Consider the following 230,686-nt stretch of genomic DNA (forward strand, 5'->3'; position numbering starts at 1 on the left):
ATTTCCTCCTACAACGATAACTCGAGTATCAGCTTTATCCATTCGATTAAGAAAACGATTTGGCCATCCCCAAAGCCAAGGAGCTACTTTGTCTGGTATATGTAACTCCCCATGCGTTAGGCTTGAAGGCATGTAGCCAGTCCACCCTAACGCAATATAAGTAAGAAGATCCTTTTTCATGGTTGCTTTAGACATTGATCGTAAACTAGGGATGCGCTCTTTTATCGCAGCAATTGGTTTATCGCCACCATATACAGTTAGTTGCTCAAGACGTTTTGCTGGTAGTTTCTTAAGGTAAGCAGCCAATTGGATTCCTTCATTTTCATCATCACTTTTAATATGAATAAGAAAAGAGCGATCTGGAAAATGGTTAAGTACTTCCTCAAGTGTTGGCATAAGATTAATCCCTTGACCACGAAATGGGAATGTTTTACCACCATCAGCTGTATAACCATAACCAATATCAAGTGCTTGTAATTCTTTTGTTGTAAAATCTCTTGTAACACCTTTACCATTTGTACGACAATCAAGAGTCCAGTCATGAAAAATAACAAAATTATTATCTTTAGTTGGTTGAACATCAAACTCTACTAGATCAGCTCCAGCTTTAAATGCCGCTTCCATAGATGGAATTGTATTTTCTAAATAAGGATATTCAGGTTTATTTATACGTTCAGCTGTACATGTATCACCCTCAATCCCTTCCATGCTAAATGTTTGCGAAAGCCCTCGGTGAGCAAGAAGAAGAGGAGTCCTATCGGCCCTCTCAGCAAAAAAAGAACTGTTATTTACATAAACAAATACGAATAGGATAAGAATTATCCAAGTCGTTTTACGTTTTAGTAACCTTTTTATTTTATTCATTGTATGCTCCTCTTAAATATTAGTTGAAATGATTTAAACAATGTTCGTTAATTAAATACTGGTAGATGTTACAACCTATCATATTTTATTGCAATGGATAGGATTGGTAATCGAAGGTTAGTACTTATATATCAATATAGCTCTTAAGCGAATAAAGATATTTCTTTTTTTATCGAGATTCATAAAAAGCAGTCCACATCCTTAAGTTGATGGATGTGTGGTGTGCTCCTATAGGGGCGTAAAGTACTCAAAACTATGAACGTTTCCGCAACATTCTCCTTTGCCTCTTTCGAATAAAATTTATAGGAAGATATAATAAAAGTATAACGATATAAGGGGCGTCTTTTATGAGAAAAGAGAAAAGACAAAGGCTAATTAAACAAGCAGTGAGAGAGCATGAAATAGATACACAAGAAAAGTTAGTAGAGCTGTTAGCAAAAAAGGGGACAATTGTAACACAAGCCACTATTTCGCGAGATATTCGCGAATTAAATATAATAAAGACAGTTTCTTCAAATGGTTTAACTATATATAAAAACTTCACAGGAGATAGTATACAAACTGATATGATGTTAAAGAAAAAATTGAGGGAAGTTGTCGTAAAGATTGATTATATAAATCAATTAACCATCATTAAAACTTTACCGGGTAATGCGCATGTTATAGGTGTGTTATTAGACTCTTTAGACTGGAAAGAAAAAGTAGGATGTATTTGTGGGAATGATACATGTCTTATAATTTCAAAATCACAATCGGATAGGGAAGTTCTAGAAGCGAGATTAAAATTAATTATGTAGATAAAAAAACTACTAATATAGGATTTTATTATTAAAGGTAAAAATTGAATGTTTTTTCGATTTTATTTTATTAAAGAGTTTCGTTATTACTACAATCTTCGTTAATTAAAATAGTTAGCGTTATATGAGTTTTATGTATTTAAGCAAAAAAGGATGAGGTATGCATAGTGCAAGTACTTTGCTATCAAAATTTGTGTCATTATAATAAATGAATTATTCCGCCCGTTGATTTATAGAATTTTAACAAAAAAGCGATAATCTATTTTAGATTATCGCTCTCACTGCTAGTTTTAACTAATTTTATTTCGTTACAGAAATAAAGCAGCTTTTCCGGAGCCTCGGTAATAAATTAAACTTTTAATGGGGCTACTATACTGTATATTGGAATTAATTATCTTCTTAGATGCTGCGAGAAAAGTAATTAATTCTAAATAAGATTTTTTAACGTAAGCTAGTTAAAATTTGAAATTGATTATAGATAATCGAAAGTACTAGTTATAAGAGAGGGTAAAAGTATCTTGTAAAGTAATGCATATAACATAGAAAGATATAAGAGATAGGTGAAATTTATGAATACAAGACAAAAAGAAATTTTATTTCTGCTATTATCTGAATCTAACGACTATTCATTAGTACAAGACCTTGCGGATAAGGTGAATTGCTCTGAAAAAACAATTCGTAATGACTTTAAAATAATTGAGGAGCAACTTGCGAATTATTCAAGTGCGATTCTTGTTAGGAAACCGGGACTAGGTGTGTACTTAGAGATTGAGGAATATGAAAAGGTGGACTTGTTTAACAAACTTTATTGTATTAATAATCGCACAAAGTATGAATCAGATGAAGAAAGAATTCTACAAATTGCATACAACTTATTAATGAATGTTAAGGCAGTTACTGCACAGGAAATGGCATCCCAACATTTTGTAAGTCGAACTACTATAAAAAAAGATCTAGATAGAATTGAAGTATGGTTACATCATTTTGATTTAACCATTGTCTCAAAACAGCGAGTTGGACTTATTATTGATGGAAATGAAAAGAAAAAAAGAAGAGCATTGGCTAGATTATCAGATTTGATTGGTAATTCTGATCTTACGAATCAATTTATTAAAGAGCAATTTCAATATCATGAGGTTGAATTTGTTACGAATGAATTGAAAGCGTTACAAAAACGAAATGCATTGTTTTTTACAGATGATACATTTGAAAGTTTATTAGTGCATACGTTGCTTATGGTACGGAGAATGAAGCTTAAGCAACCTATTTTAAATGCCGAAAAGGAAATTAAAATACTGAAAGAAACAAAAGAATATATATGGACATTGGAATTTTTAAAACAGCTGGAATGTGTTTTTTCTGTTCATTTTACAGAGGAGGAAGTTACATATTTAACAGCTCATATTTTAGGTGGGAAAATCCGTTATCAAGATAAACCAATGCAGGATAGCACACTCACTGAAAGTAATCCAATGCTTTCTATGGTTATACAGCAATTAGTTAAACGTATGTCGAAGTTGTATGGAATTGATTTCAGTAAAGACGATATTTTAATTGAAGGGTTAACTATTCATCTATATACCGCATTGAATCGTCTAAACTATGACCTTTCTGTCTCGAATCCAATGTTACACGATATAAAAAGAATGTATCCCTATGCGTTTAATATATTGATACAAGTATTAGAAGAAATAAATGAATCTCTAACTATATATATTCCAGAAGAAGAAGCGGCTTATCTTACTCTACACTTTGAAGCATCTGTTGAACGATTAGATTACCAGGGGAAATCTAAAAATGTAATTATTGTTTGTCATATGGGAATTGGCATGTCGCAATTGTTACGTACAAAAATTGAGCGTAAATTCCGTCATATCCATGTGATGGACTGTATTTCAAAAGCTGATTTACAAGATTATATTTTGAAACATCGTGATGTAGATCTTGTTATTTCAACTACTACTCTTTCAAGATTAAACATTCCTTATATAGTAGTATCCCCATTATTAGAAGGACCGGAAGAAAAGAAGCTAGGAGAATTTATACAAAATTGTGATGAGCCAAGTTATAAAGAACAAAAAGACTTTGTTATGCTCAATTATACATCTCCATTTTTAGTGTTTTTACAACAGGATATACAACATCCATATGAGTTAATTGAAAAATTAGCATATGCTTTGCATAGTAAGGGTTATGTAGATAAAGAGTATGCAGAAAATGCAATTATAAGAGAAAAAATGTCAGCAACAACAATTGGGGGAGGAATTGCAATTCCTCATGGAAATCCGAAATTTATTCAAGAATCAGTAATTGCAATCGCTACATTAAAAGAACCAGTTGATTGGGGAGCAGAGAAGGTATCACTTGTATTTATGCTAGCAGTTAAAAGTGATGGACAAGAGGTAACGAAACAATTGTTTCAGGAACTATCCTTTATAAGTGAGCAACCATCCTTTATTCAAAAACTTACGAAAGAAACAAACGTAATGAAATTTTTGTCCTTTTTACATACTTAACCGAAAAGTAGAGACCCAAATAACTGTTATTTGCTTAGGTAAAAGATTTATTTTCCGGGAGTTACGGTAAAAAATGAAACTTTTGACGTCTTAATATTAATTTATAGTAAATGTAGGCGCTTAGTAAAAAGTGTGAGGAGGATTAAGAATGAAATTGTTAGCGGTTACATCATGTCCAAATGGGATTGCCCATACCTATATGGCAGCTGAAAATTTACAAAAAACAGCGGATAAATTAGGAGTCCAAATGAAAGTTGAAACCCAAGGTGGAATAGGGGTAGAAAATGAGTTAACTGAACAAGATATTCGCGAGGCGGACGGCATTATTATAGCTGCGGATAGAGTCGTAAATAAAGATAGATTTGTAGGAAAAAAATTGTTGGTTGTTGGAGTACAGGATGGTATTCGTAAACCAGGAGAATTAATTGAGAAAGTAATCAGCGGGGATGTATCTATTTATCATTCACAGTCAAAAAAAGTAGAAAGTAACCAACAGGAAAAAAAGCAAAATCCGATATATCGTCATTTAATGAATGGTGTATCTTTTATGGTCCCATTCATCGTAGTTGGAGGATTATTAATTGCTATTGCCTTAACACTTGGGGGAGAAAAAACTCCTGGGGGGCTAGTGATTCCAGAGGGTTCTTTTTGGAAAACCATTGAACAAATTGGTGGTGCATCATTTACGTTCATGGTGCCAATACTTGCTGGATATATTGCATATAGTATAGCGGATAAACCTGGACTTGTTCCTGGAATGATTGGTGGATATATTGCAGCAACAGGAAGCTTTTACGGAAGTGAAAGTGGTGCTGGTTTTCTCGGTGGAATTATAGCTGGTTTCTTAGCTGGTTACATAGCATTAGGAATTAAAAAATTAAAAGTTCCAAAAGCGATTCAACCAATTATGCCGATTATTATTATTCCGGTATTTGCTTCCCTTATTGTAGGTTTAGCATTTGTATTTATTATTGGTGCCCCTGTCGCACAAGTTTTCGTATCATTAACAGCTTGGTTAGCAGGTATGCAAGGGTCAAGTTCAATTCTATTAGCATTAATTTTAGGTGCAATGATTTCATTTGATATGGGTGGTCCAGTCAATAAAGTAGCATTCTTATTTGGTTCAGCAATGATTGGAGAAGGAAACTATGAAATTATGGGTCCAATAGCTGCGGCAATATGTATCCCACCAATTGGTATGGGACTAGCTACTTTTATAAGTAAGGGGAAATTTCAAGATTCAGAGAGAGAAATGGGTAAAGCATCATTTACAATGGGGCTCTTCGGTATTACGGAAGGTGCAATTCCTTTCGCAGCCCAAGATCCACTTCGTGTTATTCCAAGTATAATGGCGGGTTCAATGACAGGTGCTGTGATTGCGATGATCGGTCATGTAGGAGACAGAGTGGCACATGGTGGTCCGATTGTTGCAGTGTTAGGGGCAGTAGATAATGTGTTTATGTTTTTTGTAGCTGTAATTGTAGGCTCTATTGTGACAGCTGTTGTAGTAAATGTATTGAAAAAAGACGTTTCAAAGTTAGAAAAACAAGAAAATGAACAAATAAAAGAAGTATCAGCAACAATAGAAGTGCAACAACTGGAACGAGAGACTCAAGTAAGAGGCGAACAAGTAGACAAGGTAGAAATTAAAAAATTAACAGATATTACAAGTTTAGAATTAATTGAAACGGACTTAAAAGGAGAAACACGAGATGACATCATTGATGAAATGATTCAAAAGTTAAAGCAGGTAGGTGCATTGCATTCAGTGACAGAATTTAAACAAGCTATTATGAATCGTGAACAAGAAAGTACTACAGGGATTGGTGTAAACATTGCTATTCCGCATGGAAAATCAGATGCTGTTAGGAAACCGAGCGTGGTATTTGGAATTAAACAATCAGGGATAGATTGGAAGAGTCTTGATGGAACGGAAGCAAAATTAATATTTATGATTGCAGTACCAAAAGAAAATGAGGGAAATCAACATTTGAAAATCCTTCAAATGCTTTCTCGAAAACTAATGGATGACAGTTATAGAGAGCGGTTATTATCCGTCCAAACAAAAGAAGAAGCATACAAGCTACTAGGTGAAATTATATAGAACGGAGGATTATAATTATGACGGAGCCATTATTTTTTGTACCTGTTTTTAAAGAAAGAATTTGGGGTGGGACACATCTAACTTCTTTTGGATATGAAATTCCATCAAATCAAACTGGTGAGTGTTGGGCTTTTGCAGCGCATCAACATGGACAAAGTATTGTTAAGAACGGAAAGTATAAAGGGCTATCCTTGGGTGAACTGTGGGATAACCATCGAGATTTATTTGGAAATATGGAGGGGGAGCGTTTCCCTCTTCTTACAAAAATTTTGGATGCCAATCAAGATCTATCTGTTCAAGTTCATCCTAATAATGAATATGCTAGCGTGCATGAGAATGGAGAACTAGGAAAAACAGAGTGCTGGTATGTAATCGATTCCACTAAAGACGCAGAAATTATATATGGGCATCATGCGAAAACAAAAGAAGAATTAATGTCTATGATTGAACAAAAAGAGTGGAACCAACTGTTACATCGTGTGAAGGTGAAACCTGGAGATTTCTTCTATGTGCCGAGTGGAACTGTCCATGCAATTGGTAAAGGGATTTTAGTATTAGAAACACAACAAAACTCTGATACAACCTATAGATTGTATGATTATGATAGAAGAGATTCTGATGGGAATTTACGTGATCTGCATCTTGAAAAGAGTATTGATGTAATAGAAGCTCCCTTTAAATCGAATCAGTTAACGGTTAAACATGAAAAAGTAGATGATTTGAGTATAACTAACTTTATCAAATGTCCATATTTTTCAGTTAAAAAATGGGAGTTAGATGGATCAGTTCGTTTGGAACAACAAAAAACTTTCCTTCTTGTTAGTGTAGTAAAGGGGGAAGGTGAGCTAATTAAAGAAGGTGAGCACTATTTCTTTAAGAAAGGAGACCACTTTATAATACCTAATTGCTTTGGAAGATACGATTTGGTAGGTAACTCTATATGTATTGTTTCAAGTGTATAATAAATTTTATAATTTATATATATTTATTATTTAATGAAATACTTAAACACAAATTAACCAGTTCTTGAATTTGAGGAGCTGGTTAATTTGTTTGAAGAGTATTGGTCTTATAATCTTTTTATATTACCTGTAACATTTAGTATTCATTTTCTTGTTCTTTGTTACTTGAAACATAATCTTGCCAAAAGGGTAAAGTTATGGCTCAAATTGTGACAGATGTATGCTACAACTCACATTTATAGAAAGACGTGAAAATAGTAATTAATTTTATAGTGTATGAACGTAAGTATATGTAATAGAATTGTAGAAAATTCCTTCATTTATGACTGAGCCTATCTATTATTATTTACAATTTTGAAACATTAGATATCAGATGTGAATTTATTTAATTGCACATTAGAATATATAAAAATCACGTAAACTCCAGATGAACTTCACACTCGAATACAAAATGCGTTATATAATAACTATAGAGTTTATTAATGTTACTTTAATTTTTATCTATTAAAATATATAAAATATAAAATCAAACATAGGATACTAGGGTAAATAACTTTTCATAAGAAAATAATAAAGGAGAATAACGATGACAATCACGGTTCTAGAATCAAAAAAAACTAATATTACAGAAGAAGATGTTGAAATTTTGAAAATAATGGCGCATCCAATTCGTTTACGTATTATAAACGAACTAAGTAAACATAATACTTTTAATGTTTCCCAACTAACAAAAATTTTAGAGATACCCCAATCATCTGTTTCACAACATTTATCGAAAATGAAGGGCAAAGTACTAAAAGCTGAACGTAAAGGCTTAGAAATTTATTATTCAATTCGTAACAACAAAGCAACTCAAATTGTCGGCATACTCGGATATTAAACCGTATATACAATAACACAAAGATAGAGTAGTACCTGAGAAAGGGTGTTACTCTTTTTTGATTCTATAAACACAATATGACAAATGTTACTTTTCCATAAAAGAACAGGAACAAACTAGGAATTATGTTTTCCTACATCGAATTTAAACGTACATGTCATTCAAAATAGATGCCAAACACCTGGCTGCACACAGCTAAACGCAACTCATCAAACCGCTGGAGGGATACAATGTCTTATAGAACAATTCATACCGATTTTCGAAATGACTATACAAATGCTCGAGATGCCTTGTTAAATGAAGGGATCGTTGAAAGTGGCCATGTCCAATATGAAAGTCAAAAAGGGCTAATCATACGTCCTGCCTACGAAATAGAAGGAGAAATTTATTTTTTCTCGGGAATGAGAGCAGCGGGAAACACGATATACAGTGTACAATTACGTCCTTTTCATCAGCTAAAAGAGGCGGAATACATTCCACTAGAAGAAAAATCTTGTAACACTGTATAAATGAGAGAGATAGCTATCAGTTAGGAAGAGATGGAGCAATCTGAGCGATGTTAATTTCTTCGTTCTTATGTTAATGGGCATAGGAAAGGATTTCACAAATATAAAATAAGATTGACACAGAGAGATTACAAGTGTAATATTCAGTTGTGGATTACAAACGTAATCCGCGGGAGGTGTAATTTAAACGAATGAAAGAATTACCTAAAATTTCGGAAGCTGAATTAGAAGTAATGAAAGTATTGTGGTTAAAATCTCCACAAACGGCAAATGAAGTGATTGAAGAGTTAGAGAAGAAAATGGATTGGAAACCCAAAACGATTCGAACTCTGATTAATCGATTAGTTCAAAAAGAAGCAGTTGCTTACCATCAAGATAAGGGGCGTATGTACGCTTATTATCCCTTAGTTTCACAAGATAGTTATTTACAAGTAGAAACGAAATCTTTACTTAAACGTTTCTATGGTGCCGCATTTAAGCCCTTACTAGTAAATTTCCTGAAAGAAGAAAAGCTGTCTTCAGAAGACATTAACGAACTTAAACGTATCCTGGATGAGAAGACTGAGGAAAACCAGAGGAAGGATAGATCATAATGATAGAAATGTTTATTAATGTCTATCTGCCTCATTTTTTCGATTGGTTGATAGAAACCACTATTATGGCGAGCATATTAGTGGGTCTAATCTTATGTATCAAGGTTTTGTTTAGAAATAAGTTAACTCCACGTTGGCAATACATGCTATGGATTATATTAATAATAAGACTTGTATTACCTTGGTCGCCAGATAGTTCCTATAGTATCTATTCTGTTCTTACTTACAAGAATAATGATGCATTCATTTCTAGCCGAACCCCTGTAGCTATTTTTCCTTCAAAAGAACGTATGCAAGAATTGAAAGGTATAGACGATACAAAGGTTCTTACAAAAGAAGATACTTATACCTCAAGTTCAACACAAACTAATCAGGCAAACAAGACACAAACACACAATAATGAAAAGCAGGATGATGGGACGGTTCCATTCTATACAATCTGTATATACATCTGGCTTACTGGCGTTATTCTTCTAAGCTTTGCTACATTTATTATGAACAGGCGTTTACTACTTTACATAAAAAAACAACCTGATATTACAGATGAGAAAATTATCCGGATTTTTGAAAAATGTAAGCAATCTATGTCTGTTCAACGAGATATCCCTCTACTTGTATCTGGAAAGGTTTCCAGTCCAACAGTGTTCGGATTTATTCGGCCCAAGTTGCTGTTGTCAACAGTACATATGGAAATATTAGAGGAACAACAATTACGGTATATTTTTCATCATGAATTAGCTCACATCAAGCGAAGAGATGTTGGTGTGAACTGGATAATGCATGGCTTACTCATTTTAAATTGGTTTAATCCTATTCTTTGGTATGCCTACTCATGTATGCGGGAAGATCAAGAACTAGCATGCGATGCATTAGCTCTTACATGTATAGATTCAGAGGAACAAATTGCATATGGCCATACTATTATTAGTCTTTTGGAACATTACTCAGGTTATTATCAAGTACCCGGTGTGGCGAATTTTAGTAAAAACAAAAGAATGTTAAAAAGGAGAATTCTAATGATTAAAAAATTCCAAAAAAAATCATATCGCTGGTCTGCGCTAGGAGCTGTGGCAGTTATTGCTGTATCATCTGTATCCTTATTAAATGCCCGTGCTGATATACCGAAAAATTCTGAGAAACAACAAATAGAAGTAAAAGATAATATGAAAGAATTAAAAACACAACCTGATATTTCTATACAGCAAATTGTAGAAAAAATGATTGGTACTAAAGAACAGGCAGAATCAGAATTTTTTGTTTCAGAAGGAGAATATAATACTTTACTTACGGAGCTTGGAGTGGCGAGGGATCTGTTTACGAAGGAAGAATTTGAGCGATTTATTAATTTAGAAACAGAATCACAGATTTTGTATAAGAAAGTAAAATTAGCAGGAAGCCCTGAAAAATTAGAACCAGAAGAGCAAAAAAAATATGAGAAAAATGTTGAAGAAATTGGACCATTTAGACAGAAAATTTATTCGTCTTTAAAATTGACTAAAAAGCAAGCACAGGAATATCTTGGTTTTCAAATTAAGAGACCAACGTATGTAGTAAAAGGGTATAAATTCACTGGAGAAGATATTCAAACACCATTGGCTATTAAAAAAATGGATCCCACTATTGTTTATGAATATCGAAATGAAGATTCCGTATATATGGTGTATCAATCTGCAGTTAGAGATCAAGGAGAAGAGTCGTTGAAGGGGATAGTAGGGACTAGTGAAAAGATAACTAATTATGAATTAGTTAGTACAAAAATAACTTTATCTGAAAGCACAAAGGATAAATTTAAAGTGATGAGAATGATTGTTCCTGCAAAAGGAAAGAATAATACTTATCAAGTTACAATTCTTGCAGATAATTTAAGTAGAGAAGAGTTAGAGAAAATTATGGTTTCCTGTCTAAAATAAAAAATAGAGTCTCAAGATCCCAGTCTTGAGACTCTATTTTTTATTTTAGGTAGAATCATTCTACGCAGCTGTACAGAAAAAAATTCTCTATTTATTGATGAAATACTATTGAAAATTATGATAAATGTTATTGTTATAAGCCACTACTCATCCATTTAAATGCAACACGTTGGGATAAAGTGCTCGATCCGTAATCAGATTGCATCTTGATATCAGCTAGACAATTAATAACAGATTGTGGACCTACAATCCATCCAATTCGTGATCCTGGAGTGAGGTTTTTTGAAAGACTTCCAAGATAAAGAACCAGACCATGCATGTCTTTTGTTTTTAAGACTAGAGGAGGTTCCTTATCAATCCATAATTCTCTATAAATATCATCTTCTATAATGGGGATTCTTTCTTCTTTGCAAACCTTTAAAAGCTCAGGCCTTCTAGAATCTAACATAATAAATCCCGTAGGATTATGAAAAGATGGAATAGTGTATAGAATATTTTGCTGAGATTTTTGCGTTTGATTTAAAATTGACTTTGTTATTATGCCCTCATTATCTATGGGTAATCCTGAAAAATCCATATCGGCAGATTGAAATACATGTAAGAAATAAAGGTAAGATGGCCTTTCAAGTAAAGCTGTCGATTCAGGTTTCAATAAACCTACAGATATAAGATCTAGAGCTTGTAGAGCACCTGAAACGATAAGAATAGAATCAGGTGATGCTTTTATGCCATGAGATTTTAAGTATGTACTAATAGATTGACGTAGTGCAAAAAAACTTTTGGTTCTTCATATCCAAACGCTTCTATCTCATTAGCTAACTCTTGTATACTTTGTTTCATTTGCAATAGGGGGAATTACTAAGTTGTATTAGATCAGAGTTCGACTTAGCTTCGTTGATCTGCTGTACCATTATTCGAATCGGCTGATGAAACCCGGTGTGTACATGATCATTCCAGTTTTGAGGGGAATTAGTTAACAAAGACCAGGTATTATTTGCAACAGAACCGTCCCTCTGTACCCCTTGTTTCGTCATTTTTCTAGGTCATCTAACTTGACAAATGTTTTTTTATCAAACTACAATGAAAATCATTATCAATAATATAGGGAGGATACTTTTGTCAATAAATGAAAAAAATATATTTATAGGTTAGTAACCAAATCTTGTTAAGTCGTATGTACTATTTTTAGTTTAGCGTTGCCCAGAATGTACACCAATTAATCTCGCGAATTACAAGAAAACTATTATTGAAATGAGGCGTGCATTGTGAAGTTGGACGTGAGTGAGTTAGCAGAGTATCTTGCCAATAATCCTTTCCGAGTAGAAGGAGTATATCGTTATGCTAAAAATCCAGGTGTGCCTTGTGCTGAGTCTACAGATTCTTTCCCGGGATTTGTATTTCCACTTGCAGGGAAGACGCAATTTCAATTTAATGGTACGCCGTATACCCTCTCCCCAGGAAAAGTTATACATGGGGGTGCAAAAATGACATTAGCCCATAGAATGCTTGGTGAAATAAACTGGGAATATATTCTTGTTTTATATCGGATAAGCAATTTGGAACGAGAAGACTCTGGCTTTACTCATCAGCATTTTGAATTATTTACAGGACAATCTCCCCGTCTTGTCGAATTACTTATGCGTCTTTGGGATGTGTATAATCAGCGTGGAGGCATTTCAATGTTTCAGACCGAAATGCTGTTTCGCGAAGCGTTGAATGAAGCTTTATTAAGTGTTGTCAATAGAGATAACAACTATGAGTCGCATACTTTATTCGAACGGATATCTAGTTACGTTCATAAATATTATTATAAAGATATTACAATAAATATGCTTACAGAACAAAATAATGTAAATCGAAATCGTCTTTCTTACGTGTTTAGAAAGCATGCAGGTATGGGGCCAGCAGAATATTTATTGAACTATCGTATAAAGATGGCTCAAAAAATGTTATGTACAAGTGGTGTGCCTGTACAACAAATTGCGCAAGCTATTGGAATCGCAGACCCTTTTTATTTTAGTAGAGTTTTCAAGAAGCGAGTTGGCATTTCGCCTACTAAATATCGCGAGAAGTTCATCAATAATCCATACTAATGTCAACAGGGGTCCATTCTTATTTGAAAACCACTGTTCTATACTTATGGAGAGTTAAAGGAAACATTGGATTGAAAGAACTTTCATTGAAATTACTTCATTGTACTATCTGAATGAAAGTTCTGAGCTGAGCATTTTCTTTTTAAGCGTAATGACGACTTTTTTACTTAGATTACTGTAATATAGTGGAAGTTAAAAATGAGGAGGGATTATTATCCATTACCAACCTATTAAACTAAATGACGAGTTATCTAAAATTAACGATTTTTGGTATCCACAAGTGATTGGTGAAATGAATGATGATCAAATTCAGCTTTTTAAAGCTAATGGAGATTTTATATGGCATGAGCATCCTAATACGGATAAGCTATTTATTGTGCTTGAAGGGGAGATGTTCATCGATTTTCGTGATGGACAGGTGAAAATTTCTAAGGGCGAGATGTTTATTGTCCCGAGAGGCGTTGAACATAAACCTTTCACTGAAAAGGAATCCCACATCATGTTGGTAGAGCCTAAAAGGGAAATGGATTGATAATTGTATCTAATGTTTCGTTGGCAGATAAGAAAGTGTAGATACAATCGAGAAGTTAGGATTTAAATGCTCTATTATGGAATAAAGCATGCATCTTTAATTGATACCCTGTTATAGAAATATTATGCAGTAACCTTTTCCTTATTAATTCGCCAGTATTCCTATTCTACTATCTAAAATAAAAATACAACACTATTAAATAGTGTTGTATTTTTATTTTAGATAGTATTGTTATACGCAGCTGTACCGAAATAAAGTTCGCTTTTAATAAATAGATTTGCTATTGAAAATCATGGTAAAAATGCACGTAGATATATAACTAAAGCAATTCCTTTATAAAAAAGTACCCACTTTCTTGTCTAAAAAGTATCCATTTTCATGTCTTTCTACACTACAGTACAGGAGGGGACAAAATAAACTTCAACTACAAATTTCATCTTCACGTTAAATCCTTATTTAACGAACACTTGGATGGTGAAAAGGTATATGTTATAATTAAACTATTAAAATCATATATAGAGGTGGAAATTTTTTTGGAAAAAGACATTAGAATTAATCCTCAAGATTACTCGTATGCATTTAGATTTAGCAGATACGACTGTTTTAAAGTACGAACTGGAACTTGTTCTTTACATTTAACTAATGCACAGTATCAAAAAACAAAAGAACGTGAAAAAAATCAAGATTTCAATGATGGATCAGTTGATTACTGTAGACTCTTTGCTTCTCACATGATTAAGGAAAATTGGTTTGAGAGGAATACTTTAATTAATGCAGATCACTACAAATGTGGACATATAGCATTGGCTAGCGGTCAGCATCGGACTTGCATCGCAAAAACATTAAAGCGAGACAGCTTAACTTTAAATATATTTAAGTATAATGATTGTATATGTAACGTCTGCTCTTTTAAAAAAAGTGAAAGTCAAAAAACACCCCTTCAAAAATTAATAGATACATACAAGAAAAGGAAAAGAAAAAAATTCGCAACTCATAATTTTATAGATGATGAAGGCATTTATTATTATTAATGCACATTAAGGAGAAAATGTATGAATAATAACGTTCTATATGATATCACTACGTATGATTTAAAAGGTTTATGCACACATTTCGATATTGAAGAATTGGATATTTTAGATTTTTTTAATGCAACTGCTTTAAAAGGAATTCAATCTAATGCAGAATCTTTTCTTAAATATTTTAAAATAGATAGTGCTAGAGTTTTAGAAAAAGAAATTTATCTTACTTCTCTCCACGTAACAACAGTAAATGATCAACTAGACTCAATTAAAAAGTTTGGACTAGTAAATCTGCAACAAGCTGTTACCTTAGAAACGCCTTTACAAAAATATCTATTAAACAAAGGTGTTTCGATAGATATTAAAAGGAAAGTCATTGTCTACAATGGAAAAATAATTGATATAGGTAAAAGATTTACTAGTGTATATGATAATCTAGATTGGGTTATCTTTAAGTTATTTAAAGACTATCCAATAACTTCATTTTTTACAACTGACGATGCTACAAAATACCTCGGTAAAGTTCACGAGCGACCAGAATTTTTAAAGAATTTATCAGAATTATTAGATGCTCCTGATATTAACGATGATTGGAAGGAAAAGAATTATTGTTATGTACTTAAGTTTCAATCACATTTAAGTAATTTTGATTGCTTGAGCTTTGGAAGTGTTAAATCTGACGATCAAGAATTAGAAAAAAGGATTTGGATCATAAACAAAGTATTAGAAAATCAAAGGTATGGATATGAAGAAACTTGTTTTTCACACTTAAAAGGACATGTATCAATCCCCTTCCGAGATATTAAAACCATTTATACTCTTGATGAGTACAAAAACGCTTATCATGTGAAATAATCAGCGATTGCAATAAATAAATACACCTTCAACTGTTCGTTAAAAATGTATTTAACGTGAAGATTGTCGATTATAATAGAATTATGTATAGTAAAGGTATCAATATAAAATTGATACCTTTCTTGTTTTCTAATACATATTTATGAAGTATTTTAATAGTATATATTATCATTTAATTAAAAGATTTGAGGTGTACACCATGAGTAATAGAGAAAAAGAACGTTTTAAGGCTCTTGTAGAAAAGCATAAAAATAATATGCCCTGGTATGTCATAGAATACCTAGAAATGAAGACTGCTCTCTCCCCTGCTACTCTATACGCATATATAACTGAATTTGAAAAATTCTTTAAATGGATTATTCTTAAGCGATTAGCTGTCGTAAATGGTAACGTGGTTACTAATATAACTGATATACCTATTGAAACATTACAAACATTACCCTTAAATGATGTAAATCGCTTTCACATGTACTTACAAGGTGAAGGAATTGAAACTAGAGCTATAAATAGAACCTTTTCTGCCTTAAAATCTCTCTTTAAATATTTAGTGCAGAATTCAGAAGATGAGCATGGAAAAAGCTATCTCTCACGTAACGTGATGGAGAAAATTGAACTACATAAAGAAAAAGTTGATGCTGCAGCAAGAGCTGATGAAGTGGCAAATATTATCTTTAACGATAATGAGGATGTAGCATTCTTACGATTTTTGATAAATGATTATGCAACGATCCTAAAAGAGACCTCTACACGTAAATACAATTATTTTCTACGTGACAAAGAACGTGATATAGCATTAATAAGCCTTATTTTAGGCACTGGGCTTCGAGTATCAGAATTAGCTAGTCTTACCCTCTCAAGTATTAACTTTCGACAGGGAACCATTAAGGTGACTCGTAAAGGTAATAAAAAATCTTCAATACTCGCAACGAAATCGTGTTTAGACGACGTACAAGAATACATGAAAGTACGTTTAGAGAAATATATGTGTCCACCTGAAGAAGATATTCTATTTGTAACTAGGTACCAGGGAAAATACACACAGCTTTCTGTACGCGCTATACAGAACTTAGTAGAGAAGTATTCAAGTGCATTCGATGAAAAGCGTAGTCCACATAAGCTACGTCATACGTATGCTACAAATCATTATAAGGAAAACAAGGACTTAGTATTGCTACGAGATCAACTTGGTCACACTTCTGTTGAGGTTACTAGTATCTATACAAATATAAATAATAAAAAGAAACGAGAAGCGATTGATCGTTTAGAAAAAAGACAATTTGAATAGAAATGATTGTTATTATTCTTCATTTTTTGGTGAGATATTAAATTTGATAATATAATTAAATCAAAGCTGTCACTCTTATCAATGTTAGATTGGAAAACTAACATCTTATCGAATTTCAACAAAAGGAAAGGCACTCGAAATCCGGGCGTCTTTTTTTTGTTTTAACAATTGTTATAATTTCTTTAAAGGTATTTCAAAGTTTCTGTACGTATATAATAAAAGAAGAGATGCGCTAACATCTCTTCCAGTAACTACTACCACATGGGGAGTGGTTGCGACTAAATACTACTTTTTAAAAGTAATCTTATTAACTAATACCCTAGTTTTTACGAGGAAAAGTTTTATAATATCGTAAGTGGGCAACTAGGGGAAGTTGCAATTTCTGTACAATCCAGAATAATCTCTAAGCGCTCATAATTTTTCAATCACTATCATTTCTCCTGATGTATGAGCTACTTCATGCTTAATAATCCCCTCTTTTAAATACACCTTTTTCTTATCATATTGTTCTTTTACACGCTTCTTAACAGGGTGCAATCCCCAAGGGTGTTCCCAATATTGGAATTTACCGATTTTAAAATTTCTCCATTGAAACTGAGCATCTTGCAGCCGGTGATTTCCTTCATATAATCGCTCCAAAGAGTATTTCTTGATTTTCCCTTTTAGACTATCTACTACAATATATTTGCTAGTTTTATTATCATAACTAACTATAGAAACCCAATGAGAAATTATATGATTCTTTGTACGGCGTTTATATGTACATAAACTAAAAAGCACAAAACACTTATTCTGTTGTAACTTCGTAATTAACTCTTTAGAATTTAGATGTTTTATGTTCTTTATACTTACATCATATTTTATATCATCACATCCAGTTGCTTGATTGATTATCTCCAAATTATTAACTAAAAACATTTTATACAAATTTAAATCGAAAAATTCCCCTAAAAATGTATTACCATTAATAGCAATTCCTCTTTTTGTTATTACATTTTTACTTAATAAATTACAAACTACATCATCCGTCTGTTTCTTAGTAACACTCTTAATCTTGTTTAAGTTGTATAAACCATTTAACATTGCATAAATTCCACAAGTAGGTCCAGTTTGCTTAATACTAATTGTCATTCTTTATCTCCTTTATATTTTTTAATATATATTAATAATACAATTTTAATGATTGATTTAGAAACTATTCTATCTCATATTAACTGAGAAAAAATAAACTCTTGAATCGAATTTGCAACGCACTCTACTTAATTAAACAAAAAATGAAACAATATTAAATTAAGGCTGTTGTCATATAGATTTTTGAGATTTCAACTAAATGTACAAAAGCAGCCTTAATATAATAGTATTGGTTAATTCATTATACGTTACTAAAAAAACATCTGCTTAATCATAATGTTTTAATGTAGATTTCGCTTCCTTCTCGTACAGTTTAATTCAATCAATAGTTCTTTATATCAAGAACGAACGTTGGTTGCCCCGCCCACAGTACCTGGTAAGAAAGAGCATGGCTCTTCTGTACTGTTAACATGTAAAATCTCTAACATTTCACTTGATAATGCTACGGTATTCCCTACTACCTCAGGCTTATTAGAAACATAGGCTACATTTACGATCTGTCCATTTTGATCATCTGAAAAAATCAAAGGTAGTGGTAAGCGCGCTTCCATTGGTCTGATATTTTCTTTAAAAACAGTTGGGCTTTTATGAAGTAAAAGTTGATAAAATTGCCCATCATATACAATTCCAATTGCATTTTCCATATCGTGTACAACTCCTTAGCATTCTTGTCAGTCTTCCTTAAGGAGTATTCCCGGATAAATGAGAACAATTCTTTTAATTTTTTTGTTCTCATTTCATTTTAGATATATCCTATAGAAAAAGAAGATTGGTGCCAATTTAAGGATGCCCCTTTAATAACTGTAATAATAAATCTAACGACATTTAGAAGACAATATAGTTCCTATATTAATAAGTAATTTTTATCCATATCCATGAACCTCCAGCTATATTAGGGGTCACCATACATGCCCATCAACTTAAGAGTGTAACCAGACTGAACTTTTGTTCAGCCGGGTTACACTCTTAAAATAGCAGTATATTCTTAAAAATGCGCATACCAAATAAACCCTAACGGGTTTCACTTTTTTAATTATGCAATTTTCTTTTGTTTTCTCAATTCATTATATTCATAGACAACACCCATAATATCAAAGACAGTCTTCTTCTCATATCTGTGAGATTTCCGTCCATTCTTCTGTAGAAGATGGAACAGGCGGATTAAAATCTTTGTTATTTCTCGGGTGTTTTGCTGTATAGCTTGATAAAGAATGTATAGATGGTCTTGAATCATTCCAATGGCATTCTAATCGCTCTCGTTTGACATTGTGCAAATCATGAATTTGAAATAAGGATTTCCAAGTTTTAAAGATAATTTCAATCTGCCAGCGGAGGGAATAAAAATCATGTATTTGTTCCATCGGAACCCATTCCAAAGGTGTATTGGTAACATAAATGTTCATACCAGCTAATCGTTTGCTTTTCTCTGAGTACGTAATACCCTTTTTACTTTCGGTATACACTTGTTTTTTCTTACGTTCTCGAAGTTGTTTTTCAGTTAATCGATATATAATAACGCGTGTAAATAGTTTTTTATCCTTTCCAATATAAGCATCTGTTATTTCATAGACCTGTCCTGGTTTTAAGGTATTCATAATGTGTTCTAAATCAACTTTGATGTACTGAGACTGTTTTTTTACTGTCCCATTTCGAAAGTATTCAGGAAAATCATTTTTGATATACACCATATTATTTAATTTCAGCCGCGATATATAATATACCCCGCGTTGGTCCATTTGATCTAAATCGTCCAGTGAATAATAACCCAAATCTCGAATACAGAGGTCGCCAGGTCGTAATGTCGCTAAACATTCTGTTCCAAAAGTTTTATCATTATTCTTCCCTGGTTCAACTTGAAAATTTAAAAACTGCCCACTATGTAAATCATATTCCAATTGAATCTTTATACCTGCTGTTTGTGCACACCCCCCCGAACCGGGATACACACTAGCTAAGTGTTTTGGTACTTGAAAAATCGTTGCATCTAAAATGCGAATTCGTTGAAAATGGGTTAGTGAAGAGCTTGGAATCACTGAAGTTTCATAAACTTTATTTTTTAATAATGCAGAGAAAACATGTTTTAAAAAGCAAACAGCTTTATTATTGAAGCGTTTATTTAGTCCTTCTGGACTAATAAGAGTTCCTGTAGCTGCATGTAGTTGACTACACAGTCTAACTAAAGAATCACTCGCTATCCGTTGACTCACCCAAACACAGATAGTGGCTAAGTCATGCCCTGAAAACTTACGCTTTCTTTGAACAAAATCTAATTCTCTAGCAAGCTCCTCTAAGAATGAAGGAGTAAAATATTGATATAATTCCTCAGCAAATAATTGGAGTTCATCTTGAATCGAAAGATTCATAAAAAATGCCATCCTTTCTGTATATTTCTACAAAAAGAATAGTGATTTTTTTGCTATATGGATACAAATTTATTTTAATTTGATGGTGATGGATGGTGACCACTATTAAAAAGATACTAACATGCTTTATAAAATATAAGCATTTAAGAATCAAATTTTTAATTTAAATTACGCCCTTTTCCCTTAAGGGTCTTTACTATATTAATAAAGAAGACTAGTCCCACGGTAAAGAATGTAAGTGGATGTAGCCATGTTCTAAAATTAACCAAAGTTACAATAATCATTATTATAGAAGCTATAAAGCCTATAATATCAATGCTAAAAGATAGTTTCCCTTTTGTTGTTTTCATTTATAACACTTCCTCTCCAGATACAACTTTAATTTTAAATTCCCTATATAATAATAACACGTGCTTGGATTTTTAACTATTTTTTACATTAAATTACTTTCGTTGGTTCTGGTGCAAGAAATACTGTCATTTTGTACACTGGGGTATCTACCACATCGCCATCAAGCGGAAATTTTATAGTACCCCCAGAACGAAATTTTTGTGCTAACTTGTAACAAAAAAAACTCATTTTTTCGTTTTGGGGTAATTCTAAATTCTTAAGTTGATGGGCATGTATGGTGACCCCATGCCCATCAACTTAAGAAGGAAAATAAAGTTAACTTTCGTTCATATGAACGAAAAAAACTTAAAATATTTTGTGTCCTTAAAAATGAACATACCAAATAAACCTAGATAGGTATCATTTTTAAAAATTATGCTGCTTTCTTTTGTTTTCCAAGCCTACTATACTCATAGACAACACCCATAATATCAAAGACTGTCTTTTTCTCATATCTATGAGATTTCCGTCCATTCTTCTCTAGGAGGTGGAATAGGCGGATTAGAATCTTTGTCATTTCTATGGTGCTTTGTCGTATAGCTTGATACAACAGGTGTAAATGATCTTGAATTATTCCAATCGCTTTATATTCGCTTAATTCTCTTTTCTTCTTTTTTAAAAGAAGTTGACGCATTTTAAACATAGTAGAGGAGCACAGGAAGATAGCGATTAGCTTTCCATATAATTGGCACTCTAATCGTTCCTGTTTTACATGACGATAATGGTCTATTTTGAAAAGTGATTTCCACGTTTTAAAGATAATCTCTATTTGCCAACGTAAAGTATATAATTCATGTACCTGTTCCATCGGAACCCATTCCCAAGGTATATTCGTCACGTACACGTTTAATCCAGCTACCAATTTACTTTTCTCTGAGTACGTTCTATTTTTAGATTTTTCTTTTTCCGCAATCTTCGCCCGTCTTTTTTGAAGTTGCTCTTCTGTTAATCGATTAAAAATAACACGTGCAAATAGTTGTTGTTTATCACCTATATAAGCATGTTTTAATTCAAATGTTTCTCCAGGCTGTAGTTGTTTCAAAATCTGTTTCACATCGACTTGTATGTATTCCGATTGTTTCTTAATGGCACCATTTTTAAAGTGTTCTGGAGCTGGATTTTTCACATATACATTCGTATTTAATTTTAAACGAGAAATATAGTATGTACCTCGTTGATCCATTTGATCTAAGTCTTCCAATGAAAAATAACCCAAATCACGAATACATAAATCTCCTGGTCGTAAAGTATTTAAGCACTCCGTGCCAAATGTTTTGTCGTTATTTTTTCCTGGTCCAACTTGAAAGTTAAGAAATTCTCCACTGTGCAGATCATATTCTAATTGAATTTTGATTCCGGCTGTTTGAGCACAGCCTCCAGAGCCTGGATATACATCCTCTAAAGCACTTGGCGCCTGAAATACGGTAGCATCTAGGATATGGATTCGTTGAAAATAAGAGAAGAGATGGTTAGAGATTTGTGTTTGTTCACATACTTTTTGTTGTAATAGTAAAGAAAAAATATGTTTTAAAAACAAAACTGCTTTAGCGTTTAAACGTTTATTTAAGCCCTCAGGGCTGAGTAAAGTACCAGTGGCTGCATGAAGCCTACTACATAATCGTACTAAGGGATCACTTGCTACTCGTTGACTGATCCAAATACAAATCGTAGCTAAGTCTGAGCCAGAAAACTTACGTTTTCGCTTTATAAATCCGATTTCTCTTGCGAGTTCGTCTAAAAATACAGGTGTAATATATCGTTGTAATTCTTCCACAAATGGTTGTAGTTCATCTTGTATCGAGAGATTCATAAGAAAATGTCATCCTTTCTAATCTAGCTTCTTTAGAAAGAATAACGTTTTTGAGGCTTTTGAATAAAGTTTGTTAATGTATAATAAAAATTGATCGTTTGTAATAAGGTTTGGTTAAAATCCTATAATAAGAATTCGGAATTTTCACTCGGTTAAACTGACGGATGAAGGATAGTTAAAAGAGAATACATGAGAGGGTGTTTTATATGTTTTTTGTTCAAATGTCAGGTTTCCCTGGCTCTGGTAAGTCAACACTTGCTCGAAAAATCGCTAAGAGAACAGGAGCAGTTATTATTGACCACGATATTGTAAAAACCGCTTTATTACTTTCCATTGAGGAAGCTCCAATTGATGTAAAGCTTGCTGGTAAGATTTCATACAATATTGATTGGTCTTTAATTGAATTTCACTTATCAGAGGGACAGGCTGTAATATTTGATAGTCCTTGCTTGTATGAAGAAATGGTTGAAAAAGGAACAGATTTATCAAAAAAATATAATGTTAAATATAAATATATTGAATGTTACCTAGATGATAGTAATGAAATAAATTTCAGATTAAAAAACCGTGATAGAATGCTAAGCCAAATTAAAGAGATACAGTCTGAAGAATCTTTTAAATATACTATCAAGAATAGTAAAAAACCTTCTGAATATAAGTGTTTAGTTGTAGATACTAAACAGCCTTTAGAAAGTTACATTCGAGCAGTTATGAATTACATACATGAATAACATTCTCTTTACCCAGGTAAAGGGTGCTAATGCCCAATAACATATACTCCAAAATATTCATGTTTTTCAAAATTCAAATTCATTAATTTATCCATGGTTATTAGCACATGATTGATAAAAATTTATTTTAAAGAAACAGATTTTTGGTACTTGGGGGTATTAAAATCTCTTAAGTTGATGGGCATGTATGGTGACCCCTATTAGCATGTGCTGATCGAATTGGGATTTGAAAGTTCACTAAATTGGAACATTCAATCGAATCCAACTATGCTAAAATAATTAATGTAAGCGGTCAACCTCTCAGTGAATGCGTAACGGATTGTGTTTCAATTTAGTATTTGATCTTCATTACCCACAAAAAAGCCACTAAAGTAAGCGGCTTTTTTTGTTTTGAAGCTATTAATTTAGAGTGACAGGTTTGCTGTTATAGACCGCAGAGTATAATTTAATAAAAATGCTTAAAAACTTTTGACTAGATTCTTTGTAATTCCCTCTTCTAACATAATATTCCATTGAAATCAAATAATTAAATAAATTGGAAAGGTTCTGGCGCTATCTACCTTCACGAAAGTTTAGGAGGGAATCTACTGGTGAAAAATTATAATCTTTAATTATTAATATTTGTTACATAATAAGCTTTTCAAATTATTAAAGCATTACTCCTGTGATTTCAATGTTTATACATGTTTAAATTGTTTTTACGCCATAATTGTTTTTTCTGTTTGCTTCTCAAGCATCATTTATACTACCATCAAAATATTCTTTGTTATTATACGTGATAACAAAGGGAAAATAGTAATAGCAAGCTGCCGAAATTCTGTTTGATTCTTTGAGGAAAACTAATTCAAATACTAATTATTAATTTATGCCCATCTGTAATAATGAATTAATTACATAATAGGTATTATCTAAATCTATTCAAACTTGAAAGTTCACTAGATTGGAACATTTATTTGAATGCAACTATGCTAAAATAGTGAATGTACCGTTAATCTTTCAGCGAATGTATAATGGCTTTTGTTACGATTTAATGTATAGTTGTAAAATAAAAAACCACTACTTTAAGTAGTGGTTTTTTATTTTACAGTTAATACTTTATAAACGACAAATTTCTAAAAAATTCAACTGCAACTTACTAAAAAATAAAGCTATATTTACTGGCTAATTTTATATAAATTAAAATGATTATCTACTATTAAATTGTTCCTTATACTCTTTTAATGCTTCTTTCCAATGTCTTAATGGTTTTAATCCATTCAGGATAATGCAATCTTTGCTTAACACTGAATATTTAGGTCGATTGGCTATTTGCGGGAATTCTTCCGTCGTTAAGGGAATTATATTGATGTCTTTATTGAAGTCTTTAAAAAATTCAGCTGCAAACTCATGCCATGAACATATTCCTTCGTTTGTCACATGATATAATCCGTATTGATTCGTCGCTAATAACTCTGCAATAAAATTTGCTAAATCTAGTGCATAGGTAGGTGAACCAAACTGGTCAGATACCACGCGGACTTCACCGTATAGATTTGCTATTTTTTTTATCTTAGCGATAAAGTGACCGTCTCCCTTTCCAAATATCCACGAAGTTCTAATAATAAAATGATTATTCGTGTATTTTGTTACTAAATGTTCTCCAGCTAATTTTGTTTCTCCATATATATTTAATGGATTAGGACGATCCACAAGATTGTATGGTGTATGCTTTTCGCCATCAAACACATAATCCGTACTAATATATACAAATTTACATTTTATTCTTCCTGCAGCTTGAGCAATATAATTGGTACCTAATACATTTACTTCATATGCCAGTCCTTTATTTTTCTCTGCCCCATCTACATTTGTAAATGCTGCACAGTGTACAATTACATCTGGCTTTAACCTATCAAGATAAGAGCTAACTCTTATTTTATTTGTAATATCTAACGTGGTACGATTCACACCATATAGCTCATGATGTGTTCTGCTGAGTACTTGCATTAAAGTTTGTCCTAGTTGCCCATCTACTCCCGTTATCAGTATCTTCATTTTAAAATTCCTCGTTTAACTTATGTAATTTTTAGTTAATAAAATTCATTCCCACCACGTACGGTTATCTATATACCACTTAATTGTTTGGGTAAGTCCATCATCAAATAGATAGTGTGGTGTCCAACCTAATTCTTCTTTCAACTTAGTAGCATCCATGGCGTAACGTCTATCATGTCCTAAGCGATCTGAGGTAAATGTAATTTGCGATTGATCTTTATTTAGGAATTTGAGTACTTTTTGTACAATATCTAGATTTGTATATTCATTATCTCCTCCGATATTATAAATGTGCCCATCTGCTCCACCATGCAGAACTAAATCAATAGCTACACAGTGATCCTCTACATGAAGCCAATCTCTTATATGTAATCCATCACCGTATAGAGGAATATTTTTATTATTTAACGCATGAGTTATTGTTAATGGTATTAATTTTTCCGTGAACTGATAAGGACCATAATTATTGGAACAACGAGTTATATTCATAGGTAAACCGAATGTCTCATGATACGCTCGTACCATGAAGTCTGCACTAGCTTTACTTGCACTATAAGGACTATTAGGAGCTATTAGTGTATGCTCTGTAAACGCACCCGTTTGAGATAATGTCCCATATACTTCATCTGTAGAAATTTGTACAAACTTTTTCACTTTTGTTTTATATGCTGAGTGTAATAAGGCTTGTGTACCTAATATGTTAGTTTGGACAAAGATATGGGGAGTTTTAATACTTCTATCAACGTGAGATTCTGCTGCGAAATTTAATACATAATCAAATTTTTCTTTTTTAAATAGCTTATCTATGAATATTTCATTTGAAATATCCCCTTTGATGAATTTATAATTTTGATTTAGTGATATTTCCTTTAAATTAAATAAATTTCCTGCATATGTTAATAAATCTACATTTACAATTTGGTATTGAGGATATTTCTTTAACATATACCGAATAAAATTACTACCAATAAATCCTGCCCCACCCGTTATTAATAATTTCAATTAAAATCATCTCCATAAACAAAGTTGATATTAGTATCTTTTAATCTAGGCAGTTTTCTATCTTTTTCTGATAAAATTGGTTGATTAGTTGGCCAAAATATTCCTATCGTTTCATCATTCCATAGAATTCCGCCTTCATGGTTAGGTGAATAATACTCATCTACTTTATACTGAACGATAGTATTAGGTTCTGTTGTACAAAAACCATGTGCAAACCCTTTAGGAACGGTAAGTAGACGGTTATTATACTCACTTAAAATTGTTCCGAACCATTGCCCGTACGTGGGGGAACCCTTTCGAATATCTACCACTACATCGTAAATAGAACCAGCAATGCAGCTCACTACCTTTATTTGGGCTTTAGGATTCAACTGATAATGCAGCCCACGTATCGTGCCTGTGTGAACAGATAATGATTGATTATCTTGTACAAATTCTCCCTGTAAATCTAAAAGTTCAAATTTTTTCTTATTATATGTTTCTATGAAGTAACCACGTTTGTCACTGCATTTATCAAGCTCTATAATAAAAACACCATCTAATGCTGTATGAATTTTACGCATTCTTCTCTCTCCATTCATTTAAATGCTATTGATGGGCAACCCTTAGTAAATATCGGCTGTATTGATTTTCCTTTACCGAATTTGCCATTTTTAATAGTTGTTGCTTGGTTATATATTTCTTTTTAAATGCAATTTCTTCTAAACAAGCTACTTTTAAACTCTGTCTTTTCTCAATTGTTTCTATAAATTGTGCTGCTTCTAATAATGATTCGTGTGTACCTGTATCCAGCCATGCATAGCCTCTTCCCAATAATTCAACTTCTAATTCTCCCATTTCAAGATATTCTTTGTTTATATCTGTTATCTCTAATTCCCCACGATTAGATGGTTTAATATTTTTTGCTATTTCTATCACACGTTTATCATAAAAATACAGGCCAGTTACTGCATAGTTTGATTTTGGTTCCTTTGGCTTTTCCATGATATCAATCACATGCTTTTTAGAATCAAACTCTACTACCCCAAAGCGCTCTGGATCATTGACATAATAACCAAAAACTGTAGCTCCCCTAGTCTTCTTAACAGCCTTTTCTAGTAATTCTGTTAGTCCATGACCATAAAAGATATTATCGCCAAGAATTAAAGCTACATTATCATTTCCAATAAATTCCTCAGCTATAATAAATGCTTGTGCTATACCTTCTGGATAAGGCTGAACAGTATATGAAAGGGTAATTCCATATTTTGAACCATCACCTAACATTTGCTCAAATTTATTAATATCTTGTGGCGTTGAAATAATTAGTATCTCTCTTATACCCGCCAACATTAGTACTGATAAAGGATAATAAATCATGGGTTTATCATAGATAGGTAATAATTGCTTCGATACAATTTGGGTAAGGGGGTACAATCTAGTACCGTTCCCACCTGCAAGAATGATACCTTTCATGGCATTATGCTCCTTCATAGTTTTTCTGATATGCTCAATTAAGAGCTTAAGCTTTAAAAACTATATAGCTTATTTTGCAGGAGACCGATACATACTTAATAAAAGTGGCCTCCTACATAAATAATTAATTTAAATATTTTCCTATTACAACAGAATTATAATTACCACCATAAGAATATGTACTAATTAAGGCATTGCTCACCGGAGCCTTACGAGCATTTCCTGTGACGAGATCGATTCTTCCTCTATGACTCTTTACATTTTGCGTAGTCGGTATTTCACCATCAAATGCACATATTACACTAATGAGAGAAAGAAGGCCTGCAGTTGCATGAGTTTCCCCAAAGATAGATTTTGTGGCACTAACAGGAGCTCTGTTTCCGAATATACGTTCTATAACTCTCTCTTCAATACGGTCAAAATATGTATGACCATTGGCAGCTGCACAAATATATTCTATCTCTCCTGGAGAAATCATCGCCTCTTTCATTGCTAAACGCATAGATTCCTCCCATGCCTTTCCTAGATGATTTAAGTCCCCTATTTTACTATCATCAGATGTTAACCCAAAACCTTTAATTTCAGCTAAAATATTACCATTTCTTTTTAACGCTGCCTCCTCACTTTCTACAATAAAGGCAACGCTCCCTTCACCAAGTATGGTACCGCTATTATTACAATCAAAAGGACTTATATTCTCAGTTGTTAAGTATCTTTTTATTTTTGAGTGTCCCTCTATTATTGGATTATTTACTTCATCTGCCGTTACCACAACGAATGTGTCATAATCACTAGATTGAATCATGGCATAGGCATAGTATAGTGCACTAATACCAGAAACCCCGCCACATGAAATAGTTGAAGTAGGCCCTTTTATTTTAAAGTTTAATGAAATATGTCCAGCTGCTGCGTTCATAACTGTGTTTGGAAATAATTTAGCATTGGCGGCCTTAACACCCTCTTGGATAATAATTCGGTTAAATGATTCTACCGTTCCAACTGGTCCAGTACCAGTTGCAAAAATAATTCCTATCTTGTCCCTATTATTTTTATCTATCTTTAAGTTCCCGTTTTCTATAGCCATTTTCACTGACAATACTGCATGTTTGCTAATTGAATCCATCTTCCTTAATAAATTAGGATGTATCAGCCTTCGATAGTTTTGTTCTGGTATTTTCCCGGCTTGTATGCATTTAGGATTGTCGTTCCAATGTTTAATCTTTGAGGTACCACTTTTTCCCTTAAACATACAATCTTTAATTTCTTGAAGGTTTGAAGAATTCCCAGCAAGTCCACCTACACCAGTAATTACGACTTTTTTTTCTTTAATTAGCGTTTCCTTTTCCTCTGATAATACGTGGTTCTCATTGTACTTACAGAATAAAATACTTGCATTATTCCCTCCGAAAGCAAATGAATTTGATAGTACATAACTCAAATCACTTACCCTACCTATGTTAGGTACAAAATCTAGATTAAATTTTTGACTTTCAACTTCAAAGTTTATAGTTGGGGGTAAATATCCATGTTGAATAGCAAGAATACTTGTTACTGCTTCCGCTGCCCCTGCGGCTCCTAACATATGTCCTATCATTGATTTAGTTGAAGAAACTGGTGTCTTATTTTCATTAATTAATGTACGAATTGCTTTTGGCTCTGATACATCATTTGCTGGTGTACCTGTACCATGTCCATTGATATAACTTACTTCCTTAGCATCTATGCTGGCTTTTTTTAAAGCACCTCGCATGGATCTCAAAGCACCTTCCCCGCCCGGATCTGGTGCTGTCTGATGATATGCATCTGAAGATAAATCGTAATCTACTACTTCAGCTAGGATATTTGCACCCCTTTTAATCGCATGATCTAATGATTCCAAAACAAGAATAGCTGCACCTTCTCCGATTACCACGCCATTACTCTTGCTATAGGGCGATGGTGGCGTTGGTGCTAGTGCTTGTAAACTATTAAAACCACTCATTGACAATTTAGATAAGGGATCTACACCACCGGTTATCATGATATCTGCTTTGTTATTTCGAATTGTATCCAGCGCAAATCCAATTGAATTTGTACCAGCGGCACATGCATTCGAAATAATCATTTTTGGCCCTTTTATTTTTAAGTCTCGCGTAATATTGTCACAGGGCGTATGGATTGGATACTTAAAAAGTAACGTTTCATCTGCTTTTTCAATTCCATCTTTAATCCACTGATTATGAAATTCTTCCCCGCTCAACATGCCTCCTAAAGATGTGCCTAATGATATTCCAATTCGGTATGGATTAAAGTTTTCTATTTTTAATTTTGCGTTTTCTACCGCTTCTCTTGCCGCCATGACACCTAATTTTCCACAGCGATCCATATCCTTTATTTCATCCTTAAAGAAGTAATCATCTACCTGAAGGTTTTCAATCTCTCCACCATAATCTGTTACCATTTCAGCCATATCGATATTTTGGATTACTTTAATACCAGATTTCCCAGATTTAATATTATCCCAAAATTCTTTTACACTATTTCCGTTTGAACAAATAATTCCCATGCCAGTTACGACGATTCGTTGATTATTCATGTTCATATGCCATCACCTTTACAGTATTTTGATTGACCATGATTTAGGTAGAATATATGGTGAGGACTGAGTATGTGCCTCATACAAAGCATTTTCTTTATTTTTCACATAAAATCCAATTCCTGAAACAGCAAATGGTTCCTCTAATAAAGCAATTCCGAGTCTCCTGTTTAAAACGGGACTTTCTTTAAATTCAATAACTTTACCAATTAATTGTTCCTCTATAAAAATCTCATCATTAACTGTAATTTTGCTCTCTATTCCTGTCGTGAATCCCACAATTCTTTTATTTACGCCAGCTTCCGATTGCTGTTCTAAGACTTCTCTTCCATAAAATTCGTCTTTATAAAAATCAATAAACCATTCTAAACCAGCTTCAAAAATATTTAGTTCTTCTAAATGTTTGAATTCAAAATATGGATGTCGAATTTCTAACATTAGCGTCTCTAATGTTTCCCAATCTACTTTCTTCAATTTAATATCTTCTTTAAAAGAATTTACAGTTTCTAATACTATTGGCTCTAGGCATTTTTCAAACAATAATTGATAACCATACTCTGCTGTTACACCTGTTCTTGCTAATAGAAATTCTTTCCCAAATAATTGATTTAAAACAAATGATTGAAATGGCAGTGATGATATTTCGAAGTCTAAAAACTTTTGAGCTAATTTCCATGCATACGGACCTTCAAATCCAATTTGAGAATGTGTTTGACTTATATCTATAATCTCAACTCCGCTTGGTTTTTGGTTTTGCAACCAGGCTAGTACCATTTCTTTTTTATGCGGTGTCGTAATAACTGTAAGAGAATCCTCATTTTTAAACAGATTAATAATATCAATTACAGTCCCATCTTCTTGTAATAACAAAGTAAAGAGTGTTGTTTCTTCTTCCATAAATATAATATCCTTCGTAACTAGACGATCTAGGAACTCTACATGGTCCTCACCTTTCACAACAATTCTTCCTGTTGTTGATAAATCTATTACACCAATTCCGTTACGTACTGCATCATATGCTTCATTAGTTTCTTCTTGTACATTAATTTGATTACTCATGATTAAGCGCCCCCAATTCTCTCTTTACCACATCTTTTATTGTCGGTAGATTACATACATTATTTATATACAGTTGTTGCATTTTCTTTAATTTATCAATCTCCGTTTTGCTATACAGCATATTAAATATTGTTTGACTAGTTTCTTTTAAATCAAACATTTCACAAGTATGCACACATTTAAAATAATCATTTTGATCCATCAATGGTGCTAATTCTTTATGCCATCCATTTGGAAATACAAGAAATGGATAAAGTCCATTAGGTAGTATATAATTCCATTTTTCTATAATGCTTCTTAAGGTAGGATTATGGCTATCTCTTTGAGTCTTTAATTCTTTATATTCCAAATGGTTTACCAGACTAATTACAGGTATTTTTCCAAATACCGCTTTTCCCATTGAGCAGGATGTAATATTATCGGTGATAAATAAATCACATGATAATATTAGTTGCTCATATTCTTCCAAATGAAGAAATGGTAGTGAAACAAATTCTATTTTTCCTCCATTTTTCATAGAAACAAATTTGGTCTCATCTGAAACCCCAATTAATTTAATACATGTATCGCTTGGAAAGTCCTGAAGATATAGGCTTAATAGTTCTTGTAATATATATTCATAACTAAACCTTGCATCATTGTACTGTTTCTTCTCCATGAGCCTCATTTTTACTAATAGGTTGGCCCATGATGATTTCGCAATCATAATTAATTTATCTTGTTCCCTACAACCTAGTTGTGTTCTTATTTTCATTCTTATTTCTTCATCTATTTGTAAAGCCTCTTTATATAATTTGACAGAAGTAATATTCTCACTATCTTGTTTATAACTATTCACTGGACAAGTTCTAATTAGCTTAAATTGAGAGGGGATTTTAGGTAGTTCTATCAATGACCTTTTCTTTAAGCTATTGTAATTTGCATTTTTAAAAAGTTTATTTTCTAATAATCGATCCTCACTACCCCAAGCTAAAGAATCAATAGAAAAACAAGGTATGTTTAGGTTTAATAGATAATCAAGATCAATAATTGGAGACTCTAAAAATAAATTATGGTAATCAGCTAAAACAATAGCATCAGGTTGAAATAAATTATTGATTTGTTTTATAACCCCTTTTTGTTTTAGCCCCTTTGTTAGTGATCTAACATTTGCTACAGATTTATTGGCATACCATAAGAATTTTTCACTTGTTAAAAAATATACTTCTCCATCCTCTTCAATTTGTTTCGCTAGACATAAGGCATTGTGCAACTCACCAATGCTAAAGTGACTAGGTGCAATAAACAATACTTTCATGTCATATTCCCCTCTAATAAAATTTGCGAAAAGTATTCACTATCAAGTAAAGTTTCTCCAACTGCAATATTAAAGCGAATATCTCCATCATTAAATTCATTCTGATTACCATATATTCCGATTTGTATCCCTTTTTTGGGCCATTCGTATATAAAACATTTTGTACTATGTGATAATGCTAAAATAGATACAAATAACCCATTAGATAATTCGAGAATTACCTTATTATCTACATAAATCTTTCTTTGTTTGCCATTTGGTAATAACGTGTTTTGCTCTCCATTCTGCCAATAATACATCTTTTTAATTTTTGTTTTTCCTTTTTTCTCCCAGAATAAGTGAAAGACACTAGTTTTTATTTTATCTTTCTGTAGGCTTTTCAATTGTATTTGTAAAACAGGTAGATCATATACAGTTGTATATTTAACTTTCCACTCATCAGATTGACAGAAAATCTGATTAATAAATTCCTTATATGTATTTTCCGTTGCTACTACTGAATGATTACTTTTATTGAGATATATTGAATTAATGCTTAAATCTTTCCTACAATCTGGAGTATAAGAGTTAGCTGTTGGTATCATTACACCGGGTAAAAAATTATAAGAACTTAATACTGAGTTTTCTTTTATAATCTCCTTATCTTTATACATAAATTCTGTTATTTTACTACTTTGGTTTACTTTAATCTTTAAATTTAGTACATTATTTTGAACTAGATATTCTTGTTTTTTTTCGCTATATGTTAATTTATTTCTTCCTTTAAGGAAAAGATATATTTTTTTAGTTATCGCATTTCTATTTAATTCATCTTGATACGTAAGTACGGCATAATGTGCTTTTGACCAATTAACCTTTCCACTAAATTCAAAATTAAAATTGCTTATAGATTCTATGTCTTGTATAAACAATTGTTGTTCGTAAGATGTCTGAGGGAAAAACAAGGTTAATTTCCCCTTTAATATGGAAGAAAATAAGTTTTTTAGACTTCCATGAATATGAAATTCCCCGTTTTCATTTATAATATGAAATTGGTCAGTCTCAATTGAGTACGGAATCTTATTAGATATGAATTTGGATGTATGACTAGTAATATCGTTATAGATTTCTTCCACTTCATCTTTGCTATCATGGGAACATAAAGTATAATAGTGCGTTTTTGTTATACATTTTTCTTTATCATTCCGTTTAAATATTACCGCTGGCATCCATCTTAATCCAAATAGGATACGCTCTATATTTCCTTTCCATATAAATCCAATATTAATATTTTGCGATTCAAACAATGTATAATTTCGCTCATACATGTTTGGATGACTAGGTAGATCAAATTGATTTACAAATTCATAGTCATGTAGTGCATATGGATACTCACCATATACCATAGGTTTAGAAACTAGCCCACTCTTTAGTGGTACCGTCATTTTCGCATCATATAACATGCACCAAGGATATATTTTTATATATTTTCCTTCCTGTGCGAAATCATTTATTTGAACTATCTTATCTGACAAAAAACAAATGCTTCTCTTTAATCTTGTTGCCTCATGAATAATTTCAAAACATGAATCAGATGTTATTTCCCATGACAGCTCATTTACTTTCGGTTCTTTTACTGCATTTAAAAATGGATAATCTAGATCTGGCCATGCTTCTTTTGCTAATAACTGCTGCTTTCTAAGGTCATATATATATAAACAACCGGTACTTTTACTTATTTGTACAGTTATATACATATTTTCTAGAACTAAGTATTCTTTTGTTTCATAAACATGATTTTTCCCATGCGCATGAATCGGAATTATTGCCTTTAATTCCCCAATATTTTTATTTTGATGACTAACAGCCGAAAATGTCATATTAGTGATACCAATTTTTTTAGGATTCAATACAATAATATGATCCTTTATTTCACCCGGCTCTATGATACAGATTTGGTGTTTTTCTAGCGGTTTGAAATCTAGTATTTTCGAGTTTTCTTGTTGAATAAGTAGTTTGTAAATTAATCTATCTAAAGAATTATTTTTTACATTAACGATACATGCAGATTCTTTTCCATTCATTAACTTAGGATAATTAGCAACATTTACTTCTAACGGATTTGCTATGGTTACTCCAAAATGAACCGTTAGTTCTAGTTCTTTTGCTTTTAACTTAGTAACAAGTTCTCCCTCAATTTCCTTAGTAACTGTTATAACTTCTTCCCACTCGTACTTTTTATTTGGATAAAAAGTTTTCTTTAAATCAATTAAGTAATCGTCCCCTATCTTCGATGTAATACCAACTTCAATAGGATTTGAAAAGTGATTTTCATATACATAACAGATATGAATCTTCTCTCCAACAATTAAATTGTTTCCTTCTAAAATATAACTAGTGAATCTTACTTGTTCTGTTTCTACCTCAGTAATTTTTTCACTTTTTATATCAACCCAACAATTCACATCTTTTGCTCCAAGATTAATAGCATACTTTACAACTTCAATTCCATTTCTTGTTATGGCGTTACTCTGAATAGAACGTAGGGACTTCAATCCCCTAACTGTTTTCCAACCTCTAGATAGCCATATATCTTGGTCACTTTTTGAAATAATTGGTTTAAATGCATCTAACAGGTAATTAATAACATAAGGTAAATAGCTCCTTAAATTCAGGTAGCCATCATAGTCTATATAAGACCTACTTGTTTGATATAACCCCACTCTTTTATAGAGTGCCATGGCTACTTTATCTTCCGGATTCACTTCTGTATCAATATATTTAATATCTTGTTGGATAAGGTTTTTAATCGCATAAGCAAATAATTTATCTGGTATATTTCCCGAACGAAATTCTGGATGAATTAAAAAGAATCCTGCCCAGGTCCCATCTGAAACTGCTGCCCTTTGACCTGACAAACTAGAAAATAATAAGGAAGCTATAATTTCATTTTCATATTCAGCAATTAAATATAACTGTATCTTCCGCTCTCGAAATAATTGCTTGATGTCCTGCTTATTTAAGGGATACCCATATTTAATGGGGCCATATTGATATTTATTATAAAAATGAGCTAACTTCTCACTATCTGCCTCTGTACACTCACGAACTTGAACATCCATACCATGGATCATATTTCCTCAACTCTTTTAGAAACTTGAATACTACCAGTAGCAACTTTCTTTTTATCTACATAAGCCGTGATTTCCACTTGTGAGATTACCCCAAGTGATCTTCCAATTTGGACATGTAATTCTAGCTGGTCTCCTGGTACTACAGGTTTTAAAAATTTCATATTACGTACAGAAACTAAATAACCCACATATGAACTTGGATCTATTTTAGGTGAACATGCACCATGTGTATCTATTTTTGCTAGTTCTCCTGTAACATAAACAACAGCCGTCATTTGTGCCAAAGCTTCAATAATTAACACTCCAGGCATTATTGATTCATTTGGAAAGTGCCCTTCAAAAAAAGGTTCACTTACAGTTACATTTTTAATACCAATTCCACTTTTTCCTGGCTCAAGTTGAATAACTTTATCTAAGAAAAGGAATGGCCATTTATGCGGTAAGATATTTCGGATTTGATCTGCATTTAATATCGGTCTCACTGCACATCATCCTCCCTATTTTCTTCAATAAAATCGGCAATTTTATTAATAGAACCCAGTACTGCCATATTCTCGTCATATACTGCAACGCCAAATTCCTCTTCAATTGCCAGAAATAGCTCTAACGCATCCAAGGAGTCAACTCCTAAGCCTCTTCCGAATAATGGCTGATCATCAGTAATGAAATGTGGTTCGATTTCTAAATCTAATCTCTCAGTAATAATTTCTTTAATTCTAGTAGTTAATTGTTTTCTTTTTTCAGCAATAATTTTTGTTTCTACATACGTAAACATCTGTTTTCCCCTTTTCCTTGTTTAACTCAAAATTCGTCATTAAATCATCTAATGTTTAGCCATTAACTAATCCACCATCCACTGTAAAAACTTTCCCGGTGATATAACTTGCATAGTTAGAGGATAAAAATGTTGTTAGATATGCTACCTCTTTAGGATCTCCAATTCTGCCAAGCGGCACTAGTTCTAACATCCTTTTTAATGTCTGTTGATCCATTCCTTTTGTCATATCTGTTTTTATAAAACCAGGTGCAACAGCATTAACCCTAATCCCGTATTCCCCACCTTCTAATGCTAAGGTCTTGGTTAAGGAAATAACCCCACCCTTTGAGGCAGAGTAATTACATTGACCTCTTGCACCCGTTATTCCACTTGTCGACGTAATATTTACAATAGAACCTCTTTTCTGTCTCATCATTATTCTTAATGCTTGTCGGCAACAAAGAAATGTTCCTTTTAAATTTAAATCAACCACATGATCCCACTTTTCCTCGCTCATCATTGCAGCAAATCCATCATTTATAACTCCTGCATTATTTACTAAAATATCTATTCTTTTTTCTTTTGAGCGTATGTGTTGAAACAATTTATGAATAGAGTCTTCATTTGTAATATCTACATGCATAGGAAACGCTTTTCCACCTTTTTCTCCTATAGTATTTGCTATTTCATTTGCTGATTTTTGATTACTTTGAAACGTAAAGTAAACAGTTAAGCCCTGTTTGGCTAGGTCCATTGTTATTGATTTACCAATGCCTCGTGATCCTCCGATAACTAATGCCACTTCGTTTCCATTAAACATAGACCCGTTCCCCCTTAAATTCTTTCTCTATTGTAGTAAGGCTTCTTTTTAAATACATCGGTGTTTCTGTAGAGGATACAGATATGTTCTGCTTAAAGGAGCGACATAACTTGGTTAAAGTATTTCCGGGACCTACTTCTATAAAGTATTTCATACCATTATTCAATAAAGTGTAGATAGTGTCTTGCCACATAACTGGATCTACGCATTGTCTTTCTATATCTTGTAAAATATTGATTCTATTTGTAGTTGGTTTTCCTGAACAGTTTAAAACAATTGGTATTTGAGCATTTTTTAACGAAAATAAATTTAAATACTCCTTAAACTCAAGAACCATTTCTCCCATTAAACGTGAGTGAAATGCATGACTAGTTGAGAGTATTTTAGTTTTTATACCATTTTTTTGATCTAGTACCTTTTGAAATTTAAGAATGCTCTTACTCTCACCAGAAAATACAACCTGTGTAGGGGAATTATAGGCAGCAATATCAATTTCATATTGTTTAGATTCCTCTACAACTTCAAATAATGTTTGATATGTGTTCGATACAATTCCTAACATACACCCCTCTTGCTTTACATTACTCATCAGCTGACCACGCTTTCGTACAATGGATAATGCATCATGGAATTGTAAAGATCCTGCTTCTACCAGTGCGGAGAATTGTCCTAAGCTATGCCCCGCTACTTTAGATGGCCTTATACCATGCAAATGTAAAATTCTTGATATCCCTGTGCTTACCGTAAGAATAGCTGGTTGTGTAACACTGGTTTCTATTAATTTTTCACTTGGTCCATATAAACATAGTTGCTTTAAATCAAATCCTAGCGTATCATTTGCTTCCTCAAATAATGGGACAAATATGTTTGGGTATTTATCCAAATACCCTTTACACATCCCTACGGATTGGGACCCTTGTCCCGGAAAAATAAATGTAATCATATGACACCCCCGCTATTTTCAAATTGAAGCTTTTCTAAAATTTCTTCTGGTAATCTACTGATTAATTGATCATTCGACCTTGTTAAAACGTGTTTTGAAAATCCCTCCGCTAACAAAACTCTACATCTCTTGCGGAATAATTTATAAACAAATTCTATATAAACTTTACTTTCATTCTTAAGATAGGTTTCTACAATTAAGTCGTCTTGAAAACGAGCTGATTTTTTGTAGGTACATCTTATATCAATAATTGGAAAATACAATTTTTCCTGTTTTAAATACTGGTTTATACCAGTCATATCTAGCATTTGAAACCTACCCAGCTCAAACCAATGAAAATAATGAGAATGGTGAGCAATTCCCATAGGATCGCATTCCCCAAAACGAACATTCACCTCATTTTTTACTAAGTACACTTATTTCACCTACTTTTCATAAGAACGTCGAAATTTTTGTATGGAGATTGTTAAGAATAAAATTCCCATACCAATTAATGCAGCGGATGGAATAAGAACAGAGGAGAACTCTTTGTTATATACTAATAAATCGTTAAAGCCTCCCATTGCCCAAGCTGTAATCGTAATATGCGCTAGGTTTTGCATCCATTCAGGCTCTATATAAAGTGGCCACCAAGATCCACCCAAAGCAGACATAGTTAACACGATTAAAATAGAAATACCATTTGCTTGTGATCTTGTTTGACATATAGAAGCTAATAAAATTGCCAGGCTTGAAGCTGCAAATGCAGTACATATCACTAGTAATATAATTCCTAATACACTTTTCCCTAGCCACATTCCAAATACAAAATGTCCTACGCTAAAAAGGACTGCACATTGAACAATAGCTGTTATAAAGCATGAGAGCATCTTTCCAAAAATGATTGATAATGTATTAATAGGTAAAGTAAGAATTTTTCTTAACGTTCCATTCTCTCTCTCTTCTACTAATGCACCTGCAGCTGCTGCAGTACCTAAAAGTACAAACATAACGGCATATCCTGGTACATTAGATTCAAATGGAGTGGGTTTATGTTCATTATCTGATGCTAATTTTTTAAACTCTACTTTCACATTTACTTCCATTTGGGCAGAGGCTTGTTTTACAATCTCTTTAGTCATATCTCTTTGTATTTCTGATACAATTTGAGTTACAGCATTTGAAACAACACTTGGAATAATGCGATCAACTTCATCTTCTATGATGATGACTTTGGCCTCTGTCCCTGAATATACATTTTGTGTGAAATCCTTAGGAATTACGATTGCTGCTTTTTTAGTTTGAACTTCCTTTTTCACTTGTTCTTCTGTATATGCTTTCTTTTTACCATTTAGTTCATAAGTTTCTTCTATCTCAAGGGCAGGGATTTTTTTCAATTCCTCAATAACCCTTTTAGAAAGTTCTCCATTATCATTTACTACTATAGGAATCTTGAATTTTTCCGTCTTACTATCAAATACATTTGATAATGCAAAACTAGCAACTGCAATAACTATAATAGGTGTAATAAATAAATAGATTAGACCAGGGATATCCTTTAAAAGAATAAGTAAATCTTTCTTAGCTATATACCAAGCTTTCATTTTTACCATCTCCTTTCATTTAAGACCTTAAATTTTTGCCCGTTAAATGTAAAAATACATTTTCTAAATTAGAATTTTTAACATTAAATAATTCGATTTTCAAATTATATTTTTGAATTAATTTCATAACTTCTCTTGTAACATTAAAGCTATCTACACATTGAATGATGACTTTTTTATCTACCAAAGTGCAGGACTTCACATCAACAATCATTTTTGTTTTATGTATAAATTCTTCTGGAATATTTGATATTACAATCTCTAAATAATTTTCCCCATACTTTGTTATTAAATTTTTTGGGGTGTCAATATCTAATATTTCACCCTTATCATAAATTGCTACACGATGGCATAACATCTCAGCTTCTTCCATATGATGAGTTGTATATATGACAGTGATTCCTAGTTCTTCTACGAGATGGCGAATACAATTAAAAATATGGTTTCTTGATTGCGGATCAATTCCCACTGTTGGTTCGTCTAAGAAAATAACTTTTGGCTTATTTAACAAACCGATCACTAAATTAATTCTTCTTTTCATACCACCTGAAAATGTATCAATTCTCTTATGTGCCCAATCCTCAAGCTGTGCGAATTGCAAAGCTTCTTTTATGCGGCTTTTTTTCCTATTTCCCTTTAATCCATATAAATCGGCATAAAAAGATAAATTATCATATGCAGTTAAAGTCGGGTATAGCGCTAAATCTTGAGGTACTACACTCACATTTTTTTTAATCTTATTCCGTTCAGTATACAAGTCGTAGTTACATACTGTACCATACCCTTCATCTGGCAGAGTAAGAGTAGATAAAATCGATATAAGTGTTGTCTTCCCAGCTCCATTCGGTCCTAGTAATCCTATAATTTCACCTTTACGGATATCTATGCTTAAATTCTTAATAACTGTATAATCTCCATATGATTTCTTAATGTATCGAATGGAAATCATAGTATTTATATCAGTCATAATGTTTCCCCCTTCTTCTTGCTGTTACAATTTATTAGAAGTGACTCTTCTTTATCTCCATTAAAGCTTCAAGGTATTTATATCCATACTTTTCATCTGGTTCTAGGTATGTGCCTTCTGCCCACTCATTCCAAGCATTAATAAATAAAAAGTCAGTGTCCTTACTATGTTGTAAAAGATACTTCTTAAACTTATCGGGATTAGCCCCTTTCACAATTAAAGCGCTTTCTTTTTTCCTTGGAGAGTTATCCCAATCTACAAATGCCCCTTTATATATGTTTTCACGTTCTTTAATTTGACGGTTTAATATTCTTTTCCATACAAAATCATAACTTAAGTGAAAATCTTTTTTTTCTTGATGTAGTGAAGTTGTATTACCTATTAGTTTTTTTAAAGTGTACATAGGTTCAAACTCTATAGCAGCATCAAAAAGAAAATCTGATTTATCTTCAAAAATTGTTAACATTTCTACAAAGTGTATCCCCAGAAGCCCTTCAGATTGAGCCCATTCATTCCATAGACTCAACATTTTATTTAGGTTTGGTATAGAAGCTGGTCGGTAAATTACAAATATCGGTTTATCTTTAATATTTAAATAGTTTTTGTTTTTAAAGAATGGCAAAAGATAATTAAAGTGTTCTTTCCAATCAGACTCATCCCCATATTCTTGTCGCATTAATACTTCTTGGTCTTTTCCATCCCATGATCTTGTCCAAGATTCATTTGCCCAACATAAGCAATATGGGAAATCAATCTCCTTACATTGATTTCTCAATTCTATTGGTTTTTCTAGTAATTTTTTCCCTTTGAACCAATAGTGATAATAGCAAAAACCATCTAAACCATACTGTTTTGCTAAATTTATCTGCCACTTATGTACATCTAAATCTAACAAATTGTAATAATAATCCCTTAATGGAGCCCTAGGCTGATAGTGTCCCAGAAAACGTGGTTTTGCTTTTTTTACATTGGTCCATTCTGTAAAACCCTTTCCCCACCATAAATCGTTTTCAGGTATTTCATAAAATTGTGGTAAGTAAAAAGCAATAGTCTTCATTAGTAAGGACTTCCCCCTTCCCAATATGCAATGACTCACTTATTGATAAAAAGCAATTACACAATATAAAACTCTGCTTTTTAACACGAAACTATTTAATCTGATGTTAAATCTTGTCACAAAATAAGGCAAAAAGACCCTAATTATTGTAATTTTCACACATAAAAAACTATATTTTTAATTTTTTTTAGAAAATTATTCAAAAAAACACTTTAAATCCAGTTAAGTATTGTATAGTTTTATATGATAGGAGGGGAAAAATATGTCGTTTTTTGGCGAAAAATTCACAAATTTATTGGTAAATTTAGATGTAGTAAGCCTAATTGGAAAAATAAAGCAATACCAAGGGAGATTGGAGGTCTATGAGAAGGAATTTCCATGTACATTAGAAAAGTTGCAAAAATCTACTCAGCTTCAACATACCAAAGATTTTGTCGCAATGTATAAAAACTTAAAAATAACAAATAAAAGGTTAAAAGAATTAATTACATATGATCTGTCGCCAAAAACAATGATTGAAGATGAAATATCTTGTTACGTTGATGCGCTATCACTCATTCATAATAACTATGAAAGACTTACTATTGATCCAAGCACAATCTTAGAAATACATTTTCAACTTTTTAAATATGCTACTTCGGATAGTGGAACGTGGAGAAAACAGGACATCTTACTTGAAGAACATGAGCAACTTAATTTCTCATTTTATTGCTATCGTCCTTTAACGATTAAAGAAATCCCAGAAGCAGTAAAAAATTTATGTGAGGAATACAATTATTTATTAAATCAAAAAGATATTGATCCACTACTTTTAATTTGTAATTTTGTACTTAATTTTATATGTATTTTTCCTTTTGAATCTGGAAATGGAAGAATGGTACGTCTACTTCTATCTTTATTACTATTACAAAGTAAACATTCACTAGTGAAATATATTTCACTAGATAAAATAATAAAAAAATACGAGAGAGATTATTATGATGCCCTATATAAATCTTCAGCAAATTGGCATTTTCAAGAACACAATGTATCCTTTATATTAAAATGTCTATTACATATTATTCTAGAAGCATATAAAGAACTAGACGTACATATTACAAGTTACCAACTGAAAGGGAACAAAAGCTATAAAATTAAAGAGTATATATTAAAACAAGAACTACCTTTTACAAAAGAAGCAATACGAATGGTATTTTCAGATGTTTCACCAAGCACAATCAATAAAGCATTTGCTTGTTTACAAGAAGAAAAATTAATTAAACTAATATCAAAAGGCCGTAATGCAGTTTGGACTAAAACAAAAATATAAATAATATCAAAAAAATATAGGGTAATTTTCTAACATTAATGATTAAAACATACATATAAATTTATTTCACATACACAATAGATATTTTTACATAATACATATAGAGAGAATTTGTCGCTACATTATTCATACAACTATTTTTGTATTTTTTCTCTATACTTCCGAAAGTCTGATAACAGACTTTATAGGAAGTATTTAAGATATACAAACTAGACATTCAGATTTTATATCCCCACTATTATTTTAGTAATAGGAACGTTTGGCATTTATTCCTTTTCACCTAAAGCATTTTAATAAAAGTAAAAGAGAAAATACCTGGATTTAGCTTTAATTCATTAAAAAATTCGATTTCACTTAAGTAAGTGCTGATTAATCTTGTCTCTAATAGCAATAGCTATAAATTCTTCAATAGAGCTATTTGTTTCATTTGTAATTTCTTTTAAGTATTTGTATTCCTTACTTGTAAGTATGACAGACTTCGTTACTGTATTACTATCTAAATATACGCTATGATTCATTCTTGGAACAATTTTCCCTTCTATTATATAAGGCGTTAACTCCTCAATCCATTCCATTTGAATTCCTGGTGGTAATGTAATTAATGATTGACGAATTTCAAAATACCAAAATGTCTCTTCTTCTAAAATCTTTATATTTCTTGGAGATACGTACTGTAATATATTATCGATTATGTGAAAAATGTTGTTTCGTAATTGCGCAGATTTAGGAAAACGAAACTTAACAAACCTTTGATGATGACTTCTAGGTTTATCCGACAGTTTATAAGCGGACTCATATCCTGCTTTTAATGCCTCACTAAGTGTCATATTAGTTCCAAATTCATCAAGAACTATAATATCACCACGTTTTGGAATAGAAATAACACGTGCCAATGTATTGCCTTTTACAAACTTTTGAAATAATACTACATTATATTTCTGCGAAAATGTATATATATGATTAGTTTGTTCTACTTGCTGAACAAGTTCACGAACATCCTCCTCCTTCACAAATTTTGTTTGTCGATTACGATGTTCTATTAAAAAATAAACTAACTTTCCTTCTTCTATCCATTTTTCAAGCTGATTCATACTAATATGATACTCTTTACTTGCTTGGTATAAAGTAATCCCCTCAATTTTACGTTCTTCTTTTACTTTTTCTACTTCTTCTCTACTAAATAAAAAACTACCATCTAAACGCCACGTATCCTTATTGATTGGTGTTAGCTTTCCTTGCTTCATTAAATTATTAAAAATAAAGTGACTTATATCTAAATAATCTTTTACTTCATTTGTAGTCATAGTCATTTCATATGCGCTAATCATTCTAATTCCTCCTCACACCTCGTAATTTACATAATAATATTATGTAAATTAAAATTTATAGTATTTACATTTTAAATAAATTATAACATACAACGTTATGTAGATTAGATTATAAATTATAATGATGTTTAATTTAATTTTATTTTAAAATTCAATTTCACTAAAGATTAAAATATATTAGCAAAATAGTATTTTTTAAATTTAATAATAACCATAGAAAATGGGAGATTTTCTACAGTTATTATATACTTATTACTTCATAAAATTTAATTTTAATATGTAATTTAATTTATAATTGCTTACGGTATAATATTTAATATAAAAGGAAGTTATAAGGAGTTGAATAACATTGAAATTTGAATTAGATATTGTTCATAGTGAGACTTCTTTAAATAACATAGAGAAACAAAAACAAAATTTCACAAATCTAATTGCATTATGGAACCCTGATTATATAAATGAAGCGGAAGTAAAAAAGGAAAATAACGAAAGAGAAGATTCATATACTTATGAAGGATTTTCAGATGAAGAAATACTGTACTACTACTTGAATCGACAAACACATTTTGACCAAGGAAAACGAATCAAGGATGCATCAAGAATCCTATATGCACGTGATTTAAGTCAATTTTATTTCTTTATTAAACAAAGTGAGGAATTTCTACAGAAAGATGTAAAGGATTATAAATTTGGTCAAGTATGGAGAAATCTTAGAAAACGACATATCCGTAATTATCAAAAATGGTTATCTCAAGAGGCAATCTCCTATCAGTCAAAAGATAAATACAAGCCATCTACAATTAGTAGAAAGCTTGGAGTTATTCGTTCATATTTGAAATGGCTATATGAAATCCAATATATTCAGGATCCTCTACATGTTGAAATACTAAGTACAACTGTAAATAAACAACATAAACCTAAACGTGAGTTATCATATGAGGAAGTAAAACAGTTACTTCATTACTACAAGGATAATGAAATCAATTACGCTTTATTGTCAGTTCTAGCTACTACAGGGTTACGTGTTGCAGAAGTAGCACATGCAAAGTGGGAAGATCTTGAGTATGATGCCATACGAGGACGATACTATTTAAAGGTTGATACAAAGGGTGATAGTGAACGGATTGTTTCTATTAATAAGGAGATTTTTAATCGGATTGTAGCATTTCGAATTCGGCGAAGATTACCTATAGACATTGGAAATAGAAATGGTGGAGCAGTATTTCAAACTAAAAACCATACTCCTTATAGAGAGAATTATTTGTCACAATATATTTCTAAAATCATAAAGGATACCCAGTTATCCTTTACAGTGGATATTGGAATTACTCCCCACTTCTTTAGACATTTTTATGTGCAGTACTTATATGATTACAAGAAATTACCACCTCATATTATTGCAGCTGCAGTAGGTCATAAAAATGATCGTACTACGAAAGAAAATTACCTAAATCAGCGATTGACGAAAGATAATGATGCCGGTAATTTAATTTTAGAAGACGAATTTTAAATTGTCCCTTTATAATTTAATATTAAATAAGTTAAATGTTGTTATTTATAGTTATGTATTTTTTATATAATTAAAACCGTTTTACCTTCTATTTATTTTTACTTTTCTCATAATCACATTCATTAGTTCTTCGCAAAGGTTTCCTATAAATATGTAATATTTTCAGAAACCTTAACATGCACTATTATAAAATACTTAGAAAAAATCGCATTCTAACTAATCATAAGTTAGAATGCGATTTTATTTAGAAGCGTTAATTTATTAGTTGTAAATAATATATAATCCAATTTTTTTGTTCTAATAAAGATAGTTTCTGAATGCTTGAACTTATTACCGATTTCCACTGCTTTGTTAGTATTCTTGCACGTATTATTTTTATTAACCTCAATTATATCTTTTAATGGGATACTTATTGTTGCGCTTTGCCATGTAATGGTTATTTTTTCTGTTGATTTTATAATTTCTATCTCTTTCATATTACTAGTAACTCCCTAATCTATTTATTTATATCTTTATAATACAGTTTGTATTTAAAATAGAAACCAGCCAATTTCATACATAATCACTCAGCCATTGTGTAAATAGGTAATTCTAGTACAAAGTTTCTTAAGTCCATTTACAATCTAGGTGTATATTGCAAACTTTTTTGAGTCGAATTTTTGGATATTCTAAATCATGATGATATTATTTATAATATTAGATGCTATGAAAATAGAAATAAACTTAGCCGAACTTAATTACGGAGAACATATGACTTATTTTAAATATACCTATAGTAATCGCGAAAAAATTGGAGAAAACCGCTAGAGTAATAGAAATCAATGGAGCAGACGGCAAGATTCTTACAGAAGACGAAGAAATTTTGCCTCTATCCACTTATAAGGAACATGATTACTCCTTTGAACCTTTCCATATACAAGGTGTAATTACCAAACGAGGGTATTTATGTTTTTTATAAAAAAAAACGCAGCTATTTAATTCCATTATTTATAATCTAATAAATTTATTTTACAAAGAGCTAGGTGTCACAAATATGCGATTGAGTATTTCACCTGATATTTATTAAATTAGAAATTAAACCTTTCGTATTACAAGTTGATCCATTACAGTTTCAAGAAGAGATTAAATAACTTACATTCTCATATGAAATCAGGTACGGTCCTTCCACATGTAGAAAGAGTTTACTTTAAAAATAATGTAGAGCCATTAACTTTTCATGCAGATCATGAATTCAAGCAAAAAGTAGTGCAAATGGCAGCGGATACTGGTATGGGACAGGAAGAATTCCTATTGCAAGCTGTAAAATCTTATATGGTAAATTTAGAATAGCAATAAATTTGTTATTAAAATAAAAAAGCGTAAAAATAAATGTACAGAGATAATAAAGTTGTTTAAAAACGCCAATCATGTTATTCCATAATTGGGCCATTTAATGGAATAAAGCTAATTGATTTAACCGGGACAGCTTGTTTAATAAGAAAAGGAAATAAAATCAGTTTTATGGAATTAATTAGGTGATTCATTTTACAGGAGGGATAACTGAATGGCCGAATTGATTTATCATGTTGCAGTTTCACTAGATAACTTTATTGCAGATCAAGGTATGATTGATTGAAATATTAATAATTCTAGCTTTTTATTTGATGGAGATCATGTCCCAGACTTTTTATCAGATATTCATCAATACGATGCCGTATTGATGGGTGGAAAAACATATGAGTTTGGATTTCAATTCGGTGCTAAACCAGGTGAACCTGGCTATAAGGGCATAAAACATTACATATTTTCCAACTCCATGCAGTTTGAGTCAAACGAAGAGGTTGAACTTATTAAAGGTGATGCTATAAAATATATTAAGAATCTGAAAAAGCAAGGGAACGGTAAAATATGGCTATGTGGAGGCGGAGAATTAGCTGGGTCGTTGATTAAACATAAACTTATTGATCAATTGGTATTGAAGGTTAATCCAATTATAGTCGGTGAAGGTATTTCTTTATTCGGAAGTGTAAAGCCGCGTCTTAAGTTGAAGTTAGTGGACATGAAACAGTACCCTAGTGGAGTTGTCAAACCGACTTACAATATTATTTATGCTTAGTATTATCCTAGAGAACCACTGTCTTTAATTAATTTCCAAATAAAACTTTAACCAATTATTCAATAAAAGGGCGCTATTGTTGAGCAAAAAATAGATTTTTAAACAACTATATTTTAACCCCGTTCTAAAATTAGAACGGGGTTATGCTTGTTTTAGGTTTTAAAATTAAATAACTTGATTGTCTTTTTACGATAAAACCTTTCTAAACCTTCTTTATTACTTTACTAAATCTAATTTCTCTTATTGAAATTTCTAATTACCTTATTCAAAATTAAAAAGAAATAATGTATTACACCTTTTATTATGAACAAGATCATTTATTAGCTTACCATAATATTATTATGAATAATGTTTTAACTATAAAGTTTATATGCTATTAATTCTTTATAATAAATCATTTTCTTATTTTATATTTTCTTGTTTTTGCACGATTTTAATAGATCTCTTACTAATCCTTATAAGCATGCAAAAAGAGAGAAAAATAAAAAATCCGCCAAATAGAGCAAATACAACTGTAGGCTTGAAATGTGCTAATAATAATCCCGAAACAATGGGTCCGACAGCCATTCCCATATATCTAATAAAATTAAACATTCCCATTGCACTTCCTCTATTATGTTCAAATTCATTTGCAATCATAGTAGCGAATAAAGGAGTGAGGATACCAATTGATATTCCGTGGAGAATTAAAGCAACTGTTACACCAATTAAAGTATTCGAGTGTGTCACAGCAAATAATATTACGCTTAAAGCTAAGACTACATTTCCAGTTATAAAAAGATTTTTTTGTGAAATTTTTGATTGAATTTTTTTAAAGGTCATACTGCCAATTATTAAACTTATAGCCATTGGTAAGTAAAGTAAACCCACTACTTGTAAACTTAATTGATAATGATCTGTTAATAAAATTGGTAAGTAAACAATGAAGGAGAAATAAAGGAAAAATGCAAAGAAACTTAATATTAATATGGAGCTTCCCACTTTGCTCTTAAATATAGAAGCATAGTGAGATATAAGTGTTTTTCCACTCATTTCTTTTTTACTCCCCTTACGATCTCCAGGGAAATATAACCAATTAGTAATAAATAAAATTATAGATACTACTACAAGTAGCCAGAAAACACCTGGGTAATTATATTTTTCCCCAATAAAACCTCCTAACACAGGTGCAACAGCAGGGGCAATGGATAACATGGTTTGATATGTACCCATTGCACTTCCTCTTTGTTCTCCTTGAAATACAGTACCAATTGTAGTTGCCGCAATAAGTGGTATTGCAGCTGTCCCTACAGCCTGTAAAATTCTACATATTAAAAACACTGTAAAGTTACTTGTAATTGCACAACCAATACTCGCTATAATTGTTAAAATAATACTCGGAATAAGAATAGTCCTAGCACCTTTAAAATCAATTATAGAACCAAAAACAATTTGCATAATTGCCGTAATAAAAATAAATATGGAAACCGAAAGGTTAACCATTGTTATAGATACTTGGAATGAATCCCGGATTATGGGGATTATTGGAGAGTATATATTTTGGTTTAAAGAAGCGAAAAAAGCACTAATACACAACAAATATAAAAGAAAAGAAGCACTTGATTTAACACGGTTCATGCTATCCCTCCTAAAAAATTATTAATAATTAGCTAATTTATTTAAATTATAATAACTTTATTTCCCCAACATTTTATTGTTTATATTTTGTAAAAACTTCAATATTGCACTTTGTTCAATTTCAGAAAATGAATCAACGAACTGATAAAATTCATTTTCTTTCTGGTCATGAATTTTCTGATGTAATTCACAAAGTGATTGTCCTGCCGGAGTCAGTTGATAATATACCTCCTTTTTATTATCAATTGACTGAAAACGAGTGATTAAATTTTCTTTTATTAATTTGGTGTTAATTTTTGTGATATTCGCTTTAGATAAATTCATTTTCCTTGCAATTGTAATATTATTTATTGGTTGATTCTCACCAATACAGGCAATTACGTGTATACTTGTCATATTTGTCGGTACATGTTCTATTTCATCCATTTTTGCTTGCTTAAAAAAAGTCTCAATATCCTTATCTGCCTTTTGTTCATTGAGGTGTAACAAATGTAGATAATTATCGTAAATTTTCTGTTTTATTCCCTTATTCATTTAAATGCTTCTACCCTTCTTTATCTATTTTATTCTTTTTGTTTACCGGTAAACTATTTTGATTTTATATCTTCACTTAGCAATTGTCAATTGCTAAGTTGGAATTTAACTAATTATGTAAACACCTTTAATAGGGGTACCGCCAGCATTTCGGAAAAAAACCACGCTAAGCAAATTTATATGAAAAAAGAGCCGTATCTTACCCCGTTAAGAGTAAATCGGCTCTTTTATATTCAAAGGGCGTAAGGCTTGTAAACTTGTTGAATGTAATCCCTCAAACTTATATTCACCTAAGAAATTGATGTGTTCCCAACCTAAAGGCCATATATACGGCATTAAATCCTCTCGAAATTCGCCTGTAACTTTTAATTCTCCTACGGCTTTTTCCATATAGACCGTATTCCATACACTTATCGCATTAATAATAATATTAAGTGCACTGGCCCGTTGCAATTGATCTTGAAGGGCTCTTTCTCTAAACTCTCCGCTTTTTCCGAAAAATATGGCTCTGGCTAAGGCATTTGTGGCTTCACCTTTGTTTAAGCCTTTTTGTATTTTTCTTCTTACTGATTTACTTGAAATATAGTCTAAGGTAAAGATTGTTTTTTCTATTCGACCCATTTCACCAAGGGCGGTTGCTAATTTATTTTGTCTTGCATAAGATCCAAGTTTCCCCATGATAAGCGAACTAGATACTTTACCTGTTCTTACAGAGTATGCTAAACGTAAAACATCATTATAATTGTCTTGAATAACCTTTAAATTAATTTTACCTTTTAATAGTGCTTGGACATTAGGGTATTCTTGCACACCATTAATAGTAAAAAGTTTCGTATCCATTAAGTCACGAATACGTGGTGCAAAGCGGAAACCTAGAAGATGTGTTAATCCGAAAACTTGGTCTGTATATCCGGCGGTATCTGTATAATGTTCTTCAATCATGAGGTCTGTTTCATGATGAAGTAACCCATCAAGAACGTATAGTGCATCTCGGGCATTTGTATTAATTACTTTTAAATAGAAGGAAGCAAATTGATCACTTATAAATCTATAGATAGTTGCTCCTCTTCCGGTTCCATAATGCGGATTAGAATCAGCATGTAAAGAGCGAACGCCAATAGGTACCCGCATTCCATCTGAGGACGATGTATTACCATCTCCCCAATATGTTGCTAATTGTCGCCTGTGTTGAAAGTTAACTAGAACAGACTGAGCTCGAACCATAGCATCATCATACATTCTCCATTGTGCAGTGTTTGCCATTTGTCTATAAGAGATTCCAGGAGTAGCCTCTGCCATTTTTGTAAGACCAATATTTGTTCCCATTGCCATTAGAGTTGCTAATACTATATTCTTCTCTTCTTGATCAGGAGATTTGTTTGTTGAAGCATGAATAAATTGCTCATGAAATCCAGTCCAGCTGGCTACTTCTAATAGTAAATCTGTGAGCTTTATTCTTGGTAACATATTATGTAGACGGATACTAAATGCTTTTGCTTCTTCTGGAGTCCCTTTATCTAACCTCTCCACATATAGCTTTCCTTGGTTGATATCAACACCTTCTAATTTTTCACTGTTTTTTGATAACCAGTCCAAACGTTGGTTTAGCGAAGTAATCCTTTCTGTTAAGTACTCCTCGACCGTTAAAGGAACTGCCAAGTAATTTTCCGCATTTATTATATTTCTCCAATCCTCTTCAGATATTAAGTAATCATCAAATGCCTTATGCTGTCTACTTCCTGAAACAAATATATCTCCTGATCTTATGTAATTTCGCAACTCTGTTAATGCTGCAAGTTCGTAATAATGTCGGTTAACATTACCTTCGTCGTCATACACATGTTTTTGCCAACGATTTGATACAAAATTCAAAGGGGCACTCATCGGTACTTTGCGCTTTCCGTTTATGTTTAAATCATGTATAGTATGAAGCGCTTGAAGTACTGGCTCTGCCGATTTAGTTGATCCAAACTGGAAGACCCTTAATAGGGCAGGCGCATACCGCCTGATATAGGAATATCTAGTCTCCAACAAATCTAAATAATCATAGCTTATAGGTCTTGATAACTGTTTGGCTTCCTCAACCGATTCCACCATTTTATCCCATGGCATAACGTCATCTAGAGCTGTAAAAGCATCTTTCCCTACTTCTTTCGCTTCAATAAGTGCTCCACATATCTTGATAAATTGTACAAGTTTTTCATTCAGTTTTTTACCATTTACTTTTTGCATCTCATCTTGTGCTTTTTTTCCTTTTAATTGAAGATTCATCATGATACGGTCGTGTATTTCAATTGCATAATCGATTAAATCTTGTGTAATTTCTAGCATAAAGGCAACTAAAATACTGTATCTTCTTACTTCATCAAACCTTCTAAAGGCATATGGTTCATATTTTGATCCTAATCTTGCAAGCTGCCGAAGGCGGTTGGAATTAATCTTGCTCGTATCAACTACAAGCCCTATATCTTTTACATATTCAAATCGCTCCACAACCTTGAGAAAAGACTCTGGTGATGGTTGAGAGGGAAGTTGTTTTAACCAAACCAATGGCGAAATTCCATTGTTTGTGGGTAGAAGTAAAGCATCTATTCTTTTCTTTTGCTCAGATGTTAAGTCATCATACAAAATACTGTATACCTTTTGATCTGCTTGCTGTTTGGCTTCCCAAACTATATTTTCAATTACATACATGGCAGGAAGAATAACTTTTGATTTCCGTAACATGGACAGTGCTATTTCAATTAAATGAAGTGAATTGCTGTTTTCCATAGCTTGTTGTGTAATATGTTTCAATAGATTCTCTTCATGTTTAGAAGAAAAATTACTGTACTCATACTCTTCACGAATTTCACTAAGATGCTCCCATAATGTGTTGCTACGATTGGCATATTTAGAAAACTCTTCTGCAGGAATCTGTAGCTGTCTTGCGATATGCTGGATTACTGACATAGGAATATCTTTATACTCAGTTAAAGCCCATCCAGGATAACGAATTAATGCCAGTTGAAGAGCGAAACCTAAACGATTATAACCTCTACGATGCTTGAATATTAAATGTAAGTCATGTTTAGAAAAGGTATGAAATGTTACCAAATCCCATTCTGTTAAACGTGATAAATCCATTAACTCATTTCGTTGTGCCTCCGACAGTAATTGCTTAACTCCCATTCTTTCCTTTTTCCTCTCTTTAAGAATTTATTTTTATTTTTTAGTTTAAATCGTTTAAAGTTATGGAGCGCAATGTTGTATGTACGGTTAATCCTTTAATTACTTGTTGAAAGCTTTCTGTAGATACTATAGGGGAATATAAAAAGGGTGAAGTTATTTTAAACATTAATTTTTTTATTTTAAAATAGTCTATATTATAGCTGTATCTTACTGCTAATTATAGCACTTAATCTAAGATAATTTAATTAGCGCATATATTATATGTAAAGTCATTTATTTAGAGTGAAATTCATAAAAAAGGAGCCCTATACTCTTTGGGCTCCTCCATAAATTCTTATACAATATTAATCTTTTACAGCTAATATTGTATGTTTAAGGTATTAATTGTTTTTAAATTGCAGTAGATATAAATACAGAGTATACAGCGCTTTGGGTAATTCCTGGAGTAATAAACAGTGAGATAGCATCTGTTCTTGCGACTGGATTACCAGGTATTGTACTAGTCCATGTAACAGTTGCGGGTGCCACTACTGGATTCGGATTAAATACCCTTACAGGTTGTGCTCCAACATCAGTAGGTTTGATTGAAAATACAATAGTCCCTGTAATATTAGCTGTAAGTGTGAGAGTAATTGTAGATACGATTTGACCAGCACCTGGTGCAGCTAGGTTAGTAGGTACATTATCACATATTCGTATCAAGTATATTCCTGTGGATAGATTATTCACATTAATAGAAGCGGAAAAACCAACAATACTACCAGCACCAGCAGTTACATAAGGAATTGTTTGTGAATCAGCACCTGGTGATCCTGCTGTGCGCTGAAATCCCGCATTAGTACCACCAAAAAGGATAGCCTTAGTAGAAGCTGTTGCCGTAGCGCCGGTAGCGCCAGTAGCTCCGGTTGGTCCTGTAACTCCGGTTGGTCCTGTAGCTCCGGTTGGTCCTGTAACTCCGGTTGGACCAGTAGCTCCGGTTGGTCCTGTAACTCCGGTTGGTCCTGTAACTCCGGTTGATCCTGTAACTCCGGTTGGACCAGTAGCTCCGGTTGGTCCTGTAACTCCGGTTGGACCAGTAGCTCCGGTTGGTCCTGTAACTCCGGTTGATCCTGTAACTCCGGTTGGACCAGTAGCTCCGGTTGGTCCTGTAACTCCGGTTGATCCTGTAACTCCGGTTGGACCAGTAGCTCCGGTTGGTCCTGTAACTCCGGTTGGACCAGTAGCTCCGGTTGGTCCTGTAACTCCGGTTGGTCCTGTAACTCCGGTTGGACCAGTAGCTCCGGTTGGTCCTGTAACTCCGGTTGGTCCTGTAACTCCAGTAGGTCCTGTAACTCCAGTAGGTCCTGTAACTCCAGTAGGTCCTGTAACTCCTGTAACTCCGGTTGGTCCTGTAACTCCGGTTGGTCCTGTAACTCCAGTAGGACCAGTAACTCCAGTAACTCCTGTAACTCCGATTGGTCCTGTAACTCCGGTTGGTCCTGTAACTCCAGTAGGACCAGTAACTCCAGTAGGTCCTGTAACTCCGGTTGGTCCTGTAACTCCGGTTGGACCAGTAGCTCCGGTTGGTCCTGTAACTCCGGTTGGTCCTGTAACTCCAGTAGGTCCTGTAACTCCTGTAACTCCAGTAGGTCCTGTAACTCCTGTAACTCCGGTAGGTCCTGTAACTCCGGTTGGTCCTGTAACTCCAGTAGGACCAGTAACTCCAGTAGGTCCTGTAACTCCGGTTGGACCAGTAGCTCCGGTTGGTCCTGTAGGTCCGGTAGGTCCTGTAACTCCAGTAGGACCAGTAACTCCAGTAGGTCCTGTAGGTCCGGTTGGTCCTGTAGGTCCGGTTGGTCCTGTAACTCCGGTTGGTCCTGTAGGTCCGGTTGGTCCTGTAACTCCGGTTGGACCAGTAGCTCCGGTTGGTCCTGTAACCCCAGTAGGTCCCGACGGTAATGTAAATGGTGGAATTGGTGGTAATGTAGGGCCTAAAAGGCTTGGATCAAGTGCCCCAGCAGATATGAAATCATCTGGGGCTAATCCTTTTGAATATTTTTCATTCTCATCTGACATAATATACCTCCCTTCTCTTTAAAAAATTTATTCAATATAGGGCTTGTACATACTATAAATCACGAAAGAAACAGTTTTTTAATTCATTAAAAATAAGTTTTAGATTTTTCAAAGGGTTATTTATTACTAATTAAATTTAATCGCATATGTATTTTATAAATAAATCCATTAAAAGAAACATTACCAAAAACCAATATTTTTGTAACTTTGCGTACCTTACTTATATTTTCATATTTATAAAGCTTTTCTGATTACCAAAAATAGTTACCAAAAACATTACCAAATACCTTTACAATAAATGAACCTTCGGTACAATGGATTTATATGATTGTACAGGAGGAAACAAATGATTATTGGTTATGCACGTGTATCTACTTTTGAGCAAAATTTAGATCGTCAAATTCATTCACTTAAGAAATACGGATGTGAAAAAATCATTCAGGAAAAATTTACTGGAACAATTCGAGAAAGACAGGGCCTTGTAAAATTATTTGATGTGATAAGAAGGGATGATACTGTTGTAGTTGAAAGTATTTCACGTTTAGGGCGCAAAACATTAGATATCCTGAATATTATCCAACAGTTCGAAGAAATAGGGATTCAATTTGTATCATTGAAAGAGAGTATGGATACAGGCACGCCTACAGGTAAGGCCATGCTACAGATGATGTGTGTTATTGCTGAATTAGAAAGGAACTTGATTGCAGAACGAGTAAAAGAAGGCTTAGAAGCAAGTAAGAAGCGTGGCAAAAAGTTAGGTAGGCCAAAATTAGAAAAAGAAAAGCTCTCAATCGCATTACGCATGTATGACAGTAAAGAATACTCAATTAAAGAGATTGTAGAAGGAACTGGTGTATCACAAGGTTCTCTTTATCGAGCAATCAATCAACGAAAACTTGAAGAAACACAGAAGTAAAAAAACTTTGCGTTTCTTTTTTATACATTTTTTGGAAACCACTTTACACTTCCCGGCACAGTTGCTCCTTCTACCTCAATTAGGAGCATTAGGTTTAGTAATAACAATTGTTGTATGGAATACCCGGTATATAGAATCCGCGCTACAAGTACTCCAAAATCGCAGTCATATGATTGATAATGATGATATATCTAGACTTTCATCATTAGACCATAAACATATTAATTATAGTAGGAAGGTATTCATTTATTCTCCCAGAAGAAGTAAAAAACGGACAATTATGTACATTAATATATGAAGAAAGCAACCAAATCAAAAAAGGACCCTGATTCCTTATAGGAACAGTTCCCTAATGTCCGCTAATGCTTGTTGCGTGATTTTGCATCATTGTACATATGCCTCCCCTTTTATCTAGATTTTCCATGGAAAGGTCCATACGATACATACACCCATTCCTCCATTCGTTCTAACAATGTTAATTTCATATATGTATCAAACTGCAGGCAGTTACAAGTCGTCACGTGATCGTATTTTTTTGTATACAATTTAATTTTTTGAAGTAATAATCCAGTAAAGAGAAGGTACGGCATGACATATACATGGGACGCAATCGATGTTATATGTTTAAGCTCAGAAGTAAAAGAGGGCGTTCCTTTTGTTAAAAAGGAACAAGATACCGGCATACCAATTTTCTGCCCGACAGCTGCTCCAATTTGTTGTAATTCATATATAGGCTGAGGATCGCTACTACCCCGTCCTACGAGTAAAACGCTACTACTTTGCATTGGAATAGTTTCACGTATTCTTTTCGCTACAAGTTCAACCATATGTGGATGCGTACTAAAAGGTGGTACAACTGAAAATGTTATATGTGGGTATTTCTTTTGTATTTGTTCTATTTCAAGAGGAATATCACGTTTATAGTGAGCTGCTGCAAATAATAAAACAGGTACAATCATTATTTCAGTTGCTCCCTCTAGTATTGTTTCTGTAACTGCATCCGAAATGGTAGGTGTTGTTAGTTCTAGAAAAGCTATTTTTTGAATTCTTTCGTTACGTTCTTTCATGACAGATTGAATAAAGCGAATAAATTGTTCATTGCCTTCTTGCAGGCGACTACCGTGTCCAACATATACAATGCCTTTCATCGTAGCACCAAATCTTTCTTCATAATAATGTCTTGTAATTGCTCATCTACATTATGTAATCCGACTTTATTCGCATAGTGTAAAGTTGGAACGTCGGTATACGAGAAGGGAAGAGTAAGAATATCAATAAAACCAAGTCGTTTTATTTCTGATAAAAAAGTATCAATTGAGGCACGCCCTTCAAACACAATGCTATCCCATGAGAATTCAGAAAGTATACGAGAATGAACTTCATCGAAACGATGATCAATTGTATACTCATGAGTCATCATATAGGAGCCAGCACCAATTTTCTCTTGAATAAAAGCAATTCGGTTAATATTTCTGCCTAAATAAACAGTTGTATGGGAAGAGAACTTTGCTTGTTTACTTAGTAGCCCATATTGCATAAGCTTTTCTTGAGTGGCAACGTTTATATACTGCAGTTTCGCCTGTAAGGAACGAATATCTTTCTGGTGTTTACTGCATGATCGCATCAAGATTTCTACACTTTCAGCTGAACAAAATACTAGGCGATCAACGCTAAAAATCTCATTGGTTTGTTTAGGTGTTAATGTGTATTCTTTCTTTTTAAAAGTTGGAATTTGATATATTTCTGCACCGGACTCTTGTAACATTTGCTTGATTGTGCTTTTTTTATTTGTTGCAGATGCAACTAAAACCTTCTTGCCATGCAATGGTTTACGTTCTTTCCAAGCGATTTGATTACGTAAGGAAACAACATCACCAACAATTGTCATAGAAGGGTTAGAAATATTTTCGTTCTTGACGATAAGAACAATGGTTGAAAGTGTACCTGTGACAACGCGCTGTTTACCAGTTGTACCCCATTCGATAACTGCTACTGGTGTATCTTCTTTTTTTCCTGCTTGTAGTAAGTTTTCGCAAATTGTAGGTAAGTTTTTTATACCCATGTAGTAAGCGATTGTGTCGCTATTGTGAGATAAATTATATTTTCCATAATTGGTTAAAGGACCTTTTGCATGTCCAGTTAGTAAAGTGACACTATTACTATAGTTACGATGGGTGAGTGGGATACCTGCATACGTACTAGCGGCGATGCTAGAGGTAATACCTGGTACAATTTCATATGGAATACTTGCTGCTGCTAAAATGCCCGCCTCTTCGCCACCTCGCCCAAAAATAAATGGATCTCCGCCCTTTAAGCGAACAACGATTTTGTTTTCTTTCGCAAAGTGAAGGAGGTGGGCGTTAATCATTTCTTGTCGCATCGTATGATTTTTGGGCATTTTTCCGCAATAAATAAACTCGCATGTTGTCTTCGTATAACTAAGGAGAGTAGGATTCAGTAAACGATCATATAAAACAACATCCGCACGCTCTAAGCACTCTATCGCCTTTTTTGTAATGAGTCCTTCATCACCTGGTCCTGCGCCAACTAAATATACATATCCGTTCATACTCGCACCTCATTTGTTTTTATTTAAAAGGAAGCCAAGGGAGGCTTCCTTTTGTAAATTACATATATATATAAATATCCCCGTCAATAACTTCTACGTCATACGTTTGAATACAACCATTATCGGGTTTTTGAACCTCACCTGTTAGTAATGAAATTTTCCAATCATGCAGTGGGCAAAAGACAAATTCCCCAGATACAATTCCTTCCGCTAATGGTCCATTTTTATGAGGACAGCGATTTCCTACAGCACGAATATCGCCATTTGAAAGATGAAATAGAGCAATAAACACATCTTTGATTTGCACCTCTTTACCAATTTGTATAGGAAGATCTTCTACACGCATAACTTTGATTTTTTCTCCCATTTGTAACATATGAATCACGCTCCTTATTTCACAGTTTCTACTTCATACATCACTTTTAATGACTTCGTTTCTAATGCTTGTCCCCATGCTTCTTTATATGTGCCACGAGCTTTTTGGAAACGTTCATTTAACTTAGTGACCATATTTGCATCTTGCAGTATTTCTTTTATGTGATCGAAGCCTAAACGTTCTGTCCAGTAAGCAGTACGCTCTCCGTAAATACCAGTTTCACGATAATATTGCATATAAGCTGTAGCAACGCGAAGGACATCATCTTCAGTAGGGACAATCATTACAAAATCAGCTTCGCGTACTTCCGTACCACCATTTCCGCCAATATAAAGTTGGTATCCATTTTCGACACAAACAACGCCAAAATCTTTCGTTAGTACTTCCGCACAGTTACGCGGACAGCCCGTTACACCCATCTTCATTTTATGAGGTGTATCTACCATTTCTAATGATTGTTCAAGCAACATACCAAGTCCTAATGAATCTTTCGTACCGAAACGGCAGAAGCGAGAACCAACACATGATTTTACATTACGAAGCGATTTTGAATATGCATATCCCGAAGTCATATGTAAGTCGGCCCATACGTTAGGTAAATCTTGTTTCTTAACACCATATAAGCCGATTCGGCTTGCACCTGTAATTTTCACAAGAGGAACATCGTACTTTTTCGCAACTTCAGCAATTTTCATTAAATCATCAGCTGTTGTAACGCCTCCGTACATGCGTGGAATAACAGAGAATGTACCATCGTGCTGGATGTTACCATTCATTCTTTCATTAACGAAACGGGACGATTTATCATCTTCATATTCTTCTGGAATCGCCATACGTACATAGTAGTTTAAGGCAGGACGACATTTTGAACAGCCGTCTTCATGCACAAAACCAAGGACGTTTCGTACTTCTTTTGGAGATTTTAAGCCTTTCTCGTGAATGGCCGCTACGACTTCATCACGGGATAAAGGTGTACATCCACACATACCGGCAGATTGCGCTGAGGCATCAAAAGCATCTCCAAGTGTATGAGATAAAACTTGTTCCACAAGCGGACGACATTTACCACAAGACCCTGCGGCTTTCGTACAGCCTTTAACTTCTTCAAAAGTAGTTAACTCTTGTTCTATAATGGCATGAACGATTGTGCCTTTCGTAACACCATTACATCCGCAAATCGTGTCATCGGCACTCATTGTAGCAACGTTAAGTTCACTTTCTTCACCGGCTTTGTGAAGAAGGGAAGCGGCTGTATATCCTTGTATATCTTCTTCTTTCTTTAACATGCTAAAGAGACGTGTACCATCAGCAGTATCACCATATAAAACGATACCCACGACTTTATTGGCACGAATGAATACTTTTTTATAAGAACGTTTACATTCATCAAAAATTGATATTGCTTTTGTTTGATCATCTTCGTGAATTTGACCAGCAGAGAATAAATCGCAACCGGCAACCTTAAGTTGTGTACTAGAAATGCTTCCGGTGTATCCATTAGTTCGTGAATTTGTTATATGTTTTGCTAATACCATACCTTGTTCATAAAGGGGTGCGACAAGCCCATAAACAATACCATCATGTTCGGCACATTCCCCAACTGCATAAATAGATTTATCACTCGTTTGCATATATTCATTGACTACAATACCGCGATTTACAATTAAACCAGCATCTTTTGCTATTTGCGTATTCGGGCGTATTCCAACAGCCATTACGATTAAATCACAATTTACAATTTCGCCATCTTCAAATTGAATACCCTCAACATGATTAGTACCAAGAATTTTCACAGTCTTCTTCTCCATAAGAAACTTCATATCCTGTGCCTCTAAATCCTCCCGAAGTAAGGAAGCTGCCTTGAAATCTAGTTGCCTTTCCATCAAAGTAGGCATTAAATGAACAACATGTACGTCCATTCCTAAGTCAATAAGACCACGTGCAGCCTCTAAACCAAGTAATCCACCGCCAATAACAACGGCCCTTTTATATTTTTTAGCTGCATTTATCATAAATTGAGTATCTTCAATAGTTCGAAATCCTGTTACACCGGAAAGTGTGGAACCCTCAATAGGTAATATAAAAGCATTAGAGCCCGTTGCAATAATAAGTTTATCGTACGTAAGGGTACGACCCTTTTCCGTAACAATAACATTTTCCTTTCGGTTAATTCCCTGAACCCTCTCGTTTGCATATAAGGTTATTTTATTTTCCTCGTACCAACTATATTCGTTCATGATAATATCTTGTATACTTGTTTTACCCTGTAGAACGTGGGAAAGCATAATACGGTTATAGTTTGGATGGAGTTCATCCCCAAAAATAGTAATATCATATAAATCGCCATCTTGATTTAGAATTTCCTCCATACAGCGTATGCCGGCCATTCCGTTTCCGATCATAACCAAATGTTTTTTCATATTCATTTCCTCCCTTTATACGGAATAATGAAAATACGCTTGCATTTCCATTATAATACATAACAAAAAATGGAAATGTGATATTTGTCACACCATTTGTAAAATTCACAAATTGTTAAAGTTTAACTTACATGTGAAGGACAAAAAGGTGATTATGTATTCCATTACTTAGGTAGGAATTTGGAAAGAAGGAACAGCTTATACTTAATTAGGTTAATATTTAGGGATACTTCCAAAAATAAACTCCGACTTATTCATGGGGCTGTATCCTATACTCCTTAACTTAAGGATTAAAACTATCCTTAAAATTAAAAATGCGTTATCTCCCCTTCCCCAACCTTGTCGACAATTCGAACCCTCAACAGGAATTTTATTAGGCTTTAGGGCGCTTAGGGTACAGCCGAAATACGTGTAAAAATAGGTCACGGACTTACTTTTACTTCCAATCTAATTTATAAAATTCTTTTGTACGGTATACACTAGACCTAAAAGGAGTAGTTATGAATTCTCTTATGGAATTTTTAAAATACATAGCACTTGCAGTTGGATGGATGTGTCTATTATCAATTTGGTATGCTATTTTCGTATTATAAAATTTTTGATATTTTATTAATGCTATCCCGTTGTAAAAAATATTACATATAAAAAGCTTTGGGGATTATGTAATTAATTTGCAAGGAATTCTCCAACCAATAGAAGAACCAATTCTTTTATTGGCTCAATCCATGACCTATTTTTACACGTATCTTGGTAGAATTTCGTATGTGTTCATTCCATTTTGGGTGCTTTTTGCCCAAATTCCCGAAATGGAGGAATAAGCTTAAGTTATTTACTCTTTATACTCTATGTTAAAAGGTACACCTTTCAGCCTACCTGTTTCTAATTACTTAAAGTTCTTTAGTATATTGAAATGCAGAACCTATTACCCAAATATGAATAGAAGCTAAAATAATATAGATAATAATAAAGAAAACTAATAGCTGAGGTGGGGATAATGAAAGTTAAAGTGAGTCATATGATATCTCCTTTCTTTGTGCTTTTTGTAATACATGGTGAACAATTTGGGGCTGGGGCACTTGGATTTTCACGAATTATTGCGAAAGAAGCTGGTTATGATGCTTCGGTAGGGGTTTTATTTGTGGGCATTGTAATTCACTGTCTTATTTGGATTATGTACTATATGTTATCTCTTGTTGACGGAAGCATTTTAGATGTCCATACATATGTATGGACATCTTTTTTGGAAAGCTGTTTAATATAGGATTTATGTTATACTTTTTGATGGTGAGTGTTTCTATTCTACGTACCTATGTTGAAATTGTACAAGTATGGTTGTTTCCTACCGCATCTACTCTTATTCTGACCACAATATTTTCTATTTTAATTTATTATATTATTTCGTCAGGTTTTCGAGTTATAACTGGCATATGTGTAATTTCAATTTTTGCATCTATTTGTTATATGATACTTTGTTTGTATTGCTTGATAAAATTGGGACATTTCGAAAATTTTTTACCGATGTTTAACCACGATATATCAAAAGTTTTTCTAGCTGCAAAAGAATCTGTATACACGATGACTGGTTTTGAAATTATTCTTATGATTTATCCATTTATCAAATCCCCAACAAAGTCGCATAAATTCGCACAATATAGTGTACTATTTTCCAATTTTCTTTATCTATTAAGCGTGATTTCTGCCTTAGCAGTTTTTAGTGAAGGTCAATTATCCCATGAAATTTGGTCCCAACTTTCTATGACACAGGTAATTCAGTTTTCCTTTCTCGAAAGGATAGAATATCTTGTAGTATGCGGGTATGCACTAATTATGGTTAGTAGCATAATTTTACCGCTTTGGGCACATACAAGAGGCATGAGAGAAATTTTTCATGTGAAACAAAAATATATTTTATTGATCTCCCTTATTATGGCAGTAATCATCTCAAGCTTGTTAAAGGATAGACACACGATTAATAACTTTATTACACAAATTTCAAGGTTATCTTTGTATCTTATTTTGATTTATATCCCTATACTATGCTTTCTCTTACATATAAAAGTAAAGCTGAAAGGAAATGTTAAATGGTAGGAAGTCAATATTTAAAGGACCTTTACGTCCTTTAAATATGAAAGAGCCGATTTTAAAATACGGCTCTTTTCTTATTCCAATTTGCTTAGTGCGGGAGTTCCGAAATGATAGCCACATTCCTACAGCTAGTTAATATAGTCATACGGTTATCTTGCCCTGGTTCTCATTTAGACGAATAAAAAAGTTTATAAAAAACAAAGACTTTTGGGAATGAAAGTAAGTCTATGACCTATTTTTACACGTATCTCGATTGTACACCAAAATGGCTCAAAAATTCTTAGGAATACTTAATACAATCTATTTTTTAGAATGAATAGGGGGAACGAAGTGTATAGTGTGATTAAAATGGAGATTGATATCTTAATCCCCTTATTTAAGGATCTCTGTTTTAAGCAGGGGTTTTAGTAGCCCAAAAATAAAAAAAGGCTTATTTAGTTATACACACACTTATATGATGAACATAAAGTAACGTATACAACGCCCTAACTCCACATTAACCCATTATAGGGTGCTTTTAAATTTTTTGATATTTTGAAGAAGGGAATGGGTAACTGAATGAATTATAATTTTATTCAATCAAATACATGGATTTCTTTAGAAAATAATTATGATTGTCAAATTATCCATTGTAGAGGACCTTGTTTATATAATGTGACATAATATAAACAATTGTAAAATATAATTGAAATGATTGTTAGTAAGGGTATATCCCGTAAAAGGATCTTTGTTTTAAAAAACGAAGGTCCCTTTACGCGTGTTTTTGTCCATCCTTCGGGAAAATAAGACAAAATGACTGCTTCTACTCTCACAATAGGCCCCTTCCATCACTACAACGACTAATAAAAATAAATAAGACGATACTTATAAGTTCAAAAAATCAAGTCTGGAAGTAAAAATAAGACCATAACTCAAAAATTACATGTATCTCGGCTGCGCCCAAATCTGCTTAAGTTAACCTGGTTAAAATATCATCTTTATTGATGTTCTTAATGATTGTCTCTAAATTTACGACCGTTGAAGGCTTACTAAATCCATAACGCCCATAAAAATTGATATGTTTTCAGGCAACTGGTAAAATGTTCATCCTGATACCTTTATTCTGGAATTTCGTTGATAAATTCGGTAATGGGTGTTTTTGCCCAAATCCTCGATGTGAAAACACCCAAGTAACATTCAATCACCATAATTATATTATGATGATATTTGGTGGCTATACCAAATACACACTATTGATTCCATTCGATACTAAATTGGAGGGGATTAATATCCCACCAATTATTTTAAATGTTTTTTCCAGGCCTTTTTTATACTGCCAGATTTGGATGTTGGGATATTTAATTGTAGGGCTACCGTAGATAGTGAAGTTAACCCACCATTTATGTAACGAAATCCAGTATTTTTTCTTTGAATATATTCGTCATAAACAATTTGATCACGACCTGCAAGATATTTAGCAAAACAGAGCATACTCTCTTCTAATTCCGTAAGTCCAATTGATAAGTCCTTTTTAACCGTCTCTAAGGAAGATTGTATATTATTTTGTAATTCTTCTGGCACCTTAATTTGGGACAAGACTTTAGAACGTGTTGCAAATTCCTCCCTCACATTTAATGCTAAATTATATAATTCTTCCTCACTCAATTTCCCATTCATTTTCTCCATGTTATCTAATAATTCCATACTAGTAATAATTAGATCTGAAATTTTACTTTCAAAACTTAAAAAAGTCCGCTGCTCTGCGTTCATCTCCGTTTTAGCAAGTATTGTTAAAGGGAAGATTACACTAAGTAAACAACTTAACAAAATTACAACATATTTTTTATATAAACCATGACTATTTACCCCCTATTTGAATTCTTTATTTCACCTAATTTTATGATATCCCAAATTAGTAATTTTATTTTGGATGTTTTTGCCCAAGCTCCGAAAAGACCTGCGGTAGTATGTCAAATGAAAAATAATACCGCAGGTCTTTTTCGGGGATAGGCAAAGATACCCCTTATTGGAATCCTTGATCACTGTGTAGGAGAATGCCTTTCACGTTCCGTTTTTTATACTTCACAAAATATTCAAATACCAAAATAAATCAGAACTGAATATTGTGTTAAAATCTAATTGAAAACGATTTCAAAAAATGAAGTATTAGGAGTGAGTTCAAGATGAAGAAAAAAATGAAGAAGCCTATGGTAGCATTGATGTTAGCCACCTCGATTGGCATACCTTGTATATCTGTACCTGGTAGTGCATTAGCAGCAGAAAATACTCCAACTAGTGTTAATGAAAATGTAAGAGTTGGTATTACAGATGTCCAATCTGAATTAAAGAAAATAGGGACATACTATTATACTAATGAAATTGCAGGTACAAAAATTGAATCCTGGCCTACACTAACTTTTAAGGCAAAGCCAGATAGTGTTGAGACAAAAGTTGATTTTAGTATTACGGATACCACAAATAAATTGAACTTTGATAGTAAAATCGTTGAATACATGGGAGAAAATGTGTTTGAGAATACTACTGATCAAACCCATAAGTTTTCAACAGCTAAATATACCAAAAGTGTAACAGAATCAATAGCGACAGCAACAACAAAAGGTTTTAATGTGGGAGGTTCGAGTAACATATTTAACATTCCATTGATCTTAAATAACGGTATAACAGTAAACGCAGGATTCAACTCTTCTACTACAGAGACACAAACAAAAGCTGAGCAAAAAACAATAGAAGCACCTTCACAATCCATTGAAGTTCCACCCCAAAAAACATATAAAGCAGACGTTATATTGGAACAAAGGAATTTTTGGGGAGATATTACGTTTACCGGTGTAGGGAGTAATCCTGTGACTACAATAAAGGGAACTGCATCATATTGGGCTCCAAATGGTATGGGTGCTTGGAAACAATACCCTTTTAGTGATAAAACAAAAAATTATTGGAATAAGTTAACAACTTCTCAAAAAAATAATTTAAATGGAATTAAATTTGAAAATAATGATGTAAAGGCAGAAGGTACAGCTAAAGTCGAAGGCATATTTGGTAGTAATCTAATTGTAAAGGTTTATGATATTACAGATAAATCAAATCCTAAGTTAGTGGAAACAAGAAGTTTCAAATAATATTTTGAGGAGGTTCCATCAAATTAAGTATTTGGGTTATTTTTAAATTTAATTTATAAGTCTTCGCCATTTTTTGTATTATCACCTGTAAAGGGAAGACTCCTAGTCAAGAAAACACTTTGATTAGGGGTCTTTTTTCTTATTCCCCCTTTTCGAGGGGATGGGTAAAAATGAAGTGAACCCCGAAAACGGGACACCAATCAAAACACCTAAACCACTTGTTCCCTAAATTCTTTAGGGGATAGGTGGTTTAATTTTTCTTGAATTCGCACACAATTGTAGTAATGAATGTATTCTAGCACAATCTTTCGCACAGTTGTGTTGGATACTTTTGTTATCTCTTGTGAATAGAAAGCTTCACTTTTCAAATGACCAAAGAAGCTTTCCATGACGGCATTATCATGGCAATTTCCTCTCCGGGACATGCTGGTGATCATGCCGTTTTCTTTGGCATACGCTTGAAATTCTTTTGCTGTATAAATACTTCCTTGACCCGAGTGAAGAAGGACATCTTTTACTCTTCGTCCTCTCATTGCTTGTTTCAATGTCTTCATCGCTAATGTCAGTGTTTGTGATTCGCTGATGACACAACTAATAATTTCACGATTAAAGGCATCCATGATCGTTGATAAATACAAGGTACGCTCCCAAAATAAGAGATACGTCACATCTGTAAACCACTTTTCATTTGGTCTGGATGCATCGAATTCACGCTCCAATCGATGAGGGGCTACCATTGGTTCCGCACCATTGATATATTTCTTTTTCTTTCGACGTACTTTTGAAAGAATGTGATTTTGTCTCATGATTCGTAATACTTTTTTATGATTGACACACAGTCCCATTTTTTGAAGAGTAGCGGTCACTCTTCGATATCCATACCGAAATTTATGCCTAAGACAGACGTCCTTTACTTTCTCTTCTATATCATCTTTCCAATCTTCCGTTCGTTGTAACCAGCGATAAAATGTGGAACGGGGTAATTCTAATACGTTACACAATTCTTTTATCGTTATTTTTGTTTTTACATTTTTCCATAAAGTAACTACAGTTTCTGGTTTCAGCCCCTTTCGATTTCCAGATACTTTCCCCATACAAGTAATTTTGTTTTTAGATGCTTATTTTCTAGACGTAGTTGTTCTAATTCACTGAGCTCTTTTGGTCCTTTTCCATAAGAATATTGTTTTCCTACAGGTTGTTGAAAACGATACGTTTGATCTGTACGATACCATTTCATCCATGTCTTAATTTGGGAAACATTTTTAATTCCGAGTTTCTCCATAATTATACGATTTGAATAATCTGAACTGACCCACGAATTTGGTACATGAAAAAAACACCTATGCTACCTGTTTCTTATATTCTATAGGAGACAGGTAGTTTAACTTTTTATAAATGCTAACTTAAATATGTACATTAACGCTTGAATAAATATGTACATTTTCAATTAGATTCTCCATACTGACCCTGAGGTGGTTAGTATGTATATTAAGCTAGATATTCAAACAGAATTTGAGGTTAAAAGTCTTTCAGACTTACCAAATTTGAAAAAACTAATGGGGAACTTAAAAATGAAGATAAATAAAAGTCAATTAGCCAGAGAATTGAATGTGGATCGGCGTACCATAGATAAGTATTTGAATGGTTTTACACCAAAAGGAACAAAAAATAAAACATCGAAAATCGATACATATTATGAAGTGATTGCAGCTCTCTTATCTAGTGATTCTAAACAAATCTTCTACTACAAACGAGTGTTATGGCAGTATCTAACAGACAATCACGGTTTAAAATGTTCACAGTCTGCATTTCGTTCTTATATTAATAGAAAGCCTGAATTTAGAAAATATTTTGATGAGGGAAAGCGTATTGTATCAGGTCATTCAGTGGGTGTCCGTTATGAGACACCTCCAGGAGAACAAGCTCAATTAGATTGGAAAGAAAGTATAAGATTTGAAACCAAAAGTGGCGATATCGTATATGTGAATGTAGCTGTACTTTTATTGTCTTACTCGAGATTTAAAGTCTTTCATTTGGATATTTCAAAATCACAAAGTGTTTTAATGTCATTTATGACAGAGGCATTTGAAATGTTTGGTGGTGTACCGAAGGTAATTGTCAGGGATAATATGAAGACGGTAATGGATGAAGCTCGAACAGAACACTTTACAGGAACGATTAACAATAAGTTTGCCCAATTCGCTCAGGATTTTGGATTTAAGGTACAACCTTGTATCGCAGGGCGACCAAATACCAAAGGGAAAGTAGAAGCGCCAATGAAACTTCTAGACGAAATTCACGCTTATCAAGGAAGATTCACTTTTAAAGATTTACATGAATTTGTGCAAAAATTATGTGCAAGAATTAATCAAACATTTCATCAAGGGACTGGTAAGATTCCCGTGTTTGCCCTAAAACAGGAAAAGAACCTCCTACAACCACTCCCGAAGAGCGCGATAAGAGATTCCTATATGATTAAGCATAAACTTGTAAAAATTAATACATCAGGCATGATATCTTACAAATCGAATCAATACTCAGTTCCAGCTGAATATCAAGGTAAGAACGTCGGTCTACAAGTATATGATAATCAAATATATGTTTATCATAACATGAAGTTAATTGTACAACATAAAATCAGCCAATCTAAGCTCAATTATAAAGAAGAACATTATAAAAAAGCATTGGCTAAGTCACTACCAAAATATCCGAACATTGACAATTTGGCGAAACAAAATTTATCAGTAATTGGTGAGGTATATAGAAATTAAGAATAGCTATCAACAATTAACAACAAACCTAGAGTATTTAAAATTAAAACAAATGGCACAACATTTAGGCGACATAGTCGATTTTAGCATTAATAATGAATTATCCTTCGTAGAAACACTGGTTAATCTGACAAACTATGAGATTGATGTACGAGAACAAAATATGATTCATTCTATGGTGAAAATGGGCGCATTTCCCCATCGAAAGGAGGGTGATGAGTTTGATTTCGAATTCCAGCCGAGTATTAATAAACAACAAATCTTAGATTTTATTTCTCTACGTTTCTTAGAGCAACAAGAAAACATAGTATTTTTAGGACCTAGTGGTGTTGGTAAGACCCATTTGGCCACGTCTATTGGTATAGCAGCAGCTAAAAAGCGAACAAGTACTTATTTTATTAAATGTCATGATTTACTTCAAAATTTGAAACGTGCCAAGATTGAAAATCGCCTAGAATCTCGTTTAAAGCACTATACAAAATATAAATTACTTATTATTGATGGAATTGGATACTTGCCTATTGATCCGGAGGATGCAAAATTGTTCTTTCAATTAATCGATATGCGTTATGAAAAGCGTAGTACCATCCTAACGACCAATATCAACTTCAAGTCTTGGGACGAAGTATTCCAGGACCCTAAACTCGCCAATGCCATACTGGATCGTGTCTTACATCATGCCACAGTGGTCAGTATTGTAGGACAACCCTATCGAATTAAAGATCATTTTAGCAAAGAAAATGATTGATTTTGTACATGCTTAAACAAGCGAAAATGTACATGTTTAGCTTGACATTTACAAACTTTTCTTGAATACGTTCCGTATTATAATACTCAATGTAATCGTGAATGAGTTGTTTGAGAGTAGAAGTTGAATGTATTTGTTTTTCTTGGGAGTAAAACAATTCAGATTTCAATGAGGAATGAAAAGATTCTATTACGGCATTATCATGACAATTTCCTTTACGGGACATACTTGTGGTAATGCCATTCTCTTTAGATAACGTTTGGAAAGCGTAGGAGGTATACACGGCCCCTTGATCACTATGTAGTATAATTTGAGTCTTTTGTTTTAGTTTGATCGCCTTCTCAACTGTGTTTAAGACAAGTGTTACGTCTTGTCTGTTACTTATTTCATACGCAATGATTTCATTGTTATATAAATCCATAATACTTGATAAATACAACATCGCTGTACCAAATGGCAAATATGTAATGTCTGTAACCCATTTTTCATTTGGCTTGTTAGCTTGAAAGTTTCTATTTAAGAGATTCTCTACAACAATTCTACTTTCTCCATTGATCCAGGTTCTTCTCTTTCTTTTAACCCTACATTGTAAATTTTTCGATGTCCATATCGAAAGTGATTTGTCATACAAATTGTCAAAATAGCCTGTTCTAATTTTGCTTCCTTTATATCTTTCCCTTTATTTTTCCATCGATAATAAGTAGAACGAGGTATATCAATTAATATACATATCTCTTTAATGGAGTACTCATCTTTCATCAACTCCACTACTTCTACAACTACTTCTTTAACAAACTCCTCTCGATTTCAGTTATACCTTCTTCACTAGCCTTTTGTAACGTACTTTGTTTTCCTACAGGGCGACTAAAACGATACGTTTCACCTTCACGATGCCACTTCATCCAAGTTTTAATCTGTGCTTTATTTTTAATTCCTAATTGTTCCATAATTTCTTTATTTGTGTATCCTTGTTTTTTCAGCTCGATTGCTTTCCATTTAATTTCTTCTGAATAAGATTTTCTCGTTCCCATAAAAGAAACACCTCCGTATATTCGTATTTAAATTAAATACGGTATAAGAGGTGTTTTTTCCTTGTCTTATTTCATTGGGTCACTTCATCATATATAAAGAGGTTTTTTAATAGGTAAAGCCCTTAAATTAGTTAGTGATAGATAGTTATAGTATATCGAAGATTGCTTCTAACACTCTATAACTTAATAACGAAAATAATTTTAAGATAAATTACAAAGGATTCACAAACTTTATTTGGGGTAGCGTCAGGAAAATGCGGATTTACAACGATAAGAAAATGTTCGTAAATTATCCGGCCTTCAAAACGAAAACCGGATTCCATTTAAACTTTTAAAATTATTAATCCCAATTTCTATATTTATTTATCTCACTCTTTTTTCTAAACGCCTCTTCTAAATCAATATCGAGCTTGTTGGCAAGATCAAAAAGATTCCATACCGCATCGTATATTTCAAAACTCAAATGTTCTTTTAGTTCATTAATATTATCAGCATCAGGTTTGGAAGAGATTTTTAAAACTTCTTGAGCTACTTCTCCTATTTCTGTAACCAAAAATAAGGTTCTTTCTTCAATCGTTGAATGCTCAAAACCTTTATTTTTACTAAACTCTCTAACATTTCTTTGTAATTCAGATATTTTCATTTTTTAATTCCTTCCACAAGGATTCTTTATAATCCAAAACTAGATTCCCTAATTTTTTTGAACATGCTTTCTTAGTTACAAAGGGCTTGATAATCTCTCCGCATCCTATAAATATTATAATATTCACTAAAGAACTGCTTTCTTATTTGAAAGGAATCGTTTGTTATTTTAATTAGTATTAGGTTATTTAGAAAAGGATGCTTAGAGTTATCCATTCCTTCTGATATTGGAAGTATTATTTGACTAGTTTCCAAAAGTTTGGCCCATAGTTATTGTTCTTAATAAAAATTTCTAATTCGTTAAAAGGCAAGGTTTCCCCTACTTTTAATTTATAGATTTTATTATTTATAGGGGAACCGAAAGAAATATCTAATTGTTTGTCATTAAGATTAAATAGTATAGAATGAACAGTTCCGAAATTTTCTTCAAAATTGTGTACTGTTACACCCTTAGGGTATTCCTTTAACATTAATTGTTGTAATTCATTCTTTGTAATAAAATTATTACTTTCTAAGTTGTCTTTCAAAAAATTATAACGCATTTCAGATTGTTCTAATTTTCCGCTTTCTAACTTAATTATTTCTGGCATTACAGCATGATTGGTTGCAATAAAAAATCCTGATTTTTTATCGCCTCTTTCTACAACCTTTTTTCCATCATAAGTTTCTATTAAAGCTGCGTTACCATTGGCATCTGCCAGAAGCAAATTCATATTTGTTCCAATAGGCATATCCTCTAAATAAGAAATTCCTTCCTCAACGTCTTTACAATTTTCAAGTAAAGCTCTGACTATTACCATAAATTGTAGTCCTTTTATGATAGGCTTTTTCATTCCTAGATGTTTTCCAACTGGCATACCGCAAGAGGCAAAAGCTACACAGAACCCCTTTTCATTTAAGCCTTCACTTCGACCAAAATAAGAAACGGAGAATCCGGTATGACTGTATTTACCCTTTACTTTTGTTGTACAGAGTCTCATATCAGATATTGCTGGTGACAAGTCGTAGTTTCTAAGGACATAGGTTTTACTATCATTTGTTTTAGACGGTAAAACAGCACCCAAACTACATCCACCTGGTTGTAGCAAAGCTTCATCAAAGAAATTAAGATAACTAGGCTTTACATTTAGTGAATCTGCAAACCCTTGTAATTCCTCGATTAAACCGGGACAATACTGGTTCATTAATTTTTCCATATCCTTAAATTTCGCCTCATCTATTGGTTCGGATAATAAAACTACATTCATTGCATTAGGAATCTTTTTTATTTCTTCTCCTTGCCTTCTACCAATCTCGTGGCTGTTGCCTTCAAGAAAAGAAAAATAACCTTGAATTGAATCTTTCATATTTGTCTCTCTCCAGTCCAATTTATTGATTAATATCGTGGTAATACATAAGGTGTCCCTATTGAAACGACATCTATCAACCGTCTATCCGATATATATTTTGCTCTGTTTGGTTGTCCCTCAGCTCTGTTTATATCTAATGTATTTAAGTTTGCTACAACAGAGAAGAGCGTACCAAAATTATGTTCTTTTAAATTTAAACAAACATGTCCCTTTGTTTCTGACATAATTGATTGCGCAATGGAAAGAGTCATTTTATTGACGTTTTCTTTAAGACGTATATCTAATGTTTCAAAACGTTCTTTTGATTTGCTCCAATTCCAGCTTTCAGATACTGATGTACTTTCATGGTGATTGGTACAATGAATATAATTATTGGTGGGAAGACGCACTTGATAGTCATTAGGGGTAACTTCTACAACAGCCATATTCCCTAATGGATCTGCTAACAAGTAGTTATTAGCTACCGAACTTGGGAATCTTTTTAACACTTCTATTCCTTCTTCCACGGTACAACAGTTTTCTAAAATATATTTAACAGCAAAATAAAAATTCAATCCTGGCTTAATTTCCTCATGAGGAACCGATGTAATTCCTACAAATAAACCATGTTGATTTATACCATCAACTTTTCCAATAAAACAATCTGAATGACCTACATATTTATTTTTGCCTTCAAAACAAACTAATGAGGACTCTGTTATTTTCTTTAAATTTAAGAGCATATCATAATTACGTCCAACAATCATTTCTCCTCCATTGAATGCTGAAAAGATGCTACATTGACCAGCCAATTCAAATACACCTATACTTAATAGAAATGCACTTACTTCTTCAAAAGAAGAATGGCAGCCATCAGCAAATCCTTGTATTTCCTTAACAATAGAAGGGTCAAATTCAGTAAGAATAGGTTTGCATAACTCCCCAAATTTTAATTTTTTCTCTGTTATTTTTGGAAATCGAAACCCATTTTTATAAAGGATTTCTGCATAATGCTTTCCTGCCTGATAAACATTTCCTTTTAATCTCGGATGATACATAGTAACTCCCTCCGTTTATACTTTTGTATATATATAGAATAAACCCTCCAGTAAGTGGAGAGTTTACCCTGTTTCGATATAAATAACTGTTACTTAACTATAGTTCTTGATAACTGGAATACATATTTTCGTAATAAACTCTGATGGATGTCTGTTTAAATCTGGTCGTATGTCTCTTAAATTAATATTAGAAGGAACAATACCTTTTTCATAAATCTCTATTGCTTTTCCGCTCTGGATTAGATTCTGTTCTAGTATCCAATTTTTCAATATTTCATATCCTACATCCAACTCTGAATAGGGACCTTTAACAGTCAGACATGCGTATATCCCTTTGTCTAAAATCCTACAATTGTCTATTTTATTCGTATCTTTTACTGGAAGAAGAAGTTCTACGTCTGCCTCCTTTTGATTCAAATCTCTATCATGAAAGATAGCCATTAGTTTTCCATTTATCACAAGATTAAAAGCATAAACTCGATCAAATAATTTTTTAACCAACTTATCTATAAATTTTATCTTTATTTTCTCACGAACAGAATAAACTGTTATTCCCTCTCGATTTTCAATATAACAGCTAGATATAACCGGCCCAGGAATTATAGATGCTTTCTTTTCTATTTGTATTTTTAACCGATTCATCTCCTCTATTTGTTTGGAGATTTGTCCTTTTTGATCCTCAAGCTCATATATTTTATGCTCTAATATGCTTTTCCATTGTACTTGATCAGGGTTTTCAATAAATTCCTTAATCGTAGTTAAGGGAAATTGACAGCTTTTTAGAAGCATAATTTTTTTCATAATTTGAATTTTTTCGTAGTCATAATACCGATAGTTTGTTACAGGATCTATGTAAGAAGGTTTTAGTAATCCAATGTCGCTATAGTAGCGTAATGTTTTAACAGGAATATTACATATTTCAGAAAATTTGCCTATAGAGTACATTATATTCTCCCTTTACGATTATAAAATATTTATTATAAATCAGGATCTAAATATCTTGTTCAATTTCCTTTAGTCTACGATAAAACGCAGCCTGACTGATCCCTGTAATTGTACATATCTCTTTTATAGTTTTATCGGTAGTTTGACGTAATTCAATGGCATGGTTCATGCCAGGATGTTTATCTGTGTATTTCTTCACTCTTCCTCTATATACTCCTTTTTGTTTTGCTAGCTTTATTCCCGCATGTTGTTTTTCTTTAATCATTTCACGATCTAATTCACTAAAGGCAGCCATGACAGTTAAGAAGAACTTACCCGTTGGAGTTCTTGTATCAATTCCTAAATTTAAAATTGCAAAGTGAACATCCTTTTCCCGAAATTGTTCTACTAACTGTAACAGTTGAATGGTATTTCTACCTAAACGATCCATTCTAGTTACGACTAAGGTATCCCCAGTAGTTAATTTTGAAAGTAAAGTGTCTAACTCCGGCTTTTGTTTTGTTACTCCACTAATTTTCTCTTTTATGATTTTATCTACTCCATATTTTATAAGTTGTTCAATTTGTGTATCTAAATTTTGATCTTGTGCACTTACACGTGCGTATCCATAGACCATTTTCATCCCTCTTTTTGTACATATTTTTGATAAGTGTTATTGAGAGTCTATGAGACTAATAATATCAAGGAAATGATTTCTTCTCAATAGGGTACACTCTATTGATATATAATTGAACTAATTAACTGAATAATCACAGAAATGAGATGATACTATATGAAAATGGCGAGAGGTAGAGAATTGCTTACACCGGAACAGCGACAAGCCTTTATGCAAATTTCTGAAGATGAGTGGGTGCTAGGAACTTACTACACTTTTTCCAAACGAGATTTAGAAATTATAAATAAGCGAAGGAGAGAAGAAAACCGTTTAGGGTTCGCCGTTCAATTAGCCATTCTTCGGTATCCCGGTTGGCCATATACTCATATCAAAAGTATCCCAGATTCAGTCATACATTATATATCGAAACAAGTCGGTTCTACTCCATCTTCGCTTAGTCTGTATCCTCAAAGAGAAAATACACTTTGGGATCATTTGAAAGAAATTCGAAATGAATACGACTTTGTAACTTTTACTCTAAAAGAATATCGAAGGACATTTAAGCACCTTCATCAATTAGCTTTGGAAAATGGTGATGCCATTCATCTACTACATGAATGCATAGATTTTCTAAGAAAAAACAAAATCATACTGCCTGCTATCACTACACTTGAAAGGATGGTATGGGAGGCAAGAGCAATGGCTGAAAAGAAGCTATTTAATACGGTTAGTCAATCTCTGTCAAATACGCAAAAAGAAAAGCTTAAAGAGATCATTACTTCGCAGCATCCATCGGAATCCAATAAAACTATATTGGGGTGGTTAAAGGAACCACCGGGTCATCCTTCACCCGAAACATTTCTAAAATTAATAGAACGCCTTGAATATATACGGGGAATGGAATTAGAAACGGTACAAATTAGTCATTTGCATCGCAATCGCTTGTTACAGCTATCTCGCTTAGGTTCAAGATATGAGCCTTATGCATTCCGTGACTTTCAAGAAAATAAACGTTATTCGATATTAACCGTCTATTTATTACATCTTACTCAGGAGTTAACGGATAAAGCTTTTGAAATTCATGATAGACAAATACTCAGTCTGTTATCAAAAGGCCGCAAGGCTCAAGAGGAGATTCAGAAACAAAACGGTAAAAAGCTAAATGAGAAAGTTATACACTTTACGAACATCGGACAAGCTTTAATCAAAGCAAAGGAGGAAAAATTAGACGTTTTTGAGGTTTTAGAATCCGTTATTGAATGGAATTCTTTCGTCTCTTCGGTGGTAGAAGCTCAGGAGCTTGCACGTCCTGCCGACTATGATTATTTAGACTTACTACAAAAACGATTTTATACGCTTAGAAAATATACGCCAACGCTCTTAAGGGTATTGGAATTTGATTCCACAAAGGCAAATGAACCACTTTTACAAGCTGTGGAGATTATCCGAAGAATGAATGAATCTGGGAAGCGAAAAGTGCCTGATGAATCACCTGTGGACTTTATCTCGAAGCGTTGGAAAAAACACTTATATGGGGATGACGGTACAATTAATCGTCATTATTATGAAATGGCTGTTTTAACAGAACTAAGAGAACATGTTCGTGCTGGTGATGTATCCATTGTGGGCAGTAGACAATATAGAGATTTTGAGGAATATTTGTTTTCAGAAGATACATGGAATCAAACGAAAGAAAATACGAGGTTATCAGTTAGTTTATCATACGAAGACTATTTGACAGAGAGAACCAGCAGCCTTAACGAAAGACTAAAGTGGTTGTCTGCCAATTTCAATAAATTAGATGGGGTTTCTCTTGAAAAAGGAAAACTGTCAATTTCACGCTTAGAAAAGGATGCTCCAGAAGAAGCAAAGAAATTTAGTGCAAGTCTTTATCAAATGCTACCAAGAATAAAATTAACCGATTTACTTATGGATGTTGCATATATAACAGGATTTCATGAGCAATTCACCCATGCTTCCAATAATCGAAAACCAGGTAAAGAAGAAACAATTATTATCATGGCTGCCCTTTTAGGAATGGGAATGAATATTGGATTGAGTAAGATGGCTGAAGCCACACCAGGACTTACATATAAGCAACTAGCCAATGTGTCTCAATGGCGCATGTATGAAGACGCAATGAATAAAGCCCAAGCCGTATTAGTAAATTTTCATCACAAATTACAATTGTCTTCCTATTGGGGAGACGGTACAACTTCTTCGTCAGACGGAATGAGAATGCAGCTAGGTGTTTCATCACTACATGCAGATACAAACCCACATTACGGAACTGGAAAAGGAGCCACCATCTATCGATTTACGAGTGATCAATTCTCTTCTTACTACACAAAAATTATTCATACTAATTCAAGGGATGCAATTCATGTTTTGGATGGTTTATTACACCATGAGACGGATCTAAACGTCGAGGAGCATTATACAGACACAGCTGGTTACACAGACCAAATTTTCGGATTAACCCATTTATTAGGATTTAAATTTGCTCCAAGGATAAGAGATCTATCGGACTCAAAATTATTTACAATAGACAAAGCAAGTGAGTATCCAAAACTAGAAGCTATTTTACGTGGACAAATAAATACAAAGGTTATTGAAGAAAATTATGAAGATGTTTTGCGATTAGCCCATTCAATAAGAGAAGGAACAGTCTCAGCATCCCTTATTATGGGGAAATTAGGTTCTTATTCAAGACAAAACAGCTTAGCTACAGCCTTACGTGAAATGGGGCGAATAGAAAAAACGATCTTTATTCTTAAATATATTTCGGATGAATCTCTAAGAAGAAAAATACAGAGAGGATTAAATAAAGGAGAAGCCATGAATGGACTGGCAAGAGCTATTTTCTTTGGAAAACAAGGAGAACTTAGGGAACGAACCATACAGCATCAATTACAAAGAGCCAGTGCTTTAAACATAATTATCAATGCCATCAGTATTTGGAATACCTTACATCTAACAAAAGCAGTTGAATATCAAAAATGGTCAGATAGTTTTAATGAAGAATTATTGCACCATATGTCACCTCTAGGTTGGGAACATATTAATTTACTTGGAGAATACCATTTTAATTCAGAAAAAATGGTCTCGTTAGATTCTTTAAGACCATTGAAACTTTCTTAACGTTGTTAAAAATGGGGGAATCGGCTTGAAAATGGGCTTAGCGTTGTAAATCCGCATTTTCCTGACGGTACCCCTATTTGGAGTAAAATCATTTAAAGTACAAATAAAGTAAACCTTATTAATGTAAAATGTTTTATTTTAATATTGTGTTTAAAATAAATAAATTAATAATTTATGCTTTTTATCATTTTTAAACGATAAGATTTTTAAGTTTCCTTTTAAAAGTTTTTTGAATGAATTAAACAGTAAAAATGGTAATTCTATGCATAGTTACAAACATTTTTTAAGCAAGTCTAATTATATTAAATATAAGAATTGGTCTTCTTAAACCAGTTACCATTATGTCAGGAGAAAGTATAACTGGTCCATTACTAATATTTAGTAATTGTATAGTAGTATTTGCAGCTAAATTGCGAACAATTCCTAAAGAAATTTGACTACCAGGAACATGAATTCCTGTACTTTGGTTCATATTAGTTACTCCATTAATAGCAATTGCAAATACTATTGGAGTAGTTGTATTTTCTAAGCTAGTAGAAATATAACATTCTATACTATAAATACCTGAATTGAAAATTGTTGCAATACCAGTTGAGGAATCAAATGATAAAGTAGATTGAGTTATTAATACAGGTGTTTGATAATTGGTTATTGAATTTAAAGATTCAACAGTTTCCGTAAATAATTTACCTACATTAAGAAATGTAGGGGGAATATTCGGTCCTGTTGGCCCTGGTTCTCCTTGAATTCCTTGAACTCCTTGAGGACCTGTTGGTCCGTCTGGTCCTGGTTCCCCTTGAATTCCTTGAACCCCTTGAGGACCTGTTGGTCCATCTGGTCCTGGTTCCCCTTGAATTCCTTGAACCCCTTGAGGACCTGTTGGTCCGTCTGGTCCTGGTTCCCCTTGAATTCCTTGAACCCCTTGAGGACCTGTTGGTCCGTCTGGTCCTAGTTCCCCTTGAATTCCTTGAACCCCTTGAGGACCTGTTGGACCAATCGGACCAGTAACTCCTGGAATCCCTTGTAGTCCCGTAGCTCCAGTGGGTCCCGTTGGCCCAGGTGGTCCACCTGAAGGTCCTGTCGGACCAGTAACTCCTGTAGATCCTGTTGGCCCAGGTGGTCCACCTGAAGGTCCTGTTGGTCCTGTTGGCCCAGGTGGTCCACCTGAAGGTCCTGTTGGCCCAGTACTTCCTGTAATACCTGTTGGCCCTATTATACCTATTCCTGTTGGGCCTGTTGGACCTATATCCCCTTGGGGTCCTGGTTCCCCTTGGATTCCTTGAACCCCTTGAGGACCTGTTGGTCCGTCTGGTCCTGGTTCCCCTTGGATTCCTTGAACCCCTTGAGGACCTGTTGGTCCGTCTGGTCCTGGTTCCCCTTGAATTCCTTGAACTCCTTGAGGACCTGTTGGTCCGTCTGGTCCTGGTTCCCCTTGAATTCCTTGAACTCCTTGAGGACCTGTTGGTCCGTCCGGTCCTGGTTCTCCTTGGATTCCTTGAACCCCTTGAGGACCTGTTGGTCCTCTTCCCCCTGTCCCAGAAGACCCTGTTGGTCCTTGTGGGCCCGTAGAACCTGTAGGGCCTTGTTCAGGAATAGGAAATGCACACGGAAAAGGAATATGATTACATTTATGGAATTTATTCATTTTTTCACCAACTTTTTAAATTATTTGCAATTGATTTAAGAGATTGATACTTAATATATTTATGAAATACATGTTAAAAAGGTTTACAATTAATATTTATTTTATTTATATATACTTTATGAATTATCATTAATATGGGTCTTTGTGTAGAAATGGAACAGGATAATGCAACAAGCATTAGCGGATATTAGACATGATAAAAATGTATTTTTTATATGAAAATGGTTTAATTTTAGATATAAAAAGTACATTTTTATGAAACAAAAAAGTTCAGTTTTATAAGAACGAAAATATTACTGGTAATGTCCGATAAGTATCATTAGCGGACATCAAGTCATTAAAAATAACTATTTTATGTCCACTAATATACGAAATACCTCTAAAATGAATGTCCGTTAATACTTCTTGCTTGATTTTGTTCCATTGCTACACATACCCCTAATGTTTAATGACCACAATTCTTTTTGGTATAATGAACCCTTTACATATCAAAGAGCCGATTTACTCTTAACGGGATAAAATGCGGCTCTTTTCTTATATGAATTTGCTTAGCGTGGTTTTTTTCCGAAATGCTGGCGGTACCCCTAATATATCTATTTTTCATAATTTAACGAATTTCCCGAAAGAATTCTCCTTCCTCAAGCGTGTGAAGGGCGTAGCCCAACGATAGGTGGGAGATGAATTTCGGTTTGGCGTAGCTAAAAGGTTTTCCTTTTTATTTTGCCTCTGATATAATCAGTCTTATAAAATATAAAGGCTGGTATATAAATGAAATTAGATAATAATAACCATTCAGTATTCTTGTTGTATTATCACCTTGTGTTGGTCGTGAAATACAGAAGAAATGTGTTTGATGATGATATGTCAGACTATGCAAAAGATATGTTTGTTCGACTATCTGAAAACTATAACATCACATTAGTTGAATGGAATCATGATGTAGACCATGTTCATATTTTGTTCAAGGCACACCCTAATACAGAAATGACAAAATTCATCAATGCTTATAAAAGTGCAAGTTCTCGACTTATTAAAAGAGACTTTCCACAAGTGAAAAAGAAACTTTGGAAAGAGATGTTTTGGTCAAGAAGTTTTTGCTTGCTAACTACTGGTGGTTCGCCAATAGACGTAGTAAAAACATATATTGAAAATCAAAGTGAAAAGTGAGGTGAGATGATATGACAAAGCAGAATAAAGCATATAAATTCCGTTTGTATCCAACAGAAGATCAAGCACATCTTATGCGTAAAACCTTCGGTTGTGTACGTTTCGTGTATAACAGAATGTTAGCTGAACGGAAAGAAGCGTATGAAAAACATAAAGATGATAAGGATCAACTAAAGAAACAAAAGCTTCCCACTCCCGCAAAATACAAAGCAGAATTTGAGTGGTTAAAAGAAGTTGATTCATTAGCTTTGGCAAATGCTCAACTAAACTTGCAAACTGCCTATAAAAATTTCTTTCGTGGTCAAAATGACTTCCCAACATTCAAAAGCAAAAAAGACAGAAAGTCTTATACAACGAATGTAGTGAACGGAAATATTATGTTGCTTAACGGTCATATCAAATTGCCAAAACTGAAAATGGTACGTATCAAACAGCATAGAGAAATACCACAAGACCATATAATCAAGTCATGTACGATTTCTATGACACCTACTGGTAAATACTATGTGTCCATTTTGACTGAATACGAAAAAGAGATCGTACAAAAAGAAGTAGAAACAGTTGTTGGATTAGACTTTGCGATGGATCAATTATACGTCAGTTCTGAGGATGAGAGAGCCAATTATCCTAAGTTCTATCGTGAAATGTTAGACCGATTAGCAAAGTCTCAACGAGTATTATCAAGACGTACAAAAGGTTCAGGGCGTTGGAATAAACAACGTATCCGTGTAGCTAAGCTGCATGAAAAAGTAGCAAACCAACGTAAGAACTTCCTTCATCATAAGTCTAAAGAGTTGGCTACTCATTTTGATGTTGTAGCTATTGAAGATCTAAATATGAAGGGAATATCGCAAGCACTTCATTTTGGAAAAAGCGTCGCTGATAATGCTTGGGGTATGTTCACTTCTTTCTTAGCTTATAAACTAAATGAACAAGGCAAACAGCTTGTGAAAATAGACAAATGGTTTCCTTCCACAAAAACATGTAGCAGTTGTGGAAATGTGAAAAATATGTCATTGTCTGAGCGAGTCTATTCTTGTATATGCGGTGTAAATCTCGATAGAGATTATAACGCAGCTATCAATATCAAAAATGAAGCAATACGCCTATTGGCGTTAGCATAGATAGCAATAAAATAACCCTTGGAACAAGGGAGTTAGCTCGGCTGTCTTAGGACGAATTCGTTAGCTACCAAAAGTAACGACTAACCGAGAAGCCCCCACTTCAAACAGTCCGTTAGGACGTTAAGTGGCGGGTAGTTCACCCTAATAAAGCCCTATTATATTAAAGAATTAGTTCCAATGCATAAAAGTCCTTTTTTAAATTGTTGACCTAATTATTGTTTACTGGTAAACTTTATATTGTTAACTGGTAAATAATAATTTTAGATAGGGGAAATTATTATGACAAATTTGGTCCATAAACAAACCTTAAAAGCTATTGAAGACTTTGTCATAACAAGAGAAAAGAAAAAATATGCATCTCAAGAGATGATCAAAGAATTAGCTAGTGAATATGAAAATATAAATAAAAGTTGGACTCTAACGCAACTACATATTGTTTCGGTGATTCATGAGAGTAAACAACAAATGAATAACACTCTATTATCTATGGAACTTAATATTTCTAAAGCAACCATCTCTAAAGCTATTCGCGTTCTTATTGATAATAAAATTTTATTGACGCATCAAAATACAGATAATAAGAAGGAAATCTTTTATACTTTAACTGATAAGGGAATACAATTAGCCATTGTTCATAAAAAGTTGCACAAAATTGCACATAAGCGTTACAGTGAGTTATTCCAACAATTTGATAATTCCGAGTTACAAGTTGTAACTAAATTTTTAGAAGCATGGAAACAATGTATTTAACTTTTTATTATATTAGCTTAGAAGGTATAAATGTTGACCTTTTGATAAAAATAAAAAAAGACTAAGGGGTTTTAGCCCCTTAGTAAAATTGAATTATATTAGTAATTAAAATAGCAATCTTTTTTTAAACTAACTTATCAAAAAAAATAGGCATAGAAATAGGTCCACGTGTATAAAGTCCTTTTTCAACATAATGAAAATCTTCTTCTAATTTAATGTTTTTCATATTATCTAAGACTACATTTACAACTATTTCAATTTCTGATTTTGCAAACGCTGCTCCTACGCAATTATGAATACCTGATCCGAATGCAAGATGTCTTGCAGCACCACTAAATGCCTTTTTAATATCAAGGTCAGGACGATAAATGTTGAATTCATCAGGTCTTTCAAATGCGTTGGGGTCACGGTTCGCTGCACCAATCATACAAAATACCGTAGTTCCTTTGGATAATTGAATACCATTTATTTCTGTATCTTTTGACAATTGACGAGGAATCAATTGCACTGGTGGGTTATAACGTAAAGTTTCTGCAATAGCTAATGGTACTAATGAGCGATCATTTAATACATCTTGCAATTGTTTCGGTTGGTTAATTAAATTATAGATTAATAAAGCAAGAGTTTTATCACCAGGTTCTGTTGCAGCTAATAATATATTTAATATCAATGCTAGAATATCAGTATCAGTCATAGCTATTCCTTCATATTTAGCACTGCATAATTTAGAAATTAAATCTTCCTGTGGGTTTAATCGTCGCTCTTTAATAATTGGTTCTAAATAATTAGCCAACTGTTCACTGCACCAAAGAGAATGTTTTTTGGCCTCTGGTGGTTGATTTATACTGGTAATAAACTCAGCCACACCACTATGCCATTCTCCTATCTTCTTATGATCTTTCTTATCTAATCCAATCATATCCATTGTTACATAAACAGCAAATGTTCTACCAAAATCATTAATTAAATCTATCTTTCCATTTGGAAGGTGTGGAGATAGTAAATCTTCTGCATTCTTTTTAATTAAAGGCATTAATTTTTGTAAAGCATCTCCCATAAAGCTCCTTAAAACAATTTTTCTTTTCGCAACATGCTCTTTTCCACGCATTTGTGCTAATACTGGTCCACGCATTACTGGCTCAGCACGTTCAGCTAATGATTTTGTTGTAAATGTTTCAGTATCATTCAATATATTACGGACATCTTGATATCTGCTAATAAAATAACTATCAATCTCAGGTTCATAATGTACTGGGTCATTCTGACGTAGGTATGAAAAATACTTATATGGATCTTCTTGAAATTCCTCTGTTAATATATTTACAGTTTGCATAGTATTTGACATATTACTTCCCCCTTGTATTGGTTACTTCCCATTTGCTAAGATAAATCTTCCATTTCTTGTACCATTAAATATCCTTGATTTGGTTTCATCTTGATAGAAAAATCATTTCTAACTATCTGTTCACCAAGTTCCCATGGTTTATGATAAATAAGTACAGTTTCTTGAGTTCCTAAAATTTCAGCTCCTCCAATGAAAAATGGAAGCTCTGCAATTACATATTCTACTGCAATATTTAGCATGTCATTTGAAATGTGATCAACATCTATATTGGTACCTCTTGCCCTACCTAAAATGGCTGCATGTGACATTTCTAAGCAAGCATTTCGAAAATGAATTTCGTTTAAAAAAATGTTTTCCGCTTCTGCTCTCATACAGTTATATGCATTGTTGTCATTAAAATCAGAAAAAGTATGGATAGCATTTACATTGCCACCATGCTCTTTTAGTGCCTTTTCAGCTGATCTTCTATTTCGAGATACTTCTTTTCTAACTTTTCTTTCCGCTTTACCTTTTGGTGTTCCTAGAGCCTCAAGTAAATTTGCAGCTTCTTTTCCAGCTAATAAAACACTAACATCATCAAAAGTATGTAATGCCCATTCAATGAGTTTATTAATATATTCATCAGAAAATCTACTATTAAACGGACTAATACCTATTATTGCATGCTTACTACGTTTTAATATTTCAGCACAATTAGTAGATAAGGGGTGAGAACTAAACTTTCGTACATTTCTTACCGCTATAGCATTTGTCATAAAATCATCCCTTTAAATAATTTTATCAATATAAACCGTTTTATTGATTTTAAATAACCAATAATATTTCAAACTATATGCAAAAAAGATAGAATATCTTGATGTTAAAAATAATTAATAAAAATGATACTAAACAAAAATCTTACAAAATGTTCACCGGTGAACAAAACCAATTCTATATTGACGCTGTCGTTTTGTCAATATGTATTATTCAGAAAAAATAAACAAAACAGAAATTTATTTCACAACTTTTATTATGATATATTTTAATTCTCGTTTGTTTTCTCTTCAATAATAAATTTTCAAAGCAATTTTGTTAATGCATTCACCTTTTCTTTCATCTTGTTGAATTGATTTGAAATTTCTTGAATTGAAACTGCTTGTGATTGAATTGATTGTACTGTTTGAGATGTTTCTCTTTCTACTCGTGTTTGCAGTATCAGTTATTAGTGAAAAAGACGCATTTGCTTCTTCTGTGCCGCCAGACATCTTTTCTGTTGCTGCAGAGACTTCTTGAATTTGACTTATAATTTTATCAATATCTCTCATAATAGATGAGAATGTTTGATCCGCTTTGTGGGCCTCCTCTTATCCTTCTGCTGCTTTTTGTTCTTCTTTTTGCATGACACGAACTGTATCATGAGTATCTTGTTGAATAGATTTGATTAAATAATTAATCCCATCCGCAGACTATTTAGATTTTTCCTGTAAATTCCCTCACTTCTGCTGCAATACCTTTTGTGTCAATCTTTAAAACATTGCCCCATGCATCGTGTTCATAGTTTGCGACTACTTGTCCGTATACATCTGTTATCGCTACTACATCACCACGTGGGCTATAGTGATAGAATAACGTCTGTTCCTTGTGATTTCATTGCGAGACGTACACCGTCTATTGAGTATACATAGTGACGAAGGACGTTTCCATTTCCATCTGTTTCGCATAATGACTTGATACTGTCACCGTCATAGGGGTACCGCCACATCCCCATCAAGCTAATAGTTTTAATTACCCCCATAACGAAAATTTTATGCATCGTTAACTATTGATAATGATAGGTTATGTTAATAAAAATTGTATGGGTGATATATCATAAGTATTTGTATTTCGAGTTATAAATTGTTATGATAAACTGGTTAATTTAGGGAAATAAAGGAGGGGAAATATGGATTTAATCAAAGAAGTGACTTTATTAAGATATCAATTTAGACTTATGCAAAGTATGATTCAGTCAGATGAATTCCCATTTTATAGATTTGTTATAGATCATGAATTTGAAGAAGAACAAGTAAATGCCTTAAGAAAAATTTTAATTGCATTTCATGATCGATTAACTAGAGAAGAAGTTTCGATTTTTGCCCAAAACGATCATTTATTTTCTAAATTTAAACTTCCTTTAGATATGCTATACAGCCCAGAAAAGCCTAATTTAGATGAGTTTAAACTATATATCACTAAGATTTTTTATCAAGAATTTGAATTGAAATACTTATTATTAAGTTTAAAAAAACAATGTATTTTTGTGAATGTCTGTGATTATCTTTTAGAGCAATTAAAAATAATTAATAACGTTTGATTATATAGATATATAAAGGTGATATAAATAATTATTAAACGGCTATTTGGTACCGTTACATCGATATAAAACTAAGGTTTTGCACTATCCATAAAGCAAAAAAGGCGTTATCCTTTCTGTAGAATTATAGGAAAGGATGGCGTTTTTTATGTCTGTTTCTGTGTCTGATGAATTACAACTATTTGCTCAAGAGATTCAAAGTTTTTTATCTCCAAATACCTTACGGGATCTTGCTAGAGATGTTGGTTTTGTACAACGAACTAGTAAATACCAAGCAAAAGATTTAGTCGCTTTATGTATATGGATGAGTCAAAATATCGCTACAACCTCTTTAGCTCAGTTATCTAGCTGTTTAGAAGCATCCACAGAAGTACTTATCAGTCCAGAAGGACTGAATCAACGGTTTAATACATCAGCCGTTCAGTTTTTACAACATATATTGACTAACCTTCTAAATAAAAAATTAACTTCATCTATGCCACTTTCTTCTCCATACACCTCTGTTTTCAAGCGTATTCGCATTTTAGATTCCACTGCATTTCAGCTTCCAGATATATTTTCAACCATTTATCCTGGGGCTGGAGGATGTAGCCATACTGCTGGGATGAAAATTCAACTTGAATATGACCTATTAAGCGGACAATTCCTGCATATCCATACAGGTCCAGGGAAACAACATGATCGAACCTACGGTTCTCTGTGTGTTCCAACTGTAGCACCAAATGATTTATGTATCCGTGATTTAGGGTATTTTCATTTAAAAGATCTTCAACATATACAAGATAAAAAGGCTTACTATATCTCTCGTATTAAATCCAATACACGTATTTATCAAAAAAATCTCACACCTGATTATTTTCAGGATGGAAGCATCAAGAAAGGTACAGAGTATATACAGATAGATATGGAGGTATTAATGAACTCTCTCCAACCAGGAAAAACCTATGAAATATCCGATGCTTATGTAGGAATGACTGATAAAATCCCAACTCGTGTGATCGTTCATCGGCTAACAAAAGAACAACAACAAAAACGATTACAAGATCAAACTGTAAGAGAAAAAAAGAAAGGAATGAAGTACTCTGCTCGTAGTAAAAGACTTAGCGGTATCAATGTATACATGACCAATACCTCTACAGATATTGTCCCGATGGGACAAGTACATGATTGGTACTCTTTACGTTGGCAAATCGAGATTTTATTTAAAACATGGAAATCATTCTTTCATATTCAGCATTGTAAAAAGATAAAACGAGAAAGATTGGAATGTCATTTGTATGGGCAACTGATTGCCATTCTACTCTGTTCGTCTACTATGTTTCAAATGCGACACTTACTTCTTATGAAAAAGAAACGAGAACTGAGTGAATATAAAGCCATATATATGATTAAAGATTATTTTCTTCTTATTTATCAAGCTACACAGAAAGACACCCAAGAACTATCAAAGATTCTCATTCGCCTGTTCAACCTCCTACAGCAGAACGGGCGAAAATCCCATAGATATGAGAAAAAAACCGTCTTTGATATATTAGGTGTCGTTTACAATTGTACCATGTCTGATGATCAAGCGGCCTAATTCAAAAAATGAAACCCGATAGGGTTTATTTCGCATGCAACTCTTTAAATTCTCTACACCTAGCTTTTAGAAAAAAGAAACAAGTTCTACTATACTTGACGTTGTAAGGGCTTAGCTTGATAGCGATGTGGCGCTACCCCACATCCATCAACTTAAGGATTCGGACTATTCTTGAAGTTAAAAGCACGTTACTATTCTCTTATATTAATGAGAAAGGGTGACGTGTTTTTTATGAATATACATCAAAAACAAGAGTTGTCTTTATTTGCCGAAGAGTTATATCGATATATGTCTCCCGCTACACTTAATCAACTAGCTATAGAAGCAGGCGGGATGAAACGAAAACGTAAGTGCCACGGGTACCATTTCTTATCTTTGTGTGTATGGTTAAATCAACAAGTCGCTACTACCTCTCTTACTCAACTATGTAGTCAACTAGAAACTTCAACAGGCGTTTTATTAAGTCCGGAAGGACTTAATCGGCGATTTAACTCGGCTTCTGTAGCCTTCTTTCGTACTGTATTTGCTACACTTCTACAAGCTAAAATTGGAGGTGTATCTAAGATTTCTCATTCTCTTTCTTCCTACTTTGAGCGCATCCGCATCCTCGATTCTACAACCTTTCAAGTTCCAGATCGATTCGCAGCTACTTATCCTGGTGCGGGAGGATGTAGTCATACAGCTGGTGTGAAAATTCAACTAGAGTATGACCTATTGAGTGGGGAGTTTTATGATGTGAAAATTGAACCGGGAAAACGAAGTGATCAGGCGTATGGTGCGACTCGAACAGACATGATACAAAAGAATGAGCTGTATATCCGTGACTTAGGATATTTTCGTCTACAAGACTTTAAGTCTATTCAAGACAAGCAGGGGTATTATTTATCCCGTCTTAAGTTACCAACTAAAATATATAGAAAAGAGTTCGAAACAGTAGTATTTAAAACAAAATCCTCTCAATTGAAACCGGTATATATACAAATTCATTTGGAAGACATTATGAAACAACTACAACCTGGCCAAGTGTATGAGTTAGATGATGTATATGTAGGGAGTAAAGACAAGCTTCCTACTCGGATTGTGGTTTATAGATGTACGGAGGAGCAAAAACAGAAACGCCTACGTGATCGAGCTATTCGTGAAAAGAAAAAGGGGATTACATATACAGATCGTACGAAGCTTTTACAAGGAATTACGGTATATATGACAAACATTCCTTCGGAATGGGTACCAAAAGAGAAAATCTATGATTTATATTCACTGCGTTGGCAAATTGAGCTGTTATTTAAAATATGGAAATCTTGGTTTCAAATTCATCGTTGTAAAACTATAAAACAAGAGCGGCTAGAATGTCACCTTTATGGACAACTCATTAGTATCCTATTATGTTCTTCTACTATGTTTAAAATGTGAGAGCTTCTGTTACGTAAGAAACAGAAAGAGCTAAGTGAATATAAAGCGATGTACATGATTAAAGATTATTTCTTACTGTTTCATCAAGCATTACAAAAAAACACCCCAGAATTATCAAAGATTCTCCTTCGTCTGTTTAACCTCCTACAGCGAAACGGACGAAAATCCCACAGATATGAGAAAAAAACGGTCTTTGATATTTTGGGTGTTGTTTATGAGTATACCACCTCCATTCATCAGGTAGCATAATTATAGTGAAAAAATTGTAACCCGTCAGGGTTTATTTGATATGACTACTTTTAGGTTATCTATAAAAAATAATGAAAAACTACATGGAAAGATCCGCCTTTGTATAAACATATACCTTAAGTTGATGGATGTGGGGTGCTACCCCTTATAGGCCATCTCAGTTTAGAAATCTTTGCATCAGAACCATATCGCATATACGATTCCCTTACACTTTTTTAGAGTTTAGCCTCATTTTTAAAATTTTTCAACAGAATCCATTTTGAAAAATGATTGATCAAATCGGATCCCCCTTCGTGAAGTATTATATATTTACATCAAAATTCTACCTGTATTTGTCCCTAACACATATAGGCTCCGTCTGTAAAAGGTCTCCAGCATAAGACTAGAGGTCTTTTGCCTTATAGCATCCATTAATGTACAATAAAATCTGTATTTATTTACAAAAAGTCATCTATTTTCTATTTTTCTATATATTGAGGTGTATACAAAAAATGTTATTTTTATTAATTATTACTCTTGCTTTATTCGCTATTTTTCTATTCTTTTATTTAAGAGATCCCAGAAGTTTACTTATTGGTTTTCTCTTCAATCTGTTTTTTTGCTCATTTCTTATTCTTACTGTGTACATAGGTTTCTCTTTCGAACATATAATTTGGAGAATTATCGCACTTGTACCACTTGTAATCATTGGGCTAATGATAACCTTTGGTGCATTCTTTTTAATGATAGGACTTTTTCTCAATGCAAGAGTTTTAAGAAAAAAAGAAGGCAGGCGCTTTTCCAATTCTTTAACTTTAATTTTGGGTAGTTTTATTTTATTATACCTAGTCCTTTCAATAGTTGATCCAGAACGATTTATCCCTTCGAACTTCGGCCCGATTTTTGGTGGTATTTATTTAATATGCTTATATTTCTTTATCCACGTATTAACTTTTTTAACATCTTACTTTTTGTATCAATTTAACAAACCAAAATACAACCAAGACTTTATTATCGTCCTAGGTAGCGGATTAATTAATGATAAAGTACCACCACTTTTAGCAAGCAGAATAAATAAAGCAATTGATTTTTATTGGAAACAGATGTCTGTCGGTTCGCCACCAACAATCATTTTCTCTGGTGGACAAGGCCCCGATGAAAACCTTCCGGAAGCAGAAGCAATGCAAAAATATGCCATTGAAAAAGGAATTCCAATTGAACATACCATTCAGGAAAACCGTTCTGTTAATACGTATGAAAACATGCTGTTCTCAAAACAAATTATGGATACGCTAAAAAGCAAATATAATAGCATATTTACAACAAATAATTTCCATCTATTCCGTGCTGGATTATACGCAAAACAAGCCGGACTAAGTAGTCAAGGAATTGGATCGAAAACAGCCTTCTATTATTGGCCAAATGCAATGATTCGGGAATATATTGCACTCGTTGTAATAAATCGTAAGCGTCATTTAAATGTGGTAAGTTTTATTTTAGTTTTCTCCATTCTTCTAACCATGCTTAATTTTATAATTGATTATTATCTATAATGACAAAAATCTGTCCAAAAGGCGCATCATTTAAATAGCCTTTTGGACAGATTCAATTTCAAACCTTAATCTTTTTTTGGAAGAACAATACCTTTATATAATTGAACAGTAATGAAGTAGTATATCGCGTAAATGACTATGAAAATAATAATGGGTAACCAAATACGGAAATACGGATTAACTAAAAAGTATGAGAAGATGTTCATACCAACTAATACATGAGTGATACCAACGATTGCAGGGAATAAGAATACTAAGAATAATTCTTTATAAATTGATTTCGTTAATAACTCTTGGCGAACACCAATTTTTCGAAGCATTTGGTAACGCGTAATATCGTTTGATGCCCCAGATAAAACTTTAAACATTAAACAACTTGCCATCATTGCTAAGAACGCTATGCCTAAGAAGAAACCCATAAATACAATTCCGGTGAACATACCGTCAATTAGGGTATAATAATTGTACTTACTCTCTAGAGAGTTCTCTTTCACATTTTTATATTTGACTAACTGCAACTCATCAATTTTTTTCCATTCTTTTTTATATGTTATAAAATCATTTGATTTTCCAAGTAACACGATTCCCTCTATACCTTTTAGGTTATCATACATCTTTTGATTGACAATTTTAATGGTATGATTTGGGTGAATATAACCAGGCTCTATTGTACGAAATCCCTCATTCCACATTTGTGGCATCTCTTTTACATCAGGCCCTTGTTCTACATTGGTTCCTGAAACAGCTCCTATTGGAAGTTCTTCGGAAATACGTTTGAATTTACCTGCATTTTCTAGTCCTTGCCCGTCTCGTACTAGCGGACGATTCCTCTCTAAGTCTTCTTTTAAATAGTAAACAAATTTATCATCTGTTTTGTAACGATATTCATTTTTCTCTTTAAATGTAATACCACCTAAAATTTTCTTTTCTTCAGCGTTTGGATTATGAATAACTACATCATAAGCGTTAAAACCATCTGTTTTAAACGTAACGTCATTCTTAAATGCCATACCAGCTGAAATCGCACCCGCTCCAAGCGCTACTAACATTGCTACTGTCGCAAGTACTTTCGTTAAACTATTAATACGGAAGCTTAACTGTGCGAAAGTAAAGGCATTCAGTCTTTTTTCACTACATTTTTTATTACTCTTTAATCTTCTAATAATGAGTGGTAGGAATGTTCCAAATAACATGTACGTTCCGGATGTGACTGTGATTAGTGCTATGATAATTCCATTTTGCTTTAGTTTATCCATATAAATCATTGAAGCATAACCAATTGCTAACAAAATAATGGATAAAACTGCAATAACTGCCGTTTTCGCTCCTCCTATAGACACGCGTTCTGTTTTAGAACCTCCATGTACAAGTTGCAGGACCGAAATACGTGATAATTTAATACTATTCATAATCGCTGAAAGAACAAATAATACAAAAAAGAAAAGACAAGTAATTTTTACTGATGGAGCATAAAGTGCTTGATAACCACTGGCAGTAAAATCAAGCTGTTTCATTAATAACTGCCCCACCCCTTTAGATAGTCCTATACCAATCGTAATCCCGATTATAAGAGACACGAGCCCTAATACAATGGTTTCCATAAACATAAGAGTTGTCACTTTATGTTTTTTTGCTCCTAACATCATATACATACCGAATTCTTTTTGGCGGAGCGATAGTAAGAAAGAATTTGCATACAAAATATAGAAGAAAGTGAGAATCGTTAATAAGGCTGTACCTGCATGAAAGATGAATCCGATAGCTCCAATTGGAGAATTCGATTTAAGAAATGCTTCATTTAGTGCTAAAGTTTCGAACATATAAAAAATAGAAATCGACATAATAAGGCCAACAAGTAAGACAATATAATCTTTCAGCTTACTTCTTAGACCTGACATAGATAGTTTGAATAACATGTGTTTACCTCCGTTGTTAAGCTTTTTGTGTCCCTAAGTCTGCCAGTACATTTAAAATTTCTTTATAGAATAGTTCACGATTAGTCGTACGATGAAGTTCCTTATATAGCTCTCCGTCTTTAATGAATAAAATACGTTGGCAGTAGCTTGCACTAAATGGATCATGTGTCACCATCATAATAGAAACATCTTGTTCTTCATTTAAGTTTGTCATTGCATCTAAAAGACTGGTTGCATTTTTAGAATCTAGTGATCCTGTTGGTTCGTCACCTAAAATAATTGCTGGCTCATGAACAAGTGCACGCGCTGCAGCAGAACGTTGTTTTTGTCCACCAGATATTTCAGATGGATATTTTTGTAGGATTGCTGAAATTCCTAACATTTCTGCTACCTTTTCTACTTTTGGTCCAATTTTACGCGATGAAACACCTTGAAGCGAAAGTGGTAGAGCAATATTTTCATAAACCGTTAAGTTTTCTAATAAGTTGAAGTCTTGGAAGATGAATCCTAATTTTTGCGAACGGAAATCAGAAAGTTCTCCTTGCTTCATTTTTGTAATATCTGTACCTGCAATTTCAACACTACCACCCGTTAAGTTATCTAATGTTGAAATGACATTTAATAACGTTGTTTTGCCTGAACCTGATGGTCCCATAATTCCAACAAATTCACCTTCACGAATGGAAAATGAAACACCTTTTAATGCATGAGATTGACTTTCACCTTTTTTGCCATACACTTTTTGGACGTTCTTTACGTCTACAACTGATTTGCTCATTATTTTATCCTCCAAAGTTTAGCTTGTTTAACCCATTTTGCATCTTTTCAACAGAATCTGCAATCAACTAACATTACAGTTCTCTTACATTTTTGTAATACATAAATATTTACCAGTAATGATTTTAAATTTAAGTTTGAGCAAATTCTGTAGTCTACATTGGGAATTAAAAATTCTTTATTATTTTAGGCTGCACAAGTTTTTGCACAAATAGTAGTATATCGTTCCATCTAATCTAAATCACTTTGCATAAAAAGACACAGCAAAATTGCTGTGTCTTCTTGATAAAAGCTATTTTTGACTTTCATTTAATTTATTTACTATATTTTTCGGAACATCTTCTTTCTTGACAACTTTTACATCATGCATTCTTGTATCGCTTCCCTTTTTCACTGCTTTAATATAAGTGCCAATTGGGTGTTTCACAGGTGAACCAAACCCTAATTCAACCTTGTTTAAATCTTTATCATAACCATTTAAATTATAGTCATAAGCTACAACATCGTTCTCTTTTGCTTTAGAGTCTAATTCAGGTTCCGTTGTTACCATTCCATAAACATCTGTTTTACTTGCAAAAGGACTATAACGATCCCATTGTTCACAACCAACTAATCCAATACTAAATACCATGGCCATTATTAATATACAAAATCTTTTCTTCATATTTTATTCTCTCCTTCTTTGTATGTTCTTTCGGTGCTGGTGCTATACGACTATTATAACAACTATAAAAAAATATACTCTTACAACAAATGTAGTCTAATCTTACAATTTTGTAAGCTATAAAAAACCTATTGAATGTATGATATAAACATAAAACTCTCCTATTAAATGGCTGGGTATTTAAGTTTATCTAAAAAACATACACTCATTTTGATTCTGTTACAAAGTTTCTTAAACCTATTTACAAACTAGAAAAAAGAAGTGAGTAGAATCACAAGTCAATATTTTAAAGGAGAACAGTTCAAGAAAGATATTATTTTGGTAGACGTCGGTTACTACTGTCGTTTTTCTTTAAGTTATCATGATGTCTCTGAAATTCTGAAAGACCGTGGTATTTCTGTGCATCCAACTTTTCATTCTAATTCTTATTGAAATAATTTATTTTTATTAATTATAAAAAAAGACAAGGCTTCATTATATGATATGATCCCCTTATAGTAGACAAGAAAAAGAAAGCACATTAACCTGTTTACTGTGGAGGAGATTTTTCTATTGGTAAAATTAGAGTCACTTACGATGTAGAATTTAAGAAAAAAGCAGTAGATTTATACTTAAAAGAAGGCATGAGCTATAAAACTATTGCGAAAGAATTGGGCATTCATCACTCAGTTGCAAGTCGTTGGGTGAAACACTTTGAAACTGAAGGTATCAAGGGACTAGAGGAAAAACGCGGGAAAGCAAAAGGGCCAGGTTTAGGTAGGCCACCGAAGATTCAGAGGCTAAGATTAAACGATTAGAAGCGGAGAATGAGATGTTAAAAAAGCTCTTAGAGTACGCTGTTCGACTATAGAGCGAAGCTTTGCGGACGCCAAAGAACTACATAGCTATCGATACGCTCGATTTCGTGGGCTGAAGTATGTCCAAATGCAAGCATACCTCACAGCAACCTGTCAAAATATGAAAAAAATAGCCCTTCACCTGACCCTTTTTGGTTAGGTGAAGGGCTATTTTTTAGTTTCTATCATTTTATTATTGTTTTCGTTAAATAAAATTTAAAAGATGCCAGAGTGTTGGAAACCCTAAAGGGTTTCTCAACACTCTGAAGAAGGGTTCCGATAGGAACCCTTCTTCTTTTGCTAATCCAAACATCTGATGGATACAACGTAAAACACTTGTTAAGATTACTGTCATTCGCATCATTTGTTTCGCAAAAGTTATATAATCAAGATGCAAATTTTTAACTTTCCATACGTTGAGCGCTAGGAGAAATCCTAGCCTTTTTTATTTATTCTTTTTAAAGGTTATCACATTATATGTTCTACTCATTTTCTCGTAGAATAAACGTTTATCTCTCTTGAAAATGTGCAGTGCAAAATGCAATAAGATTAAGCCATTGAAAATAAAGAATAGTAAAAGGAAAATGATCTCTAATTTCTCGTTCAATACCCTAGCAGCAATTAATATATAATTGATACCACCAATTCCATAGTATAACAGACCGTAGCGTTTACATAATTCAACGAAAGTAAGTCTTTCGCCTTGCCCTCTTACCCTAATATGAAGAATCCATTTTCCAATTGTTTTCCCATTCGTAAAATAAGGAAAAAGAATAAAATAAACGAATATCCAAACGAATACAAATAAAAGCTCGTCCAATTTCTCGGAAGGGTTAAATATAAATGCTATGGAAACTTTAACATTAAATATTAAAGAAGTCACAATACCAATAACAAACCAATCCATCCAAAGAGCAACGAAACGTCGTGTCATACGAACTGGTTTATTTTCAAAATCAACTTTTTCATCCATCGCATGTACATCTGGTAGGAAATAAGTAAATATTGGTGCAATCATATATCCAGCAAATCCACCAAGCGTGTTTAAGAATAAATCGTCAACATCGAACAAACGATATGGACAATTATAGAATCCATAAAATCCAGTTAATTGTGTAATTTCGAAAAATAAGGAAACAAAAAATGTAATAATAACTGTTTGTAACAAGTTACGACGGAAATAATATCGTAAATAAACGCCTAATGGTAACAATAAAAGAAAGTTAAATGCCACTTGTAAAAATGCACGCTCTTTCAAAATACCAATGTATGACATCAGGTTCGCAAAATTCACCTTTGTTTCTCTAAAGATGTCCATAATTGAAGTAAAAGGTGTTATTTGATAATGCTGTGTTCCTGGACGTTGCATACTACACGTATCAAACGTTGCTGGGAACGGTAAAATAATTAAATAATAAGCCGTCATTGAAAATAATAATAAAGAGTACAAAACAAACATACGTAAATAATTAATATACCCATGCTTCCGATACTGCCAAATTAAAAAAGGAATTAATAAAATAAAACCAGCGATTGGAAATGTAATTATCGCTGTCTTAATCGGGAATAAATAAGCACCCAATTTTTTCACCTCCAGATATATACCATCTGCTATTATAACAAAACCTTCTTTTTATGCCATTTTCAGTTTTGTTTGTTTTTTCATTTAATTAGCTCTTGATTTGAATAAAAAACAAGTCATTGAGTCAAATTAGTTCATTCTGCTTAATTACTCTCTAAAATGCTCACAACCAAAATACTAATAGATTTGTATGAATCCATATCTTAAGCATCAAAAATCGTAACATCACTATTATTGCTTGTTATTTTTATTTTAGATGTTTCTGTACTCTGTACTAATTGGCGGGTCATTCTTTGAATCGTTGCCGTACCCCTTCATGTCCGCTAATGTTTATTGCGTGATTTGGTTCCATTGCTACACAGACCCCAAAGATAGCGTGAGTGAAATAACGTTGTCTTTTCACGAAAAGTGTAAAAAGACATGAAAGTAGGAACTTATTTTATAGTGTAATATATTGAATTATCTACGGGGAAAGTTTATTTAGTATCCATTTTCTTGTCCGCATATCGGGACAAGAAAATGGATACTTTTTCACATACAGACAACAACCAAGTGGGTACTTTTTAAAACTAGCTGCAAACACAATGAAATTTTAACTACTAGGGGGAGCGCCACATGCCCATCAAGCTAAGATTATATAAGTTTAATTTTACGTGAGATTTTTTCTTTTTTCTAAAGGTCCAGTGTAAGTTCTTTAAAAATTTGCATACGAAATAAACCCTATCGGGTTTCATTTTTTTGATTATGCTACATGATTGTGAGACATAGTAAAGTCGTATACGACACCTAAGATATCAAAAACTGTTTTCTTCCTGTACCGATGAGATTTTCTCCCGTTTTTCTCTAAAAGACAAAACAAACGCAGTAAAACTTTTAATAATTCATGGATGCCTTTCTTTAATCCTTCATAAAACAATAGATAATAATTCTTTATCATATAGATGGATTTGTATTCACTTAGCTCCTTCTTTTTCTTATCCAAGAGTAACTGACGCATTTTGAACATCGTCGATGAACAGAGTAAAATACTAATGAGTTGCCCATATAAATGGCATTCTAAACGTTCCTTCTTGATTTCCTTACACTTGTCAATTTGAAAGAAAGATTTCCATGTTTTGAACAAAATTTCAATTTGCCATCGTAATGAATACAAGTCATGGATATGTTCCGTTGGAACATTTTCTGCAGAAAGATTCGTAATATACACGTTGATTCCACTCAATCGTTTACTTCGTTCTTTGTAGGTAATACCTTTCTTTTTTTCTTTTTTAGCTTGTTCCTTCAATCTCTTCTCTGTTTGCTCTTTTGTTAATCGATGAATAATAACACGAGCTGGTAATTTTTGATACTGTCCAATGTATGCCTCTGAAATCTCCACTGTTTGACCAGGGAGCAATTGATTCATGAGTTCTTCCATATCTAACTGAATATAGAGTGTTCCTTTCTTCACAATCCCATTTCGAAAATATTCTGGCTTATCATTCTTACGATAGATTCGAGAATTTAATTTCAAACGTGAGATATAGTAAGCTTCTTTATCATGGATCTTCTGTAAGTCATGTAAGTCGAAATAGCCTAAATCTCTTATGTACAAGCCTTTTGATTGAACGGTTTGTAGGCTTGTTGAACCAAAGGTTTTATCATTTTCTCTTCCTTCTCCTATATAAACGTGCAGAAACTTTCCACTCAACAAGTCATACTCCAATTGAATTTTAACTCCTGCCGTATGGCTACTTCCACCTGAACCTTGATAATGTGGAGAAAACTTATCTGGAAGCTGGAATGTCGTAGAATCTAGAATCTGAATGTGCTTAAAGGTCGTGGTATATTGATGAATTATTTCTTTTATTGAATGAACTCTTTGAGTTAGAAGGTTAGCTAGCACTTGTTCAAGAAACTGTATTGCGGAAGCATTAAATCGTTGGTTAAGTCCTTCAGGACTGATAAGAACACCTGTAGATGCTTCAAGACAGCTACATAATTGTGTGAGTGATGTACTTGCAACCTGTTGACTAAGCCATACACATAAAGCAACTAACTCCTGTGCTTGATATTTACTCTTTCGCTGAACGAATCCTTTTTCTTTGGCTAGGTGTTCTAGTGCATGAGGCGACATATGTCGTTGCAATTCTTCAGCAACCGGTTGAAGTTCGTCAAAAACTGAAAGGTTCATAAAAAACACCCTCCTTCCCTATAATTCTACAGAAACGATAACGTCTTTTTCGCTTTATAGGTAGTGCAAAATCTTAACTTGATAGCGATGTGGCGGTACCCCACATCCATCAACTTAAGGATTTAGACTATTCTTAAACATAAAAGCACGTTACTATTCTCTTATGTTAATGAGAAAGGGTGACGTGCTTTTTATGAATATGCATCAAAAACAAGAGCTGTCTTTATTTGCCGAAGAGTTATATCGATATATGTCTCCCGCTACACTTAATCAATTAGCTATAGAAGCAGGCGGGATGAAACGAAAACGCAAGTGCCACGGGCACCATTTCTTATCTTTGTGTGTATGGTTAAATCAACAAATCGCTACTACCTCTCTTACTCAACTTTGTAGTCAATTAGAAACTTCAACAGGAATTTTATTAAGTCCGGAGGGACTGAATCGACGATTTAATTCGGCTTCAGTAGCCTTCTTTCGCACTGTATTTACTACACTTCTACAAGCTAAAATTGGAGGAGTATCTAAGATTTCTCATTCTCTTTCTTCTTATTTTGAACGGATTCTCGTCCTTGATTCTACAACCTTCCAAGTTCCAAATCGATTCGCAACTACTTATCCTGGTGCCGGAGGATGTAGTCATACAGCTGGTGTGAAAATTCAACTAGAGTATGACTTGTTGAGTGGAAAATTTTCTGATGTGGAAATTGAACCAGGAAAACGAAGTGATCAGGCATATAGTGCGACTCGAACAGGCATGGCACAAAAGAATGAACTATATATTCGTGACTTAGGATATTTTCGTCTACAAGATTTTAAGTCTATTCAAGATAAGCAAGGATATTATTTATCACGTCTTAAGTTACCAACTAAAATATATAGAAAAGAATTCGAAACAGTCGTATTTAAAACAAAACCCGCTCAATTGAGACCGGTATATATACAAATTCATTTGGAAGACATCATGAAACAATTACAACCTGGCCAAGTGTATGAATTACATGATGTATATGTGGGGAGTAAAGACAAACTGCCTACTCGCATTGTAGTTTATAGATGTACCGAGGAGCAAAAACAGAAACGCCTACGTGATCGAGCTATTCGCGAAAAGAAAAAAGGAATTACATATACAGAGCGTACAAAACTTTTACAAGGCATTACGGTATATATGACAAACATTCCTACGGAATGGGTACCAAAAGAGAAAATTTATGATCTATATTCACTGCGTTGGCAAATTGAACTGTTATTTAAAATATGGAAATCTTGGTTTCAAATTCATCGTTGTAAATCTATTAAACAAGAACGCTTAGAATGTCACCTGTATGGGCAACTCATTAGTATTCTATTATGTTCTTCTACTATGTTTAAAATGCGAGAACTCCTGTTACGTAAGAAACAGAAAGAGCTAAGTGAATATAAAGCGATGTACATAATTAAGGATTATTTTTTACTTTTTTACCAAGCATTACACAAAAACACCCAAGAATTATCAAAGGTTCTCCTTCGTCTGTTTAACCTCCTACAGCACAACGGACGAAAATCTCATCGATATGAGAAAAAGACAGTCTTTGATATTTTGGGTGTTGTATATGAGTATACCACTTCTACTCATCAGGTAGCATAGTAAAAAAATTGAAGCCCGTCAGGGTTTATTTGATATGCCAACTTTTATAAAATCCAGAAAAGATAATAAAAAACTATATGGAAAGAACACATTTTGTATAAAAATATACCTTAAGTTGATGGATGTGTGGCGGTACCCCATCGCTATCAAGCTAAGCCCTTACAACGTCAAGTATAGTAGAACTTGTTTCTTTTTTCTAAAAACTAGGTGTAGAGAATTTAAAGAGTTGCATGCGAAATAAACCCTATCGGGTTTCATTTTTTGAATTAGGCCGCTTGATCATCAGACATGGTACAATTGTAAACGACACCTAATATATCAAAGACGGTTTTTTTCTCATATCTATGGGATTTTCGCCCGTTCTGCTGTAGGAGGTTGAACAGGCGAATGAGAATCTTTGATAGTTCTTGGGTGTCTTTCTGTGTAGCTTGATAAATAAGAAGAAAATAATCTTTAATCATATATATGGCTTTATATTCACTCAGTTCTCGTTTCTTTTTCATAAGAAGTAAGTGTCGCATTTGAAACATAGTAGACGAACAGAGTAGAATGGCAATCAGTTGCCCATACAAATGACATTCCAATCTTTCTCGTTTTATCTTTTTACAATGCTGAATATGAAAGAATGATTTCCATGTTTTAAATAAAATCTCGATTTGCCAACGTAAAGAGTACCAATCATGTACTTGTCCCATCGGGACAATATCTGTAGAGGTATTGGTCATGTATACATTGATACCGCTAAGTCTTTTACTACGAGCAGAGTACTTCATTCCTTTCTTTTTTTCTCTTACAGTTTGATCTTGTAATCGTTTTTGTTGTTGTTCTTTTGTTAGCCGATGAACGATCACACGAGTTGGGATTTTATCAGTCATTCCTACATAAGCATCGGATATTTCATAGGTTTTTCCTGGTTGGAGAGAGTTCATTAATACCTCCATATCTATCTGTATATACTCTGTACCTTTCTTGATGCTTCCATCCTGAAAATAATCAGGTGTGAGATTTTTTTGATAAATACGTGTATTGGATTTAATACGAGAGATATAGTAAGCCTTTTTATCTTGTATATGTTGAAGATCTTTTAAATGAAAATACCCTAAATCACGGATACATAAATCATTTGGTGCTACAGTTGGAACACACAGAGAACCGTAGGTTCGATCATGTTGTTTCCCTGGACCTGTATGGATATGCAGGAATTGTCCGCTTAATAGGTCATATTCAAGTTGAATTTTCATCCCAGCAGTATGGCTACATCCTCCAGCCCCAGGATAAATGGTTGAAAATATATCTGGAAGCTGAAATGCAGTGGAATCTAAAATGCGAATACGCTTGAAAACAGAGGTGTATGGAGAAGAAAGTGGCATAGATGAAGTTAATTTTTTATTTAGAAGGTTAGTCAATATATGTTGTAAAAACTGAACGGCTGATGTATTAAACCGTTGATTCAGTCCTTCTGGACTGATAAGTACTTCTGTGGATGCTTCTAAACAGCTAGATAACTGAGCTAAAGAGGTTGTAGCGATATTTTGACTCATCCATATACATAAAGCGACTAAATCTTTTGCTTGGTATTTACTAGTTCGTTGTACAAAACCAACATCTCTAGCAAGATCCCGTAAGGTATTTGGAGATAAAAAACTTTGAATCTCTTGAGCAAATAGTTGTAATTCATCAGACACAGAAACAGACATAAAAAACGCCATCCTTTCCTATAATTCTACAGAAAGGATAACGCCTTTTTTGCTTTATGGATAGTGCAAAACCTTAGTTTTATATCGATGTAACGGTACCAAATAGCCGTTTAATAATTATTTATATCACCTTTATATATCTATATAATCAAACGTTATTAATTATTTTTAATTGCTCTAAAAGATAATCACAGACATTCACAAAAATACATTGTTTTTTTAAACTTAATAATAAGTATTTCAATTCAAATTCTTGATAAAAAATCTTAGTGATATATAGTTTAAACTCATCTAAATTAGGCTTTTCTGGGCTGTATAGCATATCTAAAGGAAGTTTAAATTTAGAAAATAAATGATCGTTTTGGGCAAAAATCGAAACTTCTTCTCTAGTTAATCGATCATGAAATGCAATTAAAATTTTTCTTAAGGCATTTACTTGTTCTTCTTCAAATTCATGATCTATAACAAATCTATAAAATGGGAATTCATCTGACTGAATCATACTTTGCATAAGTCTAAATTGATATCTTAATAAAGTCACTTCTTTGATTAAATCCATATTTCCCCTCCTTTATTTCCCTAAATTAACCAGTTTATCATAACAATTTATAACTCGAAATACAAATACTTATGATATATCACCCATACAATTTTTATTAACATAACCTATCATTATCAATAGTTAACGATGCATAAAATTTTCGTTATGGGGGTAATTAAAACTATTAGCTTGATGGGGATGTGGCGGTACCCCAATGAGGAATGAAAAGATTCTATTACGGCATTATCATGACAATTTCCTTTACGGGACATACTTGTGGTAATGCCATTCTCTTTAGATAACGTTTGGAAAGCGTAGGAGGTATACACGGCCCCTTGATCACTATGTAGTATAATTTGAGTATTTTGTTTTAGTTTGATCGCCTTCTCAACTGTGTTTAAGACAAGTGTTACGTCTTGTCTGTTACTTATTTCATACGCAATGATTTCATTGTTATATAAATCCATAATACTTGATAAATACAACATCGCTGTACCAAATGGCAAATATGTAATGTCTGTAACCCATTTTTCATTTGGCTTGTTAGCTTGAAAGTTTCTATTTAAGAGATTCTCTACAACAATTCTACTTTCTCCATTGATCCAGGTTCTTCTCTTTCTTTTAACCCTACATTGTAAATTTTTCGATGTCCATATCGAAAGTGATTTGTCATACAAATTGTCAAAATAGCCTGTTCTAATTTTGCTTCCTTTATATCTTTCCCTTTATTTTTCCATCGATAATAAGTAGAACGAGGTATATCAATTAATATACATATTTCTTTAATGGAGTACTCATCTTTCATCAACTCCACTACTTCTACAACTACTTCTTTAACAAACTCCTCTCGATTTCTTGGTACTTTTTTAAAATATCTAGTTGCATTTTTAATTTCCGATTCTCTATCTGAAGCTTCTCGATTTCAGTTATACCTTCTTCACTAGCCTTTTGTAGCGTACTTTGTTTTCCTACAGGGCGACTAAAACGATACGTTTCACCTTCACGATGCCACTTCATCCAAGTTTTAATCTGTGCTTTATTTTTAATTCCTAATTGTTCCATAATTTCTTTATTTGTGTATCCTTGTTTTTTCAGCTCGATTGCTTTCCATTTAATTTCTTCTGAATAAGATTTTCTCGTTCCCATAAAAGAAACACCTCCGTATACTCGTATTTAAATTAAATACGGTATAAGAGGTGTTTTTTCCTTGTCTTATTTCATTGGGTCACTTCATCATATATAAAGAGGTTTTTTAATAGGTAAAGTCCTTAAATTAGTTAGTGATAGATAGTTATAGTATATCGAAGATTGCTTCTAACACTCTATAACTTAATAACGAAAATAATTTTAAGATAAATTACAAAGGATTCACAAACTTTATTTGGAGTAAAATCATTTAAAGTACAAATAAAGTAAACCTTATTAATATAAAATGTTTTATTTTAATATTGTGTTTAAAATAAATAAATTAATAATTTATGCTTTTTATCATTTTTAAACGATAAGATTTTTAAGTTTCCTTTTAAAAGTTTTTTGAATGAATTAAACGGTAAAAATGGTAATTCTATGCATAGTTACAAACATTTTTTAAGCAAGTCTAATTATATTAAATATAAGAATTGGTCTTCTTAAACCAGTTACCATTATGTCAGGAGAAAGTATAACTGGTCCATTACTAATATTTAGTAATTGTATAGTAGTATTTGCAGCTAAATTGCGAACAATTCCTAAAGAAATTTGACTACCAGGAACATGAATTCCTGTACTTTGGTTCACATTAGTTACTCCATTAATAGCAATTGCAAATACTATTGGAGTAGTTGTATTTTCTAAGCTAGTAGAAATATAACATTCTATACTATAAATACCTGAATTGAAAATTGTTGCAATACCAGTTGAGGAATCAAATGATAAAGTAGATTGAGTTATTAATACAGGTGTTTGATAATTGGTTATTGAATTTAAAGATTCAACAGTTTCCGTAAATAATTTACCTACATTAAGAAATGTAGGGGGAATATTCGGTCCTGTTGGTCCTGGTTCCCCTTGGATTCCTTGAACTCCTTGGGGTCCTGTCGGTCCGTCTGGTCCTGGTTCCCCTTGAATTCCTTGAACTCCTTGGGGTCCTGTTGGCCCAATTGGACCAGTAACTCCTGGAATCCCTTGTAGTCCAGTAGCTCCAGTGGGTCCCGTTGGCCCAGGTGGTCCACCTGAAGGTCCTGTTGGGCCAGTAACTCCTGTAGATCCTGTTGGCCCAGGTGGTCCACCTGAAGGTCCTGTTGGCCCCGTTGGCCCAGGTGGTCCACCTGAAGGTCCTGTTGGGCCAGTACTTCCTGTAATACCTGTTGGCCCTATTATACCTATTCCTGTTGGGCCTGTTGGGCCTATATCTCCTTGAGGCCCTGGTTCTCCTTGGATTCCTTGAACCCCTTGGGGACCTGTTGGTCCGTCTGGTCCTGGTTCCCCTTGGATTCCTTGAACCCCTTGAGGACCTGTTGGTCCGTCTGGTCCTGGTTCTCCTTGGATTCCTTGAACCCCTTGAGGACCTGTTGGTCCATCTGGTCCTGGTTCTCCTTGAATTCCTTGAACCCCTTGAGGACCTGTTGGTCCGTCTGGTCCTGGTTCTCCTTGGATTCCTTGAACCCCTTGAGGACCTGTTGGTCCTCTTCCTGTCCCAGCGGGACCTGTTGGCCCTTGTGGGCCCGTAGAACCTGTAGGTCCTTGTTCAGGAATAGGAAATGCACATGGAAAAGGAATATGATTACATTTATCGAACTTATTCATTTCTCCACCAACTTTTTGAATTAATTGCACTTGATTTAATAAATCGATACTTAATATATGTATGAAACATATTTTAAAAAGGTGTACATTAATACCTACTTTATTTATACATACCTGTTACTTTATGAATCATCATCAATATTTTACAGATTCTGTACGTTAAAACTAAATCCCTTAATGCAAAAAATTTTCATTACAAGTGTAAAAAATAAACAATTAAAGAGCATTTTCAACTTAAAATAAAACCAATTTTTTGATATTAAGGGTGAAGATTTTTGTATGGTTTTCTTAAAAATATGACCTGTTCCTTGCAGAACTTTTAGTCCTATCTATAAAATTGTGAAGGGCAAAGTGAAGAAAGCCAGTAATAATAAGGGTTTATAAGATACTAGTTGTCATGTTTTCATGACAACTAAAAAATAGAAAAACATAGAAAAAAGAATACAATAATAAATTGTATTCTTTTAAAACATATAAACAGGAAGTTTATGTTTTTTCTTTCCTTGCTCATGGATCAGCATAAACCGCTGATCCATTCCAGTACACTTACCATTGACTCTTACGTTTATCTTTCTTGTGCTCTTCTATTAAATGATGAATATTTATGTTACAATTAATATCCATCACTTAATCTACCTAAAGGGTTATATCCTTTTAAAAAAGTTCTTTATATATTTTATATAAAGAACTTTTTTATGTTTATTCATTTAAATTTACGATAAAATTAATGAGACTACATTTGAAGATATGGGTTCAAGTTGCTGTATTGGCTGAATTGTTTTTTTTGCGTATAATGAATAGAAATATATCTAGGCGCTTAAAGAATTTGATCTTACATAAGCTAGCTCACCGACAATAAAAAGAAAATTTTTTAAAACAACAACAACAACTTATATTTCTTTGCTTATAGCGACAATAAAATATGAAATTGTACATATCATCTAATCCATTAACAAAAATGGGAATAAATGAATTATAATAATATAAATGAAATTCCCTTTCAGTTTCCGATGAACTGTACTTTAGTCTGTTATTGATACGAAGTCTTTTATAAGACTTCGTACTTTTTTGTTTATAAATGTAAACTAATAAATATTAATTTGCATTCGAATTCCTTTAAATATTGATTTTCCTCTAATTCTCTTGATATCCTCAATTTATATAACTAAAGTATACATTCAAAACACTGTAAATAAAAAGGTTAAAAAATCCATGAACAAAAAACCACATCTCATCGATATCCGACCTATCCAAAATAAAATTCATTTACTATAAAATAACAATATTTATACTATTTTATAGCAATATTAACCTTAAATACGTTTGAAAAAAGTTAAGATTATTAATCGAAACAACATCTAAAGTTACCCCTCCAGTAGAATTTAATGCTACCAATGTAATTACATCTCCAGCATTTAGAAAATGAAAATCTAAAAAATAGAATTAACATTTGGGCGTGCTTTATTTGTAATATTTTTTGTTATTGCTACTCCGTTATTAAATAACCTAGCATTTCCAGAATTACTATCTACCTGTAATTGTACATAACTATCTATTAAATATGTTCTACTAACATTAGTTGTAATCAATCTCCTGCAAGACTAAACGATCCTAGTACTGATTCATCCATAGTCACAAAAGGATAAAGACCACCATTAAGTACTACTACACTACCTAAATCTGATGATCTAAAAAATGTTCCAACTATAACTGGTCCTGTTGGTAAAATAAATGATGGGATTGGTGGTAACGTGGGCCAATTAAACTTGGATCTAATCCAGCACCACTCAAATATTCATCCATTATGAAATCCTTTGAACATTTTCCATTTAACATAATACACCTCCAAAATGTTCTTATCATGATCAATAAATGTATTAATGACCCAAATTGTCACCACTCAAACATTTACTACTTAATCCCTATTACTAATATACAAAGTACTACATTCCCTAAATTCATTATCCTATAATAGTGCTTACTACAGTTTCGCCCATAAAGCTTATAAAAACTAGTTTTATTATCAATTTATTTTTATAAATTAAATATTTCAAAAAACATCACCCTTTTACATAATGTTATTCCATTACATAAGAAATTGAATGCTAAAAAATGTTCTTGTAAGAGAATTCTGCTCTGTACAGAATTCTTTTACTTTGTTTGCAGGATGAAGTATAGGTACCTTATATTTCATTTTTCTTACTGAACAGTCTCTCTTATTACTCATTGTCGAAATAACTTGAGTTGAAATGCAGAATATTAAAGATCTAGAGTATCTGCCATGTAAATATATTCTATTCCCTCCATCACTAGTACCGATGCCATTTGATTCAATTCCTCATTATCAAGTAATTTTCTTTCTGAAAATAAACTAATCTTATGAATAAAATGTGAGTATATAAAAATAATAAAGATACCCTATATCTATAAATAAAGAAGGTGTGAATCATGTCCTTAAATAAAAATAATGAAATTATTGAAAACATAAAAATAAACACCTTGCAAGAAGTTAAGAATACACTGGAAGAAATTTTTGATATTTGTGCGGATTTAATTGAACATCCTCTACAGTTAAAAACTAAAACCAGCATTTCACTTTATTATTTTGAAGGTCTTACAGACGGGATTGCATTGAAAGAACATGTTATTACACCACTATTACAAGAAATAACTGATGACATACAGGTATTTAATTTTAATGTAATTGCTACCTATTCAAAAACAGTATATACATGGAATGAAATTAAAAAGGGAATACTTGAGGGACAATGTGTACTATTCATGGAGGGAGAAAAAAAAGCTCTTCTTATAAATACAAAAGGATGGGCAGAAAGATCAATTCAAGAACCTGTTTCAGAAGTTACAATTAAAGGCTCCCATGATGGGTTTATTGAAAATGCCTCTAAAAATATAGGATTAATTCGTAGATATATTCCTTCTACTGAGTTAAAAATTAAGAAATTAACAATTGGAGAACGTGCTACTACTTCTGTATACATAATTTACTTAGGGGATGTAGCCAACGAAGAAGTAGTACAGGAGGTTGAAAAACGGATTGTGAAAATTAAAACTGATACAATTTTAAGTATTGGAGAATTATCTAACTTTACAAAAGATCAAAATTGGACTCCCTTTCCTCAATCATATTTAAGTGAACGTCCTGATTCCATTTCTCAACATATTCTTGATGGAAAAATAGCAGTGTTAATTGATAGATCTCCTAGTGTAATGATTGTTCCAATGAATTTAATTGGTTTTTTTCAAACACCTGATGATTATAATACGCACTGGCTCATTGCATCTTTTTTTCGCTTATTAAGATTTTTAGGATTTGTTATAGCTGTATTTTTACCGGCACTATATATAGCAATGGTTTCATTTCACTTTGAAACAATTCCTTTAGACTTATACACTTCTATTGCATCTTCAAGAATAAAAGTTCCTTTTCCACCCTTGTTAGAAGCTTTCATCATGGAGGTCACATTAGAAATGCTTCGAGAAGCTGGGATACGTCTCCCACAACCTATTGGACAAACAATTGGGATTGTTGGTGGGATTGTAATTGGACAGGCAGCTGTTCAAGCAGGACTTGTCAGCAATATTATGGTTATTATTGTATCTATCACTGCCATTGCATCTTTTATCGTTTCTAACTATGAATTATCAAGCTGTATTCGTCTTATTCGTTTTCCAATAATGTTACTTGCTTACTGTTATGGGATTGTTGGTGTGGTAAGTGGGTTAATGATTTTATTAGCCCATTTTTCGACAATAAACTCATATGGTACACCATACGGTCTTCCTATTGCACCTTTTCGTTTACAAAATTTAAAAGACTCTTTTGTGCGCTTTCCCAATTCCATGCTTACTAACCGCTCTAGTACAGGACAACCCAAACAGAAAAAGCGACAAAGCTAACATTAAAAGAAGGTGGTCCATATGGAAAATGTAAAATTTCGCAACTTAAATTTATTTGAGTATATTGTTTTTATCCATTCACTGCAATTTGCATCAGGTATGCTGATTATGCCAAGCCCACTTGCCAATACCGCTAGCACAGATGGTTGGATTTCTATTATCTTAGGATGGATGGTTACTTCTATGATTGGGGTACTCATTATTTTAGTATTACAAAAAAACCCTGATAAGAACTTTCTACAGATTCTTACAATGTATTTTGGAAAATGGTTCGGAAGTATATTTTTTATTCTATATATTTTTTATTTATTTTTTGCTGGATTTAACACTATATTAAAAGCAACTGAAATTGTAAAGGTATGGATTTTCCCTTCTACCCCATCTTATCAAATTGTTATATTATTACTGATTCCTTTTATTATTTTAGTAGCAAATGGCATTAGAGGTATTGTTAATTATTCTATGGTGGTTTTTTTCTTTACAGCTTGGATGCCAATATTTCTCATTTTTTCATTACAACAAAATTTTTATCCACTACACCTTTTACCAATCTTAAAAGACGGCTTATATCCTGTTGTACAAGGCGTAAAAGAAACCATTACCCCTTACGCTGGATTAGAAATTGCGTATTTTATATATCCATTTCTAAAACAAAAAGATAAGGCAATAAAAGGAATCATCCTAGCCAATACGGGAACGATGTTCTTTTATTTATATGTTACCATTCTTTCTTATACATACTTTAGTCCTGAAGGTATAAAAACAGTCATTTGGCCTGTATTTCATCTATTAAAAGGGATTCAGTTTTCTTTCTTAGAAAGGTTAGAGATTATATATATTGCTTACTATTTAATAGTGTTTTCTACCACTGTATATCCGTATTTATTTTTCAGCTTACATTCCATAACAAATTTTAAAAATAAGCTAACTAGTAAATTGCTTCCTTTGAGTTCTGTCTTACTAATAGTTATTTTTTTTATCCTTTTTAATCCTGATGTAAGTGAGCTAAAATCCATATATTTTTCTATGGATATTTTAAATTTTATTTTCTTTGTTCTATTACCAATCTTCTTTTACTTTTACAGCATTCTTTTTACTTGGTTTCATAGGAGGGAAGAGTTATGATTCGGAAAAGCATATTTATTGCAATTTGTTGTGTGTATCTAATCGGTTGTAACGAGAGGGTTCCCTTAGAAAAAGCCTCTTTAATTCTCTTAATTGCCCTAGATAAGACAGCTAATGGGCAAATACGGATAGGCACAAGTATCCCCATCTTTCATCCTCAGAAGAAAAATGATACTGTAGAACATTGGGTTCAAGCATCAACTGTATATAATGGAATAAGTAAAATAGATACAAAGTTAACAGGATTCGTCACGTCATCTAAAGCTGAAATCATTTTAATTGGGAAAAATTTCGCACAAGAAGCAAATTGGATAAGGCAACTTGATTCTTCTTATCGAGATCCTTATTCCAACATTAATGCTAAGGTAATACTCATTGATGGATTAGCAGAAGATTTCTTTAAAGTTAAAAGCCTCGATAAACCTGCTCTTCCCTCTTATATCAATAAATTAGTAAACTCTTCTGTTCAAAACAATCAGGCTGTTTCTCCTACAATTGAACAACTAATGCGGGAAAAAAATGAAGAGGGGCTAACACAATCACTGCCTATAATTAAGAAAACGAATGATGAAATTGATACTATAGGAATTGCATTTTTAGATCAGTATGGAAGATACTTAACTAGAATTTCTAAAAAGGATGTGAAGTTGTTCAATCTTTTAAATAAATCAAAAAAAACTGGTCGGATGATACTACACTTAGCTCTTTCTCCTAAAAAGTCAAATCAAAAATCTAACGCTTCTATTCTTGTACAAGATGCAAAAAGAAAGATAAACGTTAATTTTAAAAAAGGGAAGTTTATCTTTAATATACATGTAAACATGAATGTAGCATTAATCGAAAAAACCAATGGGAATCTAATTACGAATCGCTTCGATAATAAGAAAAACATAATTAAATTAGAGCAAGAAATCAAACAAGAGTTGGATAATAAATTACAAAACATATTACAGGATATACAAAAAAACCAAATTGATCCGCTAGGCCTTGCTTTATATGCTAGAGCTTTCCAATATCAAGAATGGAAAAAAGTAAAAAAAGACTGGTTACATGTTTTATCAAAGGCAAAAATAAATGTTAAAACAAATGTTAAAATAATAGATACGGGCACAATTAAAAGTTAAAGTATTTAAGTAACACTTTCACTTGTAGCACAGCAAAAATGAAAGACTATGCAATTAATCTCAAAGAAAAATCTATAGTAAAAGCCCACTCTATTTTAAAAATAGAGTGGGCTTTATCTTTATATTAATCATATGTATACTAGTTAGTTTTATTTAAAAATTCAAGAACCTTGTTGAAAGTATCTTGACCTGCTGAAGTATTCATTTTAAATTGAAATTCATGTCCTAACTTACCAGAAATATTTTTATCAAAGAAAAGACTATCTACTACTACACCTTCACTTTGTAAAGCAGAAACTAATGCTTTCCCTTGATTTTCAAATGATGCAGTATTACCATCCGTTATAAAAGTTGGTGGATAATTTTTTGTAACATGATCTAAAATTGAGGCTATTTTCGTTTCGTTTAACCCTTCCCAATTTTTTTCACCTAAATACGCCCAACCAGCAGTACGCATAAATTCTTGTATTTCTTTAGTTGATTCTATTTTAGCTAATCCAGACATACTATATGGACCACAAAATAACAATACACCCTTTATTGTTGTAGGGTCAACAATAGGGTCAATTCTAGCTAACTTCGCATATTCTGTAGATGTTTGAATATTTACGAATTGACCAGATATTTGTGCTCCAGCAGAATCTCCTGCAAAATATACACGATCTAATTTCAAGTCATATTTTTTAGTATTTGCTTTTATATATTCATAAGCTTCACCTAATTGCAGTACTGGTGTAGGATATTGTTTTTTAGGAGCAAGAGCATAGTTTATATTTATCACTGTATAACCACGAGCTGCCAGCTCTACTGCATAGCCTGTGATATCTGATTTATCACCTCCGACAAATCCACCTCCATGTACCCAAAAAATAACAGGAGTTGTTTCTCTATGATTTTTGGGATAAACAAGATCTAATGTGCCATCTGGAAATTTAGAATTATAATTGATATCCTTAACGATTATTGTTTCTTTTAAGGCATTTTCATAATTAGTGGCCGGTTCAAACATCCCACCCTCAAATGCTTTTTTAATTATAAATGCTTTTGGAACTGGTGAAAGGTTCCAATAACTGAATCCTACGAGACCCAACGCCAAAAATATTATAAGAAATATAAACATTCTTTTTTCCATAAACCTTTAGGCTTTTGTTGTTTTATTTTCATTTTTAAATTTTCTCCGTTCCTTAGGCATCTAAACTCAGCCTTTCCTACGAAAATACTTTTATTCATTTAGTTGCTGTATAGTTTGTTTTGTCTTTTCTAATTGTTTTACTGTTAACTCATATTGAGATGATGAGTATGCAAAGAAGACAACATCAATTACTAACAGTTGTGCAAATCGAGAACTAGTTGCCGCACTTCGAATTTTCGCCTCAGGGGCACGTGCCGTAAATAAAGATACATCTGCTAACTCAGAAATTTTACTGCTTCCTGAACGAGAAAGGCTAATTGTTTTCAATCCTAGCTTTCGGGCTGCTTTCATTAGCTCTATTACATCACTTGTTTCTCCACTATAAGAAATCCCCCAAAACAAGGCATTTTCTGATTGAGTAGTCAAGGCGACCGCTAACAAATGTCGATCTGAAATTGCATAAGCTTTTTTACCTAAACGAATCCATTTCTGTGCTACATCCTCTGCGATAAGAAAAGATGCCCCTACTCCATAAATGTAAATAACTTCTGCATCTTTTAGGAATTCGACTGCTTTTTCAATAGATTTCGTTTCTAATTGCCCCACTGTATCATGAAGTGTTTGTACTGTATTAGATAATGTTTTATCAATTATCGATTGCACTTTTTCATCAGATTCAATATCAAAATAACCGACATGATGTATATGCTGTATTTCAGCATATAAACGTGCTTTCAAGTCTGGAAAACCCGTTACCCCTAATGACCGACAAAAGCGAACAACAGCTGCACTACTTGCCTCTGCTTCTTTTGCTAATTGATGTATTGTCATTTGAGTTACCTCTTTAGTGTGAGAAAGCATATATTGTGCTATCTTTTTCTCGGAGACAGGTAGCTCATCTAAAACTAATTCTATTTGTGTTCGAATACTATTTACCGTCAATCATTCCAACTTCTTTCCATTTTTTTATTTAACTCCATCAATTTATTTCTTCTATAAAAAGTTCACCTATTACTCTCTCTTGATTTACTTACTATTTTACGACTTTTTGCAATGTAACGAGAACAAGTTTTTGTAATTGGATCTTATCAGATATCTATAGTATACAAAAAACGTAGATTTATGCCTACCGACATTCATCTCCCACCTAAAATTGGTGTTTCACACCTTCTCGTTTATGAGGAAGGAGTCTACTGTTGTAGAAGAAAAAAGTACGACTATCCAAAGGATTAATCGTACTTTCACAAAATTCCGCACTATTATTCTTGTTCCACCATTGCTTCTTTTGGTACACCAAAGAAATATGTGAGAATAAATCCAGCAGCATAGCCTGCAAATAATCCAATAACATAGTTCAACCATGCTCCGTTTGCAATCAATGGAACTAATGCTATACCAGAAGGTCCAATTGCAATTGCACCAACATGCCCTAATAGACCTATAACTGCTCCACCAATACCTCCGCCGATACAAGCGGTAATAAACGGACGTCCTAGCGGTAATGTTACACCGTAAATAAGTGGTTCACCAATCCCAAGGACACCAACTGGAAGTGCACCTTTTATCATATTTGTTAATGATTTATTCTTTTTACAGCGAACCCATAATGCAATTGCGGCCCCAACTTGTCCAGCACCTGCCATTGAAAGAATAGGAAGTAATTGTGTTGCACCTGTTGAATTAATCATTTCAATATGAATTGGTATTAATACTTGGTGTAGACCTAACATAACAAGCGGTAAAAACGCCGCTCCAAGCACAAATCCTGAGAATACACTACCATGTATCAATACCCAATTAATTGCACCAATTAAATTATTTGATATAAAACCAGCTAATGGCATAATCAAGAAAATTGTAATCAACCCAACTACTAACAATACAATTGTGGGTGTAACAATAATGTCTACCGCATCTGGAACAAATTTACGTAATTGTTTTTCCACAATTGATAATATCCAAACAGCTAATAGAACACCAAGTACACCACCTTGACCTGGTGATAATGGCTCACCATTGAATATGTTATTTATCGGAAAATCTGATGTTACTCCTGTTAAAAGAGTTACCCCACCAATAACTCCACCTAGGGATGGAGTTGCTCCAAATTCTTTTGCTGCATTAATTCCTACATAAATAACCAAGTAACTAAATATCGCATTTTTAATAACATTAAAAATCGTTACATACTGCTGCCATGTAGTACTGTCTAAGTTTCCTGCAGTAATATTATTTGACAAAATCGATGCAATACCAGCGATTAAACCTGCTCCAACAAAAGCTGGAATTAAGGGAATGAAGATATTTCCGATTTTTCTTAAAAAAGATTTGAAAGGTGTATTATTTTTTTTCTTTTGTTCCGCCTTCATTTCTGCACCTTTTGCTTGTAAATCTTCAGCTGAAGGTGCTGTTGAGGTAACAACCGCTTCTTTCCCTTGTGCTACAACAATATTGAACTGTTCTGCTACTTTTGTAACAACACCTGGCCCAAGAATAATTTGATATGTCTCATCATCAACAACTCCAAGAACTCCGTTAACTTTTTTTACAGCTTCTTCATTTATTTGCTTCCGATTTACCGGTGTGATTCGAAGACGTGTCATACAATTTGTATAAGATAATACATTATTACTTCCACCAATAGCTTCTAATATTTCTAATGCTATATTATTATATTTACTCATGATAAACACCTCGCTCGTTTTGGCTATTTAACTGCTTGACGAATAAAACCTTGAGTCTCTTCTAATCGCTGTATAGCTTCTTCTTTTGAAAAACCTGCTAAAATCATTACAATTGCAACCTTTGGCTTATTATCAGCCTTAGATAAATATAACTCCGCTGTTTCATAGTCACAGGATGTAGCTTCCATTACAATACGTTTTGCACGTTCTACGAGTTTTTCGTTTGTTAATTGTACATCCACCATTAAATTCCCATATACTTTCCCTAATCCAACCATGGATGCTGTTGACAGCATGTTACAAATTAATTTTTGAGAAGTACCAGATTTCAATCGAGTAGACCCAGTTAATACCTCTGGTCCATTATTAACCTCAATCTTAATTTTTGCCTCTTTTCCAATTGCGGAACCCTTATTACAACTTACAGCTACTGTTTGCGCCCCAATAGAGTTCGCGTATTCTAAACCGCCAATTACATAAGGAGTACGTCCACTAGCAGCAATTCCAACTACAACATCTGTATTTTTTAGTTGAATGTTCTTTAAATCCTGAATTCCTAATTCTTTACTGTCTTCTGCACCTTCTACCGCTTTGATAAAAGCTTTCTCACCACCAGCAATTAATCCAACTACTTCTTCAGGGTCTGTCCCAAAAGTTGGTGGGCATTCAACAGCATCTAGCAAACCAATGCGACCACTTGTTCCAGCACCAACATAGATTAAGCGGCCCCCTTTTCTTTTTGCTTCTACAATCGCTTTTACTGCTGTTGCAATTTGCGGGAGTTCCAACTTTACTCTGTCAGCTACTTTTGCATCCTCTTCATTCATGATTGTAAGAAATTCTATTATCGACATCTCATCTAAGTTCATGGTTTTATCATTACGAGCTTCTGTTGTTAAATTTTCTAACATATATACCACCCTTTTTCATGGAAATTTTTTATTTATATCCTTTCACGGAAACGTTTTCTTTATTACAAATATAGAATAGCATTATTGAAACTTAATTTCAATTATTATTTTTTTATTTGAAATTTAATTTCAAAAAATATTAAGTCCTCAGTAAAATGAAGGAGATTTTTTTGTAACATATGCACTCTAATGAGTGTCTTTCACTGATTTAATAACTATCGATGTATAGATAATGAAATGAATTTTCCTTACGCAAATATGTAACTACCAAAGGTTTCTAAAGAAATGAAATAACCTGAATCTATAAAAATATAGAATTCAGGTTTCTTAGTTTTAATGATGATATTAGGAATTTTTCGAAATCCTCCAACTCCTAAGATTTTATTATTATGGTGTATATGGATTTGGCATATTTTTCAATTTTGCAAATATTCTAATACTTATGTGTAAGATGACGTAAATATTTTTATTAAACAAACCCCCAGATCTAAATGCATATGATATACATGCTCAAATTACTTTCACTTCATAATTGTTTTTTCTGTTTATTCCTCAAACATCATTCATACTACCATCAAAATATTCTTGGTTATTATACGTGATAACTAAGTGAAAATAGTAACAGACAGCAACCACAATCTTGTTTGGATCTTTGAGGGAAACTAATTCAGATAATAATTGTTGATTTATTTCCATTTGGAATGATAAATTAATTAGATAATAGCTATTATCTAATTATATTCAAGCCTGAAAGTTCACAGGATTGGAACATTTATCCGAATGCAACTAAACTAAAATAGTAAATGTACTGATACTCTTTCAGCGAATGTATAATGGCCTTTGTTAGGATTTAATGTATAACTGCAAAAATCTTCATAAAGGAGCAGTACCCATCGCTATTAAGCTAAGGTTATGAAGTATCCTCTAATAGGTAGCACCACATCACCATTAAGCTAAGAAATACAAATCCCCCCCAAAACGAAAAAATAAGCTGTCTTCTGTCAAAAATACATGAACTTTTCAGCTTGAGGTGTTATAAAATTCTTAAGTTGCTAAGTTTGGGCAATTCCCCTATACGGATAAAGCGTAAAAAAGTAGTAAAACAAGCGATTATAAAAGTGTTAGTACTGCTATATAAGTAACAAATGTTATATTAGTTAGAACGTACATGCTACTTTAACAGCCTTTTCAAGACCTGTGGCAATAATTTTGTCTGCTTTATCTAGGAATTGGATGTGACCTTCAATCACTACTTTCTCCATATCTTTTACACCGAAGAAGCTCATCCTACTGATAAGAGAGGGAAAATTATTGTTTTGACCGAACGAGGTTGGTTAGTTGTAAAAGCGAAAGAGAAGATACTAACTGAAATTGAACAACGTTGGATTACAAACATAGGTACCGAACGAATGCAAATGTTGAAAGAGGATTTAACTAAATTAGTGTATGAAGCAAATGAATGTAATTTATCACCTAGGTTAAGGCCTGTTTGGTAAATATTGATTTTAAAAGGTGGCCTAACAGCACGCCCATTAACTTAAAAGCTTGAACTCCCCCCACTTTCACTTCGTTTAGAAGTGAGGGATTCCTAAGTAAAGAGTTCTATCGAACTCTAATTGATTAGGCTATCCCCGCAGTCCTTGCGGTTAGAAGCCTTATCGCTTCATTCTTTAGATTGATACTTGCGTTAATATCCCTATCATGGTGTGTACGACAAGAAGGACAGTCCCATTCACGTAGGTTTAGATTTTTAACGTTTTTATTTTGATATCCACAACAAGAACATAATTGGCTGGAAGCAAATGTTTTCGATACGACAATGACTTGTTTGCCATACCATTTTGCTTTATATTCCAACATGGTTCGAAACTGTGACCAAGACACCTCACTAATTGCTTTTGCTAACTTATGATTCTTTAACATATTCGATACTTGCAAATCCTCTATACCGATAACATCGTGGTTTTTGATGATTTCGGTTGAGATTTTGTCCAAGTAATCTTTTCTAGCATTTGATATATATTCATGAATTCTAGCTACCTTTACTCGTTGTTTATTCCAGCGAGAAGATCCTTTCATTCTTCTAGAAGGAACACGCTATGCTTTCGCCAACTTAGCTTCTAATGATCGGAAAAACTTTGGATTTTTATAGGGTGTTCCATCTGACAAAATAGCGAAATCTTTTAGTCCTACATCTATTCCAATGTAAGACTGTGTTTTCGGAAGTTCTTGTACTTCTGTTTCAACTAATAGTGACACAAAATATCTTCCAGAAGGGTTTCGTCTAACAGTCGCATTTACAATACGTCCCTCTACTTCGCGACTTTTAGCAAATCGAACAAGGCCTAGTTTCGGCAACTTTATTTTGTTCCCTACAACGGCAATATTTTCATTTGTTTGTTTTGTGGTGTAAGATTGTACGTTGTTCTTCTTAGATTTAAAGCGCGGTGCGCTGTTTTGTTTTTTGAAAAAGCGCGTATAAGCATCCGCAAGGTTGCGAACAGACGACTGAATCGCAATACTATCCACTTCTTTTAGCCAAACAAACTCTTTGAGTTTGGCAGAGCATGTACCATAGGTCAAGCCTTTTCCTGTCTCTTTGTATGCGTAATCCCATAAGGATAGGAAATGATTGAATACAAAGCGGGAACAACCAATCGTTTTGTTGATTAGAATTGCTTGTGCTTGATTTGGATAGATACGAAACTTATAGACCTTATTGATCATCATTTCATTCACCTCCATTTCGGTATATAACTATACACCAAACGTACATTCGACAGATGGTGAAGTAACACTTTCTGTATGTCGAACAATTAAGATGGCTTCCTGCCATTCCTTGTTCGAAGCCAATTCATCTCCCACCCACTCACTGGGCTAGGACCCTTCACGCTCCTTGAGGAAGGAGTCTTCTTGGCTAAAATGATAAAATTCCCCATAATAATAATAATAAAACACTCTATTTTTTGTAGAAATATATAGAAAAGATGGCGTATTAGCGCAAAAAATTGAGATACGTGATTGTTTTATGATAATTTGCTATAGATTACCGTGTTCAATTAGCTTATCAATTATTTGGCGACAATTATTTATAATCTGTTTACGTCTAAAATAATTTCCTTTTTGATGCCTTGTTGCAGTTTAGTTTTTAGCATTACTATGGCTTTTCATATAATAGATACAAATTTACGCTTATACGATTAATTTTACAATAAAAAATACGCAGCTAACTAAAAATAATATTTTGTAGAAAAAAACATTAAATGTAGTGTTAAATATCTTAAGTAGATATTTGGTTAAGATTAGATTATCTAACGTGGATTTTTGATGCAATACTATATATATTAGCTTGGTCTTCCACTTTTGCTTTTTTGGTGCTACACCACATCGTCATCAAGCTAAAATTTTATAATACCCACACAGAACGGAAATTTGTACTAACTTGTAACAATACAGCTCATTTTTTTGTTTTAGGGTATTTCCTCGATGGGTATGTAAGGTGACCTCTACTTAATTATCAAAAAAACATTAGCCTATAATTGTATACACGTTAATTACAATGACTTAACGATGCCAGTATCATAATGAATCCCTCCTTCTCCTCTTTTTATCAGTATTGTTAGGTAAAGGGGGCCAGGCACAAAAACAGGTTGTGGAGAAAGTCTTCTTCACAACCTGAGGGTAAGTTATATATCCAAATATGACCTGTTCTTTTAACTATTTAGTCTTTTATAATCTGTTATAGTCGATATAACTAGAGTCATAGTAAATCCACTGACCTGTTCCAATTCTTAGCCAACCATTCTTTTCTTCATATACTGTAACTTTTTCGCCTTTACTTGTCTTTCTAACAATAGAATAGTTTGTACCTGACCCGCTTCGAACATTTACCCCAATACCATTAATTTGAGCCGTTCCAACTACCTTTTCAACACTGCCATTTTCAATTACTTGTAGCATATTTAGAATGAATGTTGCTGTTTCACCACGAGTTGTTGTTCCTTTAGGGTCGTATTGATTTTCACCCTTACCTTTGACAATACCTAAGCCATACAATCTTTGTACATCTTCTTTATAGCTAATTTGGTCTTTGTCTGAGAATGGTAGGTTTACAACTGGTCCCCATATACCTTTATACTGTAAAGCCTTGTTTACAATAATTGCTGATTCTTCTCTTGTAATAGGTGTGTTTGGGTCAAAATAACCATCTCCTCTACCTTGAATGATACCTGCACTTGCAGTACGTTTAATACCATCTCGTAAAGTTGAATTTGCATCGTTTAGGTCTTTAAATGAAGCATCTCCAGCTGGCAGGTTTAGAGATTTAGAGATTAATTGAGCAAATTCGGCTCTTGTTATCGCTCTATTGGGTGCGAAAACTCCGTTTCCTTCCCCTATCATAATACCCCTTCTATTTAACTCTCGAATAGCTTCTTCATACCAACCTCCTGTAATGTCATCTTTTGGTTGATAAAGATTATTATAATATCCCTCAACGCTATTTACGAATACATCCCATTGCCCATTATTAATCATGTTAGCAGGGCAGATTTTACCGCTCCATTTTTGGTGTTTTACAATGTTATTTAACGGTACACCAGTTTCTTTCATTAAATAAGCTACAAGTTTCTTAGCGTTATCTACTGCTTTACTGTAGTTTCCGTCACTGTTAACTGCGATTTCAATTGCAATAGATTCTCTATTACCTGGACCATCACCGTCTCCTGCGTGCCATCCGTTCTCGTTTAATGGTAGATGTTGATAAATCTCTTTATCGTCTACTGTAAAATGCCACGATGCAGCTCGTTCCGTGTTACCTACTGCTTGGTTATATAGGTATTGAGCATGGTTTCTAGCACCTGCTCCTACACTTGTATTATCAGTCTCATGAATTGTAATATACTTTGGACTCATGTAGTTTTGAGGGCGAATATTATCGTTACCTGTTGGAACAATCCATTCAGTGAATGGAACACCGTTTATTGTACTAGAGGTGCTAGGTGATATGGGAGACAGACTACGTTTTGTTCTGTTTGAATTGTTAGGAACAGTTAATGTGCCTGTTTCTTCATGAATATCCTCTGAGCGTTGAAGACTATCTGCTTTCTTATTGTCGACAGTACCTCCACCACGTCCGTCTACCTCTTCAAAACTAGCTTCAATACTTTTTAAAGCCTGTTCATCTGTTGTTTGAATTTGGTCTGTGTTACCTTGCACTTGAAGGCTTGTAGATTGCTTAATGTTTACTGATTGTTTTTCCTCTGCAAACGATACCAATGGTGAAGATAATACCGTTAATCCTGCCGTGAATGCTACTACTTTTTTATTAAATTTAATATTCATTTTGAATTTGGTATATCTTACTACTTTAATAGATATACCTTCCTCCTTGTACTTCTTTTAGTCTAAATAATAGTGTGAATAATAGTTTAAATAATCATAGCCTGACCCTCAAAGATAATAGATTGATTTTCCAATTCGTATAATAAACCGAAACCTTTAAGTCCTACTAGATATATCAGTATTTCAGAATTATAACACAGCACGATTGCAAAAATATAATTAAATAACATGAATAATTTATAATGTATAAAACGATTCTGGTGCAAAAATCCCAAGGCTCTTTCAAGTAATATCCTAATCTTGAACACTGATATGTATGATTCTAAAAAAGGTGCGTGATTGGTATAGAAAAGGAAAATTTGTTTAAATGGAGGCATTATCAGCCTGAATTAATCCAATTAATAGTAAGTTTGGTACCTACGGTACAATTTGAGCTTCCGTAACCTGATGGAATGCGACTTAAACAAAAAAAGTACATGAATAACATAGTAGAACAAGAGCATTGCCTAATTAAGAAGCAATGTTCTTGTTTTATACTACAAATATTTTGAAACAACTACATTAATTCTTTCTGAAGTAGAATCCGTGCATCTTCTTAAAAAGAACAGATTTATCTACTACTGAACCAGTCTGTCCAAAACTCAAACAATTAATATATCAATTGTTTGTATTTGCAGCAAAAAATCCCCCCTTCTTTTCATTATATTATTTCTTTTTACCTAGCGATTTAAGACCACGTTTAATAACATCATAGAAACTTAGAGATTGTGCCATATGACCTGGATCTACATATTCTCGTATAGCCCGAAGAACTTTCTTAGGTTCCTTAGAAGAAAAGGTGAAGATCCCATTTCTCTTGGTTTCAATAGCATAACGTGGAATCCATTTCCCCTTAAACATTACAGAAGCTATAACGTAATCTACTTCCTCCCACGGAATTTGAATAAATTTATGCGTATCACGAGAATTATAAAATTCAAACCCTTTATCACCAATCATAATTTTTCCATAGTCTGTAAGTTCCGTAAAAGCGGTAGCATCTATTACTAAATCTACCTTTGTATTAATTGATTGAACCATCATATCCACTCCATTTCATTTATCCTATTTATAATTCGTAACTTCAAACAATTAAGTCAATACAAAAAGTGGCTGAAACGATAATTCCCAGCCACTTTTTGTATACGAACTATTATCGATTCACAGGCTACTAATCTACACTTCAATTTCAACAATTCCTAAATATTGAACTACCCCCACTTTCACTTCGTTTAGAAGTGAGGGATTCCTAAGTAAAGAGTTCTATCGAACTCTAATTTATTAGGCTAACCCCGCAGTCCTTGCGGTTAGAAGCCTTATAGCTTCATTCTTTAGATTGATACTTGCGTTAATATCCCTATCATGGTGTGTATGGCAAGAAGGGCAGTCCCATTTACGTAGGTTTAGATTTTTAACGTCTTTGTTTTGATATCCACAACAAGAACATAATTGACTGGAAGCAAATGTTTTTGATACGACAATGACTTGTTTACCGTACCATTTTGCTTTGTATTCTAACATGGCTCGAAACTGTGACCATGATACCTCACTAATTGCTTTTGCTAACTTATGATTCTTTAACATATTCGATACTTGCAAATCCTCTATACCAATAACATCGTGGTTTTTGATGATTTCAGTTGAGACTTTGTCCAAGTAATCTTTTCTAGCATTCGTCATGTATTCATGAATTCTAGCTACCTTTATTCGCTGTTTATTCCAGCCAGAAGATCCTTTCATTCTCCTAGAAAGAACACACTGTGCTTTTGCCAACTTCTCTTCTAACGATCGAAAAAACTTCGGATTTTCATAGGGGGTTCCATCTGACAAAATGGCGAAATCTTTTAGTCCTACATCTATTCCAATGTAAGAATGTGTTTTCGGAAGTTCTTGCACTTCTGTTTCAACTAACAATGAAACAAAGTATCTACCAGAAGGGTTCCGTCTAACCGTAGCATTTAAAATACGTCCCTTTACTTCACGACTTTTGGCAAATCGAACAAGACCTAGTTTTGGCAATTTTATTTTGCTTCCTACAACGGCAATGTTTTCATTTGTTTGTTTTGTGGTATAAGATTGTACGTTGTTCTTCTTAGATTTAAAGCGCGGTGCGCTGTTTTGTTTTTTGAAAAAGCGCGTATAAGCATCCGCAAGGTTGCGAACAGACGACTGAATCGCAATACTATCCACTTCTTTTAGCCAAACAAGCTCTTTCTTCATGGCAGGTAGTTTGGCAGAGCATATACCATAGGTCAAGCCTTTTCCTGTCTCTTTGTATACATGATCCCATAAGGATAGGAAATGATTGAATACAAAGCGAGAACAACCAATCGTTTTGTTGATTAAAATTGCTTGTGCTTGATTTGGATAGATACGAAACTTATAGGCTTTATTAATCATTATTTGATTCACCTCCATTTCGGTATATGACTATTATATACCAAACGTACATTCGATAGGTAGTGGAGTAATACTTTCTATATGTCGAACAATTAAGATGGCTTTCTGCCATCCCTTGTTCGAAGCCAATTCATCTCCCACCAACTCACTGGACTGTGACCCTTCACGCTCCTTGAGGAAGGAGCCTTCTTGGCTAAAATGATAAATCTTAATAATTGAATTCTTGAGCAACTTAAATTATAAAAGTCCGATTACGTGACCAACTACCCCAACTACGAATAATGAAAGAATAATAACAATTGGGCTGACTTTTTTCTTCAACAACCACATGCAGAAGAATGTCAGAAGTAATGCAGCTAAACCAGGAATCAATTGATCTAAGTTATCTTGCAAGGTAGTTACTTTCGTAGGTGACAGTGCCATTCCTGAGTTTACTTGTTCAAAAGATTGACGAATCCCTTCACCATTTCCAGGAAGTTTGTCCCACTCAACATACGCACCTTTATCTAACTGAACTTCAGATACAACTGGCTTGAATTTAATTGACACCCACCGTTCCACCAAGGCTGCAAGTACAAACATACCAAGGATTGATGCACCTTTTGTAATATCTTGTAATAACCCACCTGAAAGATCATCAGTAATTTTAGAACCGGCTTTATAACCAAATTCTTGTGTATACCACATAAATCCCCAACGAACCAGATTCCAAGCTAAGAAGAAAAGGATTGGCCCAAGGATATTCCCCCCCATTGCTAATGATGCTCCTAAAGCCCCTAACATTGGACGTAAAGTAAACCAGAATACCGGATCACCAACACCAGCTAAAGGACCCATCATTCCAACTTTAACCCCCTGAATTGCCACATCATCAACTTCTGCACCATTAGCACGTTCTTCTTCAAGTGCTAATGTAACTCCTAGAATTGGTGAAGCAATATAAGGGTGTGTATTGAAGAATTCCAAGTGACGTTTTAATGCTGCTTTTCGATCTTCTTTTGATTTATATAACTTTTTAATCGCTGGAATCATCGAGAAGGCCCAACCACCATTCTGCATACGTTCGTAGTTCCAAGAACCCTGAATAAATGTAGATCGCCATGCAACGGCTAAACGATCTCTTTTTGTTAATTGAATTTTTTCTGCCATTTGTCTTCTCCTCCTGAATTAATAATCGTTTAAGATATCGTCAAGCGGGTCACCAGAGTTACCTCCACCACCATTTGAAGAACCACCCATTTTAGAAAGACTCAAATAAATAAGAGCTAAAGCCACACCCAATGCACCAAGAGCAATAAGTGTTAATTGAGAAATTGCAGCTATTACGAAACCAATAATGAAGAATGGCCATACTTCTTTTGTTGCCATCATATTAATAACTAATGCATAACCAACAGCAACAACCATTCCGCCACCAATAGCCATTCCATCAGTTAACCATGCAGGCATTGATTCCAAGAATCCTTGAACGCTTTGTGCAGGGATAAATAAAAGTGCTCCGGCAGGAATCGCAATTCGGATACCTTGTAAACACACCGCAGCGATGTGTAACACTTCAATTTTTTTTATATTTCCTTCTTCAGCTGCCGTATCCATCATGTGTACAATAGGAACAGCAAGTGTACGAACAATCATTGTTAAAAAAAGTCCTGCTACTGCAAGTGGTACCGCTACTGCAATTGCTGATGCAACACCGCTAACACCTTGTCCGCCTAATACTAAAATGATTGCTGATGCAACTGATGCCAATGCAGCATCCGGCGCTACGGCTGCTCCAATATTTGCCCATCCAAGTGCAATCATTTGAAGTGTACCGCCAAGAACAATACCCGCCTCCAGGTTACCTGTTACTAAACCAATTAGTGTACATGCCACTAGTGGTTGATGGAATTGAAATTCATCTAATATTCCTTCCATACCGGCTAGAAATGCAATTAGTATCACTAAAATTATTTCTATAGTAGACATTATGATCCCCCATTTCATTAAATTTGCTATGTAACTACGATAATTCAACCTTCGCTTTTTTTAGAATATCATCCATATTTGCACGAGAATCATTAGGTACTTTACGTACATCAAAATGAATGCCTTTTGCTTTCATTTTCTCGAAAGCCCCTACATCTTCTCTTCCCATAGAAAGAACCTTATTAACAACAACCTTTCCAGTTGAATGAGCCATAGAACCAACGTTAACTTCTTTAATATCCACGCCACCCTCTATAACTCTCAGGACATCTAGTGGGTTTTCAAATAATACCAGTGCATTAGTATTACCAAAACGGGGATCTTTTTCTACTTCAATCATTTTGCTGATTGGAATAACATTGGCCTTAACCCCTGGTGGTGCCGCCTGTTCGATTAATTTTTTACGAAGATCGTCTTTAGACACTGCATCTGAAACTACGATAATACGATTTGGTTGTGTAGACTTTGTCCATGCAGTCGCTACCTGACCATGCAATAAACGAGAATCCACACGGACTAAAACGAACTTGATTTTCCCATCACCAACTACTGTACCGGGAGCAAGTCTGCCATTTGCTTTTCCATCTTTTGCAACTGCGATATCAGTATTTTCTTTGGGTTCCAGCTCTTCAGGTTTAATTCTGACCCCTTCCTTCGCTGTTTTAATGATATGTGCTGCGATCTCTTGAGCAGACGTAATTGATAAACGGGATGCATAAGCTTCAATCACCATTGGTAAGTTCAAACCAGCAACGATTGCCCAATTGTCTTTGTGTTCTTCATACAAGCCATTAGCTTGATTGAATGGAGTACCGCCCCATAGATCGACTAAAAATAATACCTCATCTTGATTATCAAAAGATGCAACTGCTGCTTCCATTTTTGCTCTCAAATCGTCTGGCCCTTCGTTTGGCATTAAGGTAACAGCCTTAACATTCTCTTGCTCTCCAAAAATCATTGCGCCAGATTGTAAAATGCCTTCAGCAAATTGGCCATGGCTTGCTAGGATAATCCCTACCATCTCTCTACCTCCTAAATATTTCATCCTAATTTTTTCTGAATTGACGCAACCAATACAACTTTTCTTCTTCATTTCATCAATCTTTAACTATTAAAAACCAACTTTTTCTATCCTTGAGAAAACCACCTCCTAGGCTATTTAAATCTCACTTCTTTTATAAAATTTTGTTTACTACTAAAAATGAGTTTGTAAATCTCCAATTCATCATTTTTCAAATCATTACTTAAAACACTTAATTTCTTGGGTAAAAGGTTCATAATCTTATAAAATAACCTAATACAAGAAAACGCTTTCAAAATATAGAAAGAACATACCGTTGAAAATCGTTGTTTCAAATACACTTACTCTAAACCTAATCAACTATAAATAGACTGAGTTGCGTCAAACCAAAATAGGAGTAAAATTCCACTTGCGAATTGCCTCATTGATAAGGAAAGCGTTTATCTCGAAAAACATGATTATCAATGCAAACGAACATGACAGAAATCAATTTAAAGTTCTTTCGAATGATAAAAATACCATGCAAGTTTTTAATTACGCATATGTTACTCACCAAAAGTTCAATGGAATGACAGACTATACATGTTTATCCTTTTCCCAAATAAAGAAAAGCACTGTTATTCGTATAATGAAATCGATTCCACTTACTAAAAACATTGCCGTTCTATCTGAGAAGATGATTTATATCGCCTGCATACAAAATAACAAACAAAAAAACAATAACCCCCTCTTACGAGTCAGAAGTTTGCTAAAGATAGCTATTTAGAAAACAGTTTGTAGTTGTAGACAGAAATTTGATAAAAGAGTTGATTCGTCGCAAAAAGAATATTTGGCATTGGTATTTTTGATCTTGGTTAGATTGGATATTTGCTCAACTTTAAAGAGAGTATGTATCAAATAATAATAATATTTGTAAAAAAACACATGAATATAACAATATAAAAGCAGCTCGTTTATCAGTTCTCAAATGAATAAAACCACTATCACCCTCTACAACGGTTATATATTCATTATATCCATTGTGAATTTTTTCACAATGGATATAAATTGAACATTTTATGAATAAAACAATTCCACATTATAAGGAATATATAGTGTTTTTTTTAGCATACATTTTTTACTTAAATACCCCTTTGCATTATATGATCGATAGTAAACGTAGTTAACTAATTGATTTCTAATTGAAGTTTAATATATTAATTGCTTAATAAATCAATTGAAAACATATAGCTCCTATGATTCCTCCTATGGTACTACCAATTATGGGAATCCATGCGTATCCCCAATCCGAAGAGCCTTTATTACATATTGGTAAGATTTGATGTGCTAGTCTTGGGCCAAAATCTCGAGCTGGATTTAAAGCAAATCCAGTTGTTCCACCAAGAGATAAACCTATAGATACTATTAACGCTCCTATTATTATTGGAAGTAGTCCATCTGTAACTTTATTATGACTCATAGCTAAAATTGAAAATACAAATACTGCAGTGCCAATAATTTCACTTAACAAATTGGACGGCCAACTTTTTATTGCAGGGCTTGTAGAAAACACCGACAATATAATTTCTTGATTTTTAGTTTCTTTCCAATGCGGAAAATACTGGAGCCAGACAAATATTGAACCTAAAAAAGCCCCCATCAACTGTGCACCAATATAGGAAGGAACTTCACTCCAAGGAAATAACCCTATACAAGCAAAAGCAATTGTAACTGCAGGATTCAAATGTGCTCCACTTATGTTATCTACTATATATATAGCAAATGTAACTGCTAATCCCCAGCCAAGAGTAATTGCAATCCATCCGGAATTTTGTGCTTTGGATTTATTTAGTAAAGTACCTGCTACAACGCCGTTTCCTAATAAAATAAGAACTAAGGTTCCAATTAATTCCCCCATAAATGGAGACATATTTATGACCCCCTTTTGTTATTTCAAATACCATTGTATAAACACAAGGGCATCATCAGCATCTTCCCCATCAAGAATTACATGTATTTCCGCTCCTCTTTTTACTGCTAAACCGATTAATTGAAGAGTGCTTTTTGCATTAACTTTTTTATCTTTAAATATAAACTTAACCGAACAATAATAATCCCTTAAGCCATCTACAATTTCACTTGCTGATTTTGCATGAATTCCATCCTTACGAGTTACAATCAATTTTCTTTCGATTCTCATAAGATTAGCTCCTTTTATATTTTTATAATGGTTTTCGCTTCAAGTACAGCCTTAAATCTTAAAGATTTCTTCTAAAGTTTTGCCAATCCCTAATTCAACAAGTGCTACGTAGGACCCTCTATTAATAGTGAATCTGCTATTTTGATTTAATCACTCTTAATTAGAGCGCCTCCCAAATTTAGGAATACAATTACAACTCGTTCATTATAAATAACCTCTTGAATTTATCTGACGCTTCTACCTACTTATCGTTATCTACTACTCCTGCAGAAACTTTAAAAACACTGGAACTTAATCGGGCGAGTAAAGCTTTTAAATCTCTTAACTAGTAGATAAACATGAGAAACTAAAGCAATTCCTGCATTAGTCATCACAATTGCTCCCTAAGTTCATTAACAATTTCTTTTTCACCTATAAGAGATAAACATAGAGTTTCAAAGATAATAAAAGATGAGACTGCTCCTGGATCTAAATGACCAATAGACCTTTCTCCTAGAAAAGAAGCACGTCCTTTTTTAGCTAATAATGGCTTAGTTTTTTCCATTTGTTCTCTTGCAAAAATGATAAGACCAATAGGTTTTATTTTTTCTCCATTTCTTTGGATATACTTCAAAACAGGATCCCAAACATCAAGCATTGTTTTATCTCCTATCTGAGTTTTTCCTCTTAGACAAATGCCATTTACAGATTCTTGAAAAGCAAGTCCTAATTCATTAATTGTAATTTTATTTTTCCCTTTTAAAACACTACCAGCCCTTAAAAATGCTGTTCCATATAAAGGCCCTGATGCACCTCCAACCTTTGAAATAAGTATCATTCCAATATCATGAAATACATTTCCAATATCATCATAGGCTGTATATGATATCTTTTTTTCAACCTCTTTAAACCCTCTATTCATATTAATACCATGATCTCCATCACCTATGAATTGATCAAGTTGCGTTAAATTTTTTTTTTGATACTCAAGTTGTTTTGCAGTAAGTTGCATCCAATTAATGATATGTCTTGGTGTAATATACATGTTGGCCCTCCTATTGTACACGCCAGTTAGTCGTATTTGCTGGATCATTAAGCAAAGCAGTTAATTGTTCATCTAGTTTTAATAAAGTAATAGAAAAACCGGCCATTTCAATCGCTGTCATGTATTCCCCAACATATGTTTTACAGATATCGATACCAATTTTGTTTAATATTATGTTAATCATCTTATTTAAAATATATAATTCCATTAACGGCGTTCCACCTAAGCCGTTTACCATTACTGCAACTTTATCACCAATTTTCAATTGCATATCACTTAAAATATGCTCTAAAAGGAGTTCAGCCATTTCATTAGCTGCTATCATACTAATACGATGTGTTCCAGGTTCACCGTGAATGCCTATACCAACCTCTACTTCATTTTCACCAATTTTATAACCGACTGTATCAGATCCAGGTATAGTACACGTTGTTAATGCCATGCCCATACTACGTATATTAGCAATTACTTTATTTGCAACATCTTCAACTTCTTTAAGCGATGCACCTTTCTCAGCCATTGCTCCAGCTATTTTATGTACAAATATTGTTCCAGAAATTCCTCTTCTTCTCATAGTTTGTGAACTATTATTAATAGCAATATCATCATTAACAATGACTGTAGCAATTGGAATTCCCTGTGCTTCAGCCATTTCAGCAGCCATTTCAAAATTCATTATGTCTCCTGAGTAGTTTTTTACAATTAACAAAACCCCACTTCCAGTATCCACCTTTTGAATTGCTTTCAAAATCTGGTCTGGTGTAGGAGAAGTAAAAATTTCACCAATTACAGCAGCATCAAGCATTCCTTTACCAACAAATCCTATATGCGCTGGTTCATGACCACTCCCGCCTCCGCTGACAATTGCCACTTTTCCTGGAAATGGACTATTAGCTCGAATAATTATATTTGTTTCAGCCATATTTTGTAGTTTATCAGAATGTGCAAACAACATTCCGTCAATCATATCCCTAACTACTTTTTCTGGATTATTAATAAATTTTTTCATGGCATCTATTCCTTTCCATTAGTCGCCGCTAGTACCCTAAATTTAATTTTATAATTTTATCCCCTCCTACAATTCCCTTTTATTATAAAAACCTATAATGATTTCACTTAGACATTTAGCTTTAAGCCTCCAATTTCATCTAAAAAGATTCTACCAATGTTTGCTTGCTCAAATTTCCCTTTCCTCATGTGAAGTGCTCCAGTGAATACTCCTTTTTCATGCTCAAATAGCTCACTTTCAATTAAATTAGGGGGGATAGCCGCACAATTTACTAGAATAAACGACTTATCCTTTCTGAAAACAGCTTTATGGATACCTTTACCTATAAGTTCTTTTCCTGTTTCACTCTCTCCAGTAATAAGAATCGTAGAATCTAATTCTGCCACTTCATTCGCAACAAAGAGCGTCTTCATTAAAGTGTCACTATAAATAATAATGTCTGGAAAAGAGTTGTTTAGTTTTTTATATTTCGACAATTCACATTCTAAATACTTTATTCTTTTCTTTTCAAGAGTCAATTGGTCTAATAATGATTGTGTTTCATGAATAGATTCATCGTTAAAAGTATTCCGCTCAATTTTGCTATAAGTGTAGCTACGGCTCGAGCATGTGGACCATTTTTAGTATGAATATTAATTTCAATCCTTTGTATCATAAGAACCTATTTCATAATAATATGTGCATAAAAATACATAAAATTCAACCAGTGAATTTTATGTATTTTTATTTTCATTATTAAAACTCTAACTATTACATAATAAGATTTTTTATACAAAACCTGATAATATAGGTTTTTAATACTAATTTTCCCATTTCACCTTTCTTAAGAAATAGTATTTGATTTTTGATAATCATAACACTATCTTTTAATCCGTCATATAACAGACGAAAAATATACATAAAATATTCATAATTCTGTACTCAGAATTTTGATAACATTAGATTCAAGGCTAGATTTTCAGCTTACTTACAAAAAAATCAAGGAGTGATTATCATGGAACGTATCCTAATTAGCCCGCAAAAATATATTCAGGGAAGAAATGTAATTAAAAAAATTGGAGAGTATGTAAAACCTCTAGGAACCAATTTATTAGTTATTGTAGATGAATGTGTTTGGCATCTTGTTGGTGAAAAAGTTATGGAAAGCTTTCATAAACAAAATCTAAGCTTTGAAAAAGTCGGTTTTAATGGTGAAAGTTCTGAAAATGAAATTGCAAGAATTGAGAAAATAGGAAAAGAATTTGGTGCTGATGTAATCATTGGTATTGGTGGTGGTAAATCAGTAGACACAGCAAAAGCGGTAGGAGAAATTCTTTCGGCCAAAGTTGTAAGCGTTCCCACTATTGCCTCAACAGATGCACCAACCAGTTCTCTTTCTGTTATTTACTCTGATGATGGAGTATTTGAGAAATACAAATTTTATTTAAAAAATCCGGATATTATTTTAGTAGATTCCCAAGTCATTGCACAAGCTCCATCCAGATTTTTAGCTGCTGGGATTGGAGACGGAATGGCTACATGGATTGAAGCTAGAGCAAATTTAGAATCTCGAAAACCCGCTATGGCTGGAGGACTCTCTACCCTAGCAGCTGCTAAGATTGCAGAACTCTGTTGGGATACCTTATTTCAATATGGAGAAGCTGCTCTTTTAGCAGTTAAACAAAAAACTGTTACTCCAGCAGTTGAAGCCGTAATAGAGGCAAACACCTTGCTTAGTGGCCTTGGATTTGAAAGTGTGGGGTTAGCTGCAGCTCATGCCATCCATAATGGTTTTACTGTTTTACATGATAAGACTCATGATTTGATGCATGGAGAAAAGGTTGCATTTGGCACATTAGTACAAATGGCATTGGAATCTTGGACAACTGAAGAACTATATAACTACATTGATTTCTGTATCAAGCTTGGCTTACCTACTACACTTGAAGATTTGAACCTAGGTGATGCAAGTAAAGAAGAATTGATGAAAGTGGCTGAAGCTGCCTGTCAAGATGGTGAAACTATACATAATATGCCATTTGAAATTTCACCAGAAATGGTCTTTGATGCAATTATTGCTGCTGATGCTTATGCTACTGAGTATAAATTAAAAAAATTAGTTCAAAATTACAATCCAAAAAATTAATTAAGTGTATATTACACATTATTTAATTTTGTATGTGTCCTTTTAAGAATTTAGCAAAATTACAATACTATATATTAGAAACTAAATAAGCATTAAAATTGTATATATCATGAAATAATCTGAAGACTTCATCCAACATATAAGAGCACGAAATATTTAAATGAATCATAGCATTATGTCAAAATTAATTTTATAACTGAACTTTCACATCAAAGATAAATATAGAAATAAGAAAAAACCTCTTTATGAGGTTTTTTCTAGTCCTATACTTTTAATAATAAAATAAGCTGTTTTTATTATAAACAATAGGTTAGCAACACCATCTTAACATATAAAAACAAAAAGTCTATGTGTCAATTTTTCAAACTCCCTATAGTTTATATGAGAATACTAAAAAGATATAACTAATAAAAAATGTAGGAGAAGTAATAGACTTAATTTATGCTGTTTCCAGTTTACCTATTTAACTAAATTAAGACAGTTTTAGAAGATCTAGAAAGAATAATCTCATTTTATTACTAAAAAATACAACATATTGTTTAGATTCAGTCAAAATAGTAGTTAGTCTTCTACTTAAGATAACAATTTTTTAGCTAAACTAGATTATTAGAATTGACACTTTTGTGTACATTTCTATTACTTCTAGCTTACTATTATTTCTCACCTTACAAAAATGGTATATATATATACATTTTAATTCGATTTCCTGTAGTTTATGAGAAGAAATATACTATTTTTGAATGAATATCATTACATTTCCCCCTAATTTGTTTCATTTTTTGTAAGTTGTTATCCTACTAAATGAGGGTAATCATCACATATAAAAATTAGCATTAACTAAAAATATCAAAGACATTCATAATTTTTATATCAGTATCGGAGGTTACGGCAATAATTCTTCAGAATATATTTTAAAAGGATTTTTATATTGCCAAATATAATTTTTTTAAAATTATAAATCAGAAGTGAGGAGATATTATTATGATTATAAAAAAACACCCATTTCGTACTCTAGCAAAAACAGCTGTTGCATTAACTATTATTATTCCTACATCCCAAGCCATTAGCCAACCGTTTGCGTATGCTCAAGAAAATATAACCAAATCTCAACAACAAGTAGCAACATTTTGGAATAAAAACAAAGATTATCCAGGTGAATCTTACGTTACATATGAAGGTAAGATTTATCATTCTTTATATTGGGTAAATGCAGGTACACTACCTACCCAACAATTTAGCGGTTGGGAATTATATACTGGTTCAGAATATATACCTGACAATAGCGATCCAAATGATTTATTTGGTGAAGGAATCACTTGGCCAACTCATGTTTTTGCACCATATGTAGATAACGGCATGAATCCTCAAAATCTATTAAAATATGCCCAAGAAACAAATACTAGTTTCTTCACGCTTTCCTTTATAGTGGCTGATAAAAATGGAAATCCAGTATGGGGAGGAAGTCATACCCCTATTGGAGATGGTAACTTAGATGATCAAATTAAACAAATTAGAAAAATAGGTGGAGATGTTAAAGTATCTTTTGGTGGAGCAAATGCCGGTAATATCCCTGGATTAGGTGCAGATCTTGCCGCAGCTATTACAGATGTAAATAAATTAAAAGATGCTTATAAAAGTGTAATTAACACATTACATTTAACACACATGGATTTTGATATTGAAGGAGTCTTAGTCGCTCACCCAGAATCTATCGAAAGAAGATCAAAAGCAATTGCGTTATTACAAAAGGAATTAAAAGCTGAAGGTAAAGATGTAAAAATTGGTTATACCTTACCAGTAATGCCTTATGGCCTAACTAATGATGGGATAAATGTGATTCAAAGCGCTATAAAACATGATGTAGATTTAAATTCTATTAATATTATGACTATGGATTACGGACAACAAAACCAACAAATGGGACAAGCTGCAATAGATGCTATTAATAGCTTGCATGGACAGTTAACTAATTTATATAAAGGTACTATTAAAGATTCTGACATTTGGAAAATGATTGCTGTTACACCTATGATAGGAAAAAATGATACTCAAAATGAAACTTTCACATTAAATAATGCAAAAGAATTGTTCCAATTTGCCAAAGAAAAAGGTATTGGGGAAATTAGTATGTGGTCAGTGTATCGTGATAAAAAGGCTACTGAAAGTTGGCAAATTGGTCAGGCAACTGGAGATGCTTCTGGATTACCCGATGTAGACGACGGTGCCTTTTCTAAACTATTTTCTGCTTTTAATAGTAGTACTGAAATTGACGTAATCGCTCCAACAGCTCCTTCTAACCTACGCTCTGTTAGTAAAACAACAACAACTGTTGAGCTACAGTGGGAGGCTTCCACAGATAATATTGGTGTGAAAGAATATGAAGTTTATCGTGATGGAAAAAAAGTAGGAACAACAAAAACAACACGTTATGAAGATGCGGGATTACAAGCCAATACAAAATATAATTATACAATTAAAGCTACAGATGCTGCAGGAAATAAGTCAAAAAGTAGCAATGAAGTTTCAGTTACAACAAAGGAAGAGAATCCAGAACAAACAGCTCCAACAGCTCCAACTGGATTACAAGCATCAGAAACTACTACAAACAGTGTTCATTTAATATGGGAAGAATCCATAAGTAATGTTGGTATAAAAGAGTATGAGATTTATCGTAACGGTACGAAAATAGCTACAAGTCCTTCAACTTACTATACAGATGAAAATTTACTGGCTAGTACTGAATATAGCTATATGGTAAAAGCTATAGATACTCAAGGAAAAGTTTCAGTTGCGAGTAATGAAATCAAAATCACAACAAAAGATACCCCCTCTTCTGAGTATAAGGCATGGGATTCGTATGCTGCATATAAAAAAGGAGATAGAGTAGAACATCAAGGTAAAATTTATGAAGCAGTACAAAGTTATCAAGGATACGGTGATCCAAATTGGATTTTCTCATTAGCTTTATGGAAAGTAATTAAATAAACCGTAATACTATTAAATAAAAGACATCTTTCTTTTCAGATTGATGTCTTTTATGAATTGAAATTTATATTTTACAAATCTATTCTTTCATTTGCCCTAGACTATATATTTTCTATAGGTAATTCTTATTTTACATTACTATGATTTGATTAAGCATCATATTTTCTAAGTTAAGACAAAGTTTACATTATTAATAGTTCGGACGAAAGTCCTAACATTTAAATCTTTTTAACTATATATATAATTAAAAGAAGGTTTTAAGATGCAGACGAACACTAATACTATAGAAGACATCTATCAGGAGATATTAAATGGAAAAAGAAATAGATTTCCACCAAATACTTGGAAATTAGATAGAAATAATCAAATGGCCAGAAGAGTAACAAAGTATTTAGTAACAAAAATTTTGAATTGGAATGAAGAAGAGATAAAACAGAATTGGAATAACAAATTGATTGCAAAGTATCGATTACGTGGTGTATTGAAGCACAAATATAATAATAGTCCATATGCGATGATTAATGATTTATATCCGAATCAATTTAAAGAATGGGAATTTAGAATGACACCATTAAATTTTTGGACGAAAGAAAAGGCCCTACAATTATTAAAATGGTTAATTGAAGAAGAGGAGAAATTACCACCTCAAAAACTCTTGCAAATTTATGGGCAAAAATGGTTAATTGAACATCGACTAAGTGCACCTCTAAGGGTGATTTGGAATGGAAGCCCGTATGCGATGATTAATGATTTATATCCAAATCGATTTAAAGAATGGGAATTTAATAAGGCTCCTAATAAGTTTTGGACGAAAGAAAAAACATTACAAGCACTAAAATGGACAATTGAAGAAAAAGAAAAATTAAATCTGGATCAATTGAAGAATATATACGAACATAAATGGTTAGCCCAATCAGGATTGCGTGGAGCCTGTCAATTATATTGGAATGATAGTCCATATGCAATGATTAATGATTTATATCCAAATCAATTTAAAGAATGGGAATTTAAGATGACACCTAGTGGTTTTTGGACGAGAGAAAAAGCGCTAGATGCATTACAGTGGACAATTGAAGAAAAAGAAAAGCTGACAGATAATCAATTATTACAGCAATACACAATGCAGTGGCTTAAAAGCCATAGACTATGGACACCTGTAGTAAGATACTGGAATGGAAGCCCATACGCAATGATTAATGATTTATATCCAAATAAATATATAAAAAGTTCATTCAGAGGATATATAAATAAAGCTTAATATTATTAAACTTAACTTAATTAAAATGAAAGCTTAACTTGATAAACAGCAAACTATATTTTCTTGATGGGAGAAATATCTAATAACTAATTGGCACGATTAATAACAATAGAAAAACAGTAAAAAATGCTATTGGTTTAAAAATGAATTTAAGGTTTTAGAGGAGGATATTTATGCAAGCAAAAAAAATTCTATTTATTTTTAAAGTGATTAGGCTATTAGCAATAGTTATCTTATTTCTTCTCTTTTATTTTACACATCAATTATCTTATCTCTATTTTTCAATTCCTTTCATTCTTGAAAGGTTCACTAGAAATATTTTAAAAAACAAAGTTTTATAGATGAAAACAAGCTAGCAACTTCAGCAATGAAGCAATAGCTTGTTTTCATCTATCCTTCCCCCCCATTTTTACATATTTATTACTCCTTTTCATATGTCTCACAAGTCATTAATATAATTCCACCATTTAAGCTCTTCTGCCCCAGTATCTAAAACTTAAGATTTTAGCATTATATTAATAAAAAAAGTAAGAAATTTATATGAGGATTTCGTTATAGATTTTTCTAAAATGAAAATTTTGTGAACTTTATAACAAGATAACTTGTTAAACCATTTTCAATAACTTATAATCTTAACTGTGTATGGTGTGTATGGTGTGCATCATAGACAGTCACACTTGTCGATTGAGAGGTATTTAAATGAAAATTATTTTAAATAATGCATCAAATCAACCTTTATATCAACAAATAAAGGAACAAATTAAAGATTCTATATTTAATAATGAATTGACGGAAGGTGAACAATTACCATCAATCCGTGTATTGGCTAATGATTTACATGTAAGTATGTTAACCACAAAAAGAGTTTATGCGGAACTAGAATCCGAAGGTTTTATCGTTACCAGGGTTGGAAAAGGTACTTATGTAGCATCTACAAACTTGGAATTATTAATGGAATCTAAGCGTCATATGGTTGAAGTAAAATTGACAGAAGTGTGCAAAATGGCTCGAAGTATTGGAATCCATAATGAGGAACTCTATTCGATGTTAGATTTAATCTTAAAGGAGGAAAATGAAGAATGAATGCAGTGTTAGAAGTGAAGAATCTAAACAAAGCTTATGAGAATTTTTCATTAAAAGACGTGACATTTTCACTTAACCAGGACTGTATAACTGGTTTTATTGGTACTAATGGTTCTGGGAAAACTACTACTATTAAAGCTATCCTCGGGCTCGTACTCAAAGATTCGGGTAAAATTAATTTTTTAGAAAAGGATATAGATAAACATGAACGAAAATCCAAAAATAAAATTGGTGTCGTGTTAGACGAAGGGTACTTTTACGATGAATTAACATTAAAAGAAATGAAGAATGTAATCGCCCCTTCCTATACTGAATGGGATGAGCAAGTTTTTTTAAAGTATATTAAACGATTTAATTTAAATCTAGGACAAAAAATTTCTACCCTCTCCAAAGGAATGCGAATGAAATTTGCAGTTGCTCTAGCTTTATCCCACCACGCAGATCTATTAATAATGGATGAACCCACAAGTGGACTTGATCCATTGGTTCGAAGTGAACTAATAGACATACTTCTAGATTTTATGAAAGAACCAGGAAAGAGTGTCTTTTTTTCTACTCATATTACCTCAGATCTAGATAAAATAGCAGACATGATTATTTTGATAGATGATGGTCAAATATTAATTGATGAAGAAAAAGATGCACTAGTGGAAACACATGCATTAGTAAAAGGTGATAATCAATTGATTAATAATCAAACAGAAAAACTCTTTTTGAATTTGAGTCAAACTAAATATGGATTTGAAGGGATTACTCATAAAATAGATGATGTGTGCCGGCTTATGCCTGGTGTTTTGATGGAAAGACCAACTATAGAAGATATAATGCTTTCTTATATTGGAGGAAATACATATGCTTATTAATCTTGTTGTAAAAGACATACTATTAGTAAAAAGATATTTTTTTATTTTACTCGTTTTCGCAGCTATTGCACCAATCTATCTTTCTACTCAGTTACACCTCAACGATGGTGGACTTATTGGTTTTCTTTTAACAGTAGTTTTTATGGAGCATATTTTGTTTGGTACAATATCGAAATTCGAAGACCAATACAAAGGAGCAGCTTTACTTTGTGCAACACCATATACTAGAAGTGCCTTTGTAAAAGCAAAATATCTCTTTCTATTGGTAGTTTTTCTTTGTGCCTCAATTATTCGAATGATAATTTCAATTATTATACCATCTGGTATCGAGAATCTTAGTATAAACGCTCTCGGAATAACATTCTTAGTTGTTAGTATTTTGTTTGGAATATTACTCCCTTTCCAATTTAAATTTGGTTTTGATAAAACAAAAATGATTTCTTTTATTGTTGTCTTTTTGACACCTTTTGTAGCTCCTACTCTTATAAAAGAAATTCAGTTGAGCCATCTAAATTTTACACTCCCTCTTCCATTTCCATCAATTATCATGGCATGGATGCCTTGTCTCATTTCAATAGTTATTAGCATTATATCAATGATAATTTCACTGAAGATATATGCAAAAAAAGATTTATAATTAGTTTAAGGGGCATTTTAAAAAATATGTTTTATCGTCCCATACTTATCGAAGTTACGTCAACGCACAAGATACTTCAGTTCTCAGCGTAGGAACTACTGACAAAACCTACTAAGAAAGCTGGTAAATACGTCGATGTTCGCAGGTATCTGTCACTTCGAACATTTCGTTATTTACTTTCTAAATCTTGAGCATTGATCTATGTCTCGATTAAAATGCATCCCTTGTCAATTAAGTGATGTATTTTAGATACTTATTTGTTAAAAAAGGAAGGATGAATGTTCAATCAACCGACACAACTACTTCTTAGGAAGTGTGTTATAGTTAATTCAGAATCAATACTGCTTAGCAGCATTAATTCTCACCTATCTTTTATTTATTTGTTTTTACACCAACTTAAAGGAAAGACCAACTATATTTTTAGTTGGTCTTTCCTTTTGTTATTAGAATACGATTAAGAATCACTTAGTTTATATACACATTACTATTTATTTTACGATAATGTACATATGCTTCCGATAGAATTCTACCGTTCTCTTAATAAAATATGAAAAACATAACTAGTTAAGGTACCTTTCAAAAAAATCAAAACAAAAAGAACTTGTAATATATAATTACAAGTTCTTTTTATCGTAGCTTCAACACATTGGAACTATAGACTTGTAAACAACAACATTAAAGGAAGGGTGAATTATCCCTTTAAAATGATTATATAACTAATATTCATATTTTGAGATTGAAACCTTGAACATTTCGTTAATTTTAACGATTATTTTAATATTCTTCATTTTTAATTTACATAAACATGTTAATTTCTATACATTATAATAAAAATAATATAAAAATAAAAATATATGTGAAATTTTTTATATTTTTTTTGATAATCATAAAATATTTTATTATTATCATTGCATTTTCACTCTAATATTACCATGTTTGTAGATTGCTATTAGAGATTTACCTTCTAAAACTTACTTAAAATTGGTTAGTATTGAATACATTGACTGAAAATTGAGAAATCAAATGCATATTGATACTATTATCATATAAATTATCTGTCAGTCTAACTTCCATTACCCACAATAATGTTTTTCTATCTATGTATAGAAATAATTTATCTGTCAGTAATTTATAGTTAATTATCATATATTAAAAAGGAGGAAGTAAAATTATGAAGAAGCAAATCATTACAGCAACTGCTCTGGCTGCAACATTAGCTACAGCTGCATTACCTACAACATCAGTATTTGCTGCTGAGACAGTTGCTCCTATCCAACAACAGGAATCACAAGTTAGTATTCAACCGTTTGCACAAAGTAATCTAGAAACGGCTGTTCAAGCTGCATTAAATGGCCCCGAAGTAAAAAAAATAAAAGTATTTGAGCATGAATTTAATGTAAAAGAAATTGAAGTTGTGGATCGAGGTGCAGCTGGTAAAGATGTATACGGACAAATCTCTCATCATTTAAGCTTCCGTCCAGATGATCAACTTTACTATAAATTCACAAAAAAAGATGGTGAGGTAACGGGATTCGAATTCCATATTGATAGAGGGGGCTGGACACCGATTGTAGCTCCACTTTTATCAATTCTTGCTGCATATAACGGAATTCCTGTTAATCCAAATGATTTAAATTCACTCGGTCAACAACTTGGAAAAGTTATCGATGGTAGTTGGGAACATGCAGGACAATCTATTGCTACTGCAGTTAGTTTAAGCTTTAATGAGAAATAAGCTTACAGGCATTATTTAGGGTTACAGAGAAGTATTATTCGTAAGTTTTTCTAAAATGATATTATATGTAACAAATCCATTTCTAAATTCAATGCAGTAATAAGAGAGAGACTCTCCCCAAAAGTCTTTTGATCTCAGATATGGAATTCATATAATTTTGTCACATAATATCTTAACAAATAAAAATTTACATTAATAATTATGTAAACATTACCAATTTTAATAATTCATTGTACTTCGGAAAACAGACGTCTAGTTTAAGACTTCTGTTTTCTTTGTATAATATTAGATTTGAATTGTATGCCTTATAAAGTACATGAAGTATGATAATATACTTTGTCATCATTTCACTAAACTTGCACATGATTATTTTGGCCTTTCCACCCTTTTATGATTACATTTCTAAACTTATGTTCCCAGTGCACGATGGCTTTTGAGCAAATCTAAATGAGAATATCCCACTCTAAATTTTAAACCTAACACAATATTTTAAGGCAAATGAAAATAGTAAATCTGATGGTAGCTAACATATTATCTTATTTGACTTACTTTCTTTTTAACTTTACAAACCTTTTGGTACCTATTATAAATTTGGCACTATTTATAAAAACTAAATTTTCAAATTAATACAGTCTATTATTCTCATGCTGGACTTTATGCATATGGTAAAAGCACCTAAATTATTATATAAGACTAATCTGTTTAAAATCAGGAGAGATATAATGAAGAAAATAAAGATTATAAAACACTTAAAATTCGGGATTCTTACTTGTTTTACACTAGCGAGTTTATGTACAACTTCAATAGTATTTGCTGATAGACATTCAGGTTATTCATATGACTCCGATTTAGGTTATCGAAATCCAAACTGGATGTCAAAATTGGAAGATACAAAAAGAATAAGCGAATTATCTATTCCAGGTACTCATGGTTCTATGGCTTTACATGGAGCGAGTTTTATTGATGAGAATTTGACAAGAAATCAAACAATGCCCCTACCTCAGCAGTTCAATGCAGGAATACGGTATGTAGACATGCGTGTTAAACGTGTGAAAAATTCTTTTGCCATGCAGCATGGTATTGTAAATCAAAAAGCAATGTTTGAAGATGTATTAAAAGAAACAATCCAATTTTTAAGAGACAACCCTCATGAAACAATTTTAATGCGCTTAAAAGAGGAAACTGATCCAGAGAACGGCTCACAGTCATTCGAGGAGATATTTAAAAGTTATAAAGACCGTAATGTGTCCTACTTTTGGGAACCTAATTCTGTTCCATTTTCAGAAAGAAATAACCCTAAGTTAGGAGATATCCGCGGAAAAATTGTAATACTACAAAACTTCGCAGCATCTCAAGAATACGGTATTAATTATGAATCATTAAATATCCAAGATAATTTTGAAGTTAGCGCTGGACCGGATGGAATGTATGAAAAATGGAGTGCAGTAAAAAACCAGCTTCTAAAGGCAAATAACGACTCTAACAATAATCATATCTATCTCAACCATTTTAGTGGTACAGGTGGCGCTACAGCATTATGGAATAATTATTATCCTTGGTTTGTTGCAAGTGGAAAGGAAAATCGAGATACTGGTAGTAACCCACAGTTAATTCAAAAAAACACAACAAATGAATGGAAAGACTTCCCTCGTGATACAAACGGTCAAGTATTTTATGGTGGAATGAATACAATGGGGACAGATTTCATACTACAAGGTGGTATCAGACATTCTGGTATCATTGCAGCTGATTTTCCAGGTCCAGGTTTAATAGATAGTATCATTAAATTAAATGGGATAAACGTTAATGAAAAAGAGATATTAATTTCCCAAATTTCTTCTGACTCTAAGCCATTGCCTGGAGAAAAGAACCGATCCAGCCAAAACTTTAGTATAAATAATTTACCCCCAGGGACAATCGGTTTAAAATGGATTATTGAACCTACCCAGGGAGAGACTTCTGACAGTATCTCTTTCAATATTATGGTCGATGTTTCTCTGGGTCTAGATCGTGTTAGTTGGAGCAATATTTCAAATGAGTCCAGGACTGCAGCAGATACAAATTCTAAATATTATATCGCAAATCCAAGTGGTGTGAATCACCCATTTACAGTAAAAGTATATGCTATCACCAATTAAATTTTTTAAAGGATTTCTTTATCCCTCCTTCGGCTTAAGAAGTTCAATTACCTTATGTATCAAAAGAGCAGTCTCTCCAGGTATGCTATATTAAAGGAAATAAAGAATCCAGTGAACTTAAAAAAATTTCATGTGACATATCTTTAGGATTATAAAATAAAAAAGAATCTAGAAATTCCACTAGATTCTTTTTTGTTTTTGGAAACAATTCATATTTAGATTAAAATGTTTTATTTTATAAAAATAATTAAAATACAAATTAACAAACCGCTGAACGTCCTAAAAGTAAAAGTACAATAACTACAATTTCATTCCATGTTGGTAATTGATTTATTTCAACTTTATTCGCGGAAACACATTATATAGAAAATAACATTTCTTGGTTTCGTTCCCCGTTACTTTCATATAAATACATAATCATATCACCTTTCTATATATAATTTATTTATAGTAAAGGCGTTCCTTCTTGATTTCAAATAACTACTTATGACCAATGAGCAGTAACTACCGTATCTTAATGATACTTATAGCATAGAAAAACTGACTGTAAAACATATTCTGTTTTCTTAAAATAACGATATAAAATCAATAAGTAATAGTTGATTCTCCTATTCTTTCTCACAACTAAAAAATTATTATAATAATCATTACACTAACTACCCATAAACTCCATATATACTACAGATTATGTTTGTATGATACGTATATCAATAGAAAGGGATGATATATATTGCTGACAATTTATATAATATACCTGTTTTTATCAATTGCTATCATGCTATTTTTATTTACAAGTACAATCGGTTAATTTTATAGATTATATCAAGCTCGCTTCTTTTCATACAAGAGAACGTCTATTTCTTCACTAAATTAAAGAGAAAATCCTATTACTATCAAGTCGAAATTAGAGAGATTCAGTTTAAGAGAAAGCGTTCTTCTTTTTCTATAAAGCTAAGTCATTATCTTAAAGAAGATATAGATATCTTTCGGTTCCCTCCTACATATAAAGCAATTTACCCTGCTTCCTAATACCCACTGATTTGTTACACAAAAATAAAAATTTGAATTTCAAAACACCCAGGAATACAATGAATATAGTATATACCTTATTTTTTAGAAAGAAGGATTGAACACGAAAACCAAAGTAGCTAAATCAATTCAAAATTTACAATTGAAATCATTTGAAATGATGACAAATTCTGTTTCTTTTAAATCTATTTTGCGTGGAACTGGTATGACTTTTGTAATTATTTTTGAATCATCTTTCATTAACAACTCTTCTTTATTTTCATTAAATTCTTTGATGGTGATATTGGGTTTCTTTTTAATCTTTACGCCATATATGTTTAATATTGCTGAGAAGTCTAATATATAACTTAATTTCCGACGTTTAATCATTGACTTAAAAATTTTAAGCACCCAAAACAAGAAATTCACACACTTTTAATTAAAAGGTGTGAATTTTTTGTTTGGGTCTATTTCCTCTTAAATTTATAATTAAGTGTTACTACTTCAATTAATTAATTTTTATTTCTAGTTTAAAATTATGCAAATGGGTAGCCTGTATCTTCTCTACAATACAATCCCCCCTATTTAACTATTTATATTGTATAGATTACCTAATCCCCCATACAAAACTCTAAAAGTATCTTCATTTTTTATATTATATTTATATAGAAGTTTCCCTTTCTTGAAAACATACTATACTATAAAATTAAATTAACAAATATTATTTAATGGAGGTTCATAATGAATAAAACAGAACTAATTAACCAAGTATCTGAGAAAACATCACTTACTAAAAAAGAGGCTACCGTATCTGTACAAGCTATCCTAGATCAAATTACGCAATCTCTTCAAAAAGAGCAATCCGTACAGTTAATTGGATTTGGTACATTTGAAGTACGTAAGCGTTCTGCACGTACTGGTCGCAATCCCCAAACGGGCGAAGAAATGCATATCCCAGGAGGAAAAGTACCTGGATTTAAAGCTGGAAAAGCTTTAAAAGAGGCTGTTAAATAAGGTTTAATTATCTATCTAAAAAGGAATGGAGATTTTTATCTCCATTCCTTTTTAAATTAATCATATATTTTTTCGGAAAATAATTAACTAGTTATTTATCATTTTCACGATTTCCATACCCCACACACTCTTCTAGTCGTGGTATTTGTTTTTTAGATGCTAGGTGCATCTTTTACTGCTAATTTTTTCTGACTTAAATAAACAGCTCGATCCGATTTTTTTGCAACTTCCTGAGAATGCGTTACAACAATTACACATTTATTTTCTTGATGAGCGAGCTCCTGGAACAAATCAATAATGTCATTTGCTGTTTCTTCATCAAGGTTTCCTGTCGGCTCATCCGCAATCAATAAATCAACATTACAAGATAGTGCTCGGGCAATTGCTACACGTTGTTGTTGTCCACCGCTTAGTTGTAAGACATTTCTTTTCGCTTCTACTTCTGTGAGTCCTACCTTCTCTAATAATTCTAATGCTCTTGCTTTTTTATTTTTCACCTTTACACCTGTAATTTCCATTGCCGTTAGTACATTCTGAATGGCAGTCATATAGGTAATTAAATTATAGGATTGGAAAATTACGGATACATTTTGATTACGGTATCGATCCAAACCAATTTTTCGAATATCCTTGCCATTATAAAGTACATAACCATTTTTAGGTATATCAAGCCCACAACCTAAGCTAAGCGTGGTGGTTTTACCAGATCCAGATGGTCCTAAAATCGTGTAGAAATGCCCTTTTTGAAAAGAAAAATTAACATTATCTAGTATCTTTACTTTTTTTCCGTTACTTTCATAATAATAATCTAAGTTTTTAAATTGTAAAATCGTCTCCATATCGAGCCTCCTTATTCATCTTTTAAAAGAATTTGTTTTGGATTTAAGCGTAGAATAGATAATGCTGGCAAAATAGTTGCTAATATAGCAATAGCTAGTCCAATCCCTCCCATTTTCCCTACGTCTTCTCCTGTTACACTTACGTTAATTTTATCTATTGGATCCTCTTTTTGATTTTGTACAGTTCCACCTGGTCCAGCCACCATTACAGCCCCATTTTGTGAAGTGTCTGTTTCTTCGCCTGCTGTAGCAACTTCACTCGAAAGTAAATTATCCCCTACGAATTGAGAAACTTTAGCTCCTGTTGTTAGAGATAATCCAAATGCTAAAATAGCGATACATACTACTTCTACTATGAACTGCGCCATCTGTTTCCATTTTTTCTCTCCAATGGACAATAAAATTCCCATTTCCTTACGACGTGCTTTAATCGATAACATAATAATTAATCCTAAGATAATTGCACCTGCAATAGATACCATATAGATAATCATTTGAGAAGTAGAAGCGATATTTTCGATAGGACCAATCATTTGTTTGTACAACGAATCATGTGCATCTAACTTAAAATAATTAAAATCAATATCAGATTTTTTTGCTTCTTTTTTAAATCCATCAATGTATTGTGGATCGTTCAAGAAGTACACGGCTTGAAAACTATTACCCATACCGTCATCTGTTTCTAATTTTTTTAAAGTAGAGTAAGGCATATATAGCTTATTAGCTGGATCCATCATAGGAGGAGCATGCTGACCCATTGGTTGCTCATTTGTTTCATAAATACCAATAATTTCAAATTCAAGAGTTTGCTTCTTATCCCCTGATTGAATTTTAATCTTATCTCCTACTTTCAAATTGTTTTGTTCCGCTAATCGTTTTTCCATTAAAGTTACATTCTGATCTTTCATCTTTTCTGTAATTGGTTTCCCATCAATGATTTTACTTTTTCCATTTTTAAAATTTTCTTGTAATACAGTTTTACGAACTCCTTCTATCATAAGAGAAGAATTCATATCTATTTCTGAGCCCGAACCTGATCCACCCGCTGCTGCCACCATTCCAACTCTACCTTTTCCTTCATCTTCTCCTTCTGAAGCACCTACTAGTTTAAATCCATCCGAAATTCCGAAAGTATTGGTTATGTAATTATAATCTTTTACATACTTGGACTTCGCTAATTGATCTGCTTCTTTAATGTTGAGCTTTGGTGGCTTAGGCATCTCTCCAGTTTCCCTAGTTTGTTGACCTAATTTATCAAAATCAAGACCTAAAGTGACATCTGCACCTAATTTTTTTCTTGCTGCATCCGCAGCTTTTTTTGATGCATTTTGAATTGCGAATCCGGCCAATACTAAATTTGTAACAATCAGAAAGACCGCCATCAAAATTAATGATGTCCCGACTCTTTTTTTCATACTGAGAATTGCACGTTTCATAAAGTTCATTTTTCCTTACCTCCTTGATAATTTGTATTTTATATAGGTTATCTAGAGTCTATATGAAGCTTATCTGGAGTTTATCTAGAGATATTAGGGCTTATCTGGAGTGTATATGTGGTGTTTCGTTAAAATAGGTAAGAAAAACTGGAATACAAGTTAAAATACTTAATTTATTTTGAAGATTGATAAGAAGTAGTCCATTTAATAGTGAATGAGGACAAACGAAATACTAATAGAATAAATTTAGTCACCAACTTGATTAACTAGGGAAATGCATACAAACATGGGATAACACCTTCCATTTATAACCACAGTATAGGATGAAAAACTATAACTGGAAAATAAGCCTCTTTCATGGAATAACAATGTGGTTATTTTTCTTCTTCACATTTACCACTCCCAATACATCTAGTCCCCACACGGTAAGCACAAATAAAAAACCACCGAAAGGCGGCTAAATTTTTAAACGTCCATTATTTGATCTGTTTATTTCACATTTTTTGTTAGTATTTCCTTTCATCATATCTAAAACAGAGCTATTTTCTTAGTGACAAGGTCGATCAAACTATATAAGCGGCTAATCCATTCTAATCATTCGCCATATTATGCATCATAATCTATAAAATACGTATCTACAAATCAAAGACCTAAAAAAGAAAAAATCTGAAACCCCTTCTGGCATAAGGAGTTTCAGATTTTTTTATTTTAGTAATACCCTTTGCAACAAGTTGCCATTAGGATAGTGTATCAGCAACTGGTAGCTATTACTATGAATGCTAGATTCCTCAAAATTATTCCATATTTTTTCATTATATTTATATTATTCTATGCTTTGTTCTAAATTATAATTCCATATTTATGGACAAAAGTTTAAATTTATGGAATTTTGTACAAGCTATTTATACATCATTCTTAATTAGGAGGGATTCTTTATGTTTGGTCTAGGAAAAAAAAGAACTCCATTTGGTGATTATTTAGATCACAGAGGAATCAAACAACAATGGCTTGTACAAAGAACTGGATTAAGTAAATCTCTGATAAGTGATTTAGCAAATAAAAAGGATCGTATTCCCACTTTAACATCTGCAACTAAAATCATTAGAATACTAAAAAAATTTGATAAGCATATTGATTATCAGGATTTTTGGAATATTGATATTTAAAACTTCTAGAATGTACTACACATCTAATTGTCTCTAATCCAATCGTGTAGATTACTAAAAACATAGATTTTCCCCTTTATAACTATTGATTATTTAACACTTATAATACAAAAATTACTTTTATTAAAAAGGAGATAAATTTCTATTTAGCTCTGTTCATATCCCCGCTTAAAATAATTAATGATTACATCCCACTTCATTTTTGACAAATCAATTCTTTAAAGACATTTTTATTAGAAATTCTAAATTTCGTTGTTTTTTATCCAGAAGCCTTAATATACATTTGATATTATTCTAAAATTTATAGCGCACTATTCGAACATTTTGTGAAAACCACCAAAAAACATCACAAACTACTAGTAGTAGGTATTAATTTCCTGTGTTTGTTCCAAACACCGTGTTAAACTGAAGGGGTTTAACAGATCTACTCTAATAACATTAATGAAATGGGGTATTTACTTGAACTTTCCACAATTAAAAATCGGGCATATGATGCCAAAGGTCCCAATTCTACAGGGAGGAATGGGCGTAGGCATTTCATTAAGTAAACTTGCATCTGCAGTTGCAAATGCTGGAGGAATTGGGATAATATCAGGAACTGGTATTTCCATAGATGAAATGAGAATGCATATTAGGAAGGCGAAAGAAAAGATTCGGAATACTGGTTATATTGGAGTAAATGTCCTTTTTGCAATGAATGATTTTGCTGAAAAAATGAAAGCAGCCATTGAGGAAAAAGTTGATTTCATCATATCTGGTGCTGGCATTTCGCGAGATATGTATACTTGGGGGAAAAATGCCGGCATACCAGTTATTTCAATAGTTTCCTCAGCCAAACTCGCTAAATTATCTGAACGATTAGGTGCAGCCGCTGTTGTAGTAGAGGGGCATGAAGCAGGAGGACATCTGGGTACCGAGCGACCTTTATTCGATATCTTACCGGAAGTAGTTGCAGCAGTCGAAATTCCCGTAATTGCTGCTGGAGGAATTATGACCGGGAAAGATATTGCTCGTGCCTTAAAAATGGGTGCATCTGGTGTGCAAATGGGGACAAGATTCGTTGCAAGTAATGAGTGTGACGCACCACTATCCTTTAAGGAAAAATATATAAATGCTCGATTAGAAGATACTATATTAGTCAAAACAACTGTCGGTCTCCAAGGTCGTGCGGTAAAAAATAACTTTACTAAATTAATAGCTGATAATAATAAAAAAATAAAAATAAAAAAGTGTATAAATTGCTTAAAAAACTGTTCTTATCGTTTCTGCACGCTAGATTCTTTGATAACCTCTATGGATGGTGATTGTGAAAATGGTCTTGTTTTCGCAGGTGCACGAGTAAATGAAGTCAAAGAGATTTTGCCCGTCCAAACAATTATTAACAATATTATGATGGAATATAGAGCATGTATTTAGCGTAGCATCCATGTATAGTTCTTTAAAAAATATTTAATGTTGTAAATTCTTATTTTCCTGACGATACATCAACTAATAATTATGGGCATTATTGATCATAAAAAAGAACACCTAAAAATGCTGTAGGTGTTCTTTTTTATTTATAATTGGATAATTTCTCTTATTTCTTCTATAGGTAACTTCGTAAATTTCGCAATATCCTCTACAGACATTCCGTTTTTATACATACCACATACCAATTGTATACGCTCGGCTTTTTTCCCTTCTTCAATACCCTTTTCAATACCTTTTTTGATTCCTTGCTCCTCTGCATGAGCAAACTTTGCAGCTTCATCCATTAGGGTTTTTTCCCTCGCTTCATAGGCTTGTCTGAAAGTCGAATCTTGACTCATTCGCTCCCACTTATTCATTGCTTTTTGTAAAATCGGATCTTGATTCATCGCAATGTCCTCCAATGTTTGAGTTAAGTGTTCATCTTCATTTGCCGGAAGTAATAACAGCCAACGAACAAATGAATCTTCCCACGGATTAACCTTCTCTTCCCGCCATTGTTCCATTAATTTAGGAAGCTCTATAACATGAATCTCTATATCATCACTAAACTGCTTTTGCTGTTGTACATTCCATAGCTTTCCCGTTGTATGAAATTCCTCATATTCGGGAAAAAGTACGAAGTTTAACAAATTAATAGTAATTGTTTTACTAAGAGAGCTGTAAGGCATCCCTTTTTGTAACTGTGAAGTATATAATTTACCCCAGTAATACAAACTTCGTTTAATCATGTCGTGATTATTATTCAGCTGAATTTCTACGTTTACTTTAGTACCTGTGTCTAATGTGGCTGAGACATCTAAAATTGATAATTTATCATCCTCGTGTTCTCGATGTAAATGTGGATCCTCTAATTGTAGTGACATAATAGGTGATTCTAATGAATTCTTTAGCATGGCATTTAAAAATGTGATAAGAATATCCTCACTACCACTTGTCCCAAATAATTGCTTAAAAGCAAAATCAATTCGTAAATTTACTAATGACTTGGTCATGACTTTCCTCTTCCTGTCTAAGAAACTCTCTTTTCTTTATTGTACATAAAAATTAGGTAATCATGCAAATAGGAACATTTACAAAAGATAACGCTATCATTCTTTTCAAAAATATAGGTTCACTAGAAGATAAAGGTACAATTAATAGTTAATTTGGTGAATTATAACATATATTATCTTTAAATAATACCTATTCAAAAAAATAATGGATTATTTGTGACATAATTGTTAAATGTAGGGATTTAAAAAGGCTTTCTATATAAAAAAATAGAAAGGTGATGGTGTACGGATAAAATATAAGGGGGATTTATATTATGTTTTCAAAAAAACAAAAATTAGTAACAGTGGTTACCACTCTGACGCTAGGATGTGGATTAGCTTTCGGATTAACTCCTACTTCGGCAGATTCTATAAGTAATCCTACTCCTATTAAGGAAGAACAAGTAAGAATACAAATACCTTTCACTGGATATGTTATTTCAGCAGATGATAATTATTTGGTTGTAGCTGACACTAATACAAAAGAGGAGGCACTTTCTTATCAAAATAATTGGTGGGAATTAGCTTCTCAGAATAAAATTTTACGTGTTCCTATTACTAGCAAAGATAACTATAGCGTAGGTGAAAAACTAAATATATTTTCCGTAGGATGGACTCACTCTATTCCACCAATCGCTGTTATGCCTGTTATCGAAAAAATAATTGAATAAATTGTATATTTTTTACAAAAGAAGATAGCCCTTACAAATGGCTATCTTCTTTTAAACTCATTTATTCTAAATTGGACTAAAGAAGTTTTGTTTGTAACTATCTTTATAAATTTATGCTATAACAACGCTTGTGCACTTTTGTATTTACTGAACTATGGCTTGTTCTTCCTTCTTCATAGCTCTAATGGATTGAGCTACTTTAACCATCATAGAACATTCTATCCTCTTGCGGAAGATTTTACAGCTGAACTCATGTGTTCCCTTAAGGGAACCCGTTGCATGTATTGTATTAGCTGGGCAACCGCCGCTACAGTAAAGCTGTGCCCAACATTCCTGACATTCCGTTTTTGAATAGCAATTACTCTTCTTAAATTGAGACTGTATCTCTGTTTTTGTAATGCCATCCCAGATATTCCCCATACTATATTCTTCTTCCCCAACAAACTGATGACAAGGAAATATCTCCCCCCATGGGGTAATAGCAAGGTATTCAGTCCCAGAACCACAACCAGAAATTCTTTTTTGAACGCATGGACCTTCTGAAAGGTCAAGCATGTAATGATAGAAAGTAAAACCGCTTCCTTTTTCCTCACGGTTTAGCATTTCCTTCGAGAGAATTTCATATTGATTGTAAATTTCCAAAAGATCTTCTTCACCGAGCGCATATGGTTCTCTTGGATTACAGATAACGGGTTCCATTGATATCTTATTAAAACCTAGATCAGCGATGTGATAAATATCATTGGTAAAATCGACATTATTATGGGTATAGGTTCCACGTACATAATATTCTTTATCTCCACGCTTCTCAACAAATTCCTGAAACTTTGGAACAATATGATTGTAGCTACCCTTCCCATTGACAGTTTTACGTAGATAATCATGAACTTTTTTTCTTCCATCAAGGCTTAATACAACATTGTGCATTTCCTGATTCAAGAAGTCAGTAATTTCATCATTAAGCAGCATACCATTTGTAGTAAAGGTAAAACGAAAAGTTTTTTTGTACTCTTTTTCTTTATTTCTTGCATAGGCGACAATCTGTTTGACAGTCTTCCACGCCATGAGTGGCTCCCCACCAAAAAAATCAACATCGAGATTTTGATGATTACCTGAGTTTTCTAATAGAAAATCGATGGCTCTTTTTCCAACTTCATAACTCATGATGGCCCTATTTCCATTGTATTTTCCTTGGCTAGCAAAGCAGTATTCACACGACAGATTACATGTATGCGCAACATTAAGGCAAAGAGCCTTCACATAAGTGGGACGATTTATCAAATCAATTGAAAGGTCCTTATAATCATCATCGGTAAAAAGCTTCCCATCTCTTTTTAGTTCTTCAATATCTGCAATTGTTTCTCGAATTTCCTTCTCGGAAACGTGGAAATCATATTTATACTTTTCCTGCATCATTGACAGGATTTCTACCATAGGAGTATTCTCATATAGCATAATTATTTCATAAGCAAGATCGTCAACGACATGTACCGAACCGCTATAAGTATCTAACACGATATTGTATCCATTTAATTTATATTGATGAATCATACTGGATAATCAAACTCCTTTTTCATAAAGATTGCCGCCCATATAAAATATAACTGAGTACAATACTACTTGTTTCCTATCTATTTATTGTATTTTCACACTTTTGATTTGCAACTCCACATGAGGTTTTACAAGCAGACTGACAAGATGTCTGACATGCACCACACCCACCATGTTTTATAGTATCTTGCAGTTTACAAGTGCTCAGTGTTATAATTCTTTTCATTGTTTATAACCTCCTTTTGAAATAATTTTGAAGAACTAAGGTATATATTTGTGAAAAAAATCACAATCATATACCTTAGTTCTTCATATTGTAATTATTTATACATTCATAAATACGGTACGTGAAATTACAACATTTATCTTATAATAAATATGGGCGTTTATAACTTTGTGCTACAACTATAAAAAGTCAATCCCATTGGAATTGACCTTTTATAAACCGTGGCAACAGAAGGATGTCATAAAACTAGGATTTGATATTGTAGCATTTCACTTGTGAAAAGTATAACATGATTAACTAAGAATAGATGTGTCAATCCTTGGAACATTAGCTATAACTTGATTTTTTGAGTATATATAATAGTTAGTGGGCTATAGAATTCATCCTATATCACTATTAATAATTAGCATTTTTTAATAATAAAAAAGGATGTCTAAAAAAATTCTATTTTTTTAGACATCCTTTTTATCTATTTTATTAATAATCCTGTAGGAGTAACTTGATATGTTTTTTTCTTGCCTACAAATTCCTGTTTACTATTCTCAAGATTAGTAAGTGTGGCACGGGTCTTTTCCTTCTGTGCTTCTCCCTCTATATGAGTAAACTCGATATAATCCCCTACCTTAACTGGAACGGTTTGGCTTTCAGCATTTTGTTGTCTATTTCCTACAATTTCTTTATTGTACAATATATTGCCCGATGAGTTTTGAACTTTAATGCTTGCATACGTACTAGTAAAATAGGAATGGGGGATACCCGCTTCTAATTTAATCTGCATTTTTTCTGTTGCTTTGTTATACTCTACTTTTGCGATTTCTCGATCATTATATCCCTTTAAAGACCAGTTAAATTGATTTCCATCTAAAACTGTTGTTTCTGGCATTTTTTCTACTTTCTTCAGGCCTTCTTTTGTAACTTGATATCTTGCTGTCTTTCCAATGGTTTCATTTTTGTTATTTTCAAGGTTAATTAAAGTCGCTCGCGTCTTTTCCTTTGTTGCTTCCCCTTCTATATGAGTAAGTTCAATGTAATCCCCTATTTTAACGGGCACAGTTTGGCTTTCAGCATTTTGTTGTTTATTTCCCACGATTTCCTTATTGTACAGAACGTTGCCAGAAGCATTCTGGACCTTAATACTCGCATACGTACTAGTAAAGTAGGAATGGGGTACACCTGCTTCTAGTTTTACCTTCATCTCTTCTACTGTTTTATCATAATTTACTTTTGCAATTTCTCTATCACTATATCCTTTTAATGACCATGCAAATTGATTTCCATCTAAAACTGTTGTTTCTGGCATTTTTTCTACTTTCTTTAGACCTTCTTTTGTAACTTCGTATATGGCTTTTTTTCCAAAGCTCTCTTGTTTACTATTATCTACATTTGTGAGAGTAGCTCTATGCACACCTTCTAGATGTGTTAACTCTATATAGTCTCCTACCTTGACCGAAACTTTTTGCGATTCAGCATTTTGTTGTTTGTTTCCATAAATCTCTTTATTATAGACCACTTTACCTGATGTGTTTTGCACTTTAATACTTGCATATGTACTATCAAAGTAGTTATGTGGTACACCTGCTTTTAAATCAATTTGCATTTCTTCTGTTGATTTATTTAAATTTACTTTTGCGAATTCAAAATCTCCAATCCCTTTCAGCGACCATGCAAACTGGTTTCCTTCTAAAATATTATTTACATTAGGTATATCTGGTTTAATTGGATTAGAATCCGTCCCCTTCCAAATCTCTGCTGTTAAAATTGGATATCCTAATGCAGCTACTTTTTGAATGGTATCGTTATTTGGACGTAATCCCCACTTCTCAAAGAAAGGAATCAAATTTTGTTTGGCTACTTTTGATGCTGAAATCATAAATAATTGTTTTTTATTTTCATCGGTTTGTGGAAGTTCACTTGAAGGCATGTCTCTATACAATTGATGCAATTTAGGATAGAAATCCTCTCCATACGCTAACTGTAGTTGCCAAAGCATAACAAGCTTTACAAAAACATCGCTAATTTCATCATAATTTTTATTCCCTTGCTCTAGATATTGAAATGCTTTTGGATAAATTCCACTTTTCTCTAAGTTGGATGGTTGATTAAATGCTTTTTCTACAGAAAGGCTGTATATATTATTTTGTACTTCTGTCATATTATAAAACTTCCAGGGCGATTGTTGTCTCAAATGTCCTGCCTCATGCCAAGGGCCCCAGCCATCTGTTATAAATTTATTAATATCTAACACGTATTGGATTGCATCTCCTACATATGCTGTTCGATAAGAAGTTGCATACATATAATAATCAGGAGAATGATTTTCTTCTACGTAATGAACATAATGTTTATCTACTTGTTCTTCAGATAATCCAGCTACTTTGTCTTGAATTCGAGTAGCTTCATCCATCTTTTTTAAGAGTTGTACAGGATCTGTATTAGAACCCAACAAATATTTCTTAACACGTGCAGGGGTGGCCGTAATTAATACACGTTCGCCTTTTAACTCCACTGCATGTGCATTTGGATATTGGTCCAGCATGTTAATTAAATCTTGTTTCGTATGCTTTCCTAGTTCAAAGAAAGGCGTAGTCGTTCCGCCTGTTGTAATTGTTGTTCGAATGGTACCACCTTGTTGTTTATTATAAAAATAAATCATCCCCCCATTTGGAGATTGGATTGTGTTTATACCAGGTTTTAATGTAAATGATTTTATCTTTGAATCTTCTCTCCAAGAAGCATCATACGAATACGTTCCAATATATACCTGAATATCTTGATTACCTTCCACATTAATCGTTATTTGTTCATTTGGCTTTGCATATAAACCAGTTGGTTCATATGGACTAAATGCCATACTTTTTCTTTCCTGTTGTTTCAGTACCTCAACATCCCCTTTTCCTGGGACTGTAAATGTTCTATTTTCTGATTTAACTGATTTTTCACTTTGCAGTGATGTCGATAAATTTTTTTGCTGCTGCGTTTCCTCTGCAAAGACATCTGATGAAGAAGTCATTCCAGAAGCAATTATAGTTAATGTTGCAGTAGCTACTAGTATTCTTTTGGTTTTATACTTTGATTTATTCCCCATAGTATCTCCCTCTCATTTCCTTGATCAATTTAATAGTTTTGGTTTCTTTAGCATGTACTTACGTGCAAAAACAGTTCATGAACTTGTATTTATTACTTTTTTACATAGTCCTCCCTTATTCTATTTATAATTATATTTTGATATTATTTTATGACACATATTAATACAACTTTATAAAATATCAATCAATAATGAGCTTTTATGTTTTGATTTGGTATTCTTAACTATCTTATAAATCAAATAAATTACATAAAGGTATTCATTTCGTATGAATAATACTTTAAATCAAATTATTTTCAGATTAATAATTCACAAAAAATTAATATTATGTAAAATCCTATCAAGGAAATAAATACAAATTGATTTGTCATATATACATTGAAATCACTAAGACATTTACTATCATCCGAATAATTAATTCCTTTTTCTATTTCAGTTTAATTTTTTAAGTTATTAGGAGATAAAAAAGCGAATCTATTTTGAAAATAGATTCGCTTTTTTACGTATAACATAAACTTTCAAGTTCTTTTAATTGAATTTTTTATAAAAAGAAAAGGTACTTCCCAAAAGAGAAGGATCCTACTTGCTCAAACATGTAGGTCGTGATAACTTTTGTCTCTAATATATCTCATTTATAGTTTGTTTAATTGACTATGTCTTTTAGAATACATAAAATATACTATTATCCCTATAAATAACCAAATGCCGAAATAAACCCAGGTTTTTAAAGGTAGATTTACCATTAAAAATAAGCAACATGTTATTGAAATAATCGGTAAAATTGGTACCAGTGGTACCATGAAACCACGTTTTAAATTTGGATGTGTTTTACGAAGAATAATAACTGACACACCAACCATCGCAAATGTTAATAACGCTCCAATATTCGCTAAATTCGATAATTCTTTTAAATCGATAAATCCAGCAATTAAAGCACTACCAATACCTGTTAACCAAGTTGAGAATACTGGTGCTTCTGTCTTCTTATTAATTTTCGCAAACGATTTTGGTAATAAACCGTCACGACTCATCGCAAAGAATACACGTGTTGTTGCATAAATGTAAGCGAAAATTACAGCCATAATACCAATTACAGCTCCAATTGCGATTATACCCGCTACTTTATCTTGTCCTACAACTTCTAATACGTAGGCCATTGCTTCTGGTACATCTAATTCCTTATAAGAAACCATACCAGTCATAACAAGGCAAACTATAACATAAATAATTGTACAAATAACGAGCGAAGCAATAATACCAATCGGTAAATCACGTTGTGGATTTTTTACTTCTTCAGCAGACGTTGCTAACGCATCAAATCCTAAAAAGGCAAAAAATACTGCAGCTCCTCCGGCAAAGATTCCGCTTATACCATAAGGTGCAAACGGGATCCAGTTTTCTGGTTTTACGTAAAATATACCAACTGAAATGAATAAAACAACAATACCAATTTTTATTAATACCATTGCGTTATTCACTCGCTTACTTTCTTTCGTTCCTTTTGATAATAACCAAGTTAATAACAAAGTAATGATTACTGCTGGTAAGTTAACGATTCCACCTTGTGTTGGAATTGTTAAAAGTGATTTTGGTATCTCAATCCCAAACCCGTTTAATAAGTTTTGAAAATAGCCTGTCCATCCACCCGCTACTGCGGCAGTTGTAACTATATATACAGACAATAAAGTCCATCCCATTAAGTAGGCTACAAACTCACCAATCGTCGCATATGAATAGGTGTATACACTACCAGAGACTGGAAGAGCAGATGCGATTTCCGCATAACATAGGGCTGCAAACCCACAAACAATTGCAGCAATCATAAATGAAAAAATAACTGCTGGACCCGCATCTCTTGCGGCTACTAATCCAGTTAATACAAGTACTCCTGTACCAATTATTGCACCAATCCCTAGCATGGTAAGATCAAATGCTCCCAATGTTTTTGTCAAAGTCTTACTTTCACCATCTTCTAATAATTTCCTTACTGATTTTTTCCTAAATAAGTTGGCCATAACACACGCCTCCATTTATTAAAAAAGGAGCTAAGATATCGTCTCCTAGCTCCCCTTAAGTAAAATAATTTTATTTTATAAGATTATTCAATCGTTATTTTACCTCATTGGCAACAAAGAAATGCTCACATACAGTTGAAATACGTTTTAAATCCACATTGCCACCTGAAATAACCGCTACTACTTTTTTACCCTGTACATATTTATCAACTTTGCCTGCCAGAAGTGCGGCTGTGGCTAACGCTCCCGCTCCTTCTACGACAGCCTTTCCGCGTTGCAATAAGTCTTTCATCGCTACTTCTAATTCTTCTTCCGATACAGTTACAATTTCATCTACTAGGTCTTTTACAATTTCAAAAGTTAAATTTCCTGGTATTTTTACCGCACAACCATCCGCTATTGTTGGTGCTTCATAGTGTTCTAAAATTCTCCCCGCATCATAAGAAGCTTTCATTCCATGAACATTATCTGCTTGAACCCCAATAATATTAATGGAAGGATTAAATGATTTCAGCGCTACAGCAATTCCTGAAATAATTCCTCCTCCACCAATAGGTACAATAACAGTATCAACATCCCACATATCATCCAGAATATCTAACCCAATTGTCCCTTGGCCAGCCATTACTTCTACATCATCATATGGATGTAGGTATGTTTCGCCTGTTTCTTTTATAATCTCTTCACACTTCGCTTTTGCATCATCAAACGTATCACCGTATAAAATAACTTCAGAACCATATCCTCTCGTCGCATCCACTTTAGCTTGCGGTGCAGAGGTTGGCATCACAATTTTACTTTTGATTCCCAGTAAATGGGAAGATAATGCAACACCTTGTGCATGATTTCCAGCTGAACAAGCGATTACACCACGTTCTTTCTCTTCATTTGTTAGTTGGGAAATTTTATTAAATGCACCACGAAATTTAAATGAACCCGTTAACTGCATATTTTCCAACTTCAAATAAATTTCTCCACCCGTTTTACTAGTTAAATAGAAAGATTTAACCAAAGGTGTTTTTCGGGCATTTACATCAAGAATTTCTTTGGCTTTTTTAATGTCAGTGATATCTAACAATACTTTTTTGGTAATCATACTAACACTTCTTTCAATTCTTTAAAGTCCAAACCTAGCGTCATACCTAAATTTTCGTAGGTAATAATACCTTTATATACATTTACCCCAGATGCTAATGATGATTTATTTTGAATTGCATTTTCTAATCCATCTTTAGAAATTGCTAGTAAATACTCAATATTTCCATTTGCCAACGCCATAGTTGAAGTACGTGGGGTGGCACCAGGCATATTTGGTACTGCATAATGAATTACGTCATGTTTAATAAATACAGGATTATCATGAGTTGTATAATGATCAATAGTTTCTACTGTACCACCTTGATCTATTGCGATATCCACAATGACACTTCCTGGCTTCATAGATTGAACCATATACTCTTTAACAATTTTAGGAGGGCGAGATCCTGGTATTAAAATTGTTGAAATAAATAAATCTGCTTCTTTAATCGTTCGCTCTAGATTTTCAGTATTAGATTCAATTATATTTACTTCTTCTGTTGCGTATTGCTTTCTTAAATATGCAATTCTTTCTTGATTAACCTCTAGGATTGTAACACTACATCCAATTCCAATTGCCATATCACAGGCATTAGTTGCAGCATTCCCTCCACCTAGGATTACAACTTTTCCGGCTGGGATTCCCTCAATACCTGATAATAAAATCCCCTCTCCTTGATGTTGTTTTTCTAAATAATAAGCTCCCATAAATACCGCACGTCTTCCAGCAATTGCACTCATAGGTTTTAATAATGCTAAATTTCCATCCTCACTAATAGTTTCACCAGCAATCGCAGTAGTACCAGCATTTCTCATTGCTTCTACACACTCTTTCGACGCAGCCAGATGTAAAAAGCCCCAAACAATTAGATCCTTTTTAAAGTAATGGTATTCTGCAGGTAGTGGTTCTTTTACCTTTACTACCATATCAACATCCCATGCCTGGCCTTGATTTACTATGCTTGCTCCTGCATTTATATATTCATCATTTGTATAACCAGAACCTAATCCAGCATCTTTTTGTACTAAAACTTCATTTCCAGCTGAAACTAATTTTTGAACATTTTCTGGAGTCATCCCTACACGAGCTTCCCCTTTTTTTATCTCTTTCACTACACCAATTTTCATATCTACACATCCTTTTTTAGAGTGAGTTATAAATTAAATTAATTATTGTCAGATAAATATAAGATTCTAAATATTCACCCTTACAATATTTTTCAAATATAATTTAATTTATAACATTGGATTGCACCTACAAGATACCATTAGTAAAAATAAGAGGTCAACAATTTTGTGAAACATTTCACAAAATGTTTTATTTAGTTGATTTTCTATATTTTATATCGAAAATATGATTGAATCCCTCAATACTTTGTGATATTCTTCACAAGAATATATCTTCTCTTTTGAATTTCGATTTACTATTTTACTATATCACAATATTAAAATACCTCATTTATTCTTATTATTCATATAAAAGAAATCTCGTTTTTAACTTCATGTTTCGGGTTAAATTAAAGAATTTCTTTTAATGTATAATTCATGGAATTTTACTCGCCTCAAATCATGTGAAAATTTTCACATGATTTGAGGCGAAATTGAACTTTCTTTACTTATACGTTTAATTTCTTTTATATTTAGTATCTGAAATGTATTCAAATTCTATAGCTGGTAAGGATGAGGGGCGGCTATTTGTATGGATACAGGATATACTATCAAATAATTTAACAAACAGGATAAAGAATTCATAAGAGAATTTATATATTTTTCTAATTGGGAGTGATTATTTTGTCACAACAACAACTAAAAAAGGATATTGGTTTCTTTGCAGCATTAACCACAGTTATTGGTACCGTTATCGGCGCCGGAGTATTTTTCAAGCCCACTGCATTATATGGAGTAACAGGAACAGCTAGCCTAGGATTACTTGCATGGGTAATTGGTGGTATCTTGACCGTTTGCGCAGGACTAACTGCTGCTGAACTATCTGCCGCTATTCCTGAAACGGGGGGAATGATGGCATATTTAAAGAGGACTTATGGAAACTTAACTGCTTTCTTGCTTGGCTGGGCACAAACTGTCATATACTTCCCTGCAAATATTGCAGCTCTTGCTATTATTTTCGGGACACAAACGGTTAGTTTATTTGGCCTAAATGTTAATGAACACAAAATGCTAATTATCGCAATTGCAATTATCACAGCAACATTTGTAACTCTTATGAACTTTTTAGGAGCTAAAGCAGCTGGTGGAATCCAAATGGCTTCGACTATATGCAAATTGGTTCCATTAGCATTGATTATTATTTTTGGATTACTACACAAAAGTGACGTTACTTTTCAGCTTTTTCCAATTGAGGCAGGGCCGAACAAATCTATGATATCTGCCCTTGGATCTGGTTTACTCGCAACAATGTTCGCCTATGATGGATGGATTCATGTAGGGAATATTGCTGGAGAAATGAAAAACCCTAAAAAAGACTTGCCTAAAGCAATCGTATTAGGCTTATCAACAGTAATGGTTGTTTATTTATTAATTAATGTCGCATTTCTAATGGTCATGTCTGCAACATCACTCGCAGGTACTGATACACCCGCTTCTCAAGTAGCTACAATTCTTTTTGGAGCTATGGGAGGAAAACTAGTTACCATTGGCATTTTAATTTCCGTATTTGGAACGATTAATGGTTATATTATGACAGGAATGCGAATTCCTTATGCCATGGCTATTGAGAACAAACTACCATTTAGTAAATGGTTTGCTACATTATCTAAAAATAGTCGGGTCCCTTATAATTCTGGTCTATTTATGCTATTTATTTCAATTATTATGATGGCCGTCGGCGGATTCAATACTCTTACTGATATGTTGGTATTTGTAATATGGATATTCTACACAATGACATTCCTTGCTGTATTCATCTTACGAAAAAGGGAACCCGAACTTGTGCGACCTTATAAAGTTCCATTGTATCCTTTTATACCATTAGTTGCTATTATTGGCGGATTGTTCATTGTTATTAATACCTTATTCACTCAACCTCTGCTAGCTTTATGTGGAATAGGTCTAACTGCACTCGGCCTCCCTATTTATTACACTATGCGTAAAAAGGGACAATTTGGTTTAGAAAATCATAACGAGTAGACCAGTCTTTCTTAAAGATGTGATACAAATTTTTATGATTAGATTGCAATTAATAAATAGTCTATTTTACTTCTTTATCTTTCTAAAAGATACATTAGTCTAACAAATAATAAACAAGGAGAACCCTTTTTGGGTTCTCCTTGTTTATTATTTGCCAGTGTTCTAGTTTTTTACCCTAAGTTAATTTACGCTTTATCCATGTTGCATTTCTACCTTTAGAAACTAATTTAATGTATCCCTGTGAATTTAAAGCGTGTAATGTTTTATTTATAGTACTTTCACTTATGTCTGGATACATGTTTCGAATATTTTCTTTAGTAAAAGGATTATCTTGTCTGTCTATGTATTTTTCAATTCTTTTTCTTTTAGTATGAGTGCTAATACAATTTTTTATTACACAATATAATTCTTTATATGCAACTAAAACAATATCTAAAAAAATTTTCATCCAGAAAACTACATTATGATCGCCTTGATACCAGTGAGCTGCAGATTTATACAGAGCATCATAATAATCTGATTCATATTCTTTGAAATATTTATCTATACATGTATATTTTACAAATGTAAATCCACTTTCAATTAATAACCATTGAATTAATATTTTTGCTAACTTACCATTCCCTTTATTAAATGGATAAATACATAGGAAATTTAAGATAAATTGAGGAATTAGTAGGAGCGGATGAAAATTCCCTTTAGCCCTTAATGCATTATATTGTTCGCATAGATGATACAAATATTGCGGAACCATATCATATAAAACAACTGTACGTAATTTAAATTGATCTTTTAACTTTGGAACAGAAGATAATACAAGTTCGCTTTTTCTCCAATTACCACTTTCAGAAGTTGAATAATTCATTAATTGGAAGTGCAATTCTTGAATTGTTTGCGGTTTAATAGGTAATTTGTGGTTTTCTTTTCGCACAAGTTCTAATGTTTTGCAATAACAAAATAAAGCGTCCTCTTCCAATGTTTGAGGGCTAGCATGATGATCAACTAATTTTTTTAACTGTTTATTTGAGAATGTAAACTTTTCATATATATTAGGAAAAGTTTTAATATATTGCAGTGATATATTCTTTTCCAAAAGATTAAATATCTCTGGTTTTTGAGTTTGATATGCTGATATTGCTCCTTTATATTCACTGATTTTACTTATAATATTTATTAGTTCTCTTTTAAATTCTAAATTTGTATATTTTTCTTCAAAGAAATTTCTCATCTCGTTCCCTCCTTTCCCTAAGGTTTATTACCAACTTTGTATGCTCTATTATCCCCCTAATTTTCACATTTCCTACTGTATGCTCGTTGTTTTATAAACGTCCAATAAGAATGTAATTAAACGATAGCCAGATGCACATAGAAATAACTCTCTTCCATAAATGTATGTAATTTAATAGATTTCTAATGTTTATTAACAAATAAAAAGGCACTTTCTTAACTTCTAAAAAAGTGCTTTTTATTTAATAAAATATATATGTCTTTAGTGACTTAAAGGAAACTATGCACAAAAGGTATCAACCTTTTGTGAAAATCATAACATATTTAGCTATAAATAATTATGTCGCTTCTAAAAACGTTCAATCTTGATATATTATGAACTAATGTCGTACAGAATCTTAATTTCTTAATAATGTTTAGAAAATGATTCTTTACAAGATGAAAGTACTTTATTTCTATTTAAACAAACATTTTTTCTATACTATTTGCTTTCAGAGTATATTAGATGAGGTACCTTTAAACTGTTGCTAAGAATTTATATATTCGACATAATGTTATACGATAAATTCATCTTATAGTATTGGTGACATGGTATCTTTTAATGTATGTACAGAATGATTAAAGTTAAACTTTTCTTCCGCATTTAACTCAATTTCTATAATTTCTCGAATACCTTCGCGATTAATAACAGCAGGAACCCCTATATACACATCATTATGACCATATTTATTCTCAAGGTATGCAGATACTGTTAACACACTATTTTCATTATGTAGAATTGCCTTTGTTATACGTAATAAAGACATTCCAATTCCATAACAGGTTGCTCCCTTACGTTCGATTATATGATAGGCCGCATCACGTGAACGAACAAAAATTTCGTCTAAGTCACTTTGATTATACTGACTTTTATTTTCTAAAATGGTTTGTAGCTTTTGAACGCCAACTGACACATGACTCCAAACTGGAAGCTCCGTATCACCATGTTCACCTATTATATACGCATGAACATTATGAGGATCAATCTCAAAATATTCTCCTAACATGTAACGGAAACGTGCAGAATCAAGCGTTGTACCTGAACCAATTACGCGTTCTTTCGGCAACCCAGATTCTTTCCAAGTTACATATGTTAAAATGTCCACTGGATTTGTTGCAATTAAGAAAATACCATCGAATCCGCTTGACATGACATTACGTATAATTTCTTTAAAAATCTTAGTATTTTTTTCAACTAAGTCTAAACGTGTTTCACCTGGTCTCTGTGGCAATCCGGCTGTTATTACAACAATTTGCGCATCTTTACAGTCGTCACAGCTACCCTTCCATACTTTTGTTGGTGATGGTGAAAAAGGAATTGCATGACTTAAATCCATTGCTTCTCCTTCTGCTCTTGCTTCATTTACATCCACAAGAACGAATTCTTCTGCCAGGCCCTGATTAATCATACAATATGCATAACTACATCCTACGGCCCCTGTACCAATTAAAACTACACGATTAATATTTTTATTCATTTATAGATCCCTCACTATTTATGTTATGTTTTTGTGCATTGTTGTTATTCTAATAAAAAGAGATTTAATTGATTTTGAATAAACAAATAATGAACTCGAAATACATTAATGTTCAATACCACATAGTTAAACTTAAATTCCTTTTCATATGTATTTCCAGCAAATTTTGCTCCAACATTATTTCTTATTTAACTCAAAAAAATATTATGTATAGCTTCACTAGATAAGATAATTTTTCTTTATCTACATTTCAAAGATTCTTTGATATTCTGTGAAAAATCTAGTTTATACATCTAGTTAAATAAAATTGTTAACGCTTACATTTTTATTAAGATTCACTAACGGATTATCACTTTTCATAATGACATTCATGCTTATATTATCTTCATTCAAATCTAATTACTGCAAATTTTTATTTTGTATATCGAAGGTTATTTCACCTATTTTAGCAATAACCCCCTAAAAGCACTTCTATACCAAACAAACTTTTTCAAAATTCATTTTCTAGTAAACCTCCCACTGATTTTTTAGAGTTTTCTGTAATAAATTCGACATGTGATCTTGCATTTTATATTAACAAATTTAGGTCACATAAGTTGTGAATGTTTTTTGTATATTTCCCTTCCCTTATATGTCTAACAAAAACAAATAATATATTTTATAAAAGAAAAAAATATATTTAAAAGAATTATTAAAACGGTATTTCCGGCTAATTAGGCCAACTGATATAAAAATAACATTCAAAATAATTATGTTATTTTTATACGAAAATGATTATATTAGTAGCTTAAATTTTTATTTGTGTTTGTAATGGGATGTTTTCCTCACATTGAGATTCAACTAAATCGCCCTTCTGTTCAGCTGTAGGGTTGTTTTGGGTTATATAATGATATACCATGCCAACAAATACAGATCCACCAATAATATTTCCAATTGTAACTGGAATTAAATTATAAATAGCCCCACTAAAAGAAATAGTATTGGGATGTGGCGATACCAGGGAGATTGCAAATAGCGATAAATTTGCAATGCTATGTTCATATCCAGATAAAAAGAATGTAAAAACCAATAACATCATAACAATTATTTTTGCTGTATCCCCTTTTACTTGAGAAGGAAGGAAGCATGCTAGACAAACAAGCCAATTACATAAAATAGCTTTGAAAAATAGCTGTATTGCCGGTGTATTCATTTTTACTTCAACAACATTACTTATCAAATGTTCATATTCAATTTGATCAAAAATACCAGTACCATAAAATAATAACGCAAAAAATATTGCACCTACCAGATTACCTAAAAAACAAGCACCCCAGTTACGACAAGTATCTAAGACCGTTGTTTTTTTTCGTAAGGTCGAAATTGTAAAATACATTGTATTCCCAGTAAATAATTCCGCTCCACCATATATTATTAATATAAGTGCAATTCCAAAAAATAAAGAAGCACTTAAATAAGTTGCAGGTGAATTTACAACGTGAAAAAAATCCCCTAATTTAAAACATAATACTATAATAAATCCAATATAGATGCCGGCTAGTAATGCACGAACAAAATATTGTATTGGGTTTATATCTAATATTTGTTTCTTCTTTTGTGCAAGTTTTATAGCATCAGCTATCCCTTGTTCTAACATAAAATTACACACTCCTTTAGTTCATGGTTATTATAAATAATCCTAAGAATAAACTACATGTTTCAATATTCACTTTCAAGATTTTGTTCAATATTTCACAAAATAAACATACTCACTTTACAAAATGATTCAAATGATGTGCAATCTGCTATATTCACTAAATCCTAGAAGGTGCATAATACACGAATATACCTAGTCAATATAGAATAAAAGAATAATTAATCTGGTATAAAAATTTTTAATTTATCATGTTTAGGAAAAGCACTCCATCTTAATTTTTACTTACTTGTATAGTGACCTATCAGGAAATTATTCGCACTTATACATAAAAAAACTTTAATTATAAGGTTACAGTGTGTTTGTATGCGTTATTCTTTAAAAATTGAAGAAATGCTACTAGCAGCAAACATATTCAACATTTTCCATCTGAAATATCTTAGTAACATTTTTAAAATTTCCTCTAACCTATGAGTTTAATGGGATCATCTTTGTATCTCATTACCCGAATAAAGATAATTTGTGACATATTTTAAAATAAACTATATATCAAGCAATCTGCTTTTTAAAATTGTTATAATATGAACGAACATCATTGCTCAATATTTCACAATCGAAAGGAGAAATTGATATGAGAAAACGAAAACGCTTAGTAATAATCGGTAATAGTATATCTAGTTTACGCTGTATTGAAGAGATTTTAATACAAAATCCTAATATGTATAGCATTTCTATTTTCAGTGATGAACTCTATCCTCTCTACAATCAAATAAACACTATTTCATTACAAGTAGATATTAAAAATAGAATACAAAAGCGATATAATTGGTACAAACAACATAATATTAAGCTTTTTACAAACGAAAAGGTAATAGAAATTGATCGTGAGGACGAGGTCATTGTTACAGATAAACGCCGTATTGTTTTCTACGATAAACTCATCATTGCAACAGGATCTACTGCTTTTATTTTTCCCGTTAAAGGACTGCAATTATTGGGAGTAAATAAACTTAGAACAACTGAAGAAATCCAATTTCTATTAAATATTAAGAAGCATGCAAAAAAAGCTATTATTATTGGTAATGGCCTGCTCGGTCTAAAAATTGCACAAAAATTACTTGATTTTGGAATAGACGTCCACGTAGTTCATTTCAGTTCACACTTAATGGCAAAACAAGATATCTTGGCTTGTTCATTACTATGTAACAAGCTAAAAGCAAAAGGGATTCAATTTCTCATGGAAAAAAACACGGTTAAAATCCTAGGTACAGACTATGCAGAGGGGATCCAATTCGAAGATGGCACTATTAAAAAATACGATTTAATTGTAATACCTATTGGTAGGCGACCTAATACACATTTAGCAAAAAAAGCTGGCTTATATGTTAAACGTGGCATAGTTGTTAATAAGTATATGCAAACAAATGATAAATTAATTTATGCAATTGGTGAATGCACTGAACACAATGGGATTACATTAGGATTTCCAGCTCCCCTCCATGCACAAGCTACTGTATTGGCCGAGCATATAACAAATGTACAGACAAATACTCTTTTTGCATAATTTCTTAGTTAATTAAAACTAATTCTTTATAACTTTTATCAAAAAAACTCTTCTTAATAATTGTTTAAGAAGAGTTTTAAACCTTTGAAAACTTGTTAAAGAGAACACCTTAATATTGACACATTTGCAACCCCGTTACGTATTAAATTAAAGTATTAATTTAACGAATTTCCGGAAAGAATTCTCCTTCCTCAAGCGTGTGAAGGGCGTAGCCCAACGGTAAGTGGGAGATGAATTTCGGTTTGGCGTAGCCAAAAGGTTTTCCTTTTTATTTTGCCTCTGATATAATCAGTCTTATAAATGATAAAGGTTGGTATATAAATGAAATTAGATAGTAATAACCATTCAGTATTCTTGTTGTATTATCACCTTGTGTTGGTCGTGAAATACAGAAGAAATGTGTTTGATGATGATATGTCAGACTATGCAAAAGATATGTTTGTTCGACTATCTGAAAACTATAACATCACATTAGTTGAATGGAATCATGATGTAGACCATGTTCATATTTTGTTCAAGGCACACCCTAATACAGAAATGACAAAATTCATCAATGCTTATAAAAGTGCAAGTTCTCGACTTATTAAAAGAGACTTTCCACAAGTGAAAAAGAAACTTTGGAAAGAGATGTTTTGGTCAAGAAGTTTTTGCTTGCTAACTACTGGTGGTTCGCCAATAGACGTAGTAAAAACATATATTGAAAATCAAAGTGAAAAGTGAGGTGAAATGATATGACAAAGCAGAATAAAGCATATAAATTCCGTTTGTATCCAACAGAAGACCAAGCACATCTTATGCGTAAAACCTTCGGTTGTGTACGTTTCGTGTATAACAGAATGTTAGCTGAACGGAAAGAAGCGTATGAAAAACATAAAAATGATAAGGATCAACTAAAGAAACAAAAGCTTCCCACTCCTGCGAAATACAAAGTAGAATTTGAGTGGTTAAAAGAAGTTGATTCATTAGCTTTGGCAAATGCTCAACTAAACTTGCAAACTGCCTATAAAAATTTCTTTCGTGGTCAAAATGACTTCCCAACATTCAAAAGCAAAAAAGACAGAAAGTCTTATACAACGAATGTAGTGAACGGAAATATTATGTTGCTTAACGGTCATATCAAATTGCCAAAACTGAAAATGGTACGTATCAAACAGCATAGAGAAATACCACAAGGCCATATAATCAAGTCATGTACGATTTCTATGACACCTACTGGTAAATACTATGTGTCCATTTTGACTGAATACGAAAAAGAGATCGTACAAAAAGAAGTAGAAACAGTTGTTGGATTAGACTTTGCGATGGATCAATTATACGTCAGTTCTGAGGATGAGAGAGCCAATTATCCTAAGTTCTATCGTGAAATGTTAGACCGATTAGCAAAGGCTCAACGAGTATTATCAAGACGTACAAAAGGTTCAGGGCGTTGGAATAAACAACGTATCCGTGTAGCTAAGCTGCATGAAAAAGTAGCAAACCAACGTAAGAACTTCCTTCATCATAAGTCTAAAGAGTTAGCTACTCATTTTGATGTTGTAGCTATTGAAGATCTAAATATGAAGGGAATATCGCAAGCACTTCATTTTGGAAAAAGCGTCGCTGATAATGCTTGGGGTATGTTCACTTCTTTCTTAGCTTATAAACTAAATGAACAAGGCAAACAGCTTGTGAAAATAGACAAATGGTTTCCTTCCACAAAAACATGTAGCAGTTGTGGAAATGTGAAAAATATGTCATTGTCTGAGCGAGTCTATTCTTGTATATGCGGTGTAAATCTCGATAGAGATTATAACGCAGCTATCAATATCAAAAATGAAGCAATACGCCTATTGGCGTTAGCATAGATAGCAATAAAATAACCCTTGGAACAAGGGAGTTAGCTCGGCTGTCTTAGGACGAATTCGTTAGCTACCAAAAGTAACGACTAACCGAGAAGCCCCCACTTCAAACAGTCCGTTAGGAAGTTAAGTGGCGGGTAGTTCACGTTTGATTATAAGGCATGTGATATTCTGTGACTCAAAAAATCCATACCTTATCAATTAAACCGATTGGTAACACATATTCCCTTTTTGTGATTTCCTCATATATAATGATTTTAAGAATTTATACAATTAAAATACTTGCTAATTTGTAATAACTCCTCTTTTATATTCTGAGAAAGGGGGCTTTTGTCAGAAACTGATAAGTCTTCTAATAGCTAACTGATTTTTTATTATTATTTTCTTATTTCCAACAGAGGCCATTAGTCCTAAACTTTCAAACTTATTCAATTTACGACTAATAGTCTCTCTTGTTACCCCCGCATAATTTGCCAATTCCTCTCGTGTCAATGGCAAGTTAATAAGTATTCCATCCTCAGTACTTTTGCCATATTTATCACAAAACTCCAATAATATGTGAGCAATTCTAACTTCAGGATTGTTTGTAGCTAAATTTTGCACTAAATTCTCTATCTTAGCTAAACGTTTTGTGACAACTTTTAACAACTTTAATGCAATACTTGGATTTCGTTCCATTATATAATCCATATTTTCTTTTTTTAGCATACAGATATGAGTATCTTCTATAGCATACGCACTAAAATTACTTTTTTCATCATAATTAAATATATTTAATTCACAAAAGGATTCACCACTTGTTAGTATATGCAATATTTGCTCTTTCCCTTGAAGAGTTAATGTACATAGCTTTACTTGTCCACTATTAATAATAAATAATGTATCTGATTTATCTCCCTCAAGAATTAATGGCTGACCCTTTTTAAACTTCCTATGTTTTGTCATTGAAGCTATATTACTAATTTCCTCTTCGGAAAGGGTCTTAAAAATTAGTACTTTTCTTGGGCAAAGCTCTCTTGATTTTTTATGATTATCGTCCATATTTTCTCACCTTACTTTAACTATAGAATTAAAAATATAATGATATCCAAGGTTATTATAGACATTTTTATCAAATATTGCAGTGACCCCAATCACAACTATATGTTTATAAAGACAGTGATATACACTATCTTCATAAACATATTTTGAATATGGCATAGAAAAATAAGGCCCTGAGGAGAAAGGGTGGCGCCAGGGCCCTATAGAGTGTACCGAAAATGGCTGTATCGGTATAAGTATCTGCTACATAACTATTATAGGATTTTTCAAAGAATATTTCTGTGACCAGAATCACATTCAAAAATATAAAAAACAATGAGAATACTGTGCAGTATTCTCATTGTTTTTTCCTTCTTATTCATCTAGTGGTGCAAAATGATTTTTATCTTCTCCGCACACAGGACAAACCCAGTCCTCTGGTAAATCTTCGAAACTTGTTCCTGGTTCTATATCCTCATCTGGATCCCCTACCTCTGGGTTATATATATATCCACATGGTAAACAAATGTATTTTTTCATGATTTCCTCTCCTTTTTGTACAGATTTATATTTTTTCTTTTAACTTGTTCATTATTTCACTTATGTTTGTATTTAATAAATCTATTCCTTCTAACGACACATGCTTTTCAATCGCAGATTTGTAAGAAATAGATGCAGCAACTCCTTCTAATGAAATCACACCGACTATTTTATTATCCTTAATAAATAACCTTGTATACTTCTCCTTACCGTCTTCTTCAACAATTGTTGTATCACATTGCTCTTCATTAACAACTCCAATTGAAAATAAAGATACATTGAATGCGTTAAAAATAGTGGTTGGAATTTCTTTTTTATAAATAGCAGTTTTAGAGACCATATTACTACCTGCTACTCTGCCTTGTTCCAAGGCAGTCCCCCATAAGCCTTCAATTTCATTATTTACTTCTGCAACATCTCCCGCGGCGTATACGGAGTCTATATTTGTTCTCATCTCCTCATCCACAACAATTCCTCTATTTAATTTAATAGCCGTATCATGTACAAGTTTAGTATTCGGAGTAACGCCAATTGAGTAAACAATACTATCACAATTAATTTGAGAATTGTCGTTCATCTTTATGCCAGTTACAGATTCTTTCCCGAGAATAGAATCAATAGAAGTATTTAAATACACCTTTACTCCTTCCTTTTCAATTCTTCGTTTCAAGAGAAGCGAAGATTTTGTATCTAATTGTCTTCTCATTAATAAAGGAGCTACTTCTACAATGGATACCTTTTTACCAGCTTTCAGAATAGACCATGCTGTTTCTAACCCTTGTACACCCCCACCAATGGTCACAACACTTTCTTTGTCCTCTAAATGACCTTTAAGCTCATCTGCTTCTTTCATGTCTCTAATAGTAAAAATATTTTTTTTATTAATTCCATTTATCTCTAATCTTCTATTATTCGCTCCTGTACAAATTAATAGTTTATGATAAGAAAATACCGCTTCATTGGATGTAACAATAAATTGCTCATCTGTATTAATTTTTACCACCTTTGTGTTTATAAAAACTGATATGTGATTATCTTGATACCACTTTTTCTTTTTAATTAACACTTTTTCACTGTGTAAATCTGAATACAGATCCTTTGATAATTTAATTCTTTTATAAGGTAGTGATGGCTCCTCACCAAAAATAAATATATTTGATCCTTTATCATACTCTCTAATAGTTTTAGCGGCATTTACAGCCGCTACACCACTCCCAATAATAACAAAATTCTTTTCCATGTTTTCACCTCCATTTTTCTATTAAATAGAACTCAATAATAAATCTGTAACAAATGTTGTTGCATGTTGGATTTTTTTTACTTTCTCCTCATCTCTTGGAGAGAATCTAATCCGAATAGGAAATTCAACATGAGTCATACCTGTAGATTTGATAACTTTTGATGTGCTTTGTACATTCATATTTGTTTCATTGAGGTAATCTTGTATCACTTCAATTGCCTCTCCACTCCAACCATATGAACCGAATGAAGCTGCAATTTTCCCTTCTAGGTTCATTTCTGTGATTTCTTTTAAAATGTCTTCTAAATTACCAATTATATCTGCATATCTAGTTGAAGATCCTATGAAGACTGCATCTGCTTCTTGGATACTCTTTAAAACCTCTAATTTTTTTGATTTATCAGCGTTAAATACTGTTACATGAATATTATCTGCTTCTAAAGTTTCTTTAATAATATTTGCCACTTTTTTTGTATTATTTTTAATTGTTGTATATACAATTGTTACTTTCTTATCTTGATTCGTATCTCTACTCATATCCGCATATAATTTAATATACTTCTGTATATCCTGACGTAAAATGTAGCCATGAGATGGTGCAATCATTTGTACATCCAAATCTTTTAGAGCTTCTATTAATGTTCTTACATATCTTCTATGTGGATGGATAATGGCATTATAATAACCAATAAAGTCTTCCGTAATATCTACATTCGCTTTATCACTGAAAATCTCGTCATTTGCTATATGAGTACTAAAAATATCACAAGGAAATAAAATTTTATCCTCTACACAGTAGGTAATCATTGTTTCTTCAGTATGAAGGTATGGCGTTTCTTTAAATTTCAATGTTTTTCCACCAATATCTAATGTATCACCGTCTTTTACTACTAAAAACTTTCGATTATGCAGTTTATACATCTCTTGTATTTCTGGTACTGCAATTTCTGTACATACAATCGTTGCATTAGTAGCTCTTGATGCTAATGCTGCCAATCCCCCTGAATGGTCGGGTTCTGTATGATTCACTACGATATACTGAATTTCTTGTGGATCAATTAATTTACTTAATGATTCTACAAATTCTCTTCCAAACTCTATATCAACTGTATCGATCACTGTTGGTTTTTCCGTTTTTAGCAAGTACGCGTTATAAGTTGTTCCTTTTGCTAAGATTAAACGATGAAATGGAACTTCTCTATTATCAACTTTTCCTACCCAATATATATCTTTAGTTAACTGAATTTCTTTGCCCATATAACTCAATTCCTCCTCAATCAGATTCGATTTACCACTGAATTATATAAACTTTTTTATAATTAAAAGAGGACTAGAATCACATTTTAAAAAAATTAATAAAAAAACACCTGAGTAACAGCTTTCTACTCAGGTGTTTTTAAAATTTATTTTGTTGCTACAATTACTAATGCCGGACCATCAAGTGAATATATTTTTTTATCAAAATTAGCGTAAGTTTCTACTGACTCAAATCCACAATCTATTAATATGGGAAGTAATTGTTTTTTTGTAATTGGATATAACTCTATACTATTTGAGAATTCTTCACCATTTGTATTTAATGTTACAGTAAATAGTACCTTTTTTCTCACTATTGCATAATCTCGTTTGAATGAGAAATGTTCTTTCGTAATTACTGGAAATATGAAATTTTTTTGATTTAATACTTTTTCATAGTTTACAATTTGAACTATGAACTTTCCATTTTTCTTAAGTTTTTTAAAAGAACGTTGAATGAAATCAGTAATTTCCTGTACATTGTCCAAATGAACCAACGTATTTCCAATACAATAAATACCATCAAATATCCCAGGCACATCGTCTATTTGCTGCATTCTAAGTGTATTTACAAAAAGTCTTCCCTTATGGGCTATAGCCTTCTCAGAAATTTTATCAGCCATTTTCTTCTCTGGTTCCATCGCAGTTACAATCATTCCTTTTTCAACTAATGCATTAGCCACATTCCCTGTTGCCGCACCTACATCAATTACGGAGTCCCCCTCTTGTAAATATGAAGCAATAAAATTCAATTGTTTTTCATTTTCTGGAAAAATTTCATCATAATACGGCATTAATTTTTGGTAAAAAGTCATTATTTATACATTCCTTTCTACATCCAGGATTGGAGAAAACATTAATACAACAATTAATCCAAACAAATTAATATATGAATATAACATAAACAATATGAATCATTATTAGTCTTTACGAGACAAAATATTTAAATACTATTATTGTTGTAATAAAAACGTAAATAGCATTTATACTCTCTAAAATCCCCACTTTTAAGATTGAAATATTCCTTCCATACAGTACTATAGACCGTATCAAACTTGGGATAAAAATAATGGTAATCGTTGGTGATAAAATAAGTGTAACAATCACAAGTAATAGATGGTACCACCATGACAGAATGCGATACGTTGGATTCTTTTTTTCACGTATCATTGTTTTTACATAAAACGTACTTCCTATAAAATATAAAAATGTTATAGTCGCTATTATCAATATATTTTTATCGACTGTTTTCATTGTGAAGTAATAACTTATAATGCCCCCTATACAAAACAAAAGAATTGCACATACATCATTTAATAAGGCTCGTTCATTTTTTTTGCTAGAAAAATAAATGTTTATACAAAAAAACGGGAGCATAATAATAGAAAAGTAAACTATACGCCATTCATAACTAAGAGCAATAGCTGTACATATACAAGCCTCACCAAAGTACAGAAAAAAATAATACAAATAATACTTCTTTCGCGGCTGTTTTACATACATTAATAAGGGATATGTAGCTAAATACACAAAAAACCACGCTAAAAAAAGAGGTATATGATACCATGTCCATTTACCAGTTAAAATACCTAAAACAAATGGAATAAGCAGCATTCCCCAGGCTCCATGCTGCTTTGGAATAATTAACTTCATTCTTCCACACCTCACATTTAATTTTTTATCAAAATGTTACGTAAGAATGATAAGAATTAGCATGTATATCATTAAATTTATAGATAAAAAACTTTACCAGTGAGAGAATCCCCCCCACTGGTAATCATACTCCACCAATTTAGGGAATACCCATCCCAAATAGTAAAATATAATGAATTTCTCATACTCACTCTTCTCTTATAAGATAAACCATGTTTTAAAAAAATACTGTGAGTGAAATCACTGCATTTTATTTTTATACCTTTTATTTTTTGAACTACCCCCACTTTCACTTCGTTTAGAAGTGAGGGATTCCTAAGTAAAGAGTTCTATCGAACTCTAGTTGATTAGGCTAACCCCGCAGTCCTTGCGGTTAGAAGCCTTATCGCTTCATTTTTTATATTGATACTTGCATTAATATCCCTATCATGGTGTGTACGACAAGAAGGACAGTCCCATTCACGTAGGTTTAGATTTTTAACGTCTTTGTTCTGATATCCACAACAAGAGCATAATTGGCTGGAAGCAAATGTTTTCGATACGACAATGACTTGTTTGCCGTACCATTTTGCTTTGTATTCTAACATGTATCGAAATTGCGACCAAGACACTTCACTAATTGCTTTTGCTAACTTGTGATTCTTTAACATATTCGATACTTGCAAATTCTCAATACCGATAACATCGTGGTTTTTGATGATTTCAGTTGAGATTTTGTCTAAGTAATCTTTTCTAGCATTTGAAATGTATTCATGAATTCTAGCTACCTTTACTCGTTGCTTATTCCAGCGAGAAGATCCTTTCATTCTTCTAGAAGGAACACGCTATGCTTTCGCCAACTTAGCTTCTAATGATCGGAAAAACTTCGGATTTTTAAAGGGTCTTCCATCTGACAAAATAGCGAAATCTTTTAGTCCTACATCTATTCCAATGTAAGAATTTGTTTTCGGAAGTTCTTGTACTTCTGTTTCAACTAACAATGACACAAAATATCTACCAGAAGGGTTCCGTCTAACTGTAGCATTTACAATACGTCCCTTTACTTCACTACTTTTGGCAAATCGAACAAGCCCTAGTTTTGGCAATTTAATTTTGTTTTCTATAACAGCAATGTTTTCATTTGTTTGTTTTGTGGTATAAGATTGTTCGTTGTTTTTCTTAGATTTAAAGCGCGGGGCGCTGTTTTGTTTTTTGAAAAAGCGTGTATAGGCATCCGCAAGGTTGCGGACAGACGACTGAATCGCAATACTATCCACTTCTTTTAGCCAAACAAACTCTTTCTTCATGGCAGGTAGTTTGGCAGAGCATGTACCATAGGTCAAGCCTTTTCCTGTCTCTTTGTATGCGTGATCCCATAAGGATAGGAAATGATTGAATACAAAGCGAGAACAACCAATCGTTTTGTTGATTAGAATTGCTTGTGCTTGATTTGGATAGATACGAAACTTATAGGCTTTATTAATCATCATTTCATTCACCTCCATTTCGGTATATGACTATTATACACCGAACGTATATTCGATAGATAGTGGAGTAACACTTTCTATATGTCGAACAATTCATCTCCCACCTACTCACTGTGCTGTGACCCTTCACGCTCCTTGAGGAAGGAGTCTTCTTGGCTAAAATGATAAAATAAAACATTGTTCAGTGTGTTTTTACTCTCTATTCATATCCTCACTCTTTGAACCTAAAACAAAAGAATTTTTATCTATAAATAATTGAATCATTCTATATCTTTTTATTTTTTATGAGCAAGGTAATACGATAAACTTCTAGATTTAGTCTCTTCTAAACAGAAAAGATTACATACTTCATTTATTAGTACCATTGCAGAAATGCACTGTATATAGTATTATTTATCGATGTTAAATACTATATATTGAGAAGGAGTGAATTTTATGAACAACTCAGACAATGTAAAACAGCAAAAAAATACTTTATGGACAACTTTTGATAAAATTATAAACAGTAACGATCAAGACTTAATGCAAGAAAATGCAAATGTTGATGGTCGATCTCCAATGGGAATGATGGGAACATTTGCATCAGAGAGCGCAAAACTTTATGTAAGGGAACATTTGCTTTCTAAACAAGTAAAACAAGCTATTAATCAAAATATTTTATACCCACACGATTTAGATTTTTATGCAACAGGAACAACCACTTGTTCACAAATTCCTTTAGCACAATTGCTGAAAAAAGGGTTCCACACTGGACATGGCCATATGAGACAACCACAAGATATTAAAAGTGCATTAGCACTCTCGTCTATTATTCTTCAAGCTAATCAAAATATGCAGCATGGTGGGCAATCTCTTGCCATGTTTGATATAGATTTAGCACCATATGTGAGGAAAACATTTGAAAAAAATAAGAAAAAGTTAAAAGACTATCCGCTAACAAAGGAACAAATCGAAGTGTTTGCATGGAAAGAAACAGAAAACGATACATATCAAGCATGTGAAGCATTTATTCATAATTCCAATAGTATGCATAGCCGTGGTGGTGGACAAGTTCCGTTTATTTCAATTAATTACGGAACAGATACATCAAAGGAAGGAAGGCTATTAATTAAACAATTACTACAGGCAACACAAGCGGGATTAGGAAAAAGTGAAACTCCTATTTTCCCCATTCAAATTTTCAAGTTAAAAAAAGGTGTGAATTTTGAAGAAAAAGATCCAAATTATGATTTATTTGAACTTGCATTAGAAACAACAGCAAAGCGATTGTTCCCTAACTTTTCATTTTTAGATGCGCCATTTAATGCAGCGTATTATAATGGGCACCCAGAAAGTGAAGTATGTTATATGGGTTGTCGTACTCGTGTGATGTCTAATATTCATGGTGAGGAGACAGCAATTGGCAGGGGAAATCTATCATTTACCTCTATTAATCTAGTAAAATTGGCTTTAATAAATGATTCAAAAGAGGGATTTTTCGAATCGTTAAATCATTATATCAAACTTGGCATTCGTCAATTGCTAGAAAGATATTCATATCAATGCACAAAAAAGGCAAGAGACTTTCAATTCCTATATTCACAAGGGATTTGGCGCAATGGAGAAAAACTACAACCGGAAGACTCAGTTACTGAGATTTTAAAGCAAGGAACATTGAGCCTTGGTTTTATTGGACTTGCGGAATGCTTGGTTGCCTTAACAGGAAAACACCATGGGGAAGATAAAGATTCATGGCAACTTGGAAAAGAAATTGTTACCTTTATGAGAAATAAGATGGACCAAGCAACAGAAGAACATTGCTTGAATTTCACTTTAATTGCAACTCCTGCCGAGGGACTATCAGGGAAGTTTATCAAAAAGGATTGTGCTGAGTTTGGAACTATTACAGGTGTAACCGATCATGATTACTATACAAATTCATTTCATATTCCAGTTTATTATCCTATTCAAGCAATTAATAAAATACGTTTAGAAGGACCGTTTCATGCTCTTTGTAACGGTGGTCATATTACGTATATTGAACTAGATGGGGCGGCAGCGCATAATCAAATGGCTTTAAAACAAATTGTTCAAGCAATGGCACAGTATGAAGTAGGATATGGTTCAATTAATCACCCAGTGGATCGTTGTAAATGTTGTGACTATAATGGAGTGATTGAAAATGAGTGCCCTAGCTGTGGAAATATAGAAGATCATCATATTGAAAGAATTCGCCGTATTACTGGATATCTTGTAGGGGACATGTCAAAATGGAACAATGCAAAGCGTAGTGAAGAAGCAGATCGTGTGAAACATAAATGAAGGTAATGAATATTATTCATGATAGTGTAGTAGATGGTGAAGGATTACGGACAGTTGTGTTTTTTGCCGGTTGTCCGCATCATTGTTTAGGTTGCCATAACCCCAAATCATGGAATCTTTATAATGGTACCGAGATGAGTGTGAAAGAAATTATAAAAGAAATTTCCACAAATCCTCTAACTGATGTAACATTTTCAGGTGGTGACCCATTTTTTCAAGCTATCGAGGTCAAAGAAGTTGCAAAGGCTGTAAAAAGTTTAAACAAAAATCTTTGGATTTACACTGGCTATACACTAGAAGAGATACAAAACTCACAAAACAAAGATATGATTGAGCTGTTACATTATGGAGATGTTTTAGTTGATGGAAGATTTGAAATCAAAAAAAGAGATTTGACTCTTCCATTTCGCGGAAGCTCAAATCAACGTATTATACGCCTAAAATAAGTATAATTCCCTTGCTTTTTTTCAATTATTAGTCATCACTAATCCAGTATTTATGAGCGGAAAGTATCTGCTCATAAGTACTGGAAATATACAATAAAAAAATTTATAAAACAGGTTAAAAAAAAGAGACATGCTCAATTCTTACACTTTTTCCGCAATGCTTTTGGAACATATATACAAAAAGGTTCGCTTTCCATGTAATCCCCCGTCATCGCAAATGCCCTAGAACGAGATCCCCCACAAACATATCGAAACTCACAAACACCGCATTTTCCTTTATAATTGTCTGGATTACGAAGACTTTGAAAAACAGGAGAGTTTCGATAAATTTCAGCTATCGGTGTTGATTTAATATTCCCGGTTTTAATTGGCAATAGCCCACTTGGGTATACATCTCCAATATGAGAAATAAATACAACTCCATTTCCATCATTTACTCCTTTTGGAGCGCGTCCAAATTCATTAACTCCGTCCGTCATCCCTTCCATCAATACATCTCTATATTGAATAATTTGATCTATCTTTTTAATTCCCTTCATTTTTTCTTGAAGAACAACGCGTCTATAGTGCTGAGCAGCTGTGGTTTTTATATCAAAAGAAACAGTTTTACTAAGCTGATATAGCCAGCGGAACACTCTTTCATGTTGAATTGGTGAAATCATATCTTTCTCTTTACCACGTCCTGTTGGGACTAAGAAAAATACACTCCATAACACACAACCTAATTCTTCTACTAAATTTGCGATATCTTTAAGTACACTCAAATTATAATTAGACACAACTGTATTAATTTGAATAGGGATTTTTAATTCATTTAAATGATGAATTGCATTCATTGTTAATTTAAATGACCCCTCTGTTCCTCTAAAATGATCGTGTACTTCAGCTGTTGGTCCATCTATACTAAATGCCCATCTAGCAATCCCAATATCTTTTGCTTTTTTAATCGCTTCTTTAGTAACCTTTGGAGTAGCACTGGGGGTCATGGAAACCCGAATACCTTTCTTCACCGCGTATTCAGCAATATCATATATATCCGAACGCATTAATGGATCCCCACCAGTAAAAACCAGCATCGGATTATCCATTTCATATATATCATCAATTAGTTTTTTTCCTTCTTCTAATGTTAACTCAAAAGGATCGCGATAATGCTGAGCTTCAGCACGACAATGTAGACATTTTAATTCACATGCTCTTGTTAACTCCCATATTACAATAAATGGGTTTTTATTATAATCACGATTTGTCAAAACGAAAGCCTCCCATCAACTTACATACTATATTGTAAAATTATATGTTCATTTATGTTGTGAGATTTATCACGCATAAGTTTTTAGCAATTAAAAATCCCTCACCAAATAGATCAAATTAAGATAAAAAAGCACTCACCTATAAGTAGGAGAGCGCTTTTATTTTAAAAATATCTTAAAAATTTATATTTTATATTTTTTTTATATAAATTTTATTTATTTATTATTTCTATTAGATTTCATCAAGTCATCTAGTAATAAATCTAATTCTCTACTATAACAAATTACCTTTTCATGAGTGAATCCATACTGCTTAACAAGCGATATTAATTCCTCTTTTTTTTCAATTACTTGATTTAACTTCTTATAATTAGACATAGCTTTGTACACTCCCATCTTACCTTCATACAGGTCATCTAGGCAGCATTTTTGTTAGATGTTCTATTTAAAACAATGCTGTTTATAATATATATTTCCCCTTAACACCCATATACAATATATTTACAAATATCAAATACAAAATCTATGAACTTAAAAAGTTATACCTACTTAACTTATTACACACCTTTATATGCTTGTTTATAGACTTCTTTTAATTCTGAAATCAATGGGAGTTTCGGATTTGCTGGTGTACATTGATCTTCAAATGCTCTTTCCGATAAGACATCCACAACATTTTCAAATGCTTCTTGTTTTACTCCTTGTCCTGCAATACTCATATTAATATTCAATTCTTTTCCAAGGCTGATAATTGCTTGTACCAGAGATTCTACCCCTTCTTCTACTGTACTTGCTGGCAACCCCAATGTTCTTGCAATATATGCATAACGTTCATCTGCCACAAAATGCTCATATTTTGGGAACAATGCATGTTTTCTCGGCTTAATAGCATTATAGCGAATTACATGCGGCATTAAGATTGCGTTAGCGCGTCCATGTGGAATGTGAAATTCTGGTCCAAGCTTATGCGCCAAACTATGATTAATACCAAGAAATGCATTTGCAAAAGCCATACCTGCAATTGCAGAAGCATTATGCATTTTCTCACGTGCTTCTTCATCATTTCCATTTTTATATGCTCTTGGTAAATATTTAAATACTAGATCAATGGCTTTTAAGGCCAATCCATCTGTATAGTCATTTGCCATAATAGACACGTATGCTTCAATTGCATGTGTTAACACATCCATTCCAGTGTCTGCTGTTACATGAGGTGGCACTGTCATTACAAACTGTGGATCAATAATTGCTACATCTGGTGTTAATTCATAATCAGCAAGTGGATATTTTATATTATTTTTTTTATCTGTAATAACCGCGAATGGTGTCACTTCTGACCCTGTTCCTGATGTTGTTGGAATCGCAACAAATTGTGCTTTTTGCCCTAGTGTTGGAAATTTACATGTACGTTTTCTAATATCTAAAAACTTTTGTTTGATTCCAAAGAATTTTGTTTCTGGATATTCATAAAATAGCCACATTCCTTTTGCTGCATCCATTGCTGAACCTCCGCCCAATGCAATAATTACATCAGGTTTGAAGCTTCTCATCATCTCAGCACCCTTGAATACTGTTTCATCTGATGGATCTGGTTCTACCTCTGAGAAAACACCTACTTTTACATCATTTAAATGCTGTTGTAAGTAATGTGTAACTGTGTCCACATATCCCAGTTCTACCATTCCTGGATCCGTTACAATGAATGCTCGTGAAATGTTTGGCATCTTAGCTAAATATTGTGTCGCATGTTTTTCAAAAAAAACCTTAGGTGGTAATTTGAACCATTGCATATTATTTTTTCTATTCGCCAAACGCTTTACATTTATTAAATGTGTAGCTGTTACGTTTTGAGAAACAGAATTTTTACCGTATGATCCACAACCTAATGTTAAAGATGGAATAAATGCGTTATATATATCACCAATCCCACCTTGTGCTGATGGTGAATTTACAATAAGGCGACAAGCTTTCATTCTTAAACCAAATTGTTTTTGTACTTCTTTATTTGTAGAATGAATAACCGCTGAATGCCCTAAGCCACCTAAATTTAACATTTCTTCACAGTATTTAAATCCTTCTTCTTGTGAATTTGCTTTGATACAAGCTAATACTGGGCTCAATTTTTCACGTGATAGTGGATATTCTGCACCCACTCCCTTAATTTCAGCTACAAGTATTTTTGTATCTTCTGGTACCTTAATGCCTACTAATGATGCAATATAATGTGCTGATTTCCCAACGATATCACTATTTACTGCACATGTATTTTCATTAATAACAAGCTTCTCTAATTTTATTCTCTCTTCTTCGGTAACAAAATAACAATTGTTGTCTTGCATTTCTTTTTTTACACTATTATAGATTTCTTTATCTACAATGATTGCTTGTTCAGAAGCACAAATCATACCATTATCAAATGTTTTTGATAAAATTAAATCATTTACAGCTCGTTTTACATGTGCTGATTTCTCTAAATAACAAGGTACATTCCCAGGTCCTACTCCTAAGGCCGGTTTCCCTGTAGAATATGCTGATTTCACCATTCCAGCACCCCCGGTTGCAAGAACAAGTGCAACCCCCTCATGGTTCATTAATCTTTTTGTTGCCTCAACAGAAGGTTTTTCGATCCATTGAATGCAATTCTCTGGTGCCCCTGCCTTAATTGCAGCATCTCTTAAAATTTTAGCCGCTGCAACAGAGCAACGCTGAGCAGATGGATGAAAAGCGAAAATAATTGGATTTCTTGTTTTCATTGCAATAATTGCTTTAAACATAGTAGTTGAAGTGGGATTTGTTACTGGTGTCACACCAGCAACTACACCTACTGGTTCGGCAATTTCAATGACTTCTTCATGTGGATCTTCATGAATAATTCCTACAGTCTTATCTTTTTTTATGCTATGCCAAATATATTCAGTTGCAAATATATTTTTTGTACATTTATCCTCATACACACCTCGACCAGTTTCCTCTACCGCCATTTTTGCTAATGGCATATGTTGGTCTAATCCAGATAGTGCCATTTCATGAACAATATGATCTACTTGCTCTTGCGTATAAGATTCTAGTGCTTTTAGTGCTTCTTTTCCATTTTCAACTAAAGTATTAACAACTTCTTGTACATCATTTTCATCTTTAATTACTACGTTGACCATTGCTTGTACTTCTTTTTCATCTGTCTTGTTTGTCATATTAAAGCCTCCAGATCACTATAAAAATAGATTTAAAATGTTGGAACTTATTGTTTTCATCTTGCCTATTAAGTAAAAGCTCAAATCATGTGAAGTATTTCACAAATAATAATATGAAATTTTCAACTACTCCTACTATACATGAAATGACTATTTTTTATTGTGTACTTTTTGTGAAGTATTTCACAAATATTTATAATAATTCTAATCAATAATTACTTATTTACACCATCAATATATACAATTACATTCTCAGTTGTATTATTTCTCAATTCAATGTACACCTCAGCATTAAAATACAATATTTGTTGATGCCTTAATATCTCAATTTCATTATCAATTATAACCATTGTTTCACCGAAAACTGCATACATGCATATATCCTTGTTCAAATATTTTGGTATGACAACATTACCTGACGGATTAATGAAAAAAAATGATGGAAATGTATTTTCAGTTTTATTAATAATTGTTTTGAATACATCATCATTTAATCCCATAGGTGTTACATTTTTTAGTTGCATAAATATCACTCCTATTCATGTATAAAAAATTTAATAAAGTATAATAAATTTATACTCTATTTTTACAAACTTATAGCTAGGATCTTGACTTTGCCTATAAGTTTATAACTATTAATTTCCTAAAGCAACAGTAATTCATCTCCGTGTAAAGAACTATTAATTTGTTATAGTACGTAAATCTCTTTGTGGTGGTAACTATACCTAAAATGATATTTAACACTTATATGTAATTTAGTTATTATTATTTAATGTGTTTAGTAGTTAAAAATTTTTATTAATAAATTTTAAAAACATTAGTATATATAATATAAATAGTTTTTTATTTAAAAATATATTGTTTGTCCCCATCCTATCTGAAATATTCCCCCTTTTCTTAAAATCTTATATAAATATATATCTTATATATATATTAAAAATATAAAGATAAAACTTATATAGGTTCATGAAATATAGAATAAAGCTTGCTATGACAATGTTTTTAACATGCCCTACTGTAAAAAATCATAAATGGTATGTAATGGGAGTGTAAAAATAGACTTTGTTGTACCATCCTTTCTACATAAAATCATAAAATAATACCACTATTCCTACATAAAAAATGAAGAAAAATAATTCACTGATAAGTATATTTATTCACCCATAAATAAGAAGATATTCTCGATAGTTGTCCCCAATTTGTAGTTATTTGTACACAATCTATACACAATAATCATAATTTAGTCCACTTAATTCAGTTATTCATATTTAATCACATAAAACTTGATGAATTTTAGTAGATTTACTTATGGAACCCTTATATAACAACAATGGTATGATATTTTTATTCACAAATGATACTTTTTATAAACATATCCACTAAAAATTTAATTTTTCTTATGATTTTATGTAGAGTAAAATCTCTATTTATATAGGTATTGGATACCTTTTCAAGTTACTATTGTGGAAATTAAGAATGATGAATAACTTTTATTGTATAAAAGTGCATAAAAAAAGACTCTATTTTCAATAGAATCTTTTAGAAAAGTATATAAATGTATCTAATAGAAAGACTTTGAATGATAGAGCCAACACGAATAGCCCTCTACTTTGATTTTTTTTCAAATATAGAGAGCTGAAAATGATTACATTTCTTCCATTACTTTTAATACCTGTTCAGTTGATGTTACTTGAATTCCAGTACGTATCAGCTGTTCCAAGGCACGTATAAAGGTAATTAAATTTATGCTACCAGGTACTTCAATTACCCTTAGCTTTTCTTTTGGTAATTTATCTATCTTTTCAATGAACAATTCACGTACATCGCTAGGAATAAAGCGTTCCTTATGTCCTTTTATTTTTAGAAGTTCACGCATTTCTATTTCTAAAGCCATATAAGCATTTAGATTTGCACCTTGTTCATAAGCGTATTTTCTAAATAATGTTTCTTCTTGATATCTTAGATAATTACGATGGTAAGATTCCTCTGTAACAGGTACGGCAAATTTGTTCTTTAATAACTCAAATGTTTTACGGAACAGCTTCTTGATGCTTCGGCGAGAGTACATAGAGAAATGCAATCCGAAATCAAATATAGCTTGTTCTTTTTGTTTTGCTGGTACGTGTTGTGTAATAAGAGGATAAATCCCTTCTTTAGCTGCGGTATCAAGAATATGATACTGTGATGTTTGATTCAGTAATTTTTTCAGTGTATATACTAACTTACTTGGATATTTTTCAGTGCGATCAATCATGTCACGCAAACTATGTATTACACTACGGATTTGTCGATGACAGGTATTTTTAAGTACATGAATAAATTTATTCATGTCTCGTGTAAATTCCCCAATATGCATTTCTTGTAGTGTAGATTCAATAAATCGGGCTTTACGGGCATATGTAACCTTTGGAGTAAAAGGATCACGATACTGTAGTTCGCCTGATTCTTTTCCACATAAGAAGTCTGGATGAATAGATAAAAATAAAGTCGTGTATTTTTTCTTGTTTTGAACCCCTTTTTGTAGTTTACAGATTTTGAATAGTGGAGTTCCTGTACAAGGCAATACAGTCGTTAGTTCTTTCATAACTGCACGAATTTGATGTGGATACTTCTTATGTAGAAAGCGGTACATTCCACCAAAGTGAGTCTTATTACCTCTTTCATCCTGTTTGTCTAAAGAACGTTTTAATGTAGTTTCTCTATGCTGTTGCATAGCAATATCTAAGAATAGCTTCTTAGATGCTATTGAAAGTTCAAAGAAAGCCTTTGTAAAGACTACAGGACTAATGTAAACATAAGGATTTGCTTTTTCTGTTTCTTCATTCATAAAATGAGTTATTTTAATTGTGTATCGACTATCTAATTCATTTTCAATCGTAATAATGTTATGTAGGCTTAATTTTCTTAATGCAATATAGAATTGAGAATGCTGTATACATGCCAATTCTTCTTTGTATTGTTTATAGTCTTCCCAAAGCATATGTACTGTTACGTTTGGAATAATACCATTCGTATAGCATTTTTTATGTAGATAAAGGAATACTTCAAGATCTGCATTTGTAATACCGTACAATTTATGTTTTCTTCCCATTGTCTTTGAAATAGTATGACGTGAAAAAGATGGCTTTGCCTGTGCAACAAATCCATCGATATCCGCAATACGTTCTTCATACGACATTTGATTAATAATATCTTCAAGGTATGTATCTTTATAGCTATAGTATTTTCCTTCCAATGCATCAACAAGTGCTTGCCAAGATTTTAATGTAACGATAACCGCATTAGTAGATTGTCCATTCAGACTACGTTGATTACGAATAACAAATGATTTGCTCATCTTTTTCACCTCCTATACAAATTAAAATATACATATCCGTACAATATAAAATATACCGATTTTAATTATAGCAAATCAAAATTCGATGAAATGGGTCCCTTTAAGAGCAAACATGAAAAAATGAAATGTACGTTAATCCCTTTCATATCAAGGGGTTTCGGGTTTTGTTCTATTTTTTTTATGGACATGATATCACTATGGATTTTCATGTTCTAAATAAACAAGGAAATGAGTTATAAACTGCTAATAAACGTTGTCCTAATGGGATTGGAAGCTTATTTTCATAAAAACATAAGGGACATGATAGGGCTGTGGATTTTCATATTTCTATTTATTACAATTCACGTGAAAATCGTTAATAAACATTGATGTTAAAGGGATTTATATGAAATTTGTTATCTATAAAAGGGACGCGATACCGCTAGGATTGATTCATCTTTTCAGATAGAAAGGGACATGATACCGCTATAAATTTTCATGTTCTATAATTCCCTGAAATTTGAGGAGATGTTGTATAAATGCATGGTATATAAGGGATTTAAGAAGATTTATTAAACACGAAAGGGACATGATACCGCTATAAATTTTCTTGTTTCATACCTTGAATATAGAAGAAACCCTTTTGTATCAAGGGTAGAAAAGATTATGAAAAAAAATATATAGTTTAATTTCATGAAACATGTAAGACTGGATTTTTTCATGTTTTAGTCAAAAGGGACATGATACCGCTATAAATTTTCACTTTGTATGTAAACTTTAATGAGTATTACCATATATACAAGGGCAATTTTAAAACATGAATAACCTAGCTTTTTCATGTTTAATCAAAAGGGACATGATATCGCAAAAAAATTTCATGTTTCAGCTAATTCCTTGAAAAATATTAGGTTTCTTATAACGTCTTGCCTTTTCCAAATGGATACAGTCTTGTATAATCAGTAAAAGAAGTGGTTATAAGCATACGTGCTAGATTATCACTAAGGGATGGTTGGCTAGAACTTACTGTATTCTTTTTTATTTTCATGAATAGGAACATCATAAGGCTATATAGATTTAAGTTTAAATCATTCTCAATTGTAAATTAAATAAGGAGAAGGATATATATGGATAATGTTCTACAATTGTTTAAAGATGCATTAGTAATATCAGCACCTATCTATAAACATAATGAACAATTGTGGTATAAATGGAATGCTTATTACTTAGAAGTTAAAGAAGATACTAGTAGGATCGTAACTTCGGACTATTTTTCCCCATCATTTTCAATGCTTGTACAGTGGCTTGAACAGCAACAAAAAAAGGGAATCTCCTCTTTGGAAATATTCACCAACATAGAAGCTTACCAAATTGAAATTGATGTGGCGATAGGATTATTTGTGGAGCAAGAGTTTTCAAGAGCAAACAATGAAACCGTGCAGGAACCAAAGGAATCTAATACAAGTTTAGAGCACGAGAATTACTATGAAGTGAATAATTCTGCGGTTTATTATAAATTAAGAGATGGCATAGCAAAGAATCAATTTGAAGAAGATGAAAATACAAAGTTGAAATCTTATCCAATTGAAACGAAAGATAGTAGTGGAGTTGCACAACTTTCTTCACATAAAGATGAAGATTTAAGATTAATAAATATTGAAGAAGCTGCTCGTTGGAATACATTGGTTGATGGTGTAATGAGTAATATGGATGATTTAACTGCTGACTGTTTAGATGCAATTACTATTCAGTGGTTAAAAGAGGCAAAGTCTCCTGATGAATTCATAGATTTTTCATATAATCAGGTATTAGAAATGTGTAGCATACCTAAAGCAAAGGCTAATAACACAGAATATTATCGAGCAGAAGATAAAATAAAGGTTGCCAAACGTATTGCTGCCTTAGCAAGTATTTTTATCTATTTAAATGATGATAATGAGGTAGTTGTATTAAATGATCGAGCTGAAGCAGGTAAACATTATGAAGTAAAGCGAGAAGTTATTAAGAGGCTTTTTGTATTAGATTCTGTGGTACTCTGGAGAGATACTAACACTAACGAATATATGGGGATAGAATCTTGCAGGATTAAGCCAGGGAGCTTCTTATCAAGTTATTTATATGGTTCTAGTAGTACAACGGCACTATTATCAAAAAAAGCGTTAGAATATAATAGTTATAGACATAAATATCATAAGAGATTGATTCGTTATTTAACTTGGCAATGGAGAATTCGTCAAATGTTTTCTAGTTTAAAAAGGCCTTACTCTATAGGAGGAGATAAGGGATTACTGGCTGTCATGGGTATAAATCAAAATCAAAAGCCAAATCGTATCCGTGAACAGTTAGAAAATGTTCTTATTGATTTAGAGAAGGAAAAGGTAATATCACATTGGGAGTACAGTGAAGATTTAAAAGAGGAAATGTTAACAAAGAAGAATTGGTTTAAGAACTATTATGCTCAGTTAGGTATAATCATTTTACCGCCGAAAGAATTAATGAATTCAATAGAAAAAATAGCGAAGAAAAAAACAGTAGAGATCATACAAGAAGAGTCTCCAGTGAAAATAGAAAATAACACTTTAGATGTTGATGATTATGAAAATTCAATTAGAGAAAAAATATCATTCTTCCATGTGAATAAAAATATTACAATGCGAGAACTTTCAAAAGAAATAGGTATATCACAACCTACCCTTTCTAGGTTTTATAATAAGAAAACAAAACGCCTTTCAGGCACGGCTAAAGATAAATTAAATCAGTGGTATAAAAGACAAATTATTATCGATAAGATGTAGAAAAAGCTTAACTCCATGATAAAAAAGAGTCCCTAAAATAGGGACTCTTTTTTATCATGGAGTAATAACGCTAGCTACCAAATAAATTGGCCGTATCCAGATCTTCATATTCATCTTTTAGTACTGCTTTTTCAGTTGTTGATTCATTTTCTATATGTGTATCTTTAGAAGTAGAATTCTTTTCATTAGATGAGATTATTCTATTTGAATCAGCTACCTCTTCTTCAATTGCTTGGCTTTCTTTTTGAATAGTAAGGTTTGAATTATTTAAAAGTATACGCTTAACATCATTTAAAAAGTCTTTATCTTGAAGTAAAATTTCTTTTTGCATTTGTTGCTGTATCTTATAATCAGCCACGTCTTGTAAACCGTGTTTATCAATAAAATAGCAAACAAGTTTATACAAAGAATCGGCTATATTGCTTTGTGACTCGAACCATTTAAAGAATTCTTCATTCTCAATCTTCTTGAGGTTCCAGAAGAAGGATTCTCTTTTTTTGTCGGACATACTATTTCACCTTTTTTCGAGAAAGAATTTTCTTGATAATTTGCATCCCCTTAGCATTCATATCTACAGCGTATTTCTCTGGAATCCACAATAAGTACATTCCAACTCGCTCACAATACTCTAATAATTGATTATATAATTCATCTTTAAAAGTAATACTTCCCCCACCATACACACATAAAACTTCAGCTTCACTGGCTGTATTGTTTACATATTTTTCATCTGTATCTTCTAGGATTAGTTCAGCTTGTTCCACTTTTGTAATATTAAAGTGGGTTGTTGCCTCTTCATGGTATTTATGATCTATATCTTGAAGAATTTGAGAGAATTGTTGGCGTTTAATGTTTGTGCCACGTTCTTGATTTAATAATTTTACAGCTTCTTCTGTAGCATGACCGACACCACGTCTTTCACCGCTACAAGCATCAATTACGGGGTTCACGCCAACTGTATAGATATACTCAGTTGTTCCATCCCCAATATCAGCATGTAGAATCTTTTTGTTTTTAAAGAAAGAGCCGTCAATTTTTTTGATTTCAAGTTTTTTTGCATATAGTTTAGTGAAATCAGTAAACATCTCCTCTTCCCCTTCAAGAATTGCAAATAACGGAGGAACACCCTCTTGTGTAATGTTTGCACTATTAAATGTTAAGCTAACCGTTACCTGCTCTTCTCCTACATAAACCACTACAACATGATTTGAATTAGTAAAACGCTGTTCTAAATGTTTAGCGTTTACGGGTGTCCATTGGCTTGCTGGGATAGCTGAAATAAGGTCGACAGTCACATTGATTGATTGTGGTAGTTCTTCTGTGCGTTCCCATTCAAGTTGAACTGATTTGTTTGCAATTAATCCTAGCATATTAATTAGAGGCAAATCATCATTGTATTTTTGACCGACTTTAATGTTCATGTTTTTAGGATTTTTCCCTGTTAACATCGCTCGATTACCAATGAAATACATTCCGGATCTTCGAATTGATTTACTAGCAATATTCACGAACATATTATCTACTAAATTAACTACGTTTTTTTGGATGTTTGTCTCTGTAACATTAGGCATTGAGTAAACACTTTGATATACATTTTTCATTTTTATGTATTCACCATTGATGTAACCTTTAAATGAATCGTTCCCAATATCACCTTCTATGTCTATATGAAGAGTTTTGCCTTTTAAACTTGCCATTATACATCACCTCTATGAAATTTATTTCTAATTTATATCTAATAAATATATTATAACCTATAAAACCTTTAACAACAAGGGTTTTATAAGGTTTATGAATAAAAAATATACTTAAAATATAAAATAGATATAAAATAAATATAAAATAAATATAAAAATAGATAATAAATCGAGATGTGTTGGGTTGTTTCGGGAGATTTCTGATCTTTTGTATTTTTTAGATATGTATTAGATATCTTTTGGATATCTATAAAATATAAAAGGCGTTATTGGTGGGAGGAATACGTTTGTCGAAGATGCCTTTTAAAATATCATGTTGTTTCTATGGTTTACGAATAGACTATTGATGATATATTTTGGGAATCCAAGGGATATCTAGTGGAATGAGGTATACATTTTAATCAGGAGGAAGAAAATTAGAAAGCAAATAAGATTAATTACGAATATGACTTATACATACTTGAATAGTTAAAATGGTTAGCCGAATAAACGTTATAAAGGTGTTATTTCGGTGTTTGATATTATGTGAACGCTAGGCGTTATTAATGCGTTAAACCCCTTTATATCAACGATTTCAATGTTTTTTATAAACAAATAGCTGATAAAAGAAATGAGATTGGAAGATTAGATGTTTTTTGGTGTAGTAACGCATTGAAAGACGGTTTTAAACTGAGATCTTTACTATATAAGTTTGTTTTTGGCTATTTTGATGATAACTATAACTAAAAGACTAAAAAAGTAGTATGCAAATTAACCCTCTACATATCAAGTTACAATATGTATTTTGTTGTATATGTTCTATTTGTATCTGCAGCACTCCTTTAAAAGAATAGAGAATCTATGAAATTTGATTTGAATATAAAAATTGAACAGGATTAATTACAGATTCATATATATTTGCTAAACAAACGTTATTATGGTGTTTATCTGGCGAACTTAGCAGATGAACACTAGGCGTTTTTAAAGCGTTAAACATTGTAATAGCAACATTTAAAGGTGGTTTTAAAGAGAAAATGGTTTACGTAATGATAAAACCTATAAATTTATTTTTCGAGCTCAATAATAAAAAAGTAGTTTATATAGGCTGTAAAGAATTTCAATTGAAGTATTTCTATATAAAAAATCACATAGATATTAAAGTAGTCTCTACATACATACTTAAATCATAGTGGCAATATAAAGCTATGTTGAAAAGGTGTTTTTTAGGAGGTTCATTGGTAACATACTTTGAAAAATAAAACTACTTTCTGAAGCAACTAATATAATATGATTTGGGATTGGATATATATCTAGGGTGTTAATCGATTTACATACTTTTACTGTTTATAGTAGGAATGTAGTAAGTGATCCTCCGTGAACGCATAGCGTTCACAGAGGATCACAGGAATGCTGGCTTAAAGTTTAAAAGTAAGATATTTAAATAGATAATGAATAACCTTCAGTGCTCTTGTTTTATTTTTGAAATTAACTCTAAATTTTTGTGGTAAGACATCAAATTTTTTAACCAAAATTATATATTTAAGTTTCTTAAGTTACATTAAATACAATAGTTTTATTATATGAACGTTTTAGAAGTGTTATTTAGGCGTTGTTATTTTGTAATGGGGCCTACTTGAATCAATTTTTAGTTGCATATTTACATATTAATTAATTCGATGTTTTTGATGGATAGAGCAGAAGCTTCGGTAAAGAGATAATATGAGTGTAATTTAAAAGAATCTTCTTTTTTATATAAGGAGATTCAAGATAGAAATCTTAGTCCGGAGAGAAGTACGATGGATATAAGCATATGTTTTTTGAAATGAATTACTCTAGTCCAAACAAAATAAAATTCTACAAAAGAAACAAACGAACGGAAATATGGTTATAATAGATGATCAAACAAAAATATCTATAATCTATAGTGGAACGCTGTTTGTAAAGCCTATGAATTAGTACGACTGTTAGATGATACATAAAAGAATTAATGAAAATTGGTACTTCTGTTGAGAATGATGTGGGATTAGGAATAAAAGAAGTCTTTTTATTTATAAAAAAGCTAAATTTGTTCCAACAGTAGAAACTAGCTAATAAAAACAAAACGTATTCTTTTCAGAAGAACGAATGATACTTTGAACTGGCATATGTAGTCTAAAGAAGGCAATAATTTTTTGATGTATCTTAGATGTAATTTCAATAACGTTGGAGTCGAAGGCAAAATGTAATGAGGAGAAAGTTATAGTTATATCTAATCGCATGCTTTAGGCATTTATTTTAGAGGTTTTACGAATGAATTTTTCATTATTATGGCATATTCTATAATAGATATATTAATCAAGGATTAACTAAAAAAATAAATCAATTCATTTCTAGCTTTACAATATAATTATAAAAAAATAGAAAAATTTTATAATGGGATTTATGAGTGTAACGAAAGTTACTATCACACATTGAGGGTTTCATGAACGTTATAAAAACGGTCATGAAACCCTCAGAAAATATTTTTAACACTACTAACAATTTTTTGTATAGGATGTATTTAATATGAGAATACTATTTATGTGAAACTGTGACCTCTTAACAATATTGCGATCTATTTAATATATGAGATTACTGTTTTATCCTGTTTTTCATAATTTCGTCAAGCATGGGACGATAGTTTACAATTGCAATGAGTTTTCTGCAACCAACATCCTATCTTAAGAATTCATAAAAAGCAATATCTACAATTATATGATAACAAGCCAAGCATTTTGGCTTACGTCAATTGGCATACACCTACCACGTTCACATTTTTGAGGAAATGGTTCTTTGTCAGAGATTGATAAAATTTATGCAATAATTTTGAGAGTGCTACTTTTAAGCAACTATGCTTTTAAATGATGTTACCAAATCGAAGATGTTATAAATTTAAATTATTAATCCTAACTATAATCTATAAAGGTTAAGTGAATATTTTAAGGTATCGGGATTCTTGGAGAATCTAAACGTTATCAAAGTGTTATTTTAGTGTTTATTTTCACGTGAACGCTATCCGTTATTTTACCGACTAATCCCTTAACTACAACGTTAGGAGTTATTTAAAGAGTGTTACACCTAACAGATGTATGAATAAATAAAATAAGGATTCATATGATGTTTTGTTCCATTTGAATGATAAAAATAAAATATATCTATACATAAATTAGTATTCTATATATTACTTAATTATTATAATATAATATATTTTATAATTAGTACTAAATGTTATAAAAACAATTTCAACTAAATGAAGTAAAAATATATCGTATTAAATTCTTTAAACAGGGATCAACTTGCAAGGAGCAAAGTATAATCTTCCAAGGGCGTATTTCAAGAAATCCACTAATTTTAGCTGTGTTATAGATGTTCATGAGAGTTTCATTCTTATAACACACATTATGATAAAGGTATTAACACAAGTTTAAATCATAAGAAGGAAGTATTTTATTTATAAAGTATATGAATTACGAGAATAGCCACCTAACAAATAAGAAATGGAGTGTCTTTTTATTTAATAATCTTGCATCTCCAAACATCCTTACAGGCTGTTTGAGGCGCAAGATGTTTAATACTGTAGGAATAAAAAAATGAACGCTTACGAAACGTTAATTTAACCATTCGTAAAACGTGAACGCATAGCGTTCACAAGGAATTCGGCACATTAATATTATACGTTTAGATATATTTATATCTAAACGTATAATGTGGCTTTAGGATAGATATGTCTTATTTAACAGTGTTGATAACGCGTATAAATTAGTAATAATGAACGCTGCGATGGTATGGTGCTTTTTTATCATTACAAATCTTAAGATGTATCCTAAGTTAATGTTAAGCTTAATATAACAAATACAATCTGATAAATTTATTAAAGTAGGCTGGAGATATATGAAGTATCTTTGGAATCCATAAGGCAGGACAAAGGGATAAGTAGTTGTGATTATGCTAAAATCTTTTTAACTTAAGTGTTATTAAGTGTTTTTTATGTGAACACTACCCGTTTTTTTGGCGTTTATCTCTTTAATATCAATATCCTGAGTTGTTTAAAGGATACAATATATGCTAAAGCAATATATAAAATCTGATAGGGTGTATCAATTAATAGTCCATAATAAAGCTGGATGTTTCTATGTTGTACTAATTAATGAACGTTATAATAACGACCCTGACTATGCTATATATGTTATAAAGTATTTTAAGCAAGTGGTATGAAATAAAGTAGTTGCTAAATTAAAAATAGTTGATGTTAGTAGACTATGTTCGAAGTATGATTACGGAAATATAGACATTAATTGGCGTGTTCTTCCTATGGCACATATCTTATTAGCAAAGTTTTAAATTATAAGAGCGATAAGAATCGTCTAAAAGGCCTAGGAGCTATGTGATAGCGGCCTAACAAATTAAAGAATGGAAAATTTTCTTTGTTTAGTGTTTTGAACTTGAAACGATCTGTAAGGATATTAGATGGCAAGTATTTTAATACAATAAAAAAACGCTATGAGCGCTTACAAAACGTTAATTTAACGTTTTGTAAATAATGAACGCTATGCGTTCATTAGAGATTCAGTGCATAAATATAGTAGTTTTCCTTTAAGGACGACATAATGTAACTTTAGAAGTAAAAGATATGGCCTTTAATAATAGCGTTTATAACGCATAGGATTTAATAATAATGAATGCTGTGATTGATGACATTTATATGAAAAAATTTAGTCTGGCAAAATGAATTAAAGAAGACTAGAAAAAACATGGAGTTTCCTATACAGGTTTATTATGTGGTTAAGAAATTAGAGGATTTGTCAATCTTACCTAAAAATTGACAAAGTAAACACTTAACTAATTTTAGGAAATAGGATTAACATGTTTTTATTAGCGATATAAAGAGTTTTTTGAATCCATAAGAAAGGTCCAATAAGATATGTTAAGAAAAATATATTGGACAACTGAGTACCTAGTATCCTTGAGGTAATGGATACCTAAGTACAGAAGCCAAACGGTTTCTAATTCAGTAGGCTATCCCGATAGTTCTTATGTTTAGCTTCATTTCTAAGATTGAGCGCTGTGTTACGATCTCTATCATGACGTGTGCCACAATAAGGATAATCCTACTCACGAATGTTTAGATTTTTAGCATCTATGTTTTTATAGTTGCAATTGGAACATAATTGACTAGAAGCAAATGTTTTAGATATTACAACTAATTGTTCACTACACCACTTTACTTTATATTTCAACATTGTTTGAAATTGTGACCAAGACATGTCACTAATCGCTTTTACAAGCTTTCTATTTTTGAGCATACCACTGAATTATAAGTATTCTTTACCAATGACATGATGCTTTTTGATGATTTTAGTAGAAAGTTTATGTAATTAATCAACCCTTATAATAGCATCATGTATCACAGGCTATTTATTCTAGTTAGGATTAGTAACACAAGTTGTAAAAAACTACACTCTTCGAAATTTAACAAGAAAAAACGTATCATAGAATTTTTTTTTACAAAACTACATATTCGTGTTGTAAGGATGAGCAAAAAAAAAACGGTAGCTACCGCTTTTTTTGCTCAATTAGATATATTTGATAAAAAACGTATATCTGATTTAATTTAAATTAAATAAACGTTGAATGAACGTTTTTTTGGTGTTATCTTGCTGTTCTTGGCGATCTTCATTTAATAGTTCAATTGCTTTATCCAGTTTTTCTTGTAATAACTGAATCTGTAGATCTTTGTCTTCTTTTTCTGAGCGTTCCTGTAATAACAATTTAATGATATCTTGGTTTTGTTGTACAATTTTATCTTGTTGCTCAAGCATGTGAGAAAATTTTTCTTGAATCATCAAAATATCAGTTTCTGAACGTTTTCTGAGCGTTACTTGAACTTCATTTTCCTCATGAACGCTATCCGTTTTCTGAGCGTTCTCTTCAGTATTTTCCATGCTTTCCATACTTCTTGTTGCAGCTTCTTCTAGTTTCCAGTTTTGATTTAAGTATTCTTTCATTTGCTTTAAGATATCTATATCATTCTCATAGTAAATTCGTTGATTACGCTCATTTCTTTCAAATATATATTCCATTTTTTCTAGTTCAATTGACCATCTGCGAAGTGTATTGGTGTTTATATCTAGTTGTTTTGCTACTTCTTGTGCAAAATATCCATATTCCAAACTTCACACCTCCATTATTTGTATGTTAGATATTGATTCGTTCTTGAAAAGATCTTTCCTTTAAGAGTAGAAATTTTTATAGGCAGCCATCTAATCATTTGTACTCATATCAGTTTGTTTGTATACATACTTATATATTAAGTCAGTCTATACATCTAGCGTTAATATTTTTCCAACAATGAACGCTATTCGTTCTAATAGCGTTCATTGTTGGAAGTGAACAAGTATTTATACAACATTAATGTACATAGGAAACTATTTTAAAACTAACTATTAATATTAGAAGTTTGTTGCTGATATAAGAATTTTACTAGATATTTGCAATAGAATCAAAGCTTTCATTAATAGAATTAGCAATTAAGTACGGTTTTTATAGTACATATGCCTAAAAAGCTTTATTTATATGTGAACGCTATGCGTTAAAGTAGCGTTTTATTGTTGTATGAAAGCATGTATAGGTATTGTTTGAATTTTTAAAAGATGCTGATATTATTTGTTGGGTTTTGAATCTCAAACAGGGTTATTTTTATAAGTGAAAAGTAATGAGGATATTGGGAGATGAAATATATTAATTAAATATTAAATAATCATAGCTAAAAAAACTTAATTTGAGGTTTCATTTGTATTAGTATGGACCAGATTTCTGAATAATATACATTATAAATTTGATATGAAATGTAGATGTGTATAGGAAGATGAAAAGGGGGGCAATAAATCTAGACGTTTATTAATCTTACTAGTAATTAGGGTGAAGGATTTCAAGAGTCGTTAAAAGTAATAGAACAGATGCTAGAACAAAATGTAGATTGTACTATAGTTGAAGAGGGGGACGAAGACGCTTGTATAATGAAATCAGTTGTTAAGACAATTCGTAAAATAAGTTATTATACCTTTTAAAGAGTGAAATCAATGAGTACGAAGATTTTAAAGAACATAGGTAATTTAGAAAAAGTTAATTCAATATTATTGAACAATTTTGATGAATAACAAAAGACCAGTGTAGTTATATAACCAATAGAATCATATTTTAATCGATTGTTTAAAATATGAATTATGCCAAATTATATAAAAAGTTAGGGAATCTTTTAGAAAATATGCTAAGCCTCCCTAAAAAGTTACAAATAGATGCAAAGTACTATATTTAATAAATCTTGTTTTAGAAATTAAAATAAATAAAAACATTAGAATTAATATTTGGGCCATAATGGTTATTGTATCAAGGTATTGGAGATTTTTACTTAGTAAATTTCTAAGTAAATAGTTTAGTAAATAATAATTGAATATACTGTATTCATAAGGTTTAAATTTTATAGTTGAATTAAAAAGAAAAAACTATAGTACATAGAAAATATATATGATTTATGAGTTGTTTAATTGAAGACCAACAAGGTCATAAAGAACTATAGGAAGACATTACAAATAGCCTTGCTGTATATGTTTTTTTTCAGCAAGGCTATTTGTAATTGGATTTTTTTGATTTTAATCGTGTTCTTCTAGAAAATTATAGAAAACAAATGTATGACTATTAGTTGTATCTGAGAGTGACCTTGTATTTTGTGCATTACGTTTTCTACGTTCTTGCTTCTGTTTAGATTTTTGATTAAACATTTTTATGAAATGTGCAGGATTACTGTTTTCAGCTTTATTAAACTGGAACCATTGCACACATTCTTCAAAATCCCATCTTGTGTAGCGATCAATATCCGGTGGCAATCTTAAAACAATTGTATACGCATCATTTTCAGATAGGTATGTTAGCTCTTGACTCAAAATGTAGTAATACGCTCTTTTCTGATCTTCACTCAAATAATCATTTAATTCTTGTAATCTATTATTTTTTCCTTGTTTCTCATGATTGACAGCAGGTTTTGATTGCTCTTCAATGCTGAAAAAATCTAAGGAAGGTGAAGGTTTAAAATTGTTTTTTTGCATAAATTCAAGATTTGTTACATCAGAGTTTTTACTAATTTTGTTCTTTAAAAATCTAGTAAAAGTAGCACAAACATCAATTGCTACAGCCCATTTTATCTTGAAATATTCAACAATCTTTAAATAGTTATTATGTATTGTTAAGATGTAAACAGAGGGGGCGATCTTTCCATGTCGTCTTACCTTTATTTGTTGGCATACTCCTAAATCTTGCAGCCAATTAAAAACGTAATTAATAATAGGTTTTGAAATTCCAGATTTTTTGCTGATGTGTTCTTGTCTAACTTGACTATAGCCTTCTTGTACTAAATAAGATAAAACAGTCTCTAAAGCTTCGTATTTCCTTTTGGTAAGATAATCTTTTGTGGTAGCACCTTCACACTCTAGGACAATACTATCAATATAAGAAATTATTTTCTTGATTTCTTGATTGATAGCTCCAGGAGTTTTAGATAAGTGATGAATGTGGGGACTTAGTTCCGCTTTTGCTCGACTTAACAAAAAGTTTCGTGAAATCACAAAAAAACCTCCTATTTCTCCCACTAAACACATACAGAAAAAACATGGAAAAATAGAGGTTCTTATTCACATTAAATTCACCTTATGTTATAATTATCGTCATAAGTGAACATTAAAAATGTTAAATAAGACCCTTGCTATTCTAGGAGTTTTAAATTGGTTCATGTCGCCAAACTAGAGACCAATTTAAAACTGAGTATAGTGGGGTTTTTTTTCTGTCTACATATTAAAAAAAACATTTTTTCTTCAAAATACAATCTTTCTTTTTATCTTATATTGTTATTAAAATAATATCAATCCCCTCAAGTAGCCTTTGTTATCCTATCTGTAAAAAACATGTGGATTTATTCACGCTAAAAGCATATCTGAATTTAAAAGTTTGTATTTTCTTATTATTTTTTAATTTTCTGATAAATAAATATAAAATTTTTATAATGAGCACTTTACACATAACTATAAGACCTTCGTGTTAAAATATTTCTAATTATACAATTTATGAGAAAAATATTAAGTTATATAATGACAAGTTTTGATTACCCGATTATAAAAATTAATTATTAACCTCCAAGAATATATCAAAATACTACACTATAGATTAAAATGTCTTTTAAATAATTTATATTGGGTGATACGTCTTGTGCTTGGAAGGGGGCTTTACATTGAAGAATTTAATGGGGAAATTGTCGAAAATTAAAACTGAAAAGAAAATAAGTAGTAGACAACTAGCAAAGGAAATTGGAACAAGTAAAACAACAATTGATAACGGACTTCAATGTAAAACAGAAGAGTTTAAATTTGAGATTTTCTTAAAGTTAGTTCAAGCCATTTGTGATAGTTCGGAAGAGCAAGGAAAAATCATTCATGAATATATTCTTCTTTGTAAAACACCATTAAATGTACAAAAAGCATTATGCTATTGCCAAGCAATGGGAGAATACAAATTAATAGCAGATATTATAGAAAAACATTCAGATACAAAAGGATTAAAGAAGTACTTAGCGGTTTATAAAATACAGAACAAAAGGAATCAAAACATAGCAAGAGGTCAGCAACTATTGGATGAGATGTATGTTAAAGATTTCTCTTCAGATACAGTGTGCCAAGCAGCCTTAAACATTTTATATATGGAAGCTATGTATGATAAGCAAAATTATAATGCTGTTATCCCTTATGCTGATCGCACAGATGTTATTTTAAAAGAAGTAAAACAAGAGTACGTTAAGCAATGCTTGGAAATGAAATATAAAGAGCGTTTGGCTTATATATACTTAATGAGAAATGACTTAGAAAGATGTCGCAATACATGCTATGAAATTCTGGATTCTGAATTAGATATTTCTATTATTAAAGCTACAGCGTGGTGTTGTTTAGGAGAAAGTTTCACATTTGAATGCCCATCTACAGCTGAGAAGTATATTAAGAAAGCTATTTCTCTTTGTGAAAGTATTCAAGTTCCACAAAAAACACAAAAATATGTAGCGTTTCATACTACACTAGCGCATTTATATATAGAAAATGGTGTTAATTTGGATGAGATAAGATTTGATCTTATTCATTTATCTGAGAAAGCTTTTTTTGAATGTATGCATGGTGATAGGGAAACAGGAATTAAGCTATATGAAGAACTGAGAAAAGATGGCAAAAATTTCACGGCTTTTCAACAGTATTCGTTTTCGAAAATAAATAATGATATAATAGGATTAAAAGAATCGTTAGAATCTTTTGAATTGACAGGTAATATCTTTTATTCGCAATACGTCAAGAAAGAGCTATTAAAAGAAGAGGTGAAGTCAAGTGAATAAATTTTTAGCGGTTACGTTATATACCGTAATGCTATTGACATCGTTTTTTCAATTAGAAACACCAGATTCACAACATGCAAAAGTGCAAGATACAAATAAATATGTTATGCAAAGAATGGTCGACCCCGGCGGTGGTTAAGCCGTTTAAGCAAGAAAGACGCTACTAAAAGGTAGCGTCTTTCGTACTTTATAATGGTGGTTCATTATTTAAAAGCGTAAAAATTTCGTGCCACTAACACATGAAAATATAAAAAATTCACGTAAATACGGGAGGGTTACATAATGAATCTTAATCAAGAATGGTTTAATGAAATGATTGACCAGGACAATCAAATTTTAGAAACTTATCGTGAATTATTACTGTTAATTGGAAATTTCCAAGAAGAATAATGGATTTCAGCTATCTTTTAGTTTATTTTTAGTCTCAATTCTATGCGTTAAATATTTTGCATACTCAATCAATTCATTTTCTAATAGTGGTTTATCTTTATCAGGAACATTTTTATAACTTTCGTACAAATCTTGGGCTAAACGTTCTACAATTATTTTTCGATCTTCTGTTGTAAGAGCTTCACTATCACCAATTTTATGATTTAGGAGTCGATCAGTACTTACATTAAAATAAATGGAGATCTTTTGGAGCGTTTCAAAACTTGGCTCTTTCCTGTTATTTTCCCAGTTGGAAATAGTACTACTAGCGACTCCTAAAACATCACCAAGTTCCTTCATATTTAATCCTTTAAGTGTTCTTAGAATTCTAACATTTTCCCCGAAATAATTCTGTATCATTTATTTCACTCCAATCGATTTATTCACCTTTGGGATAGTAATTCACCGTTGGGATAAAAAAGTTTCCCGAAAGGATTGACATTCTACTTTAAGGAGAATAGAATGTGATTAAGGGGGTGAGAAATTGACTGTTATACGCAATATTAGAGAATCAAAAGGGTTAACAATTCAAGAGCTGTCGGAGGCTTCTGAAATACCCGTGAAAACTCTGTATCACATTGAAACTGGTACAAAAGGAGTTATTGAAAATAGGGCCAAACTTCTTGCCGATATTTTCAATGAACCAATTGAAAAACTTTTTTTTGCTACGTACTATCGAGCAAGATTAGAATGAAACAAATTTCATTTACTCGTTAAACAATAATTATACATCTATATTGTAAATGAACAATACAGAAAAAGGATAACTTAATTAGTATTTTTCAAGTTAATAAAACTGAAAATTTAGTTTTTAATGATCTTTGAAAATTGTATATCATATGAGGGAGCTGTTAGTCATGTTGAAACGTTCGTATCAAATGATACTCATTACAATGAGTACGCTTCTTGTAGCAATAAACTTCCTATTTCCGTTTACTAAGGTAAGTGCTGAAGTAATTCAGCATGAGCAATATAAAATGGATTGGAGTTATAGCCATCAATATGGGAAAGATGTTCGAACGGAACTCCTCAAAAATTCTAATGGGCAAATTGCGTACTGTCTTACATATGGACTACGTTCACCGAATGGTGAGGATCTTCCAGAAGTAGGGCGAGCAGATAATGTGGTATATAGAATTTTAATGAATGGATACCCACAGAAATCTCCACAAGAATTAGGTGTTTCGAATTGGAAGGAAGCTCATTATGCAACGCAATTAGCGGTTTGGAATGCATTAGGACAATTATCTATTTGGGAGCTTGAGCATCGTAATGCTAATGTTGAAAAAGCAGCTAAGGAAATTATTTATGCGGTGAATCATAGTAACGCAACACAAGAAACTTACATGAATGTAATTCAAACTGATAAACAAGAAGCAAAACTTAATGGTGAGTACTTTGAAACGAGTTTGTACCAAGTAGAAAGTAACGCTAAAAATGGTGTATTCACTGTAAACCTTAAAAATGCACCGAATGGTACAAAAATTGTAGCTGAGAATGGAGAAATGAAAGAACAATTCCAATTAGGAGAGAAATTCCGTATTTTGGTTCCGAAATCCTCCAATACAGGTAATCTTTCCTTAAAAATCACTTCTAACCTAGTCAATTTACATGCAGTTGCTTACAAAGGAACTGATAAAATTCAAGATGCTACCGTACTATTAGAGCGTAGTGAAGAAAAAGTAAGTACGGATTTAAATGTGAGTTGGAAATCAGTAGGTCAATTAGAAGTTATTAAAGTAGGAGAACAAAAAGAAGTATTACAAGATGCGGTATTTGATGTGTTTAATAGTAAGAATGAAAAGGTTGGTACTATTACTACAAATGAAAAAGGAATTGCTAGCCTTTCTGGTTTAGAAATCGGAACTTATACTCTTAAAGAGGTAAAATCACCTACTGGCTATGTACTGAATGGGCAGCCACAACAAATTGAAGTTAAAACAGGTGAGGTTGCAACAATTACAGTACAAAATACGAAGGTAAAAGGAAACATCGAGATTAAGAAATCAAGTGACAGTGGAAAAACACTTCCAAAAGTAGAGTTCACAGTGTATACAGCAGAGGGAAAAGAAATCACAAAAACAATTACAAACGAGCAAGGGATTGCACAAGTGAAGGATCTTCCGTATGGAAAGTATTATTTTGTTGAGACAAAAGGGGTAGAAGGATACCTTCTTAATCAAACTAAATATCCATTCGAGATTAAAGAGCAAGGAAAAACACTGACATTTACGGTTGAAAATAAAGAAGTAAAAGGAAACGTGCAACTTCTAAAAGTAGATGGAGAGAATCCAGATAAAAAATTAGAAGGTGCGGTGTTCATTCTTCAAGATAGTAAAGGTAAGAAAATTAGTGAACACAAAAGTGATAAAAACGGTTTGATTGAAGTAAAAGACTTACCATTTGGAGCATACTCATTTGTTGAGAAGCAAGCACCAACTGGCTATGTTTTAACGAAAGAATCTATTCCTTTTAGTATCTCGGAACAAGGAAAGACAATCATGCTAACAGCAAAAAATAAGAAAATCACAGGAGAGTTAGAGATTAGTAAGGTAGATATTGCGGATGGAAACAACAAGCTTCCGAACGCTGAATTTACTATCTTTAATGAACAAGGAAAAGAAGTTGCAAAAGGAAAAACGGATGAAAACGGCATTGCAAAATTCAAGCTTCCATATGGAAAGTATACGTATAAAGAAACATTCGCACCAGACGGCTATTTACTGAATGAAGAGATATTCCCTTTTGAAATTAAAGAGGATGGTCAAATTATTAAGCATACGGTAAAGGATCAGAAGAAACCGACACCACCTACACCAGAGACACCAAAACCAGAACAGCCAGAACAACCACAAAAACCAGAAATACCACAAAAACCAGAGCAACCAGAAGCACGACAACCGCAGGTACCGGAACAACCAAAAGTAACCGAAAAACCTGTCATTCCACAACTAGAGAAACCACAGCAGATTGTTATGAAACCACAACTAGAACAAACACCAAAGAAAATCGAAACGTATCTTCCAACAACAGGCGGTAAAGCCGAAAATCCATACATAAAATGGATCGGTCTTGCATGTGTCGTACTTGGCTCAATTGGAGCTGTATTTGCAGTAAGAAACCGTAAGAAAGCTCAATCATGATATGAAAGAATATGAAGCTCATTTTAGTGAATCAGATGAAAATCCGTTAGGCTTTGCTATTGGATGTCGGAATGCATGTATACTCGTTATTCCCATTTGGATCGTTGTTTTTTGGATAGGGAGCAAGATATAAGAAACCGAGAGGGAGATGAAATGAGATGTCAGAAATCCACGTCGGTAAAATGAAAAAAATAGGGAAACTTGGGGAAGACGTTATGCAGCGCAAGAGTGCTTGGTTGTCTGAAGAATTGATGCAAGCAATTTCAATCGCTCAAACTGTAATTAAACCATTAAAGCAACATGATTATTGGATAGAATCCGCTACAAAATTATTGGCAGGAAGTATTTTATATCTGGATCAACGGCATAAAAAACTATACTACCTAGATGTGAAAAAAGTTATTGAGTTCACGGAAAAAATGTATGAGAGTGAAGCGAACTTGGTAGAGGTAATAAATTCGCTCGAAAATGAGCATCCAGCATATCATATTTTTCATGAGCTAGGTCTTTATTCAAAAGAAACAAGGGATGCGATAACTGTCACTTTGCTATACATTCTTGAAAAACATCAACGTGAAAAGCAAGGGGAACAAAAAGAGTATTTTTGGTTTCAGTAGCAGTCAGAAGAGGAAAATGAAATAGGAAGGAGTGCAATACATGTTAGGCGTAGCTAAGAAGTATACAAAGGTGATTAGAGCGTTGAAAGAACTGAATGAAGGGGAAAAGGTTGCAGGTGTGATAAAAGCCCGATTTGGGGCGTATAAAACGGTCATAGAAGGTGTAAAAGAAAACGCCAACGATTTTATTTTCATTTTTGATCCAAAAGGTATCTTTTATGAAGATACCCATCACGAAAAACGAAAACAAGGGTATCACATCATCAAACATGATTTACTAACTGGTTATGAAACGCTACAAATGGATCTAAAACAAAAATCTGTTGTGTACATCAGTGTAGAAACGGAAACAAGTACGTATCAAGAGAGAGGAGAAGCATTATCTAATTTTCTTCAGTATCTAACAGAATGCAAGAACATAAGACCAATTCACCTGGTATTTCATCAATATGATTTGTACCCGATCCCTCATATGGAGCAGTTTTTGAAAGAAAGCGCAACATACCACATTCAGCATTCAATCGTAGTTGAATCTCAATCCGCATTACAACACATATACGGAAAAGAAGCAGCGCAACGCATCATAACCACGTATAACACAACAATCCTAGCATGATCTAAAGCACTCGTTCACTATTTCATCCTATCTAGATGGCTAGAAAACTAGACAAGGGAGAATCGTTTTTCTCCCTTCTTAATCAAAAATAGGAGGCGTTCATATGGGAAAAGAAAAAAGACTCACATTTTATGATATTGCGGCATCACAAGCTCATAGTGTTAAAACTTTTGATGGAAAAACATACGAACTGAAAGGCACCATCGCAATTGAAAATAGCACAGGAAGCATTGAAAAGGTGGCTCAAATTTATTATCAAGTGCGCTCGGTTAGAGATGAACATCAAAACTTAATTGCTAAACGAAAAAATAAACATGCGGAATTAGTAGCTGTCAAACAAAAATGTAAATAAAAAAAGCGATTTTGAAGTGTGCTGAGAACATAGCACAAAGTAAGTTGTTCTTTGACAATTTAGATATATATTGTGTATCTCTTCCTTTCAGTAATGATGTAGAAAGGTGAAATATACAATATATATGCGTGCCTCCCTTCGAAAGGTCACTAGAGGGGTTAGGTATACGATTATCGTTGGGTGAGTAAGATCGTAAAACTCATCTGTGACCACTGGGAAATGCAGTGTATCAAAGACCTGTTTGTGTCAGTACTCGTGAGGAATATCCCATTTTGACATTCTGAAGAAGCGAGGAACATCACAACAGTAGATACATAAGGTTCTACGTTCACGCCAAAATACGTAGTGCGGTATTGGGCATATAGAAGCTAGGTCGGGATTAGTCTCTATACGCATACCAATACAGGGTTCGTCATTCCAGCCATAAATGGTATTTCCATTTTCTATCCCACTTTCCTTTAAATGTTATAAAATAAAGACAGATGTTGGAGTTTAAAAGTGTCTCATCACACTTCAAAATCGCTTATAAAAATATGACATAGGGAGGAACATACATGAGTCGTAAAGGGTGGATCATTTCCGCTGTTGTTGGACTGTTAATTGCAATTGGTATTGGTTCAACATTTGTCTTTAGTTCGGGAAAAGGGGAAGTAATGGAGCTTAGTCCGTTAGAAATGAAGAAGTTCATGAGTGAGGATGGCACAGGTTTTGTTATGCTAACGTCTAACATGAGGCATAGTGAAGAGTGGATCTTTCTTGTAAAAAAAATAGCTAAAAAAGAAAAAATTGAAGTAAAAGGTTTAGATGAAAATCGTGACGATATTCCAAGTACAAGTAACCCTCATGATTGGGGATTATCGCAAAGAAGGGATACTCTTGCATATTATGAAAAAGGTAAGGTGAAAAAAGAGATTAAATTTACAATTGATAAACTTCCAGAACTTGAAAAAGAAGTTACCTATTTTGTTCAAAATTGCAAAGAGCAATATCAGAAGTAATCACATAATCATTGAAAGGTGGTGATACAGTGGCGATTACACAAAGGGAATTAAAAAAAGAAAAAGATATGGTAGCAAACCTATTAAGAGCCAATGGTCAGGATTATAACCATTGGCTTCATTTACATCATCAGAAATACATTGAAGAAAATCAAGATCTAGTAATGAAGGCTTTGCAAGCTTATAAAGCAACATCAACAGAAGTAAAGGAAGATAGCAAGGCGAATGAATCAAGTCAGCTTAGTAACGTATAAGCATTTAAAAATGAAAAGGGAGTGAATGTATATGTCAATGTTGGAAACATTATCTCAAATGTTAGTGTTAGGTGATGCGATGGATGGTCTAATTAATACAGGTAATTCTTTTATTGCATGGATGCAAAGAGGGGCAATGGTTAGTACAGCGATTGTATTTTGCTGGGGCGCTTATCTATTAATTTGGGGCGGTGAACGAGGAAGACATAAATGTATTTGGTGGTTTCTTGGTGGAGCAGCCGGACTTGTTATCGTAATGGGATGCCAATACTTAGCAGAGAGCGTAAATAGCAATGTAAAATTTGGTCAAATCTTATTCCCGTTTTTCTGGATGAAATAGTGAAAAAATATAAATAAGGCAATGAGGAGGCTATGCAAAAGGTATGGCTTTTTTTGTTGCCTTTTTTCATTGGAATTTAAAGTAGATGTGAGAAAGGAGAAGCCATGTTTGTCATTTTTAAGAGTAGCAATGGAACAGAAATTGAGTCGGGTAAGCAATATTCGTTTCATGAAGCTTATATCTTAACGAGGCGATTAGAACGAGTTTATAGAGAGGCAGGGCGGCAAGAACATATTGATTTCGATTTGCTAGATGGTCATTCTAATGAAATTTATAACGGTACGTTATCACTTGGTTCGAGATATGCAGATCACATTTTTGATCACATTTCTAAAAAAATGAATGTGATGCAATTAGATCCAGAACAAGAGGAACAAAAAAAGGAGCTGTTAGAAACGTTAGAAAGGGAAATCAATGATTCTCCCTTTCATGAAGAATATGAATATCAAGAAGAATCATCAGAAAGGAAGGAAGAATCCTCTTATAGTTCAGCGAATGAAGTAAAAACACTAGTAAAGCCTGGAAAGGAAAATAGAAAAGGATTCAAGATTATTGCGAGTGTCATAGGAAGTGTGGTGTTAATTGGAGCTGGTGCCATATTTGCCTTTAAGTTATTCTCCTCCGAACCAGTTTCAAGTGCAAATGCTGGCTCTGAACAATATGTAGTAAAAGGATTACAACAGGCAGCCATTCAGCAGTATGGAGAAGCCGTTAAATACTTCGATAAGGTCAATTACACAGAATTAGATAAAGATAGTCAGAAGGCAGTTCTATTTACTTATTTATTAAATGGAAAGGCAAATAAGGCATTACAATATGAACCGAAATTTGCAGAAAGTGTGGTTGCTTATTTTATTGGGATAGACAACATGAATAAAATCAATGAAATTGATGTCAAAAATGATGTAATCGATTTTGAAAAAGCAGCACTTAATAAGAAATATGAGGAGGTAATTAAGCTTAAGGATAAAGTCAATATGGACGGTAGACGTGAAAAACTCATTGTTGAAGCTTTTGTAAATCTAAAAAAATATGAAGATTGTTATTCCTTTGCTAAAACGCAAGGAAATAAAAATGTAATGAAAGAGGTCAAAGAATTAGAAAAACGAGATATTCAACAATCTACGATAAGTGAAGAGGAAAAGAAAGCTAAGATTGAAAAAATTGATAAAGATCTACAGAACATCTAAGGGGGAGAGAATAACATGCCTTTAAATTATGAGAATCTGTACAAAAAAATGGGAATTGTTTTTCTTGGTGGTTCATTAATATTAAGTACGACAGGTTGCAGTTGGTTTGGAAGTAAGGAATCATCAAAAAGTAAATCAGCTATTACAAAAAAAGTAGATAAGAATAAGCCGGAGGAAAAGAAAGAAGATCTGAACAAACAAGATTTTGAAGCAATTACAGAGAATGCAATTCAAAGTAAGGATAATGAAGTTGCTTATGTACTCGAAGAACTGGATAAATCAAAAATTAATTTTAAAGAAAAATCTATTGTAAGTAATCTTCAAAATGGGGATGACACCACTTCTCGTGTTCTAGCACTCTTTGATAAAGAAACAACAGATAAAACACTTCAAGATACAACAAAAGATAATGTGATTGCAGCTATTACGGATAATAAGCCACAAGTCACCGTGAATGGAGATCATTTTGCATTCGGTGATCAAAATATTGATTCTTCAGTAGCGAGTATAGGTGATATTCTTCCATCAGAGAAGAAACCAGATACAATTGTAAACCCACCAATTATAACGGAGGGTGAGAATGGTAATACGGAAAATACAGGGACAGAAAAACCAAAGCCACCAATAGAGCCGGAAAAACCAACAAATCCAGAGAAGCCAACAGAACCGGAAAAACCAAAAAACCCAGAGAAGCCAACAGAGCCGGAAAAACCAACAAATCCAGAGAAACCGACAGAGCCGGAAAAGCCAACAGATCCAGGTAAACCGACAGAACCGGAAAAACCAACAAATCCAGAGAAACCGACAGAGCCGGAAAAGCCAACAGATCCAGGTAAACCGACAGAACCGGAAAAACCAACAGAACCAGAGAAACCAACAGAACCAGAGAAACCAACAGAACCAGAGAAACCAACAGAACCAGAGAAACCAACAGAACCGGAAAAACCAACAGAACCAGAGAAACCAACAGAACCGGAAAAACCAACAGAACCAGAGAAACCAACAGAACCAGAGAAACCAACAGATCCAGAAAAGCCAACAGAACCGGAAAAGCCAACAGAACCGGAAAAACCAACAGAACCAGAGAAGCCAACAGAACCGGAAAAACCAACAAACCCAGAGAAAACAACGAATCAAGAAAAGCCAGTTCTGAAACAAAATGAAAAGATGGTAGCGAGTAAATAAAGAGAAAACAACTAATTTTGCCAAAAAGGTACTCATAAAAAGAGTACCTTTTTAATTTGAAGCTGGATTGAACAGAGGTGATACTTTGATATGTATAGTGAAAAGATATCAATCAAATATAAATTAGCTGAAAAAGAAGTACTCATTCCATTGAGTGCTTTTTTGTTTGTTGGAATGTTTTTGATCGCTAATTTTTTACTCAACTTATCTTTAGAACTGATAGAAACAACTTTTAGTGATTTATTACATCCCAAACCGTTTCATATGGAGATAGGATTTCTTTTTCGGATGCCAATTGCAGAGCATCCAATTTACTACTTGCTTGTTTTCCTTGTAGTGATTGGAACTATTGCAAGAACGGTGTATAAGCTGAAATCTTCCTTTAAAAACTTAAATAATCATCAGAAAGGTTCTAGTCGTTTTACAACAGTTGAAGAGTTGAAAAAGCAATACCGAGCTGTACCAGATCGAGAGGAATCATTTAAAGGTGGCGGTGGTGTTGTTATCTCCCGACTAGGTGATAAGGTATTCATTGATGATAGCCCGGTAAACAACTTAATTATTGGTACAACACGCTCTGGTAAAGGGGAAACTTATGTATTTCCTACAATTGATGTCTATTCTAGAGCGGAACATAAACCCTCCCTAATTTTTAATGATCCAAAGGGGGGTGCGACACGTTCCTAAGTGAAAAGCTTAGGCACTGTCGGACAATTGTTCAACAGTGAACTTTCATTCCGAGTTGTCAAATGATAGGGTAACGCCTTGAAGGGCACCTCTAATATTCCGACATGCGGTTAGATTGGCAAGAGTCTAACGGTTTGAAGCTCGGGGAAGTCGGCTGAGAGCTACCGTAAGTTAAAATACACGAAAGCTGTCCAGAGGTGGGTGGTGTAGCTTATAGGCCGGGGGTCTACAAAACACTTATGGTTAGAATGCACGATGATGCAATCGCGAACTTTGAAAGTGCAGACGAATCTCTGATGGTACGGGTCTATATCGGAAGCATATCGAAAGGTATGTTGACACAATTAGTGTCGCTATTGTGGGCTAGTAAGACTCTCCTTTATGAACGTCCATATGTTGTTACAGGCAACATCAAGGTAGCAGGCTCATAGGAGAAACCTAAAAGTGTATGTACAGATAGGAATGAAGGAACGTGGTAAGCTACCAACGCAGAGGACTTGCTTCTGACGAAGCGTTTCTAGGGAAAGCACTAATGAGATTAGTTAGTCGTATAACCTAGATTTATGGTAGTGAAGGTGGTGGCATAGTACCTATGAAACGTCTAATGAACGTGGAGGGATAGCCACTAGTCAATTGCAGGCTAATTGTTACTTACGGTTAACATGGATTCGAGTAAGACTAAGAGATGTAGTGTTTCTCCATAAGGAGGCTACAGCCCATGTTAAAGAAAACCAAGCTAAGACATAGCGAATACTACGATATGCAAACGAAATATGATCAACTATATTCCTATAGTCTTAACGGTAACAATTTCTATAAGTTAATGGATATGATTGGTTCAGAAGAAAATATTAGATTAGCGTATAGAAACATTAAAACAAATAAGGGTAGTAAGACCGCTGGTGTAGATGGATTAACTATTAAAGATATTTGGCATTTAAATGATACACAGGTAGTAAAACAAGTCAGAAAAAGATTGAAATGGTATCGACCGCAACCCGTTAAGAGAGTATACATCCCAAAAGAGGGAAGCGATAAGATGCGCCCATTAGGTATTCCTACTATTTGGGATAGACTTGTCCAACAGAGCATTTTACAAGTGCTTGAACCCATATGTGAAGCGAAATTCCATAATCATAGTTATGGATTTAGGCCAAACAGAAGTACTCATCATGCGCTCAGTCGAATGGTGAGTCTAATGAATCTAGGGCGTCAGCATTATTGTGTAGACATAGATATCAAAGGTTTCTTTGATAACGTAAGTCATGGGAAATTACTCAAGCAGTTATGGACCTTAGGTGTGCGTGATAAATCACTCCTAAGTGTTATCTCGAAAATCTTAAAATCTGAAGTTCAAGGAGAAGGTATCCCAACTAAAGGAACACCGCAAGGTGGTATTATATCTCCCCTATTATCCAACGTGGTTTTAAATGAATTGGATTGGTGGATTAGCAATCAATGGGAAACTTTTCAGCCTAAGAACTATAAGACGGCTATAGCCTTTAGGGGCTATGCTCGTAAATACACAAATCTTAAAGATGGGTTTATTGTGCGGTATGCTGACGATTTTAAAATCATGTGTAGAACATATATTGGTGCCAAAAGATATTATTATGCCACCATTGATTTCTTGCGTACGAGATTAGGACTTGAAATTAATGAGCAAAAATCTAAAGTAGTTAATCTTAAAAAGAATTCTTCGAACTTTTTGGGGTTTAAAGTGAAGTTGGTTCAACAAGGTCAATCTAAACATGGCTATGTTGCCAAAAGTAGTATGACGGACAAAGCTATGCAAAACACCAAAAGAATTCTAAAGGATAAGGTAAAAGAAATCCAAAGGCATCCAACATCAGAAAATGTACTTAAATTTAATATTACCCTTATTGGCATTCAAAATTATTACAAGTACGCTACTAAAATTTATATAGATTTGACAAAAATTAACTACACTCTACTCAAATCCATGAAAAACAGGCTCAGTGAAAATGGAAAAGTAATTCAATTTTATGAAACTCCTAAGAAATTTCAACTACGTGCCAAAGGAATTCAGTCTAATACTAAAATATATACAGTTTGTGCCACACCTTTACTTCCAGTTACAGGCGTACATCATAAGAATCCATGGAACTTCTCACAAAATATATGCAATTACACCGCAAAAGGTCGTAATAAAATTCATGAGAATCTTAAAGCTATACCTAAGGATGTCTTAAAACAAGTCATGGCAACATACTCCCGAAATAGGAGTATTGAATACAATGATAACAGGATATCGAGATATGTTGCACAATACGGAAAGTGCTATGTAACTGAAGAAGTTATAGGTATAGATAGGGTACATTGTCATCATAAAATTCCTTTGAAAAGCGGTGGAACTGATAAATATCACAACTTAATAATTGTGGATAAATATATACACCAATTAATCCACATGACAGATAAGAATAAAATCAGAGCTGCGCTCTTGGCGTTGAAATTGAACGATAAGCAATTAAATAAATTGAATACACTCAGAACTGAGGCTGAAAATGAACCGATAACTGTATAAATTGACTTATATCAATTAGCTGAAAATGATGGGACGCCGTATGACGGGAAACTGTCACGTACGGTGTTAGGTGGGGGAAAAGGTGGAGATGATATCAAAGCTTTACCTATCACGCACAATTGTTCAGCGCATCGAAAGAAACGCTGGAAGAACGAGGCTATCACATTGAAGTTTTGAACCTGTTAACTCCACTTGATTCTATGAGCTATAACTTATTGCAGCTTGTCAAAGATGCCTATAAAGATGGAGATTATTCAACGGCACAGGCATTATGTAAGACACTCTCACACACTTTGTATTACAACCCAACTGTAAAAGATCCTTTTTGGCAACAGTGCGCTATGAGCTTGTGTAACGCTATGATATTAGCCGTTACAGATAAATGTATTGCGGAAGGTACAGAAGAAAAAATCACAATGTATGCAGTTGCAAATATGTTATCAGAACTTGGTTCAAAAGAAGTAATTGTAGATCCGGAATCTGATCCCCAAAATGCATTAGATTTATACTTTGAAGGTTTACCAGCGGATAGTGTTGCGAAGATGCAATATGCAACCTCAAACTTTTCAAAAGGAACGACACGAGGTGGGATTTTCACTCAAACAATGAACGGACTTTCTATTTTTACATTTGATGAGATCGCTAAAATGACAGCAAAAAATAGTGTGGATTTAAAACGTGTCGGTTTTGGAAAAACGATAAAAGGAAAAGTGACACCTAGAAAACGAGTAGACATTGTATTTCCAGATGGCTCAAAGGAGTCTATCAAGGCAGATATTACAGGACGTTTTGCATTAGATTTCAAACAAGTAATACAAGTTGGAGATACCATTCAATGTAACGAAAAAGAAAACCCTCAAAAGAAAACATCTATTACTATTACAAAAATAGATGAAAAAACGGGTTATACAGAATTTAAAGTGGTAGAAGAAAATGAAGATATGAAAATAACAAAAGTGGATTATTTCGATAAGCCAGTCGCTATTTTTATGATTACACCAGACTTTGATTCTTCGAACCATGTGATTGCTTCTATTTTTGTAAGGCAGCTTTATTTTATATTGGCAAAGGGTGCATCCCTCGCTCGTGGAGGGAAATGTCACCGTGAGGTGGTTTTTTGCCTGGATGAGTTTGGTAATATGCCAAGTATTGAAGGGATGGCGAATATTATCACGGTTTGTCTCGGTAGAAATGTTCGCTTTAATCTTATCATTCAAGCATATTCACAATTAAAAAATAAGTATGGTGAGGATGCAGATACGATTGATGGAAACTGTGGGAATACCATTTACATTCTAACTAACGATCAAGAAACCGCCGAAAAAGTGTCCAAAAAACTAGGGAATCAGACGATTAACCTACCTTCTCGAAGCGGAAAAGGTCTTTCTACTGATAAAAATAAAACGGAAGGTCTAGATCAACGCCCACTGCTAACAGCAAATGAACTTATGAATTTTAAAGAAGGTGAAAGTGCCGTTATTCGTGTTATAAAACGTCAGGATAATAACAGAAAACGGATTAGACCTCGCCCAATTTATAATACAGGAGAAACAGCCTTAAAATACAGATGGGAGTACTTAGGCGTAGAATTCGATACAGATAAATCTATTTTAGATATAGATATTGATTCCCTACATGATGACGTAAATCCAAATTCACTCATTGTAGATTTTTTAGGAGAAAGAAAGGAAAAACCATCAGAGCCGAAACAGGAAGATTTACCACCAGTAGAGACAATGCAGCCAATAGAAGAATCAACCATGATGGGAATTGATGAAGAGATTCCCGAAGAGGCGTTTCAGCAGGAAGATAGCCCGTTTGATTCTCTCTCCATTGAAAATTGGAAGAAAAAAACGGTTAATGAATTTTTTGAATCTGATTTAGCAGTTTTGAAACTAGTTGATAAGTTCTTTTTAGAGCAATTAGGTAAATCAATAGTTGAAGTTGAAAATCAAGAAATGGGCGAGTTTTACAGTGAATTTCAAATGTTAGCTCACAATGACCACATCGACAAAAGTGTTTATCAAGCAGTCGAAAACAAGATTAATCGAATCTTACGGGATTTAGAAGAAAAAGTAACAAGTTAGAAAGCACTCAAATAATTGAGTGCTTTTTTGATTCCAAACATAAAGGAGGAACAGGGAATGTGTGTACCGACAATAACGGATAAAATGCAATTGATTTTAGATAGCTACTCGCCATTTGTGACAGAAGAAAATGAGGTCATTCTTGGTCTAGAAGATGCGGTTCTTTTCCTTTCAGTAGATCGGGAACAAAAAGGGAAATTGATTATTCGTATCGACAGATTAAATGAAAGAGTGAGTTGGACAGCAAAAGAAGTATTGGGACAATAGCAAGTATGAGAGGAGGGTAAATCGTGAAAGATGAAGAGATTTTAAAGGTTTTAGAAACGTTCTCGGATTATCTTCAAGTAGGAGACATCGTGAATTATGTATTACGTTGGCTAGGATGGTTTCTAATTGTAGGTTTATCTTTAGTTGTAGATGCTTTAGAAGGTGTGACAGATGCCATACTGGGGATTAAAGGATTCTTTAATTCACCGGAAATACAAAATTTTGTTGATATGTTATATCCATTGTTTGTCGTTCTTTTAGCCATTTCGTTTTTATATATTGGCTATATGTTTATTATGAACAAACAAATGAATCGTTCTCAAATTATCATCAATATTTTCGTAACATTGAGTGTACTTTGTTTATTAAGTACGGGTATGACAAAGGTTGATAAGTTCACCGATGATGCCATAGCAGTTGTGAAATCTGAACAAAAGGGTTCTTTAAGTGATGAAATTATTAAGAAGAACATAACAGATATTGCAGTAATAGATGAAAATAAATGGAAAAAGAAAGAAGATATGAATCCGAAGAATCACATTCCAGAAAAAAATATTAGACAAATAGATATTACAGAAAAAATTGATTCCGATTTCAAATTTACAAAAGACAAGGATTTATCAGATGGTGGTCAAAAAATTCTACAGAATAAAAGGGTGATGGATGCGTTAGGAGTTGCATCTTTAGCTGAATTGAAGGATGGATGGTTTGATTTCTTTCCAGAAAAGTATTATCGCTGGCACTGGAACTTTTGGAATATATTCTTTACTTTACTGATAACAGGATTAACTTTGTTATTGGTGAGTATTAAACTAGCTAGGTTATTTTATGAATTAGCATTTAACTACTTGTTAGCGAACATATTAGCACCAGCCGATGTTGCGAATGGTCAAAAGTTAAAAGCTGTATTATCTAATATCCTCAATATATTTATAGCAACGATTATGATATTCCTATCTTTGAAGCTATACCTAATAGGAACAGCTTTTCTCCATGACAAATTAAATGGTGTACCGTATCTGATTGCATTAGCCGCATTTAGTATGGCTGTTCTAGATGGTCCAGCAGCTGTAGAAAGGTTATTCGGTATAGATATTGGATTAAAGAGCAGTTGGGGTATGTTAGTAGGTGGTTTCGCACTTGGCAAAGGAATTGGCAGTCTTGCAAATTCAAAACCTATGAAGAGTCTCGGAAATATGATTGGAAAAGGAGCGAAAGGTGCAGCAGAAGGAACTGGTGTTGCAGCAGCTAAAACAGCAAGTGCGGCAGCGATGGCAACAGGTGGCGTGGCAGGGCTTATAAGCGGTTTGAAAAAAGGGAATGAGTCTGAAAATAAAGAGTCCTTGCAAGATCAAATGAAAAAAGCGGATCAGAAAAAAGAAAAAGGTAATGATTTAGCAAAAAAAGAAAAAGAAAAAGGTAACTTAAATAAGGAAAAAGATAAAAAGAATGGTGGTACGCCATCTATTCAAGAAGACATGAAAAAAGGAGGGAACGAAAACCCTGGGGTAGCGAATGGGCAAGAATCGGGAACAACAAGTCTTCAAGATGAAATGAAAGAGGCTGGAAAATCAAATGGAGCAAATGAAGGAGTTCAAACACCAGGAGGCGTAAGACAAGGAGCAAATGAAGGAGTTCAAACACCAGGAGGCGTAAGACAAGGAGCAAATGAAGGAAGTCAAACACCAGGAGGCGTAAGACAAGGGGCAAATGAAGGAGTTCAAACACCAGGAACAGTAAGACAAGGGGCAAATGAAGGAAGTCAAACACCAGGAACAGTAAGACAAGGAACAAGTGAAGGAAGTCAAACACCAGGAACAGTAAGACAAGGAACAAGTGAAGGAAGTCAAACACCAGGAACAGTAAGACAAGGAGCAAGTGAAGGAAGTCAAACACCAGGAGGCGTAAGACAAGGAGCAAATGAAGGAGTTCAAACACCAGGAACAGTAAGGCAAGGAACAAGTGAAGGAGTTCAAACACCAGGAACAGTAAGACAAGGAGCAAGTGAAGGAAGTCAAACATCAAGACCAGCATCAAGTGGAGGAAGCCCGGCACCAGTGGAAACACCAAGATCAGTACCAAGTGGAAGTAGCCCGGCACCAATGGAAACACCAAGATCAGTACCAAGTGGAAGTAGTCCGGCACCAATGGAAACACCAAGATCAGTACCAAGTGGAAGTAGTCCGGCACCAATGGAAACACCAAGATCAGTACCAAGTGGAAGTAGCTCGGCACCAGTGGAAACACCAAGATCAGTACCAAGTGGAAGTAGTCCGGCACCAATGGAAACACCAAGATTAGTACCAAGTGGAAGTAGCCCGGCACCAATGGAAACACCAAGATCAGCATCAAGTGTAGGAAGCCCGGTACCAGCCGATATCGTAACGGTGACACATAGTAGCCCAATTATTCCTTATGAAAGTGATAAAGAAGTGGCAGCAAGTAGAAGTCAAGAAACACGGACATTAGGACAATATACAACCGATAAAGTTAAAAATACAACATCATCCATGAAACAAAAGGTAAGAGGAGTGCAAGAGCGCATTCATAATTCTGAAACGGTACAGAATACAAAGCGTTTTTATCAGATGGGGCAAAATACGGGTAAAAGTTGGAGAGATATTGTAAACAAAAATAAAAAGAATACAGATAAAAAATAAGCGTAATCGTACGCTTATTTTTTATTGTCGAAAAGGAGGGAATCCCGATGAGAAGCTATCGGATTCCGAAGGAAATCAGTACAGAATTACGGATTAATAAAGTGCTTTATTTAATAGATTTCTTTTTACTAATTGGTTTATTAGTTGTAACGATGATTCTTAGGAACTTCGTACATGAGTCCTTTCAGCTACCATTTATTCTTTTCATGGTAGCTGTTGCAATTATCATGATTTGGCGACCAAGTACGAATCCACAAAAACGAATGTATGAAGTATTGATTATTACATTGCTAAGAAGGAAAGGTGCATATTGCGCCATTGATAACGATCAATAAGGGAGGGATCACATATGGCGTTATTCAGCGAAAAAGATATAGAGAAAGAAAAGCCAAAACAACTAGAAAGACCGAAGAAAAATGCTTTTCGATTTAACGAAAAAAATGTAAAAGAATCAATTTTTGAACCAAAAGAAATTGTGAAGGTGCTACCCGACAAAAAGAAAGAAGAAAAACCAAAGGTAGAACCAAAAGTAAAAAAACAGAAGAAAGAAAAGCCAAAGAAAGACGATTCGAAAAAGAAAAATCCAAAACTGTTAGGTTTTTTATCTAGAAAAAAGAAAGAAGCACCACCAAAGGTAAAGAAAAGTATTGCGGAAATTATGCAAATTGTAGACATGACAGAGGATGGCATATTTGAACTGAAAAATGAGGAGTTTCTAGAAATTCTTCAAGTGGAAAGTGATGATATGTTCTCTAAGAATAGCGACGAGCAAGCATTTGTTATCTTCTCACATGCGTATTTTTATCAAGCCTACAAAGAGTCCATTAAACTCGTTTTTTTAAACTTCCCATGTCAAACAACCGAACAACAAAGATATATTGAGAAGAAAATTAAAGAATGTACCAGTCCTTTGTATGAACGAATTTTAAATCAAAAGTTAAAAGAACTTCAGTTTTTAGAATGGGGCAGAACCAATCGGGAAGCCTTCTTATTTATTTATGGAGAAACGGAATTAATCGTAAAAGAACGTGTAGATGCAGCAAAACGATATATCAAGCGCTCTACTGAACTATTAGAGGTGGATGAAGAGAAAAAGTTAGAGCTTATGTTTAAATTGTTCAATCAAAATGCAAAATTAGGAACGAAAAATATATGGTAGTAAGGGGGCAACAATATGTTTGCGTTCAAGAGTAAAAAATCTAAAAAAGAAAAACAAGAGGAACTAAAAAAGAAGAAAGGTTATAACCCCTTTTTAGTGGCTAGAGTTCAGCCACAAGGGGGAATTAGTTTTAAAGAAAGTTATTTTCAAACAGGTGATGGATTAGGTACTTGCATTCATGTCTATGATTATCCAACAGAAGTAAATGATTTTTGGTTAGAGCAAATTATGAATATGCCGAATGTGATCACAACATTAGATGTCATGAGTGATAATCGAAATGAAGTTATTGAATCGATTAATAAATCCATGAGTGAACAAAGTGTTCGGCATGATACAGCGAAGGATAATATAGATCGGATCGATGCAAAAAATGAATTTTTAGAGCTGGAAGCTCTCTATACGGATTTGAAACAAGGTGAGGTTATGAAACGTATTCATATCCGTATCTATGTTTCCGCTAGAACGTTAGATGAGTTAGAAAAACAAGTAAAAGAAATCATGGAAACATTAGAGTCTTATAACTTTCGAGGAGCTGTCTTTTTAAATGAACAAGAGTATGAATGGGATGCACTCGTAACGAGCTTTGATACACAAAAAAATTATGTGAACCGAAGAAAAGGGAAAGAAATTCCGGCAGTCAGTTTGGCTGGTGGGTGTCCGTTTCATTATTCCTATTTGCACGATCCATACGGCACGTATTATGGAACAACGAAAACAAAAGGAAATGTTATTTTTGATATTTTTCATAAAGACGAACAAAGAAAGTTTTATAACGGTGTAATGATTGGAAAGCCTGGTGCTGGAAAATCAACATTACTAAAAAAGAAATCGGTAGACTATGCAAGTAAAGGTCATTTTATTCGTATTTTTGACATTGTAGGTGAATTTGAGGAAACAGTACGTGATCTGAACGGGAAAACAATTGCATTAGATGGTTCACAAGGTCAAATTAACCCACTTCAAGTATATAAGACAGCAGAACTTGAGGAAGTTAGTTTCACTCAGCATTTATCTAAACTCACAATTTTTTATCGATTCATTGCGCCAGAAGCAAAAGATGATGAAATTAAAGAATATGAAAACTTGCTTCGTAAATTATATATTCGTATGGGATTATGGAATGATGAAAAAGGAGCGAAAAATGAAATTACAACAAGAAAACCAAAAGAATATCCGATTTTCTCTGACTTTTTAATGTTTGTTCGCAAAGAATTATATCAAGATGTAAAAGCTAAAAAACATCATGATAATTTAGGAGATAGTAGAATTCATCGTTTAGAATTAATTGAATTAAATCTTACGAATTTAGTAGAAGCATATGCACAATTATTTGATGGTCATTCCACTATTGAAAACTTTAAAAAAGAACAAGTTGTATCGTTTTCCTTACGAAACATTTCAAATTTTAAACCGGAAGTATTCCAAGCGCAAATTTTTAATGTTTTTAATTTAATATGGGATGAAATGATATCCAATGGTGCGCCACAATTAGAGGCATATACTAAACAACAACTTGCTTTTGAAGATGTAATTCGTTATTTCATTATTATTGACGAGGCTCATCATATTATCAACACGAAAAAAGAAAGCGCTCATGCCCTACAATTTTTAACTAAATTTAGCCGAGAAGATCGAAAATATTTTGCTGGTCTTTTATATGCAAGTCATACAATTCGAGATTTTGTACCGGAAGGATCTTCACAAGAAATGATTGATGAAATTAAAAAGTTATTTGAACTTACACAGTACAAATTTATTATGCAGCAAGATAATAACAGTTTAGATATGTTACGAAAAGTATTTGCAGGACAGTTAAGCGAAAGTGAAATTGCAGCGATTCCACATTTGCCAACAGGGGATGTCATCTTAAGTATTGGGGCTGTAAAAAATATTCATTTTCATGTAGAAGTAACAGACGAAGAATTGATGTTATTCGGGGGAGGTGCTTAATACCATGCATCTAGTTTTGAAGGTTATACCAAAGAAATGGCTCATCACTTTAGCGCTACTTGTGATGGGTCTTTTTTCTTTTCTTTTACTTGGAGTGGTTAGTATTTTCATAGCAGCAATGGGGAGCGATAGTGGAACAGACACAGGTGATATTACGTATACAGGTGAAGGGCAAGTCATGAATGTTTCGCCTGAAGTTCTAAAATGGGAACCTACGATTCGGAAGCATGCGAAAGCCTTTGGTGTGGAACCATTTGTTGCTTTAATGCTTGCTCAAATGATGCAAGAAAGCGGAGGACGTGGTAGTGATCCGATGCAGAGTTCCGAAGGCGCATTTAATACAAAGTATTGTAAAAAGCCTAATTGTATTACAGATCCAGACTACAGTATTTGGGCTGGTGTACAAGAATTTAAACATGCGATAGAAAGAGCTGGTGTAACGAGTCCTGGTGACATGGATCATATAAAAACAGCCCTACAAGCCTACAATTTTGGTACTGGATTTTTTGATTTTGTTGCTTCAAATGGTGGTAAATATACAAAAGAAATAGCTATAAAATTTTCGCAAGAACAATACAAAAAAGTAGCTCACACTGGTATGTATCATTGCCTTAGGCCGGAAGCTGTACCGTTTCAAGCGTGTTATGGGGATATCTTGTACGTTGATGCGGTTTTGAAATATTATCAGCCTGGTTCTGTTGTATCTGGTGGTGGAAGCAATTCCGGAAGCGGAGGAAGTAGCGGTGTAAAAGTTGTAGATGTTGGTCGTCCATTGATAGGAAAAAGTACCTATGTTTTCGGTGGAGGACGAAAGCAAAGTGAGATTGATAGAAATATATTTGATTGCTCAAGTTTTGTGCATTGGGCATTTAAGCAAGTAGGAAGAGATCTAGGACCTGTAACAGATGTTAATACAGAATCACTAAATAAAATTGGTCAGAAGGTATCACCAAATGACATGAAAGCTGGTGATGTAATATTTTTTGATACTTATAAAAAAGATGGGCATGTCGGTTTGGTTATAGATAAGGATCACTTCATTGGTTGTCAAACGAATAAAGGGGTATCTATTGAAGATTTAAATAATCCGTATTGGAAAAAGGTCTTTTCTGGTCATGTAAGAAGGTTCTAAAAACCGAAAGAATAGGAGACTAAAAGAATGAAAGATAAACGGAAGTCCTTGTTTATTGTGTTTGTCATTTTAGTTGTAGGTGTAACAGCTTTTAATATCTATTTGAGAAAAAAATCAATGAGTGATGGCAAAGAAAAGCAGTTAAAACTTTCAAATGAATTACTAACAAAGCAAAATGAAGACTTAAAAAAACGACTGGATAAGGTGCTTCCTTCCGCACAAGAACAACAGAGAAGGGCGTATTTATCGACAGCCGAAACGTTTATTCAATTATCATTTCATCGAGAAAAAGAAGGCTACAGTGAGCGAAAAGAAAAAGCAAAATCCATTATGAGTGAAGAACTTTTACAACAATTTTATCCAACTGATAAATACGAAGTAGGAGATACGTATAAAACAAAACCAATAGAAATGAAGTTTTATTTACAAGAAAATGAACCGGATAAAGAGGAAGTAAATGTGTTAGCTGAATTTATAAATGTCACGACAGATTCAACGCAAAATCGAGAAGAAAAAGTAAACAATGTGTTACGAATCATCATGAAAAAAGAAAAGGAAACATGGCGAGTTACAAGTGTGGAAGAGTTAAATATGAAAGTTTTATAACGAAAAAGGTGGGGTGAGAGTGTGATAGGTGCAATTGGTAAGGAGAGTGAAAGAATCAATCTAAGAAAAAATAAGTCGTGGATCTACTTAACAATTATCAGCTTTCTATTTTTAGGTTTTTTCGCTTTCTTAACATCTAAAATTTACATGCCAAACGATGAAAAACTATTTCATACAGAGACAAATAAAGTAATTAAGTTGTCGGGTATGGGGAAATTGATTGTAGAGAAAAGGGGATACAATCCACACAAAAACTTTATACAAATTTACTTTCGATTAGAAGGATATGAGGAAACAGGATATACATTTAAAGCACAGCAAAAAACAAATCCAGGTGTTCAATTACCTGTCAAAGTATTGTATGAGGAGAACGGAAAATACGTAGTAGAAGTAAAAGATTTATCTCCGAATTGGGGAGCATTAGCTTTCGATATTTACAATAAAAATGGTGAGAAAGAACAAATGGATATTCGTAAATTCACTCAAGATGTTAACGAATACGAGGAAGAAAATACAGCAACAAAAAGTCCGAATAAATTAGTTCAGACGATTTTTACCGATCAAAGAAAAACAAAAGCGAATGACGAATTGATAGCTGAAGATAAAAAAACATATGAGCGAGATTTTATAGAAAGAGACAAAAAGGATATTGAAACAAAGATAAAAAATTATGGGAAAGCAATCAAACTGGAAGAAGAAAATGCGAAGACAGTTTATGAAAAAGTAAAAGAATTACAAGATGAAATGAAGTATCAAACGGAAGCAGAAAAAACGGAAACACAATCAAAAATAGCATCACTAGAATCAAAAATAAAATCATCAGAAAAGAACGTGGAATTGTTTAAAGGGGAACAAAAAATTGCACGAGATAAAATCAAAAAGTTAGAGCAAAAGGAACAAGAAATTAATAAAAAGTGAAAAAAGATATAGGGACACAATGGGGACATTGAGGTGAAATAAGGGGACATGAAAGGGACGTTAAGAAAAAATAACGGGACATGATGGAGACATTAATAAAAAAGATAGGGACGTAATGGGGACATTCAACTTCTTTCCTTGTTCCCATCGTTTTGCTAGGCTCCGCCTAGCTTCACACCTTAGGTGGGAACAAAAACCCCTTATGCTCTTCTCGCTATTTTTTGATCTTTACCCAGAATAGCAGAAAGGAGAGGGAAAAGTGGAAATTAGAATAAGAGAAGTAGATCCAATTGCCGTAAAGAAAATAGATGAAATGGCAAAGAGAAACGGATTATCCCGGCAAAAATTTTTGAAAGCTCAAATTGAAATGCTGGCATTTTTTCAGCAACAAAATAAAAGGGAAATGGAATTAGAAAATCTCATTGAAAAGAATATCCATATGATGAGTGATTGTTATAGCGCAATGGAGAAAATGAATGAGTTTATTCAAATGATGATGCAGGATGTTGAAAATGAGTAATGCGGTTCCTGTTCAGTCTTCCGTCACACCAGGTGTTGTATTAAAAACGAAATTTGTGTTGCCAAGTTCGGATGCTTTTCAGAACTACATTGATTATGTAGATCGGGAGGAAGCGAAAAGTGAAGTGAAGCTGAATCCGAAAATGTTCGAAACGTATCAAGACTACATGGGTAATTCAGAAAAGACATCAGCACTATTTACGGAACACGCAAATCGTTTAACAGAAAGTGAGAAAAAGTCCTTAAAGGAAATGTTTAAAACCGCTCATGAAAATGGAAGTATCATGTGGCAAGATGTCATTTCTTTTCATAATCCCTGGTTAGAGAAACAAGGAATTTATGATGAGAAAACAAAAACATTGGATGAAAAAAAGTTAATGGATGTAACACGACTTGCGATGAAGGAAATGCAGAAAAGAGAGGGGTTGGAAAAAAGCTCTATTTGGTCGGCAGCCATTCATTTTAATACGGATAATATTCATATTCATGTGGCAACTGTTGAACCATTTCCAACGAGAGAACGTGGTAAAAGAAAACCCAAAACGTTAGATGCGATGAAGGGAAAAGTTGTGAATAATTTGTTAGATCGTAAGCAGGAACAAAAACAAATTAATGATTTGATTCGAAACAATATGGTGGGAAGGAAAAAAGAAGATTCCGTTTTTGATTGGCGTAATCAACATTTGAAACCATTGTTTTTACAAATCTATAAACAGTTACCAAGTGATAAAAGACAGTGGCAATATAGCTACAATACGATTCAACCATTAAAGCCGCAAATTGATGAATTAAGCAGTCGGTATATTCAACATCATCATAAAAAAGATTACGATCAGTTTCTCCAAAAGTTAGATAAAGAAGTGCAAGTTTTTAAAGAAGCTTATGGGGAAGGAAAGTATGATAAGAAGCAATATGAAAATTACAAGACGAATAAAATTAATGACCTATATAAAAGAATGGGTAACGCCTTTTTACAAGAAATGAAGGCATATGATAAAGAACAAAAAAGAATCCATCATATGAAAAAATCAAAGTCATTTCGAAAATTTCAGCAGAATGTATCTATTCAGTATTCTATGAGAA

General features: G+C 32.9%; 168 protein-coding genes and 24 pseudogenes (2 of these 192 only partly in view). 85 read left to right on the forward strand and 107 right to left on the reverse strand.

The features are described 5' to 3' along the window. A protein-coding gene (locus NST86_RS30690) for a glycerophosphodiester phosphodiesterase family protein (protein ID WP_086392976.1) crosses the window boundary here: on the reverse strand, positions 1–864 show its 5' portion. 120 nt of this gene lie to the left of the window's left edge; the window shows 864 of its 984 coding nt (coding positions 1–864); its start codon is at positions 862–864; the stop codon falls past the left edge of the window. A 347-nt stretch (positions 865–1,211) separates the two neighbouring features. Between NST86_RS30690 and NST86_RS30695 the strand changes: the two genes are divergently transcribed. From NST86_RS30695 to NST86_RS30730, 8 genes are all read left to right on the forward strand, one after another. Continuing rightward, complete coding sequence (locus NST86_RS30695; RefSeq protein WP_086392977.1) at positions 1,212–1,661, forward strand: arginine repressor; 450 nt, start codon at positions 1,212–1,214, stop codon at positions 1,659–1,661. A gap of 569 nt (positions 1,662–2,230) precedes the next feature. Then, entirely contained in the window at positions 2,231–4,177 is a 1,947-nt protein-coding gene (locus NST86_RS30700; protein ID WP_086392978.1) for a BglG family transcription antiterminator, read from the forward strand. A gap of 148 nt (positions 4,178–4,325) precedes the next feature. Next, positions 4,326–6,281, forward strand: coding sequence for a PTS fructose transporter subunit IIABC (locus NST86_RS30705; RefSeq protein WP_086423647.1), 1,956 nt, complete (start codon positions 4,326–4,328; stop codon positions 6,279–6,281). A 17-nt stretch (positions 6,282–6,298) separates the two neighbouring features. After that, positions 6,299–7,243: a mannose-6-phosphate isomerase, class I gene (gene manA, locus NST86_RS30710; protein ID WP_086392980.1), complete on the forward strand. Its 945-nt coding sequence runs from the start codon at positions 6,299–6,301 to the stop codon at positions 7,241–7,243. A 586-nt stretch (positions 7,244–7,829) separates the two neighbouring features. Next, positions 7,830–8,123, forward strand: coding sequence for an ArsR/SmtB family transcription factor (locus NST86_RS30715; RefSeq protein WP_086392981.1), 294 nt, complete (start codon positions 7,830–7,832; stop codon positions 8,121–8,123). A gap of 230 nt (positions 8,124–8,353) precedes the next feature. Continuing rightward, on the forward strand, positions 8,354–8,632 hold the full coding sequence (locus NST86_RS30720) for a hypothetical protein (protein ID WP_071714049.1): 279 nt from the start codon (positions 8,354–8,356) through the stop codon (positions 8,630–8,632). Between the two features lie 188 nt (positions 8,633–8,820). Further along, complete coding sequence (locus tag NST86_RS30725) at positions 8,821–9,222, forward strand: BlaI/MecI/CopY family transcriptional regulator (RefSeq protein ID WP_071714048.1); 402 nt, start codon at positions 8,821–8,823, stop codon at positions 9,220–9,222. Next, positions 9,222–11,132, forward strand: a complete 1,911-nt coding sequence (locus NST86_RS30730; RefSeq protein ID WP_086392982.1) for a M56 family metallopeptidase — start codon at positions 9,222–9,224, stop codon at positions 11,130–11,132. The genes NST86_RS30725 and NST86_RS30730 overlap by 1 nt, the downstream gene beginning before the upstream one ends. A gap of 139 nt (positions 11,133–11,271) precedes the next feature. Here NST86_RS30730 and NST86_RS30735 read toward each other — a convergent pair. Then, positions 11,272–12,133 (reverse strand): annotated as a pseudogene (locus NST86_RS30735) (aminotransferase-like domain-containing protein); the annotation flags it as partial. Positions 12,134–12,397: 264 nt separating this feature from the next. Here NST86_RS30735 and NST86_RS30740 point away from each other — a divergent pair. From NST86_RS30740 to xerS, 5 genes are all read left to right on the forward strand, one after another. Continuing rightward, positions 12,398–13,225, forward strand: a complete 828-nt coding sequence (locus NST86_RS30740) for a helix-turn-helix transcriptional regulator (RefSeq protein ID WP_098617335.1) — start codon at positions 12,398–12,400, stop codon at positions 13,223–13,225. Between the two features lie 292 nt (positions 13,226–13,517). Beyond that, entirely contained in the window at positions 13,518–13,757 is a 240-nt protein-coding gene (locus NST86_RS30745; protein WP_000997182.1) for a cupin domain-containing protein, read from the forward strand. Between the two features lie 533 nt (positions 13,758–14,290). Next, a complete protein-coding gene (locus NST86_RS30750) occupies positions 14,291–14,788 on the forward strand; it encodes a hypothetical protein (protein WP_240854503.1) in 498 nt (165 codons plus the stop codon). A gap of 21 nt (positions 14,789–14,809) precedes the next feature. After that, on the forward strand, positions 14,810–15,634 hold the full coding sequence (locus NST86_RS30755; RefSeq protein ID WP_086391782.1) for a hypothetical protein: 825 nt from the start codon (positions 14,810–14,812) through the stop codon (positions 15,632–15,634). Positions 15,635–15,833: 199 nt separating this feature from the next. Next, positions 15,834–16,919, forward strand: a complete 1,086-nt coding sequence (gene xerS / locus NST86_RS30760) for a tyrosine recombinase XerS (protein ID WP_097797132.1) — start codon at positions 15,834–15,836, stop codon at positions 16,917–16,919. 411 nt (positions 16,920–17,330) lie between these two features. Here the strand turns inward: xerS and NST86_RS30765 are convergent, their stop codons facing one another. The 5 genes and pseudogenes from NST86_RS30765 to NST86_RS30785 all read right to left on the reverse strand — a co-directional run bounded on the left by NST86_RS30765 (position 17,331) and on the right by NST86_RS30785 (position 22,613). Continuing rightward, positions 17,331–18,050 (reverse strand): hypothetical protein, encoded by a 720-nt coding sequence (locus tag NST86_RS30765; RefSeq protein ID WP_098617334.1) that lies wholly within the window; start codon positions 18,048–18,050, stop codon positions 17,331–17,333. A gap of 338 nt (positions 18,051–18,388) precedes the next feature. After that, positions 18,389–18,694, reverse strand: a complete 306-nt coding sequence (locus NST86_RS30770) for a hypothetical protein (protein ID WP_086391779.1) — start codon at positions 18,692–18,694, stop codon at positions 18,389–18,391. Positions 18,695–19,083: 389 nt separating this feature from the next. Further along, positions 19,084–20,413, reverse strand: a pseudogene (locus tag NST86_RS30775) (IS4 family transposase). 158 nt (positions 20,414–20,571) lie between these two features. Beyond that, the gene (locus NST86_RS30780) at positions 20,572–20,763 is read right to left on the reverse strand and encodes a hypothetical protein (protein ID WP_086391778.1); all 192 of its coding nucleotides are present in this window, start codon (positions 20,761–20,763) and stop codon (positions 20,572–20,574) included. Positions 20,764–21,176: 413 nt separating this feature from the next. Beyond that, entirely contained in the window at positions 21,177–22,613 is a 1,437-nt protein-coding gene (locus tag NST86_RS30785; protein ID WP_086391777.1) for an IS4 family transposase, read from the reverse strand. 206 nt (positions 22,614–22,819) lie between these two features. On the opposite strand from NST86_RS30785, the gene NST86_RS30790 reads away from it, so the two are divergent. Further along, positions 22,820–23,344 carry an AAA family ATPase gene (locus NST86_RS30790; protein ID WP_086391776.1) on the forward strand — a complete coding sequence of 175 codons (525 nt, stop codon included), beginning with the start codon at positions 22,820–22,822 and terminating at the stop codon, positions 23,342–23,344. Between the two features lie 1,185 nt (positions 23,345–24,529). Here NST86_RS30790 and rfbD read toward each other — a convergent pair. The 16 genes from rfbD to NST86_RS30870 all read right to left on the reverse strand — a co-directional run bounded on the left by rfbD (position 24,530) and on the right by NST86_RS30870 (position 42,006). Next, a complete protein-coding gene (gene rfbD, locus NST86_RS30795; protein WP_086391775.1) occupies positions 24,530–25,378 on the reverse strand; it encodes a dTDP-4-dehydrorhamnose reductase in 849 nt (282 codons plus the stop codon). 45 nt (positions 25,379–25,423) lie between these two features. Then, positions 25,424–26,380, reverse strand: coding sequence for a dTDP-glucose 4,6-dehydratase (gene rfbB / locus NST86_RS30800; protein WP_086391774.1), 957 nt, complete (start codon positions 26,378–26,380; stop codon positions 25,424–25,426). Then, positions 26,377–26,943: a dTDP-4-dehydrorhamnose 3,5-epimerase gene (gene rfbC / locus NST86_RS30805; protein WP_098617118.1), complete on the reverse strand. Its 567-nt coding sequence runs from the start codon at positions 26,941–26,943 to the stop codon at positions 26,377–26,379. Before rfbC ends, rfbB begins: the two co-directional genes overlap by 4 nt. 25 nt (positions 26,944–26,968) lie before the next feature. Continuing rightward, the gene (gene rfbA / locus NST86_RS30810; RefSeq protein WP_086391772.1) at positions 26,969–27,835 is read right to left on the reverse strand and encodes a glucose-1-phosphate thymidylyltransferase RfbA; all 867 of its coding nucleotides are present in this window, start codon (positions 27,833–27,835) and stop codon (positions 26,969–26,971) included. Between the two features lie 124 nt (positions 27,836–27,959). Next, positions 27,960–30,416, reverse strand: coding sequence for a beta-ketoacyl-[acyl-carrier-protein] synthase family protein (locus NST86_RS30815; RefSeq protein ID WP_086391771.1), 2,457 nt, complete (start codon positions 30,414–30,416; stop codon positions 27,960–27,962). Positions 30,417–30,428: 12 nt separating this feature from the next. Further along, positions 30,429–31,469, reverse strand: coding sequence for an aminomethyltransferase family protein (locus NST86_RS30820; protein WP_098617117.1), 1,041 nt, complete (start codon positions 31,467–31,469; stop codon positions 30,429–30,431). Next, complete coding sequence (locus tag NST86_RS30825; protein WP_086391770.1) at positions 31,462–32,766, reverse strand: DUF6365 family protein; 1,305 nt, start codon at positions 32,764–32,766, stop codon at positions 31,462–31,464. Before NST86_RS30825 ends, NST86_RS30820 begins: the two co-directional genes overlap by 8 nt. Beyond that, positions 32,763–35,879, reverse strand: a complete 3,117-nt coding sequence (locus tag NST86_RS30830) for a GNAT family N-acetyltransferase (RefSeq protein ID WP_098617116.1) — start codon at positions 35,877–35,879, stop codon at positions 32,763–32,765. Before NST86_RS30830 ends, NST86_RS30825 begins: the two co-directional genes overlap by 4 nt. Continuing rightward, the gene (fabZ, locus tag NST86_RS30835; RefSeq protein ID WP_001247406.1) at positions 35,876–36,361 is read right to left on the reverse strand and encodes a 3-hydroxyacyl-ACP dehydratase FabZ; all 486 of its coding nucleotides are present in this window, start codon (positions 36,359–36,361) and stop codon (positions 35,876–35,878) included. Before fabZ ends, NST86_RS30830 begins: the two co-directional genes overlap by 4 nt. Further along, a complete protein-coding gene (locus tag NST86_RS30840) occupies positions 36,358–36,654 on the reverse strand; it encodes an acyl carrier protein (protein WP_000495741.1) in 297 nt (98 codons plus the stop codon). Before NST86_RS30840 ends, fabZ begins: the two co-directional genes overlap by 4 nt. A gap of 55 nt (positions 36,655–36,709) precedes the next feature. Then, on the reverse strand, positions 36,710–37,456 hold the full coding sequence (fabG, locus tag NST86_RS30845) for a 3-oxoacyl-[acyl-carrier-protein] reductase (RefSeq protein ID WP_050822612.1): 747 nt from the start codon (positions 37,454–37,456) through the stop codon (positions 36,710–36,712). After that, a complete protein-coding gene (locus tag NST86_RS30850; RefSeq protein WP_086423095.1) occupies positions 37,449–38,399 on the reverse strand; it encodes an ACP S-malonyltransferase in 951 nt (316 codons plus the stop codon). Before NST86_RS30850 ends, fabG begins: the two co-directional genes overlap by 8 nt. Next, positions 38,396–38,815 (reverse strand): acyl-CoA thioesterase, encoded by a 420-nt coding sequence (locus tag NST86_RS30855; protein ID WP_000281620.1) that lies wholly within the window; start codon positions 38,813–38,815, stop codon positions 38,396–38,398. The genes NST86_RS30850 and NST86_RS30855 overlap by 4 nt, the downstream gene beginning before the upstream one ends. Positions 38,816–38,824: 9 nt before the next feature. After that, a complete protein-coding gene (locus NST86_RS30860; protein WP_000649290.1) occupies positions 38,825–39,982 on the reverse strand; it encodes an ABC transporter permease in 1,158 nt (385 codons plus the stop codon). Positions 39,983–40,001: 19 nt separating this feature from the next. After that, positions 40,002–40,949, reverse strand: coding sequence for an ABC transporter ATP-binding protein (locus NST86_RS30865; RefSeq protein ID WP_000129820.1), 948 nt, complete (start codon positions 40,947–40,949; stop codon positions 40,002–40,004). Between the two features lie 34 nt (positions 40,950–40,983). Then, positions 40,984–42,006, reverse strand: coding sequence for a glycosyltransferase WbsX family protein (locus NST86_RS30870; RefSeq protein WP_000848168.1), 1,023 nt, complete (start codon positions 42,004–42,006; stop codon positions 40,984–40,986). Positions 42,007–42,268: 262 nt separating this feature from the next. Between NST86_RS30870 and NST86_RS30875 the strand changes: the two genes are divergently transcribed. Beyond that, the gene (locus tag NST86_RS30875; RefSeq protein WP_000007500.1) at positions 42,269–43,315 is read left to right on the forward strand and encodes a Fic family protein; all 1,047 of its coding nucleotides are present in this window, start codon (positions 42,269–42,271) and stop codon (positions 43,313–43,315) included. 350 nt (positions 43,316–43,665) lie between these two features. Here NST86_RS30875 and NST86_RS30880 read toward each other — a convergent pair whose 3' ends face one another. Then, complete coding sequence (locus tag NST86_RS30880; protein WP_000622370.1) at positions 43,666–44,643, reverse strand: hypothetical protein; 978 nt, start codon at positions 44,641–44,643, stop codon at positions 43,666–43,668. A gap of 349 nt (positions 44,644–44,992) precedes the next feature. Here NST86_RS30880 and NST86_RS30885 point away from each other — a divergent pair, with 349 nt between their 5' ends. After that, positions 44,993–46,153, forward strand: coding sequence for a tyrosine-type recombinase/integrase (locus NST86_RS30885; protein ID WP_061663218.1), 1,161 nt, complete (start codon positions 44,993–44,995; stop codon positions 46,151–46,153). 227 nt (positions 46,154–46,380) lie between these two features. On the opposite strand, the gene NST86_RS30890 is transcribed toward NST86_RS30885, so the two are convergent. Next, entirely contained in the window at positions 46,381–46,629 is a 249-nt protein-coding gene (locus NST86_RS30890; protein ID WP_061663217.1) for a SunI/YnzG family protein, read from the reverse strand. 320 nt (positions 46,630–46,949) lie between these two features. On the opposite strand from NST86_RS30890, the pseudogene NST86_RS30895 reads away from it, so the two are divergent. Both NST86_RS30895 and NST86_RS30900 read left to right on the forward strand, forming a co-directional pair. Next, positions 46,950–47,482: pseudogene (locus tag NST86_RS30895) on the forward strand (helix-turn-helix domain-containing protein); the annotation flags it as partial. A 214-nt stretch (positions 47,483–47,696) separates the two neighbouring features. After that, a pseudogene (locus NST86_RS30900) lies at positions 47,697–48,248 on the forward strand (dihydrofolate reductase family protein). Positions 48,249–48,650: 402 nt separating this feature from the next. On the opposite strand, the gene NST86_RS30905 reads toward NST86_RS30900, so the two are convergent. From NST86_RS30905 to NST86_RS34985, 4 genes are all read right to left on the reverse strand, one after another. Further along, positions 48,651–49,865 (reverse strand): MFS transporter, encoded by a 1,215-nt coding sequence (locus NST86_RS30905; protein WP_061663216.1) that lies wholly within the window; start codon positions 49,863–49,865, stop codon positions 48,651–48,653. A 57-nt stretch (positions 49,866–49,922) separates the two neighbouring features. Next, positions 49,923–50,399, reverse strand: coding sequence for a MarR family transcriptional regulator (locus tag NST86_RS30910; protein WP_086423096.1), 477 nt, complete (start codon positions 50,397–50,399; stop codon positions 49,923–49,925). Positions 50,400–50,606: 207 nt separating this feature from the next. Continuing rightward, positions 50,607–53,570 (reverse strand): Tn3 family transposase, encoded by a 2,964-nt coding sequence (locus NST86_RS30915; protein WP_340935194.1) that lies wholly within the window; start codon positions 53,568–53,570, stop codon positions 50,607–50,609. Between the two features lie 390 nt (positions 53,571–53,960). Continuing rightward, the gene (locus tag NST86_RS34985) at positions 53,961–55,625 is read right to left on the reverse strand and encodes an exosporium leader peptide-containing protein (protein WP_445661334.1); all 1,665 of its coding nucleotides are present in this window, start codon (positions 55,623–55,625) and stop codon (positions 53,961–53,963) included. Between the two features lie 346 nt (positions 55,626–55,971). Between NST86_RS34985 and NST86_RS30930 the strand changes: the two genes are divergently transcribed. Beyond that, a complete protein-coding gene (locus NST86_RS30930) occupies positions 55,972–56,541 on the forward strand; it encodes a recombinase family protein (protein ID WP_340935196.1) in 570 nt (189 codons plus the stop codon). Positions 56,542–56,617: 76 nt separating this feature from the next. After that, positions 56,618–56,870: pseudogene (locus tag NST86_RS34990) on the forward strand (Tn3 family transposase); the annotation flags it as partial. A gap of 78 nt (positions 56,871–56,948) precedes the next feature. Here the strand turns inward: NST86_RS34990 and NST86_RS30940 are convergent. From NST86_RS30940 to nirB, 4 genes are read right to left on the reverse strand one after another with little or no spacing between them, the layout of a single operon-like run. Further along, positions 56,949–57,689, reverse strand: coding sequence for a sirohydrochlorin chelatase (locus NST86_RS30940; RefSeq protein ID WP_061662992.1), 741 nt, complete (start codon positions 57,687–57,689; stop codon positions 56,949–56,951). Beyond that, positions 57,686–59,110 (reverse strand): uroporphyrin-III C-methyltransferase, encoded by a 1,425-nt coding sequence (locus tag NST86_RS30945; RefSeq protein WP_061662990.1) that lies wholly within the window; start codon positions 59,108–59,110, stop codon positions 57,686–57,688. Before NST86_RS30945 ends, NST86_RS30940 begins: the two co-directional genes overlap by 4 nt. 58 nt (positions 59,111–59,168) lie before the next feature. Continuing rightward, on the reverse strand, positions 59,169–59,486 hold the full coding sequence (gene nirD, locus NST86_RS30950) for a nitrite reductase small subunit NirD (protein WP_061662988.1): 318 nt from the start codon (positions 59,484–59,486) through the stop codon (positions 59,169–59,171). A gap of 14 nt (positions 59,487–59,500) precedes the next feature. Next, positions 59,501–61,906 (reverse strand): nitrite reductase large subunit NirB, encoded by a 2,406-nt coding sequence (gene nirB / locus NST86_RS30955; protein ID WP_340935199.1) that lies wholly within the window; start codon positions 61,904–61,906, stop codon positions 59,501–59,503. 991 nt (positions 61,907–62,897) lie between these two features. Between nirB and NST86_RS30960 the strand changes: the two are divergent. Beyond that, positions 62,898–63,994, forward strand: a pseudogene (locus tag NST86_RS30960) (GerAB/ArcD/ProY family transporter). 946 nt (positions 63,995–64,940) lie between these two features. Here NST86_RS30960 and NST86_RS30965 read toward each other — a convergent pair. Together NST86_RS30965 and NST86_RS30970 are read right to left on the reverse strand one after the other, a co-directional pair. Next, positions 64,941–65,120: pseudogene (locus NST86_RS30965) on the reverse strand (hypothetical protein); the annotation flags it as partial. A gap of 149 nt (positions 65,121–65,269) precedes the next feature. Next, a complete protein-coding gene (locus NST86_RS30970) occupies positions 65,270–65,740 on the reverse strand; it encodes a hypothetical protein (RefSeq protein WP_241675129.1) in 471 nt (156 codons plus the stop codon). A 413-nt stretch (positions 65,741–66,153) separates the two neighbouring features. Here NST86_RS30970 and NST86_RS30975 point away from each other — a divergent pair, with 413 nt between their 5' ends. Next, the gene (locus NST86_RS30975; RefSeq protein WP_061663532.1) at positions 66,154–67,110 is read left to right on the forward strand and encodes an ETX/MTX2 family pore-forming toxin; all 957 of its coding nucleotides are present in this window, start codon (positions 66,154–66,156) and stop codon (positions 67,108–67,110) included. A gap of 209 nt (positions 67,111–67,319) precedes the next feature. On the opposite strand, the pseudogene NST86_RS30980 reads toward NST86_RS30975, so the two are convergent. After that, positions 67,320–68,410 (reverse strand): annotated as a pseudogene (locus tag NST86_RS30980) (IS3 family transposase); the annotation flags it as partial. Between the two features lie 181 nt (positions 68,411–68,591). Between NST86_RS30980 and istA the strand changes: the two are divergent. Next, the gene (gene istA, locus NST86_RS30985; RefSeq protein ID WP_061663604.1) at positions 68,592–69,881 is read left to right on the forward strand and encodes an IS21 family transposase; all 1,290 of its coding nucleotides are present in this window, start codon (positions 68,592–68,594) and stop codon (positions 69,879–69,881) included. Beyond that, positions 69,877–70,629 carry an IS21-like element IS232 family helper ATPase IstB gene (gene istB, locus NST86_RS30990; protein WP_061663605.1) on the forward strand — a complete coding sequence of 251 codons (753 nt, stop codon included), beginning with the start codon at positions 69,877–69,879 and terminating at the stop codon, positions 70,627–70,629. Before istA ends, istB begins: the two co-directional genes overlap by 5 nt. Here the strand turns inward: istB and NST86_RS30995 are convergent. The 6 genes and pseudogenes from NST86_RS30995 to NST86_RS31020 all read right to left on the reverse strand — a co-directional run bounded on the left by NST86_RS30995 (position 70,610) and on the right by NST86_RS31020 (position 76,249). Continuing rightward, a pseudogene (locus NST86_RS30995) lies at positions 70,610–71,660 on the reverse strand (IS3 family transposase). The gene istB and the pseudogene NST86_RS30995 overlap by 20 nt on opposite strands. Positions 71,661–72,000: 340 nt before the next feature. Then, complete coding sequence (locus tag NST86_RS31000) at positions 72,001–72,303, reverse strand: MazG-like family protein (protein ID WP_088667691.1); 303 nt, start codon at positions 72,301–72,303, stop codon at positions 72,001–72,003. Between the two features lie 235 nt (positions 72,304–72,538). After that, complete coding sequence (locus NST86_RS31005) at positions 72,539–73,648, reverse strand: C45 family autoproteolytic acyltransferase/hydolase (RefSeq protein WP_137070622.1); 1,110 nt, start codon at positions 73,646–73,648, stop codon at positions 72,539–72,541. A 29-nt stretch (positions 73,649–73,677) separates the two neighbouring features. After that, positions 73,678–74,688: a C45 family autoproteolytic acyltransferase/hydolase gene (locus NST86_RS31010; RefSeq protein ID WP_088667689.1), complete on the reverse strand. Its 1,011-nt coding sequence runs from the start codon at positions 74,686–74,688 to the stop codon at positions 73,678–73,680. A 93-nt stretch (positions 74,689–74,781) separates the two neighbouring features. Further along, a complete protein-coding gene (locus NST86_RS31015; protein ID WP_088667688.1) occupies positions 74,782–75,633 on the reverse strand; it encodes a MerR family transcriptional regulator in 852 nt (283 codons plus the stop codon). Between the two features lie 46 nt (positions 75,634–75,679). Then, a complete protein-coding gene (locus tag NST86_RS31020) occupies positions 75,680–76,249 on the reverse strand; it encodes a recombinase family protein (RefSeq protein WP_088667687.1) in 570 nt (189 codons plus the stop codon). Positions 76,250–76,405: 156 nt separating this feature from the next. Here NST86_RS31020 and NST86_RS31025 point away from each other — a divergent pair, with 156 nt between their 5' ends. After that, a complete protein-coding gene (locus NST86_RS31025) occupies positions 76,406–79,369 on the forward strand; it encodes a Tn3 family transposase (protein WP_340935206.1) in 2,964 nt (987 codons plus the stop codon). 283 nt (positions 79,370–79,652) lie between these two features. Here NST86_RS31025 and NST86_RS31030 read toward each other — a convergent pair whose 3' ends face one another. After that, positions 79,653–81,014: a collagen-like protein gene (locus tag NST86_RS31030; RefSeq protein WP_340935208.1), complete on the reverse strand. Its 1,362-nt coding sequence runs from the start codon at positions 81,012–81,014 to the stop codon at positions 79,653–79,655. Positions 81,015–81,782: 768 nt separating this feature from the next. Between NST86_RS31030 and tnpA (NST86_RS31035) the strand changes: the two genes are divergently transcribed. The 3 genes from tnpA (NST86_RS31035) to NST86_RS31045 all read left to right on the forward strand — a co-directional run bounded on the left by tnpA (NST86_RS31035) (position 81,783) and on the right by NST86_RS31045 (position 84,055). Continuing rightward, entirely contained in the window at positions 81,783–82,181 is a 399-nt protein-coding gene (tnpA, locus tag NST86_RS31035; protein ID WP_098562791.1) for an IS200/IS605 family transposase, read from the forward strand. Positions 82,182–82,192: 11 nt separating this feature from the next. Next, positions 82,193–83,305: a transposase gene (locus NST86_RS31040; protein ID WP_262751864.1), complete on the forward strand. Its 1,113-nt coding sequence runs from the start codon at positions 82,193–82,195 to the stop codon at positions 83,303–83,305. A 279-nt stretch (positions 83,306–83,584) separates the two neighbouring features. Next, complete coding sequence (locus NST86_RS31045; protein ID WP_086423315.1) at positions 83,585–84,055, forward strand: MarR family transcriptional regulator; 471 nt, start codon at positions 83,585–83,587, stop codon at positions 84,053–84,055. A gap of 124 nt (positions 84,056–84,179) precedes the next feature. On the opposite strand, the gene NST86_RS31050 is transcribed toward NST86_RS31045, so the two are convergent. The 4 genes and pseudogenes from NST86_RS31050 to NST86_RS34995 form a co-directional block, all read right to left on the reverse strand. Next, entirely contained in the window at positions 84,180–85,400 is a 1,221-nt protein-coding gene (locus NST86_RS31050) for a cytochrome P450, cyclodipeptide synthase-associated (RefSeq protein ID WP_086423314.1), read from the reverse strand. Between the two features lie 35 nt (positions 85,401–85,435). Further along, on the reverse strand, positions 85,436–86,155 hold the full coding sequence (locus NST86_RS31055; protein WP_086423313.1) for a tRNA-dependent cyclodipeptide synthase: 720 nt from the start codon (positions 86,153–86,155) through the stop codon (positions 85,436–85,438). Between the two features lie 302 nt (positions 86,156–86,457). Beyond that, positions 86,458–86,888 (reverse strand): annotated as a pseudogene (locus tag NST86_RS31060) (methyl-accepting chemotaxis protein); the annotation flags it as partial. After that, positions 86,877–87,135, reverse strand: a pseudogene (locus tag NST86_RS34995) (RHS repeat-associated core domain-containing protein); the annotation flags it as partial. The pseudogenes NST86_RS34995 and NST86_RS31060, both read right to left, overlap by 12 nt. Positions 87,136–87,321: 186 nt before the next feature. On the opposite strand from NST86_RS34995, the gene NST86_RS31065 reads away from it, so the two are divergent. The 4 genes and pseudogenes from NST86_RS31065 (at position 87,322) to NST86_RS31080 (ending at position 92,505) form a co-directional block, all read left to right on the forward strand. Next, positions 87,322–87,732, forward strand: a complete 411-nt coding sequence (locus tag NST86_RS31065; RefSeq protein ID WP_086423311.1) for a DUF1878 family protein — start codon at positions 87,322–87,324, stop codon at positions 87,730–87,732. 148 nt (positions 87,733–87,880) lie between these two features. Continuing rightward, on the forward strand, positions 87,881–89,311 hold the full coding sequence (locus NST86_RS31070; protein WP_086423312.1) for an IS4 family transposase: 1,431 nt from the start codon (positions 87,881–87,883) through the stop codon (positions 89,309–89,311). A 231-nt stretch (positions 89,312–89,542) separates the two neighbouring features. Further along, positions 89,543–90,973: pseudogene (locus tag NST86_RS31075) on the forward strand (IS4 family transposase). Positions 90,974–91,464: 491 nt separating this feature from the next. Further along, a complete protein-coding gene (locus NST86_RS31080) occupies positions 91,465–92,505 on the forward strand; it encodes a YdcF family protein (protein WP_061663174.1) in 1,041 nt (346 codons plus the stop codon). A gap of 65 nt (positions 92,506–92,570) precedes the next feature. On the opposite strand, the gene NST86_RS31085 is transcribed toward NST86_RS31080, so the two are convergent. The 3 genes from NST86_RS31085 to NST86_RS31095 form a co-directional block, all read right to left on the reverse strand. Further along, on the reverse strand, positions 92,571–94,421 hold the full coding sequence (locus NST86_RS31085) for an FtsX-like permease family protein (protein ID WP_086423325.1): 1,851 nt from the start codon (positions 94,419–94,421) through the stop codon (positions 92,571–92,573). Positions 94,422–94,437: 16 nt separating this feature from the next. After that, on the reverse strand, positions 94,438–95,199 hold the full coding sequence (locus NST86_RS31090; RefSeq protein WP_061663172.1) for an ABC transporter ATP-binding protein: 762 nt from the start codon (positions 95,197–95,199) through the stop codon (positions 94,438–94,440). A 291-nt stretch (positions 95,200–95,490) separates the two neighbouring features. Continuing rightward, positions 95,491–95,862: a YxeA family protein gene (locus tag NST86_RS31095; protein ID WP_061663171.1), complete on the reverse strand. Its 372-nt coding sequence runs from the start codon at positions 95,860–95,862 to the stop codon at positions 95,491–95,493. 270 nt (positions 95,863–96,132) lie between these two features. On the opposite strand from NST86_RS31095, the pseudogene NST86_RS31100 reads away from it, so the two are divergent. The 3 pseudogenes from NST86_RS31100 to NST86_RS31110 form a co-directional block, all read left to right on the forward strand. Next, positions 96,133–96,273: pseudogene (locus tag NST86_RS31100) on the forward strand (IS6 family transposase); the annotation flags it as partial. Between the two features lie 140 nt (positions 96,274–96,413). After that, a pseudogene (locus NST86_RS35000) lies at positions 96,414–96,712 on the forward strand (transposase). Further along, a pseudogene (locus tag NST86_RS31110) lies at positions 96,679–96,858 on the forward strand (transposase); the annotation flags it as partial. The pseudogenes NST86_RS35000 and NST86_RS31110, both read left to right, overlap by 34 nt. 285 nt (positions 96,859–97,143) lie before the next feature. Here the strand turns inward: NST86_RS31110 and NST86_RS31115 are convergent. Together NST86_RS31115 and NST86_RS31120 are read right to left on the reverse strand one after the other, a co-directional pair. Beyond that, on the reverse strand, positions 97,144–98,280 hold the full coding sequence (locus tag NST86_RS31115) for a VanZ family protein (RefSeq protein ID WP_061663170.1): 1,137 nt from the start codon (positions 98,278–98,280) through the stop codon (positions 97,144–97,146). Between the two features lie 742 nt (positions 98,281–99,022). Continuing rightward, positions 99,023–100,453 (reverse strand): IS4 family transposase, encoded by a 1,431-nt coding sequence (locus NST86_RS31120; protein WP_061663169.1) that lies wholly within the window; start codon positions 100,451–100,453, stop codon positions 99,023–99,025. A gap of 193 nt (positions 100,454–100,646) precedes the next feature. On the opposite strand from NST86_RS31120, the gene NST86_RS31125 reads away from it, so the two are divergent. Next, positions 100,647–102,077 (forward strand): IS4 family transposase, encoded by a 1,431-nt coding sequence (locus tag NST86_RS31125; protein ID WP_086423324.1) that lies wholly within the window; start codon positions 100,647–100,649, stop codon positions 102,075–102,077. Between the two features lie 266 nt (positions 102,078–102,343). Here NST86_RS31125 and NST86_RS31130 read toward each other — a convergent pair whose 3' ends face one another. The 7 genes from NST86_RS31130 to NST86_RS31155 all read right to left on the reverse strand — a co-directional run bounded on the left by NST86_RS31130 (position 102,344) and on the right by NST86_RS31155 (position 108,935). After that, positions 102,344–103,774, reverse strand: a complete 1,431-nt coding sequence (locus NST86_RS31130; RefSeq protein WP_086423312.1) for an IS4 family transposase — start codon at positions 103,772–103,774, stop codon at positions 102,344–102,346. A gap of 148 nt (positions 103,775–103,922) precedes the next feature. Beyond that, positions 103,923–104,333 carry a DUF1878 family protein gene (locus tag NST86_RS31135; protein WP_086423311.1) on the reverse strand — a complete coding sequence of 137 codons (411 nt, stop codon included), beginning with the start codon at positions 104,331–104,333 and terminating at the stop codon, positions 103,923–103,925. Between the two features lie 116 nt (positions 104,334–104,449). Beyond that, the gene (locus tag NST86_RS35005; RefSeq protein ID WP_186366551.1) at positions 104,450–104,992 is read right to left on the reverse strand and encodes an IS3 family transposase; all 543 of its coding nucleotides are present in this window, start codon (positions 104,990–104,992) and stop codon (positions 104,450–104,452) included. Then, on the reverse strand, positions 104,890–105,123 hold the full coding sequence (locus tag NST86_RS31140; RefSeq protein ID WP_176342970.1) for a hypothetical protein: 234 nt from the start codon (positions 105,121–105,123) through the stop codon (positions 104,890–104,892). The genes NST86_RS35005 and NST86_RS31140 overlap by 103 nt, the downstream gene beginning before the upstream one ends. A gap of 17 nt (positions 105,124–105,140) precedes the next feature. Continuing rightward, positions 105,141–105,461, reverse strand: coding sequence for a transposase (locus NST86_RS31145; protein WP_086423245.1), 321 nt, complete (start codon positions 105,459–105,461; stop codon positions 105,141–105,143). A gap of 441 nt (positions 105,462–105,902) precedes the next feature. Further along, a complete protein-coding gene (locus tag NST86_RS31150) occupies positions 105,903–107,099 on the reverse strand; it encodes a collagen-like protein (protein WP_340935218.1) in 1,197 nt (398 codons plus the stop codon). A gap of 1,704 nt (positions 107,100–108,803) precedes the next feature. Further along, complete coding sequence (locus tag NST86_RS31155) at positions 108,804–108,935, reverse strand: hypothetical protein (RefSeq protein WP_257152760.1); 132 nt, start codon at positions 108,933–108,935, stop codon at positions 108,804–108,806. Between the two features lie 612 nt (positions 108,936–109,547). Between NST86_RS31155 and NST86_RS31160 the strand changes: the two genes are divergently transcribed. From NST86_RS31160 to NST86_RS31170, 3 genes are read left to right on the forward strand one after another with little or no spacing between them, the layout of a single operon-like run. Beyond that, positions 109,548–111,017 (forward strand): spore germination protein, encoded by a 1,470-nt coding sequence (locus NST86_RS31160; protein ID WP_061664851.1) that lies wholly within the window; start codon positions 109,548–109,550, stop codon positions 111,015–111,017. Positions 111,018–111,038: 21 nt separating this feature from the next. Continuing rightward, entirely contained in the window at positions 111,039–112,142 is a 1,104-nt protein-coding gene (locus NST86_RS31165) for a GerAB/ArcD/ProY family transporter (RefSeq protein WP_061664850.1), read from the forward strand. Further along, positions 112,139–113,266 carry a Ger(x)C family spore germination protein gene (locus NST86_RS31170; protein WP_061664849.1) on the forward strand — a complete coding sequence of 376 codons (1,128 nt, stop codon included), beginning with the start codon at positions 112,139–112,141 and terminating at the stop codon, positions 113,264–113,266. The genes NST86_RS31165 and NST86_RS31170 overlap by 4 nt, the downstream gene beginning before the upstream one ends. Before the next feature lie 139 nt (positions 113,267–113,405). Here the strand turns inward: NST86_RS31170 and NST86_RS31175 are convergent. From NST86_RS31175 to NST86_RS31195, 5 genes and pseudogenes are all read right to left on the reverse strand, one after another. After that, a pseudogene (locus NST86_RS31175) lies at positions 113,406–114,430 on the reverse strand (alpha/beta hydrolase). A gap of 58 nt (positions 114,431–114,488) precedes the next feature. Then, positions 114,489–115,340, reverse strand: coding sequence for a MurR/RpiR family transcriptional regulator (locus tag NST86_RS31180; protein WP_098676389.1), 852 nt, complete (start codon positions 115,338–115,340; stop codon positions 114,489–114,491). Between the two features lie 317 nt (positions 115,341–115,657). Then, complete coding sequence (locus tag NST86_RS31185; RefSeq protein WP_098676388.1) at positions 115,658–117,082, reverse strand: PTS transporter subunit EIIC; 1,425 nt, start codon at positions 117,080–117,082, stop codon at positions 115,658–115,660. Positions 117,083–117,105: 23 nt separating this feature from the next. After that, the gene (murQ, locus tag NST86_RS31190) at positions 117,106–117,993 is read right to left on the reverse strand and encodes an N-acetylmuramic acid 6-phosphate etherase (RefSeq protein ID WP_086423543.1); all 888 of its coding nucleotides are present in this window, start codon (positions 117,991–117,993) and stop codon (positions 117,106–117,108) included. 1,157 nt (positions 117,994–119,150) lie between these two features. After that, positions 119,151–119,285: pseudogene (locus NST86_RS31195) on the reverse strand (ACP phosphodiesterase); the annotation flags it as partial. On the opposite strand from NST86_RS31195, the pseudogene NST86_RS31200 reads away from it, so the two are divergent. Further along, a pseudogene (locus NST86_RS31200) lies at positions 119,271–119,489 on the forward strand (MarR family winged helix-turn-helix transcriptional regulator); the annotation flags it as partial. The pseudogenes NST86_RS31195 and NST86_RS31200 sit on opposite strands and share 15 nt — an antisense overlap. A gap of 124 nt (positions 119,490–119,613) precedes the next feature. Here the strand turns inward: NST86_RS31200 and tnpB (NST86_RS31205) are convergent. Both tnpB (NST86_RS31205) and NST86_RS31210 read right to left on the reverse strand, forming a co-directional pair. Further along, positions 119,614–120,720, reverse strand: a pseudogene (tnpB, locus tag NST86_RS31205) (IS200/IS605 family element RNA-guided endonuclease TnpB). Between the two features lie 1,002 nt (positions 120,721–121,722). Continuing rightward, a complete protein-coding gene (locus NST86_RS31210; protein WP_340935225.1) occupies positions 121,723–123,336 on the reverse strand; it encodes an S-layer homology domain-containing protein in 1,614 nt (537 codons plus the stop codon). Between the two features lie 344 nt (positions 123,337–123,680). Between NST86_RS31210 and NST86_RS31215 the strand changes: the two are divergent. Further along, a pseudogene (locus NST86_RS31215) lies at positions 123,681–123,789 on the forward strand (IS6 family transposase); the annotation flags it as partial. A gap of 252 nt (positions 123,790–124,041) precedes the next feature. On the opposite strand, the gene NST86_RS31220 reads toward NST86_RS31215, so the two are convergent. From NST86_RS31220 to NST86_RS31265, 10 genes are all read right to left on the reverse strand, one after another. After that, complete coding sequence (locus tag NST86_RS31220; RefSeq protein ID WP_240384014.1) at positions 124,042–124,419, reverse strand: DUF956 family protein; 378 nt, start codon at positions 124,417–124,419, stop codon at positions 124,042–124,044. Between the two features lie 237 nt (positions 124,420–124,656). Further along, complete coding sequence (gene tnpB / locus NST86_RS31225) at positions 124,657–125,775, reverse strand: IS200/IS605 family element RNA-guided endonuclease TnpB (RefSeq protein WP_176342995.1); 1,119 nt, start codon at positions 125,773–125,775, stop codon at positions 124,657–124,659. 237 nt (positions 125,776–126,012) lie between these two features. Then, positions 126,013–126,924 carry a PTS system mannose/fructose/sorbose family transporter subunit IID gene (locus tag NST86_RS31230; RefSeq protein WP_000818327.1) on the reverse strand — a complete coding sequence of 304 codons (912 nt, stop codon included), beginning with the start codon at positions 126,922–126,924 and terminating at the stop codon, positions 126,013–126,015. Positions 126,925–126,942: 18 nt separating this feature from the next. Then, positions 126,943–127,743, reverse strand: a complete 801-nt coding sequence (locus NST86_RS31235) for a PTS mannose/fructose/sorbose transporter subunit IIC (RefSeq protein WP_000103758.1) — start codon at positions 127,741–127,743, stop codon at positions 126,943–126,945. 34 nt (positions 127,744–127,777) lie between these two features. Then, the gene (locus NST86_RS31240) at positions 127,778–128,764 is read right to left on the reverse strand and encodes a mannose/fructose/sorbose PTS transporter subunit IIA (protein WP_137070292.1); all 987 of its coding nucleotides are present in this window, start codon (positions 128,762–128,764) and stop codon (positions 127,778–127,780) included. Positions 128,765–129,968: 1,204 nt separating this feature from the next. Continuing rightward, the gene (locus tag NST86_RS31245) at positions 129,969–130,673 is read right to left on the reverse strand and encodes an MIP/aquaporin family protein (RefSeq protein WP_086391801.1); all 705 of its coding nucleotides are present in this window, start codon (positions 130,671–130,673) and stop codon (positions 129,969–129,971) included. Positions 130,674–130,691: 18 nt separating this feature from the next. Further along, the gene (locus tag NST86_RS31250) at positions 130,692–130,943 is read right to left on the reverse strand and encodes an HPr family phosphocarrier protein (RefSeq protein WP_086391800.1); all 252 of its coding nucleotides are present in this window, start codon (positions 130,941–130,943) and stop codon (positions 130,692–130,694) included. Positions 130,944–131,313: 370 nt separating this feature from the next. Beyond that, complete coding sequence (gene dhaL / locus NST86_RS31255; protein WP_025966275.1) at positions 131,314–131,967, reverse strand: dihydroxyacetone kinase subunit DhaL; 654 nt, start codon at positions 131,965–131,967, stop codon at positions 131,314–131,316. A 10-nt stretch (positions 131,968–131,977) separates the two neighbouring features. After that, on the reverse strand, positions 131,978–132,976 hold the full coding sequence (dhaK, locus tag NST86_RS31260; RefSeq protein ID WP_137070291.1) for a dihydroxyacetone kinase subunit DhaK: 999 nt from the start codon (positions 132,974–132,976) through the stop codon (positions 131,978–131,980). Positions 132,977–133,083: 107 nt separating this feature from the next. Next, positions 133,084–133,389 carry a sigma 54-interacting transcriptional regulator gene (locus NST86_RS31265; protein ID WP_241669938.1) on the reverse strand — a complete coding sequence of 102 codons (306 nt, stop codon included), beginning with the start codon at positions 133,387–133,389 and terminating at the stop codon, positions 133,084–133,086. 581 nt (positions 133,390–133,970) lie between these two features. Here NST86_RS31265 and NST86_RS31270 point away from each other — a divergent pair. The 8 genes from NST86_RS31270 (at position 133,971) to NST86_RS31305 (ending at position 145,800) form a co-directional block, all read left to right on the forward strand. Beyond that, positions 133,971–135,101 (forward strand): glycerol dehydrogenase, encoded by a 1,131-nt coding sequence (locus NST86_RS31270; RefSeq protein ID WP_086423714.1) that lies wholly within the window; start codon positions 133,971–133,973, stop codon positions 135,099–135,101. A 981-nt stretch (positions 135,102–136,082) separates the two neighbouring features. Further along, positions 136,083–138,086, forward strand: coding sequence for a fibronectin type III domain-containing protein (locus NST86_RS31275; RefSeq protein ID WP_086423715.1), 2,004 nt, complete (start codon positions 136,083–136,085; stop codon positions 138,084–138,086). A 262-nt stretch (positions 138,087–138,348) separates the two neighbouring features. Further along, positions 138,349–139,344: a DUF4046 domain-containing protein gene (locus tag NST86_RS31280; RefSeq protein ID WP_050822643.1), complete on the forward strand. Its 996-nt coding sequence runs from the start codon at positions 138,349–138,351 to the stop codon at positions 139,342–139,344. Positions 139,345–140,043: 699 nt separating this feature from the next. Continuing rightward, positions 140,044–140,427 (forward strand): GntR family transcriptional regulator, encoded by a 384-nt coding sequence (locus NST86_RS31285; protein WP_000691660.1) that lies wholly within the window; start codon positions 140,044–140,046, stop codon positions 140,425–140,427. Further along, on the forward strand, positions 140,424–141,290 hold the full coding sequence (locus NST86_RS31290) for an ABC transporter ATP-binding protein (protein ID WP_000994767.1): 867 nt from the start codon (positions 140,424–140,426) through the stop codon (positions 141,288–141,290). The genes NST86_RS31285 and NST86_RS31290 overlap by 4 nt, the downstream gene beginning before the upstream one ends. Beyond that, entirely contained in the window at positions 141,280–141,927 is a 648-nt protein-coding gene (locus tag NST86_RS31295; protein WP_000906775.1) for an ABC-2 transporter permease, read from the forward strand. The genes NST86_RS31290 and NST86_RS31295 overlap by 11 nt, the downstream gene beginning before the upstream one ends. A gap of 1,171 nt (positions 141,928–143,098) precedes the next feature. Then, on the forward strand, positions 143,099–143,662 hold the full coding sequence (locus tag NST86_RS31300; RefSeq protein WP_000744122.1) for a hypothetical protein: 564 nt from the start codon (positions 143,099–143,101) through the stop codon (positions 143,660–143,662). 722 nt (positions 143,663–144,384) lie between these two features. Next, positions 144,385–145,800, forward strand: a complete 1,416-nt coding sequence (locus NST86_RS31305; protein ID WP_000721291.1) for a phosphatidylinositol-specific phospholipase C — start codon at positions 144,385–144,387, stop codon at positions 145,798–145,800. A gap of 1,158 nt (positions 145,801–146,958) precedes the next feature. Here the strand turns inward: NST86_RS31305 and NST86_RS31310 are convergent. Next, a complete protein-coding gene (locus NST86_RS31310; RefSeq protein WP_181004155.1) occupies positions 146,959–147,228 on the reverse strand; it encodes a hypothetical protein in 270 nt (89 codons plus the stop codon). 321 nt (positions 147,229–147,549) lie between these two features. Here NST86_RS31310 and NST86_RS31315 point away from each other — a divergent pair, with 321 nt between their 5' ends. After that, complete coding sequence (locus NST86_RS31315; protein ID WP_001043922.1) at positions 147,550–147,822, forward strand: HU family DNA-binding protein; 273 nt, start codon at positions 147,550–147,552, stop codon at positions 147,820–147,822. A gap of 152 nt (positions 147,823–147,974) precedes the next feature. Here the strand turns inward: NST86_RS31315 and NST86_RS31320 are convergent, their stop codons facing one another. Next, a complete protein-coding gene (locus NST86_RS31320; RefSeq protein WP_000447832.1) occupies positions 147,975–148,661 on the reverse strand; it encodes an ABC transporter ATP-binding protein in 687 nt (228 codons plus the stop codon). Between the two features lie 11 nt (positions 148,662–148,672). Beyond that, a complete protein-coding gene (locus NST86_RS31325; RefSeq protein ID WP_340935243.1) occupies positions 148,673–150,106 on the reverse strand; it encodes an ABC transporter permease in 1,434 nt (477 codons plus the stop codon). 926 nt (positions 150,107–151,032) lie between these two features. Here NST86_RS31325 and NST86_RS31330 point away from each other — a divergent pair. Together NST86_RS31330 and NST86_RS31335 are read left to right on the forward strand one after the other, a co-directional pair. Next, positions 151,033–151,263 (forward strand): helix-turn-helix domain-containing protein, encoded by a 231-nt coding sequence (locus NST86_RS31330; RefSeq protein ID WP_000467331.1) that lies wholly within the window; start codon positions 151,033–151,035, stop codon positions 151,261–151,263. 441 nt (positions 151,264–151,704) lie between these two features. Continuing rightward, on the forward strand, positions 151,705–152,679 hold the full coding sequence (locus NST86_RS31335) for an NAD(P)H-dependent flavin oxidoreductase (protein WP_000871005.1): 975 nt from the start codon (positions 151,705–151,707) through the stop codon (positions 152,677–152,679). A gap of 140 nt (positions 152,680–152,819) precedes the next feature. On the opposite strand, the gene NST86_RS31340 is transcribed toward NST86_RS31335, so the two are convergent. After that, positions 152,820–153,725 carry an Rpn family recombination-promoting nuclease/putative transposase gene (locus NST86_RS31340; protein ID WP_000167466.1) on the reverse strand — a complete coding sequence of 302 codons (906 nt, stop codon included), beginning with the start codon at positions 153,723–153,725 and terminating at the stop codon, positions 152,820–152,822. Between the two features lie 314 nt (positions 153,726–154,039). Here NST86_RS31340 and NST86_RS31345 point away from each other — a divergent pair, with 314 nt between their 5' ends. Beyond that, entirely contained in the window at positions 154,040–154,435 is a 396-nt protein-coding gene (locus NST86_RS31345; protein WP_000491772.1) for a DUF3221 domain-containing protein, read from the forward strand. Positions 154,436–154,579: 144 nt separating this feature from the next. On the opposite strand, the gene scfB is transcribed toward NST86_RS31345, so the two are convergent. The 6 genes from scfB to ald form a co-directional block, all read right to left on the reverse strand. Further along, positions 154,580–155,986, reverse strand: coding sequence for a thioether cross-link-forming SCIFF peptide maturase (scfB, locus tag NST86_RS31350; protein ID WP_000581826.1), 1,407 nt, complete (start codon positions 155,984–155,986; stop codon positions 154,580–154,582). Between the two features lie 76 nt (positions 155,987–156,062). Further along, positions 156,063–156,212 (reverse strand): six-cysteine ranthipeptide SCIFF, encoded by a 150-nt coding sequence (gene scfA, locus NST86_RS31355; protein ID WP_000821352.1) that lies wholly within the window; start codon positions 156,210–156,212, stop codon positions 156,063–156,065. A gap of 469 nt (positions 156,213–156,681) precedes the next feature. Further along, a complete protein-coding gene (locus tag NST86_RS31360; RefSeq protein ID WP_332278807.1) occupies positions 156,682–159,297 on the reverse strand; it encodes a putative mucin/carbohydrate-binding domain-containing protein in 2,616 nt (871 codons plus the stop codon). Positions 159,298–159,929: 632 nt separating this feature from the next. Then, on the reverse strand, positions 159,930–161,312 hold the full coding sequence (locus NST86_RS31365; protein WP_061660510.1) for an amino acid permease: 1,383 nt from the start codon (positions 161,310–161,312) through the stop codon (positions 159,930–159,932). A 94-nt stretch (positions 161,313–161,406) separates the two neighbouring features. Next, positions 161,407–162,408, reverse strand: a complete 1,002-nt coding sequence (gene tdcB, locus NST86_RS31370; protein WP_029442949.1) for a bifunctional threonine ammonia-lyase/L-serine ammonia-lyase TdcB — start codon at positions 162,406–162,408, stop codon at positions 161,407–161,409. Continuing rightward, positions 162,405–163,517, reverse strand: coding sequence for an alanine dehydrogenase (gene ald / locus NST86_RS31375; protein WP_000690461.1), 1,113 nt, complete (start codon positions 163,515–163,517; stop codon positions 162,405–162,407). Before ald ends, tdcB begins: the two co-directional genes overlap by 4 nt. Positions 163,518–164,180: 663 nt before the next feature. Here ald and NST86_RS31380 point away from each other — a divergent pair. Further along, entirely contained in the window at positions 164,181–165,536 is a 1,356-nt protein-coding gene (locus NST86_RS31380) for an APC family permease (protein ID WP_000082761.1), read from the forward strand. 175 nt (positions 165,537–165,711) lie between these two features. Here the strand turns inward: NST86_RS31380 and NST86_RS31385 are convergent, their stop codons facing one another. The 3 genes from NST86_RS31385 to NST86_RS31395 all read right to left on the reverse strand — a co-directional run bounded on the left by NST86_RS31385 (position 165,712) and on the right by NST86_RS31395 (position 169,916). Continuing rightward, complete coding sequence (locus NST86_RS31385) at positions 165,712–166,764, reverse strand: Fic family protein (protein ID WP_086423967.1); 1,053 nt, start codon at positions 166,762–166,764, stop codon at positions 165,712–165,714. Between the two features lie 571 nt (positions 166,765–167,335). Continuing rightward, a complete protein-coding gene (locus NST86_RS31390; RefSeq protein ID WP_081143960.1) occupies positions 167,336–168,280 on the reverse strand; it encodes an L-lactate dehydrogenase in 945 nt (314 codons plus the stop codon). Between the two features lie 787 nt (positions 168,281–169,067). Next, positions 169,068–169,916, reverse strand: coding sequence for a formate/nitrite transporter family protein (locus NST86_RS31395; protein ID WP_086423966.1), 849 nt, complete (start codon positions 169,914–169,916; stop codon positions 169,068–169,070). Between the two features lie 628 nt (positions 169,917–170,544). Between NST86_RS31395 and NST86_RS31400 the strand changes: the two genes are divergently transcribed. The 3 genes from NST86_RS31400 (at position 170,545) to NST86_RS31410 (ending at position 173,321) form a co-directional block, all read left to right on the forward strand. After that, complete coding sequence (locus tag NST86_RS31400; protein WP_086392595.1) at positions 170,545–171,477, forward strand: FAD-dependent oxidoreductase; 933 nt, start codon at positions 170,545–170,547, stop codon at positions 171,475–171,477. A gap of 321 nt (positions 171,478–171,798) precedes the next feature. After that, positions 171,799–172,197, forward strand: coding sequence for an IS200/IS605-like element ISBth16 family transposase (gene tnpA, locus NST86_RS31405; protein WP_000762752.1), 399 nt, complete (start codon positions 171,799–171,801; stop codon positions 172,195–172,197). Positions 172,198–172,208: 11 nt separating this feature from the next. Beyond that, positions 172,209–173,321, forward strand: a complete 1,113-nt coding sequence (locus NST86_RS31410; protein WP_340935250.1) for an RNA-guided endonuclease TnpB family protein — start codon at positions 172,209–172,211, stop codon at positions 173,319–173,321. A gap of 327 nt (positions 173,322–173,648) precedes the next feature. Here the strand turns inward: NST86_RS31410 and NST86_RS31415 are convergent, their stop codons facing one another. From NST86_RS31415 to tnpB (NST86_RS31445), 7 genes and pseudogenes are all read right to left on the reverse strand, one after another. Further along, complete coding sequence (locus tag NST86_RS31415) at positions 173,649–174,356, reverse strand: Crp/Fnr family transcriptional regulator (RefSeq protein ID WP_000342564.1); 708 nt, start codon at positions 174,354–174,356, stop codon at positions 173,649–173,651. 354 nt (positions 174,357–174,710) lie between these two features. Beyond that, complete coding sequence (gene rd, locus NST86_RS31420; RefSeq protein ID WP_000759867.1) at positions 174,711–174,875, reverse strand: rubredoxin; 165 nt, start codon at positions 174,873–174,875, stop codon at positions 174,711–174,713. A gap of 25 nt (positions 174,876–174,900) precedes the next feature. Continuing rightward, complete coding sequence (locus tag NST86_RS31425; RefSeq protein WP_050822663.1) at positions 174,901–176,115, reverse strand: NAD(P)/FAD-dependent oxidoreductase; 1,215 nt, start codon at positions 176,113–176,115, stop codon at positions 174,901–174,903. A 21-nt stretch (positions 176,116–176,136) separates the two neighbouring features. After that, a complete protein-coding gene (locus NST86_RS31430; RefSeq protein WP_000513994.1) occupies positions 176,137–177,372 on the reverse strand; it encodes an FprA family A-type flavoprotein in 1,236 nt (411 codons plus the stop codon). 146 nt (positions 177,373–177,518) lie between these two features. Then, on the reverse strand, positions 177,519–178,226 hold the full coding sequence (locus NST86_RS31435; protein ID WP_000145189.1) for a class I SAM-dependent methyltransferase: 708 nt from the start codon (positions 178,224–178,226) through the stop codon (positions 177,519–177,521). 112 nt (positions 178,227–178,338) lie between these two features. After that, complete coding sequence (locus NST86_RS31440) at positions 178,339–179,064, reverse strand: YwiC-like family protein (RefSeq protein ID WP_000766863.1); 726 nt, start codon at positions 179,062–179,064, stop codon at positions 178,339–178,341. 347 nt (positions 179,065–179,411) lie between these two features. Further along, positions 179,412–180,533: pseudogene (gene tnpB, locus NST86_RS31445) on the reverse strand (IS200/IS605 family element RNA-guided endonuclease TnpB). Positions 180,534–180,965: 432 nt separating this feature from the next. Between tnpB (NST86_RS31445) and NST86_RS31450 the strand changes: the two are divergent. Beyond that, positions 180,966–182,831, forward strand: coding sequence for an anaerobic ribonucleoside triphosphate reductase (locus NST86_RS31450; protein WP_001065549.1), 1,866 nt, complete (start codon positions 180,966–180,968; stop codon positions 182,829–182,831). Further along, the gene (nrdG, locus tag NST86_RS31455; RefSeq protein ID WP_000867051.1) at positions 182,828–183,277 is read left to right on the forward strand and encodes an anaerobic ribonucleoside-triphosphate reductase activating protein; all 450 of its coding nucleotides are present in this window, start codon (positions 182,828–182,830) and stop codon (positions 183,275–183,277) included. Before NST86_RS31450 ends, nrdG begins: the two co-directional genes overlap by 4 nt. A gap of 134 nt (positions 183,278–183,411) precedes the next feature. On the opposite strand, the gene NST86_RS31460 is transcribed toward nrdG, so the two are convergent. The 5 genes from NST86_RS31460 to NST86_RS31480 form a co-directional block, all read right to left on the reverse strand. Beyond that, on the reverse strand, positions 183,412–184,530 hold the full coding sequence (locus tag NST86_RS31460; RefSeq protein WP_086391232.1) for a TIGR04053 family radical SAM/SPASM domain-containing protein: 1,119 nt from the start codon (positions 184,528–184,530) through the stop codon (positions 183,412–183,414). A gap of 216 nt (positions 184,531–184,746) precedes the next feature. After that, positions 184,747–184,908: a Spo0E family sporulation regulatory protein-aspartic acid phosphatase gene (locus tag NST86_RS31465; protein ID WP_002099070.1), complete on the reverse strand. Its 162-nt coding sequence runs from the start codon at positions 184,906–184,908 to the stop codon at positions 184,747–184,749. A 179-nt stretch (positions 184,909–185,087) separates the two neighbouring features. After that, a complete protein-coding gene (gene adhE, locus NST86_RS31470) occupies positions 185,088–187,685 on the reverse strand; it encodes a bifunctional acetaldehyde-CoA/alcohol dehydrogenase (RefSeq protein WP_074596623.1) in 2,598 nt (865 codons plus the stop codon). A gap of 251 nt (positions 187,686–187,936) precedes the next feature. Next, positions 187,937–188,245: a hypothetical protein gene (locus tag NST86_RS31475; RefSeq protein ID WP_001176239.1), complete on the reverse strand. Its 309-nt coding sequence runs from the start codon at positions 188,243–188,245 to the stop codon at positions 187,937–187,939. 1,121 nt (positions 188,246–189,366) lie between these two features. Further along, on the reverse strand, positions 189,367–191,058 hold the full coding sequence (locus tag NST86_RS31480) for a hypothetical protein (protein WP_000045390.1): 1,692 nt from the start codon (positions 191,056–191,058) through the stop codon (positions 189,367–189,369). Between the two features lie 1,103 nt (positions 191,059–192,161). Here NST86_RS31480 and NST86_RS31485 point away from each other — a divergent pair. Next, a complete protein-coding gene (locus NST86_RS31485) occupies positions 192,162–193,829 on the forward strand; it encodes a helix-turn-helix domain-containing protein (protein WP_000370964.1) in 1,668 nt (555 codons plus the stop codon). 70 nt (positions 193,830–193,899) lie between these two features. Here the strand turns inward: NST86_RS31485 and NST86_RS31490 are convergent, their stop codons facing one another. The 5 genes and pseudogenes from NST86_RS31490 to NST86_RS31510 all read right to left on the reverse strand — a co-directional run bounded on the left by NST86_RS31490 (position 193,900) and on the right by NST86_RS31510 (position 204,141). Further along, positions 193,900–194,337: a hypothetical protein gene (locus NST86_RS31490; RefSeq protein WP_001280892.1), complete on the reverse strand. Its 438-nt coding sequence runs from the start codon at positions 194,335–194,337 to the stop codon at positions 193,900–193,902. A 1-nt stretch (position 194,338) separates the two neighbouring features. Then, entirely contained in the window at positions 194,339–195,526 is a 1,188-nt protein-coding gene (locus NST86_RS31495) for a ParM/StbA family protein (protein WP_000157614.1), read from the reverse strand. Between the two features lie 5,000 nt (positions 195,527–200,526). Continuing rightward, positions 200,527–200,898: pseudogene (locus tag NST86_RS31500) on the reverse strand (RNA-guided endonuclease TnpB family protein); the annotation flags it as partial. Between the two features lie 231 nt (positions 200,899–201,129). Beyond that, complete coding sequence (locus NST86_RS31505; protein WP_000455692.1) at positions 201,130–201,693, reverse strand: MerR family transcriptional regulator; 564 nt, start codon at positions 201,691–201,693, stop codon at positions 201,130–201,132. A gap of 1,479 nt (positions 201,694–203,172) precedes the next feature. Next, positions 203,173–204,141: a Replicase RepFR55 gene (locus NST86_RS31510; RefSeq protein ID WP_086424276.1), complete on the reverse strand. Its 969-nt coding sequence runs from the start codon at positions 204,139–204,141 to the stop codon at positions 203,173–203,175. Between the two features lie 671 nt (positions 204,142–204,812). Here NST86_RS31510 and NST86_RS31515 point away from each other — a divergent pair. Further along, on the forward strand, positions 204,813–205,943 hold the full coding sequence (locus NST86_RS31515) for an AimR family lysis-lysogeny pheromone receptor (RefSeq protein ID WP_086424307.1): 1,131 nt from the start codon (positions 204,813–204,815) through the stop codon (positions 205,941–205,943). Beyond that, positions 205,936–206,082, forward strand: a complete 147-nt coding sequence (locus tag NST86_RS31520; protein WP_001031951.1) for a hypothetical protein — start codon at positions 205,936–205,938, stop codon at positions 206,080–206,082. The genes NST86_RS31515 and NST86_RS31520 overlap by 8 nt, the downstream gene beginning before the upstream one ends. 257 nt (positions 206,083–206,339) lie before the next feature. Here the strand turns inward: NST86_RS31520 and NST86_RS31525 are convergent, their stop codons facing one another. Then, a complete protein-coding gene (locus NST86_RS31525) occupies positions 206,340–206,732 on the reverse strand; it encodes a helix-turn-helix domain-containing protein (RefSeq protein ID WP_000615757.1) in 393 nt (130 codons plus the stop codon). A 124-nt stretch (positions 206,733–206,856) separates the two neighbouring features. Between NST86_RS31525 and NST86_RS31530 the strand changes: the two genes are divergently transcribed. The 23 genes and pseudogenes from NST86_RS31530 to mobP2 all read left to right on the forward strand — a co-directional run. Further along, complete coding sequence (locus NST86_RS31530) at positions 206,857–207,066, forward strand: helix-turn-helix transcriptional regulator (protein ID WP_000216138.1); 210 nt, start codon at positions 206,857–206,859, stop codon at positions 207,064–207,066. A gap of 163 nt (positions 207,067–207,229) precedes the next feature. After that, positions 207,230–209,515, forward strand: coding sequence for a SpaA isopeptide-forming pilin-related protein (locus NST86_RS31535; protein WP_098617070.1), 2,286 nt, complete (start codon positions 207,230–207,232; stop codon positions 209,513–209,515). A 158-nt stretch (positions 209,516–209,673) separates the two neighbouring features. Continuing rightward, positions 209,674–210,132 carry a TRAG family protein gene (locus NST86_RS31540; protein ID WP_098617069.1) on the forward strand — a complete coding sequence of 153 codons (459 nt, stop codon included), beginning with the start codon at positions 209,674–209,676 and terminating at the stop codon, positions 210,130–210,132. Positions 210,133–210,172: 40 nt separating this feature from the next. Continuing rightward, positions 210,173–210,748, forward strand: coding sequence for a hypothetical protein (locus NST86_RS31545; RefSeq protein WP_098617068.1), 576 nt, complete (start codon positions 210,173–210,175; stop codon positions 210,746–210,748). Positions 210,749–210,851: 103 nt separating this feature from the next. Next, on the forward strand, positions 210,852–211,100 hold the full coding sequence (locus NST86_RS31550) for a hypothetical protein (protein ID WP_000514061.1): 249 nt from the start codon (positions 210,852–210,854) through the stop codon (positions 211,098–211,100). A 554-nt stretch (positions 211,101–211,654) separates the two neighbouring features. Then, entirely contained in the window at positions 211,655–212,098 is a 444-nt protein-coding gene (locus NST86_RS31555) for a hypothetical protein (RefSeq protein WP_025966419.1), read from the forward strand. Positions 212,099–212,127: 29 nt separating this feature from the next. Then, positions 212,128–212,352, forward strand: coding sequence for a hypothetical protein (locus tag NST86_RS31560; RefSeq protein WP_001018798.1), 225 nt, complete (start codon positions 212,128–212,130; stop codon positions 212,350–212,352). A gap of 31 nt (positions 212,353–212,383) precedes the next feature. After that, positions 212,384–212,692 (forward strand): hypothetical protein, encoded by a 309-nt coding sequence (locus tag NST86_RS31565; protein ID WP_000062187.1) that lies wholly within the window; start codon positions 212,384–212,386, stop codon positions 212,690–212,692. Positions 212,693–212,796: 104 nt separating this feature from the next. Then, on the forward strand, positions 212,797–213,882 hold the full coding sequence (locus tag NST86_RS31570) for a hypothetical protein (RefSeq protein ID WP_098617067.1): 1,086 nt from the start codon (positions 212,797–212,799) through the stop codon (positions 213,880–213,882). A gap of 15 nt (positions 213,883–213,897) precedes the next feature. Further along, positions 213,898–215,067 carry a hypothetical protein gene (locus tag NST86_RS31575; RefSeq protein ID WP_332278777.1) on the forward strand — a complete coding sequence of 390 codons (1,170 nt, stop codon included), beginning with the start codon at positions 213,898–213,900 and terminating at the stop codon, positions 215,065–215,067. A 90-nt stretch (positions 215,068–215,157) separates the two neighbouring features. Beyond that, positions 215,158–215,736, forward strand: a pseudogene (locus NST86_RS31580) (type IV secretory system conjugative DNA transfer family protein); the annotation flags it as partial. 736 nt (positions 215,737–216,472) lie between these two features. Beyond that, a complete protein-coding gene (gene ltrA / locus NST86_RS31585) occupies positions 216,473–218,302 on the forward strand; it encodes a group II intron reverse transcriptase/maturase (RefSeq protein ID WP_061664829.1) in 1,830 nt (609 codons plus the stop codon). A 116-nt stretch (positions 218,303–218,418) separates the two neighbouring features. Then, positions 218,419–220,389, forward strand: a pseudogene (locus NST86_RS31590) (VirD4-like conjugal transfer protein, CD1115 family); the annotation flags it as partial. 57 nt (positions 220,390–220,446) lie between these two features. Next, the gene (locus NST86_RS31595) at positions 220,447–220,656 is read left to right on the forward strand and encodes a hypothetical protein (protein WP_016128119.1); all 210 of its coding nucleotides are present in this window, start codon (positions 220,447–220,449) and stop codon (positions 220,654–220,656) included. Positions 220,657–220,679: 23 nt separating this feature from the next. Continuing rightward, positions 220,680–223,316, forward strand: a complete 2,637-nt coding sequence (locus tag NST86_RS31600) for a pLS20_p028 family conjugation system transmembrane protein (protein WP_340935266.1) — start codon at positions 220,680–220,682, stop codon at positions 223,314–223,316. Between the two features lie 47 nt (positions 223,317–223,363). Further along, a complete protein-coding gene (locus tag NST86_RS31605) occupies positions 223,364–223,651 on the forward strand; it encodes a DUF5592 family protein (protein ID WP_025966424.1) in 288 nt (95 codons plus the stop codon). Between the two features lie 14 nt (positions 223,652–223,665). Next, a complete protein-coding gene (locus tag NST86_RS31610; RefSeq protein ID WP_098617319.1) occupies positions 223,666–224,475 on the forward strand; it encodes a hypothetical protein in 810 nt (269 codons plus the stop codon). A 15-nt stretch (positions 224,476–224,490) separates the two neighbouring features. Further along, a complete protein-coding gene (locus NST86_RS31615) occupies positions 224,491–226,428 on the forward strand; it encodes a VirB4 family type IV secretion system protein (RefSeq protein ID WP_025966426.1) in 1,938 nt (645 codons plus the stop codon). A 4-nt stretch (positions 226,429–226,432) separates the two neighbouring features. Continuing rightward, on the forward strand, positions 226,433–227,560 hold the full coding sequence (locus NST86_RS31620; protein ID WP_012263719.1) for a bifunctional lytic transglycosylase/C40 family peptidase: 1,128 nt from the start codon (positions 226,433–226,435) through the stop codon (positions 227,558–227,560). Between the two features lie 27 nt (positions 227,561–227,587). After that, on the forward strand, positions 227,588–228,166 hold the full coding sequence (locus tag NST86_RS31625) for a MerR family transcriptional regulator (RefSeq protein ID WP_098617318.1): 579 nt from the start codon (positions 227,588–227,590) through the stop codon (positions 228,164–228,166). Positions 228,167–228,187: 21 nt separating this feature from the next. Beyond that, entirely contained in the window at positions 228,188–229,084 is an 897-nt protein-coding gene (locus NST86_RS31630; RefSeq protein ID WP_025966429.1) for a hypothetical protein, read from the forward strand. Between the two features lie 259 nt (positions 229,085–229,343). Continuing rightward, complete coding sequence (locus tag NST86_RS31635) at positions 229,344–229,604, forward strand: hypothetical protein (protein ID WP_086424292.1); 261 nt, start codon at positions 229,344–229,346, stop codon at positions 229,602–229,604. Beyond that, a protein-coding gene (mobP2, locus tag NST86_RS31640; RefSeq protein ID WP_086424293.1) for a MobP2 family relaxase crosses the window boundary here: on the forward strand, positions 229,597–230,686 show its 5' portion. It continues 101 nt past the right edge of the window; 1,090 of the gene's 1,191 nt are visible here — the first part of the coding sequence; it begins with the start codon at positions 229,597–229,599; its stop codon lies off the right edge, out of view. Before NST86_RS31635 ends, mobP2 begins: the two co-directional genes overlap by 8 nt.

This window comes from Bacillus sp. FSL L8-0199, assembly GCF_038005705.1.
GTDB lineage: Bacteria > Bacillota > Bacilli > Bacillales > Bacillaceae_G > Bacillus_A > Bacillus_A cereus.

What these genes read in the sequence shown, in the direction of transcription:
- NST86_RS31615 (WP_025966426.1), top strand. Translation starts at nt 224,491, where the DNA reads ATGTTTGCGTTCAAGAGTAAAAAATCTAAAAAAGAAAAACAAGAGGAA.
- NST86_RS30865 (WP_000129820.1), bottom strand. Translation starts at nt 40,949, where the DNA reads ATGACTGATATAAATACTATGATTTCCATTCGATACATTAAGAAATCA.
- NST86_RS31425 (WP_050822663.1), bottom strand. Translation starts at nt 176,115, where the DNA reads ATGGAAAAGAATTTTGTTATTATTGGGAGTGGTGTAGCGGCTGTAAAT.
- NST86_RS30720 (WP_071714049.1), top strand. Translation starts at nt 8,354, where the DNA reads ATGTCTTATAGAACAATTCATACCGATTTTCGAAATGACTATACAAAT.
- NST86_RS31300 (WP_000744122.1), top strand. Translation starts at nt 143,099, where the DNA reads ATGAAGAAGCAAATCATTACAGCAACTGCTCTGGCTGCAACATTAGCT.
- NST86_RS31555 (WP_025966419.1), top strand. Translation starts at nt 211,655, where the DNA reads ATGAGTCGTAAAGGGTGGATCATTTCCGCTGTTGTTGGACTGTTAATT.
- NST86_RS30940 (WP_061662992.1), bottom strand. Translation starts at nt 57,689, where the DNA reads ATGAAAGGCATTGTATATGTTGGACACGGTAGTCGCCTGCAAGAAGGC.
- NST86_RS31305 (WP_000721291.1), top strand. Translation starts at nt 144,385, where the DNA reads ATGAAGAAAATAAAGATTATAAAACACTTAAAATTCGGGATTCTTACT.
- NST86_RS31345 (WP_000491772.1), top strand. Translation starts at nt 154,040, where the DNA reads ATGTTTTCAAAAAAACAAAAATTAGTAACAGTGGTTACCACTCTGACG.
- tdcB (WP_029442949.1), bottom strand. Translation starts at nt 162,408, where the DNA reads ATGATTACCAAAAAAGTATTGTTAGATATCACTGACATTAAAAAAGCC.
- NST86_RS30700 (WP_086392978.1), top strand. Translation starts at nt 2,231, where the DNA reads ATGAATACAAGACAAAAAGAAATTTTATTTCTGCTATTATCTGAATCT.
- xerS (WP_097797132.1), top strand. Translation starts at nt 15,834, where the DNA reads ATGAGTAATAGAGAAAAAGAACGTTTTAAGGCTCTTGTAGAAAAGCAT.
- NST86_RS30970 (WP_241675129.1), bottom strand. Translation starts at nt 65,740, where the DNA reads ATGAACGCAGAGCAGCGGACTTTTTTAAGTTTTGAAAGTAAAATTTCA.
- NST86_RS30785 (WP_086391777.1), bottom strand. Translation starts at nt 22,613, where the DNA reads ATGAATCTCTCGATACAAGATGAACTACAACCATTTGTGGAAGAATTA.
- nrdG (WP_000867051.1), top strand. Translation starts at nt 182,828, where the DNA reads ATGAAGGTAATGAATATTATTCATGATAGTGTAGTAGATGGTGAAGGA.
- NST86_RS31570 (WP_098617067.1), top strand. Translation starts at nt 212,797, where the DNA reads ATGTTTGTCATTTTTAAGAGTAGCAATGGAACAGAAATTGAGTCGGGT.
- NST86_RS31515 (WP_086424307.1), top strand. Translation starts at nt 204,813, where the DNA reads ATGGGGAAATTGTCGAAAATTAAAACTGAAAAGAAAATAAGTAGTAGA.
- NST86_RS31040 (WP_262751864.1), top strand. Translation starts at nt 82,193, where the DNA reads ATGACAAAGCAGAATAAAGCATATAAATTCCGTTTGTATCCAACAGAA.
- dhaK (WP_137070291.1), bottom strand. Translation starts at nt 132,976, where the DNA reads ATGAAAAAATTTATTAATAATCCAGAAAAAGTAGTTAGGGATATGATT.
- NST86_RS31045 (WP_086423315.1), top strand. Translation starts at nt 83,585, where the DNA reads ATGACAAATTTGGTCCATAAACAAACCTTAAAAGCTATTGAAGACTTT.
- NST86_RS31535 (WP_098617070.1), top strand. Translation starts at nt 207,230, where the DNA reads ATGTTGAAACGTTCGTATCAAATGATACTCATTACAATGAGTACGCTT.
- NST86_RS31475 (WP_001176239.1), bottom strand. Translation starts at nt 188,245, where the DNA reads ATGCAACTAAAAAATGTAACACCTATGGGATTAAATGATGATGTATTC.
- murQ (WP_086423543.1), bottom strand. Translation starts at nt 117,993, where the DNA reads ATGTTAGAAAATTTAACAACAGAAGCTCGTAATGATAAAACCATGAAC.
- NST86_RS31000 (WP_088667691.1), bottom strand. Translation starts at nt 72,303, where the DNA reads ATGAAAATATCTGAATTACAAAGAAATGTTAGAGAGTTTAGTAAAAAT.
- NST86_RS31565 (WP_000062187.1), top strand. Translation starts at nt 212,384, where the DNA reads ATGTCAATGTTGGAAACATTATCTCAAATGTTAGTGTTAGGTGATGCG.
- NST86_RS31550 (WP_000514061.1), top strand. Translation starts at nt 210,852, where the DNA reads ATGGGAAAAGAAAAAAGACTCACATTTTATGATATTGCGGCATCACAA.
- ald (WP_000690461.1), bottom strand. Translation starts at nt 163,517, where the DNA reads ATGAAAATTGGTGTAGTGAAAGAGATAAAAAAAGGGGAAGCTCGTGTA.
- NST86_RS31315 (WP_001043922.1), top strand. Translation starts at nt 147,550, where the DNA reads ATGAATAAAACAGAACTAATTAACCAAGTATCTGAGAAAACATCACTT.
- NST86_RS34985 (WP_445661334.1), bottom strand. Translation starts at nt 55,625, where the DNA reads ATGTCAGATGAGAATGAAAAATATTCAAAAGGATTAGCCCCAGATGAT.
- NST86_RS31145 (WP_086423245.1), bottom strand. Translation starts at nt 105,461, where the DNA reads ATGGGAACGAGAAAATCTTATTCAGAAGAAATTAAATGGAAAGCAATC.
- NST86_RS31020 (WP_088667687.1), bottom strand. Translation starts at nt 76,249, where the DNA reads ATGGTCTATGGATACGCACGTGTAAGTGCACAAGATCAAAATTTAGAT.
- NST86_RS31025 (WP_340935206.1), top strand. Translation starts at nt 76,406, where the DNA reads ATGAAAATGGCGAGAGGTAGAGAATTGCTTACACCGGAACAGCGACAA.
- NST86_RS31050 (WP_086423314.1), bottom strand. Translation starts at nt 85,400, where the DNA reads ATGTCAAATACTATGCAAACTGTAAATATATTAACAGAGGAATTTCAA.
- NST86_RS31220 (WP_240384014.1), bottom strand. Translation starts at nt 124,419, where the DNA reads ATGATGGTTCAATCAATTAATACAAAGGTAGATTTAGTAATAGATGCT.
- NST86_RS30975 (WP_061663532.1), top strand. Translation starts at nt 66,154, where the DNA reads ATGAAGAAAAAAATGAAGAAGCCTATGGTAGCATTGATGTTAGCCACC.
- NST86_RS31280 (WP_050822643.1), top strand. Translation starts at nt 138,349, where the DNA reads ATGCAGACGAACACTAATACTATAGAAGACATCTATCAGGAGATATTA.
- NST86_RS31365 (WP_061660510.1), bottom strand. Translation starts at nt 161,312, where the DNA reads ATGGCCAACTTATTTAGGAAAAAATCAGTAAGGAAATTATTAGAAGAT.
- rd (WP_000759867.1), bottom strand. Translation starts at nt 174,875, where the DNA reads ATGAAAAAATACATTTGTTTACCATGTGGATATATATATAACCCAGAG.
- NST86_RS31015 (WP_088667688.1), bottom strand. Translation starts at nt 75,633, where the DNA reads ATGTACTCTATAGGCAAATTTTCTGAAATATGTAATATTCCTGTTAAA.
- NST86_RS31485 (WP_000370964.1), top strand. Translation starts at nt 192,162, where the DNA reads ATGGATAATGTTCTACAATTGTTTAAAGATGCATTAGTAATATCAGCA.
- istA (WP_061663604.1), top strand. Translation starts at nt 68,592, where the DNA reads ATGTATATTAAGCTAGATATTCAAACAGAATTTGAGGTTAAAAGTCTT.
- NST86_RS30840 (WP_000495741.1), bottom strand. Translation starts at nt 36,654, where the DNA reads ATGTTTACGTATGTAGAAACAAAAATTATTGCTGAAAAAAGAAAACAA.
- NST86_RS30730 (WP_086392982.1), top strand. Translation starts at nt 9,222, where the DNA reads ATGATAGAAATGTTTATTAATGTCTATCTGCCTCATTTTTTCGATTGG.
- NST86_RS31005 (WP_137070622.1), bottom strand. Translation starts at nt 73,648, where the DNA reads ATGAAAGATTCAATTCAAGGTTATTTTTCTTTTCTTGAAGGCAACAGC.
- adhE (WP_074596623.1), bottom strand. Translation starts at nt 187,685, where the DNA reads ATGGTCAACGTAGTAATTAAAGATGAAAATGATGTACAAGAAGTTGTT.
- NST86_RS30825 (WP_086391770.1), bottom strand. Translation starts at nt 32,766, where the DNA reads ATGAAAGTATTGTTTATTGCACCTAGTCACTTTAGCATTGGTGAGTTG.
- tnpB (WP_176342995.1), bottom strand. Translation starts at nt 125,775, where the DNA reads ATGATTAATAAAGCCTATAAGTTTCGTATCTATCCAAATCAAGCACAA.
- NST86_RS31290 (WP_000994767.1), top strand. Translation starts at nt 140,424, where the DNA reads ATGAATGCAGTGTTAGAAGTGAAGAATCTAAACAAAGCTTATGAGAAT.
- NST86_RS31575 (WP_332278777.1), top strand. Translation starts at nt 213,898, where the DNA reads ATGCCTTTAAATTATGAGAATCTGTACAAAAAAATGGGAATTGTTTTT.
- NST86_RS31210 (WP_340935225.1), bottom strand. Translation starts at nt 123,336, where the DNA reads ATGAATATTAAATTTAATAAAAAAGTAGTAGCATTCACGGCAGGATTA.
- NST86_RS31525 (WP_000615757.1), bottom strand. Translation starts at nt 206,732, where the DNA reads ATGATACAGAATTATTTCGGGGAAAATGTTAGAATTCTAAGAACACTT.
- NST86_RS31170 (WP_061664849.1), top strand. Translation starts at nt 112,139, where the DNA reads ATGATTCGGAAAAGCATATTTATTGCAATTTGTTGTGTGTATCTAATC.
- NST86_RS31540 (WP_098617069.1), top strand. Translation starts at nt 209,674, where the DNA reads ATGTCAGAAATCCACGTCGGTAAAATGAAAAAAATAGGGAAACTTGGG.
- dhaL (WP_025966275.1), bottom strand. Translation starts at nt 131,967, where the DNA reads ATGTATATTACACCAAGACATATCATTAATTGGATGCAACTTACTGCA.
- NST86_RS31340 (WP_000167466.1), bottom strand. Translation starts at nt 153,725, where the DNA reads ATGACCAAGTCATTAGTAAATTTACGAATTGATTTTGCTTTTAAGCAA.
- NST86_RS31545 (WP_098617068.1), top strand. Translation starts at nt 210,173, where the DNA reads ATGTTAGGCGTAGCTAAGAAGTATACAAAGGTGATTAGAGCGTTGAAA.
- NST86_RS31625 (WP_098617318.1), top strand. Translation starts at nt 227,588, where the DNA reads ATGAAAGATAAACGGAAGTCCTTGTTTATTGTGTTTGTCATTTTAGTT.
- NST86_RS30915 (WP_340935194.1), bottom strand. Translation starts at nt 53,570, where the DNA reads ATGGGAGTTAAGCAATTACTGTCGGAGGCACAACGAAATGAGTTAATG.
- NST86_RS30770 (WP_086391779.1), bottom strand. Translation starts at nt 18,694, where the DNA reads ATGGAAAATGCAATTGGAATTGTATATGATGGGCAATTTTATCAACTT.
- NST86_RS30790 (WP_086391776.1), top strand. Translation starts at nt 22,820, where the DNA reads ATGTTTTTTGTTCAAATGTCAGGTTTCCCTGGCTCTGGTAAGTCAACA.
- NST86_RS31120 (WP_061663169.1), bottom strand. Translation starts at nt 100,453, where the DNA reads ATGAACCTTTCAGTTTTTGACGAACTTCAACCGGTTGCTGAAGAATTG.
- NST86_RS31150 (WP_340935218.1), bottom strand. Translation starts at nt 107,099, where the DNA reads ATGAATAAGTTCGATAAATGTAATCATATTCCTTTTCCATGTGCATTT.
- NST86_RS31230 (WP_000818327.1), bottom strand. Translation starts at nt 126,924, where the DNA reads ATGGCAGAAAAAATTCAATTAACAAAAAGAGATCGTTTAGCCGTTGCA.
- NST86_RS31155 (WP_257152760.1), bottom strand. Translation starts at nt 108,935, where the DNA reads ATGTTAAATGGAAAATGTTCAAAGGATTTCATAATGGATGAATATTTG.
- NST86_RS31450 (WP_001065549.1), top strand. Translation starts at nt 180,966, where the DNA reads ATGAACAACTCAGACAATGTAAAACAGCAAAAAAATACTTTATGGACA.
- NST86_RS31185 (WP_098676388.1), bottom strand. Translation starts at nt 117,082, where the DNA reads ATGAGTAAATATAATAATATAGCATTAGAAATATTAGAAGCTATTGGT.
- NST86_RS30745 (WP_000997182.1), top strand. Translation starts at nt 13,518, where the DNA reads ATGAATGATGATCAAATTCAGCTTTTTAAAGCTAATGGAGATTTTATA.
- NST86_RS31400 (WP_086392595.1), top strand. Translation starts at nt 170,545, where the DNA reads ATGAGAAAACGAAAACGCTTAGTAATAATCGGTAATAGTATATCTAGT.
- NST86_RS31605 (WP_025966424.1), top strand. Translation starts at nt 223,364, where the DNA reads ATGAGAAGCTATCGGATTCCGAAGGAAATCAGTACAGAATTACGGATT.
- manA (WP_086392980.1), top strand. Translation starts at nt 6,299, where the DNA reads ATGACGGAGCCATTATTTTTTGTACCTGTTTTTAAAGAAAGAATTTGG.
- NST86_RS31595 (WP_016128119.1), top strand. Translation starts at nt 220,447, where the DNA reads ATGTGTGTACCGACAATAACGGATAAAATGCAATTGATTTTAGATAGC.
- NST86_RS30870 (WP_000848168.1), bottom strand. Translation starts at nt 42,006, where the DNA reads ATGAAGACTATTGCTTTTTACTTACCACAATTTTATGAAATACCTGAA.
- NST86_RS30695 (WP_086392977.1), top strand. Translation starts at nt 1,212, where the DNA reads ATGAGAAAAGAGAAAAGACAAAGGCTAATTAAACAAGCAGTGAGAGAG.
- NST86_RS31435 (WP_000145189.1), bottom strand. Translation starts at nt 178,226, where the DNA reads ATGACTTTTTACCAAAAATTAATGCCGTATTATGATGAAATTTTTCCA.
- ltrA (WP_061664829.1), top strand. Translation starts at nt 216,473, where the DNA reads ATGTTAAAGAAAACCAAGCTAAGACATAGCGAATACTACGATATGCAA.
- NST86_RS31065 (WP_086423311.1), top strand. Translation starts at nt 87,322, where the DNA reads ATGGATTTAATCAAAGAAGTGACTTTATTAAGATATCAATTTAGACTT.
- tnpA (WP_098562791.1), top strand. Translation starts at nt 81,783, where the DNA reads ATGAAATTAGATAATAATAACCATTCAGTATTCTTGTTGTATTATCAC.
- NST86_RS31165 (WP_061664850.1), top strand. Translation starts at nt 111,039, where the DNA reads ATGGAAAATGTAAAATTTCGCAACTTAAATTTATTTGAGTATATTGTT.
- rfbC (WP_098617118.1), bottom strand. Translation starts at nt 26,943, where the DNA reads ATGCGTAAAATTCATACAGCATTAGATGGTGTTTTTATTATAGAGCTT.
- NST86_RS31410 (WP_340935250.1), top strand. Translation starts at nt 172,209, where the DNA reads ATGACAAAGCAGAATAAAGCATATAAATTCCGTTTGTATCCAACAGAA.
- NST86_RS31270 (WP_086423714.1), top strand. Translation starts at nt 133,971, where the DNA reads ATGGAACGTATCCTAATTAGCCCGCAAAAATATATTCAGGGAAGAAAT.
- NST86_RS30815 (WP_086391771.1), bottom strand. Translation starts at nt 30,416, where the DNA reads ATGAACATGAATAATCAACGAATCGTCGTAACTGGCATGGGAATTATT.
- nirD (WP_061662988.1), bottom strand. Translation starts at nt 59,486, where the DNA reads ATGTTACAAATGGGAGAAAAAATCAAAGTTATGCGTGTAGAAGATCTT.
- NST86_RS30890 (WP_061663217.1), bottom strand. Translation starts at nt 46,629, where the DNA reads ATGAAAGAGATAGAAATTATAAAATCAACAGAAAAAATAACCATTACA.
- NST86_RS31330 (WP_000467331.1), top strand. Translation starts at nt 151,033, where the DNA reads ATGTTTGGTCTAGGAAAAAAAAGAACTCCATTTGGTGATTATTTAGAT.
- NST86_RS31285 (WP_000691660.1), top strand. Translation starts at nt 140,044, where the DNA reads ATGAAAATTATTTTAAATAATGCATCAAATCAACCTTTATATCAACAA.
- NST86_RS30905 (WP_061663216.1), bottom strand. Translation starts at nt 49,865, where the DNA reads ATGAACCGTGTTAAATCAAGTGCTTCTTTTCTTTTATATTTGTTGTGT.
- NST86_RS31125 (WP_086423324.1), top strand. Translation starts at nt 100,647, where the DNA reads ATGAATATGCATCAAAAACAAGAGCTGTCTTTATTTGCCGAAGAGTTA.
- fabG (WP_050822612.1), bottom strand. Translation starts at nt 37,456, where the DNA reads ATGTTTAATGGAAACGAAGTGGCATTAGTTATCGGAGGATCACGAGGC.
- NST86_RS31240 (WP_137070292.1), bottom strand. Translation starts at nt 128,764, where the DNA reads ATGGTAGGGATTATCCTAGCAAGCCATGGCCAATTTGCTGAAGGCATT.
- NST86_RS31495 (WP_000157614.1), bottom strand. Translation starts at nt 195,526, where the DNA reads ATGGCAAGTTTAAAAGGCAAAACTCTTCATATAGACATAGAAGGTGAT.
- NST86_RS31275 (WP_086423715.1), top strand. Translation starts at nt 136,083, where the DNA reads ATGATTATAAAAAAACACCCATTTCGTACTCTAGCAAAAACAGCTGTT.
- NST86_RS31295 (WP_000906775.1), top strand. Translation starts at nt 141,280, where the DNA reads ATGCTTATTAATCTTGTTGTAAAAGACATACTATTAGTAAAAAGATAT.
- NST86_RS30755 (WP_086391782.1), top strand. Translation starts at nt 14,810, where the DNA reads ATGAATAATAACGTTCTATATGATATCACTACGTATGATTTAAAAGGT.
- NST86_RS31430 (WP_000513994.1), bottom strand. Translation starts at nt 177,372, where the DNA reads ATGGGCAAAGAAATTCAGTTAACTAAAGATATATATTGGGTAGGAAAA.
- NST86_RS30880 (WP_000622370.1), bottom strand. Translation starts at nt 44,643, where the DNA reads ATGATTAGCGCATATGAAATGACTATGACTACAAATGAAGTAAAAGAT.
- NST86_RS30780 (WP_086391778.1), bottom strand. Translation starts at nt 20,763, where the DNA reads ATGAAAACAACAAAAGGGAAACTATCTTTTAGCATTGATATTATAGGC.
- NST86_RS30725 (WP_071714048.1), top strand. Translation starts at nt 8,821, where the DNA reads ATGAAAGAATTACCTAAAATTTCGGAAGCTGAATTAGAAGTAATGAAA.
- NST86_RS30705 (WP_086423647.1), top strand. Translation starts at nt 4,326, where the DNA reads ATGAAATTGTTAGCGGTTACATCATGTCCAAATGGGATTGCCCATACC.
- NST86_RS31360 (WP_332278807.1), bottom strand. Translation starts at nt 159,297, where the DNA reads ATGGGGAATAAATCAAAGTATAAAACCAAAAGAATACTAGTAGCTACT.
- NST86_RS31030 (WP_340935208.1), bottom strand. Translation starts at nt 81,014, where the DNA reads ATGAATAAATTCCATAAATGTAATCATATTCCTTTTCCGTGTGCATTT.
- NST86_RS31415 (WP_000342564.1), bottom strand. Translation starts at nt 174,356, where the DNA reads ATGGACGATAATCATAAAAAATCAAGAGAGCTTTGCCCAAGAAAAGTA.
- scfB (WP_000581826.1), bottom strand. Translation starts at nt 155,986, where the DNA reads ATGATTCATCAATATAAATTAAATGGATACAATATCGTGTTAGATACT.
- NST86_RS31160 (WP_061664851.1), top strand. Translation starts at nt 109,548, where the DNA reads ATGTCCTTAAATAAAAATAATGAAATTATTGAAAACATAAAAATAAAC.
- NST86_RS31235 (WP_000103758.1), bottom strand. Translation starts at nt 127,743, where the DNA reads ATGTCTACTATAGAAATAATTTTAGTGATACTAATTGCATTTCTAGCC.
- NST86_RS31335 (WP_000871005.1), top strand. Translation starts at nt 151,705, where the DNA reads ATGAAATGGGGTATTTACTTGAACTTTCCACAATTAAAAATCGGGCAT.
- NST86_RS31085 (WP_086423325.1), bottom strand. Translation starts at nt 94,421, where the DNA reads ATGTTATTCAAACTATCTATGTCAGGTCTAAGAAGTAAGCTGAAAGAT.
- NST86_RS30850 (WP_086423095.1), bottom strand. Translation starts at nt 38,399, where the DNA reads ATGATTACATTTATTTTTCCGGGACAAGGGTCCCAATCCGTAGGGATG.
- rfbD (WP_086391775.1), bottom strand. Translation starts at nt 25,378, where the DNA reads ATGAAGATACTGATAACGGGAGTAGATGGGCAACTAGGACAAACTTTA.
- NST86_RS31080 (WP_061663174.1), top strand. Translation starts at nt 91,465, where the DNA reads ATGTTATTTTTATTAATTATTACTCTTGCTTTATTCGCTATTTTTCTA.
- NST86_RS30820 (WP_098617117.1), bottom strand. Translation starts at nt 31,469, where the DNA reads ATGAGTAATCAAATTAATGTACAAGAAGAAACTAATGAAGCATATGAT.
- NST86_RS31245 (WP_086391801.1), bottom strand. Translation starts at nt 130,673, where the DNA reads ATGTCTCCATTTATGGGGGAATTAATTGGAACCTTAGTTCTTATTTTA.
- NST86_RS31130 (WP_086423312.1), bottom strand. Translation starts at nt 103,774, where the DNA reads ATGTCTGTTTCTGTGTCTGATGAATTACAACTATTTGCTCAAGAGATT.
- NST86_RS30830 (WP_098617116.1), bottom strand. Translation starts at nt 35,879, where the DNA reads ATGATCCATGGTATGGATGTTCAAGTTCGTGAGTGTACAGAGGCAGAT.
- NST86_RS30875 (WP_000007500.1), top strand. Translation starts at nt 42,269, where the DNA reads ATGTCGTTTTTTGGCGAAAAATTCACAAATTTATTGGTAAATTTAGAT.
- NST86_RS30930 (WP_340935196.1), top strand. Translation starts at nt 55,972, where the DNA reads ATGATTATTGGTTATGCACGTGTATCTACTTTTGAGCAAAATTTAGAT.
- NST86_RS31010 (WP_088667689.1), bottom strand. Translation starts at nt 74,688, where the DNA reads ATGTATCATCCGAGATTAAAAGGAAATGTTTATCAGGCAGGAAAGCAT.
- rfbA (WP_086391772.1), bottom strand. Translation starts at nt 27,835, where the DNA reads ATGAAAGGTATCATTCTTGCAGGTGGGAACGGTACTAGATTGTACCCC.
- NST86_RS31090 (WP_061663172.1), bottom strand. Translation starts at nt 95,199, where the DNA reads ATGAGCAAATCAGTTGTAGACGTAAAGAACGTCCAAAAAGTGTATGGC.
- NST86_RS31320 (WP_000447832.1), bottom strand. Translation starts at nt 148,661, where the DNA reads ATGGAGACGATTTTACAATTTAAAAACTTAGATTATTATTATGAAAGT.
- NST86_RS31465 (WP_002099070.1), bottom strand. Translation starts at nt 184,908, where the DNA reads ATGTCTAATTATAAGAAGTTAAATCAAGTAATTGAAAAAAAAGAGGAA.
- NST86_RS30765 (WP_098617334.1), bottom strand. Translation starts at nt 18,050, where the DNA reads ATGACAATTAGTATTAAGCAAACTGGACCTACTTGTGGAATTTATGCA.
- NST86_RS31490 (WP_001280892.1), bottom strand. Translation starts at nt 194,337, where the DNA reads ATGTCCGACAAAAAAAGAGAATCCTTCTTCTGGAACCTCAAGAAGATT.
- NST86_RS31390 (WP_081143960.1), bottom strand. Translation starts at nt 168,280, where the DNA reads ATGAATAAAAATATTAATCGTGTAGTTTTAATTGGTACAGGGGCCGTA.
- NST86_RS31135 (WP_086423311.1), bottom strand. Translation starts at nt 104,333, where the DNA reads ATGGATTTAATCAAAGAAGTGACTTTATTAAGATATCAATTTAGACTT.
- NST86_RS31480 (WP_000045390.1), bottom strand. Translation starts at nt 191,058, where the DNA reads ATGAGCAAATCATTTGTTATTCGTAATCAACGTAGTCTGAATGGACAA.
- NST86_RS31325 (WP_340935243.1), bottom strand. Translation starts at nt 150,106, where the DNA reads ATGAACTTTATGAAACGTGCAATTCTCAGTATGAAAAAAAGAGTCGGG.
- tnpA (WP_000762752.1), top strand. Translation starts at nt 171,799, where the DNA reads ATGAAATTAGATAGTAATAACCATTCAGTATTCTTGTTGTATTATCAC.
- NST86_RS31095 (WP_061663171.1), bottom strand. Translation starts at nt 95,862, where the DNA reads ATGAAGAAAAGATTTTGTATATTAATAATGGCCATGGTATTTAGTATT.
- NST86_RS31395 (WP_086423966.1), bottom strand. Translation starts at nt 169,916, where the DNA reads ATGTTAGAACAAGGGATAGCTGATGCTATAAAACTTGCACAAAAGAAG.
- NST86_RS30860 (WP_000649290.1), bottom strand. Translation starts at nt 39,982, where the DNA reads ATGAAAGCTTGGTATATAGCTAAGAAAGATTTACTTATTCTTTTAAAG.
- nirB (WP_340935199.1), bottom strand. Translation starts at nt 61,906, where the DNA reads ATGAAAAAACATTTGGTTATGATCGGAAACGGAATGGCCGGCATACGC.
- NST86_RS30945 (WP_061662990.1), bottom strand. Translation starts at nt 59,110, where the DNA reads ATGAACGGATATGTATATTTAGTTGGCGCAGGACCAGGTGATGAAGGA.
- NST86_RS31070 (WP_086423312.1), top strand. Translation starts at nt 87,881, where the DNA reads ATGTCTGTTTCTGTGTCTGATGAATTACAACTATTTGCTCAAGAGATT.
- NST86_RS31265 (WP_241669938.1), bottom strand. Translation starts at nt 133,389, where the DNA reads ATGAAGACGCTCTTTGTTGCGAATGAAGTGGCAGAATTAGATTCTACG.
- NST86_RS30715 (WP_086392981.1), top strand. Translation starts at nt 7,830, where the DNA reads ATGACAATCACGGTTCTAGAATCAAAAAAAACTAATATTACAGAAGAA.
- NST86_RS31610 (WP_098617319.1), top strand. Translation starts at nt 223,666, where the DNA reads ATGGCGTTATTCAGCGAAAAAGATATAGAGAAAGAAAAGCCAAAACAA.
- scfA (WP_000821352.1), bottom strand. Translation starts at nt 156,212, where the DNA reads ATGAAAAGAATTATAACACTGAGCACTTGTAAACTGCAAGATACTATA.
- NST86_RS31385 (WP_086423967.1), bottom strand. Translation starts at nt 166,764, where the DNA reads ATGAGAAATTTCTTTGAAGAAAAATATACAAATTTAGAATTTAAAAGA.
- NST86_RS30910 (WP_086423096.1), bottom strand. Translation starts at nt 50,399, where the DNA reads ATGAATAAGGGAATAAAACAGAAAATTTACGATAATTATCTACATTTG.
- NST86_RS31250 (WP_086391800.1), bottom strand. Translation starts at nt 130,943, where the DNA reads ATGAGAATCGAAAGAAAATTGATTGTAACTCGTAAGGATGGAATTCAT.
- NST86_RS31440 (WP_000766863.1), bottom strand. Translation starts at nt 179,064, where the DNA reads ATGAAGTTAATTATTCCAAAGCAGCATGGAGCCTGGGGAATGCTGCTT.
- NST86_RS31620 (WP_012263719.1), top strand. Translation starts at nt 226,433, where the DNA reads ATGCATCTAGTTTTGAAGGTTATACCAAAGAAATGGCTCATCACTTTA.
- NST86_RS31055 (WP_086423313.1), bottom strand. Translation starts at nt 86,155, where the DNA reads ATGACAAATGCTATAGCGGTAAGAAATGTACGAAAGTTTAGTTCTCAC.